Raw genomic sequence first — 230686 nt, 5'->3', positions numbered from 1 at the left:
ATCGGATATAAATATTTTTACATTGAGAATGCTTTATACTATTTTGAATAAATTCCTGAATAATTCTTAAAAGCACATTTTTATGCACAAAACTTAGATCCAATTGGTTAAAGTTATGCTCAAAAATGATTTTACACTTCTTAAACGAGTTGGTATTGTCTACTTCTTCCTGTATCAAAGTTACAATTTCCTTCTGATTGATATTGTCATCAGTTAATGTCTTTGACAAACTTCGAAGGTCCTGAAGAGATTGATTAATGATCTGAGAAACCTGTTCAATTCTTTCACTCGCTTCCGGAACCTTATTTTCATATAACATTTGCTGGGTATAAAGACTTACCAAGGTAAGCTTTTGTCCTATATTGTCGTGCAGTTCTCTTCCGATTTGCTGCATGGTTGCCTGTTGAATTTCCAGCTGGGTGGCGAGAAGCTCTTTCTGATGAATTTCGTTATTGATTTCAATCTCATTCAGGTATTCTTTTTTTCTTTGCTGATATTTTCTGATGTAGATCATAACTGCTACTATAAAGAATACAAAAAACAGATTAAATAAAATAATCGTTAAGAATAATTCTGTTTTCCCCATATGAATGAACTTGCAAATAAAATATATGTGATAATACCCGACACCAGAAAGTAATTAAAATAAATATTCCAAATTTCCTTATATTTTACCAAAAATGACATAAAGGCCATAAAAGGGAGTGTTCCTATATAACACAAAGTAATTCCAAGGTTAATATAAAACATTTTATTTTTATTAAAATTAAGAATATCCTGTGAGGTAATTTGTTTATGAAACTCCATAATTACTAAAAGCATTAACATCAAACAGCCGAGCGTATAGTTGAATGCAAATACTATTTTGCCTCTCGAAAAGTATAATTCATTTGGAATGAATGAGAGTAAATATAAAATAGATAATATCCAAAATAGTTTAGGCTTTCCTAAAGACTTTGCCGCATATAACCAGTAAAAAAATATAAACTGTACTGGCATCATTAAATAGTTAAAATACTGTGCTTTGGTAAAATGAGTAAAATCTCCCCATTTGCCATATGCTTCGCCAAGAAAAATAAATACCAGGTAAAACACAAAAAAAATCCAATATTGTTCTTTTAAACGGTTATAATAGAAAAGAGCGATGAGTGCTGCAAGTCCTTCAGACCAAACCATACTATTTTGGGCAAATTCTTGAAATTCCGTCATACTGGAGTTTAATAATTAAAAGAGAGGTAAAGTAGTTTTCACTTGCTTTTTTAGGAGTAATTCTTTTTTCCCCATATAAATGAACTTGCAAATAATAGGTACATGATAATTCCTGAAATCAAAAAGTAAGAAAAATAAACATGATAAATATCTCTATAATCTTTTATGTAGGCAAAAAACGTCCAAAATGGCATTGTTCCAATATAAAACAGAGTGACCCCTAAATTAATATAAAACATCGGGTTTTTATTGAAATTAAGGATATTTGATGAATTAATCTGTTTATAATATTCCATTACAACTAATCCCATAAGAATCAGACAACCAAAGGTGTAGCTGAATGACATAATTATTTTCTTGGTAGAAACAACTTCACCAAATACCAAAGAAAGTAAATATAATGCCGAAATTACATAGAATAATTTAGGCTTTGCAAAAGATTTTGCTGCATAGATCCAAAAAAAGAAAATAAATTCAACAGGAATTACAAAATAATTATAAAAATTCTGTTTGCTATAGTCAATGAAATTCTCACCCCATTTACCCATGACTTCACAAAGAAACATTAGTATTAAATAATATGAGAAATATTTCCAATATTGATTTTTGATTTTAGGATAATATAATATTGAAACTAAAGCCGCAAGACCTTCTACCCATATTAGAGAATTTTGTAAAATTATTTCCAGTTCAGTCATTGAGTCTTAATTTGTTTTTTAGTTTTTTTTTAAAAAGTTTCTACTTTAATATTATTTGGCGGATTTAATACTCCGTGATTCTGGGAAATAATATTGCCCTCCAATCTTGAATTTCTTACAGACGCCATAGCGAGTAATTCGCCTTCTCCCGTTGTACTCAGTGGGTTGAAATCATAAGGCAGCATATTTCCTTCTCCGTCGTCTGCCTTCAATGTAGGAACCATAACCAAAGTATGTCTTTCCGCATATTCTGCTTCAATCGGAGTATCTTTCATGATATCCCAATCTTCTTTTTTCGGATAAGCTGCGTAATAGATTCTGATTCCTAAATCCTGATCTGTTGTACTGGGTGCATTTTTTCGGGTTTCATTTTCAATGTCAGAGATAAATTTCTTTAAGGTATCTAAATCAAAATGAATAGAATGCGCATCATCAATTCCCAATCTGTCTTTTACAAATGCCAAATGATTGTTTCTGTAATTGTTGATCAAAGTCTGAATAAATTCACAACTCATTGTGTTTGACACTGAGTTTTGCTCGAATGCCTCAACGTTTAGGTTAGGTTTTGTTTTCATAAAACTGGTTTTATAAATGAAATTAGTTGGTAGTGCAAATTTCGACAAAAAATTATGTTAATACGACACGGGTTTTTCCTGATTATTTATGGGGTTTTTACGGATTGTATATTTTAAATAAAAGTATAAAGAATTTCAATAGGTGGTATAAAAAATAAGTGCTGTAGATATGGTCTGTGGCACTTATTACAAAAAATATATTCACAAAATTTGATTTCAGAAAAAAATGAAATATAAAAATATGGATGATGGATTTTCAACGAATTACAACTTAGATGATAATTTGAAAATTTATACGAGGAAAAACTCTGTAATAAATGATAGATTTGCAGCGATTATTTAATCGGTTAAATATAAAAAAATTATAAAATGAAAAGACAGACTATCGCATTATTTTGCATAGCAGTATTTAGTGTTTCATGTGCTAAGAAAGATGAAACTACAGTAGATAGCAAGTACACGGATGACCAAAAAGCTTCTTATTATATAGGTTTAAGTATTGCTCGAAACATGAAACAAGAAGGCTTCAAAGTAGATGCAGATCTTTTAGCTCAGGCTATTAAAGAAGAAACGGATGGAGGAAAAAAGCTAATGCCGGCTGAAGAGATGGATGCCTTTATGCAGGAGTTTATGCAGAAGCAACATGAAAAAAAGCAAGCTGAAGCGGGGTTACAAGCAGGCGAAAATAAGAAAAAAGGTCTGGAATTTCTTACAAAAAATAAAAGTAATCCTAAAGTGAAAACCACAGCTTCAGGTTTACAATATGAAGTGTTGCAGGAAGGTGATGGTAAAACAAAACCAAAAGCGTCACATGTTGTACAGGTAAAATATACTGGAAAGCTTCTGGATGGGACTGTTTTCGACTCTACTGACAAAAATGGAGGCGCACCAATGGATATTAATCTGGGCGCGGTAATCAAAGGATGGACAGAAGGGATCCAACTTATGAGCAAAGGATCTAAATACAGATTTTACATTCCTTCAGATTTGGCTTATGGAGATAACGGAGCCGAACCGGCAATTCCCGCAGGCGCTACCATCATTTTTGATGTAGAATTAATGAATATAAAATAGAGATACTGTTGATTGTAAAATCGGAGACAATGAAAATATGCTTATTTTATAATCTGATGTATTACAAAATAAAATTTCCGCAGACAAAAAAGTCTGCGGAAATTCTACAAAAATAATATATGAAAAAAACTACTTATAATTCTGTAGGTCTGAAGACCAAACCTGTTTCCTCGAAATAATCCAAAGTGATTCTGTCACCATCATTCACGGTTCCTGCAAGGATTTCTCTTGATAATTTATTCAAGACTTCCTGCTGGATCACTCTTTTTAAAGGTCTAGCCCCAAAAGCGGGATCATATCCTTTATTCATCAGGTAATCTACGGCATCCTGAGTTGCAGTCATGATGATATTTCGTTTTGCTAACATATCATTGAATCCTCTCAATTGGTAGGTAACAATTTTTCCGATCTCTTTTTTTCTTAAAGGCTGGAATAATACAACCTCATCAATTCTGTTCAGGAATTCCGGACGCAATGTTTGTTTCAATAAATCGAAAACTTCATCTTTTGTTTTGTCAACAATTTCATCCTGATTTTCATCGGTGATATTCTCAAAATTCTCCTGAATCAGGTGTGAGCCTAAATTCGAGGTCATAATGATGATCGAGTTTTTAAAATTAACAACTCTACCTTTATTATCCGTCAAACGACCGTCATCTAAAACCTGCAATAGTGTGTTGAAAACATCCGGATGCGCTTTTTCAATTTCATCCAAAAGCACGACAGAATAAGGTCTTCTTCTCACAGCTTCGGTCAACTGACCGCCTTCATCATAACCCACATATCCAGGAGGCGCACCAACCAATCTCGAAACCGAATGACGTTCCTGATATTCACTCATATCGATTCTCGTCATATTGTTTTCATCATCGAATAAAAACTCTGCTAAGGCTTTTGCCAGCTCGGTCTTTCCGACTCCGGTTGTTCCTAAGAATAAGAACGAACCGATTGGTTTTTTATCGTCACTTAACCCTGCTCTGTTTCTTCTAATGGCATCCGCAACAGCTGTAATCGCTTCATCCTGTCCTACAACTCTGTGATGAAGTTCAGTTTCAAGATTTAACAGTTTTTCTCTTTCGGATTGAAGAAGCTTGGTCACTGGAATTCCCGTCCATTTTGCAATCACTTCAGAGATGTTTTCAGAAGTTACTTCTTCCTTAATCAATTCATTCTGATGATTTTGCATTTCAAGTTCAAGTTTTCCAAGCTCTTCTTCTTTTTCACGAAGTTTTCCATATTGGATTTCTGCTACCTTTGCGTAATCTCCTGCTCTTGAAGCTCTTTCTGCTTCTAGTTTCAGAGATTCTATATCTTTTTTAATCTGAGTTAAATCTTCAGATTTTTGTTTTTCCTTTAACCATTTTGCGTTGATTTCATTTCTCTGTTCCGAAATTTTCGCAATGTCTTCTTTTAAATGATCGATTTTGGTCTGGTTACCTTCTCTGGAAATCGCTGCCAATTCAATCTCCATTTGCATCAGTTTTCTGTCTAAAACATCCAGCTCTTCAGGTTTTGAATTAATTTCCATTCTTAATTTCGCAGAAGCTTCATCAATCAAGTCAATCGCTTTATCCGGTAAGAATCGATCTGAAATATATCGTTGCGACATTTCCACTGCTGCAATAATCGCTTCATCTTTGATTCTTACTTTGTGGTGCGCTTCATATTTATCTTTAATTCCACGAAGGATAGAAATTGCCGATTCTGTATCTGGTTCTTCTACCATCACTTTCTGGAAACGTCTTTCCAACGCTTTATCTTTTTCAAAATATTTTTGATATTCATTTAAAGTCGTTGCACCGATGGCTCTTAATTCTCCTCTTGCTAAAGCTGGTTTCAAAATATTCGCTGCATCCATCGCGCCTTCACCGCCTCCGGCTCCCACCAAAGTGTGGATCTCGTCGATGAAAAGAATGATTTGTCCGTCTGATTTGATCACTTCATTCACAACCGATTTCAGACGTTCTTCAAATTCACCTTTATATTTTGCACCGGCAATCAAAGCGCCCATATCCAATGAATATAATGTTTTATCCATCAGATTTTCAGGAACGTCGCCGCTGATAATTCTGTGGGCAATTCCTTCAGCGATAGCAGTTTTACCAACTCCCGGTTCACCAATCAGAATCGGATTGTTTTTAGTTCTTCTTGAAAGAATCTGTAAAACTCTCCTGATTTCTTCATCACGCCCGATTACAGGATCTAATTTTCCTTCTGCTGCTAATTCGTTGAAGTTTTTTGCATATTTATTTAAGGACTGATAAGTTTCTTCCGAACTTGCAGAAGTCGCCTTGCTTCCTTTTCTTAATTCTTTAATTCCGCCTTCTAAAAGATTTTTTGTAACGCCCATATCTTTCAGCATCTTTGAAACTTCTGAATTGGTTTCTAACAATGAAAGCCATAAATGTTCGATCGTTACATATTCATCACCCATTTTTTTTGCAATGTTGGGAGCATCAAGCAGCACTTTGTTGGCTGATTGTGAAAGGTAAATACTTCCTCCCTGTACTTTGGGAAGTTTTTCTAAATTTTCACGGTTGCGCTCTCTTACCAAAGCAGCATCTGCTTCAGATTTTTTTAATAAGAAAGGTGAAATATTCTCATCTACCTGAAAAATTCCTTCAAGCAAATGTTGAGGTTCAATCTGCTGGTTACCGAATTCCATTGCCACTTGTTGCGCAGCCTGGATGGCTTCCTGTGATTTTACAGTATATTGATTTAGATTCATATTCTTTATATTTTTGAGTTTCTATTATTTGGTTTCAATTTTCAGATTGTAGACATCAGATTTCAGACCATAATAGTCAAATAAATGTTAATTTTTATCAGGTTTTCTAATTTCTGATGTCCTCAATCTTACTTAATCATTTAATTCGGTTACTGTATCTCAAAAACTGTTCAATTATTGAATTTTTAAAAATAATGGACAAAATTTCCGAATATTATATTTTTGAATGATTGTGAAAAGACAAATTTTCCGATTCGTTTAATTTGAATTAAAAATTGTAGAAAAACCGTCAGATTGTAATAGAGCATTTTAATCCTTCGAAGATTTGCACTCTGTCATTCTGAACGAAGCAAAGCGGAGTGAAGAATCTCTAATACTAAGTTTAGATTCTTCCTTCGTCAGAATGACAAGAATGTTCTCAACGTAATGAAAGTTCCACGTTTAAAAATCATCCTCTCAAAATCAAATATTAAAATCAAAATAATTACTTTTGCGTTTTGCAAATGGAGTTAAAAGAAAAACAAAGAAAAATATTAGACGTTGCGGTAGAACTTTTCAAGGAGAAGGGGTATATGGGTAGCTCTGTAAGAGATTTGGCGACAAAGCTCAATATAAAAGCAGCTTCTTTATATGCACATATCCGCTCGAAGGAAGAAATTCTGGAATGGATTTGTTTTGGCATCGCCCAGGAATTTTTCGATGAACTTCAGGAGGTGAAAAATACTAATATTCCTCCAAGAGAAAAGCTGGATCTTTTTTTAGATAAACATTTGTCGGTTGTTCTAAAAAACCGTGATGTTACCCATATTTATTCCAACGAATGGAAGCATTTGGAAGAAAGGCTCCCCGAATTTGTTGAGCTCAGAAAAAATTATCAGCAGGAGGTTGAAGATTTAATTTCTGAAATCTATCAGGCAGAAAATTGGGAACTGAAATCTCCGGCTTTTACGACAAGATTTATTCTTCATACTTTAAACAATTCTTATTTTTGGTTCAAAAGAAATATTGAATCGACCAATGAGATAACCGATGAAATCAGGGATAAAATTCTTTACGGCCTTTTAGGAAATCATAACAGTAGTCAATTGTTATTCTGACGAAAGAAGAATCTCTACAATTATTTTAAGATTATGTAAACAGTTAGTTTGTCATTACGCAGAAATCCCTAGCTACAATAAACTTTACCTAGATTCCACACCGCACTTCGTTCCGCTCCGAATGACAAAATATGGATCAATTTTGGTCTTGATTTCAACCTCAACCTTATTCTAAATTATCTAGAATCATTCAAAATATGACGAAAGTCATAAAAATTTTGCCAATTTCCAAAATCTTTTTAAATTTACACCTAACAAATGTTAGTTAGTTATGGATTTTGATGTTGAATATCTAAAACTCGATCAATTGAGACAGCTTCAATCTGAGCGATTGGCGAAATTGGTAGACTATCTTGGGGAGAAGTCGGAATTTTATAAAAGAAAATTTAAGGAAACAGGAATATCTCCACAAGATGTCAGGTCGATTGAAGATATTTCAAAACTCCCGATTACTTACAAACAGGATTTGAGAGACAATTATCCGTTCGGATTATTTACCGTTCCGAAAAATGAGCTGCAGAGAATTCACTGTTCAAGCGGAACAACAGGAAAGCCGACGGTGGTAGGATATACAAAAGAAGATGTTGATTTATTCAGCGAAGTCGTGGCGAGATCTTTGAATGCGGCGGGAGCGAAACCTGGAATGCAGTTGCACAATGCTTATGGATATGGAATTTTTACGGGCGGACTTGGACTTCATTACGGAGCAGAAAAATTGGGAATGAGTGTTCTTCCGATTTCGGGAGGAATGACAGCAAGACAGGTAGATTTAATTATAGATTTTAAACCTGAAGTTATTTGTTGCTCACCTTCATATGCATTAACAATCGCTGATGAATTTGCAAAACGTGGAGTTTCTGCGGATGAGATTAGTTTAAAATATGCCGTTTTAGGTTCAGAACCGTGGACGGAATTGATCAGACATCATATTGAAGAAAGATTGGGCGTTCATGCTACTAATATTTATGGTTTAAGCGAAATTATTGGTCCCGGAGTTTCGATGGAGGATTTTGAGGAAAAAGGTGGGGCTTATATTTGGGAAGATCATTTTTATCCTGAAATTCTGGATCCGGTTACGAAAGAACCCGTTCCGTTTGGTGAAGAAGGTGTTTTGGTGATTACGACTTTAACAAAAAAAGCAATGCCGCTTTTACGGTATTGGACGAACGATATTACCAGTCTTTATTATGACGAAAGCGGAAAAAGAACAATGGTTAAAATGAGACCTATCTTGGGAAGGGCAGATGATATGCTGATTGTAAGAGGGGTAAATGTCTATCCAAGTCAGATTGAAGAAGCATTTTCTCATGTTGAAGGAGTGGTTCCGAATTATTATTTAACACCGATTGAAAAAGAACAAATGTGTGTCGCTTTAGATATTGATGTTGAAATTGATGATGAATTGGTAGCTTCAAAAAATTTAAATCAAAATACCGATGATTATGCTATTTTTGTCGGAAACTTTGGAAAAAGTATAGAAAACGAAATAAAAAAACGGGTAGGAATTACCACAAAAGTGAAAATCCATGCTCAGGACAGTCTTCCGAAATGTGAAGGCGGAAAAATTAACAGAATACTTAAAAAATAAATGAATTCATTTTATAAACTTAAAACGGTAAAAGTTCAGAAAGATACCAACGATGCAGTGAATGTAGCCGTTGAAATTCCTGAAGAGCTGAAAGATAAATTCAGGTTCAAACAGGGGCAGTATCTTAATTTCCGAATGATGATCGACGGAAATGAAGAAAGACGTTCTTATTCTATCTGCAATGCGCCAAGCGAAAAAAGCAACACGCTGGAAGTTTTGGTGAAATTGTTGGAAGGCGGAAAAGTTTCCGGTTATTTCAATGAGCATCTACACATGGATGAAATGCTGGAAGTGATGCCTCCAATGGGTGGTTTCAACACCTCTTATCACCCGACAAATGTGAAAACTTACGTTGGTTTGGCTGCAGGAAGCGGAATTTCTCCGGTGCTATCCAATATTAAGGAAAGTCTTTACCAGGAGCCCAATTCAAACGCTTATCTGTTCTATAGCAACAGAAGCATGAATCACGTGATGAAAAAGGCTGAAATCGATAAATTGGTTGAACATTTCAACGGAAGACTGAAAGTTGTTTATTTAGTAAGCCGTGAGCAACATGAAGACCCGATTTTTGAAGGAAGAATTTCTCCTGAAAAACTGGAACTTTTATTTGAAAGATATGCGGATATCGATGTAAAAGAAGCTACTTATTTCATTTGCGGACCTTCAGAAATGATCAAAGGAATTGCAGATTATTTAAAGAAAGATAAAAAAGTACCAGCGATTCAGGTTTTATTTGAATATTTCACCGCTCCTGACGAAGAGAATACGGAGGAAATGAGCGACGAGTTCAAAGCCATTGCCAACATCGAAAGTATGGTAACGGTAATCATCGATGATGATGAATATTCGTTCCATTTGAATTCAAAAAAAGAGAGTATCTTAGATAAAGCATTGAAAGACAATCTTCCTGTGCCTTTTGCATGTAAAGGAGGAGTGTGCTGTACGTGTAAAGCCGAAGTTTTAGAGGGTGAAGTTTTCATGGAAAAAAACTACGCGCTTACCGAAGAAGAAGTAGCCAGAGGTTACGTTCTTACCTGCCAATGTCACCCGACAACGAATGTGGTGATGCTTAATTATGATGTTTAAATCAATTTGGAAATGAGTCAATGTGCTAATTTGAAAATGCCATGATTGTGTTTTAATTTTCAAATTGCCTAATTCTCAAATTTTCAAATTAATTAATTTTCAAATTAAAAAATTATGGATTTAGAAAAATTTGTACAATACGTACACGACGAAAATAAAGTAGAACCCAAAGATGTAATGCCGGATGATTACAGAAAATTATTGGTTCGTCAGATTTCACAGCACGCGCATTCTGAAATTGTCGGAATGTTGCCGGAAGCCAACTGGATTTCCAGAGCACCTTCATTGAGAAGAAAAATGGCTCTTTTGGCTAAAGTTCAGGATGAAGCAGGTCACGGTTTATACTTGTATTCTGCAACTGAAACTTTAGGAGACGGAAGCATTAGAGCGGACAGAGATGCGACTTACGAAGATATGTTGGAAGGAAAAGCAAAATATTCAAGTATTTTCAATTATCCGACATTGAGTTGGGCAGATATCGGCGCAATCGGTTGGTTGGTTGATGGTGCAGCTATTATGAACCAGGTAATGTTGATGGGGAATTCTTATGGTCCTTATTCAAGAGCGATGGTGAAAATCTGTAAAGAAGAATCTTTCCATCAAAGACAGGGATATGAGATTTTAATGGCACTTTGTAGAGGTACAAAACAGCAGAAAGAAATGGCGCAGGCTTCGTTAAACCGTTTCTGGTGGCCGGCTTTAATGATGTTTGGTCCAAATGACGACAGCTCCCCAAACTCTAAAATCTCTATGAATTACAGAGTAAAAAGAGAAAGTAACGACAGTCTTCGTCAGAGATTTATCGATGTTACCGTTTCTCAAGCTGAATTCTTAGGATTAACTATTCCAGATAAAGACCTGAAATGGAATGAAGAAAGACAGCATTACGATTTCGGAGAACTTCCTTGGGATGAATTCATGGAAATCTTAAAAGGAAACGGCCCTGCCAACAAAAAGCGTATCGAAACCAAGAGAAAAGCTCAAAGAGAGAACGCTTGGGTAAAAGAAGCGGCGGCGGCTTTTGCGGAAAAACAACAAAAAGAAGTAATATAAACTTGTGAAAGCTATATTTCAAACACTATTATTTGCGATTTTATGCAGTTCTTGTTTTTTACCAAATGGGTCCCAATCAAATCCAGAAGTGTGGAAAGATAACAAAGAAAATTTACAAAAGATTGTAGATAGAGTTCTTTTAAATCCTGAAAAATTTGAAGAGGGAGAAAATTTAATTCCTGAAGATTTAGATTTTTCTTATGATAAAACTTTTGATATTAGAGGAAATTTAAAAGATAAAAATGATTTGAAAATAACTTTTTATACTGATAGAGGACTCGTGGATCATTATTCAGCAATAATTTTTACTACTGAAAAAGGTTTAATAGACCAACTTGATAATAACGTAAAAAATGACGGAAATGATTTTAAGCTCCAGAGCAATTGGTATGCTATAAATGATTAAAATCTAATATTTAGAATTAAAAATAAAATTTGACTATGGCAAATTTAGATATGTGGGAAGTGTTTATTCAGACTAAACCGGGATTATCTCACAAACACGTTGGAATTGTACAAGCACCAACAGCAGAAATGGCTTTGCAGAATGCAAGAGACGTTTATACAAGAAGAAAGGAAGGAACTTCTGTTTGGGTAGTTCCAAGCAAATATATCGTGACTTCGGAAGGAGTGGATAAAGAAGCGTTTTTCGATCCTGCTGATGATAAATTGTATCGTCACCCAACGTTCTACGAGATTCCAAACGATGTAAAAAATATGTAGATTAATAATTTGAAAATGAGTTAATGTGCTAATTTGAAAATGCCAATACTGTGTATTAATTTTCAAATTGCCTAATTCTCAAATTTTCAAATTGCCTAATTTTCAAATTAAAAAATAATGAACCCATTATATAATTATTTATTAAAATTAGCAGACGACAGTTTCATTATGGGACAGCGTTTGTCTGCGTGGTGCGGTGAAGGTCCTTATCTCGAGGAAGATATTGCATTAACAAATATCGCGTTGGACGAACTTGGTCAGGCCAATAACTTTTATGTGTATGCTTCAAGAGTGATCGACAACGGAAAAAGTGAAGATGATATCGCATTTTTAAGATATGAACATGAATATCTAAACGCTCATTGGACAGAGCTACCGAATGAAGATTATGCTCAGACGATTTTAAAAGTGTACGTTTTCGCAGTGTATCAGAAATTAATGTACGAAGCATTATCTAATTCTACCAACGAAGAACTTTCTGCCATTGCTCAGAAATCTTTGAAAGAAGTAAGATATCACTATACTCACGCTGCTTCGTGGATGAAAATTTTTGCTCAGGGAACAGAAGAAAGTAAGTCTCGTTTGGAAAAATCAATTGAAAATATCTGGGAATACACAAAAGGTTTATTCGCAAAAACTGAAGGAGAAGATGATTTGGTAGCTTTAAATATCGCTCCGAATACAGATGCTCTTTATGAAGATTTTGTTGCGATTACTCAGAAAGATTTTGCGGATTTCCAATTAGAATATCCTACAAATCCTTTCATGCAGCCAAAATCAAGAACGGGTTATCACACGGAATATTTTGGGTATATTCTTTGTGAGTTACAGTATATGCAGAGAGCGTATCCGGGTTGTACTTGGTAAGAAATGAAAATACTTCTGCGGATAATTGCTTTTTTTCTCTTGGCATATGTAATGCTTTGTGTTATTGTGTTTTTTTATCAGGAAAAAATAATTTTTCAGCCTGAGAAGTTAGTGGAAAATTATTCATTTAATTTTAAAAATGACTTTGAAGAAATCACAATTCATACAAAAGATCAGAAGAAATTAAACTCAGTCTTATTTAAAACTCAAAATCCAAACGGGGTTATTTTTTACCTTCACGGAAACGGAGGTTCAATACACGGGTGGAGCGAAGTTGCTGAAGTTTACAACAATATGAATTATAATGTTTTCATATTGGATTACAGAGGTTATGGAAAAAGTGAGGACAAAATCAATAGCAAGGATCAATTATTTTCAGATGTTGAACTTGCGTATGATGAAGTTGCAAAAAGATACCCCGAAAACAAAATTATTATTTTAGGATATTCAGTTGGAACCGGACTGGCTTCAAAGTTGGCATCACAAAAAAATGCGAAATTGCTGATTTTACAGGCACCGTACTTCAGTATGGAAGATGAGATGGATCAAAAATTTTCATTTCTTCCGAAATTTCTTTTAAAATATAATTTTGAAACCAATAAATATTTAAAGACCGTTAAGTCGCCTGTTATTGTTTTTCATGGTGATAAAGATGAGGTTATTAATTATAAAGCATCTTTAAAACTGAAAAATAATTTTAAAAAAGGAGACACACTGATTATTTTAAAAGATCAGAATCATAACGGAATAACAGATAATTTGGATTATCAGAACTCAATTAAAACAATACTTGATTTTGATAACAATTAAAATATGAATCAGCTTTTAGATTTATTAAAAACCATTCCTGACCCGGAAATTCCGGTAATCAATATCGTGGAATTAGGCATTGTAAGAGAAGCTAAAGTTACGAGTGAGAATTCTTGTGAAGTAACCATTACCCCTACCTATTCTGCCTGTCCTGCGATGTTTACCATCGAGGAAGATATCATCAAAATGATGAAGGAAAACGGTTGGAAAGCGAAAGTGGTCACCAAAATGTTTCCGATCTGGACAACAGACTGGATCACCGATGAAGCAAGAGAAAAACTTCGTGCCTACGGAATCACCCCTCCTGAAAAAGGAGCGGACGAACATCACATCGGGAAACCGAAAAAATGTCCTCGTTGTGGTTCAGAGCACACCAAACAGATCAGTAGATTCGGATCTACGCTATGTAAGGCATCATACCAATGTTTAGATTGTTTAGAGCCTTTTGATTATTTTAAATGTCATTAAAAATGATTAATTTTATAAAACAATCATTTTTAATATTAACCTATTAATAGCCAATATAATATGTATACACAAATTGACATTGAATCGCATTTTGACGGAAAGTTAAAAATTGCTTACCTCAATCAGCCGGAAACGATGAATGCACTTACAAAACCGTCTTTATCGGATCTCAAAGATTTCGTTAAAGAATGTAGTGAAGATCCTACAGTAAGATGTGTTGCCATTTCAGGAAGAGGAAGAGCTTTTTGTTCCGGTCAGAATCTGGATGATGCTTTTGTACAAGGGAATGAGCATCATGACAATGACATTATCAGAAAAATTGTCACAGACTATTACAATCCTTTGGTTACGGAAATTACACATTGCAGAAAACCTGTCGTTGCATTGGTAAATGGTCCTGCAGTAGGAGCTGGAGCGATGTTAGCTTTAATTTCTGATTTCGTTTTAGCGGTTGACAAATCATATTTTGCTCAGGCATTTTCAAATATTGGATTAATTCCTGATACGGGAGGAACGTACTACCTGCCAAAACTATTAGGAAGACAATTGGCCAATTATTTGGCATTTACAGGTAAAAAACTGTCTGCGGAAGAAGCAAAATCTTACGGTTTGGTCGCAGAAGTTTTCAATGAGGAAGAATTCGTTCCGAAATCAATGGAAATTCTTGAGAAAATGTCAAATATGCCGACTGCAGCCATTAAATTAACCAAAAAAGCATTTGCTGCTTCTTACAATAATACGCTGAAAGAACAATTAGAATTAGAAGGGGATTTACAGCAGGAAGCCGCAGAAACAGAGGATTTTAAAGAAGGGGTAAGTGCCTTTTTAGAAAAAAGAAAACCTAATTATAAAGGAAGATAATTAATTTGAGAATGAGTTAATTTGAGAATTTGAAAATGAGGAATGATAAAGAAAATATTATTGTAAATAAGACTTTTGATTTTGCATTAAACATTATTGAATTTTCAGAAGATTTGTATGAAGCTAAAAAGTTTCCTTTGGCAAATCAAATTTTCAAATCAGGAACTTCGATTGGAGCAAATGTAAGGGAAGCTCAAAATGCAGAGAGCAAGGCAGATTTATTCATAAGTTAAAAATTGCTGCTAAAGAAGCTGATGAAACAGAATGTTGGCTTTTGTTATGCTTAAAATCTCCACATTTGAAATCTCCCAACGATAAATTAATATCTGAATTAAAAGAAATTCTATTAATTCTGTCTAAAATTATTGCAAGTTCAAAGCTCAAATAATTTTCAAATTAACTCATTTTCAAATTTTCAAATTTAAAATATGAATGTAGGAATTATCGGTGCCGGAACGATGGGAATCGGCATTGCACAAGTAGCCGCGACGAACGGATGTAAGGTTTGGGTGTATGACGCCAATCCGAAGCAAGTAGAAACGGCAACCGTAGGTTTGGAAAAAACATTAACCAAATTGGTTGATAAGCAGAAAATTTCATCAGAAAAAATGGTTGAAATTTTAGCTAATATTTCCATTGCTACAGAATTAAAAGACTTCAAAGATTGTGAATTGGTCATTGAAGCTATTATCGAAAACAAAGAAATCAAAACCAAAGTCTTCACAGAACTAGAGAAACATGTTTCGGAAAGCTGTGTTATTGGTTCCAATACATCATCCATTTCCATTACCTCTCTAGGTGCGGAATTACAAAAACCGGAGCGTTTTATCGGAATTCACTTTTTCAATCCGGCTCCTTTAATGCCTTTAGTAGAAGTTATTCCTTCTTTATTAACAGAAAAATCTTTAGCGGAAAAAATCTACAATCTCATGAAAGATTGGGGAAAAACTCCGGTGATTGCTAAAGATATTCCCGGATTTATCGTGAACAGAATCGCCCGTCCTTATTATGGGGAAGGTTTGAGAATTGTTGAAGAAAACATCGCAACCGTAGAACAGGTTGATGAAGCCATGAAAACTATTGGGAACTTCAAAATGGGACCTTTTGAATTAATGGATTTAATTGGTGTTGATGTCAATTTCTCCGTAACAAAAACAGTGTACAACGAATATTTCTACGACCCAAAATACAAACCCTCTCTTCTTCAGCAAAGAATGTCAGAAGCAAAACTTCACGGCAGAAAAACAGGGAAAGGTTTTTATGATTATTCAGAAAATGCTCAAAATCCTGTTGCACAAAAAGACGATGCGCTTTACCAGCAAATATTCTTGAGAATTATTTCCATGTTGATTAATGAAGCAGTAGAAGCCAAAAGATTAGGGGTTGCCAACGATGAAGATCTGGAATTGGCAATGCAAAAAGGGGTAAATTATCCAAAAGGATTATTGACTTGGGGAAAAGAAATCGGATATGCAAAAATCTCCGAAACGCTGCAGAATCTTTACGAAGAATATCAGGAAGAAAGATACAGACAAAGTCCGTTGCTTCGCAAATTGAATTAGACAATTTGAAAATATGCTAATTTGAAAATTGATTACTAATGGTTTCATTTTCAAATTCTCAAATTGACTTAATTTTCAAATTAAAATTATGGATATAGACGGATTCAGAGCCGAATTGGAAACAAGACTCATCATTGAAAAAGAATACATCATTCAGGAGCTTTCTTCGATCGATGATTATCAGGAAAAACTGGAATTGTTAGGAAAATTCAATGAAAAATATAAAGAGCTGATTAGAAGAATTGCGAATGAAGACGGAATCGATTTAAATGCTCCCTATCAAACGGAAAATCCATTACGTTCTGAAAACCTTACATATGAGCAGATCATTCTTGGTAAAACCATGGGTATCTACGACAAATTGGCTGATGAATTATATGAAGAAATAACGCAGATTTAAATACTCTTTAGTAACAAAATAAAGTATTAAAACTATGCTTAAAAGAATTTTTACAAAGAAAAACTTTCTGAGATCCCTCATGAACGCAATCATTTTTAGTGTTGCTTTTTTTCTGATTAGAATTCTATTTTATTATTTTAAATGGGATGATGGAAAAAGCATGAATATATACGGTCTTGTATTTTATTTCGTCTTTGTTTTTTTAGCTTTCTTCATTTTAGACGGGAGAGATTACACTTGGAAGGATGTAATAAGATTTAAAAATTTAAATAAAAATAAATGAGCCCGAGACAGGTTGCAGAATATATGTTTGATCAGGATGAGTTTTCCCAATGGATGAATATCAAACTGATCGAAGTAAAAGAAAACTATTGTTTACTCGAAATGCCAATCAGGAAAGAAATGATTAATGGGCTGAAAACGGTTCATGGAGGCGTTACGTTTGCATTTGCAGATTCTGCACTGGCATTTTCGTCCAACAATTCCGGAGATGCCGCTGTTGCATTAAACTGTATCATCAATTTTACCAAAGCCGGGAAAGAAGGTGATGTTTTCAGAGCAGAAAGCATTTTGGTAAATGATACCAGAAAAACGGCTGTTTACGACATTAAAATTACCAATCAAAATGAAGAACTGATTGCAAAATTTGTCGGAACCGTATATAAAATCGGAAAAAAAGTGATCGATTTATAAAATACCAACCAAACATCAAATTAACAAAATGAAAAAAATATTTTTACTGCTTTTCGGGATTTCTGCCTTTCTGATGAATGCACAGCAGAAAATAAATGAAACACTGAAGAAGGAGCTCGACGAAATCATGAAAGTCGATCAGGGATACAGAATGTTATTTGATACGGAAACAACTCCGGAGAAAAAAGCTCAGCTTCTGAAAGATCTTAATGTTGATGAGGAAGAATTCAAAAAGAAAAACTGGAAATTGGTTGCAGAGCATGACAGTTTGAATATGCAGAAAATTGAAAAAATTATTGCTCAGTATGGCTATCCCGGAAAAACCCTTGTAGGAGAGCCCACCAATCAGGCTGCATGGTATGTAATTCAGCATTCAAAAAAAATTGATAAATATCTTCCACTGATCAGGGAAGCTGGAAAAAAGAAGGAGATTCCGTTCACATGGGTAGCGATGATGGAAGACCGTTATCTTATGTATAACAACAAGGAGCAGATCTATGGAACGCAGGGAGCAGGTGAAATGACATTGGATAAAAATCATAAGCAAGCATTTATCAATTTTATCTGGCCAATCAAAGATCCTGAAAACGTTAATAAAAGAAGAAAGGAAGCAGGATTCGATTCTACCGTTGAAGAGAATGCTCAAAGAATGTTTGGAAAAGACTTCAAATATGAACGCTATATTTTAGAACAAGTCATGGAGTTGAGAAGTAAAAAAAAAGGAACATCATCATTAAAACTAAAAAAATAAGATTATAATAATTGGGGTAATGAAGTGATTCATTCTCAATTTTTTCAGATTAAAATTATGAACAACGTATACATTATAGACTATGTCAGAACTCCCATTTCAAAATTACAGGGAGGATTATCGGAAGTAAGAGCAGATGATTTAGCATCAATTGTTATCAAAGAAGTAGTAGCGAGAAATCCAGAAGTTCCTGTTGAGGAAATTGAGGACGTTATTTTCGGATGTGCGAATCAGGCGGGTGAAGACAACAGAAACGTAGCAAGAATGGGACTTTTACTGGCTGGACTTCCGTACAAAATAGGAGGAGAGACGGTAAACAGATTGTGTGCATCAGGAATGTCTGCTGTTGCCAATGCTTTCCGTTCAATTGCAGCGGGAGAAGGTGAAATTTATATTGCAGGAGGAGTAGAACACATGACACGTTCGCCATATGTAATGTCAAAACCAAGTGCTGCTTTCGGTAGAGACAGTCATATGTTTGATACGACTTTCGGATGGAGATTTGTTAATCCAAAAATGAAAGAGTTATATGGTGTTGACGGAATGGGAGATACTGCCGAAAACTTAGCCGATATTCACAACATCAGCCGTGAAGACCAGGATAAATTTGCCCTTTGGTCTCAGCAAAAAGCAACGAAAGCTCAGGAGAGCGGAAGATTAGCGGAAGAAATCGTAAAAGTTGAAATTCCACAAAGAAAGGGTGAGCCAAAAATCTTTGACACCGATGAATTTATTAAGCCAACTTCTTCAATGGAAGGATTAGGAAAACTTCGTCCGGCTTTCAGAAAAGAAGGAACGGTAACTGCCGGAAATGCTTCCGGAATGAACGACGGAGCTGCAGCTTTAATTCTAGCAAGTGAAGAGGCTGTAAAAAAATATGGTTTGAAGCCAAAAGCTAAAATTTTAGGATCTTCAGTAGCAGGTGTTGAACCAAGAATCATGGGAATTGGACCTGTTGAAGCGACTCAGAAACTATTAAAAAGACTGAATCTTTCATTAGATGAAATGGACATCATCGAACTGAATGAGGCATTTGCTGCTCAGGCTTTGGCAGTAACAAGAACATTGGGATTAAAAGATGATGATTCAAGAATAAATCCAAACGGAGGAGCTATCGCAATTGGTCATCCACTTGGAGTTTCCGGAGCAAGAATTGTTGGTTCTGCTGCAATGGAACTTCAAAAACAAAATAAAAAATATGCATTATGTACGCTTTGTATCGGTGTCGGGCAAGGGTATGCAATGGTTATTGAAAGAGTTTAATCAATTTGAAAATGGGTTAATTTGAGAATCTGAAAATGTTTCAGGACGCTATCAATTATCAAATTAGTCCATTCTCAAATTTTCAAATTAAAATTATGAATATCTACTCATATCACGGAATTCGTCCCATCATCAAACCTTCTGCTTACGTTCATCCGCAAGCAGTAATTATCGGGAATGTGGAAATTGGTGAAGAAGTTTATATCGGTCCAAACGCAGTAATTCGTGGCGACTGGGGTAAAATTATTGTGAAAGACGGTGCAAATGTTCAGGAAAACTGTACCCTTCATGTTTTTCCTGGAATTGAAACCATTTTGGAAGAATCTGCACATATTGGTCATGGAGCAATCATTCATTCCGGGCACATCGGGAAAAACTGTTTAATTGGAATGAACGCTGTAGTGATGGATAAAGCGTATATTGGTGATGAAAGTATTGTTGGTGCATTAGCTTTTGTTCCTGCCAATTTCAAATGTGAACCCAGGAAATTAATCGTTGGAAGCCCTGCAAAAATTATCCGAGATGTTTCTGATGAAATGATCAAATGGAAAACAGAAGGAACAAAACTCTATCAGGAATTGGCAAGAGAAGGGAAAGACGCTATTCTTCCGTGTGAGCCGTTTACAGAATATGTTCAGCAGATTCCTACGAAAGTTGTTGATTACAGCATTTGGGATGATGTGAAATAGTTATCTCAGTCTAAACCTCATAGGTTTCTAAAACCTATGAGGTTTTGAAAAAATTATTAACAAAGAAAAAAAGAATGATTAAGAAGCTGTTGATTTTTTGTATGATTTTATTTACGTTTCAATCTGTGGTTTGTGCCCAGACTGGAAATGCAAAACCATTGACTATTGGAGAAATCAGAACTATAAGGTCTAAGATTTTAAATGAAAACAGAACTTTAAACATCTATCTTCCGCAAAATTTTGATAAAAAGAAATCGTATCCGGTTATTTATCTTCTGGATGGAAGCATGAATGAAGATTTTATCCACGTTACCGGATTGATTCAATTCTTCAATCAAATGTATTCGATGCCGGAAACCATTATAGTCGGAATTGCGAATATCGACAGAAAAAGAGACTTTACTTTTCATACCGATTTAAAAGACTTACAGAAAGATTATCCGACAACCGGGCATTCGGATAAATTCATTGGGTTTTTAGAAAAAGAATTGAAACCTTATATCGAAAAACAGTTTAAAACAACGAATAATTATTTATTCGGGCAGTCATTGGGTGGTTTGTTGGCAACTGAAATTCTTTTGAAAAAACCTGAAATGTTCAATAACTATTTTATCATCAGTCCAAGTTTGTGGTGGGATGATGAAAGTCTTTTAAAGCAGGCTCCTCAATTATTAACTAAGATTTCGGATACCAAGAAATTTATTTACGTTTCTGTCGGAAAAGGCGAACATCCGGTAATGGTAAAAGATGCGGAAGATTTGTATGATGTTCTTAAAAAAGCCAATAAGAAAAACTGGACTTTAGAATATAAGATGATGGAAACAGACAATCATGCGACGATCCTCCACAGAAGTTTGTATGAAGGTTTGGTGAGATTGTTTCCATACCAGGAACCAAAAAATTAAAATTATAACAATATAAAATGTATCATTTAAATAATTAGTGCAGTCATGCTGAGCCTGTCGAAGCATCCTTTCATGAATTGTTAAATTGAATACATTATAAATTAAAAACTATATGGAAAAGTTAAAAAACTATATCTACGGCGAATGGGTAGAGGGAAACGGAAACGGAATTCCTTTGTATAATGCTGTAAACGGTGAGCAGGTTGCCATTTCCGATACAGAAGGTCTGAATTTCGAACAGGCTTTGGACTATGGAAGAACAGTAGGCTACAAAAACCTTTCATCTATGACGTTCTATGATCGTGGAGAAATGTTGAAAAAAGTAGCGCTTTATCTTTTAGAAAGAAAGAAAAAATATTACGAATTATCTTATAAAACAGGAGCAACTCACGTTGATTCCTGGGTGGATATCGAAGGAGGTTTCGGTACTTTCTTTACCTATTCCGGATTGGCAAAAAGAATGCTCCCAAACACCCCGTTTTGGGTGGATGGAGATACTCAGAAAATCTCTGCGAATGGAACGTTCCTTGGAACTCATATTTTAACGCCAAGCGAAGGTGTTTCTATTCAAATTAACGCCTACAATTTTCCTGTTTGGGGAATGTTAGAAAAATTGTCCACCTCTTTATTGGCGGGTGTGCCGTCAATCGTAAAACCGTCTCCATTTGGTTCATATTTAACGAACGCAGTTTTCCAGGATATGATTGAAAGTGGAATTCTTCCGGAAGGTGCCGTTCAGTTGGTATGTGGTGAACCGGGAAATATTCTGGATTATGTTCAGGATGGAGATTCTGTATTGTTTACAGGTTCTGCGACAACGGGTAGAAAACTAAAAGCTCTACCATCAATTGCAGGAAATGCTGTCCGTTTCAATATGGAAGCAGATTCTTTGAACTGTTCCATTCTTGGATTAGACGCAAAACCAGGAACACCGGAATTTGATTTATTCATCAAAGAAGTCCGTAACGAAATGACGACGAAAGCCGGACAGAAATGTACAGCAATCAGAAGAATTATCGTTCCTGAAAACTTAATCGGAGATGTTCAGAATGCTTTATCTAAAGCGTTAGACCAGACAAAAATCGGAAATCCTCTAAGCAGAGAAACAAGAATGGGTTCTTTGGTTGGAAAACAGCAGTATGATGAGGTGGTAAGAAAAGTCAATTTATTGAAGGCTGAAACGGAACTAGTTTACGACGGAAAACATGAATTGGTGGACGCTGACTACGAAAAAGGGGCATTTATGAGTCCGAAATTGTTCTTAAATGATAAACCTTTCGAAAAAAATATCTCTCATGATGTCGAAGCTTTCGGTCCGGTTTCTACGTTGATGCCCTACAAAGATGCGGAAGAAGCGGCAGCGTTGGCAAAAAGAGGAAAAGGAAGTCTGGTAGGTTCTATTGTTTCTCACGATAACAATTTCGTCGCAGAAACATCGTGGAAAATGGCTTCACAGCATGGAAGAATTTTTGTTTTAAACAGAGACAGTGCAAAAGAAAGTACTGGTCACGGTTCTCCGCTTCCGACATTGATGCACGGCGGACCTGGGAGAGCGGGAGGTGGTGAAGAAATGGGCGGACTGAACGGTCTTCATTTCTTCCTTCAGAAAACAGCTATCCAAGGCTCTCCGGATATTTTAACGGCGGTTACTAAAATTTATCAGCAAGGCGCTGAGAAAAAATATTCAGATAAGCATCCTTTCCAGAAATATTTCGAGGAAGTTGAGGTTGGAGATTCTTTGGAAACAGCAGGAAGAACGGTTACCGATGCGGATATCGTGAACTTCTCCAATGTTTCATGGGATCATTTCTATGCGCACACCGATGCAACAAGTTTAACGGGAACGATCTTCGATAAAACGGTTGCTCACGGATATTTCATCCTTTCTGCCGCGGCCGGATTATTTGTTTCCGGTAAAAAAGGACCCGTTATCGCCAATTACGGATTGGAAAACTGTTCGTTCTTCAAGCCTGTTTATGCAGGAGATACCATTACGGTGTATTTAACGGCGAAAGAAAAGATCAACCGTGGAGTTAAGGGAAGAAATATTCCTTCCGGTGTTGTGAAATGGTTGGTTGAAGTGGTGAATCAAAGAGATGAGATCGTTTGTGTAGCTACAATTTTGACATTAGTGGCAAAGCAGTCTCCTTTCATTGATTTAAACTTAAAAAATATTCAGAAAGCATTGAATGGTTTAACGGAATCCACTCAGCCAAGCTGGGGTAAAATGTCTCCTCAGCAAATGATTGAACATTTGGAGCATGGCGTTTTGGCAAGTTTGGGAGAGCCTGAAGCCGAAAAATGCTTTACTCCTGAAGAGCAATTGGAAAAATGGCAGGATTCTTTGTACAATCACAGAAAAATGCCGAAAGATTTCCCAGCGCCGTATTTAGCTGAAGATGAAAAATTATTAGAATTAAGACATAAAAATCTTGAAGCTGCAAAAATTTCTTTCATGAATAATCTGAAACGATTCTCTATCTATTACAAAGAAAATCCACACGCAGAACATATGAATTTTGTTTTCGGAAAACTGAACAAAGAAATGTGGGAACTAATGCACAGAAAGCATTTTACCCACCATTTTGAACAGTTTGGATTAATTTAATTCAAAATAATTATAAAAATGTTCCCTTTCAATTTTATTTGGAAGGGAACATTTTTATAATTTATGTTCGATAAAATAATCTTGGAAAAGACTGAAGTTTTTTTATTTATTCTCGGCTCCTAAACTTAAAATATCCATACATTAAAAGAGGTAATGCGATGATCTGGAATATAAAAACAAGAAGTGAAGGAATCCCTTCTAGATGGCTCTGATTAGCTTTTATAAAGAGTTGTTTGCCTAACGGACCGTTTGAGAATATGATAATGTTAAACAAATTCCATCCTAGATGAAGACCTATAGGAAGATACATGGATTTTGTTTTAGCAAATGATACCGCTAACATCCATCCAAAAATAGCGGTCATCACAAAAATAATTCCCATCTGAAAAGGATTCCCGAAGGCATTATAAGAAAACCAGTGATAAACGCCAAAGCAAATAGCTGAAAAAATAGAGGCTTTAGTACTGCCCCATTTTTCAATAGCAAGATAAAGTAAAACGCCTCTGAAAAGCAATTCTTCAAACAAAACAGATTTTACAACCCACCATGAACTCATTAGTATTGCAGAAAATGTTATTTGTTTATTTAATAGCCAGTTGTTATTGATAAATGCTGTTGTCAGGATATGGTAGAGACTGCATATCGCTGCAGCCAAAAGAAATCCAATGCTCCACTGAATTAATCTTGTCTGATTAGGCTTAAGTCCTAAAACGGAAAGATCTTTTTTTACTGTGAATTTAAGGATGAGCCATGAGATTATAAGCTCAATAATAATTCCAATCATGGTTAAAAGTTTTGAATGAAAATGTTATTTTATTGTAAACGAATATAATAAAAAAAACAGAGGTGAATTAAAGTAGAAAAAAAGATTATTCAGTTCTTTTTGGAAATCATGTTTAACTGATGTGCAATCATTTCATACATTATTTTAAACAGCTTGTATTGATCAATTTTATTACATCGTTTTTTATCAACCTTATTCTAAGTGGCAAAAGAAAGTGATCGCTATTCTGAGCATTATTTTTCTTGGAAACCGCTTATTGTATTCATAATGAAACCCATCTGAACTGCTAATCGTTTTTTTTAGAAATATTCTAAATATAAACCTCTATAATGTTAAAAAAATAAGTTTTTAATTCAAAAATAATATAGATATTTGATGTAGCTACTTTTAATAAATAAAATACTATGGAATTAACGTTTTTCAAAGATTTTGACTTTACAAATTTTTGGAGTGAATGCAGTTATTCATCAAAAGATTATATAGAAGATTTTCCTGGTGATGAAATAATCGCTGAAGTTGAAAATAAATTAGGATATCAGCTTCCGAAATCTTATATCGAATTGATGAGATTGCAAAATGGCGGATTGGTGAATAAATCATGTTTTGCCACTACAGAAAGTGTCTCTTGGGCAGAAGATCATGTAGCCATTACCGGAATTATGGCGATTGGAAAAGGAAAGAAATATTCGTTGTGTGGAGAATTGGGAAGTCAGTTTATGATTGATGAATGGGGATATCCTGCCGATGGTATTTATATCTGTGACTGTCCTTCAGCCGGACACGATATGATTTTACTTGATTATTCTGCATGTGGTAAAAACGGAGAACCGGAAGTGGTGCATGTAGATCAGGAAAATAATTTTAAGAAAACCTTTCTGGCAAAAGATTTTGAAACTTTTATCAGAGGATTACGACAGGAAGAAGAATTGGAAGTAGGATAAAACTACGACTTATATGAAAAATAAAACTTTTGCAGATAAGGTCATTGAGTTTAACAAAAATCTGCACTATTCAGGATCATTACCTGAAGATTTTCAGGTTTTAAACCCATATTTAGACAACCCTGAAACCATGATCGTGATGCAAAAGTTTTATCACAAATATTATAACGACTTCAATAGAAGGAAATTTATTATAGGAATTAATCCTAGCCGCCACGGAGCAGGAGTAACGGGAGTTCCTTTTACGGATACCAAGCGTCTGGAAAATGTTTGTGGGATTACAATGAAATCTGCATATACCCATGAAGTTTCTTCCGTTTTTATGTATGACATGATTGCTCAGTATGGAGGAGCAGAAGAGTTTTATAAAAATATCTATATCAATTCTCCATTTCCTCTGGCTATTGTAAGAAAATCAAAGAATGGCTGGCTGAATGCCAATTACTATGATGATAAGGTACTCTTTAATGATGTAAAAGATTTTATGATTGAGTCTTTAAAGAAACATATCAGCTTAGACCTTGATACAACAGAAGTTTTTGTTTTAGGAAAGAAAAATGCAGATTTTATTTCAAAATTAAATCAGGAAGCTCATCTTTTCAAAAAAATGACCGTTTTGGAGCACCCGCGATATATTCAGCAATATAAGTCAAAAGAAAAGCAACTTTATATTGATAAATATATTTTAGCCCTGAATAATAGCTAATTTATCTAAATAGTTTTTAATATGCCCTGGAATCCCGAAGTTTATAATCAGTTTAAGGATGTACGCTATCTTCCTTTCTTTGATCTGATACGGTTTATTTCTCCTGATGGTTTGAAAAAAGCGATCGATATCGGTTGCGGAACCGGAGAACAGACTCACATCCTTTCAGAAAGATTCCCTGATGCAGAATTTTTAGGCATTGATTCCTCAGCAGAAATGTTGGCTCAATCAGAGGCGTATAAAAATAAGCGATTAAATTTTAAAAGGGAAGCAGTTGAAGAATTATACAATTCTACCGATACTTGGGATTTGATCTTCAGTAGCGCTGCCCTGCAATGGTCAGATAAACATGAGAAACTATTTCCAAAATTACTTTCCTTATTAAGTGAAAATGGCCAGTTTGCAATACAAATGCCACTTCAGGCAGAAAATATACTTAATCAGATTTTGTTTCAGCTAGCTTCGGAAGAACCATACAAAAGCCTCCTTCAAAACTGGAACAGGATTTCCCCCGTTTTAAGCCTGGATGAATATTCAAAAATGATATTTCAATATGGGGTAAAAGACCTGCAAATTTCTATTAAAGTTTATCCGATAATTGCTGAAAATGCGGAAAAGCTCTTTCAGTTTATCTCCGGTTCAGCATTGATTCCTTATTTAGAAAGGCTAGAGGGAAATGCCAAACAGCAATTCATTGAAGAATATAAAAAACGTATAGCAGAAAAATTTACAAAATTTCCGGCTATCTATGCATTCAAAAGAATATTGCTGTACGGCAGAAAATAAGAATTCCGAACATGCCCCGTTTTGGAGGCTAAAATTACTGCTTTAGTTTTCTTAAAAGCCCTTTATTTAGTATTTTTGTAAAAATCAATAGATACTAAAAATGAGTGATTTTGTAACATCAGAAATTAAAAATAATATTGCCGAAATTACATTCGGAACGGCAAAAAGTAATTCCCTTCCGGGAGCCATTCTTGAAAAATTAGCCCAAACTATTCTGGATGAAGGAGCTAAAGCAGAAGTGAAAGCTATCCTTGTAAAAAGTGAAGGGGAAAAAGCTTTTTGTGCAGGAGCGAGTTTTGATGAATTATTGGCTATTGAGGAACTGGAAGCTTCTACCAAATTTTTTGGCGGTTTTGCCAAAGTTTTGAATGCGATGAGAAATTGTGGTAAAATTGTCGTTGTAAGAGTTCAGGGAAAAACAACAGGAGGAGGAGTAGGTCTGGCTTGTGGTGCGGATTATTGTTTTGCAACAAAAGATTCTGCACTGGCTTTAACGGAAATTAATTTAGGTATTGGCCCTTTTGTTATCGGTCCTTACGTAGAGAGAAAAATAGGAAAATCACAATTCTCTGCTATGGCTATTGATGCAGATTTTAGATCAGCACAATGGGCAGAACAGCATAATATTTACCATTCTGTTTCTGAAACAATAGAGGAAATGGATGCCAAGCTTGATAAATTTTTAAATACACTTTCTTCAAGAAGCGAAGAGGCTTTAGCTTTAATTAAGAAAGTTTCTTGGGAAGGTACAGACCATTTCAATGAATTGATGCCTGCAAGAATTCATATGAGTGCAAGCCTTATCTTGGAAGATTCTGCTAAGAGAAATATCGAAGCAATCAAGGAAAGATTGAGAGCGAAATAAACTATTCATAATATATTGAATGAAACCATTGAAATTTTTCAATGGTTTTTATTTTTCATTTATCTTTCATTGTTTTTTTTTGGTTCGTTGCTATTGAACTATTAATAAATTTAATATTTAAATAAAAATATATTATGTAATCCATTGCATTAATATTAATATGTTAAAGTTTTAACTAATATTTGCATATGTTAATGTTTATTAACATATTTGCTGCTGTATTATTAAATTTTGTTAATATGAAGTTAAGATTGTCATTAATAACTACTGCTGTTCTGTTCTTTGCAGGCGGCCAGATGGTTGAAGCGCAGAGGACTAAAAAGGATACTACAACTACTGAAAAGCAAATTGATGAAGTTGTAATTGTTGCTTATGGTTCTCAAAAAAAAGAAACATTAGTAGGTTCTAATACAGAAATTAAAGCCAAGCAATTTGCAGATCGTCCGATTTCCAATATCGGACAGGCAATAGACGGAGCGAGTCCGGGAGTAAAAGTTTCTACGGGAACCGGGCAGCCAGGAAGCGCTCCCAGTATTCAGGTAAGAGGGATCGGTTCGTATGGAATTTCAACATCTCCTCTATATGTGGTAGATGGTGTTATTTATACCGGATCTTTATCTGCAATTAATCCCAATGATATTGCTTCTTTTAACATTCTTAAGGATGCGGCCTCTACATCATTATACGGTTCGGCTGCTGCGAATGGGGTTGTTCTAATTACAACTAAATCCGGTAGGAAAGGAACAGATGTTCTGAACTTTAATATGAGTACAGGATATGTCGGGAGGTCTATTCCGGAATATGACCGAGTAGATGTATATCAATATTATCCGTTGATCTGGGAAGCTATAAGAAATGGAAGATTTACCACTAATCCGGGAGCAGGTCTTGCTGCTGCAAATAATTATGCTTCTATAGTTTTGATTTCTGGAAACAGTACGTTTGGCTCTGGGGTTTTAAAGACAAACGTTTTTAATGTGCCTGATCAGCAATTAGTTATTGATGGTGTTTTAAATCCGAATGCTCAATTGAAGTATACAGATCTTGACTGGCAAGGTCCATTAATGAAAACGGGTTTCAGACAAAACTATGAGCTAAACTATAGTGGGGGAACTAATAAAACCACTTATTTTTCTTCAGTAAGTTATACTAATGAGACAGGTTATCTGATAAAATCTGATTTTGAACGATTCACTGCGAGATTGAAAGTAGATTCTCAAATCAAAAGCTGGCTTAAGTTAGGAACAAGTATCAGTGGAGTTTCATCTAATGGTAACAACTCTATTGATGGTGCGGATAACAATACTGCTTATATTAATCCATACAACTGGACAAGAACAATGGGACCAATATACAGCCCATATGCACATGATCCTAATACATTTGCGACATTATATGATGCGGCTGGAAATATAGTGTATGATGCTGGAGGGGCAAGAGGTGCTGATGCAGCGGCTGGAAGAAACATAATCCAAGAAACTCTTTTAAATAAGGATATTTCTAAAAATTATTATATTATTTCCAGATCTTATGCAGAGTTTAAGGTTGATCCGTATTTAACATTATCTACTAATGTTGGATATGATATAAGAAACAACAGAAGAAGCAGATATGTCAATAAGCTTATTGGAGATGCAGCTCCTGCCGGTGCAGCTGAAAAAACAACATTTACAGAGCAGACACTTACCTGGAACCAGTTGCTAAACTATAAGCGTAAATTTGACGTTCATAATTTTGAATTCTTATTAGGGCACGAAAATTACAAATATATTTATGAGTACTTTAATGCTTACAAACAAGGGCAAACAGTAGATGATAATGATGAACTGATCAATTTCGTAACACCTACTACCGTAACTTCGCAAACGGACAATTATAAAAAAGAGAGTGTTTTTTCAAGATTGAACTATGATTATAAATCTAAATATTTATTATCCGGTTCCATCAGATGGGATGCTTCTTCAAGATTTGCTAAAGATGTAAGATGGAATTCATTCTGGTCAGTAGGAGCAGGATGGAGAATTAAAGGTGAAGACTTTTTAAAGGATTCAAGATTGATAAGCGATCTTAAGCTAAGAGGTTCTTATGGAGAGGTTGGAAATGACGGGACAAATAGTTACTATATGTATAAGAGTACCTATAGCTTAGGATACAACAACGCGCAGGAGCCGGGAATTTTATTTGGTTTCTTAGCAGATCCTTCTATTACTTGGGAATCTAATAAGCAAACTGACGTTGGATTGGATTTCGGTTTCTTAAACAACAGAATTACGGGTTCAGTGGATTATTATAACAGAATTACAGATGACCTTATCTTCCCTGTTCCTGTTCCTGTATCTAGTGGTGTACCTGGAAACAGCATCAGTAAAAATGTTGGAACCATGTATAACAGAGGTTTCGAATTTGCACTTAGTGCAGATGTAGTTAAAAACGAAAACTTTACATGGAGTATCAATGCAAATGCATCGACTCTTAAAAATCAGGTCACAGAATTATCACAAGGAATTACTGAGATCATTAATGGAACTAAAAAAGTTTCTGTGGGACATTCAGTGTATGATTATTGGTTGAGACAATGGTATGGAGTTGATCCTGCTGATGGTTCACCATTATTCTTAGTTGCTGATGCTTATGCTGGTACTACAGCTTCTGATATCAGAACGGTAAACGGAACACAGGTAACAACGAACTTTAATAAAGCTAAATATGACTACTCAGGATCGGCTATTCCTGATCTGTTTGGTAGCTTCGGAACATCGATTTCTTATAAGCAATGGTCATTATCCACTATGTTTACTTATCAGTTAGGTGGAATGACATATGATTCCAATTACCAATCTTTGATGTCAAGTTACTCTCAGGGAGGCGCTTTAAGTACTGATATTTTGAACAGATGGACAACACCTGGACAAATTACGGATGTACCAGCGTTAAACTCTTCAACATATACGAGTTCAAATGCTGCATCCAGTAGATGGTTGGTGAAATCGGACTTTATTACTTTCAGACAGGCTACTTTGGCATATAGCTTCAGCCCGGAAAGTATTTCACAGTATGGTTTAACATCTTTTAGATTATTATTATCTGGAGAAAATATCTGGAGTAAAACGGCAAGAAAAGGGTTGGAACCTGCACAAACTTTCAATGGGACAACTTCAAACAGATACACTCCGGCGAGAATTGTTACAATAGGATTTAGCTTATCATTCTAAAATTAAGAGATTATGAAAAATATTATAAAAAGACAATATAAAAGAATTGTAATATTATCTTCTGCATTATTGGTACTTTCTTTAAGTTCATCTTGTAGTAGTGATTATCTGGAAACAGATCCGACAACGGCAGTTTCTGAGGAATCTGCTTATTCAAGTGCTTCCAACCTTATGGCTATTATTAATGGTATGCATAGAGATATGTATTACAGACAAAACAACAGCCAGGGACAAAACGGACAAGGAGGAATCATGATTATGATGGATGCATTAGGAGAAGATTTGGTTTTCCCTTCCACCGGTAACGGCTGGTATGTTTCAACGGTGAGATGGCAGGATCAGGTAAATGAAAACGGATCCAATGATTTTTATCCTTTCCAGTTTTACTATGCCTTGATCAGAAATGCTAATCTAGTTATTGCAAATGGCCCAACAGTGCCCACTGCAAACGCGACAGATGTTGCTACTGTAAAACAGGCTATTGGTGAAGCATATGCATTTAGAGCATTCAGTTACTATATGTTGGTTCAACTCTACGGAAAAAGATATATTCCTAATACGACGAACACTCAGCTTGGTGTTCCTATCAGATTGGTAGCGAATGAAGTTCCGTTGGCAAGAAATACAGTTGAAGAAGTTTATACTCAGATCAATAATGATATTACTGAAGCATTATCAAGATTGAGTACCTCAAGACTAACAAAATCACACTTTAATGACAGAGTTGTTTTAGGTTTAAGAGCTAGGGTTGCTTTAACTCAAGGAAATTATGCTTTGGCTGCATCTTCTGCTAAATCGGCAAGAGAAGCGATAACAGGTGGTTTTGCAGGATTCCCATTAATGAATAATGCAACATATACTGCAGGATTTAATAACCTGGAAGGTAATGGTGAATGGATGTGGGGGGCTGCCATTATTGCAGACCAAACTGATTATTTTGGAAATTTTGGAGCATATATGTCTAGAAATTATAATTCAACCAATATCAGACAGGCACCTAAGGCAATGAACAGCAAACTTTTTGCTATGTTCCCGAGTACGGACGTAAGAACAAAAGTGGTTGATCCTACTGGCCAGCATACTGCACTTGCTTTACCATCAACATATTCAAAGTTTCCATATACAAGTCAGAAATTCTTATCTGTAAGCACTTCGGACAGTAGAGTGGATGTTCCATATATGAGAGCTGCAGAAATGTATCTTATCGAAGCTGAAGCTAAAGCAAGACTAGGTGATGAAGCTGGATCAAAAGTAGTGTTTAATGCACTTGCTACTAATAGAAATCCTTCTTATACAGGTGCGACAACTACAGGAGCTGCTTATATCACGGAAATTCTGAACAGCAGAAGAATAGAGCTTTGGGGAGAAGGATTCAGATTCTTAGATCTTAAGAGATTAAATCAGGGATTAGACAGAACGGGAGCCAACCATTCTTCAGTTGTTGTTAATAATGTATTGACTGTTGCCAATACAGATAATAGATGGGAATATTTAATTCCTAGAGCAGAGATCAATGCTAATCCACTTATTGTACAAAACCCATTATAATTCTTATTCAAATTTTAATATTTTTTAAACCTTGCCTGAATAGGCAAGGTTTTTTGTATTCTTTAAACCCTGTTGAGGAAACGTTTGAAAGTTCTTTATCAAGGCTTATAATTGTAATCTGCTCCAATCAAGAGTAAGGATTTCAGTCATTTCCACGGATAATGTACTTTGTATGACTTCTTCTTCTGAGTCTTTAGGCCTTAATAAAAACATATAAAAATTTTAAAAAAATATTTTGAAGTTTGAAATTTAATTTTAACTTTGTGGTTCAAAGTTCTTTATATGGAATCAAAAAACTATCAGGAAGACTTATCTCATATCCGTTCCATGATGGAACGTTCTTCAAGATTTATTTCTTTGAGCGGACTGTCTGGAGTATTTGCCGGATTGGCAGCTATTTTAGGTGCTATATATGTATACTTTGCTTTTCAACGGGAAGGAATTGATTATTTTGCCGGACAACGAAATGTTTTTAGAGCAGGTTTGGTCAATGAGTTAATGATTACAGGCATTATTATTCTTGCCGTAGCTCTTTTAAGCGGATATATTTTTACTGCGAATAAAAGCCGCAAAAAAGGGTTGAAAATTTGGGATGCGACTACTAAGAGACTTTTAATTACCTTTGCGGTCCCTTTAGTTTCTGGTGGAATTTTCTGTTTGGGACTTTTATATCATCATCTTTTTGTATTCATCGCTCCTGCAACGTTGATTTTTTATGGATTAGCATTGGTGAGCGCAGAACGATATACATTAACTGATGTTAAGTATTTGGGATATTGCCAGATTGTATTAGGGTTGTTTTCTCTTTTCTTTCTTGGATGGGGATTGGTGACTTGGACAATAGGTTTTGGGGTGCTTCATGTGGTGTATGGACTGATTATGCATATGAAGTATAAATAATGGATATTGCTATTATAATCATTGTTTTAGTTTTAACTATAATTATTTACGTAATAGTTAGTAATTATTTCAAGACGAAAATTAAGAGCAATAAATATAGGATATTAGTAAGTATTATCATTTCGTCTTTTCTAGGAATAATATTGTATGTTATATCTGTAACGGTTACAATCTATTTTTTATTTAGAGAAAAATCTAGAGAATTTGAGCGGAAAAATTGGGTTCTTTCGGGTGAAGATATGGAAAAAAGGCTAAGCCGATATGAAATGATAGATGATTTAATTGATGAAAGACTACTAGATGGAAAAGATAGCTTACAAGTAAAAGAAATTATAGGTAATCCGGATGTCAGAAATAAGGAAAATAATAGTTGGGAATATGATTCCGGAACAGGAGGTGGTTTGGGGTTCGTTGACCACTATTTGGAAGTATATTTTAAAAATGGAAAAGTATATAAGGTTATTCATAAACGTATACAAGATTAATTAAAATGATCAAAATAAATCAACTCAACAAAGAATTTGAAAGTCGCGTGAGATTAGGCATTATGTCTATTCTTATGGTAAACGATTGGGTTGATTTCTCAGAAATGAAAAACCTTTTGGATGTTACGGATGGTAATCTGGCAAGCCATAGTGCTGCTTTGGAAAAATCGAATTATATAGAAGTAAAAAAAGAATTTGTAGGTAAAAAGCCTAAAACCTCTTATAGAGTAACACAAGCCGGAAGATTGGCATTTACCGAACATTTAAATGCGCTTGAAAAACTATTGGGCAAATAAGTTCAAATTTTTTTAAATATAAACTTTGTAATTCAAAGTACTTTATAATAATTTAAATATTACATTATGAAAACATTAAAACAAACAAACATTCTGATTTTCGCTCTTCCTGCATTGTTGTTGGCAGTGGCGTTTTTCTGCAATCTTTTTGTAGAAGGATTTAATTGGTCTTTACCGGATTTTGTGATTGCCGGAATCCTGCTTTTTGGGACCACTTTCGTTATCAGTTTAGTGGTTAATTCCAAAAACTCTTTATTCTCCAAATTAATCATTTGTGGAATTGTTTTATTGGTTCTTCTTTTAATTTGGATAGAACTGGCAGTAGGAATTTTCGGAAGCCCGTTTGCCGGAAGTTAAAACGGAAATGATGACCAGAAAAGATTTTCTGAAAAAGCTTTTAAAACTTTCAGCGATTGCAGCATTTCCGGCATTATATTCCTGGCAGATAGAACCGTTTTGGGTGGAATTTGTACAGAGAAAGCTTCCGATAAAGAATTTGCCAAAAGAACTGGAGGGGAAAATTTTGATGCAGATTTCGGACCTGCATGTTGGTGACCGGTTTGATTATCATTTCCTGATAGAATCGTTTCAAAAAGCGAAACAGTTTGCCCCTGATTTCGTGGTTTACACTGGGGATTATGTCAATTATGGAAATGCCGAAGATCATGAAAAGCTAAAAAAAGTGATGGGAAATGCCGTGATGGGTAAGTTGGGAACTTTTGGAATTTTAGGAAATCATGATTATGGTAAGAATTGGAAAGATTTGGGTTCTTCAGAGATTACCTGTCAGATTTTGGAAAGCCAGGGAATTGTCATGTTGAAAAAAACACAGGAAGAATCTCACGGATTAAATTTTATTGGTTTCGACGATCTGTGGTCTCCCAATTTTGATCCGATGAGTGTAATGAAAGATTACGATGCTTCAAAAGCAAATCTTGTGCTTTGCCACAATCCTGATGTCTGTGACAAGGATGTGTGGAATGGATATCAAGGCTGGATCCTAAGCGGTCACACTCATGGAGGACAGTGCCGGATTCCCGGAGTGATAACACCAGTTCTTCCCGTGGAAAACAGAAAATATGTTTCTGGTGAGATTGATCTTGAAGACGGAAGAATGTTGTACATCAACCGCGCATTGGGACATTCTTTTCAGGTAAGGTTTATGGTTCGTCCGGAAATAACGGTATTTAAACTTCAACGAGATGAGATCTAAATTCAATAAAATAGCATTTAATTATTTTTCAGGAAGTTGGATGATTGGAATTTTAATTATGGTATTCATGATTTTTAAAATTCAGGACGATTTATTATTTACTCTGATATTTCTATCCGCAATCAGTTTGGTCATCAATATTTTTTCAATTCTCCTGCTTCTTGCTCTGTGTCCTGTGTTTCCGGAGAATAAAAATGAATTCAAAAATTCAGCAATTTTATTACTTTTCAATTTTCCGATTCTATTCTTTACGTGCCTTATTCTATCAATATTTTAAAATAAAACTATGAAAAAATTACGCGTTAAATTTTTACTTTTCGTTTACAATAAAACACAAAAACTCTATAGAACTTACTTTAAAAAGAAAAAAAGGCAATGGCAGTTTAATGAAAAACAATTGCTGGAGTTCCATAAAGATTCTTTAGGAAGAAAGCTGGGCGAATTTTATCAGAAACACGGCTTTTCAATGATTCCCAAAATGGAAAATCACGATGTTCATCATTTGATCACAGGAATAGGAACTCAGTTTGAAGAGGAAATCGCCATGCAATATCTTCTTTTGGGAAACGGAAAACTCAATGCACATCTTTTGGCTGCCATTGTTTTGGGAACGTTTATCCTTCCGGAATATTTTAGAATTTATATCAAGGCATACAGGAAAGGACAAAATATGAGGAAATTTCATCATCTGAATTTTGAAGAACTGTTGTGGCAAAATTTTGAGAACCTCAGTGATTTTCTCAGACAGAAAGAAAATCCGGTGCTTTATTAATCTAAATTTTATGAAAACTCACCTTATGAAAACGTATCATCTTATCCTTTTTACAACTGTACTCTTTGTAGTGTTTTTTTATGGCGAAACACCTGGAGTTAATCTTGGGATTCTGGGAATAGTCTATGCAGTGCTTGCCTTGTTCGCAACTCCGGAAAAAAATAAAACCCAAACGTTTTATATTTTATTTGTCACTTCTATTTTATCCAGTATAGCCTTTGCCTGGTATCGGGATTTTCCGTCACTATTAGCAGTTGTGGCATCGCTTTTATTGTTAGGATTGAAATCAAAAACAAGAAAACTGAAAACCCTTTTTATTGTTCTGGTTTTTGTGACGAATTTCTTTACTTTTTTCTGTCGTTTTTTCAGCTTTGAAAAATGGCTTCCGAAATTCAATACTTCGAGTATGCTTCAGAAAACGATAGCCATTATTCTTGTTCCTGCCATTTTTATCATCGTATTCTTCTGCATTTATACCTATGGAAGTGATCATTTTGCCACTTTGTTTGACAATATTGAATTTGATTTCAACTTTCTTGATTTTTTCGGACTCGTCGTTCTGGGGTTCTTTATTGCGTTCAATTTCTGGAATTTTTCGGTAGACAGATTTATCTATAAACAAAATCATTATTTAAATAATACATTTTCGGTTCAGGAAAAGCCTCAGAAGCCTTCTTTTAGCTTCATGACCTTTGATCTTGAAAGAACAAGCGGGATAATAACTTTCTTGGTATTAAATATAATGCTCGTGTTCTTTATTTTCACTTATAACTATGAGCAGTTTTACGAAGTTCCAAAGACTCCTTCCCAGCTTTCAGATGAAACACATGAAAGAGTAGTTTCAGTTATTTTTAGCATTATTATGGCGATTGCGGTGATTATGTTCTATTTTAAAGGAGCTTTTAATTTTGATAAAAATGCAGGAATACTAAAGATGCTTGCTAAAATATGGATCGTTCTGAATGCGGTTTTAATATTTTCTGCGATGGCTAAAAATACAGAATATGTTCAGCAACTGGGATTAACTTATAAAAGACTGGGAGTTTACGCATTTTTAATATTGAGTATTATTGGATTGGTAGTAACTTTTATGAAAATTCGGAAGCAAAAAACCAATGCTTTTCTGTTTAATCAGATGCTGTGGTATTTCTATGGAATGATTTTGGTTTGCAGTTATTTCAACTGGGGCGGAATGGCAACACAATATAATATAAGGAATCATAAAGGAAATTTTGAATTCCTGCATTCCCTGAATTATAATGATGAAATGTTGGAAAGGGCTTTTCCGAAGGAAATGAAAACAAAAATTAATGATGACAGAACGGAAAGTGATAAAGCCACATTCCTTTCCAAGATTTTATATTACGAATCCATTAAAAAATAACATATGAAAAAGCTGCTATTCATCATTCCGATTATTTTATTCTCTTGTAAAAAAGAAGTGAAAAGTACAGAAATAAAAATGTCTGATTCAGTAAGTGTAAAAGAAAAATCTGAAAACAAAGCAGATTCAGTTATAAAGAAAGAAGATGCCAAAAGCGCGGACACAATTGCTGAGGTAAGCAGTCCGGTTACTGCTGAAGAAAAAAATGGCAGGGTCATCATAAAAACTGTTGAAGGAAATCATTTTCCGATACTGATACAGGAAGAATTTACCAAAGATCAGGATAAACTGATCCTTAAAATTTCAGGCTATTCAAAACCTCAGTTAAATGCAAAGATTCTTACCAAGCAAAACGATTTCAATATAAGGTTTAATCAAATTAAGCTTCCGGATGGAAAGATGGATGGACCTTTTGGAAGAGAAATCACATATGATATTCCCGAAAAAGGAGAAGTTTGGTTGATTATAGGAAAAAACAATATGGCAGATGGTCAGGTTACCGGTACATTTTCTGTGAAGGTAGAGTAGATTTGGTATAATTTATGTAAATGAAACTGTAAAATAAATATTATGAAAAATATATTTTCAACAGCTATAATAGCTTCTGTGGCTTTGGTAAGCTGCGGAACGGTACAGTCTCTTGTTCAGAATACATTTCCTTATACGGCCAATGTATTAATTTCTACCGGAGTGCCTGCCAATAAAGAGGTGTCTTCTACTGCAACAGCTTCCAATGTTCAGACCTGGTTTGGGGGAAATAATAATGCTAAAATAAAAGACGTAAGGATATCTGATGCAAAAGTTTCAGTGGTAAGTCCTTCCGGAGGTAATCTTAGTGACTTTAAATCAGTAAAAGTTTATGTCTCTTCGAGCGGAACCGGGGAAAGATTAGTTGCCTCAAGATCTGATATCTCTACGAGTTCGTCAAGTATTAATCTAGACTTAAATGATACAGGATATTTGGATGAGGTGGTAAAAAGCACAGGTCTTACAGTAAGAACAGTTTATGAACTGAAAAATCAGACAAGTTCTGACATGAATATAAAAATAGCACTTAATTTCAGCAGTGTACCTGCAAATTAATTTAAAAAAAATGGCCTTTCAAATAAATTGAGAGGCCGTTTTATAATAAAAGATCTTATTTAAAATCTACTAGTTCGATATCGAAAATAAGGGTTGCTCCCGGAGGAATAACTCCGCCAGCTCCATTGTCTCCATATGCTAAATCTGAAGGAATATAAAATCTGTATTTTGCTCCTTTCGTCATTAACTGGATTCCTTCCGTCCAGCCTTTGATTACACCGGAAAGATTCAAATCCATCGGATTTCCGCCGTGATTATCTGTGCTGTCAAAAACAGTTCCATCCATCAGTTTCCCTGTGTATTTTACATTGGCAGTACTTGAAGCGTTAGGCTTAGCTTTTCCGTCACCAGGTTGCAGAACTTCATATTGTAAGCCGCTTGCGGTGGTTGTTATTTTTTTATTCAGCTTGTTTTTAGCTAAAAATTCAGCTCCTTTCTTCTTGTTTTCTTCAGCTTTTACTTTTGCTTCTGCCTGCTTCTTTTCGTTTTGCTTCTGCATAAACCCTTGTAAAAAAGTCCCCATCTCCTCTTTTGGGAATAAACTTGCTTTACCTGAAAATTCATCTTTTAAAGCCTGAGCCATAAGATCAGGATCTACAGCAAATCCTTGTCTTTTCATGTTTTGAGCAATATCAAGACCAATATAATAAGAGGCTTTCTGTTCATCCGTATAGGACTTTTGAGCGAAAGAAGTAGTAAATCCGGCAACAATTGCCAAAGTAGCTAATGTTTTTTTCATTGTTTGAGATAAATTATATTCTGTTGTAAAATTAAGCTTTCGTGATGGAATCCATTACAATTGTTACAGGACCATCGTTGATTAATGAGACTTTCATGTCTGCTCCGAAAATTCCGCTTTCCGTTTTGAGCCCGGAGTTTGAAATCTGTTCTTTAAAATAATCAAAAAGAGGAATGGCTTTATCAGGTTTTGCTGCTTTAATGAAAGAAGGGCGGTTTCCTTTTTTGTAATCAGAAATCAGGGTGAACTGGCTTATACATAAAATTTCACCTTTAATATCCTGGACAGAAAGATTGAGCTTCTCATCTTCATCGCCGAAAATTCTAAGATTTAAAATCTTCTGAACGAGCCAGTCTGCATCTGTTTTTTCATCATTTTCATCAATTCCTACCAAAAGCATTAATCCCTTTCCGATTTCACCAACAATTATTCCGTCTACTTTTACACTGGATTCGGATACCCTCTGTATAACCACTTTCATATTAATAATAAATATTTAAAATATTCGATGAAGCATCATAATTATAAGTATACGTTTTGGGAGGTAATCCTGTAGCAGCTCCGTCTGTGGGTGAACCTGTTAATAGTACCCATTTGGTGTTATCCTTTGGACATAAAATATAGATGTCATCTTTTACCTCAAGAGTAGTATTGGTATCCGGACAAAGATGAGGTGCATTTCGGTCATATATTTTGAAAGAAGAACCGTTTCTTACAGCAATTAATCCTCTGGTTCCGGACTGTTGTTCGTTGATGTAAATCCATCCTCCGGTGTTATTAAGATCATAGTATGCTGGAAGATTCAGGTTTAATGTGACATTAATCGGGCTGCTTGGAAAACAGTTTACTGTATCCTGTGTTCTTCCGCAGGAGTTTAAGGTTAAAATACTGAAAATCAGAGTTGTTAAAATAAATGGGATTGAAAAACTTTTTTTCATTTCAATTTAAATTTTTATATATTTGTAAAAATTAAACGATTATTACACGAAAACATTGTCCGGCAAATGTCGGATTATTTTTTTATACTAAAACTAAATTTCGAAAATTATGGCAAGCTATGTTACAAAGGAGGGATTAGACAAAATGAAAGCTGAGCTAGAACAGTTGGAAACTGTTGAAAGACCTAAAATTACCCAGCAGATTGCAGAAGCTAGGGACAAAGGGGATTTGTCTGAAAATGCTGAATATGATGCCGCTAAAGAAGCGCAGGGGATGCTTGAAATGAGGATTTCTAAATTAAAAGACGTTATTTCTAGTTCAAAAATTATAGATGAAAGCCAATTAGATACTTCTAAAGTTTCAATTTTGACAACGGTGAAGCTTAAAAATAACGGTACAAAACAGGAGCAGGTGTTTACTTTGGTTCCGGATAACGAAAGTGACCTGAAGTCTGGTAAAATTTCTGTAAATACACCTATTGCTAAAGGTTTATTAGGAAAAGTAGTTGGAGAAACTGCTGAAATTACTTTGCCAAACGGAAACAAACTGTCTTTCGAAGTATTGGAAATCACTCTGTAGAAAACAAAATCTTAGAAATTATGAGCACAATATTCACTAAAATAATTAACGGAGAAATACCGGCTTATAAAGTTGCTGAAGATGAAAACTTTGTTGCATTTTTAGATGCAATGCCTTTGGTAAAAGGACATACGTTGGTAGTTCCTAAAAAAGAAGTCGATCTGATTTTTGATCTGGATAGCGAAGAATATAAAAATCTTTGGGGATTTGCTCAGGAAGTAGCTAAGAAAGTAAAAAATGCGGTTCCTTGTATAAGAGTGGGAGTTGCGGTGGTAGGACTGGAGGTTCCTCATGCTCATATTCATTTGATTCCATTAAATAAAATGGAAGATATGAACTTCAGAAATGAAAGACTGAAATTATCTGTAGAAGAATATACAGAAATTCAACATTCAATTATTAATTCTTAACCTATAAATGAGATCGTAAAAAAGTAATTTTTTACGATTTTCTTTAATAATATACATTTATATAAAATGAACTCAAATCAATGTTCATTCTGCGGAAGAAAAAGAAACGAAGTACAGATGCTGATTTCCGGGCAGAATGGTTTTATTTGTGAAAACTGTATCGAACAGGCGCATTCAATTGTAAAAGACAGTGCTTCAAAGACAGGATACTCGCCTGCAGAAAATATCGATGAATTAAAAAAGCCTAAAGAAATTAAAAGTTTTTTAGATCAGTATGTAATCGGACAGGATCAGGCCAAAAAACAACTTTCCATAGCAGTGTATAACCATTATAAAAGGTTGCTTCATGCTAAAGATGAAAATAGAGAGGTTGAGCTTGAGAAGTCCAATATCATTATGATAGGGGAGACAGGAACCGGGAAAACATTATTGGCAAAAACCATCGCCCGAGAGCTGAATGTTCCGTTTTGTATTGTAGATGCAACCATCCTTACTGAAGCTGGATATGTAGGAGAAGATGTAGAAAGTATTCTCTCAAGGCTTTTAATGGTGGCGGATTATGATGTGGAAAAAGCAGAAAAGGGAATTGTGTTTATTGATGAGATAGATAAAATTGCGAGAAAATCGGATAACCCGAGTATCACAAGAGACGTTTCCGGAGAAGGAGTGCAGCAGGGTTTACTTAAACTCCTGGAAGGGAGTATTGTAAATGTTCCGCCACAGGGAGGAAGAAAACATCCTGATCAGAAATACATCCAGGTAAATACTCAGAATATTCTATTTATTGCAGGAGGAGCTTTTGATGGTATTAAAGAGATTATCGAAAGAAGAATGAACAAGCAGGCCATTGGCTTCAGCTCAGAAAAAATAAATAAAGTAGATGAAAATGAATATGTATTAAGAAATATCAATGCAATAGATTTAAGGTCTTTTGGTTTGATTCCTGAGCTTTTGGGAAGATTTCCTATCATTACTTACCTGGAAAAACTTACCAAAGAAACAATGGTGAGAATTATGAAAGAACCTAAGAACTCTATTGTAAACCAGTTTGTTGAACTATTTAAAATGGATGGTATTAAACTTACTTTTACCGATGAAGCTGTAGAAAAAATTGTGGAAGAAACAATGGAAAAAGGATTGGGAGCAAGAGGTTTAAGAGGAACTACTGAAAAAGTGCTTGAAGACTATATGTTTGAAATAGGCGAGCAAAAGGAAATCACATTAACTGCTGATAATATTTTGGTAACTAAATGATTTTTATAGTTTTTTGTTAAAAAAAATTATATATTTGCATAGAGTATTTTATTATATTAACACATAAAAATAATATACAATGAAAAAAAATTTATTAACTATAGCACTTTTGGCTACGATGTGTTCTGTTCAGGCGCAGCTACTACATGTCGATAATTCAGCCAATGTTTATGTAAGTCAAGGTACCTTGGTCTATAGTGGAGGCGGAGTACAAACAAAAGGTACTGGAACCGTTGAAAACCACGGAAATTTTATGATTCAAGGAGCAGCAACAGATGTTTTCAGAAATTTAGATGCATCAGGTACTGAAATTGTTACAGGAAATACAGGTGGCTCTTTTGTTAATAAACTTAATCAGGCAGGTAACTTTGCATTACGTAATACTGCCCCTTTAGGAGATCAAACCGTTCCACTCTCAACTCTGAACTATACTTACGGTCAGCTTTATATTTCCGGAATTCCTCAAAGCAACATCACAGGTGTTGTGAATCAGGAGTTTACTTCTGTGAATCATGGTGCGTATCAGCAAATCGGGCTTCCTTTTTGGGGGAAAGATTTCTCTACGCTGTCAGAATTAGGAAAAACATTTAATACAACAAGATGGAGCCAAAATGAGGCGCTTGTTTGGAATAATGCTTTAACAGTATTTGATAATTTACCTTCAACAACACTAGGAACCACTGCCCGTCCGGCTTATTCATATTATATCTTAGGTGGAGGTGGTACAGGTTCAGCATGGGCTAATAACGGTCTGGCTACTACTAGAACAGTAATCGGGAAGCCGGTATCTGACCTAGATAACTTCCAGGTAACTTTATCAGGAGCCGGTTCTACAGTAAATTATGGGGCAGGGGGAAGTGCTATCAATGCTTATAATGAAAAGTACAATACTTATCTGGGTGATTACTTTGCCTATTCAAGAAATAATGTATGGGATGGTTCAGATTTCGGAAAAAATCTTTATTTCTTCGGTAATCCATATCTGACTAACTTAGACTTGAACAACCTTATAACTCCGGGAGATCCCGATTTTATAAGTAATTTATACGGAATAAGATTTGAGCCTACAGCCGGAGGAACAACCTACGTAGCAGGTTCCGGAGGTAGTGCAATCAGCTTTAAATTTGTTACTAGATCGGGTAATATTTGGGTGGGTGATACGGAATATTTAAATGTAAGACCTTTTGGTTCTTTCGTCATTAAATTGAACGATAATACGGCTAGTCCGGCTCCAACTTTAAATTTTGCAAACCTGAGAAGATTTAACTATCATTCCAGAGCAGCAGGAACAACTTATTCACCTACTGCAAATAAAAATGGAACAAATAATACTACAGGAAGTGTTAAACAGTTAGCGGTAGTAGGGTTGGATTCTAATGGAAAAGAGCTGGCGAGAACTTATTATGTAGTTTCTCCTTCCTCTATTAACGGACACTCTGTTAATGCAACTTCTCAAGTTGGTAATAGTAATACCTACGATTTAGGTACTTATGAAGAAGATGCTGTAAATGGAGGATACGATCCAAACTATCAGAACAGTTACTGGCTATACATTAACGAAGCCAATGATAGTTTCGTAGGGAAAAATATTAAGATGGTAAGATATACTTCTAATATATCTTCATTTCAATTTTTTATAAAAGAAAATGGAAGTGCACTTCCTAATGGCGTGCATGATCTATCTACTGGTATTGGTTTCTATTTTAAAGGACCAAATGGAGTTTTACAATCAATTAGTCAAGGTCAGACTATAGCTGCAACAGGTAATGCAGAGCAGGAATATGACTTATATTACGGTCTGCCTTCTTCTGTACTAGGCTCTTCTGAAGTAGCAAATGCTCCTTCAAGAACTGTTGTTGCATATAGCCCTGCAATTGATGATTATATTGTGAAATTTGATCCTAAATGGAAAAAAGCTGCAATTCAAGTATTTGACATGAGTGGGAAATTAGTGGTTTCTGAAAAAAATGTTGATGCTGCATCTGATTTTACAATTAGATTACAGAAAAAGTTAAAAACTGTTTATGTAGTTAAAATTGTTTCAGATAAAGGGGAAACAGTACAAACTAAAATTGAAAGATAACTATAATTAACCTTCTTAAATTTGCAAAATGAAAAAAAGTATATTACGTTTCCTAAGTTTTACATATTTGTTATTTAGTGGATTATTGTTCGCTGAAAATGAAGTTCCCACTCCCCCTACAGCCAGACCTGGAGGAACTGGAGGTGACACTGGAACACCGGGAGCCCAGGCATCTCCAATCGATATGTATGTTTATGTGTTAGCGATAGTTGCAATTCTGACAATTGTTTACTTTGCTAAAAAATATAAAAGCCAAAAAATATAAAAATTTTATTAAAATAATAGTAAACTCTCTGATTAGTCAGGGAGTTTTTTTATTTTTACGTCATGAAAAAGATACTTTTATTGTCTGGGATGATGACCGCATTATCCATCCATGCTCAGTTTTCAGTGACTATTCAAGCACCGGAAGGATTCAAAGAACAGGATGCTATTTTATACACGCTTAACGGATCTAAGGACATTATTGTTACAAAAGAGCAGAAAAAAAATAATGTATGGACATTTAAGTATCCAAAAGCCTATTCTGGGATGATGAAGGCTTATTTTCCTAATACTAATAATACAGTCACTTTTATTTCTGAGAATAAAGATGTGAACATTAAACTTGAAGCAGAGGGCGCCAAAGTCAAGGATATCATTTATCTTGATGATGCTAATGCTTTAATGAGTAGTATCCAGGAATTATCTCAGAAAAAAGAAGTTATATTGCCTGCTTTATCTCAAATCAAAGAATATTATAAAGATAATACTGATTTTGGAAAAGCGTTAAAAACAGAGATAGGAAGACTTTCGGGAAATGATATTGAGAATGTGTCAAAATTTCCTTTTGTAAGCTATTATAATACAAATTATAACAAATACTTATCTGCTCAAAATACTAAAAAAGTTTCCCAGGATGATATTATTAATTTTATAGATAAATCGAATGATATGCTTGAAACTTCCTCTCTGCTGAGACCATTATTGGTGGCTTATTTAAATAACGGAGGGAATACGAACGTTACAGCATCCGTAGATAAATTATTAGACAGATTGAAGGTAGAAACACCTCGTGGACAAACCGTTTTATCTGAGCTGATTGACATCTTTGATGTATATGATATGTCTGAGTTTAAAAATAAGTATTTAAGCCTTGCTAAAAACCTCAAGTGTACCATTACAGACAGGCTGGCTTCTACCATAAAATCAAATGCAAATGTAGAATTAGGAGCTGTTTTTCCTAATTATAAATTTCAGTCTCCGGTCAATACAGACGCAAAGTCAATCCATGATGTAAAGGCAGATAAAAAGATTATTATTTTCTGGTCATCCACATGTTCACATTGTGAAAGTGAGCTTCCGCAACTGCTTGCAAAATATAAAGAATTACAGGCTAAAAAAGTGCAGGTTATTGGATTGTCTTTAGATACTGATAAAAGCTCATATACGAGTAAAATAGCGGCATTCCCATGGATCAACGATTCAGAATTGAAAGGATGGAACAGCTCTTACTCGGAAACTTACAACATCCATGCTACACCTACCTATTTTATTTTAGATGCTAACAATAAGATTATCAGTAAGCCAGAGCATGTGGGAAATGTTTTGGAATATTTTAATGCAAAATAATTTTGGAGAGAAAGAAATAATTTATATATTTGCACCACGAAAAAGGCGAGGTAGCTCAGTTGGTTAGAGCGCAGGATTCATAACCCTGAGGTCACGGGTTCAATTCCCGTCTTCGCTACAAAATAGTACTTTCGGTAGGTACTCAAAAATACACCGCGGGATGGAGCAGTAGGTAGCTCGTCGGGCTCATAACCCGAAGGTCATCGGTTCGAGTCCGGTTCCCGCTACTAAAAAACGCAATTAGAAATAATTGCGTTTTTTATTTATAATACTTTTGGTATAAAATAATGAATTTTTCTTTCTAAATATTTTGATATTTTTTAATAAGCAAATCTTGCTATTTTGTTAAAATAAATAAGTATCTTTTTGGTGAATTATTTCGAATTCTAAAAAAGCCTTAAAATAAATTCAAAAAATCTTAAAATTTTCATAAAAATTGATAAAAAGGAAAAATAAGTTTTTTATTTATAAATATTGTTGTATTTTTACAACGCCTTGAATGAGGGAACAAGTCAAGGTAATAAATTTTTTTTCATCATTTGTGTTTTTAGAATCGTATCGCCTGATACGATTCTTTTTTGTATATACTAACTATTTCTCGTAATTCAATAGTAGATCGATAAAATAGGAATAGGTGACAGAGCCTTCCTGCTGGTTACTTTTAAGAAACAAATTATTGGTAAATCCAAAGAAATCATCCAGCCAGCTTTGATGTTTCAAAACAAATGCTTTTTCAAATGCCCGGTCTCTTTTCATTCCTTCAGAATAGTTTTTCAGTACCGTTTTTACAAAAGCAGGATCTTCTTCTATGATAAACCTTAAAAGGCTTTTTAAAGTGAAGTATTCGGTACTGTAACGCAGGTCGGGGTTTGTTGAGTTAATCCCTATCAAATAGCCGATAAAATTAGCTTCCTGTTCCCTGGCGAAGCCTAATTGATGAGAGCTTTCATGGGCTGAAGTAAAAGGGATTAATGTGGCCGGAAGTTGTGAGTTGTATTGAGCTTCTGCTGTGAAAGGATTATAGTATCCCAATATGCCGGTAAAACTCATGACGTTTTTAAAAAGACTTGGCTTAAATGAATTCACAAGAGAAACCTTTTTAGAAGAAATATATTGAGGGATTGTCTTTTGTCTCAAAAGGATTTCAGATTGAACAGTATTGAGATCGGAAATAATGAAGATTCCGTTTTTATCTTCACGTACCATCTTTCTGCTTGCTTTACATTTTTCGAGATATTGCAGAGCCAATACTTTTGCTTTACTGATATCGGGTTCTTTCTGGCTTGAAAGCTTTTGGAGAATCGGGATTTGAAAATATAGCATTCCCCAAAATAGCTGATAACAGAAATAAATGATATTAATGACCAAAAGAAATCTAATGATGGTTGTATTCCTGTCTTTCTTTTTAAAAAGCTTAATGATGGAATATAGAATAAAAATTCCTAAAAGTATATACAGTATATCACCCAAAGAAAAGGGCAGCCATGAAAAAAGATGTTGATGCGTTTTTTTTTGTATTTCAAAAAGTCTTTCAAAAAATGAAATCATCCAAACTGATTTCGAAAAAGCTAAAAACAAAAGAAATTGGGCAAGTAATAAACCCGCCCAAAATCTTTTCTTCGTATATATTTTACTGATATTAATGACCACTGCCTTTTGTGAGTTTATCAAGATCTATACCTTGAGATTTTAAAATACCACTTACGCGGATTGCGTAGAAAGCTAAATAAGCAAAACAAATAACACCTACTATATAGCTCATATGTATTGTTGTTAGGTCTGCAATATATCCCTGAATAAGACTAACAATTCCGCCTCCCATAATCATCATGATCAATAAACCTGAACCCTGGTTGGTATGTTTTCCAAGACCATTGATAGCAAGTGCAAAAATACAAGGCCACAATGTAGAACAGAATAAACCTACGCTTGTAAATGCATAAACAGAAACCATTCCTTTTGTAAGCATTCCTATCAATAAAGCTGCGATTCCTGCGGATGAGAAAATAAGCAGCATTCTTGCAGGATTTCCTTTACTCATTACATCACAGATAATCATTACAATAATAATTAAACCATAAACATAGAAAGGTGTAAGATCATGCTTTGCAATAGCATTCACTAATAAGAATACCCCGAAAGCCAGATAAGGAGCTAAGAATCTTAAAATCTTTTTGAATCCCGCGCTGAAATCGAAAGCATCAACAGCTCCTGTCCAACGTCCGATCATCATAGAAGCCCAATAAAGAGAAATATAAGGTGCTACATCTTTTGTTGCAAAATTTAGATCTTTTTCCATATATGCCGGCAAATTACTAGCCGTAGATACTTCCACTCCTACATAAACAAAGATCGCGATCATCCCCATAATAAGCTGGGGATACTGAAGTGCAGATTTTCTGTGTTCTCCAGGGGTGGAATCATCTGTGTTCTCAACATTTGTAGGTGTTATAGTTGGGAGTGAAGAAAACTTCAACATGATAGCCACTAAAACAAATGCCACTCCTAAAATAAGATAAGGAATTTTTACACTTTCCACGCTTACTTCAGTATTGGCCGCAGTAGCAGATCCGAAAATAGCAAAAGAAACAATTAGAGGTCCAATGGTTGTTCCGAAATTGTTGATCCCACCTGCCATTGTTAATCTTTGAGATCCTGTTTCTACAGGTCCTACTTCAATAGCAAGAGGGTTGGCTACAATTTGTTGTAAGGAAAATCCTAAACCTACAATAAATAATCCTGAGATCATTAAAGGGAAAGATCCAATATTGGCAGCCGGATAAAATAATAAGGTTCCCACAGCTGAAATTAATAATCCGGTAATCAAACCGTTTTTATAACCGATCCTATTGATCAAGTCTTGTTTCAGCCCTTTAGAAATAAACATATAAATTAATGAACCTACCGTATATGCAACGTAGAAACAAATTTGAACGAGCATACTTTCGGTTTGGGATAAATTAAATGCCTTTTTAAAAACCGGGATTAGGATATCATTACTGGCTGCAACAAAACCCCAGAAAAAAAATACAGTAACTAACGGAATGAACTGTCCCCAGTTAGTTTGTTTAGAATAGTTTGACATATTTGTTAATAAAAAATTCGCAATAACAAATATAGATTATTTCTTTGATTAAGAGTATTTAACTAAAGTTTTTTTTATTGTCTCAAAAGCTGACAATTTTAAATTTTTCGGAGAATCTGAAGGGGCTAAAATACCATTGTAAAAAACCTTTACTTTTCCGGGATAGCCTTTGGAGTTATCAAAAGGGAAAATTTCTTTTAAACCAATGAAGGTATGAATAACAATAGGCGAATTGTGCTTGGATGACAAGGTGAATGCTCCGTCTTTAAACTCGTCTAAAATAATAGAGGTATCATCAGGAACTCCTCCTTCAGGAAAGATGACGATGCTACAGCCTTCCTCCATTTTTTCAGCACACCTTCTATAGACATCAGCACGGCTTCTTGCACTGCTTCGGTCGACCATTACACAGATTCTTTTATAGATTGTTCCGAAAATAGGAATTTTTACCAGCTCTTTTTTTCCAACAAAGCAGATTGGATGATGGGGGAACAAAATGCAGGTAAGCATTATGTCCATAATAGAAGTATGATTGGAAATAATAACATACTGCTTTCCTTTTTCAAGCTGCTGATCAGAAAGCTTGGTGATTTCATGCCTTAATCCCATTCCGTAGAACATCCCGTAGCTCCAGAGCCGGATCCATGTATAGGCATATTTATAATGCTTTTTACTGAAAGATAAAATATAAACGGGTATTCCGAAAATTATCGTTAAAAAAAACGCCAGAAGCAAAAGCCAAAATCTCCAGAGATAATTTAAAATCTTTCCCACAGGTTATCCGTTAAAAATTACTTTTTTCTTTATTGAATAATTGAGTACCGAAACTAATAAGATTGCAGCTATTTTACTAATTACTTCAGGACTTAATGTATAAAAAACTAAACTGATATTGTCTTTGAAGATGAAGCTGTAAAAAAACTGGAAAAAACTAAGACTTAATAAGGTTGAAATAAAAGACACAATCATAAAATAGGCAAATTCCTTTTTTTTTGAATGTTTGCCTCTTTCAAAAACAAACCAGATGCTCAGGAAATAATTGGTAATAATACCGCAGCTTGTAGATAAAATATTACTTAAAGGATAATGAATGCCATGAAAGTTAGTTTCCTGAGGAAGCATTCTGGGAAGTTGAATACTGAAAATTTTAAAACTTCCAATCTCAACAACAGCACTGAGTCCTCCGGCTATGATGAAGAATAAAATTTGTTTTTGACGTAGTAGTAACTCTTTCATTCAATTGATATGAACTGCAAATTTATAACTATATGTTAAACAGTGAAAAAAGTTGTTAAATATTTTTTTTGAATCAAAAATCTTTTTAAATTTATTATTCAAAGCGACATAAAAGTAACCTGATAATAAATTCATTTTCAACAGCTTGTGTTGGGCGGTTTTTCTATCTTGTAATACGGGTTTGAACGTATTTTTTATCATTTCTTTTTCAAAAACTATAATAATATTTGTATGAAAGGTCAAAACAAATACAGAAAATTCCAGCTTCAACAGAAAAATATCGAAGCTCTCGAAAGACAAAGCACTAGATTCAAAAGAGTGTATACAGAGTACGAAAATATGTCTGATGAGCTATGGAATCTTGAGAACTCCAACGGAGAACCTGTTCCGGATGATTTTATCAATGCAATGATTTTGCAGACTTCCTATTTAGAAGATGAAATAGAAGATTGGCTTATACAATTCAACGAGAAAAAAACTGATATAAAACATTAGTAATTTTAAAAAGCTTACCATGTGTTTATAAGACGGTTTAAAGATAAATTCATAATTTAGCATCCTTAAACTAAAATGTAATATATGGTTGCTATTGTTGATAGTGGTTCAACTAAATCTGATTGGGTAATTCTGGATGACTTCAAAAACGTTTTCTTAAAGACCGAAACCATTGGTTTTAACCCCAATTTTATCAGCAAAGAGCTTATTGTCCCCGAAATTGAGAAAAATACAAGCTTAACATCGGTTAAAAACTCTATTACCAGGATCTTTTTTTATGGTTCTGGCTGTGGCGTGAGACAAAACTGTATAACGATTGAAGAAGAAGTGGGGAGAGTTTTCACCAATGCAGAGATTATTGTAAAAGAAGATCTTACTGCTGCTGCGTATGCTGCGTATAACGGTAAGCCGACCATTGTTTGTATTTTGGGAACAGGTTCCAATTCTTGTTATTTTGACGGAGAAAATTTAAAAATAAAGCTTCCTTCACTGGGCTATCTTGTTGGTGACGAAGGAAGCGGAAGTGCCATCGGGAAACAACTAGTGCGAAGATTCTTTATGCAAAAACTTCCTGATGACCTGTCTTGTGAGTTTGAAAAAACGTATAAGCTTACTGTGGATGAAACATTGAAAAACATGTATCATACGCCAAGACCCAATGCTTATTTAGCAAATTTCAATAAATTTGTTGTAGAAAGAAAGGATCATCCTTACTTTCAGAAAATGGTTTTCGATGAAATGATGAATTTTTTCGATTATCAGGTTCTTCCCTATGAGGAATCCAAAGAAGCTGAAATCAATTTTATTGGTTCTATAGCTTATTATTATGAAAACATTCTACGTTCTGTTGCTGCAGAGCTTCATTTAAATGTGGGACGAATCGTTCAGAAGCCTATCGAGAGTTTGGTAGATTACCACATTAAATATATACTTTAAATAAAAAATAAAATTCTATGTCAAGTAAAAATAACCGCGACGAGAAGAACTTTAACCAGGCCGCGTTAGACTATCATAAAACAGAACCAAAAGGAAAAATCGAAGTTATTCCTTCAAAACCGCACTCATCTCAGAGAGATTTGTCATTGGCATATTCACCGGGGGTTGCAGTTCCTTGTATGGAAATTCATGAAAAGCCGGAAACAGTTTATGATTATACAGGAAAAGGAAATCTGGTAGCTGTTATTTCGAATGGTACTGCTGTTTTGGGATTAGGTGATATTGGAGCAGAAGCTTCGAAGCCTGTAATGGAAGGAAAAGGTCTTTTGTTCAAGATTTTTGCAGATATTAATGTATTTGATATTGAAATCGATGAAAAAGATCCGGATAAATTTATTGATATTGTAAAAGGGATTGCGCCAACTTTTGGAGGAATCAACCTTGAAGATATTAAAGCTCCTGAAGCTTTTTATATTGAACAAAGGCTAAAAGAAGAACTGGATATTCCTTTAATGCACGATGACCAGCACGGAACAGCAATTATTTCTGCGGCAGCATTAATCAATTCTTTGCAAATCGCTAACAAAAAGATCGAAGAAGTAAAAATGGTGGTAAACGGAGCAGGAGCGGCAGCAATTGCTTGTACCAACCTGTACATTTCTTTGGGATTGAAGAAAGAAAATGTACTGATGTGCGACAGTAAAGGAGTTATTAATCATAAAAGAGAAAATCTTACTCCTGAAAAATTAGATTTTATCGCTAATACAGATATTGAAACATTGGAAGATGCCGTGAAAGGTTCCGATGTTTTTGTAGGATTGTCAAAAGGAAATGTAATGACTCCTGAAATGCTCTTGAGCATGAGCGAAAATCCTATTGTTTTCGCTTTGGCAAACCCAGATCCGGAAATTGCTTACGATCTGGCGCTTGAAACCCGTAAAGATGTGATCATGGCGACAGGAAGAAGTGATTATCCTAATCAGGTTAATAACGTTCTTGGTTTCCCATATATTTTCCGTGGTGCATTAGATGTTCAGGCAAAAGGGATTAATGAAGAAATGAAGTTAGCAGCTGTTCATGCGATTGCTAATCTGGCTAAAGAACCGGTTCCTGAAGCTGTAATTTTGGCTTATAATGTTCAGAATTTACAATTTGGAAGAGACTATTTTATTCCAAAGCCATTTGATAACAGATTGATCACAAAAGTATCGAGTGCAGTGGCTAAAGCTGCAATTGATAGCGGTGTGGCAAGAAAAACAATTAGCGATTTCGAAGAATATGAACATCACCTTCTCGACAGAATGGGAAGAGATGAGAAATTGGTAAGAATGATGCAGAGTCGTGCTAAAGCCAACCCGAAGAGAATTACTTTAGGAAATGCTGAAGAATATAATGTATTAAAAGCTGCTCAGATTCTTTATGAAGAAGGAATTGCGTTTCCAAGCCTTTTAGGAAACAAAAAGTATATTCAGGAACAGATGGAGCGTTACGGAATCAATCTTGATGTTCCGATTATAGATCCAAGTGATGATGATCAGAAAGAAAACAGAAAGAAATACAGAGAAACTCTTTGGAAGCTTCGTCAAAGAAAAGGGATGAACGAGTATAAAGCCAAAAGATTCGTTCGTCAGAGAGATTATTTTGGTCCCTTGATGTTGAAGCATGGAGATACAGACGGATTGATTATCGGTTTCTCTAAAAATTATACTTCAGTATTAAGACCGGTTTTAGAAATTATTGAAAAGGAGAAAGGAGTAGATAAAGTAGCGGCAATGATGATGATCTTATCTGAAAAAAAACCTATTTTCTTTGCAGATACCTCGATTAATCAAAACCCTACAGCAGAAGACCTTGTAAATATCGCTAAAATGGCTGAATTTACGGTGAAATCTTTCGCTATCGAACCGAGAATTGCCATGCTTGGATTTGAAAACTTTGCAGCAATTTCCGATACGTCTAAAAAAGTAGCAAAAGCAGTAAGCATCCTTCATGAAAAATATCCTAAAATGATTGTAGATGGTGAAATTCAGCCGGATTTTGCCATGAATTCAGATCATTTGAGTGACTATCCTTTCTCGAAACTGGAAACAACTCCTGCCAACACCTTTATCTTCCCGAATCTTGAATCTGCAAATTTATCTTACAAAATTATCAGAGGAATGAAAGTGGCACAAGTGATCGGACCAATTTTAATGGGTCTGAAACAGCCTGTTCACGTTTTGCAAATGCGTTCGAGCGTAGACGAAATCGTAAACCTGGCTACTGTTGCGGTTCTTGATGCTCAAAGAAGAGAGAAAAAGGATAAAAAATAATATTGATATTGCTTTATAGCAAAAGTGAATAAAAAGGCTCCAGATTTTTGGAGTCTTTTTTTATTTGAAGATTCCATTGGGTTTTTGATAAAAAATTAAGTTAAAAATCATTCGTCCGTGAAATGAAAACATTACTTAGTTTAATTTGCTATATTTGGGAGTTTTAAAAATTAATCATGATATTTTCTTTACAAGGAACTGTTCAGGAGCTTACGCCAACGTATGCAGTAATTAATGTGCAGGGTGTGGGTTATTATGTGGGGATCAGTTTGCTAACCTCGCAAAAACTTCTTCTGAATCAGGAAACTTTTTTATTTATACAGCAGATTATCCGGGAAGACGCTCATTTACTTTTCGGTTTTAACACTCGTTCCGAAAAAGAAATGTTTAATTTGTTAATAAGCGTTAACGGTGTTGGTGCCGTATCTGCCTTGATTTTACTCTCTACTTTTAGCCTTAATGAAATTGCTTCTGCAGTCCTTTCCGGAAATAGTGCTTTGATTCAAAAGGCCAAAGGAATAGGGGCAAAAACAGCTGAAAGAATTATTGTTGATTTGAAAGATAAAGTCCAAAAATTCAACACTTCAGAAGAAAATATTTCTACATTTGTAAATAATAAAATTAAGGAAGAATCGTTATCTGCATTAGAAGTTTTAGGAATTCCTAAACGAATGAGTGAGAAAATTGCAGATAAAATAATTAAACAAAATCCAAGTATTTCGGTAGAAGAATTGGTAAAACAAATTTTAAAAAACATTTAACATTTGGTGACGACTCATAAATATTTCAACATATTCTTGTTCCTGTCTTTTCTGTGTATTTCCATAAATGCGTTCGGACAAGAAAACCCTGCGACAGGAATTTCTATAAAAAAGGATTACGAATTACCTGATCCTACCCAATACGAAGCATTTTATGATATAAAAACAGGGATGTATCTCGTATATCCCAAGATTGGAAATATTGTAACCGGAGTTCCTACGGCGATGTCTCCGGAAGAGTATAAGGAATTTATGCTCGCAACACAATCAAAAGCTTATTATAAAGAGAAATCTGACCGGTACAGTCTACTTTTCAGAAAAGATAAAAGTGATGCGTTAAAAAAAGGATTAATCCCTGCTTTAACCATCAGAAACAGACTTTTTGAAACCATTTTCGGAAGCAATAAGATAGAAATCATTCCATCAGGATTTGCTTCTTTTGATTTTGGAGGGTTGTACCAGAAAATTGATAATCCGCTGATTCTGCCACAAAACAGAACCAGTTTTACTTTTGATATCAACCAGAGAATCCAGTTAGGACTTTTAGGAAAAGTGGGTGAAAATCTGCAGTTGAAAGCCAATTACGATACCCAGAGTGGTTTTGCATTTGAAAACAAGATGAATTTGGTATGGCAGGCAAAAGGAAACTGGAAAGATTTGCAATCTAAAGGGCTTGGAGATGTAAATTCTCCAGGAGCAGGCGGTGAAGATAAAATTATAAAGAGAGTAGAGTTCGGTAACGTGAACATGCCGCTGTCTACCAGTCTTATTCGTGGGTCCGAATCATTGTTCGGGGTGAAAACAGAATTTCAGTTAGGGAAGACGTACGGAACGGTAGTATTATCGCAACAACAAGGTGAGGCAAGGAATATTGTCGTACAAGGTGGAGGAGTGATGAACACTTTTAAAATCAATGCAATAGATTACGAAGATAATCAGCATTACTTTTTAGGGCATTACTTCTTAGATGGTTATGATAATGCATTGCTTAATTATCCTCAGATCAATTCCAGAATCAACATTACAAGATTGGAGGTTTGGGTGCTGGATCAAGGAAACAGTAATCTTGCCTATCAAAAAAGTATAGTCGGAATCCGAGATTTGGGGGAAGGCGCAGCTGGAACACCGGATAACTCTCAGAATGGTCTGTACACTGCAATTTCCACGGCAATGGGAACCAGAGATCCCGGAACGAATTATGGGGATATCTTACAAGGAGGAACATTTCCGGGAAGTACACAGCCGTATAGTAACGGAGAACAGTTTATTTTTAATAAAAAAGCAAGAAGGCTAAACGCCAACGAATATACCTTCCAACCACAACTTGGATATATCTCATTGAACCAAAAGCTAAACGACCAGCAGTTGCTGGCTGTTTCATATTCATATACCCTGAACGGAACAAATCAGGTGTATAAAGTAGGGGAGTTTTCGGAAGAAAGCCCTGTTTTGGTAGCTAAGCTTTTGAAATCAAATACTACGGTAAATGTTGAATCTCCGATGTGGGATCTGATGATGAAGAATATTTATGCTTTGGATGCTGCACAGGTAAGTCAGGATGGATTTATCTTGAATGTTTACTACAGAGATGCACAAACCGGAGGTAAAGTAAATTATCTTCCTAACACCAATGTTCAGGATACGAACTTGTTGAAATTAATGAACTGGGACCGTTTGAATACCAATGGTGACCTTCAGTCAAACAGTGGAGGAACAACGGGAGATGGTATTTTTGACTTCGTCAACGGAATTACCATAAGACCGGAAACCGGAAAAGTTATCTTTACCAAAGTGCAGCCGTTTGGAAGTAATATACAGAACCTTTTAGGAAGTAATAATCCTCAGTATGTATTTAGTGACTTGTATGACAAACAAAAGCAGGCAGCGACTTACAGTAACCTTTCTCAAAGGTATACTATGGAGGGGCGTTATAAAGGGACTACAGGACAAGGTATTTCTTTGGGAGCAGTAAACGTGCCGCAAGGATCTGTAAAAGTTTCGGCCAACGGAGTGCAGCTAGCGGAGGGAGTAGATTATACTGTTGATTATATGCTGGGAACAGTTACCATCATTAACGAGCAGGTGAAACAATCCGGCCAGGCTATCAATATTTCTTTAGAAAATCAGTTAACATTCAATACGCAGAGAAAACGATTTTTAGGATTGAATTTAGAGAGGAGATTCAGTGAAAACTTCATTTTAGGAGGTACTGTTGTTAACTATTCCGAGTCACCGCTTACCCAAAAGGTAAATTACGGACAGGAAGCCGTAAACAATACAATGGCAGGGGTAAATTTGATGTATAACAATCAATTGCCATTCCTGACAAGATTAACCGATAAGATACCTTTGGTAAATACAGAAGCTCCTTCTAATCTGAACTTTAAAATGGAAGCTGCCTATTTGTTGCCGGGACTTAACAAAGGAACAGACAACCAATCTTATATTGATGATTTTGAACAAACCACTTCCAAAATTTCATTAAAAGAACCTGCAGCTTGGAGCTTGGCATCAAAACCTGAAAAAAATACACAGATTCCGTTCAATATAGCTCCGCCAAATAATGATATTACAGGCGGATATGGAAGGGGATTGTTGTCCTGGTATAGCATAGATCCTAGATTCTGGGGAGTAGGAGGTAAAGCACCTGCCGGAATAACCGCTCAGTCTGTTTCCAACCACGCCTCGAGAAGGGTACAGCTTTCTGAAATTTATAACAACAGAGATTTTGTAGCGGGTGAGCAAACCTTTACCAATACCTTTGATATTTCATATTATCCTCAGGAAAAAGGACCTTATAACGTCAATCCGGGCTCGGAAACCACTCAACAGAGATGGGGAGGAATCATGAGACCTGTCAGTGTATCCAACTTTGTCAATTCAAATATTGAATATGTTGAATTTTGGTTGATGGATCCTTATGCGGATGGAAAACCATTGAGTAATCCAGGGAATACACCTAAATTATTATTACATTTAGGAAATGTGTCCGAAGATATTCTGAAAGACGGATTTATGCAGTATGAGAACGGACTTCCGACACCAGCTTCAACATTTACTACAACCAATTCAAACTGGGGGATACAACCAAAACAGCCTCCTGTTTTATATGCATTTTCCAGTGAAGGTACAGACAGAACGGTGCAGGATGCGGGATATGATGGTTTAACGTCTGATCAGGAAGCAGCTCGATTTGGAAATACATTTATAAATCCGGTGACTAATTTAGCTGACCCAGCTGTAGATGATTTCTTATTCTACATGTCAGATAAATTTACAGGAACTCAGGCAGCTTCAGTCGTAGAACGTTATAAATATTTCAGAGGTCCGGAAGGAAACTCTAAAAGCAATTCTCTGGAAGTTTCTTCACAAACTCCGGATGCAGAAGATATTAATAAAGATTATAATTTAGATCAGAGTGAAAACTACAACCAATATGAAGTTAACTTAGATCAAGCAAGTCTTGCTTTAGGACAAAACAATATCGTAGACGTAAAAACTGTAAAAGCCAATTTCCAGAATGGGCAGTCGTCCGATGTGAAGTGGTATTTTTCAGAATTCCGGTTTCACAATATGTGGCAACAGAAGGAGATCATTCACCATCTGTTCTTAATAATGTGAGATTCGCAAGATTACTATTAACAGGATTCGACAATACATCTACCCTAAGATTTGGTTCGATGGATCTAGTTCGTTCTGACTGGAGAAGATATCCGAATAAAATTGCCAGTGAAACGGTAGATTCTCCTACAGAAGGTACAGCAGGAAGTGATACAATGAATGATAACTTCGAAGTAGGAAGTGTGAACATTGAAGAGAACGGATTGAATCAGCCTCCTTATGTACTGCCTCCGGGAATCGACAGACAGGTTTTAAGTGGAAATGCTGGAGCTCAGAGACAGAACGAAGCTTCATTATATATGAAGGTAAAAAACATGCGGGAGGAAGCAAGAGGGGTATTCAAGAATACAAGCTTGGATATGAGAAGGTATAAAAAGCTAAAGCTTTTCCTTCATGCTGAAAACCTGGACGATCCTACTTTGCCAAAAGTTGACAATAATTTGAAATTCTTTATCCGTTTTGGAAGCGATGCTACAGATAACTATTATGAATATGAAGCTTCAGTAAAATATACGGCGAATACGGCAACAGCTCCTTTAGAAATCTGGCCGGTAGAAAACGATGTGGATTTTGCAATTCAGGATTTTGTAGATGCAAAAATCAGAAGAGATAAGCAGTTTCCCACTAAGATTACCGAAAGAATCAAAGATGCACAATTTAGTCATGATAATAAAGATATCTACATAAAGGGTAGGCCTTCTCTTGGAAATATTACAACGATCATGATAGGGGTAAGAAACTTGCCGCGAGGAGAGATTAATAGCAAAGGAAGGGTATTCTGGGTAAATGAAATCCGTCTTTCTGAAATTGAAAACGATGGAGGATATGCCGGAAATGCGAGCTTGAATTTCAATCTCGGAGATTTCGCAACGGTAAACACAAGCGCTTCTTACAGCTCTGTAGGTTTCGGGAACATAGATTCAAAACCGGCGGAAAGAAGTCAGTCTTCACAATCTGCTTTCAGTATTAATACTGCAATTAATGTAGATAAACTATTACCGGAGAAAAGCGGAATGAAAATCCCATTGAACTATTCATATTCCCAGACGATCGAAGATCCAAAATACAACCCGCTGGATACCGATGTTGAGTTTAATAAAGCCGCGAATAAGGCAGAGCTTAAAAAAAGTAGCCAGAACGTACACGCAGCAAAGGAGCATCGGTGTTGTGAATATGCATAAAGAAAGAGTAAACCAGAATAAGAAACCTAAATTCTACGATATAGAAAACGTTTCCATGACTGCGGTTTACAATGATGATTATTACAGGGATATTTATACCAAGAAGAATTACAGACAGTATTTCAGAGGGTATATAGATTATAATTATACATTTAAACCTTGGGTAATTAGACCTTTTAATAAACTTATCAGCGATACGGCGAAATCAACAAAATACCTGAGATGGGCAAAAGAGTTTAATTTTAATCCAATTCCTACAAAACTATCTTTCAGAACAGAGATCGATAGAAATTATAATGAGCTTGAATTTAGAGATATCGAATCTATTCTTTCAGGAAACTTCGGAAGTAACTTTGATGTGATTAAAAACAGAAACTTCTATTTTGGATGGCAGTATGGGTTAGAGTTCGGACTTACAAAATCTTTAAAGCTTCAGGTGAACTCGCTTACCAGAACATTGAATGATAATATTGATGTAAATACGATGGACAACAGTTCAATTTTCGGAAATGTATTCAGAGCCGGAAGACCTGTATTGTATAATCATAGAGTACAGTTAAGCTACCAATTGCCATTCAAGTATTTCCCTTATTTGGATTTCGTTGAAGCAGAATTGGGATATGGATTTACTTATAACTGGAATGCAAGATCAACAGCTTTACTTTCAAGTCCGGAAGGAAGTTTAGGATCTATTGGTCAGAATACAAATGTGATCACAGCTAAGGCAAGTGCAGACATTCCTAAATTCTTTAGCCAGTTTAAATATTTCCAGAATATTTCTGCCAAGATGCAAAAAAGAAAAAGAGAAATTGACTCTTTGAATAATGTATATACATTAGCATGGGATAAAAAAAGATATAAATACAAAAGCTATAAATTTAAAAACAAACTAACGCCTTTGCAGAGTATAGCCAATTTCATGACGTCATTCAAACAGTTGAACTTTGATTATACAGAAACTAATGGAACTGTGATTCCTGGACTTCTTTCTGCTCCGAACTGGTATGGATATGGACAGACATTAGGAGGACCTACTGCGGGATTCCTGTTAGGATCGCAATCGGATATCAGAAGAATAGCAGTAGAAAACGGCTGGGTGAGTAGGTCATCATTGATGACGGATCCTTATATTCAGATGACAACAAAAGAATTAAGGGCCGATCTCCAATTTGTTCCTTTAAATGATTTTAGAATAGACTTCAATGTTCTGCATACTTTCAACAGAAACTTTTCACAGTCCGGGTATAATGATCCTCAGAATTTGGCCTATGCCAATCATGATTTTGCTTTTGCAAACGATTTTGTAACCTATTCCAATACCGTTGTAGCATTGAATACGTCATTCAAAGATGGAGCGGCAATTTATCAGGCGATTAGAGCAAACGCGGTTGCTATTTCTCAACAAATGGGAGGTCCATTAATGCAGACGGCTTTACAGAAGGTCATAGTATAGCAAATGCCTATGTTTTAATTCCTGCCTTTAGAGCTGCTGTAGAAGGAAAGTCTCCGAAAGCAATCGGGAACGCTAAAAAAGCGGGACTGCCGATACCTAACTGGAGAATTACCTATTCAGGTCTGAAAAATATTCCTATTATTAATGGGCAGTTTTCTAAATTTGATATTTCACATGCTTATAGTGCAACCTATACGGCAACAGGTATTCAGTCAAGCATCGATTATTATAAGACTTCTGGTAATGATAAAGATATAAATGGAGATTATATCAATCCTTATACTTTCTCTCAGGCAACATACTTGGAATCTTTCTCTCCGCTTATCGGGATAGATGTTACTATGAGAAACAATATGCAGTTTGGATTGCAGTATAATAAAAACAGAATGTTGCTTTTAGGATTGGTAAACCATACCCTTACTGAAGAGGCCAATACAGAATATGTAGTAAGATTAGGTTATATTATTCGAAACTTCAGATTGGGGATGGACAATTCAAGAGGAAGCAGATCTAAAGGAAGTGATCTTAACATTAGAGGAGATATTTCATTAAGAGACGGCCAGACAAGTATCATGAATATTCTGCTAAATGATTCTCAGGTTACAGGAGGGCAAAAAGTAATGAATATTAAACTTTCAGATTATAATGTTTCCGAAAATCTGAATTTAAGATTGTTCTATGAGCAATTAACTTCAAAATATAAAATATCCACGGCATTCCCGTTATCTACAATTCGGGCGGGGATTTCAGCAACCTTTACGTTTGGTGATTCCGGTGGTTTCTAAAAAATAAATTCAAAATTATAATTGCTCCCTTTCTATTCAGTAGTAAGGGAGTTTTTTGTGTGAAATCTTGGAAAATAAAAGAAGCTTTCATTACCTTTGAAACCGAATATTATTAATTAAACCCCATAAAAAGTATGCTTCAAAGTATACTTTTTATTTTACTAAAAACCATGGAAATCGTAAAAAAGAAAACGTACAAAGAAAATTATTTATTAAAAATTGGAATTCCTGTATTTATTTGCTTTACACTTCTTGCAATTATTCTGGATCATTTTAAAATAACAGATCCATCTTCCAGAGAAACGAGGTTTAATGATATCAATAATGTAACGGACATAATTCTTGGTGGTGTTGTAATTGCCCCTCTCTTTGAAGAATTTTTCTTTCGGGGCGTTTTTACCGGGAAAAAATATTTGAAATATATAAGTTACTTTGGAACTGCATTTTTGGTGATTATGCAGCAAAGCTACTTTCTGATTCCTCTATTAATACTGTTCATTATTTTGTTTGAATTAAAAGCCAAAAATAATTTTCAGAAATATTCTTTCTTCATAAATGCATTACTATTTAGCTTAATGCACTACAAGTTTTACGATTTACTAAACGTTTCTTCATATCCGAGTATTATTGGAACTGCAGGATTGGCTTTAGTGTTAATCTGGTTGGTTCTGAATGTTGGACTTTGGTCTTCCATACTGGCGCATTTCATTGTTAATGGAACTCTTATTTCTACAGCAATTATAAGTTATGAAAATACAGATAAAACTTTGAAAAAAGTAGAAACCAATGATTTTGTAATGACTTACCAATATGTTTCATTGTTTGAAAGTGACGGTCAGGTAGAGTTTTCCCGGAACAAAGAAGTTAAAGCAGTAAATACAAACATGGATAATATTAATAAATTATTTTGCCCAAACGCTGAATTAAAAAGTTGTATTTCGGTAAATTCAATATCGCAATTAAAAGAAACCAAACAGTACAAAAAAATTAGATTGCCAGACATTCCATGAATTGCTGGATAAAAGTAAGATTGCTGAAGAATAAATTCATATAAGCTTAAAGCTTTCCCTGTAAACCAGTAACTTTAATCTTCCCAATAAATATTTCTCTATTTCCTTTGAGCATTTATCTATTTTGAATAAATTTGTTGGCATAAAAAAATAAAAATGAACACACCATCAGAATTAAAGTACACTAAAGATCACGAATGGATTAAGATTGAAGGTAACGTTGCTACAATCGGTATTACAGACTTCGCACAAGGAGAGCTGGGAGATATCGTATACGTAGATGTAGATACTGTAGATGATGAGCTTAATGGCGGAGACGTTTTCGGAAGTGTAGAAGCTGTAAAAACAGTTTCAGACTTATTCTTACCTATTTCTGGAAAAGTTATTGAATTTAACTCAGACCTAGAAGATCAACCGGAATTATTAAATTCAGATCCTTACGGAAATGGATGGATTATTAAATTAGAAGTTGCTGAAGGTGCAGATCATTCAGAATTACTTTCTGCAGAAGAATATCAGGCTATCATTGGATAGAATTTCAAAAATATTTAGTAAGATTTTGCCCATTTATTGGGCATTTCTTACTTATATGCTCCTTAAACCCGGAGAAGAGAACCAGGAATATTGGTTCATGTTCAATGGTATAGACAAAGTTCTTCACTTAAGTATATTCGCAATGCTTGGTTTCTGCTTCATGGCAGCCTTTCCTAGAATCAGGTTTTCTTACTTTTTTCAGATTATTCTTATTTACGCATTCCTTACAGAAATCTTTCAGGAAGAAATGGGGCTCGGAAGATCTATGGAAACCCTCGATATTGTTGCAGATACTATTGGATGCTTGATAGGTTACTATACCTATAAAGCACTTATCAAACGTTTTTTCTGATTAGGAAAATGCAGCTTCTACTATACAGTTATTATTTTCATTTTATAAATTCTTGATTCTTGAATCAATTTTGTATTTTTAGAAGCTTGATCCCGCTCTCCGCACTCGCTATTTTCTTTTAAAGAAAATGAGCTCAAACAAATGCTGCGATCGGGGCTATCATTATAAGCAATAGCTGTCATTTCAATTAAAAGCAAGGATCTCTCGACGATAATTTCACGATATATAGTATTCAAACAGGTAGAATGTCTACCATTAAAATCAGCCAGAGAGACATTTCAATAAGACCTGATTGATTTTGTTATTGTGGATAAGTCTGGATTTTAAAGTTAAATATATTTATATCAATAACTTAAAATTAAAAGTTTCCCACAATTAGAATTTCATTTAAATTTTATGTTAAGTAAATTAGGATTGTATAGTAGAGAATTCTATCTTTGCCCCACTGAAAACGAGAGGAAGTAAGTAAGCGCAGAAGGGCTTTTAAGTAAGCATAAAGATTAATGAAATCACTTTAGGAGATACGGGAAAAACGATTAAAACTTTTTAAAAATAAAAGTTGCGGGAGTTAAAATTTTTTGTATCTTTGCAGTCCGGTAAAACGGGAAGCGCAGAAGTGAGATTGAAGGTTTGTAGAGAGGTTAAGGTTACAAAAAAAACTTTAAAATTTTCTTTAAAAACATTTGGTCGTAAAGAAATTAATAATTACTTTTGCACTCGCAAATACGGAGCGACACTGACAGAGAGATTGCTTCGGGAAAAGCGAAAGAATAAAGATCATTGACATACAATATAACAACCAAGTAAGGAAAAACTAAAGCGTTAAAAAACTTTGAGTGAGTCAAGACAAACATACAATGGAGAGTTTGATCCTGGCTCAGGATGAACGCTAGCGGGAGGCCTAACACATGCAAGCCGAGCGGTATTTGTTCTTCGGAACAGAGAGAGCGGCGTACGGGTGCGGAACACGTGTGCAACCTGCCTTTATCAGGGGGATAGCCTTTCGAAAGGAAGATTAATACCCATAATATAATTGATGGCATCATTGATTATTGAAAACTGAGGTGGATAAAGATGGGCACGCGCAAGATTAGATAGTTGGTAGGGTAACGGCCTACCAAGTCGATGATCTTTAGGGGGCCTGAGAGGGTGATCCCCCACACTGGTACTGAGACACGGACCAGACTCCTACGGGAGGCAGCAGTGAGGAATATTGGACAATGGGTGAGAGCCTGATCCAGCCATCCCGCGTGAAGGACGACGGCCCTATGGGTTGTAAACTTCTTTTGTATAGGGATAAACCTTTTCCACGTGTGGAAAGCTGAAGGTACTATACGAATAAGCACCGGCTAACTCGTGCCAGCAGCCGCGGTAATACGGAGGGTGCAAGCGTTATCCGGATTTATTGGGTTTAAAGGGTCCGTAGGCGGATCTGTAAGTCAGTGGTGAAATCTCACAGCTTAACTGTGAAACTGCCATTGATACTGCAGGTCTTGAGTAAGGTAGAAGTAGCTGGAATAAGTAGTGTAGCGGTGAAATGCATAGATATTACTTAGAACACCAATTGCGAAGGCAGGTTACTATGTCTTAACTGACGCTGATGGACGAAAGCGTGGGGAGCGAACAGGATTAGATACCCTGGTAGTCCACGCCGTAAACGATGCTAACTCGTTTTTGGGTTTTTAAGATTCAGAGACTAAGCGAAAGTGATAAGTTAGCCACCTGGGGAGTACGTTCGCAAGAATGAAACTCAAAGGAATTGACGGGGGCCCGCACAAGCGGTGGATTATGTGGTTTAATTCGATGATACGCGAGGAACCTTACCAAGGCTTAAATGGGAATTGATCGGTTTAGAAATAGACCTTCCTTCGGGCAATTTTCAAGGTGCTGCATGGTTGTCGTCAGCTCGTGCCGTGAGGTGTTAGGTTAAGTCCTGCAACGAGCGCAACCCCTGTCACTAGTTGCCATCATTAAGTTGGGGACTCTAGTGAGACTGCCTACGCAAGTAGAGAGGAAGGTGGGGATGACGTCAAATCATCACGGCCCTTACGCCTTGGGCCACACACGTAATACAATGGCCGGTAGAGGGCAGCTACACAGCGATGTGATGCAAATCTCGAAAGCCGGTCTCAGTTCGGATTGGAGTCTGCAACTCGACTCTATGAAGCTGGAATCGCTAGTAATCGCGCATCAGCCATGGCGCGGTGAATACGTTCCCGGGCCTTGTACACACCGCCCGTCAAGCCATGGAAGTCTGGGGTACCTGAAGTCGGTGACCGTAAAAGGAGCTGCCTAGGGTAAAACAGGTAACTAGGGCTAAGTCGTAACAAGGTAGCCGTACCGGAAGGTGCGGCTGGAACATCTCATTTTAGAGCGTCTTTAGACGTAAAACAAAATTAAGATACTTAAATGTATCATGTACTTACTTCAAAGTAAAGCTTTAGTTTTTTGTTTGGTTGATTTATAAGTAAAGTAAAAAGTTAAAAGTAAAAAGAGCCAAGTGATTGGATCGTTTAAAATTACTCATTACCCATTACTTATAAATATATATAAAAATATAACCCACTAGAAATTAGTAAAAGGGAAAGAGATTGAGAAATGAAGAAGAGGAAAAGGATATTACTTATTACTCATCACCCATTACTCATACAAAGTCTCGTAGCTCAGCTGGTTAGAGCGCTACACTGATAATGTAGAGGTCGGCAGTTCGAGCCTGCCCGAGACTACTAATTAAAGCGGATAGCAAATAGCGATGGGCTAATGGCAATAAGTCAATAGCAATAATCCAAAAGCTAAAAGCACTAGAGGGGGAATTAGCTCAGCTGGCTAGAGCGCCTGCCTTGCACGCAGGAGGTCAAGGGTTCGACTCCCTTATTCTCCACAGTTTTGGAGGTTTAGTTTAAAAGTTACGATTGGAGCCAAAAACAACAATTGTTTACTAAACCAAAAAGAAGCAAATAAGATCATTGACATTAACGGTAAAGACATCACAAAGAGAAAACCGAGCACTTATAAGTGCTTGAGTAACCTAAAAATAGGAAAGAAATCGTTAAGGGCGTATGGCGGATGCCTAGGCTTTCAGAGGCGACGAAGGACGTGGTAAGCTGCGAAAAGCTACGGGGATTGGCACACACGAATTGATCCGTAGATATCCGAATGGGGCAACCCAATACATTGAAGATGTATTACCTCTTAGGAGGAGCAAACCCGGAGAACTGAAACATCTAAGTACCCGGAGGAAAAGAAATCGAAGAGATTCCGTAAGTAGTGGCGAGCGAAAGCGGATTAGCCCAAAAGTCTTTATATGTTTAAAAGAATGTTCTGGAAAGAACAGCCATAGAGGGTGATAGCCCCGTATTTGAAAGGCATATTTAGATGATAAATGAGTAGGGCGGGACACGTGAAATCCTGTCTGAATATGGGGGGACCATCCTCCAAGGCTAAATACTCCTGAAAGACCGATAGTGAACAAGTACTGTGAAGGAAAGGTGAAAAGCACTTCGAATAGAAGGGTGAAATAGAACCTGAAACCGTACGCCTACAAGCGGTCGGAGCCCACAAGTTGGGTGACGGCGTGCCTTTTGCATAATGAGCCTACGAGTTAATTTTACTAGCGAGGTTAAGTAATTAAGTTACGGAGCCGGAGCGAAAGCGAGTCTGAATAGGGCGCATAGTTAGTAGGATTAGACGCGAAACCTTGTGATCTACCCATGGGCAGGTTGAAGCTTTGGTAACACAAAGTGGAGGACCGAACCGGTTGACGTTGAAAAGTCTTCGGATGACCTGTGGGTAGGGGTGAAAGGCCAATCAAACTGGGAGATAGCTCGTACTCTCCGAAATGCATTTAGGTGCAGCGTCGCAAATGAGTTTATTAGAGGTAGAGCTACTGATTGGATGCGGGGGTTTCACCGCCTACCAATTCCTGACAAACTCCGAATGCTAATAAATGTTCTGCGGCAGTGAGGGCATGGGTGCTAAGGTCCATGTCCGAGAGGGAAAGAACCCAGACCAACAGCTAAGGTCCCCAAATATATGTTAAGTTGAAGCAACGCGGTTGGACTGCATTGACAGCTAGGATGTTGGCTTGGAAGCAGCCATTCATTTAAAGAGTGCGTAACAGCTCACTAGTCGAGCGGTCCGGCATGGATAATAATCGGGCATAAACATATTACCGAAGCTATGGATTTGTATTTAATACATCTGGTAGGAGAGCATTCTGTTTGCGCCGAAGCAGTATCGTGAGGTATTGTGGAGCGGACAGAAAAGAAAATGTAGGCATAAGTAACGATAAAGGGGGCGAGAAACCCCCTCACCGAAAGACTAAGGTTTCCTCAGCCATGCTAATCAGCTGAGGGTTAGTCGGGACCTAACGCGAACCCGAAAGGGGTAGTGGATGGACAATGGGTTAATATTCCCATACTTGCTCACACTAAAAAGGGGACGGTTCGATGTAGCTATTGAAGACGGACGGAAGTGTCAAGGCCTAGCCTTCGGGCGAAGCTGTTATAGTGTAATCGGATCCAAGAAAAGCCGAAGTGAAGCAACCCGTACCAAAACCGACACAGGTGGTCGAGGAGAGAATCCTAAGGTGCTCGAGTGAGTCGTGGCTAAGGAACTAGGCAAAATAGTCTCGTAACTTCGGAAGAAGAGACGCCAACAGCAATGTTGGCCGCAGTGAAGAGGCCCAGGCGACTGTTTATCAAAAACACAGGACTCTGCTAAATCGAAAGATGCTGTATAGGGTCTGACACCTGCCCGGTGCTGGAAGGTTAAGGAAGGGCGTTAGCGTAAGCGAAGCGTTTGACTGAAGCCCCAGTAAACGGCGGCCGTAACTATAACGGTCCTAAGGTAGCGAAATTCCTTGTCGGGTAAGTTCCGACCTGCACGAATGGTGTAACGATCTGGGCACTGTCTCAGCCACGAGCTCGGTGAAATTGTAGTATCGGTGAAGATGCCGATTACCCGCAATGGGACGAAAAGACCCTGTGAACCTTTACTATAACTTCGTATTGACTTTGAGTAAGTAATGTGTAGGATAGGTGGGAGACTTTGAAGCCGGCACGCTAGTGTTGGTGGAGTCGACGTTGAAATACCACCCTTTACTTACTTGGAGCCTAACTTCTTAAAGAAGGACATTGCGTGGTGGGTAGTTTGACTGGGGTGGTCGCCTCCAAAAGAGTAACGGAGGCTTTCAAAGGTACCCTCAGCACGCTTGGTAACCGTGCGTAGAGTGTAATGGCATAAGGGTGCTTGACTGTGAGACCAACAAGTCGATCAGGTGCGAAAGCAGGACATAGTGATCCGGTGGTTCCGTATGGAAGGGCCATCGCTCATAGGATAAAAGGTACTCCGGGGATAACAGGCTAGTCTCCCCCAAGAGCTCACATCGACGGGGAGGTTCGGCACCTCGATGTCGGCTCGTCACATCCTGGGGCTGGAGAAGGTCCCAAGGGTTGGGCTGTTCGCCCATTAAAGTGGCACGCGAGCTGGGTTCAGAACGTCGTGAGACAGTTCGGTCTCTATCTATTGCGGGCGTTAGATGTTTGAGAGGGCTTGATTCTAGTACGAGAGGACCGAATTGAACAAACCTCTGGTGTATCAGTTGTACCGCCAGGTGCACCGCTGAGTAGCTATGTTTGGAAGAGATAAGCACTGAAAGCATATAAGTGCGAAACTCGCCTCAAGATGAGACATCTTTTAAGGGTCGTTGGAGATGACAACGTTGATAGGCTACAGGTGTAAAGTTGGTAACAGCATAGCCGAGTAGTACTAATTACCCGTAGATTTATAGCCTATTGGTTTACATTAAAACAAGCCTTATAAGTGCAATCATGGTTTTGCCTTTGTGATGAAATTTACCGATAAAACAGGTAGCAGATGATAGCTATCAGGTAGCAGGAAAACCTGCAACCTATCACCTTCAAACTGCAACCTTATATACAACCTTTAGGGTGGTTTTAGCGGTGGGGCTCACCTGTTCCCATTCCGAACACAGAAGTTAAGCCCACCAGCGCCGATGGTACTGCGACAAGCGGGAGAGTAGGTCGCCGCCAGTTTTTATTTAAAGTCTCATACATTATGTATGAGACTTTTTTGTTTTTAGACATCCAGTTTTTACAATAAGCAATGAGTAATGGATAATGAGTAATTTTGCAGATACCAGATGCAGAGGCTTTTCGTCATTGTGATCGAAGCGCACCAACCTCAAAATACAAGTCCGCTTAGTTGGGCTATCTTTCATTTTTTCATAAGAAAACGATTTTAAACGTCTTTTATAAAATAATAAAGAAACTAATCTTTGAAAAGTATTTTACAAAACTTTCTTCCAGATCTTCTTAATTATTCTTCAATCTTTTTACTTATAAAACATAAATGATTGTCTTGGCAAATAATAAAGGACGGTCATTACGAGAAGTGATATGAGACAATAATTAAATGATATCAATAAACCTTTCTCCGCAAAATTAAAATCTTATATAAAAGTCTGTAGCTTCCTGAGGCATATCCATGCCTTCTACTGTACTACTACTACTTTTTCTTCTTCTTCTCATTTAATCATATAAATCTTATTAAACTATCCTTTAGATCACAATAACATACAATCAAAGTCTTTACTTTGCGTAATAACCACAATCTTATAATCGCTTTACATTCTTAATTACCCTTAACTTCTACATGCTCTTAATGATTAATTTGCTTTACTACTTTCATTTTATTTACTCTTTAAATCTAATTCTTTTGTTTATTTTATCAGGATTTTTACATCTTTCAGTTCCCAATATCAAACATTAGTTTAAATATTTAAAAATTCTTCTCGTACCTAATCAGTGAGTTAAGATAAAATATTACGGGAATATCAATTTTATGTTAAATAAACTTGTTTCGTATTACCCAAACCTACTATCTTTGCCCCACTGAAAACGAGAGGAAGTAGGTAAGCGCAGAAGAGCTTTTAGATAAGCATAAAGATTAATGAAATCACTTTAGGGGATACGGGAAAAACAACCAGAAACTTTTTAAAAATAAAAGTTGTGGGAGTTAAAAATATTTGTATCTTTGCAGTCCGGTAAAACGGGAAGCGCAGAAGTGAGATTAAAGGTTTGTAGAGAGGTTAAGGTTACTAAAAAAAACTTTAAAATTTTCTTTAAAAACATTTGGTCAAAAAGAAATTAATAATTACTTTTGCACTCGCAAATACGGAGCGACACTGACAGAGATTAGCTTCGGTAAAAAGCGAAAGAATAAAGATCATTGACATACAATATAACAACCAAGTAAGGAAAAACTAAAGCGTTAAAAAACTTTGAGTGAGTCAAGACAAACATACAATGGAGAGTTTGATCCTGGCTCAGGATGAACGCTAGCGGGAGGCCTAACACATGCAAGCCGAGCGGTAGAGATTCTTCGGAATCTTGAGAGCGGCGTACGGGTGCGGAACACGTGTGCAACCTGCCTTTATCAGGGGGATAGCCTTTCGAAAGGAAGATTAATACCCCATAATATAATTGATGGCATCATTGATTATTGAAAACTGAGGTGGATAAAGATGGGCACGCGCAAGATTAGATAGTTGGTAGGGTAACGGCCTACCAAGTCGATGATCTTTAGGGGGCCTGAGAGGGTGATCCCCCACACTGGTACTGAGACACGGACCAGACTCCTACGGGAGGCAGCAGTGAGGAATATTGGACAATGGGTGAGAGCCTGATCCAGCCATCCCGCGTGAAGGACGACGGCCCTATGGGTTGTAAACTTCTTTTGTATAGGGATAAACCTTTCCACGTGTGGAAAGCTGAAGGTACTATACGAATAAGCACCGGCTAACTCCGTGCCAGCAGCCGCGGTAATACGGAGGGTGCAAGCGTTATCCGGATTTATTGGGTTTAAAGGGTCCGTAGGCGGATCTGTAAGTCAGTGGTGAAATCTCACAGCTTAACTGTGAAACTGCCATTGATACTGCAGGTCTTGAGTAAGGTAGAAGTAGCTGGAATAAGTAGTGTAGCGGTGAAATGCATAGATATTACTTAGAACACCAATTGCGAAGGCAGGTTACTATGTCTTAACTGACGCTGATGGACGAAAGCGTGGGGAGCGAACAGGATTAGATACCCTGGTAGTCCACGCCGTAAACGATGCTAACTCGTTTTTTGGGTTTTTAAGATTCAGAGACTAAGCGAAAGTGATAAGTTAGCCACCTGGGGAGTACGTTCGCAAGAATGAAACTCAAAGGAATTGACGGGGGCCCGCACAAGCGGTGGATTATGTGGTTTAATTCGATGATACGCGAGGAACCTTACCAAGGCTTAAATGGGAATTGATCGGTTTAGAAATAGACCTTCCTTCGGGCAATTTTCAAGGTGCTGCATGGTTGTCGTCAGCTCGTGCCGTGAGGTGTTAGGTTAAGTCCTGCAACGAGCGCAACCCCTGTCACTAGTTGCCATCATTAAGTTGGGGACTCTAGTGAGACTGCCTACGCAAGTAGAGAGGAAGGTGGGGATGACGTCAAATCATCACGGCCCTTACGCCTTGGGCCACACACGTAATACAATGGCCGGTACAGAGGGCAGCTACACAGCGATGTGATGCAAATCTCGAAAGCCGGTCTCAGTTCGGATTGGAGTCTGCAACTCGACTCTATGAAGCTGGAATCGCTAGTAATCGCGCATCAGCCATGGCGCGGTGAATACGTTCCCGGGCCTTGTACACACCGCCCGTCAAGCCATGGAAGTCTGGGGTACCTGAAGTCGGTGACCGTAAAAGGAGCTGCCTAGGGTAAAACAGGTAACTAGGGCTAAGTCGTAACAAGGTAGCCGTACCGGAAGGTGCGGCTGGAACATCTCATTTTAGAGCGTCTTTAGACGTAAAACAAAATTAAGATACTTAAATGTATCATGTACTTACTTCAAAGTAAAGCTTTAGTTTTTTGTTTGGTTGATTTATAAGTAAAGTAAAAAGTTAAAAGTAAAAAGAGCCAAGTGATTGGATCGTTAAAAAATTACTTATTACCCATTACTTATAAATATATATAAAATATAACCCACTAGAAATTAGTAAAAGGGAAAGAGATTGAGAAATGAAGAAGAGGAAAAGGATATTACTTATTACTCATCACCCATTACTCATACAAAGTCTCGTAGCTCAGCTGGTTAGAGCGCTACACTGATAATGTAGAGGTCGGCAGTTCGAGCCTGCCCGAGACTACTAATTAAAGCGGATAGCAAATAGCGATGGGCTAATGGCAATAAGCCAAAAGCAATAATCCAAAAGCTAAAAGCACTAGAGGGGGAATTAGCTCAGCTGGCTAGAGCGCCTGCCTTGCACGCAGGAGGTCAAGGGTTCGACTCCCTTATTCTCCACAGTTTTGGAGGTTTAGTTTAAAAGTTACGATTGGAGCCAAAAACAACAATTGTTTACTAAACCAAAAAGAAGCAAATAAGATCATTGACATTAACGGTAAAGACATCACAAAGAGAAAACCGAGCACTTATAAGTGCTTGAGTAACCTAAAAATAGGAAAGAAATCGTTAAGGGCGTATGGCGGATGCCTAGGCTTTCAGAGGCGACGAAGGACGTGGTAAGCTGCGAAAAGCTACGGGGATTGGCACACACGAATTGATCCGTAGATATCCGAATGGGGCAACCCAATACATTGAAGATGTATTACCTCTTAGGAGGAGCAAACCCGGAGAACTGAAACATCTAAGTACCCGGAGGAAAAGAAATCGAAGAGATTCCGTAAGTAGTGGCGAGCGAAAGCGGATTAGCCCAAAAGTCTTTATATGTTTAAAAGAATGTTCTGGAAAGAACAGCCATAGAGGGTGATAGCCCCGTATTTGAAAGGCATATTTAGATGATAAATGAGTAGGGCGGGACACGTGAAATCCTGTCTGAATATGGGGGGACCATCCTCCAAGGCTAAATACTCCTGAAAGACCGATAGTGAACAAGTACTGTGAAGGAAAGGTGAAAAGCACTTCGAATAGAAGGGTGAAATAGAACCTGAAACCGTACGCCTACAAGCGGTCGGAGCCCACAAGTTGGGTGACGGCGTGCCTTTTGCATAATGAGCCTACGAGTTAATTTTACTAGCGAGGTTAAGTAATTAAGTTACGGAGCCGGAGCGAAAGCGAGTCTGAATAGGGCGCATAGTTAGTAGGATTAGACGCGAAACCTTGTGATCTACCCATGGGCAGGTTGAAGCTTTGGTAACACAAAGTGGAGGACCGAACCGGTTGACGTTGAAAAGTCTTCGGATGACCTGTGGGTAGGGGTGAAAGGCCAATCAAACTGGGAGATAGCTCGTACTCTCCGAAATGCATTTAGGTGCAGCGTCGCAAATGAGTTTATTAGAGGTAGAGCTACTGATTGGATGCGGGGGTTTCACCGCCTACCAATTCCTGACAAACTCCGAATGCTAATAAATGTTCTGCGGCAGTGAGGGCATGGGTGCTAAGGTCCATGTCCGAGAGGGAAAGAACCCAGACCAACAGCTAAGGTCCCCAAATATATGTTAAGTTGAAGCAACGCGGTTGGACTGCATTGACAGCTAGGATGTTGGCTTGGAAGCAGCCATTCATTTAAAGAGTGCGTAACAGCTCACTAGTCGAGCGGTCCGGCATGGATAATAATCGGGCATAAACATATTACCGAAGCTATGGATTTGTATTTAATACATCTGGTAGGAGAGCATTCTGTTTGCGCCGAAGCAGTATCGTGAGGTATTGTGGAGCGGACAGAAAAGAAAATGTAGGCATAAGTAACGATAAAGGGGGCGAGAAACCCCCTCACCGAAAGACTAAGGTTTCCTCAGCCATGCTAATCAGCTGAGGGTTAGTCGGGACCTAACGCGAACCCGAAAGGGGTAGTGGATGGACAATGGGTTAATATTCCCATACTTGCTCACACTAAAAAGGGGACGGTTCGATGTAGCTATTGAAGACGGACGGAAGTGTCAAGGCCTAGCCTTCGGGCGAAGCTGTTATAGTGTAATCGGATCCAAGAAAAGCCGAAGTGAAGCAACCCGTACCAAAACCGACACAGGTGGTCGAGGAGAGAATCCTAAGGTGCTCGAGTGAGTCGTGGCTAAGGAACTAGGCAAAATAGTCTCGTAACTTCGGAAGAAGAGACGCCAACAGCAATGTTGGCCGCAGTGAAGAGGCCCAGGCGACTGTTTATCAAAAACACAGGACTCTGCTAAATCGAAAGATGCTGTATAGGGTCTGACACCTGCCCGGTGCTGGAAGGTTAAGGAAGGGCGTTAGCGTAAGCGAAGCGTTTGACTGAAGCCCCAGTAAACGGCGGCCGTAACTATAACGGTCCTAAGGTAGCGAAATTCCTTGTCGGGTAAGTTCCGACCTGCACGAATGGTGTAACGATCTGGGCACTGTCTCAGCCACGAGCTCGGTGAAATTGTAGTATCGGTGAAGATGCCGATTACCCGCAATGGGACGAAAAGACCCTGTGAACCTTTACTATAACTTCGTATTGACTTTGAGTAAGTAATGTGTAGGATAGGTGGGAGACTTTGAAGCCGGCACGCTAGTGTTGGTGGAGTCGACGTTGAAATACCACCCTTTACTTACTTGGAGCCTAACTTCTTAAAGAAGGACATTGCGTGGTGGGTAGTTTGACTGGGGTGGTCGCCTCCAAAAGAGTAACGGAGGCTTTCAAAGGTACCCTCAGCACGCTTGGTAACCGTGCGTAGAGTGTAATGGCATAAGGGTGCTTGACTGTGAGACCAACAAGTCGATCAGGTGCGAAAGCAGGACATAGTGATCCGGTGGTTCCGTATGGAAGGGCCATCGCTCATAGGATAAAAGGTACTCCGGGGATAACAGGCTAGTCTCCCCCAAGAGCTCACATCGACGGGGAGGTTCGGCACCTCGATGTCGGCTCGTCACATCCTGGGGCTGGAGAAGGTCCCAAGGGTTGGGCTGTTCGCCCATTAAAGTGGCACGCGAGCTGGGTTCAGAACGTCGTGAGACAGTTCGGTCTCTATCTATTGCGGGCGTTAGATGTTTGAGAGGGCTTGATTCTAGTACGAGAGGACCGAATTGAACAAACCTCTGGTGTATCAGTTGTACCGCCAGGTGCACCGCTGAGTAGCTATGTTTGGAAGAGATAAGCACTGAAAGCATATAAGTGCGAAACTCGCCTCAAGATGAGACATCTTTTAAGGGTCGTTGGAGATGACAACGTTGATAGGCTACAGGTGTAAAGTTGGTAACAGCATAGCCGAGTAGTACTAATTACCCGTAGATTTATAGCCTATTGGTTTACATTAAAACAAGCCTTATAAGTGCAATCATGGTTTTGCCTTTGTGATGAAATTTACCGATAAAACAGGTAGCAGATGTAGCTATCAGGTAGCAGGAAAACCTGCAACCTATCACCTTCAAACTGCAACCTTATATACAACCTTTAGGGTGGTTTTAGCGGTGGGGCTCACCTGTTCCCATTCCGAACACAGAAGTTAAGCCCACCAGCGCCGATGGTACTGCGACAAGCGGGAGAGTAGGTCGCCGCCAGTTTTTATTTAAAGTCTCATACATTATGTATGAGACTTTTTTGTTTTTAGACCATATATACTATTTACATAAACCTCATATCTCATTCATTCACTCATTTATTTATTTATTTATTTATTTATTTATTTATTTGAACGAGGCTTTTTGTTTTACTACATCCTTCTCCTTTTTTGATATCACTACTAGTCCATATATCTTTAATCTAAAATAAGAATAAATTAAAGCAGCTTACTAACAAAGAAAACTGTAAAAGAGCACAAAATTTTATTGGAATACTTAGAAACTTTTTTGATAGCTACTTCCTATTCTGGAGAATAACTTAAATCGATTTTTTTCAGAATATTTTACATCGCTATACTCTAAGAATATTTCTCTTACAGAGTTTATAAATTCTAATATTTTAGGAATTAATTGTTTACTGATGAAAGTTTATCTGAGCAGTATAAGTTGCAGCTGGAACAGTTACGGAAACCCCGCCAAGGCGTATAGATATTGGAATATTTGAATAAGATATTTGGGTTACTAATAATCCTAACGTACCTGCGAACATGAGATCAAAAAAGACGGAATCTGTCTGAAGTATTTCCGGATAAGTATTTCCATTATTGAAATAAACACTACATCCTAAGCATAAACCTGTAATTGCACCTGTACCCCCATTTCTGTTGGCGTAAAGATGAAGAGAGTTATTCCAAAGTGTAGGAGTATAGTACATTTTGATTTGAGACACAATACTACCTGTTTCCAAAAGAGCAAGCCCCAAAAGTACACTACGAGGGATTGTGTATGGCCCTAATATAATCGTATTATCTGAACTCGTATAAGTTCCGGAATAGTTATTCCCAGCTTCTGTAATAGGCGGTATGATTATCGCAGAGGGAGTTCCTGCAATATTTACGGGGATATTGGCAGAAGGTGAAACTCCATTGTCAGTAATAGTATATGTAACTGTTACTGTATTATTGAAAGCATTAAGATTGGTGTAAGTATTAGGTGATACCGAAAACGTAAGCTGATGTCCATTGCCAATTCCATTTCCGGTATAGGCTCCTCCAATTCCACTAATGATTGTTGTTGGGACCGTAGAGAGTGTGACTTGCGAAGAGGGGGTTCCTAATGTACCGGCTCCACTACCTGAAGCTGCTGCTGCTTGTAATTTTACATCAACACCGGGAATGAGCTGATTAATGGAAGCTGTTATAGACCGTGTACCACCTGAAGCTACTGCTGAAGTATAATTCAGCCATTTTGTTGTATTATTGGCAGGATTTGCAAGACGATTACCTGCTTCTGTAGGTTTTGTAAGGTCTAAATTAATGCTACTGTTTTGCTCAATATCCATTAATGCAACTTGTGGTAATGTAAAATTAACATTATATGTTTGTGCAAAGCTACCAGTATAAAACGTGAGACTAATTGAAGAGAATAATATTTTGATAAAAGATGTCATTTTTGCTTTTTTATTTCGTTATATCCTACTTTTATACCTTCTCGTTGATATTTAATTTCAGTCAGTTGCTTTACAATACTAATAGCTATATTTTTAATTTCAGAAGGTTTTAAAACAAATTGAAATAGATTGGTAGATATTTTATACCTTTTATCAAGACCATTTCTATATATTTTTACAGTCCAGTTTCCAGGGCGTAAATAAGTAAAATCAAAAGGTTCTCCTATGATGCATATTTTTCGATAGGTTTGTTCTCCATTGGTAGCTTCTATAATGACACCGTCATTTTTTTTACTTTCTTTTTTCGACTGATATTGAGCAAAAACATAATGATTCTTTTCTTCATTTTCATTGAGCGAAATACTTCCCTGAATAGTAGCTGCTGTAGTTAAACCGAAATTATAAATGTTTTCTTTATTGATAAGGTGTAATGCTGCAGGAAAATTGGAATAAGGAATATCATTTAACTGAGTGCTTGATCTGTCAATTTCGAGAAAATAATCTCCCGGGGGAATGTTTTTAAAGGTATAATTTCCTGCTTTATCTGTAACAGTAATATGATTTCCCATCATTAACCGTATTCCGTCTACTTTTTTTACCCCAAGATTGTTGATGGTGCCGGATAAGGTGGTGTACTCTGCTATTTTTTGCACAGGAACATTCATCCGCATCGTATAACGTAAAGAAAATATAAAATCTTTATTGGAAAAATCCCCACGCTGCAAATTGTAACGACCTGATATATCAATTTCGTGATTTTTGAAAAGCTGATGATGGAATAGAGCTTCAAAAAGATTTCTGTCCTTAAAATAATCTTCAGGCATATAATTATTCTGATAAAAAATGCTGAAGTTGGTTTTATCAGATAATCTGCTGATAACACGGGCACCGAAATAAGTCTGTTTTTGATTTTGCATCTGATATCTGGAGGTTACTGCATAACTCCCAAATAAGTTGAATGAAGTTCTAAATTTCTCAAATTCAATATTGGCGGTATAAAAAGTAGAATTCCCGGAAAATCCGGTCAGAAAGTTATTGGTAGTGCCAAACTGACTTTCAAGATTAATATTGAATTCTCCTATTTTCTGATTTACACTTAGTCTGAAAAACTTTTCATCATAATCAAATTGTCTTGGTATAAGGCGATCCTGGTACTTTTGATATCCACTATATACCATAATGGATCCTGTTTTTATATAGTTGTATTGAGCGCCATACTGTAAATAGCTTCTGTATGGAGAAGCCAATAATAAGGTATCTCTTTGATAGTTTTTAGCGTCCTGAATAAAGTTAGCAAACAGATTAACTTTTTTCAGAATTCTATACTGTATATTCCCGTTAAAAGTACTGGTGTTAGAAAAATAGCCGGCGAATCTGGGACTGGCTTTTAAATACATAAGACTACCGCTGATTTTACTGAAATTAGCCTGAGTCTGTAGCATATAAGCTGTTCCTTCTGTCTCATTTGTTTTACTATATGTAATTTCTCCGGAAGCACTAAGATTTGTTAGAAGTTGGAACTTGCCTGTTAAATAGGGTAAATGTGTATTCGAGCTGAATTGAGCATTTACAGATGTAAAGTTGTTTTTATCAGAAAGAGGTATTTTATAAAGGTAACCGGCGGTTATTTCCGATTCTTTCTTTATTTTAATTTTTGAATAAATGTTGAATTCATCTTTAATGTCCCGGAAGAATCTTGGATGGTTATAGAAAGCACCGAAGCTCAGTTTTTTTAAGTCATAGCGTATCTCTGCTCCTCGTCCATATCGTGCAAATTCAGTGAGATAAGAGGCTGAATAGGTTTTATCTCCAATATGTACAAAAAGATTGGCATCTTTATAATTAATAAAATATTCTTCGTATGGGGTAAAAGCATTGAACTCAATCGGGTTTTGGGTTACTGCATGAAACTCTATCTGACTGGTATTTTTATTCGTCAAACTGCCCTTACCATAAATTTCTCCCTGAAAACCATCCTGATAAATACCTCTGTTCCGGGTTCCGATAAAAGAAAGAGAAGCGGAAACCGGAAGACGGTAATAAATATCATCCTCAACAGGTTTTGTTGAAATAATTTTCACACTGCTGTATGCGGTGATAGCCTGATCCGGATTCACCATAGAACGGGCGGTCAGATTTAAATTCTGATAATCATTCTTTCCTAAATTAGGATCTGTATTTTTAGTAACTGTAATTACTTTACTGGTTCCGGGAGGAAGAACGAGGGTATTGACCTGGCTAATCAATGAATTGCTTTCCATTGCCAGATACTCTTTAGTATTTCCGTTATTTTTTAGAATAAAAGAAGCTTTAATAACTTGCCCGGCTTTTACAAATTCCGGAGATTCTAATAAGGTAACAGAAATATTCCGGTTTGGGGAAACAATAATTTCTGTTTTTTCCGTAAGCTCATTTTCTGTATCTTTTTCGGAAATATGCAGTGATATTTCATACTTTCCTGAAGGAGTCTCGGAAGATATCCGTAAAGGGACAATATAAATTCTATGGTCTAATGCCGAAATAGTAATTTCATCTTTTGAAAGAATAGGACTAATAAATGAATCGGAAGTTTCAACATTCAGAAGGTAAGTTTTACTGTACTGCGAATTATTCTCTATTTTAAAAGAAACAGAAGTAGGGCTTCCCGGGAGTAAACTATCTTTTTTATTAACAAATTCCGAAGATTGATTTTGAGAAAAGATGTGTACAGGGAATAACAGGATAATATATATGATCCATTTCCTAATCATTTTTAACTTCTAATTCAACATTAAGAGCAAAGGCATTTTCATCTTCATCAGTAGCTATGATTACAGCATTGTATTTATCAGGAAGAATGTTGCTGATATCTATATCGAAAGATTTTGAAGTGTTGGGAAGTAATGCCATGGTCATACTGGAAAATGTACCTATCTTTTCTCCTGTTTTGCGATTATATATTTCAATATTTGCCGTAGGTCTGCAATATAAATTCCCGTTATTGACAATTCCGACTTTCACAATTCGCTGTTGTCCTTCTTTTTCAATTTTTACACTTTCAAACTTAAGAGAAGGCTTTACATTTTCAGTATCATAGTTGGTAATGACCTGAATGGCATATCGAACTACAGATGTAATATTAATACCCGGGCTATCATTACTAGGCTTTATATCTTCTACGGGCTCTACAATAATAACACTCCAATAGGTACCAGCTTGGGCAATTTTATCAGGAACGTTAATTTCAAAATATACCTCTGTTTTTTCTTTAGCTTTAAGGTTTATTAAATTAGTATTGAGCTTTATCCAGTCAGTGTTTGATTTTTCATTTGTATGAGGAGCAGTATAATAAGTGGTTCCGTCGGCATGGTAGCTAAAATCCTGTAAGAAAATTTTTACATTTTGAGGAGCATTTCCTGTGTTCTGTAAAGTAACTTGTCCTTTATAGATCTGCCCATTCTCAACTTTATAAAAATGAGTAAGACCATTGAGTACGACAACGCTTGCCTGTAGTGTGGCGAACTGTAAAATAAAGGCAAGAAAAAGTAAAATACGCTTTATCATTAAGAATATTTTTAGGATAAAATAAGGATATAGAGAAATAAGAAGAAATTGAGTAAATTTCTTCTCATCTTAATCAAAAAATCTTTTTTCTATTTAATTGTCAACAAAAGTATAGGTAACCTTTGCTGTTACGTTTGCTGTAGCTGTTATATTACCATATGCAGTAGTAGTACCAGGAGTAATCGTATAGGTAAGATTGTGTCCTTTTCCGGATCCATCTTCTGTATAAGCACTTCCAATGAGTGAAATTAGTGATTGATCAGTAGCTGTCAAAGTTAATGTGGAAGGGGTTCCTAAAGCTCCTGCACCTCCTACTGCCGCTGCTGCTGTAACTTTAATATCTACACCTGGAATTAATGCATCTAATTTTGCAGAAATATGGCGAGTTGTAACAGTTGCCGTCTTAATGGATGAATAATTGAGCCAGAGAGTATTGTTTGTAGCAGCTACAGCTATTGGTAAACCAGCTTCCGTGGGAGCTGTAAATCCCATTGAAATATTTTTTGAAGCAGAAGGTTCAATATCAAGTATTGCAACTGAAGGAATGGTAATGGTAATATCATGATTATCACTAATAGCGTCTTGCGCTTTCATATTAGCAGATATTGCAGCAAAAGCCAAAGATAATGCCAATCCTGGAAGGTTTAATCGTTTCATTGTTTTTTAGTTTTAGATTGTGAAGATAATAAAATTTAGTAAATGATAGTAGAGTATTTTATTAAATTAAATGTAAAACATTGTTTTTCAATATTTGATAGCACCTTAAAGTAGGAATGATGTATGGAATCATTAACAGTAAATTATTATAGAAAACATATTTTCTTTTGATAAAAATTAGAATCTGCTTAAGATCCCCCAATGGATTTTGATATCATTGAATTTGAATGGATTTCCAAATTCATTACCATTGGAAAGCTGGAAACTCATAAGGCCGATAGGGATAAAGAAATTAAATCCGAACCCGACACTATAGAGTTTGGGCTTCACATTTAAAGATTTGTTGTTGAGCTGGCCATACTGCCCGAAAACATCAAAAAAAGCCTGGCTACCGATCAAATACCGGTATTCAAGACTTCCATAATAATAAAAGTCGGCGGCGAGAGAGTTTTCATTGAATCCCCGCATGGAATTCCAACCTCCGAAACGGTATAATTCGTTGGCGGAAAATTCTACCTTAGAATCCATCATGGCTCCTTCTGCTTTTATATTGAGGAAATGATTTCCGTTGATATGATAATTGTGCTCTCCAAAAAAATAGAACTGGTTCTGGTTGGCTTTAATATTGTCTTTTGTATAAGTAGTCGCTAAAAAATCATATCCTGCATTGATTCTTGTTTTGTAAAGAAAAAGATCAATATCAGTAGGTTCCGTCATTTCGTACCAGATACCCAATCCTTTTTTATTATAATCTTTACCCTGAATATATAAAGTGTCAATAATGCTGGATGTTTCAAAAGTTCCTCTAAGTCCTATTTTATTTCTGTTATTGATGTGGTAATAAAAAGCCGGCAGCATTTTTACGTTAGCATACGTAGAGTCCTGTCTGAAAATATTGATCTTCATATTCATCCCGACATTCGATTTAAAAAGATAAGGAATGTCCGTTTGAAGGTCAAACGTCTGTCCTTTATCCGGATTTCTTTGCCAGTATAAATTAATGGTTTCAAAGCCATTGAACATATTCTTGAAATTCACGTTCAGGGTTCCGTTTAAGGTAAATTTATCCGTTTTATCATTTCCAAAACCGATTACCCCGTCAAAAGTATTCGTCTTTTTCTTTTCCAGGAAAAGATAAATCTGCGTAGAGTCTTTTGTAAAAAGTGTTTGTGGTTGCCTTTCCAGCGAGAGGAATGGATGGCTTTGAAAGTTTTTGTTGATGGCTAAAAGATTTTTGTCATCGTAGGTTTTACCTTTGAACTCTTTTTCAAGATTTTTTATAAACCTTTTGGGAACTTTTACATAGCCTTTCATCACGAAGCCGTCAATCGTTCTTTTATCATTTTTATTGATATCAAGATTCACAATAGGATAGCCGTCTTTCTGTCCTTTATATTTTGCTTTTATCCTGCTGAAAGAATAGCCTTCATCAATATAAACTTTGTTGATGCTTTTTTTAGTAGAATCCAGATTTTTAGTGAAAAACTCTTTCTTAGATTTTAGTTTTATCGCTAACGAATCCGAAAGATCAATAAAAGTTTCATTGAAGTTTTTCCCTTTATCATAAAAGATCTCGGTGCTGTCACCTTTTACTTTTACTTCTTTTAATTGAGTTAAAAAATAATTTCCCTGAGCCAGAGAATCTAAAAACTTGACCGCAGAAACTGAATCTTTTACCTTTTTCTTGACCTTCGTTTCGGAATCTATAAGGAAATAATGTTTTTTCTGCGCCTGTATAAAAACGCAAAACAGTACAAAAAATATTTTTAAGAATAGTTTCAATTTGTCATTCTGAATGTAGTGAAGCGGAATGAAGAATCTCTATAAAAATACAAAAAGATTCTTCACTGCATTCCATCCCGTTCAGAATGGCAATGCACCCAGATCATTCAACTGTTTTTATGCAAGTTTATTATATTTCTTCATTAAATTCTCATAAGTTCCCTGCGGAAGGATCCATTTTAAAGGAACTCCTATTTTCTGCCCGAATTTACCAAAATAATAATGAGCTTTCCATTTGGGTTTATTTAAAAGAGCATCAACATATTCCGCAACTTCCAAAGGCTCAGTTCCGTCTCCAACATGCGAATTCATCAATGCATATACCTTATTAAACACATTTTTGTATGGTTCGGAAACCTTTGTTCTCACACGGTTTTCTGCAATATTGGTTTTAATATCACCTAAATGAAGAGAGCAGACATTCACATTCCATGGATACACTTCATATCTCATCGCTTCTGTTACTTTATCCAAAGCCGATTTTGAAGCAGAGTAGAATCCACGGAAAGGCAGTCCCATTTCACTTCCGATACTAGAAACATTGATGATCTGCCCGAATTTGTTTTCACGCATTTTGGGCATCACGGCGCTCATCATTTGGACAGCTCCAACCAGGTTCAGGTTAAAAAGCTTCAAAATATCTTCTTTTGAAGAATCTTCTACAGCTCCTACCATTCCCATTCCGGCATTGTTGATCAGGACATCGATTTTTGTTTCCTTTGTTAATACCTGTGCGATAGCATTTTGTACCGCATCATTATCTGTAACATCTGTGGGAATAGACGTGAAATATTGACTTTCGGTGTGCTTTCTGCTTAAGCCGTATACTCTGTGACCCTTTTTTCCAAAATATTCCGCTAACACGAAACCGATTCCGGATGATGTGCCCGTGATGATAATAGTTTTTGACATTAGTAAGTAAAATATTTTTTTGAATTAGGAATTTTGAATTTGTTTTCGCCTATCCTGAATTCGTTCATTTTTATAAGCGTTTCGAATTTATGAATAAATTCTTTGTGATCATCTTGTGGAATTTTTCTGTTTTCATCTCCGTCACATTCGGAATACGTTTCATCAACAATAGCTTCCCCCGTAGAGAAATTGACATCATAGGTAAAGCTGAATTCGCAGGTATCTTCAAATTTGTTGAAAGCTCCGATCAGATAAAAGTCTCCATTTTGAAAACGGAATGTATACTTGCTCGTATCCATATGTCTTGAATTGGTATAAAACGATTGAAAAATGACAAGACAATTATTTTTTATTTTGATTTCCAGTTTATTGTCTTCAGGATAAAAGCCCGCTTCGCTTGAATTCAGTATCGTTGAATTTTCTTTCCAAATTTTTAAACTTCCCTGAATGTTTTTTAAGATATAGAATTTTCTTTTATATCCTTGATATTCAGTTTTCTCTGGAGTATTATATACAATAACTGTTTCTTCTTTTCCGTCCTTATCCAAATCACCCTTTACTTCCAGTACCTTTTCATGCCCTTTTGGAATGACAAAATCCTTCAGTTCCTGTGATTGAAACATGGTAAAAATAAGTAAGGAGAAAAAAGAAAGGAAAATTTTCATTTACTGTTTGCTTAAAATCTTTGATAGATCTTTCCAAAACATTGGGTAAGATTTTTCCACTACATTTTCATCTTCAATATTTAATTCTTTAATCAGGCAAAACGGCGCGAAACTCATCGCCATTCTGTGATCCTGATAGGTTTTGATAGAAATATTCTCTTCAGGTTCTTTAAAGTTAAGGGATTGTATGGTCGTATCTGTGATCTCAGTTTCAGTTCCCAGTTTTTGTAATTCATTATACAGAGCCAGCAATCTGTCGGTTTCCTTCACCCTTAATGTTCCCAGACCTGAAATTTCAAAAGGGATTTTCAAAGCGGCAGCAGTTACACAAAGGGTTTGTGCGATATCCGGACAATTATTCATATCCAGAACGATTTTATCCGGGAACTGGAAATTGGGATCCGGCTGAAGCGTAATTTTATGCTCAGCTTCTGTGAAAATCGTTTGTATCCCGAAAAACTCTTCATAAATTTTTGCAATGGCAGAATCTCCCTGTGTGGACTCTTTGTAAAAGCTTTTTAAATGAATTGTTTCTCTTCCCAATGCTGCAAAGGAGTAAAAATATGAAGCTGAGCTCCAGTCACTTTCCACCTCATAATTGACAACTGAGTGTTGATTGCTTTCATGAAAGGGTTCAACTTTAATTAAATTTCCGACAAAACTTGCCTGGATTCCGAATTTTTTCAGAATATCCAAGGTCATTTCAATATAAGATTTTGAAGTAACTTCACCTACAAGATTTATTTCCAGTCCTGTTTCAAGTTTCCCTGCAATCAATAGGAGAGAGGTGATAAACTGGCTCGAAATATTGGCCGGAACATCTACCTTGGTCTCCGTAATTTTTCTTCCTTTAATTTTCAAAGGAGGAAAACCTTCGTTTTCCAGGTATTCAATTTCTACGCCCAGATTTTGTAAAGCGGTAACCAGATTTTTTATGGGGCGTTCTTTCATTCTTCCGGAACCGGTAAGAACAGTGTTTTTTCCTTCTGCAATAGAATAGTAAGACGTTAGGAAACGCATCGCTGTTCCAGCATGGTGAATATCTACAATCTCAGTATTCTCCGACAATGCTTTTTTCAGCAATTGGGTATCCTGGGAATTGGATAAATTCCCGATTTGTATATTTTTAAACAAACTTTCTAAAATCAACAAACGATTCGAAATACTTTTCGAACCGCTGATTTGTATGGTTTGATTTCCGACTAATTTTGATTGTTCTAGCTTCTTCATTATTTCATTTCTATTTTAAAGACAGGCAACCTGATAAAGTTGCGTTATTTTTTAATTCGTTTCTGAATTTTTCAGGAAGATTGATTGAGATAAAACAAAAGTTTTTTTCATCATATTTTTTTAATTCAGCATTCCAGATGAGTGCTTTGGCTTCACCGTAATCAGAGTTGTAATAATATAAATTTTCTTTATTATCAACATAGCAAAGCCAATAATGATGATCACTGAATGTCCTATTTATTGGTTGTTGATAAAGAACTTTTCCTCTTTCGTCTGTTATTGCTAATATTTTGCATGAATTTTCGATGTTTTTTACAATAACATTTTTTTTCCATCCCCAAGAATAAGTTGCATTCGTAGTAATAAATCCTTCACGAGTATTTTCACGTTTTGGAATTTCAGAAGAGCATCGGGTTAATGCGAGTATTGTAAATAAAAAAACACCAAATTTCATTCACTATTTCAATTTTTCATTATTCTGATGACGGTCTTTATCGCGATCAGTTTTTATTTTCATTTTCTTATCAAAAGCCTCCTGCAGATTGACCCCGGTCTGATTAGCCAAACATAACGTTACAAATAAAACATCTGCCAATTCCTCTCCAAGATCTTTGCTTTTGTCACTTTCCTTTTCGCTTTGCTCTCCATATCTTCTGGCAATGATTCTTGCCACCTCGCCCACTTCTTCCGTCAGCATTGCCATATTGGTAAGTTCATTGAAATAACGAACACCAATTGTTTTTATCCATTCATCGACCTGCTGCTGCAGATTTGCAATTTCCATTATGACTTATTATTATTGATCTGTTGTTCCAAAGAACTTATTTTACTGTTTAATATACTAAGCTCTTCTTTTATTTCCTCTAAGTGGTGTGCCGATTTTCCCGAACTTTCGGTGTAATTGCCAATTTTCTTAAAGAAACTCCTTATTGCCAAATAACAGGCAATTAAAATTAAAAGTGCCAATAAAAAAGGCAAGTTCTCGATAAAATTAAATTCCATCCCGAAGTTTTATTAAAATTTTGAAGATTATTCATAGGCTCCCAAAGTCGGAGTAGTGCTTCTTGAAACCCCAACGATATCGGTAGTGACCGATGAAAGAGGGGCACCCACATTTCTAGCTGGAGACAGCGGTTTTACTCTTAGATTTTGTTTGGCTGTAAAATAATTGATGAATTGAGGATCTTTATTTTTATCACTTTGAGTAACAATGAGAGAATTGCTAAAATCATAACCAGATTCTGATATATTTGAATATTTGATTAAGGAGTTTTGAATTAAGAATCCAAATTGTTGATTCAAAGAAGGTTCAACATGAACAGCATTGTCTTTATCCGAATAAACAATACTATTTTTTATACTTAGCTGTTGCAAAGCTGCCTGTTGTGTTTGCCCATTATCATCTTTCCATTCATTTGTGGCAAAAATTCCTTCTCTAGTAAAAGAGGCTAATGTTTTCGAATAATTGGCGATGGTAGCGTAAGTATAGCTATGATTTCCTCCTCCATAAATCCAGATACATGATAGACCACAATTATTCATAACCAGATTGGTAGCATTAACAGTAGAAGTTAATGCATAAATTCCATAATCCTGAAACGTATGAATAAAGGAATTATTAATCGTTGCCGTTGCTTTTTTCATATCTAAACCTCTTTTTCCTCCGAATAATCTTGCATGAGTCATATTCAGTATAGAATTCGCTTCCATCCGGATAGAGTTCCAGTTATTAGGAATCGTATCATAATACGTATCGTTTCTGTCTCCTCTTAGGATGACCTCGTTATTCAATGCTCCATTGATATTTAAAGTAGCTGCATCGGAAACTTTCATTCCGCTGTTGGAATGGAAATAGACTTTTGTTCCGGCCTGAATATTCAGCTTTATACCCGGATTAATGGTGAGATCTCCATAGATTATTTTCGCTTTGGTATTACTCCATGTTGTGTTGACATCAATTACATTCGGATTGGTCGGAGTTTTAATAAAAAACTCAGCATCCTGTACTACAGAAAATAAAGTAACATGCTGTTGTCCTGCACCACTTGAAAAAAGAACCCTGTCTTCGGCAATTGCTTCAGGACCTGTTGCTTCAGGGGCAATTTCCACAAAAATATAAAGACTGTCTTTTTTTCTTAAAGGAACATCTTTAAAGTCATATCCTGCCTTTCCGTCTACATTTATTCTATATAAAGATGAAGCTCCTTTTTCCAGATTGATTCTTGGGATAATCACATCTTTATTTTCATTATTATATACTTTTACCACATAAGTTTCTGAGCGTACCTGATGATACACCGTGTCACAAAATACCGTATCTCTTGAAAAGCTTAATGGCTGGGTGGGCTCGTCAAATGTAATATCATCTTTATTACAAGATACTGCCAGAAGCAGCGCCCAAAAAGAAAAAGCAAGTAATAATTTGAATTTCATCGAAATTAAGGTTTATTAAACTTCAAATGTAACGAAAATACTTTGAATTTCTTATTCCTGAAAAATTATTGAATGAGTATTTGTATATTATAAAAAATATTGTATTTTTGCAACCTAAAATTTAGCAGAGAAATATCCATTACTATTTCGAAAGCAAAACTTTAATTTTTTTAAAATTGTATTATGAAAAACGGAATCCACCCAGAAAATTATAGACTTGTTGTTTTCAAAGATATGAGTAACGACGAGGTGTTTCTTTGCAAATCGACTGCAGAAACTAAAGATACTATCGAGTACGAAGGACAAGAGTATCCTCTAATCAAAATGGAAATCTCTTCAACTTCTCACCCTTTCTACACAGGAAAAACTAAATTAGTTGATACTGCAGGTAGAGTTGATAAGTTCATGAACAAATACAAAAAATTCGCTAAGTAATTTTTTGTTATCACAATATTTAAAAGTCTTTCGGTTTCCGGAAGACTTTTTTTATTTGTAATTTTGTTGAAACTAGAAATGAAAAGCAGAAAATTACAAGTCAGTAATAAAATATTGAGCTTCCGGTTTTCATCCTCTCATTTCCAGCTTCTAACTTCTAACTTCTATAGAAATGCAATTAGTATTTTCAGATGCACAATATTGGGAAGATTTTCTCCCGCTTACCTTTACACGTCCTGTTGCAGAAATGCGATGCGGAATCCTTACCTTTTCTGAAAGATGGCAGAAAATTCTGGGTAATACCGAAGTTTCTTATTTTACGGAAATGTATCTTCAGGATAAATTTAAAGCACCGGAAGAAAAAGAGAGTCTTTTTTTAGTTCCGAATTTTATCCCTACGGAATCTGTTATTCAACAGATCAGAGATCTTAAGCAGGGCGAAGCTTTGGTGTATGAAGATGAATTGGTAGCAGCGAAGATCAATATGAAAGGATTTTCTCTTCATCAGATTGAGAAAATGACGGATATAAAAGAAGACCTTATCTTCTTTAAAAAACCGAAAGACTTATTTACTTACAACCATCACGCGATTGATTTTGATTTTGATCTTCTTACAAAAGGAAAGTCTTCACAGGGATTATCTGCAACGAATGGTTTCCTGGGTGATAAAAAAGACCTTTTCATTGAAGAAGGAGCATATATTGAATTTTCAACGATCAATACAAAAACCGGAAAAATATATATCGGTAAAAATACAGAAGTGATGGAAGGCTGTCATCTTCGTGGACCCATTGCGCTTTGTGATAATTCTAAATTTAATCTTGGAGCAAAAATTTATGGAGCTACTACCATTGGTCCACATTGTAAAGTAGGAGGGGAGGTAAACAATATTATTATTTTCGGGTACTCAAGCAAAGGGCATGAAGGATTTGTAGGGAATTCTGTGATTGGCGAATGGTGTAATTTTGGAGCAGATACCAACTCATCCAATATGAAAAATAACTACGGGAATGTAAAGTTCTGGAACTACAGAACCAAATCTTTTGAAGATACAGGACTGCAATTTGCAGGGATGATTATGGGGGATCATTCCAAAACAGCCATCAATACTCAGCTGAATACAGGAACTGTAATTGGAGTAGCATCCAATATCTTCAAACCCGGATTTCCACCTAACCTTGTAGAAAATTTTTCATGGGGTGGCTTAAAAGATGATGAAAAATTCAGATTAGATAAAGTCTATGAGGTGGCAGAAAGAGCAATGGCCCGTAGAAAAGTGGCTTTAACGGAACAGGATAAGGCTATTTTGAAACATATTTTTGATGAATATTAAGATAATATGAAAGTTCAGTTAAAGAATTCATTTTTCTTGGTTTTTCTTTTTTTCTGTAAAACTTTATTTGCACAATCAGAAGGAGATAAAATGGATAAGATAATTGATGATGCTTGCTTAAAGTTTAGTAAGACTCAAAATCTTTCAGATAGTTTAAGAGTAAAATATTTGAATGAGAATATTATTTATTCTTATATATCTACTGCAAAGATCAAGAATAAAGAAGCATTGGACGCTATGCTTATTAGATTTCAAAAAAGATGTGAAAGTTTTAGTAGTTTTCTGACAAAAATTGATAATCTTAATCAGGATGATTGGATTACTTTAGATCAGAGGCCCCAAGTTTTAGTCACTAAAAGAGATTTGGAGATTCTAAAACAAAGCAAGTCTCTATATTATTTTGAGTATGATGGAGAAAGAACTAATGTTGAAGTTAAAAATAACTATTGGGTAGAGACATTTACAGACCAGACTCAATCTAAATTAAAATATACTTGGGTTGATGAGAATAAATTTGAGTTAGAATTTATTGAAAGCAATAATTTTGAAAGAAAAGAGTTTAGCAGAAAAGGTGATAAATATATTTATGAAGTTATCAATAAAGTAAATGATTATTATTGGGTAATCGCTGAAATACCGGGACAGTCAAGGTTAGTGAAGTTTAAGCTTTACATTGAAAAATAAAAGAACATTAATTATGACTACTCGTAAAGTATTTTTGAATAGTATTAAATATGCTGAATAAAGAAACTTCAAAATTTTTTTGAAGTTTTTTTGTTTTTGATGTAATGAAATGTAAAATCTGGTTGTCTTACTTATAGAAACAAAACTTATGACCCAAGAGACCTTTAAGGATACGGTGTTCATTCTCAAAGATGAGATGTATCGCTTTGCGAAAAGGTTCGTCATGAGCAGTGATGAAGCGGAAGATGTGGTGCAGGATTTAATGATCAGGTTTTGGCAGAAGAAAGAAGAGTTGGGACAATTCGGGAATTTAAAGTCCTATGCGTTGAAAGCCGTCCGGAACGAATGCCTGAACCGGCTGAAGCACCACGATGTGAAGTTAGGATTTGCAGATATGCAGCTTCACCGCTCGGAGCTTTACAGTATGGAAGTGAATAATCTGAAGGAGCAGATTATCGGGTATATCAACCAGCTTCCGGAAAAACAAAAGATGGTTATCCATTTGAAAGATGTAGAAGAATATGAAGTTTCAGAAATTGCTGAAATGATGGAAATGGAAGAAAACGCAGTAAGGGTAAATCTGATGCGTGCTAGACAAAAAGTAAAAGAACAAATCTCACAACTGATGAGCTATGAACAACGACAAATTTCAAAATAAATACGACGAAATCTTCCAGCAAATTAAGGAAGAGAAAATGGATTGGGATTTTGAAGATTTCCTGAAAAAAGCAGAAGGAAAAGATGGTGAGGAAAAAGAAAATGAAGAAGCTCCGGTGATCCCGATCGGAAAAAATAAACCTGCTTTTCCTAAATGGTTTTGGATGGCTGCAAGTGTTGCTTTGCTTCTAGGGATTGGTTTCGTTTTTAACCAATATCAACATTCAGGGATAGAAAATCAGGCTCAGCTGGTAGAAAGTCAGATCAAACAGCAAAAAAATAATTTCATCGAAGAAAATAATGATCATCAGGCTCAGGTTGCAGTGAATCATCCGAGTGATTCAATCTCCGGAGCCAAGCAGGATTCTATATTTCAGGGGAATACCATTGCCGAAAAAGATGTTTTAGATGAAATTTTACCTAAAAGAGGAAGATTGAAAAAAGAAAGAAAGCTGAAATATGTTTACAATTCTTCTTATAAAAAAGCTTCAGATTCTACAGGATACAAAGATTCTTATGTGATTGTCAACGGAAAAAGAATTGAAAATGTGGAAGAAGCTATTAATGTGACTAAGTATTCATTTCAAATATTTGCAAATAACGTCAGTGAAAAACTGGTACAACCAAAAGTCGTTGAAGACGATTATTAATTAACCTTAAAGATTATGCTCCTGATCAGGCTCTAATCCTCAGAAAATAAAATTGAACTCATGAAAAAAATAATCATAATATTCGCACTGGCCTTCTCACATTTTTTCAATGTGTATGGGCAAAAAGATAAACTTGACCAGCTTTTTGACAAATATCAGGAAGTAGAGGGGGTAACTTCTATAAAAATTGCAAAACCGATGTTCGGAATGCTGAATAACCTGGATCTTGGTGATGCGGAACTGGATCAGATAAAGCCTTTACTCTCAAAAATTAATGGTTTGAAAGTACTTATTGCGGAAAAGTCCCAAGATGGGAGTTCTGTAAAAGGACAGAAGTTAGATCAGATCAGCAAAGATATTTCGTCTTATTTAAGCAATTTGAATTATAACGAAATCATGACCATGAACAGTAATGGTGCCAAAATAAAATTCCTTTCAGCTGAAGAAAAAAATGGGATTCTGGATGATTTGTTACTAAGTATTGATAGCGGAGGAGAAGAGAATATTCTGGTGAAGCTGGATGGCAAATTGTCTATGAATGATATTAATAAACTTATCAGTTCGACGGAAACGAAAATCAATCCTGTTACTTATACCAGAAACAATATTACCTCAGATATTACCTCTTCCTATTTAAACGGAGAAGCCAGAAATGTCGGTGAATTTTCAGGAATTCAGGTGAGTACCGGTGTAAATGTAGTTTTTAAACAGGAAAGTCCTACGAATATTAAGGTGATTGCAGATGCAGACAAGCTGCAGTATATCGTTACTAAAGTTGAGAACGGGGTGTTAAAAGTTTATGTTGATAATAAAGGGCAGAAAAACCTGAAATTCAAAAACATCAGTGTAAATGTTTCTTCGCCAAGAATGGATAATATCAAAACTTCTTCTGGATCAACCTTTACAACAGTTAATGCTGTGAAAGAAAATAATATGGTGATCGATGCATCTTCCGGTTCTATAGTGAAAGGTAAATTTATGATTTCAAATAATACAACGGTGGAAGCAACTTCCGGATCCGATATTAAAATTAATATCAATTCTAAAAACTTTACTTTCAAAGGATCAAGCGGTTCGAATACAAGTTTTGAGGGGCAGACAGGAATAGCAAGCTTTGATATGAGCAGCGGAGCGCTTTGTAATGCTGAAAACTTAAAAGTAAATATGGCAGATGCAGAATCTTCATCAGGATCTAGTCTTTCTGTGAATGTTACTGATAAATTAAAGGCTAAAGCATCTTCAGGAGGTATTATCAAATATAAGGGTAATCCGGAAATCACATCCGATATCAGTAAAACCTCAGGCGGGGCTTTAAAGCAAATTAATTAAAGACTAAAAAACAATCGCCATGAAAATACTAAAGAACATTTTTCTGATCATTGGTACGATGTTTCTGATGCAGTCATGCATCGTTTCTTCCGGAAAAGGAAATATGGTTTATTTTTCAGATTCCGGGAACGATTTTAAAGGAGCGAGATTTACAAGTATCAATGTACCTATGTTTCTTGCAAAACCGGTAATTAAAAAAGCATTGAGAGAAGACGGGGAGGATAATGAAGAAATTATCAAGCTGGTCAAAAAAGTTTCCAAAATAAAAGTATTGACGGTGGAAAATGGAGACAGGGCTATGCTGAAAGATTTTGCGAATTACTTAAATAACAATAATTACGAAGACTGGGCAACGATAAAGCATGATGGAGATAATGTGAACATTCGTGTAAAACAAAAAGATGATGTTATCAAAAATATGTTGATCACAGTAAACTCCGATAAAGAATTGGTTTTTGTAGATGTTAAAGGAAGCTTTACTGCAGATGATATTTCTAAAATGATTGCCTCAGCGATGGATAAATAGACACTTCATATTCATATACTTATTATTTTGTACAATCAGGCCGTTCTGAAAAAGAACGGTTTTTTTGATTTAAGTTATTGATTATTAAATTTTATGTAAACTATCAAAATCGATTTTCGTATCTCGCTAAAATGTCTTAATTTTGCAAGAAAGTAAAGATGTCTATTCATAACAAAATTGTAGAGACAGCCATCACTTTCGATGACGTGCTTCTAGTCCCTTCTTATTCAGAAGTTTTACCTAATCAGGTTTCATTAAAATCAAGACTTACCGACAAAATTACGCTCAATGTTCCTATCGTTTCTGCTGCAATGGATACCGTTACAGAGGCTGATTTGGCAATTGCTTTGGCGAGAGTTGGAGGTTTAGGTTTCATTCACAAAAATATGACGATTGCGGAACAGGCTGCACAGGTAAACAGAGTAAAACGTTCTGAAAACGGAATGATTTCTGATCCTGTTACCCTTTCAAAAGACCATACTTTAGCACAGGCTAAAGAAACAATGGCTAAATATAAAATCTCCGGTCTTCCCGTTGTAGATGCTGAAAATACATTGATTGGTATTATTACAAACAGAGATGTAAAATATCAGGAAAACCTTGATATGAAGGTCGAAGAGATCATGACGAAAGATAATCTGATCACTTCCGATAAAAATACAAACCTGGAAAAAGCAAAAGAAATCCTTCTTAAAAACAGAGTTGAAAAGCTTCCTATCGTGGATGCTGATAACAAATTAGTAGGATTGATTACTATTAAAGATATCGACAATCAATTAGAATATCCAAACGCTAACAAAGACAAAAACGGACGTTTAATCGTTGGAGCAGGAGTTGGAGTCGGAGAAGATACTTTGGACAGAATTGCTGCTTTGGTTCAGGCTGGAGTTGATATCATCGGAATTGATTCTGCACATGGTCATTCAAAAGGAGTGTTAGATAAAATCTCAGAAATCAGACAAGCATATCCTGATTTGGATATTGTTGGTGGAAATATCGTAACGGCTGAAGCTGCTGAAGATTTGATCAAAGCTGGGGCAAACGTTCTTAAAGTAGGAGTTGGACCTGGCTCTATTTGTACAACAAGAGTAGTTGCAGGAGTTGGAGTTCCTCAATTATCTGCCATTTATAACGTATATGAATACGCTAAGACCAAAAATGTTGCAGTAATTGCAGATGGAGGGATTAAGCTTTCAGGAGATATTGTTAAGGCAATTGCTAGTGGTGCAGGAGCTGTAATGTTAGGATCATTATTGGCAGGTACGGATGAGGCACCGGGAGAAGAAATTATTTTCCAGGGTAGAAAATTCAAAACATACCAGGGAATGGGAAGCCTTTCTGCAATGAAGAGAGGAGGTAAAGAAAGATATTTCCAAAGTGAAGCTAAAAAATTCGTTCCTGAAGGAATTGAAGGAAGAGTGCCTAGTAAAGGAAAACTGGAAGATGTTATTTTTCAGTTGACAGGAGGACTTAGAGCTGGGATGGGATATTGTGGAGCAAAAGATGTTGAAGCTTTACAGAAAGACACTAAAATGGTAATGATTACAGGTAGCGGATTGAAAGAATCACATCCACATGATGTGATTATTACTCAAGAAGCTCCGAATTATTCTTTGTAATAAATAATTTTATGATAGAAAAAACTCACAGATTTTCTGTGAGTTTTTTATTTATTTAATTTTTTTAAATTTAAATTTTGGCTTAATAACATAGTTTAAGAATTGTCCTTTTGATCGTGCAGTTTTGAATTTCTCAGATATTTCTATCGGAACTTTATAGTAATCATAAATAGCTCCCGACTGATATATAATTCTTAATATTTCAGTCTTCGGGAAATATAGATAATGATTGACTACACTTGAAGGCATATCATTATTTAATCAAGAATTATTCCTTAAAACTTTAAGAGTTTGTTGATTTATTCTCCGAGTTTGTTTTTGAAATCATCAATCCTGAAATCAGTGACGGCATTTCCTTTCTCTATCTTTTCTTTGGCATATAATCGAAAATCATTTTCGGTTTTTTCAAGAAGGTGGTCATAAGGCCCAATATGAGAAATAAGTTTCACCAGAACCGGCGAAATTTCAAGACAGATAAAAAGCCCCATGATAAAGCTGGCAGCTAACCCTATAATTGCCGAGTTTTTTCCTAATTCATCCAAAGCTTGAAGCCTTGCAGCAAAACCGTTGAATTTATCTTCAAAAGTTTCAGTTGATTTTCTTTCTGTTTCAAGGTTAGTATAAACTTTTGAAATTTCCTTATCAAGATATTCCAATCTTGGAGCAACCTGTTTTTGATAATTTTCTAGATCCTGCCGTCTTTGTTCCTTCAATTCCTGTTTACGTTTTGCATTACTCCCAAAACCTACCTTTCCGCTGGTAAGACCTGTTTTGGTACCAAGAATTTCTTTTTCAAGTTCTACTGAGGCGGAGTCATAAGATTTTTGATATTGAGCAATCTTTTCTGAGATTTGTTTTTTCTCGGTCTCAAAAGGTCCGCTTTGTTGCAGGATACGTCCGTTCATTTCTCCCTGTAACTGCTTCTTGTTTCTTTGAATAATGGTATTTAACTGTTTGTTGACTTCTTTTTCAAAAATTTTAAGTTCTAATGGCTTTGAAATGATAATACCTAAAAAAGTTGCCAATACAAGACGTGGAATAGCCATTAAGATCTGATTCCACCATGTACCTGTTTTTTTAATGGATGAAACAATATAACGGTCCAGATTAAAAATCATTAGCCCCCATAAAATACCAAATCCAATAGCTGTCCAAATATTATCAAATACAGTAAACATAGCGTAACCTGCGGAAAGGGTAGCGAATACAGCAGTAAAAAGAACTATTCCACCGATTCCTGAAAACTTATTCCATTCGCTGGGTGTTTTTCTTAGGATATGGATGTTTCCGCCAGAACAGATTATAAGGAATTTCTGAAACCAATTGATCTTATAATCATTTTGATTTATAATTGATTGTGTTTTTTTCATAACAGAAAATTTATACAAAAGTAATACTAAAAACCATACCAATGTTAAAAATAGTATTATGTTTTACCAAGTATGTAGCTGGTGTTGTTTATTTATTTGTTTATCAGTGAGTTATGTTTTTATTTAATGAAGTGTTAAATATTTGTGAAATTTAATTTATAATTATTGATATAGATTTAAAAAATAATGATAGTTTTGCCGAAAATATTACTTAAGTGTTATAATATGAAGAAAATAAGTGTAATTTTCGCGTTAATATCCTTTATTAACGTATTTTCTCAAAACATAAATAAATCTTGTGGTTTTGATGAGGTAATGAGAAAAATGAATTCCAAATACCCAAGTTTAGAGAAAAACAGGGAAGATGTAGATGCAAGATTTGCAGGTTTAAATGTTCAGTCTTATCTCAACAAAGTTGGGGCAACAACGTCTTGGAACGGACTTTATACAGGGCAGATATACGAGATTCCTGTTGTAGTACATGTTATTGAATCCAATGCTGCTGCTAATTCAAATTTACATTTGACAGACCAGGAAATAATCAACTGGATTGGTAGGGCAAATAGTATGTACGCAACAACATATGGTAATGGGTTTTATCCGGAAGGCTCAGGACCTACTGGTGGAGCTGTAATTCCTTTTAAGCTTGTATTGGCAAAACGAGCGCCTAATTGTACACCTACATCAGGAATTATCAGATATAATGGAAGTACACTAGCCGATTATGATGATTATGGAGTTGCAATGCAAGATATTTATGGAACTCCTGATTATATAATTAAAAATGAACTTGCACCTCATTGGCCGGAAAATTCTTATTTTAATATTTATGTAGTTATCGGATTTGATGGCGAGCAACAGTTATCATATGGTTTAATGGGATATGCTATGTTTCCTGATTCCTACGACTATAATTATGAAAGTTTCATGAAAGTGGCGACGATTAAAAACCAAAATGATACTACACTTACCCATGAGTTAGGCCATGCATTCGGATTATACCATACATTTGAAGGAATATCATATACTAATCAGACAACATGTCCTGTAAATACTAATTGTGCAATTAACGGAGACAGGGTTTGTGACACTTCACCTTCAAGAAGTATGTACGGGGTTGCAGTTCCAAGTAATAATAGCATTGATCCTTGTACAGGAGTAAATTATGATGGAACACAGTATAACATTATGAATTATACCAATGTTGAAAGAAAATTTACCGACGGGCAAAGAGACAGAGCTGTATTGATGATGATGGAATATAGAAAAAATCTTCTTAATTCATTAGGAGGGAAGGACCCTTCTCTCACTATCACTTCTCCGGTTAGTGTAATTGCTGCACAATGTAATCCTGCGGGGATTCTCCATCCTACAAATAATAACTTCGCCATAGGTCCTTACAGAGTTGTTATGGGATCTATTAATAGTATTAGTAATGGGTATGACTCTGATGAGGCAGCTCCTGTTTATTATGCAGATTATGCTAATGCAACATGTATTAGACCTGCTTATTATACTGATATTTCTACATCGACAAGTACTCAGCTTAAAGTGAGCTATTTAAATGGATTTGGTCAGGCAGATAAATTCAGAACAAAAGTTTGGATCGATTATAACAACAATGGTACTTTTGAAGCGGGAGAATTAGTAGTTAATAATGTTTCAACGAACCCATTAAACCCAAATGCTGCCGTTACTATTACTAATAATATTACTGCTCCAGCTACTGCGGTAAAAAATACTTACTTGCGAATGAGAGTTGCTGTAGATGCTGCTACTTATAATTCAAATACTCTTCCTGATTTTGACGCCTGCTCTCAATTACAGTATGGACAGATGGAAGATTATGCAGTAAGAGTTTTAGATGTTTTAGGTACTTCTGAAGTGAAAGAAAGTGCTGAAACTAAAATTGTATACTTGAAAGCAGATAATAAGTTAAAACTTGTTGGAAGAAACGAAATTTTTGGAGATTATCAGCTTTTAGATATGAGTGGCAAATTGATTCAGAAAGGAAATTCAAAGACAGATGAAATTCAGATTAATCAGCAGCTTCCAAAAGGAGTTTATATTGTAACTTATTCCAATAGCGGTAAAGCAAACTCACAAAAATTCATTAATAACTAATTAAATATAAAAGAAGCTCTGAAAAGAGCTTCTTTTCATTTTTTAAATGAAAAGAATTATTTACTTTATAATATGTTGTTTTTTATTGGCAGGCTGTCAGTCACAAAATAAAAATCTGAATTTTGAAAATGGAAGTGTGAGACAAAGTTCTGATCCTAAAAAATATCTTCTTGGTAATTGGAAATTAATCGAAAGAAACTATTTTGACGGGAGTGACAAAAAATCTTATTTCCTTCATGCATGTGAAAAGAAATATTCTCTAAGTTTTGTAAAAGAACAGTCAGAGTTTTTTCTAACTAAAAACTACACAGATGGTAGTAATTGTGAAAGAAAAAGTAATTCCGGTAAAATTTTAGTTTCAATACATGATGGTTTTTTCTCTTATTTAGATATTGATTTAAAAAGAAACGAATATTATAAAATTATCTCTGAAAACAAATTTTCTATTCTTTACAATGAGATCTTAGAAGGAAAAGTCAGGGAAATTGAAGATGTATATGAACGATTTTAAATGTAAAATTCATTTGTAAAAATAGTCTTATCTTTAAATAACCAACCTACAAAAAAGATAGTTATGAAAAATGCAGTAAAACTTTCACTAATGTGTATCGCATTCGTTTTGGTTTCCTGTAAAAAGGAAAAGACTATTGATGAAGAACTGAAGGAAGTTGCAACCAATATGAATAAACTTACCCCTCAGGTTCTCAATGACGGAATTCGTCTGGACAGTGTTTCGGCTTTACCTAATAAAGTTTTCAAATATAATTATACGCTAACGGATGATGTTAAAGAAAGTGTGACACCGGAAGAAATAGAAATATTTAAAAGCCAGGCTAAAGAAGGTGCAATAAGAACTGTAAAAACTTCTCAAGATATGGAAGAATTCAGGATTAATGATGTGACTTTACAATATTTTTATTCTGATAAAAACGGAAAGCCGACAGCAGACTTTACCATTACTCCTGCTGAATATAAAAGAAAATAATAGTTATTTCAGCCGATCCGGGTTTTGCTTTAAAAAACTTTCCCATCCGGTATAGGATTTAGTATCTGTAAGTGTACCGGAATTAAAATGATGACAGACTGCTACTGCCAAACCATCGGAAGCATCGAGGTATTTTGTAGGAAATTCTTTTAACTTCAGAAGATTCTGAAGCATTCCTGCGACCTGCTCTTTGCTTGCGTTTCCGTTTCCGGTAATCGCCATTTTTATTTTTTTGGGAGAATATTCTGTAATAGGAATGTTTCTGTAAAGGCTTGCAGCCATAGCAACTCCTTGAGCTCTTCCTAGTTTTAGCATACTCTGGACGTTTTTGCCATAAAAAGGAGCTTCCAAAGCCACCTCATCAGGATGGAATTCATCGATCAAAGCCAGGGTTTTATCAAAAATATATTTAAGCTTTGTTTCATGATTAGGATATTTCTTCAAAAGTAATTCGTGAATAGAAACCATTTCCATCTTTCCTTTCTTCACAGAAATTAATCCAAATCCCATAACCGTAGTTCCGGGGTCAATTCCTAATATTATTTTCTCTGCTGAAATCATTGCTTCAAAGATACTGCTTTATTCAGCGAGTTAAAAAATGAATAAGGAATTATTTTCCGGTGAGCATTTTCTCTGCAATCGGAATCCATTTCCCGTCATGCCGAAGTAAAAGTATTTTATCAACTATAAATTTAGTTTTATAAGATTTGTTTTGGTAAATTTCCCATGCTTTTATAAAGTTTTCGTAGGTGAGATCTCTGTATCCTATGGTAACATGAGGATTAAAAGAATATTTTCTGAAATTGAATTTTTCTTTAACATTCAGCTGGAGTTGCCTTAAGTTTTCATTCTCTTCGGGCTGTACAAATAAAACGGGATTTTTCGGATTGGGAAAACTTCCAAAACCATTTAATATGACTTCAAAAGGCAGAAGATCTGTATTGATTTTCTGAAATGCTTCATGAATATCATTTTCAAGTTCAGCCTCTCTGTCAAAAGGCGGACATAAAGTAATGTGAGCTTCATTTTTTAGTGCTTTAGAATTGGCAAAATTAATAGCCAGATCTTTTTAAAGCCATTAATTTCCTCAATAATGCTTTGAGGAAGGTAGATAGCTATGAAGTACATTTTTTTCATAGTTCAAAGGTATGTTTTATTTTAATTTAAATTTTTTTTGATACATAAGAAAATTATGCATAGATTTGTAAGGTATTTAAATCTTTGGGATGAAAAAAAATAGTCTCTATAAAGGAACACTCCAGAATATTATTTTAAAGCTGCTTTCAAAGGAAGTTAAAATGTATGGTTATCAAATCACACAACGTGCAAAAGAGCTTACGGAAGGAGAATTGGAAATGACGGAAGGTGCGTTGTATCCTCTCTTGCACAAATTGGAAGCGGACGGAATTATTACCTCTGAAGTAAAGGAAATCAACGGCAGAAACCGAAAATATTACCTGCTTACGGATAAAGGAAAAAAACAACAGGCATTACAGGAAACCGAAATGAAAAGCTATCTGTTTAATCTTAAAACTATTTTTGATATATGATGAAAACAAAACAGAAAAAGAAATCTATAACGATCTTCTTTCCGGAAAGCTTTCACTGGATTTATTAATTGAATGAAAAGATCATTTTTTAACTCTTAATCTGTAATAGTAATGAACAAAGAATACCTTATACAAATAAAAAAATATCTAAAAAGTAAAAGATTGAGCCTGGCTGTATTTGCTGAAGTTTATGACCATTTTGTCATGCAGATTTCGCAATCGATGGATAAAAAAGGAATCAGTTTCCAAGAGGCTTTTGTAAATGCAAAATTGAATTGGGAATACGAGCTTGAAATGGTAAAAGCGGATATTTTTTCATTCAGAAAGATTGCAAGGATAGAAAAAAGGATATTACAAACAAGATTTAAAAAGGTGATATGGTCATCACTTCTTTTTTCTCTGCTGGTGGGATTAACTTTTTTTGTTTCTGAAGAGTTGTTTTTTTATACGGAGATTTTGGTACTCTTAACTTTTATAAGCATTCTGATGTATAATTTTATTGGGAAAAAAATGAGTTTCCGGGAATATCAGCAAATGAGTTTTCATCCTTTACTGTTAAGGAATATATTATTAGCTATTTTAGTTTTTCCGGTGGCAGGGTATTTTTTTAAAACATTCGAGTTTTGGAAACCCATAGTAAATCAGCTGATTATTTTATATAGTGTTGCCGTACAAATTCAGCTTCTGTATTTAAGAGCTAAAAAAATTAATGTATTACTATCATGAATCAAGAACACTTAGATCGTATCAGAGATTATCTTATTTTTCAAAAGCTTCCGTTGGATATTTTACTGGAAGTGGAAGATCATATGGCTTCACAGGTTTTAAATATTCAGAAGAGCGAAAACATAAGTTTTGATGAGGCGTTTCTGAAAACTCAGAAATTGTGGGAGAGTGAGTTTAAAATGACGACCTATTCAGCATTTTATTCGGAACAGATCCCTGTAATTGTTAAGAAAATTGTTAAAGCCAGATATAATAAGATTTTAAAAAAATCCTTTTTTTATGCGTTGATTTCTTTAGCAATCAATTTACTTCTTATTTATTTTTCGAATAGTCAGGAAATGTACACCGACTTTTTTCGGGGGCAGAATTTAATGTTTTTATTAGCTCCCGGTCTAGTGTGGGCATTTAATTATAAAATCAGAAAATACGTCAAAAAGGATTTTAAATATAAAGGAAGGTCATTCTATTCCATCTATCAGCAAAATATAGGAATTATGGTTGTGGGTACTACTACAATGGCTCAGATTGTTGCTAAGGAAGGTAAATACGCATATTTATTGTTTAAAACTAATAATCCTGAAAGCCTCTTGTTTGCTTTAGTTACTTTGCTTCTTCCTTTTATCGCGCAAATGGTTGTGATTTTTGGAATTCTTAATTTCTTTGAGCACAAAAAAACATTGAAAAAATTATCAGTTTTTGTGGCCAATTAGCCTTGAACAATCAATAACAAGTATTTCAAAATTTTATATTGAAATCAAATCACAAAACCAGAAAACATATTCCCCTGTTTCTTCATTTTCATCATTTTGGGGTTTAGGATAAGTTTTCTTAACAGTTTCTCCAACTTCAAAATCAATGGGATTTTTAAAAATAGGACCGTCAAACGTAAAGGTATGAAATTCTCCGTTTTCGCCACAAGGATCTACATTTTCAGGCAGGTCTTTAATGAAATCATGATCGATAATTCTTCCGGCGAAGCTTTTATCCAAATAGGTTTCGTTCACGCAGGTGACAACGGTTTTAAAGCCCAACTCTAAAAATTCATGAATGAGATCGGTCGTATCAATTTTCCATAAAGGGAAAACTCCATTCATTCCAATAGACTTTAATTGGTCTTCACGGTATTTTCTTAAATCTTCCAGAAAAATATCCCCAAAAATAGAATGTGTAATCCCCTGAGATTGTATTGTGCTCATAGTTTTACTCATGATCTCACGATATTCTTCCATGGAAGGTTCTTTCGGAAGCTCCATTTTAATTAAAGGAAAGCCCAGACTTTTGGCTTGTTGTTCCAATAATGAAACATGAACACCGTGCATAGAAATTCTTTGAAACTCTTTATTAATGCTTGTCAGCAAAGAAGTGATTTCAAATTGGTCTTCCTGTAAAGTTTTATATAATGCAAGGGCAGAGTCTTTTCCGCTGCTCCAGTTGAAGATGGCTTTGGGCTTCATTAAACAAGTATTAACTTCAAGATTTAAAATTAAATCGTTCAGTAATGTGTTTATTTATTATCTGGTTTTCCGAAATTATTGAATTCGTTAGCTTCGATCTTGTTTTTTTCGGCTTCCTGCCTTTTTTGTAACTCTTCGGCGTTCCTGTCCATGTCACTTTTGTGTGTGGCATTCATAGGATATGAATTGCAGCTTTTTAAGAATGTTACAGTGAAAATTATCAGCGTTAAGAAAAAGAAATTTTTCATTAAATTTTTTTAGGTATTAAAATAAAATCTACAGATTATCCAAAAATACAAAAAACCTCAAAGAAAATTCCTTGAGGTTTTAATTTATAATTCTTGAAACAGTTTGTTTTCAAAATTGCCAGTCCGGCTATGGACTACATGTTTCTTCTGTATTTACCGCCCACTTCAAACAAAGCATTGGTAATTTGCCCAAGAGAACAATACTTCACGGCATCCATCATCACTTCGAATAGGTTTTGCTGATTGATTGCTGCGTGTTGTAATGTTTTCAAAGCTTCTGCAGATTTATCTTCATTAGATTTCTGGAAATTGTGAAGCATTTCAATCTGGAATTGTTTTTCCTCTTCTGTCGAACGGATAACTTCTCCTGGACGAACGGTTGGCGAACCGTCTTTTCCTAAGAATGTATTTACTCCGATGATCGGATATTCTCCGGTGTGTTTTAACCATTCATAATGCATCGATTCTTCCTGGATTTTTGAACGTTGATACATCGTTTCCATCGCACCAAGAACTCCGCCTCTTTCCGTAATTCTGTCGAATTCAGCGTAAACCGCTTCTTCCACCAAATCCGTCAATTCTTCAATGATAAATGAACCTTGAAGCGGATTTTCGTTTTTCGCTAAACCTAATTCTTTATTGATAATCAACTGGATTGCCATTGCTCTTCTTACAGATTGCTCAGTCGGAGTGGTAATCGCCTCGTCATAAGCATTCGTGTGCAATGAATTACAGTTATCATAGATGGCATAAAGTGCCTGTAAAGTCGTTCTGATGTCATTGAAATCAATTTCCTGAGCGTGAAGTGAACGTCCTGATGTCTGGATGTGGTATTTCAACATCTGGCTTCTTTCGTCAGCTCCGTATTTCAGTTTCATTGCTTTTGCCCAGATTCTTCTTGCCACGCGTCCGATTACGGAATATTCAGGGTCGATACCGTTGGAGAAGAAGAATGATAAGTTCGGTGCAAAATCATTGATGTCCATTCCTCTAGACAAATAATATTCAACATACGTGAAACCGTTTGCTAACGTAAATGCCAACTGGGAAACCGGATTTGCGCCCGCTTCTGCAATGTGATATCCTGAAATAGAAACAGAGTAGAAGTTTCTTACTTTTTCTTTGATGAAATATTCCTGAACATCGCCCATTAATCTCAAGGCAAATTCAGTAGAGAAAATGCACGTATTCTGAGCCTGGTCTTCTTTTAAAATATCAGCCTGAACCGTTCCACGAACGGTTGCGATGGTTTTAGCTTTAATTTCAGCATAAACATCAGCAGGAATTACTTCATCACCTGTGATTCCTAATAATTTTAAACCTAAACCATTATTAGAAGGCGGCAATTCTCCGTTATATTTTGGTCTTGCTAAACCTTTATCGTCGAATTTTTCCTTAAGCTTAGCCTCAACCTTAGCCTCAAGATTATTTTCTGCAATATATTTTTCAATATTTTGATCAATTGCTGCATTCATAAAGAAAGCCAATAGCATCGGAGCCGGGCCGTTGATGGTCATTGAAACAGATGTCAATGCATTCACCAAATCAAAACCTGAATACAGTTTTTTAGCATCATCCAATGTTGCAATGGAAACTCCTGCATTTCCGATTTTACCGTAAATATCCGGTGGTAAAGCGGGATCTTGACCATATAATGTTACCGAGTCGAAAGCGGTTGATAAACGTTTCGCAGGCATTTCCGCAGAAACATAGTGGAATCTTCTGTTGGTTCTTTCAGGACCTCCTTCTCCCGCGAACATTCTCGTTGGATCTTCTCCGGTTCTTTTGAATGGATAAATTCCTGCGGTGTAGGGGAAACTTCCCGGAAGATTTTCCTGACCTTTCCATTTGATCAGATCACCCCAATCGTTATATTTTGGTAATGCAATTTTCGGAATTCTTAAATGAGATAAAGATTCTGTTGAGGTTTCCACCTTAATTTCTTTTCCTCTTACGAAGTAGGAGTAAAACTCGGCGTGAAAAGCTTTTTTCGTATCATCCCAGGTTTTCAGGAAGTCGATATTTTCTTGCTGCAGTTCTTTTTCAGCTTTTTGATATTCAGCATCTAAAGCTTCGTTGGAGATGATACTTTTAACACCATCAATATGATACATTTTTCTCGCAAGCTCTGCTTGTTTTTCAATGTTAGCGTCATATTGTTTATTGTTTTCAACAATTTCAGAAAGGTAACGAACTCTTTTTGGAGGAATGATCGTTACTTCGTCTGTAATTTCCTGTTCAACAAAACCTTGTAGATTTAAACCAGCAAATTTATCATTGACTTTTGAAACTAATCGGTTGTATAATTCCGTTGTTCCGTGATCGTTAAACTGAGATGCCTTTGTTGCATAAACCGGCATTTCATCTAATGGCTGTTCCCATAACAAGTGGTTTCTCTGGAACTGTTTTCTTACTGCCTGAAGCGCATCAAGAGCTCCTCTTTTATCGGATTTATTTAAAGCAACTAAATCTGCATAATCCAGCATGTCAATTTTTTCCAGCTGTGTAGAAGCTCCGTATTCAGGAGTCATTACGTACATTGAAACATCTGCAAAATCAGAAACTTCCGAGCCGGATTGTCCGATACCCGAAGTTTCAAGGATAATTACATCAGGGTGAGCTAATTTCAACACATTCAAAGCGGAATGAATGAACGGAGAAACAGAAACGTTGTTTTCTCTTGTTGCCATCGAGCGCATATACACTCTAGGATCGTTAATCGCATTCATACGGATTCTATCACCCAAAAGCGCTCCTCCCGTTTTCTTTTTCGAAGGGTCAATGGAGATAATGGCAATTTTTTTATCAGTATTGGAACGTAGAAAACGTCTTACCAACTCGTCTGTTAGTGAAGATTTTCCCGCTCCACCGGTACCGGTAATACCGATAATAGGAATATTTAAGTCTTTTGATTTTTCATCGATAGCGGCAACCAATTCGGGCTTTTCTTCCGAAAAGTTTTCAACCGCTGAAATGATTTTTGCAATGCTTGTCGGGTTTTCAAAGTTGATTGAATCCAAATCATTTGTCGTAACATCTTTTCCTGTTGCAAAGTCTGATCTATGAACCAAATCATCAATCATTCCTTGTAACCCAAGTTCACGACCGTCGTCCGGAGAATAAATTCGGTCGATTCCGTAAGACATCAGATCTTTAATTTCTTCGGGCAGGATCACACCGCCACCGCCACCGAAAATTTTGATTTGCGGAGAGTTTTTTTCTCTTAAAAGGTCATAAATGTATTTAAAATATTCATTGTGACCACCTTGATAAGAAGTTAGGGCAATCGCATTGGCATCTTCCTGAATAGCTGTATTTACAACTTCCTCTGCAGATTTGTCGTGTCCAAGGTGAATGACTTCACATCCCGTTCCCTGAATCACACGACGCATGATATTGATCGCAGCATCATGACCATCGAATAACGATGCAGCTGTTACGATTCTTACTTTATTTTTTGGAGTATATTTTTGGGTTTCCATAAAAAATCTAGAAAATTTCTGAATTCCCAAATATAATAATAAAATAGTAACCGCTTGTTTTGGGTTAAATTATTGATATTAAATATTTTGTGTTGTTTTTGTTATGCTGGCTCTTACCCTCTGAACAAACATTCGTTTAGAAATAATGCCATATTCAGTTTAACAATCTCAAATTAATTTCTCTACTTTTGCACCATATTATATAAGGTATGAAAAAGGCATTATTATATTTCGCGTTGGGAACTGTTCTGAGTTTTTTAATTAATTATTTCTTTTACAGCTCAGAAAACCTTGGTCTTGATATTTATTATGCTTTGGCTTTCGGTATTGCGTGGGGAATCGCTTATTATCTGGATACCCCTAATTTTACATTACCCCAAAAATTGGGGATATCTTTTTTAGCAATGGCAGTTCTTGTTGTTGTGGGAGCTTTATTGTTCAATCTTGCACTGGCTATTCCGTCTATTCTTAAATTTTCTACCGTATTTGTAGCGTATTATTTAATTGCTAGTTTCAGAGCCAATAAATCACTTCGCGATTAATGCATCATCATAAAACTTGCATACATTAATAACAGTCCCATAAAGATTATCCCGATAAAATTGATCATAAATAAAAATACTCCTTTGAAAATACTCATCGTTCGGGAACTTTCATAGACCCTGTGATGAGCTATAAAGAAATAGATAGACATATAAATGATGGCTGCCATATTAATAAGGATGATTAATAAATTTAAAGCGCCGTAATCTGGTAAAAGATCTGTAATTCTATCAAGAAATATTAAGATAAGGGTTCCTAATAATAGGAATGAGAAATAGTGAAGAGTGAAAATTCCATGGTCAAAATACCACCATTTCTTTTTATTATGAAAGATCCAAAGGAAAAATGCGAAAACGGGAAGGTAAATGAATAATGCCTTGGGAAGTGTATGAATCATGGTTTCCTTGAATTTGTCAAAAATAAGATCTCTCTTTAAACCCTGTTCCTGCATATGGAAAATCTTTTTTGCGAAAGGCTTCATGAAAACATAGATCGCATGATTTTTTTTGTTTTTTGAATGGAGTGAATCGAACTGCTTCATGTTTATAGCCCCAAGAACACTTATTCTTCCGTCTTCAGTTTCTCCTAAAGCGTCTGTATCAATATCATTTCCATTGACTTCTGTTACTTTGATATCTTTAACAATCTGTTTGGATTTTAATGAGTCTTTATTGAGATGTTCTTTAGATAGGTTTTGTTTTAAATTATCTGTGATTTGGGTAATTTTTTCATCTTTGGATTTTTCTTTTTCAACTTCCTTGGCAATATGTGTTTTTTTCTCTAGCTCGCTTGATTCTTCTTCTGAACTTGAAATCAGAGGAGGGAGAAAAAAAGTAATAAAACTTATGAAAATGTATAGTTTCACAGGAGCAACATAGAGCTGGCGTTTTCCAGCTAGGTATTCTTTGGTTAGTTTCCCCGGTTTTAATAATAAATATTTTATTGTTTTCCAAAACTCTCCGTCATAGTGAGTGAAATCCTCAATAAAATGGGTGAAAAGATAATGAAAAGGTTGCTTGGGCTCTATATTTTCCTGTCCGCAATGCGGGCAATATCTTTCTTCAACGGTATGTCCGCAGTTAAGGCAAGTTTTGTCTTCTCGGGTTTTGCCGTGGCTCATAGTTTTTTTAGTGTTTAGCACAAATATAATTAATTATGAATATAAAATCGTCATATCAGTAATATTTTGGGTGAATGTTTAAATAGAATTAATAAATAGGGTTTAAAAATAAATGATTTTTAAATGATTGTTTGTTTTTTGAGGTATATATAATATTTTCATTGGTTAAAAAAACTATGTTTATTTTTTATTCGAGATTATTGAATAAGTCTATTGAATAAGAGAGGCACATTCGCACATCAATAGATTAAATGAAATATGTTTTTGCAATCCGAAAATAATTTGTACCTTTGCACACCCTTTTAGGGGAAAATTATGTTTAATCTTTAACTAAAACGTGTGAATACATTAAGTTACAAAACTGTTTCAGCGAACAAAGCTACTGCTAATAAAGAATGGGTTGTGGTAGACGCTGAAGGACAACCGTTGGGAAGACTAGCTTCTACGGTTGCAAAGATTTTGAGAGGTAAGCACAAAACGAACTACACACCTCACGTAGATTGTGGTGATAACGTAATCGTTTTGAACGCTGGGAAAGTTACTCTTTCTGGAAACAAGTGGAACGACAAGACTTATATCTGGCATACAGGTTACCCTGGAGGTCAAAAGTCTATGACTGCGGCTGAACTTCAGAAGAAAGATTCTTTAAAAGTATTGGAAAAATCTGTAAAAGGTATGTTGCCTAAAAACAGATTGGGAGCTGCTTTATTAAAGAACCTTTACTTATATGAAGGAACTGAGCACAAACATGAAGCTCAACAGCCTAAAACAATTAATGTTAACGAATTTAAATAATTAATTATGTCTATAGTTCACAAAATCGGAAGAAGAAAAACTTCTGTAGCTAGAGTTTATGTAAAGCCAGGAACTGGTAACATTACAGTAAACGGAAAAGATGCTAAAGAATATTTCTCTACAGACGTTATGGTTTATAAATTAAACCAACCGTTCATCCTTTCTGAAACTGTTGGTCAGTACGATGTTACTGTAAACGTTTTCGGTGGTGGAAATACAGGTCAGGCAGAAGCTATCAGATTAGGTATTTCAAGAGCTTTATGCGAAATCAATGCTGAATTCAGATTAGCTTTGAAACCAGCTGGTTTACTTACAAGAGACGCAAGAATGGTGGAAAGAAAGAAGCCAGGTCAGAAAAAAGCAAGAAAGAGATTCCAATTCTCAAAACGTTAATTTTCAGACTTCAGATACAGGATTTCAGATTTCAGAATTTTTTCAGTCTGTTGTCTTATATCTAAAATCTATTTATCTAAACAAAAAAATTGCCCGTTACGTTTAGCATCCAAACGCTTCTCCCATCTAAAGAAGTTGTTGATTGTTTAAAAAACGGAAAGTAAACTAACAAAAACAGAAAACATGGCAAAAGCAAATGTAAAAGACCTTCTAGAGGCTGGTGTACACTTCGGTCACATGACTAGAAAGTGGAATCCAAATATGGCTCCATACATTTTTATGGAGAAAAACGGTATTCACATTGTAGACTTACATAAAACAGCAGTTAAATTGGATGAAGCTTGTAACGCTTTAGAAAAATTAACTTCTGCAGGTAAAAAAGTTCTTTTCGTAGCTACTAAGAAGCAAGCGAAAGAAGTGGTTGCAAAACACGCTCAGGAACTTAATATGCCTTATATCACAGAAAGATGGCCAGGAGGTATGTTAACAAACTTTGTTACAATCAGAAAGGCTGTAAAGAAAATGAACGCTATCGACAAAATGAAAAAAGACGGTACGTTCGAAACTTTATCTAAAAAAGAAAGATTACAGGTAGACAGACAAAGAGCTAACTTAGAGAAAAACTTAGGTTCTATCTCTGACATGGTTCGTCTTCCTTCTGCAATCTTCGTTGTAGATATCTTGAGAGAGCACATCGCTGTAACTGAAGCTAAGAAATTAGGTATCCCAGTTTTCGGTATTGTTGATACAAACTCTGACCCAAGAAAAGTTGACTTCGTTATCCCAGGAAACGATGATGCTTCTAAGTCTATCGATATGATCCTGAACATTGTTTCTGAATCTATCAAAGAAGGTCAGTCTCAAAGAAAAGCTGATAAAGAAAAATCTAAAGAAGAAGGAGAAGTAGTATCTGCTGATAAAGATGCTGATTTCGATGCTGAATAATTAAAGATTTATCTTTAAAATATAAAAATCCGTTAAGTGAATTCTTAACGGATTTTTTATTGTTTTATAAATTAGGTTAATTGGAAAGCGTAATGCTGTAAGATGACGAAATATATTGAGTCTTTTTATAAACCGAACTACAAACCATTCCGGACAGATTATAATTTTGATTTTTTAGTACCATGGCATATCCTATTTTACCTGCTCCAATAGGAATCTTTTTTGAATAATTTTTTCCGGTGATCGTCAAAACCATATTACAGCGAGACTTATTGGTAACTGTAATTGAAGTTTTAGGGCTATTTGAGCTATCATTGAATAAATCGGTTAATAACATCTGCTGTTTCCGGCTTATAGGTCTTTATTAAGGCGTTATATTCCTGTTCTGTCTGAGATACTGATGGAGTAGATGTCGTTCTGGGTGAGTTTTTAGAAGGAGATGAAGTACCTGTACTGTAAGTCGTACTACAGCTGTCTAAAAGAATTGATATACATATCCCCAAAATTATTTTTCCTTTCATAAAATTTGATTTAAAAATATAGAAACGAAAAAAGGTAAGAAAATCTTACCTTTTATATTAGTTTATTCTGAACTTTATATATGTAATGGTTTTCCCTTTTGCAGAGAATAGTTCTTCATAATACGTTCTGATATCTCTTAGGTGAGGCGTTCCCGGATCATATTCAAGCGCACTGTAGATGTCGTGATGTGCACTTATGATTTCATATCCGGCTCCCTGAAGATAGCCTAACGTATAGCCATGTAAAAATTCAGAATCCGTTTTCAAATGAATAATTCCACCAGGTTTTAAGAATTTTTTATACCGGTTCAGGAAATCCGGATGAGTTAATCTGTGCTTTGTACGTCTGTATTTAATCTGTGGATCAGGGAAGGTAATCCAGATTTCATCTACTTCATTTTCTGCAAAGAAACAATCTACCAGCTCAATCTGACTTCTTAAGAAGGCTACATTATGCATATTGTTATCAACGGCTTCTTTAGCTCCAAACCAAAATCGGGCTCCTTTAATGTCTATTCCGATAAAATTCTTTTCAGGGAATGCTTTTGCTAGGCCTACAGAATATTCTCCTTTTCCGCAACCTAATTCTAAAACAATAGGATTTTCATTTTTGAAGAAATCTTTTCTCCAGTTTCCTTTCAGTTCAAAACCGTTTAGAGCCTCTTCTCTTGTTGGCTGAACTACATTTGGTAATATTTTGTTTTCTGCGAATCTCGCCAGTTTGTTTTTGCCCATACTCTATAAAAATCGGACAAAAGTAATGAAAAAATACCTATTTTTTGATTTTTATAATAGTATTGGAGGCTTTTTCTGTGCTATTTAGGATTGCTCAATGCGACCATAATCGGCTTCTGAACGGTTTTTTGTGATGCATATTGTGCTCCGCAAACCAAGCTTGTAAAAAGATAATTACCTTTCTCGATTACGATAGAATTATCTCCATGCGCAGGTACGGCAAGGCGATACTTAGTGTTTCCGACACCTTCCATTCTTACGATAATATTACAGTCAGAATTGTTCTCAATCATCACAATGCATTCCTTGGCGTTAGGATCATTGTCAAATAATGAATTCAATATTTTCACCGTTTTATTTTTATGCTCAACGGGATTGCTTGCCATAAGCATATTGAATTCATCTGCTTCTGTGTTCGGAATTGCGGCTTTTGTAGCTGTAGCTGCGGTGTTGACCACATAAACATTTTGAGCGGTACTCGGAGTGTATTTTACTGATGATACTCCTGAAGCTAGCTCGGCTCTGTATTTTGCAATTTGTTTTTCTTTTATTTTCGCATTCATTTCATCGAAAGTAATCTTTGTAGAAGGCCGCCTTTTCAGAAGGGCAAGGTTTTCCTGCATCGTTTTTACTTTAGGATCTCCCGGAGCAGCATTTTGTATGTATTCCTTCATCAGCTGCATTACTCTTGGTTTTATAATGGAACGGCGAGGTTCGTCAGGATGAGCGTCCCGCAAAAAAGCATTAAGCTCATAGATGTTTTTACTTTTTAAAATATTACTGTAATCTTTATCTTTTCCTTGTGCAGAAAGATTGATACATAATAGGGTACTTAGTAAAAAAAGTAAATTCTTCATTAAAATATATGCTTTTGGACTTGGGGATCAGTGAGTCGTTAATAATTAAATACGTTATAAAATTATAAATATTTTAAAAAAAATCTCTATTTCAAAAACGAAATTTAAAACTTTTTATTTTGCGATCTCCTGCAGATGTGAGCTTTTTAGTCTTTTTTGATAAATCGGAAGATATTTTTCAATCGGTATTTTGATGGCCTCGAAGTTTCCTGCCAATACATAAGGTTCTACATTTTCTGATGTATAGACGAACTGTAAGAAATTATCAATTAGGTTTTCAGGAATTTTAAATTTTACAAAATAATCTTTGCCTAAATAGTTTTTAATCTGGGTAATGGAAGAATTCATTCGTTCATACGCTAGATAACGCTGTTTTTTCTTGCGGTCTCCTGAGAGGATATCATAAATACTTTCCAAGCTGAAAGTAAGCCCGCCATCTCTTAAGCCGGCAACCGGAAGTTCGGGTGAAGTTCCATCTCCTTTAGGAGCAGGTAAACCGATCATTTTTTTTAGGGCAATACTTTTATCTTCTTTCCTTATCGCATTTACATCATATCTGAGGTTACCAGTAGGTTTAAATCTACTGATAAGTACTTCCTGAATGTCATAATAAGCTATTTTAAGTTCAATAAGATTTTTGCCACCCAACATTTGTGGAGTGATTTTAAAATCTTTTCTTTCTGTAATGATTGAGGTAAAACGAATTACATCTCCCAGCTTAGCTTCAATGTTGAAATTACCATTGTAGTTGGTAAGTACTGTTTTTTGTGTGGTAAGATTAGTCACATATACCTGATTGAGATACAAAATGGAGTTGTCTCTTAAAAAAACTTCTCCGGAGAAAAGCTGAGCATTGATTTTAGCTAAAAAAATCAAAAAAATTAAAGTAATTAGTTTCTTCATATAATTGGCAAAATTACATAGAAATACGCCAATTTATCACTTTATAAACTACAAAAACGGGTTAAAGTATATTAAACTTTAATATAAAACTGTTAATGATTGTTATAAATATGTATTTTGAAATTTTTATCTGTGTTTTACCAAAAGCCAGCTTGTATATTTTACAGTAGTAGGAGAGAGCCCGGATTCCACCCAACTGATAAAATACCAGTAGGTTGCTGTCGGTACATTTCTGCCTCCCATTCTTCCGTCCCAGGTATAATTGTTGGTAGGGGTTCCTCTGAAAACCTCGGCACCATATCGGTCGAAAATTCTGAATTCAAAGTTGGTTTTATCGGCAAGCCCGGAATAATCGATCTGGTCATTGTGCCCATCTCCATTTGGGGTAATGGTGTTAATAAGCTTTACAACTACAAAAGGCTTTTCAACCATTTGACAGTTTTTAGAATCTCTTACATATACCACATGAGAGCCTCGTGCTACATTATAGAAAACATTGGAACTTTGCCAATTGATACCATCTAAAGAATATTGGTAAGGGGGGAATCCTCCTCCTACATTTACTGTGACCGTTGTTCCGTTAATATCGATGGAAAGAATTGACGGAAGTTGAGCTTCTGTAACATTTACATATTGTCTGTATACACATCCGTTATAAGTAAGATCTACCCAATAATTTCCAACAGGAACATTAGAAATATATGTTGTTGTAGCTCCTGTGCTCCAAACATAGGACTCGAAGCCAGAACCAGCATCTAAAGTAGTCGTTGTTTTTGCACAGATGATCTGATCTAATAAAATATCAGATTTCTTTGGTGTTTTAATGGTAATAATTATTTTTCCTATAGCCGGGCAAACACCGTTTTTTTCAAACCTGATGTAAATAGTTTGAGTCCCGGAAAGAGTTATGGTGCTATTGATAGGAGTCGTACCATTTTGTGCATCCTGCAAATTGCTGTGGAAAGTATAGGTAACACTTGGATCTGCTGTAAATTGAGGGATAAAAGGCAAAAGGTTTATCTGTTTACTGCCATCCAGATCTTCATCACAAATACTTGTTGTAACACGATCTGTTAACAATTGGATAGGCTGCCCAATGGAAAAGCTTAATGGTTGTACCACGGCTGCACATCCGTCAGGTGAATCTACCCGAATATAAATTGTAGTATTTGTTGTGAAGCTCCAGCTATTAGGAAGGGTGTTGGAATTTCCTGCATTAGCATCTGTAATACTTGCATAATACCTTACATTGGTAAAATAGGTAGGGTTATTAAGAACAATTGGGGTAATGTTTAGTAAATTTACGGTAACAGTGCCGTCAAAATTATCATCACAAAATACTCCTGAATAGTTAGGAGTTATGACAGCAAGATTATAAAGACTTAATGTGATCTGAGCGATACTTTTACAACCATTATTATTTTTTACGACAGCATACACAATAGTACCGTTTGCTGCGGTATAAGCAGTAGTAGATGTAATAAGAGCAGCTGGGTTTTCGGTTTGAGCATCTGTTAAAGTTGGGTAGTAAGTAATTGTAATAGGAGAATTGTTACTTACATTGGCAGAGGTAAGGTTGAAAGTACCCTGATTATTTATGTTACAGGCATAAATTGTTGCATTAGTAGTTGTAAGGGCTTCTAAATGAATAGTAACAGTCACCGTTTCACAATCCGGAAAAACAGCATCATTTCCACAAAATGTATAGGTGAATGTGTCCGTACCTGCTAACGTTCCCGGATTGGTTGGGGTATAAGTAATAACTCCTGTTGTGGGATTGATAGTGGCGGTACCTAGCGAAGGCGGAGTGACTATTGATACCGTAGAAGGAACGGGATTTTGTGTTGATGTTGTAAAAGCAGGTGTTATTGTTTGTGTAGTACAAATATTATAAGTAGCAGTACTTTGTTTTGTACAATTTAAGACTTTAATTTCATTAGAAATTAAAGGCGCACAGCTTCCCATTGTTACTGAACATGAATAAAAGCCGGATTGAGTAGGGTTGTATGTTGAATTTGTAGCTCCGGGAATGATGGATCCGTTTCTATACCATTGATAGCTGTCATAGATTAATGGGTCAACCGTAAGCTGTATTCCCGGTGCACAACCTGCCCCGGTCTGTAAAATGACCGGTTGTGTAGGGAAACCTGCAAAAAAACCACCATATCCTACTGCATCGCTTCCTGCATTAATTCCTGCAGTAATGGCTTTATTGGAAATAACAGTAATAGTCCCTGTTGTATTAGGTATCCCATAAGTTACCCAGTTATTGGTTCCGGTCATATCAAAAGGTCCCGTATTGGCTGGAGGAGTATTGCCATTTACTGTTACAACCGCTCCTTTTTGAGTGATCAGATTTAGTTTGGTAGGAATATTTAAAATCCCGGTAGGGTTATTATTGGAAAGAACAAAGTTTTCATCAATAAAACCGAGCTCGTTGATTTGTTTAGGCAAATAGCAGTTCAATGCGGGGATAAAATTAAAGCCTCCGGTTGCAACTTCGCTTCCGGATGCTGAATCTCCGGCAAGCATTTGATAAACATACGCGTTTTTCGTGGTTCTTATATATAAGTTGTAATGGTTGTTTCCCTGCAAAATATATTTGGCGTCAGGAATTACATAATATTGTCCTGTGTTTAATGTGGCAATAGGAGGGATTTCATTGTTTACATAAATTTGGGTATTGTCTTCAGTAGCGATTACTAAAGCTGTCTCCATATTGGATCCGATGTTCCCGTTTCCTTTTACTAAGGCAAATTCGGTTCCTAATCTTTCAACAGGCACAGCCTGATCCATCAAAATATCTGAACTTGTAGGATAATTACCTGCATACTGACCGTTAAAATTACCATTGGTTACATTGATCGCTTTGTTGGCAACAATTTTTGCACCGATAAAACCATCAAAATTTCCTGCAATATCACCTATACCATCAATGATGAAAGACTTTCCTTTGTTTAATGTAAAAGTCATGGTAGGATTGGTAACTCCGGTTGTTCCATTTGAAAACTGAACGGTCGATTTATATCCCGATATCGTAACTGTCGTATTGTCCTCAGTTGCCAAAATACTTGTCATGAAGTTTAGGATATTATTACTTACTGTAATAGGAGCGTTTGCTGCATAAAAAGTTTTTCCAGTAGACGGGATTCCTTTAGAAGTAATGATTTCAGCGTGGTTGAAAACAGAAAATCTCAGATTGGCATAAAAGGGGAAATCCGCTTTTAGATAAAGACCTTTGGTGATAGGCGTAAAAAGATCCGTTTGCAATGTTGTGATAATATAATCTCTAAGAACATCAAACTTCTGAGGATTGTTTTTACTGATTGTTACGGTACCAATTAAAACATTATTATTATAAATATTTACCGGGAATGGGGTAGAACGATTGGTTGATAAGTAAAGCTTTTGATAAGGATTAGGGTTTCCTGTTCTATCCATCATAGGAGCAAACCAATGTTCTCTGTCTAGCTGTGCAAAAGTAGACATGGAAATGAAAAATATAAATAAAAAAGATAGAATTTTTCTCATTCAGGGGTAGCTTTTGACACAAATTTAATAATAAAAAGTAGTATTAGCTTGAAAAAACAATAAAAAAACCACGATTTCAAATCGTGGTTTTTTAATAAATTCTAGTATTAGGAATGTTTATTCTCTGTTTTTAACCAAAATCCATCCAGAATATTTAACTGGAGTTTGTTTTGCATTTGGTTCATTCCAGCTTACGCTGAACCAGTAACTTCCGGTAGATACTTTCTTGCTTCCGTTCGTTGTCCCATCCCATTTGTATCCGTTGGCTTTGTTGGCCTGGTAAATTCTAGTTCCGTATCTGTCAAAGATGTCGATTACCAGATTTGATTTATGTCCTAATTCAGAGTAATCTAAAATATCATTCACACCATCATTATTTGGAGTAATCACATTGATAATGTTAGGAATTGTAATTTCTACAGAAATAGGATTACAATCGTATGCGTCTTTTACATACACCACTCCGCTTCCTCTAGGAACATTTGTGAAGACATTAGAATCCTGCCAGCTAATGTTATCCATAGAATATTTGTACGGAGCTGTTCCTCCTGTTGCATATACAGTAACTGTAGTTGTAGCAATATCAACACTTGTAATTACAGGTTGTTCAGAAGCATATACTTTTACCGTTTGTTTCGTCCAACAGTCTCCTGTTTTTAGTTTTACCCAGTATGTACCTACAGTAACATCAGATATTGTTTGTGTTGTTGCTCCTGTGCTCCATTGATATCCGTCGAAGTTAGGACCAGCATCTAATGTGGTTTTATCTTCCATACAGATAATCTTATCAGTTAATACTGTAGATTTAGTAGGAGGGAATACAACAAGTGTAACTTTAGCAATTCTATAACATCCGTTTCCGTTCGTTACCCTTATAAATACAACTCCATTTGGAGCAATATAGTGATCAGGAGTTAGAATTTCATTAGTTCCGTTTTGTGCATCTGTAAGTGAAGGATAGTATTTTTTTGTTACACCTGGTTGTCCTGAAACTTGGGCAATAGTAAGATCAAATTGACCTGTAGCTGTATTGGTTTCTAAGAAACAAGTTCTCAATATTGCATCAGTTACGACAGGAAGTTCAGAAACATTTAAAGTTAAAGTAACCTGTTCACAATCTACAAACTCTGGAGCTATTCCACAGAATTTATATACAACAGTATCAGTTCCCACGAAGTTAACATTTGGTGTGTAGTTAATAACACCGGTTACAGGATTTACTGTCGCAATACCATTAGTAGGAGGGGTAACAATAGTTACAGAACTCGGATTATACGTCTGTGTTGAAATAGTAAATTCTGGAATGATCACCTGCGAAATGTCACAAACATTCATTGTTTTGTTAGACTTGGTCAAACATGTGAATACTTTGAAGACAGGAGTCGTTTCTGGAGGGCAACTTCCAATAGTAACTTTTACCGTATAGTCGCCTCCCTGTGTCGGAGTATATGTGTTTCCATTAGCACCGGTAATAGGATTTCCATTTAAAAACCATTGGTAGGTATCATAACTGTCATCTACTTCCAATTTAATTCCAGGAATACAATCTCCTGTCGTTTTAGAAATAAGAGGAATGGAAGAGAATCCTGCGAAGTACCCTCCATATCCTGCTGTACTATATCCACCGTTTATACCTGCTGTTACGGCTTTGTTCGATTGAATAGCAAGGTTCCCTGTAACACCAGTTATAGCATAGGTTACCCAGTTACTGTTTCCTGTAAGATTGTAAGGTCCCTGTGCTGCAGTAGGTGTGATCGGAGCACCTCCGTTTACGGTATATGTAACAGTTGCTCCTACTTCAGTCAAAATATTTAACTTTAAAGTGATCGTGCCGCTCGATCCAGGCATTTCACTTACTTTTCCAATTTCATCAATTTTTCTAGGCAAGAAACAGTTCAAAGGTGGGATATAATTATATCCTCCTGTCGCTGTTCCATCAGAACCTACCAATTGATAAAGGTATACATTTTTTGAAGTATGTACATAGATGTTGTAATGGCTATTACCTTGGTTAATGTAGGCATTATTTAAAATTCTATAATACTGTCCCTCATTAAGGGTTACAACTGGAGTTGTTCCATTGTTAAGGTAAACTTCAGTATTGTTTTCTGTTGCAATTACAATACCTCCTTCCATATCATACGAGTTGTTAATAGGAGATAAACTTCTTACCATTGCAAATTCGTTTCCAAGTCTCTCTGTAGGAACAGACTGGTCTAATACAAGGTCAGATCCTGAAGACTGACTTCCTGTAGCATACATTGCATTGGCATTTCCGTTGGTTACCGTAATAGCTTTGTTTGAGGTAATCTTTGCTCCTATGAAACCTGTAAAGTTGGGAGTGTTATCTCCAAGCCCTGCAAGAATATAAGATTGTCCTTTGTTTAAAGTAAAAGTCACACTTAAAGGAGCAGGAGTATTATTTACAAACTGTATATTAGGGTTATAACCTGAAACAGTTACAGTAGTGCCATCTTCTGTAGCCATAATTCCTGTAGTAAAGTTCATTAGAGAAGCACTGTTATAAGTAATAGGTGCTGCTGCTGCATAAAACTTAGTTCCTATTCCTGCTTTTCCTTTAGAAGTTACAATTTCACCGTGAGCACTTTGTGCGGCTCTCAAGCTACAAAAGAAAGGCTTATCTCCTTTCAGATATAGCCCTTTGGTAATCACTGTAGCAGCTTCAGATGCATTACTGGTAGATATAAGAGCTGGAGCAACAGTGTAACTCTGTGGGGCACCTTTACTTATAGTAACGGTAGTAAGAAGAGTATTGTTGTTATAAATCTTTACCTGAAACGGTGTCGTCGAGTCTGTGGACATATACAACGTATTGGTATATCCGGTAGCACTAGAGCTCATAAAGTATGGTGCTATCCAGTGCTCAGTATCTCTCTGAGCAAATAATGTACTGATTGAAAAGAAAATCAATACTAAGCTGAGTAGAAATTTTTTCATAAACGTTAGAATTAGGATTTTTGCAAAATTAAAAGAATATTTGATATGTTTTGAAAAAAATAAAAGAAAATATGATAAAGCAACAATAAAAAAGCCACAATCTTTTTAAATTGTGGCTTAAAATATAGTTTTAAAAATTATTCTCTGTTTTTCACAAGGATCCAACCTGTATATTGTATTGGAGTTTTAGCCGCATTTGGTTCATTCCAATTAATATGGTACCAATACGTACCTGTTAAAATCTTTTTCCCGGATCCTTTTCCATCCCAACGATAATTGTTGAATTTATCCCCGGTGAAGATTTTGTTACCGTATCGGTCATAGACTACAAATGTAAGATTCTCTTTATAAGCTAATGCACTATAGTCGATAACATCGTTTACATTATCTCCATTAGGGGTGATTGCATTGATTAAGTTAGGTACAGTTACTTCCACAGAGATAGGAGTACAGCTATAGGCATCTTTCACATAAAAAGTATGTTGTCCTCTTGATAAGTTTGTGAATACATTAGAGTCTTGCCATGCAGTAGTTCCGTCTACAGAATATTTATAAGGGGCAACTCCTCCGGTAACGATTACGGTAGCAGTATTATTTGTAATTTCAATTTTAGTAATTACCGGATCCTGAGCTTTTTTCACATGCACAGTTTGTTCCAGGAAACAGCCGTTATGTTCAAGAATGACAGTATATTCCCCTACAGACAATCCTTGAATAGAAGATGTTGTTGCCCCAGTACTCCATTGATAGCTGTCATATCCTGGACCTGCATCCAAAGAGGTTCTGCCATCAATACAAATAAATTTGTCTACCAAAAGTGGGGATTTTTTTACAGGAATCGGAACTAATTTAATTTTTGTCGTTGCAACGCATCCTCCTTCAGCTGTTATTTTTACATAAGCATAACCACCTGCTGAAGCATATTTTTTGGGAGTTGTGATCTCATTATTATTTGTATTTAAATCATTCAGTGTAGGGTAATACTTTTTCGTATAAGGAGAAGTATAATCAATAACATTTGCTGTCGTAAGGTCAAACAATGCAGTAGGATCAGTGTCGTATTGACATGCTGTGATGGTCGGTTCTTTAGGAACAAGAGGTACAATTTTTATGGTATGGGTTACCTGCTCACAATCTACAAATTCAGGGTCGTTTCCACAGAATTTATAAACAATTACATCTGAGCCGGCGAAACCAGCATTCGGAGTATAAGTAATGGTTCCGTTTGCATTTACTACCGCTGTACCGTGAGTAGGTGCTGTAATAATTTTTACAGTATTGGCAACAGGGGCCTGAGTTGAAGAAGTGAAGGTAGGAGTTATGATTTTGGTGCCGCAACTTTCATCTGTTTTTGTTGTTTCTTTTAAACATGAGAACACTTTATAAGCTATTGTTGTTACAGGCTGACATCCTCCCATTGTTACTCTTACAGTATAGTTGCCCCCTACTAATGGAGCATAGGTATTTGAAGTTGCTCCCGGAATAATATTACCATTTAGGTACCATTGATAAGAGTCATATCCAGGATCTACTTCCAGGATGATTCCCGGAGCACATTCTCCTGTTTGTTTTGAAATAACCGGAATTGAAGAGAATCCTGCAAAATATCCTCCATATCCTGAAGTGTTGTATCCTCCGTTAATTCCAGCAGTTACTGCTTTATTGGATTCAATTTTAACAGTACCAGTTACCCCTTCAATACCATAGGTAACCCAGGCTGTATTTCCGGTAAGGGGATAAGGTCCTTGTGCAGCAGTTGGGGTAATTGGAGCCCCTGGTACTCCTCCCGGAGGCGTTACAGTATAAGTAACAGTAGCACCTGCTTCTGTCAAAATGTTTAATTTTATAACTTGTCCTGTTGGTACCGTACTGGTGTCATTTGTCCCAAGAGGCATTTCATTCACAAATGCAATTTCATCAATTTTTCTAGGTAAAAAACAGTTTAATGGAGGAATGTAGTTAAATCCGCATGTTGCACTACTGTCAAGAACAGAAACTAATTGATATAGATATACTTTTTTTGAAGTAGATACAAACATATTATAATGGCCATTTGTTCCCTGCAAAACATAGTTGTCGCCTGCAATTCTATACCATTCGCCTTGGTTTAATGTAGCGATTGGTGTTGTTGATCCGTTTATGAATATTTTAGTGTCATTTTCAACAGCAACAACAATAGCTCCTTCAAGATCAGATGTAGTAGATCTTGTTCTTACGATTGCAAATGTGCTTCCTAATCTTTCAGTAGGAACAGATTGGTCTAAAATTGCATCCGACCCGGAACCTGTATTGTTACCGAAATTACCATTAACGTTTCCGTTAGTAAGTGTAACCGGTTTGTCAGAAACAATTTTAGCTCCGGTAAAAGGGGCTGTTGCTCCTGCGCTCCCCGCAAATATAAAAGACTGTCCTTTATTTAAAGTAAAAGTATGGGTATTTCCTGTCGGAGAGCCGCCGAAAAATGTTACAAATCCACTCCAAGTTGCAGTTACGGTTGTATTGTTTTCTGTTGCCATAACAGCTGCAGTAAAGTTATTTGAAGTGGCTGTAGAAGGTGTTGAAGCTACGTAAAACTCTTTTCCTATACCAGCTTTCCCTTTACTTGTGACAATTTCAGCATGGGTTGTGCTACTTACCATTCTCAAGCTACAGAAGAATGGTTTAGCTCCAGTTATATATAATCCTTTATCAATAGGTGTAAATGCCTCCAGAGTACTATTTGTTGCAATATTGATACGAGGTATCGAGTAAGTTTTTGGACTGTTTTTACTAATGGTAACGGTACCTAGCAAAGTTCCAAAGCTACCTCCTGTGTATATTTTAACATCAAAAGGGGTTACGGAATCTGTGGATAGATATACTGCCTGCGTATATTGCTGAGAATAATAGAACGGAGCAATCCAATGCTCAGTATCTTTTTGGGCAAAGATGGTATTAAATGTAAAAAACAATAATACGAAAGAGAATAGAAATCTTTTCATAGTTGTTGGAATTAGGATTTTTACAAAATTAAAATATTATTTTGAATATTGTTTACGAATAATAAATAAAAAATTAAAATAATATTCATGTTTTCATTAAAATCTATGAGGAAAATTAAAAGTATCGCTTTTTTTTACAGAGTATAAAAGTATTTTAATGAATTAATACTTTTCCTAAAAAAAACTTTTTTTTGATTTTTTTGGAGTTGAAAGTTTTTAACAAAAAAATCCGAAGAAATATTTCTTCGGATTTAAGTTTAAACTCATCAATATCAAATTATTCAATCATCTATTTATTTTTTGATCACTTTTTCGGTAAAGATTACATTTTTGTCAGAGATAATTTTTATAATGTAGACTCCTTCTTTTTGTGAATGAATATCAATGTCTACAGTATTTTGGTCTCTAAACGTCTTATCATATATTATTTTTCCGCTAAGATCTATGATCTGGATTTGTCCGGCTTCAATTTTCTTTCGATCTAAAATGACTTTTATTGCACCGCTTGTAGGATTAGGAGTAATCTGTATTGAGTTTTCATTTAGTACTGGAGAAGATGGTCCAGCCTGCCTCATTCCGCAGTTAGGTAAAGAAGTTAATAAAAGATCATAATTAAAATAAGGATATCCGTTCCAGCTCATCACATCATAAGAGTTACCCTGATAATTATATTGAAGCCCTAAAATAAATACAAATTTTGCATCCGTAATTCCTGGAAAACTAAAATCTGAAGGTTGTAGTGCATAATAAAAATCTGTAAGGGATGTCATTACCGGATTGAAATTGACACCATAATCCTGGCCTGTAACAATATCTCTTGCCACTAATTTAAATTGTGTAAAAGTAGCTCCGGCTGGTAATGAATAGCTTCCGGAGATGGTTTGCACCATGTTGGTTCCGCATCCATTGGGTTCATATTTAAAATTAACACTTCCCCAGCCTGAAGTATCGCAAATCTGAGAGCCTAAGCGTGCCCAGTAATCTATTTCAGACGGAGACATGTCGAAGCTTGTTCTTGGGAAATAGAGTCTTGTTGGGGATCCGTAATCGGGATCGTCAATATTGGTTTCCACGGGTCCGCTGTAAGATCCTCCCTGGCTTGCAATAGATGCTGCAGCCTCTGTAGCTGGAGTATCCGGATTTATATGAATAACTGCAAATTTTGCATTTCTATTGACTTTAAAATCGGTTACATATTTGAAAGCTTCAGGAGTATTGGGAGTAGGGTAATCGTAGTTGACAAGATAAGAGCCAAAGCTGAGATTTCCCGTATTCCTTTCAGCGTCCGTAAATACTACCACCTTTAAAGGATTCGCCGGATCGTTGTTTAATGTTGTCTGTGGACTTACAATGTCAGGATTAGAAGCTCCATCCAAAGCATTTCCGATAATTCCCAGGGCTTCATGAAAATGATCTCCGTTATCAAGTCTTCTTTCAATCTGTTGGATCATGAAAGTGTCGTTTGAAAAATCATACTCAATGTAAATTTTCGGGCTATAACTGGTATTGCTGGTGTTATAAATTCCGGTACCATAATGTACTAGCGCAATTCTGTTTAAAGGATTGCATGATAATAGCTGTTGAATCAGTTTTGTTGCTCCCAGTTTCATTGATTCGAAACGTTGTGTTGTCATTGAGCTTCCGTTATCTAATACAATGATGTAATCTGATCCTCCGTTTTGTGCTCGCAAAGCATTCCAAGACATTATAAATGTCAGAAACAAGAATAAAAATGTTTTTTTCATAGTTAAATTTTAAGTTTAAGTTTTTAAAAATAACAAATTCTCTTCGTGTAGTGAAATAAATAATTGAAATTTACTTGTTTAAGATGTTATTGCTCTGTTATTGTCGGTGATAATATTTTATGAATGATTTATATATAAAAAACAGCTTCCGAAGAAGCTGTTTGTATATGGTTTAGAGGAGTAATAATTATTATCTGTTTTTTACCAATATCCATCCCGAGTAAGAAACCGGTAATTTAGTATCCGGCTCAGTCCATTTTAAAATATACCAATAAGTTCCCGTAGGAAGTGTTCTTCCTCCTGATTTTCCATCCCAGATATAATTGTTGTCAGATGATTTGTAAACAAGAGCCCCGTATCTGTCTACTACTTCAATGGAAACGTTTTGTTTAATTCTCAGATCTGAATAATTTAATACATCATTATGGCCGTCTCCGTTGGGAGTAATAGCGTTGATGAGATTTACAATTAGGAAGTCTTTTGTTGTCGGCTGACATCCGTCTTTTCCAAGTACATAAACCTTATGTGGGCCTCTTGATAACCCGGTGAAAACATTGGAGGTTTGATAATCAATTCCATTTAAAGAATACTGATATGGAGGAGTTCCTCCGGTAACATAAATAGTAGCTGTAGAACCTGAAGTTTCAATTCTTGTGATAGTCGGAGCCTGTGCTGCTGTTACATTCACGGTTTGACGATAGACACAACCATTAAATCCTAAGTCTACATAGTAAGTACCCGTTCCGACTGTAATGCTTTGCGTGGTAGCACCTGTGCTCCAAAGATATGATGTAAATCCGGCTCCGGCATTAAGTGTTGCTTTTTCATTTGAACAAATAACCTGATCACTTAGCGTACCAGATTTTTTTGGTGACTTTAATTTAATATTTAAAACTGCTGTATTCGGACATTCTGTAGGACTTTGGAACCTGATATAGAATGTATTTGCAGAAGTGATGATCTGTGAAACAGGTAGGGCATTACTACCATTTTGTGCATCAGCTAAAGTAGAATGAAACGTTAAAGTTACTGATGGATCTGCTGTAAATTGATTTTTATAATCATTTAAATTGGCGGTTTCGGAGCCGTCAAGGTTGTTGTCACAAATATCTACACTGATATTGTTATTAAGTAAGGTAAGTCTGTTGCCAATTTTAAAATTAATTTGACCAAAAGCCGTCGAACATGTACCTGTAGTTGCATCTACTCTTACATAAACGGTGGTGTTGGTAGTATAGGTCCAGTTTGCGGGTAATGTATTTGCGTTTCCTGCATTGGCATCTGCCTGAACCAAATAATATCTTACAGTAAAGTTTGTGGAGTTACTAACGATCTGTGGTGTGATATTCGCAAAATTTACATTGATGATTCCATCAAAATTATCATCACATAATGTGGCATTGAAATTAGCCGTATTAATATTAGGAGATGGATTGGTAGTTAAGGTAATCTGTGCCACCTTTGAACATCCATACTGTGAAGTAACATTAGCATATACTGTTCCGGCAGGTCCTGTGTAGGTTGCTGGAGTTGTAATTTGTCCTGTTAAGTTGGCGTTGGTGAAATAAGTGACAGTAATCCCTGGATCAGAAGATACATTGGCTGTAGTAAGGTTGAAAGTTCCGTTTCCGTTTGCATCTGCACAAGAAGATAACGAAGCATTATTTACCTGTAGCACATTGGTATTGATAATGATTTTAAAATATTCAAAATCTGCAGGGTTCCCGTTTCCTTGTATATAATAAATAAAAGTATCTGTTGTATTTACTGTTAATCCTGCATTGGGAGTGTAAGTGATTTGACCTGTCGTAGGATTCACAGTTGCTGTTCCTGAAGCGGGAGCGGAAATAATTGCCGTATTAGCAGGAACTATACTTTGTGTAGAGTTCGTAAACGCAGGAATGATGGTTTTCGTATTACAAGATCCAATATTGTATGTTGTCGTTGTAATTGGTGGACAAAGTGTATAATTATATGCAGTGGTCAGCTTAGATTCGCAATTGGTTTTGGTAACTAAACAAGTGTAGCTTCCGGCTCCATATAATTCAGGATTGATAGAATAAGAAGTTGCTCCGGGAATAATATTACCATTAAGATACCATTGATAGCTGTCATAAGTGTTGTCAACCTGTAATAAGACTCCTAAATAACAATCTCCTGTTTTAGAAATTACCGGCACTGATGAAAAACCTGCAAAATATCCTCCGTATCCTACAGCCCCACTTCCGGAAGCAATTCCAGCAGTTACGGATTTTGTGGAACTTACAGTAACCGTTCCTGATACATTCGGAATGGAGTAGGTTACCCAGTTCGGGTTTCCTGTTACAGGGTAAGGCCCGTTTGCAGCAGCGATCGGGTTGTTGTTAAATGTTACCGTTGCTCCCGTTTGGGTAATGATATTAAGTTTTGTGTTGTACGTTTGTGCGCCAATTTGGTTGATAAATCCAATTTCGTCAACTTTATTAGGCATGAAACAGCTTAAAGGAGGGATAAAATTCATTCCGCCGGTTGCATATTCATTGACGGACGAGCTTCCTGTAATCCCTGCTAATAATTGATAAACATACACATTTTTGGTCGTGGAAATTCCCATATTATAATTTCCGTTACCTTGATTGATGTAATTACTGCTAGGAACCATAAAGTATTGTCCTGCATTCAGTGTAATTCCTGTGCTTGCACCATTCAGCGAGATTTGGGTATTGTCTTCAGTGGCAATCAAAAGAGCGGTTTCCATTTGGTAAGTGATATTTCCATTGCCTTTTACCAATACGAAATCTTTTCCTAATCTGTCAACCGGAACTGCCTGATCCATAAGAACATCATTGTTGGTGAAATTCTGGTTCGTATATATTCCGTTGAAATTTCCATTGGTAACGGAAATAGGTTTTGTAGATTCTATTTTTGCTCCTACAAGACCAGCTAAATTATATTGTGAGTCCGAACTTACCGCGTCTAAAATATAAGACTGTCCTTTGTTAAGAGTAAATGTTTTAGTAGCAGAGGAGCTGCCATCAGAAAAAATAACGTTCGGGTTGTATCCGGAAATCACGACAGATGTATTGTCTTCAGTGGCAGTAATTCCAATCGTAGAGTTTACATAGTTGGCTATACCTGTAATGGGTATTACTCCTGCATAAAATTTCGTTCCCAACCCGGCAAGACCTTTTGAAGTGATAATTTCAGCATGGTTTTGTAAAGAAAATCGATAATTGGCAAAGAATTTTTTTGTGCCTTTTACATACATTCCCATAGAATTGGGAGTAAATAGGAGGGCTTGATTGGTTGTAATTAAAAAATCGTTCGGAATACTTACCTGTACAGGGTTTCCTTTACTTACCTGTACGGTGGTAAAGAGCGTATTGTTATTAAAAACCTGTACCGGAAATGGAGTTGTTTCGTTTGTTGATAGATATAAGTAGCCGCTCAGTCCGCTTGAGCCTGCTTTTGAAGCCATTGGAGCAAACCAATGATCCGTATCAAGCTGAGCATTAAAGAATAAACAAAGAAATGTACAAATGGTTAATAGAAATTTTTTCATTTTTTTCAATAAGGGATGCAAATGTAAGTATTAAAAATCAATTTTTTACATAAAATTTTAACTATGATTGTCGGGATGGTTGATATTGTTAAATATTTAATGATTATTTAATAATCAATAAAATCCTGCAATTGTGGAATAAAAAATCCCGATGAAAAATCACCGGGATTATATTTTAGATTGAAAGAATAAATTATAAACTTACTCTTCTGAATCCTGTTACTTTTAGATCTCCGTTTACAGACTTTACATAGTCAGCAACTGAGATGCTTGGGTCTTTAATGAAAGATTGGTGTACCAAAGTATTGTCTTTGTAGAATCTTTGCATTTTACCTTTAAGGATGTTTTCGATAATGTTTTCAGGCTTACCTTCTTTTGTTAGAAGTTCTCTTTCGATTTCTAATTCCTTATCGATAGTTTCCTGAGAAACCATAGTTTCGTCAAGAGCAATTGGGTTCATTGCAGCAGCCTGCATAGAAACAGCTTTAGCAGCTTCATCAGCCCCGTCTACTTTAGCAGAAAGAGAAGTGATGGCAGCGATTTTGTTTCCAGCGTGGATATAAGCTCCTAAGAAAGGACCTTCGATTCTTTCAAATGCACCGATCTCGATTTTTTCACCGATAACTCCTGTTTGCTCGATTAATTTCTCAGCAACAGTAATTCCGTGGAAATCTGTAGCCAATAATTCTTCTTTAGTTGCAGCAGTGATAGCCATTTCAGCTAATTCATAAGCTAGCTCGATGAAAGCTTCATTTTTAGCAACGAAGTCAGTTTCGCAGTTCAAAGAAATGATTGCACCTAAAGTGTTATCTTCATTTACTCTTGCGATTACAGCACCTTCAGTAGATTCTCTGTCAGCTCTGTTAGCAGCAACTTTTTGTCCTTTTTTTCTAAGGATATCTACCGCTTTTTCGAAGTCTCCTTCAGCTTCAACTAGAGCTTTCTTGCAGTCCATCATACCTGCACCTGTTTGGTTTCTTAATTTTGCTACGTCTGCAGCAGCTGGTGTATAAGACATAATATCTATTATTTTTTTATTTAAAGATTCGTATTAAATTTTAGTTTATTTTTGAGCAGTGCAAAGATAATGATTTTAATGATAAACTAAAAAATGACTTTTCACGTTATTTAGTTATTTAATAATTTTTTAAATATTTGGTTAATGAAAAAAATATTTCTTCTTATATTATTATGCGTTTTTTCTTTAGGGTTTTCTCAAAAAAAGAAAGCAAAAACTAAAACAAAGGCTGTTGTTGAAAAAGAAACGGCTATTATCTATACTGAAGCCGATGCTGAAAATAGCAGTGAAGCCAGGGTAATTGCCGGATTTTTGAAACAGAATCCTAATCATCCTAAAACAGACCATTTCAAGAGAAAACTAATGGATATTATTATGGCGACGCCTTCTCCTGCCGAATCTAAACCTATGATGGCATCTGTAGGAAAAGAAAAAGTCGCTCCTAAAGCGGATGTTAATAAATCGTTAGCATCAAATACTAGTCTTAAATCTGCAGCTCCGGCAAGAACGGTAAATTATGCAAGCGTAGGCGGGACGAGTAAAAAATCTGAACCTGATGAACACGGAAAGAAAACTGCGGCTTTACTGACACATCTTTTTAATAATGACATTAGCGATAAAGAAGCGTATGTGAATGTTAAAAATAAATCAAAATGTAATATGGAGATGAAAATAAGCGGTAAGAAAAATTATAGTTTAACTATTCCTGCAAGAAGTGAAAATTATGTTATGGTAGATAAAGGAGATTATCAGCTGTCTACTAAAGTGTGTGACTCACCATATACTACTGCAAAGAAAATAGATAAAGATATTGAGATCGCTCTAAATATAGGGGAATAAAAGAATAAGAAGGAATAAAATCGTAAATAAAAAAGGTTAAGAAAATTTTTCTTAACCTTTTTATATTTTTAACCTTTGAATTGCCCCATTGCAATGAATTTATCCTGTCTTTGGGTTTCAAGTTCCTGTCCTGTGAATTTTGAAAACGCTTTGATATTCTGTAAAATTGAGTTTTTCAAATTCAGAAAAGTTGTTTCCGAATCATAATGTGCTCCTCCAAGTGGTTCTTCAATGATTCCATCAATGAATTTTTCTCTTAAAGCATCTTTTGGAGTAAGATTCAGCGCATTGGCAGCATCTTCTTTATGGTCCCAGTTTCTCCAAAGAATTGAAGAACAGCTTTCCGGTGCAATTACCGTATACCACGTGTTTTCCAACATGTATACCTTGTTTCCGACACCAATTCCTAATGCTCCACCACTGGCTCCTTCTCCGATAATATAAGTAAAGATCGGGGTTTTAAGCTGAACCATTTCAAAAATGTTTCTGGCAATTGCCTCTCCCTGTCCTCTTTCTTCTGCTTCCAATCCTGGGTAAGCTCCCGGTGTGTCTACTAAAGTTACTACAGGAATCTGGAATTTTTCAGCAAGCTTCATCAGTCTCAAAGCTTTTCTATATCCTTCAGGATTGGGCATTCCAAATCTTCTGTATTGTCTTTCTTTAGTTGTTCTCCCTTTTTGAGTTCCAATAATCATTACTCTTTGGCCGTCAAGAGTGATTAAGCCTCCTACCATTGCAGGATCATCAGCAAAATTTCTGTCACCGTGAAGTTCTAAAAAACTGCCTTTGTCTGCCATTCCATTGATATAGTCTAAAGCATAAGGACGATCCGGATGACGGGAGAGTTGTACTCTTTGCCAAGGAGTCAGATTTCCATAGATTTCTTTTTTCTTTTCTAAAATCTTATCCTCAATTTGGCTGCATGCTAATTTTACATCAACACCACTTTCTTCTCCTACTAAAGAACAAGTTTGATATTGATCCATTAATTCTTTTATAGGAAGTTCGAAACTTAAATATTCCATTTCTTGAAGTAAATTAAATCTTTCAAATGTATGAAAAATATGGTAATTTTATTTAAAATTATTTATAGCATTGCTTATTCTGGAGATAGTTTCCTCTTTTCCAAGAAGTTCCATGATGTCCGGAACATCAGGTCCTTTCAGTTCTCCTACTAACGCTAAACGTAAAGGCATCATCACTTTACCCATCCCCAATCCTTTGTTTTCAGCGAAGTCATGAACAATCTGTTTCAGGTTTTCAGTATTAAAGTCCGCTCCCTCCAAATTTGTGGACAATTCCCCTAAAATTGCGGAAGTTTCATCATTCCATGCTTTTTTTGAAGCTTTTTCATCATAAGACGTTGGAGCTTCGAAGAAGAACTTCCCGTTTTCATAAATGTCTTTAGGGAAAGTTGCTCTTTCTTTCATCAGGTGGATTACTTTTAATAATTTCTCATCAGAAAGAGTAAGGTTTAAATCTGAATTTTTAAGAATATTCAATAAATCTTCGTCAGATGTTTTCTGAATATACTGGTGATTGAACCATTCTGCTTTTTCTTTACTGAACCTTGCTCCGGCTTTGTGAACTTTATTTAAATCAAATTCTTTTGCCATTTCATCCAGGGATAAAATTTCTTTATCATCTGCAGGAGACCAGCCCAATAAAGCAACCATATTAATAAACGCTTCCGGAAGATATCCGCTTTCTTTGTATCCTTTAGAAACATTTCCAGTAACAGGATCCGTGAAGTTCAGCGGGAAAACCGGGAACCCGAATTTGTCGCCGTCTCTTTTGCTTAATTTTCCTTTTCCTTCTGGTTTTAAAATTAATGAAAGATGAGCAAACTGAGGTGCTTTCCATCCCATTGCTTCATATAATAAAGTATGTAAGCCTAAAGAAGGCAGCCATTCTTCACCACGGATGACGTGAGAAATTTCCATTTCGTGATCATCGATAATGTTGGCAAAATGGTAAGTCGGCATTCCGTCGTTTTTTACCAAAACTTTATCATCTAAAGTATTTGTATTAACAGACGATTTTCCGCGGATGATGTCTTCTAGATTTAAAGTTCTGTCAACAGGCATTTTAAATCTTACCACATACGGTGTTTTTTCATCCAGTAATTTCTGAACTTCTTCTTCAGAAAGAGCAAGGCTGTTTCTCAATCGGTTTCTTGTTTTATTATCGTAAGAGAAAACATCACCTCTTGCTTCATATTCTGCACGGATGGCATCCAGTTCTTCAGCAGTATCAAAAGCGATGTACGCATAATCTGTTTTTAAGATCTGCTCTGTATATCTGTCATAAATATCTCTTCTTTCAGATTGTCTGTATGGAGCAAATTTTCCCCCTTTTTTAGGACTTTCATCAGCAATGATTCCGCACCATTCAAGAGCTTCTTCTATATATTCTTCTGCTCCTTCTACGTATCTTGCGGTATCCGTATCTTCAATTCTTAATACAAATTCACCACCCTGATTTTTGGCAAAAAGATAATCATATAATGCGGTTCTTACGCCTCCCAAATGCAAAGGTCCTGTAGGACTTGGAGCAAAACGTACTCTTACTTTCTCCATTTCAATTAAAATTTTGGTGCAAATTTAAGAAAATGGAAGGGACTATATAAGGAATATGATAATTATAATGTAGAGAATTATTTAATTAATTGACTTAATAGTGTAAATAAGCAAAATTTAATGCCAATTTTAGCTTTGAAAAAGTATTTTGAGTACTTTCGCTAAAAATTTTTACAAAATATGAATTATGTTAGAAATTGGAGATAGAGCTTGGGAGAAATATTATCTCAGGTCAGCCCAATTATAACAAAGTATTTTTATTCCTCTTGGAGGAAAGCATAGAATGATGAATCTTTCAGATAGGCCTGTTGTTTTTATTACAAACAGGAACTTATTTCGGGGGATGATTTTGTGAGAATTGAAGACGACTACGATAGAAAATAATCTAAATGGAAAAGCTGTTATTATTCATAAAAACGTATAGGAATGATTTTGAATCATGTGTTAAATTGATTGATTCAATTCATCTGTTTAATAAGGATAACATCAAACTTCTGATTTCTGTAAATGATGAGGATCATACTTTCTTTAAGCAGAATTTACAGGCAGATCTTTTTGATATCATAAAAGACAGCGAGATTATTGATTATGAAAATAAAGATCCTTGGCAATATCAGCAAATTATCAAATCTCAACTCCACAGACTTAATATCACAGAAAACTATGTTTGTTTAGATTCTGATTCTTATTTTATCAAAGATTTTTACCTTTCAGATTTTATTCAGGATGATGTTCCTTATACGATCATTCATCAACAGAAAGAGATGTTTTCTTGGCTGAGCATCAATCGGAAACATTTTAAAGATGACCCTAAAAAGTATTTTGAAGATATAAGCGGAAGAATAATGGATAAAGTGGGGCGTAAAGGGATTTGTTATGACTATGGCCCTTCTCCGACAATATGGTCCAACAAAGTATGGAAAGATTTTCAGGAGAATTATTTAGATGCAAATAATATCAGTTATCCTGATCTGATCCATGAGTTTCCTAGTGAATTTACATGGTATGGAGAGTGGCTGTTGAAAAGCAGAGTTATACCTCTTTTCCCAAAAGAACCATTATTTAAGGTGTTCCATTATAAGAAACAGTTTCATGATTTTATAAAAGAAGGACATGCCAGAGAATCTATTAAAGAGAATTATCTTGGAGTTGTTCTTCAATCAAATTGGAACCGTGAACAGAAATGGTACCAGAAAAAAATCAAATTATAAATATAGAATAAAACTCTACGGAATTAATGAAAGTAATTTTAGATGCCGATGTTATTGCTGACTTCTATAAAGATAACCGTACCGGAATTTTTCGTGTAACCTACGAACTTTTTAAGGCACTGAGTGAAAATAATTCAATAGAAGCTTTTTATGCTCATCTGAGCCTGTTTAATTATGAAACGACCACTAATGAATTGAACAATTTTTTTGATGAGAATTCCATTAAAATTAGTGCGGCGAATCATAGGGGTAAAAGAAAATTTTTACCTCTCAGAAAAGAAAAGTTATTCAGGAAGCTATATAAAAAATTGGGAGTCTCCCATTTCGCAAATACAAATTTTAAAGTTTTTAAAGAAGCTGAAATTTTTCATTCTTTTTATTATCCTATTAATAAAGAAGTCAGAAAGTTTCCGAATTTAAAAAATGTGGTTACTATTCATGATCTGATTCCTATTCTGTTCCCCGAACTGCATTTTACATCTAGCTTCATTCAGGAAATTATTGCAAGTATACATAAAGACGATTATGTGGTTTGTGTATCTGAGAATACTAAAAAAGATCTGCTGAAATATGCTCCTCATTTGAACCCGAATCATGTTTTTGTCAATTTATTGGCGGCATCAAAATCACTGTTTTATGTTTGTGAAAATGCTGAAAAATTCAAGGGTATTAAAGAGAAATATCATTTACCGGATAAATATTTCCTTAGCGTAGGTACTTTAGAACCTCGGAAGAATGTGGATTTTGTTATTCGAAACTTTCTTGAGTTCGTCAGAGAAAACAAAATTGATGATCTAAGTCTGGTTCTTGTAGGGGCAAAAGGTTGGGACTATGATAAGATTTTTGAACAGTACAACAATGCCGATGAATTAAAAGATAAAATCATTATTACCGGAAGGGTTCCTGATGAGGATCTGGCAAGTTTGTACAGCCATGCGCATTCCTTTTATTATATGTCTTTGTATGAAGGTTTTGGCTTGCCACCTCTGGAAGCGATGCAGTGTGGTGTTGCAACGGTTACTTCCAATATTTCATCATTACCTGAAGTTGTGGGAGATGCAGGGATTATGCTCGATCCCAAAGATGGAGACTCACTTCGTAAAGTAATGCTGGAGCTGTATCAAAATGATTCTTTTAGACAAGAATACACCCGCAAAGGTTTGGAGCGCTCAAAATTATTTTCTTGGGAGAAAAGTGCAGATAACCTCATCAAAATTTATGAGAAAATTACCTGCTCCTAAGTTTATTTTAAAAGCTTACAGGCTTAATGTTTTTTGCCATAGCTCTAAAGATTTTTCTTCTGAGAAATTTTGTTTGAAAAATTCAGTGGCTTCATTTTTTAGTTTTAAATAATCTGAATCATTGTTAAGAATATGATTGATTATTTCTGCAAATTCTTTCTCATCATCACTTACCAAACAGCCGTTATTTTTTTTGTCTAAAAAACCATCAATCGCTTTTTCTGTTCCTACAACGGGTAATCCGAAAGATAATGCCTCTACAACTTTAATTTTGATGCCGGTTCCTTTCAGCATCGGGCAAATTGCTATTTTACTTGCATGATAATATGTTTTAAGATCATCTGCAAAAAGAAGCTTTTCAATATTGGGATGATCAGGAACATGTTTACAAATTCTTCCGATAATGCAAATCCTTATTTTTTCGGAAAGCAAGGGTAGAACTTTTTCAACAAACCATTGAATTGATAATACATTGAAAGGATTATCAGAACCCACGAAGATTAAATCATATTTTTTCTCTTGGCCCATATCATCAAAATTTTCCGGAAAACTTGGTGGGATATTAATCACTTTTTCACCCAGGAGACTTTTAAATATAAAATATTCATCCTGGGAAATGGTAATTACTTTATCATAGAACGAAAGATTGCTGATTTCCTCACCAAATTTTTTGCCTAAATCAATAGTTGCATTATTGTAAAATTCGTTTAAGGTAATCCAGTCGTGCGTGTCGATAATTGTTTTTGCTCCTTTTAAGTCCTGACCTCGGATAAGATCTGTCCAGTATTCATAATTAATTACAATATAATCATACTTTTCCTGAGCAAGAACTGTTCTGAAATTATCTTTTAAGAAATGAGTAAGGTATTGGTTAGGATTTTTTTTTCCATATTTCTTCAGAAACTTATATTTCCAATATTCAAAAGTTAGTTTTTTCTTCGGCGGGCTGGTTTTCAGAACAAAGATATTGTCAATGATTTCAGGAGCCATATTTTCAAAAGAATCTCCGAAACTTTTATAGTAATCCTCTACACCTACAAGATCGATGTTTAAACCCAATGACTTTAGCTGAATCAGATTAGTATAGCAGCGTAAAACATTTCCAGCACGCTTTGAAAATGGATTTTCAGGAAAAAAGAAAAGTAGCTTTTTATCGGAAAAGTTCATGATATTTATTATAATTTCAAATTACCTTTTGCTTTTGGTTTAATTTTAGAAAAACTTCTCTCTAAGGAATTTGTAATAAAATGCTTAATTTCGTTTTCCTAAAAAATAAAGGCACGACAAAATAATAAATTAAAAATGGGAATTAAAAGATTTTTTAAAAATAAAATAAAGGATCGAAATTTTATTAAAAATAAAAGAAAACTTAAGATTAATAATTTTGAAATAAAATTTTTTGAAAACTATTCTTTTAATTTCGAAATCGAGAAAAACCCCGAAGTTTCCATTGTAATTTTTTTCTCAGGCTCAATCAGGCAAACTTTAAACTGCCTTTATACATTGGAACAGTATGATAAAAATATTTCTAAAGAAATTATTATTATCAATAATGAAAGTCCGGAAAATACATTGCAGTTTTTAGACAGAATTCCCGGAATCGTAATTATTAATAGTGATAAAGATGCTGATCTTACGCAAAATATCAATAAAGGTGTAAAGTCTGCAAAAGGAGAGTACATTTATTTGTTGAACAGTAATGTTGAGATTCAGGAGTATTGTTTATCCAGTATATTAGATGTTTTTAAAACAAAAGAAAATGTCGGAGCGGTAGGCTCAAAAAATGTTTCGCCAAATAATACATTACAAGAAGCAGGATGCCTTATTTTTAAAAAATCTGGAATTGTCAATATTGGTAGAGCAGAAGCTATTGATGCTCCTCAATATGATTATTTGAGAAAAGTAGACTGCTGTTCTGGAAACAGTTTATTATTTAGCAGGATAAATACGGAAGGTAATCTTAATCTTCTGGATGAAGCTTTTGTATCTGTTGATTCCGGAGTTGCAGATTTGTGTCTTAGGCTGAAAAATGAGCAAAAACTAGATACTTATTATCAACCTCTTTCAGAAATTGTTCATTTTGAAAATATTCCTAATAAAGAAAAAGAATTTTTTATAAAAGACAGGAGCGCTTTTCTGGAAAAATGGGATAATTATTTTACCAATGAGGTATTTTTACCAGATGGAAAAATCAATTACAATACCCATTTCAAAAAGCCGAATTTCCTTTTTCTGGAAGAAAATATGCCAAAACCTGATCAGGATTCAGGGTCCAGAAGATTTTTGGAAATTGTGAAGATTCTCCAGAAAAATGGACACAGAATTATTTTGGCAGTAAAGCACTTTGAAGAATCCACTGACCGTCCTTATGTGAAATTTTTCAGGTCAATTGGAGTGCAGGTTTGTATGGATTATGTTACTCCAAAAGATAAAATTGTAAAAGTTGCAGATCAGATTGAAGAAGCGATCCATTACGTTGATATTATCTGGATTTTCCGCCCTATCGGTTTTGATCATTGGTACAGCCAGATCAAAAATAAAATTTCAGGAAAGAAAATTGTGTATGATATGGTTGATCTTCACTATCTTAGAATGGAAAGGGAGAACAGCTATATTGACCTGGTAACAAAAGAAAGAGAAAAAGAAATAAAATTCTTCAAAGAAAAAGAATATTTTGGAATGAACACTTCTGATGCGGTTCTTTCCATAAGTGACGAAGAAAAAAATACAGTTTCTAAAAACGGAGTAAAATCTGATAAAATTTTCACAGTAAGCAACATTCATAAACCTGTAAATGCTAATGCTGTAGACTTTTCAAAAAGAGAAGGGGTATTGTTCATCGGTGGATATAATCATTTACCAAATATTGATGCGGTTAAATTTTTACATGAGAGCATTATGCCTTTGGTTTGGAAAAAGAATGAAAATATTAAGGTATTTATTTTAGGCCCGGATTTCCCAGAAGATTTAAAACAAAAATACCATTCGGATAAATTCCAGATTTTGGGCTATCAGAAATCAGTTGATCACTGGTTTGAAAATGCAAGGGTTTTCGTAGCACCGCTTCGTTACGGAGCAGGGGTGAAAGGGAAAATCGGACAGGCATTGGAGTTTAAGTTACCGGTAGTTACTACAGAAATAGGAGCAGAAGGTATGAGTCTGGAAGACCGGAAAACCGCTTTGATCTCCGATGAAAATCCACAGAATTTTGCAGATAAAATCCTGGAACTGTATAATGATGAACATCTTTGGAAAACTCTGCATGAAAACAGCTTACAGCCATTATCTAAATTCTCTATAGAAACTCAGGAGGAAAATATAAAGAAAATGTTGGAATATCTTGGCTTTAAAGGTTAGTTCTTATAAATCCTCTGATATTTTTTCGGTTTGAATAGCTTATACATAAGCTTTCTGTACCATTCATTATAATATTTGGCTTTATACTTTTTATTTTCACGGATAAGGCTCATAATTGAATGAAAATCGAGCCCATTCTGTTTGTAAAAAGTATAATGCTTTTTGTAAATTTCAAAAAAATTATCAGAAAGCTTTGAGCTGTTGTCAATGCTCGTGTTTGTCAAAGAATTGGTCGTGTTTCTGATCCTGTAAAAAAACAGAAATTCTTCAATCTTATAGACTTTTGCTCCTTTTTCAATTAAATAGATCCAGAAATCCCAGTCTTCGTAATAATTTAATTTTGTATCAAATCCGCCGACTTTTTCAAAATCTTCTTTATAAATAAGCGCTGTGATAGGAATGCAGTTTTCAATTAAAAAATCAAATGTATTAAATGGCTGAAGAACCCATTCTTTATCTGTTTTTTCAAAGAATTTACCTTTGGTGTAGCAGACTCTGATTTCAGGTTTGTTTTTAAGGATCTTATGGGTCTTTTCAAGAAAAGTTTTGTCGATGATATCATCACAGTCCAGAAAAAGAAGATATTTTCCCGAAGCATGCTTTACTCCGTTATTTCTTGCAGAAGACTGTCCCTGGTTTTCCTGATGGATGATTTTCAGATTTTTAAAAGCTTCATTGCTTTCAATCGAATTTAATAGAGTACGATCGGAGCCGTCATTTACGATTATAATTTCAAAATCCTGGTAAGTTTGATCATAAACACTCTTAAGCGTTTCATGAATATAGTCTTCACCTTTGTAATAAGGAATAATGACGGAAATTTTCTCGCTCATATCTTAAGAAGTTAGTGTTTTGAACCAGCTTTCAAAGTTATATTTATTTTTGATTTCCAAAGGAATTTCAAAGTAAGATGTTTCAATAAAATTATTAAGTTCACGCTCAGAATCTTCACCAATAATGAAGATATTTTCCTTTCTGTAAAAATCATAATTTTTCACATGTGGATTATCCGTGATAATCTTTTTTTCATATTTTAAGGCCTCAAAAAAACGGAACGAAAGTCCATTATGTTCCTTTAATTTTAAATCTAAAAGAGCTTTCGAACTTTTTACCCATTTGATATTTTCATCATAAGTTAGAAAATCATTAGTAAAAACAATTTCTCCGTCTTTCTCTCTTTTATCCCAACTAAAAAGAAGTATTTTCTGTGAAATTTTCTTCAGGCTTAAATTTTCTGAAATTTTCTTTAGAGCTTTAAAACGTTCTTCAACATAAGTCCCGATGTAGAAAACATCATTTTCAATCTTAGCCGAATCGTTTGTTTCTTCAAAAGTAAAAAAGAAATTGGTGAGGAAGAAAATGTTTTTTTGTTCATCAACGTCGTCTGGATCAAATACGAAAAATTTATCAAAGAACTTTAACTTGGGATAAATGTTAGGCGTTCTTTTGAGTCCATCCCAATGATTACCGATGAGTTTTTTAGTTTTCGTTCTAATGACACTTATGAATTCGTCCGAAAAAAACTCGGTAGTCATCATCAAAATTGTATCATATTCCGGAAGGTTTCTGGCTTTTTGAAGAAGCGTATTTTCTATAAATGAAGTTCTGAGTTTTTCTTTATATTTTTTATCACCTAGAAAAATTTTCCGGTAAAGATTAGTCAGTTTTTCCCCTAGATTCTTATATCTGAACTTTTCTTCAGAATATAACATGAAATCAACATTATCATAGTGCAGATCCTTTAAGTTTCTTTTGATAAGATCTGAAATTCCTGCATAGTTGTGCATAATGATAAGTATTCTGCTCATCGGTAAAAATATTTAAAAAAGAGAGAAAATAAGAAATGTTCAGATTTTAGGTTTTGTTCCAGGACCTGTCTTTCTTTTTGAACTGTTTCTACAAATCGCTTAACTTTCGGATCCGTGTTTTTCTCCAGAAAACTGCTGAATTTTCTTTCTTTATCATTGAGGGTTCTGAATTTTATTTTAAAATCCCTAAATGTTTTGGCTTTTTTATTATAGTCAAATCTATTGATCAGCTTTTCTTTGGAAGCCTCATTTTTCGGATAAGATATTCCTCCCACCTGTTGTTCATTGTGAATACGATAAGAGAAAAGTTTTTCGTTTAGAAATGCGAACTTTTTTTGTTCTGATGAGGTAAGTGCAATCCATTCATCATGGTGAAGTCCTTCAATATTGGGAAAAGGCAGAACTTGAGGTAAAATAGATTTTCTCAAAGCCATTGCTGCTCCTGTCGCAAAATTGCCGATTGTTGCAAAAATTTTAAAATAATCTATTTCTCGTTTATTTATGCATAAAAATTCCGGAACGTCCCAAACAGTATACAGATCCTGCTTTTGATTATTTTCATTAATGATGTGTCCGTTGGAACAAAGAACATCAATTTGCTTATTCAGCGTGAAAAATGTATTGAAAACCTCTACTTTATTCTTTTCCCAAACATCATCCTGATCGCTTAAGAAAATAATCTCCCCGGTACACAGAGAAACAGCTTTTTCAAAATTCTTTACACTTCGTAAATTCTTTTCATTAATGTAAATCCTGAATATTTCGGGGAATTTCTTTTGATAATCGCCTAAGATTCGGGATGTTTTATCTGTTGAACCATCATCGCATACAACAATTTCATCTACTTTAAGCGTTTGATTTAAAATAGAATCTATTTGCTGACGAAGAAATTTTTCGCCATTATAAGTACAGACTGCGACAGATATTTTTGTCATTTATTCAGATTAAAAACCGTATTTATCCAATGATCGAGTGTATATTTATAATAGATTTCCTGTGGAATACTTTGGTATTCTGTTTCAAAAAATGACTTTTCAATATTACTGCAATCATCATTCAGAATTAATATATTATTAGGATTATAAAAATCGTAATTTTTTATGGTAATATTATCTGTAATGAATTTTTTTTCCAGTGCCATTGCCTCAAAAATACGGAAGCTTAACCCCATTTGATTATTTCGTTGAAGATCAAGAATCGCTTTTGTATTTTTATAAAGCTTAGGCAAAGATTGTTGGGGAATATTCTTGGTTCTGAATGTAATAATGTCAATATTCTTCTGATCAATTATCTGGGTAATTTTCTTTTTCCAGCTTTTTTTTCCGGCAACAATTGTCTTGAAACAGATATTGAGTTGGTTTATTTTGTTAATCAATACGTTTAGTCTTTGCAATCTATGGGTATCATACGATGTGATGTAGAAAAGATCAAGCTTAGGATGCTGCTTTTTTGCAGGACAGAATTCCAGATAATTATAGTTCGTGATTTTATGAAACCCAAAATTTGCTACATCCTCATCATCAAAAGAAAAAACGGTATCAAAAAAATGTAAAATATGTTCGGCCGGATTTCTAGACATACTGTCGTAGAGATAAGCAATATTTCTTTTTGCATATTTTCTGATCTCTTTATGAACCCTTTCTTCAATAGCTTCAGGATTAATGACAAGAATCTGATCCTGCTTTCCTATTTTATGCAAAGACTCTATAATGAAATTTTGTCTTTTTCCGTGCTTGAGATTTTTGCCTAAGAAAACTTTACTGAAGGTATTTTTTACTCTTGCTCCAAAATTTTTGTGAGTGAAAGCTCCAATGTTGATGTGGTATGCCTCAATGCCTTTTTCTTTGAGCTTATTAACGATATGCTCGTCATAATGCCAAAAATCAAAACTAATCAAACAAATTTTCATATCACAAAAATAAAGATTTTAAATTTTAAATTTATACTTTTGAGCCAAACCCTACTTTCTCAATGAAAAAAAATGTTCTGATAGATGTTGAACGATTAAAATATCCAAAATCTGGAATCGCAAACGTTTGTTTATCACTGATAAAAGGATTGGATCAAAAATTACCTGCGTTTAACTATACATTTTACGGGCCAAAAGCGAATATTCCAACTACAAAATACAGATTTACTATTATAAACTGGAAATTTTGGCAAAAGAAAATTCCTGTATCCATCGCATCTTATGCACTTATTCATACAACGCATCAGCTTTCTGAATATTTTCATCAAATTAAAAAAGATCAGAAAAAAGTAGTGACATTGCATGATCTTAATTTTCTTCACGACAAAAGTTCTCAAAGGAAAATAGAAAAAAGCAGGCGTCTCGTACAAAAGAATATTGGTAATGCTAATGCTATCGTTTGTATTTCAGAATTTGTAAAAGATGATTTTATAAAGAATAATCATTTGTTTCAACTAAAAGACAATGTAAAAATAGAGGTAGTTTATAATGGTCTAATGTTTCCGGAAAAAGAAAACTTTATACCCCCAAAAAACTATTCTTTTATTAATGAGAAGTTTATACTGAATATTGGAGTTCTTTTTCCCAAAAAAAATCAGAATGTGTTATTGGATTTAATTTCTAAAAACGATAGACATCTGGTTCTGATAACAAGTTCTGCAAAATCAGAGTACAAAGAAAAATTTCTTGAAAAAATTAAAATACTGGGACTTACTGAACGGGTACACATTTTAGAAAATGTAGAGAATGAAGAGAAATATTTTCTACTTCAGCATTGCGAATCCTATTGTCACCCTTCATTGGCCGAAGGTTTTGGAATTCCTCCTGTTGAAGCTATGTATTTTAGAAAACCTGTTTTCCTTAGTAAATATACAAGCCTTCCTGAGATTGGTGGCGATTTAGCCTTTTACTTTGAAGATTTTTCTGCGGAAAATATGAGCAATGTCTATCTTGCTGGAATTTCAAAATTCAATGAAGATAAAGTTGTGTTTCAAACCAAACTAAGAGACAGAGCTTTAGAATTCAGCTATCTTAAAATGGCTGAATCGTATGAGAATATTTATAAAAAATTATTGGCCTAAAGTTTTAGTTTTCCTAGCCTAAGTTTCCATTTAAATGTAGTCATGCTGTCGCCGTATTTGATATCGATACGTTTGATTTCAAACTTATTCTTCCATGGATAAGACTCTATTTCGTTTCCGATTCTTAAGGCAGCAGTAATCCCCAATTCTTCAAGCATTTTAAAGAATGCTCTTTTTTTATTTTTTTCCCTCGGGAATTTTCCATAAGGGTATGCTAAGACATTAGAGAATTGGATAGAATTTCCCTTTAAAATTTCTATGTTCTTTTTAAGATCTTCTCGGGCTTCTTCAACAGGCATTTCAGAATAATTTCGATGGGCATGACTGTGAAGGGCGATTTCTATAAGTTTAGAATTTAAATCTCTGATTTCATCAAAACTCATAAAATTCTTTTCTGTAGATTTCATTCTACCTTGTATATATTCAGTGGGAATGAAAATAGTGGCTTTAAGCTGATATTTTTCCAAAAGAGGAATCAGATATTCAAGATTGTTGTAATACCCATCATCAAATGTCAGGATGATCTTGTTCGGAGTATTACTTTCTTTGTGAAGATCCTTGAAAAATAGCGTATTGAAGTTGTTTTTTATATAAATAAGCTGTTCTTCCAGATTTTCTGTGGTTACAATGAGGTTATCTTGGGGAGCCAATTCCTTTGGCAATACCTGATGGTACATCAGAATACGAACGGCTTTTTTCTTAGATAAACCTAATAATCCCTTTACAGCGTTTGTTAGCATGCTTTACCGAATTTAGAAATTTCGTGTAGTTTTTTATATTTTAAGAAAGTATAAAAAGCTGCGGTTGCTGCTGCATAATACCCAACCAGGCCATCTAAAAAACCTAATCGGATAATATAAGACTTGATAAATTGATATATCGGTTTGAAAATGATTTTAAGTGCATTTGATCTTTTCCCATTGGCATACATTTTCTCCGCCATCATCGAAGTATATTTGTTGGATTTTTCGATATGGTGATAAATATCCTTGTAAGTATAATGGTTTATTTTACCCTCTATTTTGCCTTTTTTTTCTGAAGTGATAAAACATTCGTGAACGATATCTTCAGAATATTTTCCAAAATTTCTTTTAAAGAGTCTTTCCCTTTTTGTATTTCCCCAACCGCCATATTTTAAGGCTTTTCCCAGGAATATATTATTAAAAGCTATTTCATAAACATTGAATGGAGGAGTTTCAGCTTCCACAATTTTTTTTATTGATTGCTGCGCCTGCTGGTCCGGAATTTCATCGGCATCTAAAAAAAGGATCCAGTCTCCACTACAAAGACTTATCGCGTAGTTTTTTTGTTTGCCAAATCCTTCAAATTTTTTCTGCACAAATTTTACTTTTGAAAACTTTTTACAGATTTCTACAGTATGGTCTGTCGAAAAACTGTCAACGACAATAATCTCGTCAGCAAGATCATGAATTGAGATGAGGTTCTTTTCAATAATCTGATCCTCATTGAATGTAATAAATGCTACGGATAGCTTCATACTGTATTGATGTTTAATACAAAAATACAGTTTATTTTGAGATCCGGAAATTTTATAAATGTAAGGCTTATATATATTCTTCTTTTAAATATTCATAGGTTTTAAAAGAGCTCAAAGCGCTTAGATAGGAGAGAATAATTCCCTTTCTGCCATCTAATATTCCCAGCTTTATAATGTACATTTTAAAAAAGTTAAAAATACTTTTTGTGATTTGCTTTATAAACATGTAAGGCACATTTTTCTCGCGCAGGTCTTTTGCTTTTAGCTGTGCATAATGTATCACCTTATGGTAATAAGCTTGATAAGAATCAAAAGAAAAATGTAAAAGGTAATTTTTAAGAGTTCCCGGATTGTTTATGTTTTGAAGCCCTTCGTGTACTCTTTTGTTTTCATCATAGTTGCCTACTGCTTTTTTGAAGAGGCGAATATTTTTATCATTTTGTGTCCCGGAATAATGTACAGGCTCACCCATGAAAAAGAATTTTCTTTTAAAATAATAAGCGTCTTTTGCTTTAGGATTTTGTATTTCCTGTAGAATTTCCGCCTTAAGAGCTGGAGTTACTCTTTCATCTGCATCCAGAAATAAGATCCATTCAAAATTAGCGTAGGAAAGACATAAATTTCTTTGTTTGGTAAAGTCTTCAAATTTATTTTGATAAAGTTTTACTTCAGGAAATTTAGTTTTAATAATATCGATTGTTTTATCTGTACTGTAAGAGTCTAAAACAATGATTTCATCTGCAAAATCAACGGATTTTAACGCTTCTTCTATATTTTTTTCTTCGTTAAAAGTAATAAGAAGTGCACTTATCTTCGGGTTCTTCATTTTCAACAACTAATTAGTATGTATTAGATAATAAAAGTTGTGAAAAGTTAATCAATCGTTTGTATGATTTTAGTAATAAAAAAATAACACTCTGATAATGAGTGCTATTTTTTTAAAAAATCTTCTTTTATTTGTTTTATTTTTGGAATTCCAGTACTGTTTTTTCAATAATCTTTACACATTCCAATAATTGTTCTTCTGTAATAACCAAAGGTGGTGCTAATCTGATGATATTTCCATGGGTTGGTTTAGCCAATAACCCGTTTTCTTTTAATTGTACACAAATGTTCCATGCTGTTGAGCTATCCGGAGTGTCATTGATTAAAATAGCGTTTAATAAACCTTTTCCTCTTACTTTGGTAATCAAATCTGTTTTTGTAATCAATTTTTCAATTTCAGCTCTGAAGAGTTGGCCTAGGTTTTCAGCTCTTTCAGATAATTTTTCTTCTTCAACAACATCTAAAGCAGCAACAGCAACAGCACACGCAATAGGATTTCCTCCGAATGTAGAACCGTGTTGTCCGGGCTTAATGACGTTCATGATTTCATTGTCTGCTAAAACTGCCGAAACCGGGTACATCCCGCCGGAAAGTGCTTTTCCTAGGATTAAAATATCTGGCTGTACGTTTTCATGATGACAAGCGATTAATTTTCCGGTTCTTGCAATTCCTGTCTGAACTTCATCAGCAATGAAGAGCACATTGTGTTTTTTACATAATTCAGACGCATTTTTCAGGAATCCATCATGAGGAACATAGACTCCTGCTTCGCCTTGAATAGGCTCCACCAGAAATGCTGCAATATTTTCAGATTCTTTACTTAAAACTTCTTCCAAAGCAGCAACATCATTGTACGGGATTTTAATAAATCCGGGAGTAAAAGGACCATAATTTTGATTCGCATCCGGATCGTTCGAGAAAGAGACAATAGTTGTTGTTCTTCCATGAAAATTATTTTCACAAACGATGATTTTTGCGGCATTTTCTGAAATACCTTTTACCTCATAGCTCCATTTTCTTGCTAATTTTACGGCAGTTTCTACCGCTTCAGCTCCGGAGTTCATAGGTAAAACCTTATCAAAACCAAATAGAGTAGTGATCTTTTTTTCGTATTCGCCTAATTTTGAATTGTAAAACGCTCTTGATGTTAAAGCAAGCTTTTTAGCTTGTTCTACCAAAGCCTCAACAATTTTAGGGTGAGAATGTCCTTGGTTTACAGCAGAGTATGCTGAAAGAAAGTCATAGTATTTTTTACCTTCCACATCCCAAACAAAAACACCTTCTCCTTTATCTAAAACAACGGGAAGCGGGTGATAGTTATGGGCTCCATATTGGTTTTCAAGGTCAATGAAATACTGTGAGTTTTTTACTGCTGTTGTTGACATATATTTTGGTTTTTGACAAAGTTAAATATTATAAATTATCTGGTTTTAGTAAAATAATTTTGAAATGAAACAAGATTCAGTGTAAGTATTAAGATTTATTTCCGAATGCAGGAAAATATTTGTTGAAGAATAATTGAGTTTTGGTTTTTATATCTTTTTTACTCCTGTAGTAAAAACGTAAAAAATCCGCCATCTTAAAGGCGGATTTTCTGACAAGTATAAATTAAAATTAAAAGGCTACTTGATTATCTGTAAGATATTGATCTATGTAAGATTTTAATTCAGCTTTCTTTACCGGATTTTTTACTAAATCATATATCGCTATTAATCCATTGTTGCCAAAATCTACTAATACTGAGTTTTCTTTTGTAGAGGTACTTTGCCAACTAGAATGATTAATTGAAGGAGTTATTTTTTCGAGATTGAAAATTCCTGCCATTGCTAAAGTTTTGTCGCCACCCCTTGTTTGGTAGTATAGTTTCTTTTCATAGTTCTTTGCTGCCTCTATGGCATCAATATCATTACTGTTGCCGGTTATATATTTTTTGACACCAATTCTTGCTGCGTTTTCACGATTAGCATTTGTTGTTTTTGCCTGAAAAATCATGTTCAATGCTGATCCAATATATACATCAACCGCCACATGAGTTCCGTAATCTTTAATAATTTGTCCGGGAGTTTTTTCATCAAGATCTTTAACGAAGTTTGCTGTTAAATAATTACTCAAAAGTTCCGGAGTAGCATTGAATCTAAATCTTTTTTGCTTTATAATTAAATTATAACTTCCATAGATATAGGCAGGATCATATTTTTTGTTATTTAAAATCGCAGAGGAAAAGGGGATTGTTTCCCCAAATACTTTAAGTTTTTCGGTTGCTGATACTCTACCTGAAATTGTTTTTGCAAAGGCTGCTGCATCTTCTCCGTAATCTTCTTTATATTCTTGAGAGAGTATATTTTCTTCCGAGAGGCGTTGGCTTTCCTCTGTCTTAAATTTGTCAATATCAATAATTGGTAGGGCTACTGAATTCTCACTTGCATATTCTCCCAATACATTATATCCATATCCTAAAGCATTATATGCTCCAAGCGGTTTAGAAGATTCATTATTTGGAAGTTTGATATGTTCCCAGGATTCGTTGTTTTCTTGATTAATAATGTCATCATTTGTTGCTGAGCATGATGTTGTCAAAGCCATAAGCATGACGCTGGAAGACAGAAAGAATAACTTTTTCATTATTTAAAATTTCATCTAAAATAGTATTAAATCATTTAATGGTGATATTTTTAACTATGATAAAAGTCATAAAAAAGGATCAAAAGGGTCGTTTATGATTTATTCAACCATTAAATTATAAATTTCTCCTAGTACGAAATATCAAACACTTTTTCCAGCTGCTTTTCGTTGATGGAGCCGGGCATTGCTTTTAGTAACGTATTACGAAGCCAAATTGCCAGGCTGTTTTCATAATGAGAAATTTTACCAATGGTTGAACTTGTGTTAACGATATAATGCGCTTTCTCCATGCGTAGCTTTTCGTATTGTGTAAAAACTTCATTCACGCTTTTTCCTTCACTAAAAAGCTTTCCTAGAAGATAGGCATCTTCAATTGCCTGACAGGCACCTTGTCCCATATTAGGGGTTGTTGCATGTGCTGCATCACCAATCAAACAAACACGATCTTTTTGCCATTGAAAAATTGGTTCCAAATCGATAATGTCACTGACAAATATTGTTTCTTTAGGCGTTTCGGAAATCATTCTTGCAACTTCTAGATTAAATTCAGTAAAAAGCTCTTCAAGCTTGTTCGGATTTTTAACCAGGTTCTCGTTAACCACAGCGTACCAATAAACCTTTTTGTCATTAATTCTCACAAAACCAAAACGTCTGCCTTTTCCCCAGGCTTCATAGGCTTGATGACTGTATTTCGTTGTCCAATCGAATTCGCTCACGCCACGCCAGCATTTTTGTTGGCTAGATCTTAGCTTTCCAATGTTTAGAATTTGATGCCGCACTACCGATTTAATTCCATCTGCACCAATAACAGCTTCTGTATTGACAATAGATCCATCTTCAAAAGTGAGTCGGTAGCCGCAGTTTCCTTGTTCGATTTTGGATAAACGTTTTGAAAGTTTAATATTTTCAAAACCAATTTTCTCGGCTAAAATCATTTGCAGATCGCCACGATGAATGGCGATATTATGTACCCCATATTTACGCTCGAATTTATTCAGTTGAACCTCCGATAAGGTTTTGAGCTGTGGATCAGTAATTTTAATAGTTGAAATTTTGTGACCTGCCTGTTCTATTTTTTGCCGGATGCCAAGTTTGTCAAAAACCTGCATTGCATTATTGGCCATGATAATTCCGGCACCGACAGGTTTTATTTCGGGTGCACTTTCATAAATGGTAACGTCCAGATTACTTTTTTGTAGGGCTAGAGCTGTTGTCAAACCGCCAATTCCGCCACCGATAATTGCTATTTTCATTTTGGGATTACATTTATAGTATGAGGCAAAATTAAAGATCATAAAAGCCAAAAACGTTCACTTAAGTTAATTTTGGAATTAGTAAATTCTTTTCCGAATTCTGCTCAGCGATTGTGGAGTAATTCCTAGGTAAGAAGAAATATATTTCTGCGGAATTTTGTTTAGAATTTCGGGTGACTTTTTCAAGAGATTGAGATAACGTTCTTCAGGTGTATAAAAGAACAACTCGTCCAGCCTTTGTTTTGCATCCAAAAAAGCCAAATCGGATATGTGCTTTGCTATTCCAAGCCAAAAAATATCTTTCTGAACTAAAGTTTCAATATCCTTTTTATCAAAATATAGAACTTCAGTTTTTAGGAGAGTTTGTATAACAGCCATTGATTTTTTTCCGGTAATATAGCTTGCATAATCGCCAATAACATCATTATTCACTTGCAAAAGATAGCTGATATCTTCGCCTTTTTCATTGATGTAATAAATCCGGACAGCTCCGTTCAAAATGAATCCCAAACGATCAAAGACTCCATTTTTAGGTTCTATCACTTTGCTTTTATCGTAATTCACAATGTAGCAGATTTCCAGAAATTCCGCTGCGCGTTCCATTGAAATTTGAAGTGTTTCTGCTAATTTCTCTTTTATTGTTGATGTCATCATTTGTATGTTAATTTTGATTGATACTACAACAAGCTTTATCTTTTATAACTGCAAAAATAACTTTTACTGGCTTATTAGAAGTGGACATAGTATAAAACTAAAGAAGGCGCCTTTTTAGACGCCTTCTTTTTATATGAATAATAATTATTTAGTGATTTTCATACTTTCTATCCATTACAAAATCCTCCATGAATTTCGTAGTATAGTTTCCTGCAAGATAATCTTCATTATCCATCAGTTGTCTGTGGAATGGAATAGTAGTTTTTACTCCTTCAATATAAAATTCTTCCAAAGCTCTTCTCATTTTTGCAATGGCTTCTTCACGGGTTTGAGCAGTCGTGATCAATTTTGCAATCATTGAGTCATAGTTAGAAGGGATCGTATATCCAGAATAAACGTGAGTGTCAACTCTTACTCCATGTCCTCCAGGAATATTTAATCCTGTGATTTTTCCAGGAGATGGTCTGAAGTCTGCGTAAGGATCTTCCGCGTTGATTCTACATTCGATTGAATGCAATTTCGGATAATAATTGATTCCTGAAATTGGAGTTCCGGCAGCTAAAAGAATCTGTTCTCTGATCAAATCATAATCGATAACCTGTTCAGTAATAGGGTGTTCTACCTGGATTCTCGTGTTCATTTCCATGAAATAGAAATTTCTGTGTTTGTCAACCAGGAATTCAATAGTTCCTACCCCTTCGTATCCAATGAATTCTGCAGCTTTTACAGCAGCATCCCCCATTTTTTCACGAAGTTCATCTGTCATGAAAGGAGAAGGTGTTTCTTCTGTCAATTTCTGATTTCTTCTTTGAACAGAACAGTCTCTTTCAGAAAGGTGGCAAGCTTTACCGTACTGATCACCAGCAACCTGAATTTCAATATGTCTAGGCTCTTCAATCAGTTTTTCCATGTACATGCCTCCGTTTCCGAATGCAGCCACAGCTTCCTGAATCGCAGATTCCCAATGATCTTTAAGATCTTCAGCTTTCCAAACCGCTCTCATCCCTTTTCCACCACCACCTGCAGTTGCTTTGATCATTACCGGATAACCGATTTCTTCAGCAGTTTTAGCAGCGATTTCATAAGATTCGATCAGGCCGTCAGAACCTGGTACACATGGTACACCTGCAGCTTTCATCGTAGCCTTAGCGTTGGCTTTATCTCCCATTTTTTCAATCTGTTCAGGAGAAGCACCAATGAACTTGATGCCATTTTTCTGGCAGATTCTTGAGAAGTTAGCATTTTCAGATAAAAATCCGTAACCCGGGTGAATAGCGTCTGCATTGGTAATTTCTGCGGCAGCAATAATGTTAGGGATTTTCAAATATGAGTCTTTACTCATTGCAGGACCGATACAAACTGCTTCATCAGCAAATCTTACGTGAAGACTATCTTTATCTGCAGTTGAATAAACCGCAACGGTTTTGATTCCCATTTCTTTACAAGTACGTAAAATACGCATTGCAATTTCGCCACGATTGGCAATTAATATTTTTTTGAACATCTCTCCGAAATTTTAAATTATAAATTTTGAATTTTAAATTATTTTAAATGAAAAAACTTCATCTAAAATTTATAATCTTTAATCTAAAATTCCTTAAGATGGATCTACTAAGAATAAAGGTTGGTCGTATTCAACAGGAGTAGCATCATCGACTAAAATCTTAACGATTTTTCCGCTTACTTCAGACTCGATCTGGTTGAATAATTTCATCGCTTCGATTACGCAAACTACTTTTCCGTTAGAAACTTCGTCGCCAACATTTACGAAAACGTCTTTATCCGGAGATGGCTTTCTGTAGAAAGTTCCGATCATTGGAGATTTAATGGTTACATATTTGCTGTCGTCTGATGCAGCTTCAGTACTTTGAGCAGGTGCAGCAGCAGGAACTGCAGCTTGTGCAGGAGCAGCCGCTACTTGTTGAGGTGCAGTGTGGTAAACTGCAGGTTGTGCATAAGCAACTTCGCTTCCAGCTAATGGAGTTTTAATAGTGATTTCGAAATCTTTAGTTTTGTACTTCACTTCAGAAACCTCTGCCTTAGATACAAACTTGATAAGATTTTGTATGTCTTTAATGTCCATAAATTTGATATTTGATTTGATGCCAAAGATACCAAAAAAACGTAAAAAACAACAAAAAACCGCCAAATTTTATCAAAATTAGGCGGTTTTTGTATTAAAACGAGTGTTTTTCAGTGAAAAATCGACTCTTAGTTTTCTTCAGTAGTTGCTACTTCTTTTTCCAATACTACTTTTCCTCTGTAGTATAATTTTCCTTCATGCCAGTGAGCTCTGTGGTATAGGTGAAGCTCTCCTGTTGTTGCATCTTTTGCTAATTGAGGAACTACAGCTTTGTAGTGAGTTCTTCTCTTATCTCTTCTTGTAGACGACTGTCTTCTCTTTGGATGTGCCATTTTGTAATAACTTTTTTAATTGATGAGCGATGAGATTCATCATCCCATCATTAAACTATTTAATTTTTATTCTTTAAATTTTTTAATGCGTCCCATCTGGGATCGCTTTCATGTTCTTCCTCTTCAACATCTTTTGGACTGAACTTGTCTAAAATTGCCAGATCTTCTTCGGTTACATTAGGAGATAGCTTTTTCATTGGAATTGAAAGCGCTACATTTTCGTAGATCAGTTGTGCAATATTAAATGCATGATCACTTGTCGGAATTGTGATAACATCTTCTTCGCTGTCATCATATTCTTCTCCAAACTTCACCAAGACCTTAATTTGATTTTCAATGGGATGATCAAAATTTTCGTTGGTGATATCACAAACCAATTCTACCGTCCCGCTTACTTTTATCTCAAATTCTAAAAAAGTAGAGTGCTTGTCTAATAAAACATCTACTGTAATTTTAGGATTTGTAAAATCCTGTTCAGTATCAAATAATTGAAAGAACTCTTTATCTATCTCAAACTTGAACTCGTGCTTGCCAGTTTTTAAGCCGGAAAAGCTTACGTCGTAGTTTCTTAACTTGTCCATAAAATGAGTGTGCAAAAATATGCAATTTTTTTATAATAACAAATAATTTTTCTAACAAATTAATTTAAAATTTGTTTCAAAGATTTATCCTTCTGTATCTTCCGGAAGGTCTTCGTCGATTCCATTGTCTATAGCCATTTTTCTTGGCTGAAGACGGTTGGACATCAGTTCGTTGTATTCGCTTCTGTTTTTAAAAATTTTAATAGCGGTGAAAATAGCTTCAGTAAAGCTTTGTTCATCCGCGATATTTTTTCCGGCAATGTCATAAGCTACTCCATGATCCGGAGATGTTCTGATGAATGGAAGTCCGGCGGTATAATTTACCCCTTCTTCATAGGCCAGTGTTTTAAAAGGAGCCAGACCCTGATCATGATACATTGCTAAAACAGCATCAAAGCTTTTATATTTACCGGGCTGGAAAAAACTATCGGCAGGAAATGGTCCAAAAGCTAAAATCCCGTGGTCTGAAAGTTCTTTGATGGCTGGAGAAATGATTTCAATTTCTTCATTTCCTATTACGCCACCGTCACCCGCGTGAGGGTTTAGTCCCAAAACAGCAATCTTTGGTTTTGCAATATTAAAATCTTCAATTAAAGTCTGATGTAAAGCTTTAATCTGTTTTTTTATTTTTTCTTTAGAAATATTTTCAGCGACCTGTGAAATTGGGATGTGATGAGTTGAAACCGCTACTTTTAAGTCTTCTGTAACCAAAAACATCAGTCCTTTTTTGTTAAATTTTTCTTCAAAATAGCCGGTGTGACCAGCGTGCCTGAATCCCATTTTTACCATTTCATCTTTGTTGATAGGAGCAGTGACCAAAACGTCAATATCTCCTTTTATCAAAGCTTCCGTAGCGGCTTCCAAAGAATCGATAGCCATTTTTGTGGACTCTTCGGTAGGAGTTCCCAGTTCTACATTCACATTGTCTTTCACAAGGTTCACCATATTCAGTTTCCCACCCTGTGCTTGAGAAGCCTCATTGATGTAGTTGAAATTTAAATTTAATTTAAAAATATTTTTCTGATAGGTAAATAATTTTCCCGAACCAAAAATTACAGGAGTGAAAAAATCTGTAATGGTTTTGTCTTTCAGAGACTTCATGATGATTTCCGGACCGATGCCGTTGAAATCGCCAATTGAAATTCCTACTCGTACTTTATGGTTTTTTGGGCTCATTTTGATTATCTTTGAAGATTATAATTTTACAAATTTAGCAAAAAATAATATGTTCACAGGAATAATTGAAGCAGTAGGTGTTATTGAGAAAATTGAAGAAAACGGAACTAATATAGATTTTACACTCAGCTGTCCTTTTACGAACGAATTAAAAATAGATCAGAGTCTTGCTCATAATGGGTGTTGTTTGACGGTTGTTAAAATTGACGGAGATCAATATGTAGTGACTGCCATCAACGAGACATTGGAGAAAACCAATCTTGGAAAATGGGAAGTGGGAACTGTGGTAAACCTTGAACGTTGCATGAAAATGGACGGAAGACTGGATGGCCACATTGTACAGGGACATGTGGATAAAACAGGTGAGGTTGTAAGTATCGAAAATAAGGACGGAAGTTATTTTATCACCATTAAATATGAAGATAACGGAAGTTTTGTAACGGTTCCTCAAGGTTCTATTACAGTAAATGGAATCAGTTTAACGGTTGCTAAGAGTGAAGACACACAGTTTTCTGTCGCTATTATCCCGTATACCTGGGAGTTTACGAATATGCAGTACCTGAAAGCAGGAGATAAAGTTAATTTGGAATTCGATATTATAGGTAAATATATTGCCAGGTTAATAAACAAACAGCATGGCGTCTAATAAATATAGAGGATATAGCCTGAGAAACCGTGTTTTTTTCGGATTCTTGTTGGTATGTCTTTTAAGTGTAGTTGCTTCGTCCTTGGTACCTTATTTTGTGCTGAGGAATAATTCTTTGCAGCAAAGCCGTATCGATATGCAGGATAAAACGAATGCCGTAATGAGGTATTTGGATTATGCTGTGAGCAGGGCGCGTATTGAAACAGCAGATCTTCCTACTGTTCTGGAAAATAAGATTTTTGAAATTGCAGATATTAATCAGCATGACATTATTATTTATGATTTAAAAGGTAATTATCTGATTTCAAATAAAGATGTAAGTCTTGTTGAGCAAAAAAAAATACCATTACATATTGTAAATAAGATTTTGGCTACTGATGCCAGAGTTGATATTAAAAGCTTTGATCCTTCAGTGGATGCAGCGCTCACTTCTTCCTATTTATTGTTGAAAAATAATGAACTTGAGCCTATCGGAATTGTATATATTCCTTTGTATCATAATGAATCGGCTGATTTGGAAGTACTTCATGAATATGTTAAATATATTTTGCTTGTAGATATATTTCTGATTCTTTTCAGTATTTGGATAAGCTGGGTGACTTCGAATAGTTTGGCAAAAAATATTACGAAGTTTTCCGATATGATTACCCGTATCACATTGTTTGAAAATGAAATGCAGCCCATCAGATATTATAAAAATGATGAGTTGAATGCTTTGGCAAGAGCTTATAACAGAATGATTCTTCAGATTCAGGATCAGAAAGAAAGGTTACGGTTTAAAGCATCGGAAGAAGCCTGGAGGGAAATGGCAAAACAGGTTGCTCATGAAGTGAAAAATCCATTAACTCCAATGAAATTAACCATTCAGAATTTTGAAAGAAAATTTGACCCGGAAGATCCAAACATCAGGGAAAGAGTTAAACAGATGAGTAAAACTGTGGTTGATCAGATTGATCTCATTGCTACTGTTGCCTCTGCATTTTCTGAGTTTGCCAAGCTTCCGGAAAAAAATAATGAAGTTATTAATCTTAATAAAGAAGTTGAAGACATTCTTAGAGTATTTAATGATGACAGTATTTTTATGCACACGAATAAAAATAACATCATGATCAGTATGGACAGGATTTATCTTTCGAGGATTATTACCAATCTTGTTACCAATGCTAAGCAGGCACAAAGCGATGACAGAAAGCTGATTATTAATGTTGATGTTGAACAGCATCAAAGACGGGTGATGATCTCAGTTCAGGATAACGGAGTTGGAATTCCCGAAAATATGTATGAAAGAATTTTTGAACCTAATTTTACGTCCAAAAGCAGCGGGATGGGACTTGGATTATCAATGGTAAGAAAAATGATTGAGGATTACAAAGGGGAAATTGTTGTAAAGTCGGAAGTAGGAAAAGGCTCTACATTCATTATTACTTTACCAACGAATTTATAGTGAAGCCCTTTAAGTTTAAACAGTTCGAAATCCGGCAGTCAAAAAATGTTTTCCGCGTAGGGACTGACGGTGTTTTGCTTGGAGCTTTAGCTGATGCAAATAAAGCTTCTAAAGTATTGGAAGTCGGAACGGGAACTGGACTGATTTCTTTAATGTTGGCTCAAAGATTTTCTAAAGCGGAATTTTTAGGGATCGATATTAATAAGGAGGCTGTAGAGCTTACAAAAGCTAATTTTGAAAATTCACCTTTTAAGTTTAGGTTAAATAATATTCTGCAGGATTTTAAAAGTTTCCAAACCGGAGATAAATTTGATCTTATTGTCTCAAATCCACCATATTTTGAAGCGTCTGATTCCGAAAAAGATAAAATTGCCAGGCAAACTGTTGAGCTGAATTTTAGACAGCTTATCTCAAAAGCTGCAGAATTGCTTTCTGAAAATGGGACTTTTTCTGTGATTATTCCGGTGGAAGCGGGAGTTGATTTTATTGAGATAGCAAAAGAAAATCGATTGTGCTTAATCAGACGAATAAATATCAAAGGAATTGAAACTTCTCCGGTGAAAAGGCTTGTTCTTGAGTTTTCTTCTGTTGAAAAAGATCCTGAAGTACTAGAATTTGTAATAGAAAAAAGTCCGAGAAAATACTCGGACCAATATCTTGAACTCACTAAAGACTTTCATATTTTTCGTGAAAAATAATTACTCAAACAATTCTGAAGTATCCAATACGGAAACTCTTCCGTCTTCACATCTGATTGCTTCACCCGGGAAATTTTGGATCATATGGTAATCATGGGTTGCCATTACTACTGCAGCTCCGTTTTCCAGTGCAACCTGCTTCAATAAGGTCATGATTTCGTTTGAGGTTTCAGGATCAAGGTTTCCTGTAGGCTCATCGGCTAAAATCAGATCAGGGTGGTTTAATAAAGCTCTTGCTATGGCCACACGTTGTTGTTCTCCACCAGAAAGTTCATGAGGCATTTTGTGTTTTTTACTTTTCATGTTTACACTTCCCAGGACTTCATTAATGCGGTCTTGTATTTTTGTTTTGTCGCTCCAGCCTGTTGCTTCAAGAACGAATATTAAGTTCTTCTCTACTGTCCTGTCGGATAATAATTGGAAATCCTGAAAAACGATTCCTAATTTTCTTCTCAGGTTAGGAATTTCAGACATCTTTAATTTGGCAAGATCAAAACCAACTACTGCTCCGTGTCCTGCAGCTAATGGAATGTGTCCATATAAAGTTTTTAGTAATGAGCTTTTTCCGGAACCTGTTTTCCCAATAAGATAACAAAATCTGCCTTTTTTGATGTTAAGATTAACATCAGAAAGAACCGTAAAGTTTTTTTGGGCAATCTTTGCGTGCTGCAAACTTATGATATTATCTCCGGATATATTTGTATGTGGCATAATGCTGTTTTATGATCTATTCTTATAAATTTTTCAATTTTTAAAAATAGAAAAAAGAAACTTAAGAACCTTGAATTTTAGTAAAATTTAACAACAAAAAATGCCTGAAAAGATTATTTTCAAGCATGATTTGTATATGATAATTAAAGAATTATCTCTTAGCGCGAGATGCACTTACAGTTAAACTCTTTCTGCCTTTAGCTCTTCTTGCAGCCAAAACTCTTCTTCCATTTGGCGTAGACATTCTTTCTCTGAAACCGTGTTTGTTTCTTCTCTTTCTTTCTGATGGCTGGAATGTTCTTTTACTCATTACTATATGTTTAAATCGTAATTATCTATTAATTTTCAGGTTGCAAAGATATAGATTTTTTTATAAGATACAAACTTTAGACTCTTTTTTTTGAAATTATTTTGAAGGTTTTTAGTACTATATTTATAAAAGTCCTGCTGTAGCTGAAATCCGTAACATTTAAAAATAATACTAATGATTGAGTTAAAAAGCTCTATCTTTGGAAACTCAAAATTAAAGAAGCATAGATGTTTACACCTGCAGAAATCCTAGAAATCAAATCATTACTTATTCCACAAAACAAAATCGTTATCATTACTCATTATAATCCTGATGGTGATGCTATTGGATCAAGTTTGGGATTAAAGCATTATTTGCAGGCAAAAGGTTTACAGGCTGAAGTGGTGGTTCCTAATGACTTTCCGAAGTTTTTGAAATGGATGCCTGAAGCTAAAAAAAATATTATTGCTGAATATAAAAGAAAATTAGCTTTAGATATAATTAATGAAGCCGATGTTATTTTCTGTCTGGATTTCAATTCTCCGTCAAGAATCGGAATTTTGGGAGAATGGCTGGTAAAATCCAAAGCAAAAAAGATCCTTATAGATCATCACCAGCAACCAGAACAGTTTGATTTTGTATATTCAGATACGATTATTCCTGCGACCTGTCAGATGGTTTATCATTTTATTGAAGCAATGGATGATGAAAACCTGGTAAATAAAGATATGGCAGAATGCCTTTATACCGGAATTATGACCGATACGGGGGGCTTCCGTTTTCGTTCCACAAGTGCGACTACTCATAGAATCGTGGCAAATCTTATCGAAAAAGGCGCGGATCCTTCGGTGATTACTTCCAATACATGGGACACAAATACTGTTTCAAGGCTACACTTGCTGGCTCTTATTCTGGGAAGAATTGAAGTGGTGAATGATGGTAAAGTGGCTGTTTTATATCTTACTAGAAAAGAACTGCAGGAATATGGTTTCCAGAAAGGAGATACGGAAGGTTTTGTAAATTACGGTTTAAGTATTGTCGGAGTAAGAATGTCGGCTTTCTTTATGGAAGACCTGTATGATGATTTTATTAAAATATCTTTCAGAAGTAAAGATGATGTGGATGTCAATCAGTTCTCAAGAAAATATTTCAATGGGGGAGGGCATATCAACGCAGCCGGAGGAAAATCTTTAGAGTCTCTGATGGATACTCTTGAAACTTTTAAGAACAGGGTAGCAGAAGAGCAGCTATAAAGAAGGCTGTATCTTTTTATATCCTTTTTCTTCTAATTCTTTACAGGTGTAGTCATAAACTTCCTGAAACATTTCATCCAAATTTTTTTTATTGAAGAGGCTGAATTTGGTCATTTTAGGTGGATCTAAAAAGATATCGCAAAAATCAGCTTTAGAATACACGGATTTCGCGATTGCTAAATGTAGAATCCTGTCAAATTCTTTCATCAGGCTCATGTTGGGAAGAGGATCGTAGCTGATTGAATTCACATGGGATGCAATCAGGAAATCACACTTGTCCATAATGGGTTCTATAGGGAGATTGTCTAACACACCGCCATCTACATATACTTTTTCTCCTATTTTTACCGGAGGAAGAACAAAAGGAACGCTTGATGAGGCTAAAAGAGGTCCGAAAAGTTCGCCTTCTGAAAAGAAATCAACAATTCCGTGGGTCATTTCTGTTGCGGCAACATATACTGGGATTTTCAATACCTTAAAATCATCTTCAGGAAAATAATCAATAAGAAGTTTTAAAATAAACTTAGAGCTGAAAATTCCGTTTTTTGAAAGCCTTAAGTAGGATCGGGAAAAAAAGGTGGTCTGTTTTACAATTTCCATCATTTCATCCGGAGTCTTTCCTAAAGAATAGAATGCTCCGATGATAGATCCCGCACTTGTTCCCGAAATAATCTGGGGTTTTAGATCAAATTCCTCCAATGCCTTTAAAACGGCAATATGGGCAATTCCACGCATTCCACCTCCGGAAAGAGTAAGTCCGATTATAGGATTCTTTTTGGGAGAAGAAAAGAAGCTCATAGATCTGTTGTTAAAATTCAGTACTTTACTTTACATTTTTTAAGGCTCATCACACTGTGAGTCAATCTTGATGAATAAAGAGTTGAACGCCTTCATCATCTTTTCATCATGTTCGATTCTTTTAATATCGCTATTAGCACAATTTCCCCAACCAAAAGTAATAAGGTCAACAATGGCATATTCATTTCTGTTCTGAGCATGTAGGTTGTTCTCGAACTCATCCATGATTTTTTCGGGACTGCCATTATTTTTGCTCATCTGCAGTCTCAGCTTTCTCCATTCATCAATCATGACATCTTCATCAGAATTGAGTGCTCTTACAAAGTTTTCGCAATTTTTGGAAAATTTGCTGTTCAGTAATATTGAGGGATCGGAAAATGCTGTAATTTCAGTTTTATCAAATTCATATTCCTGAATGAGTTCCTGGATCTTTTGTGATTTAATATTCTGCCAATAGGGATCGTTAACCACTTTTAAATTCTCAAGTGCTTTTTTCTTTTCTGCAAAATCTTTATCCAGTTTTGCCAAAATTTTATCTTTATCTCTTCTTACTTCCTGTAATGTTTCAGGCTTAAAAACGGATGGTTTACTCAATAATAAACTGCTGTATTCAAACCAAAGCTTGTATGTGCCTTCTATTTCTTCTCGGGAATATTTATCAGCGTCATACTGACCTTTGTTTTCACAAAGTTCTGTTACGAAATTAAAGGTTTGTTTGTTTTTAACTGTTTTTAAGCTGTCAGTTTGAGTTTCTGTCATAGAAACAGAATCTTTTAAAGTTGTATTTTTAGAAGTTTCAGCTTCTTTTTTACAGCTGATTACTGCAAGAAGCAGTAGTGATGAAATCCAAATTCTCATAAAAATTTTTTAAAGGATCAAATGTTTTGGAAGGTGGTGAAGAAGTTCGGTGTTGATGATTTCAGCACAAATACTTGGTTTTTCCCAATGTCCGTTATGTCCGCAATCCAGAACGTAAGATTTGATATTGGTTCTGTCGGGAAGATTTTTAATCATGATTTCAGTTTTTACGGCATTATCATGTTTTCCTGCGATCACCAGAATTTTTGCATCCAGACTTTCCAACACGTGTTTTTTATCGGTTCTTTCTACCATTCCCTTTACCGAAGCTAAAGCGCCAAGATTATTCGTGGAAAGAGCAATTTCTAAAGCCGTCTCTATTTTCCCTTCCAGAATGTCTCTTTCATTCGGGTTAAAAAGATTAGGCACGCCGGCTCTGGCATAATGTGGGAAAGCATCCTTGATAATTCTGTAGCTTTTTATGCGTTGTTCTTTTTTTTCTGCATCATCAGGTAAATATGTCGAGAAAAATAAAGTTAAGCTTATAAGGAATTCGGGATATTTTTCTGCAAAAGCCAGGGAAGTATAGCCTCCCATTGAATGACCGAGTAAATGAACTTTAGTTAAGCTGAGCTTATCCAGTACTTTTTTTACTTCTTCAGCCATGATTTCCATGGTTTGAACTTCCGCTACAATTTCAGACTGTCCATGTCCGGGAAGATCTATTTTTAATATTGAGAAATGTTCAGAAAGATGAGGCTCCATATCATTCCATATTGAGCAGTTTTCCATGAATCCGTGGAGTAGGACTAATGTTTCTTTTCCGTTTCCTTTTCTTTCAAAATTAAGCATATTCAAAAATTAAAAATGAATGTCTATATAGTCTACAAATCCCGAACCATTTATCATGTCCTGAAGTCGGTATGTTTTTCCGCCATCTTTAGAAGCGAAAGTTTTGGTTCCTTTTCTGGTGTAAGGTTTCCCGTTGTCATTTTCCGTAATACTTTGAGTAATTTCTCCGGTGAAGTTCATATGTTTATCAGAAACAACGGCAACGAAGCCTTTTATTTCAACAGAGTTTTTTCCGGATTTGATATTTCCTGAAACGTTGTAATGATCTTTTTCACCTTCAATTTTCTTAAAATGAATAGTTCCTGTGTTTTTAATTAAATTATGCGTGAATTTATGGTCTCCGCTGAAATCTTTAAATGAATTCTTACTTCGGATGCTGTCATTTATTTTTGTTCGCACAGCATTGATTGAGTCAATGATTTTTGTGCTGTCCGTTTGGACTGAAGAAGGGGTTGTTTCTTTTTTAGAACATGAAAGAATTAAAACTAAGATTGCGATTGTGGCTAAAGCGTTTTTCATCAAAAAAATTATATCTCAAATGTAAACAAAAAAAAGAGCATTGTAAAAATGCCCTTCTTATTTTATTTTGTTAATTCTTCGTAAACTTTCTTTTCCCAAGGTTTAATATCGGTGATTCCATATTGTTCCTTGTTGGAGATGGCGATATTATCAAGAACGTCTACAAAGTTTTTATAGTTCGCGTCATCTGTAGGTTCTATGATGATTGTGAAATTTTCTTTTTTCGGAGCTTTGTTGTAGGCTTCGGAAATTATTTTGGAAATATTAATTCCGCTAAAGTCTGTCTCTTTTAAATTGTTTTTATTTAAATCTTCCGCAGATTGTTGGTGGTAAAATACTCTGTTGTCTTTTCCCAGAATAAAGGTAACCTGGTTTCTAAAATCTACTACATTTTTTGGTGGTTGTGGACTTTTTGCAGGCAATCCTAGATCCATTACATTGGGTTTTGTGAAATTGGTGGTAAACATAAAAAAGGTAATTAATAAAAACCCTAAGTCTACCATAGGAGTCATGTCAATGCGGATCAGTTTTTTTCTTTGTTTGCCTCCTTGTTTTTCTTGTGCAATAACTTCAGCCATAATTAATATTTTTAATAGTTAAACGATGTTGATAAAAAAGTAACACTTTCATATCTTTCTGTCTGAAACTATACAAAGTTTGTACCTAATTTATGAAATTGATTGCCGAATGTTTATTTTATTAATTTTTGAAATGAAAAAACCTTATGATGATTGTGTTTTCATAAGGTTTTATAATATTTTAAGAGTGATCGTTTACTTCTTGATAATTAGCTTTTCAGAAAGGATATTTTTTTCTGTGCTGTCAATCTGAACAATATACATTCCGTTTGCAAATGCAGAGGTATTAATGGAAATGTTTGGCTCAGAATATTTTTTCCCGGAAATTTTTCTTCCTGCAGCGTCAAAAATAGTCACCGTGCTTTCTTTTGGAAGATGATTGATATAAACAATATCTTTTGCCGGATTAGGGTATATTTCAAGTTTTTGAGGAGAATTATTTTCTGTGGTTCCTAATTCTTTCGATCCGTTTAGCTTTACAATCCAAAAATCAAACTGACCGTGATTTCCGGTAACATCTCCATTGTTAGGATTTGTGTTTGAGTATCCTGCTAGAGCTAATCCCTCATCTGTGGTTGAGATAATGCTATAAGCTGCCTCGTTTCCGTTTCCGCCGTATGGTTTATGCCATAGCAAGTTTCCCAAGGTATCTAATTTTACGACCCAGTATTGTGTAGAAGCTAAGGGTTCTGATTCTGCAATTCCGGTATTTGAAGAAAGGTATCCTGCGGCAACATAATTTCCGTCCGGCGTTTGTTTTACAGAGTAAGCTTGATCATAGGTAGTGGTTCCTAGGGTTTTTTGCCATTGTAGATTCCCTGATGTATCCAATTTAAGAATCCAGCAGTCTCCTTGACCGCTATTAAAAGTTATATTTCCGTTGGTAGAATTGGTACTACCAGATACAATGTAGCCGCCGTCCGAAGTTTGGGCTATGGAATAAGCAATATCTTCAACAGAACCTCCGAAACGTTTTTCCCATATGATATTGCCTGTGCTTCCTATTTTAACGATCCAGAAATCTCTTAATCCTAAGGCAATACTGGAAATATCTCCACTGTTTGATGAGTTTGTTTCTCCGGCGATAACATAACTTCCATCACTGGTTTGCTGAATTTCAAATGCTCTTTCATCGCTGGATCCGCCAATGGATTTTTGCCACTGTAAGTTTCCTGAAGAATCTAATTTTACCACCCAATAATCATTTGTATATGCACCGTTATTTCCGGTAACGTCTCCGTTATTTGAGCTTGAATATCCGGCTACGATATATCCTCCGTCAGTAGTTTGCTTTACAGAGGTTGCAATATCTTGAAATTGACCGCCATATGTTTTTTGCCATACAATATTTCCAAGTGCATTCAATTTTACAATCCAATAATCTGCATATCCTTTATTCATGGTAACATCTCCATCAGTAGAAGTGGTATATCCGGCAATAACATATCCTCCGTCTGAGGTAGTACAGATTGAGTTTGCCTGATCGTCACCAGACCCGCCAAGAGATTTTTGCCACTGAAGAGTCCCTGAAGCATCCATTTTCACTACCCAAAAATCATTATCTCCATGATTCATGGTTGCATTTCCATCGGCAGATTTTGAAAATCCGGCAGTGATATATCCTCCGTCCGGGGTTTGTACAATGGATTTTGCAGTTTCGGAGGCGGATCCTCCAAAAGATTTCTGCCACTCAATACTCGGAATGGAAGATTGGGAATATGTGGTAATTCCATAATGGATAAGAATGGATAAGAAAATAAATTTATATTTCATAATATTGTGTATCGTGTTGTTGATTATTCAAATATAGATAAAATTAATTTGAGAATATAAAAAGAGAGGATCGGAGACGACAAAAAAACTCATGCCTTTCGACATGAGTTTCTATAATATTTTGAATTTTTTATTTATTCTTTTTATAATAATTGACTCCGCATTCCAAGAACTTTTTGAAATCTTCTTTTGGCATATATCCTGAGACCGGAGTATTGATTACTTTTCCGTCCGGAGTCACAAGAACATAATGTGGCTGGGAATTATTATTGAAGTTCACCTGTTGGAACAAGCTCCATCTGTCACCAATAGTTTTTACTTTTTTTACCTGCCCGTCTCCGAGATCAATTTTTGTTTTCTGATCTTCCGGAAGCTCTTCTTTATCATCAACATATAAAGAGGCTAAAACAACGTCGTTCTGAAGAATCGGTAAAATATCTGCTTCACTCCATACGAATTCTTCCATTTTTCTACAGTTTTCACAGCCATAGCCGGTGAAATCAATTAAGATAGGTTTGTCTTCTTTTTTTGCTATTTCTACTGCTTTGAAGAAGTCATGTTCAGGATGCATTCCCAAAATTCCGTCTTTCTCGTCATGGAAATAACTAACATTCAATGGAGGTAGAATTCCACTTAATAATTGCAGTTTCGGGCGTTCCGAAGGAATTAATCCCTGAACTAAATAGATTACAAATCCGAATCCTAAAGCTCCAAGAATTTTTCTGGTGATAGAAATTTTAGGTTTTTTATCATCATGCGGAAATCTGATTAATCCGAATAGATATAATGCTAATCCTAGAGCAATAACAATCCAGATCGCAATGAAAAGTTCTCTTTTTAGTAAGAAAGTTTTAGAAACCAGATCAGCTTTTGATAAGAATTTCAATGCCAAAGCCAGTTCTACAAACCCCAATACTACTTTCACCGTATTCATCCAGCCTCCTGATTTTGGAAGACTTTGTAATGCCTGAGGAAATAAAGCTAATAATCCGAAAATGATTGCCCAGGCTAAACCGAAACCTGCTAGAGCAAATGTCAATAACATCGGAACGTTTGCAGAACCTGTTACTGCACTTCCTAATAAGCTTCCTAAAATTGGACCCGTACAAGAGAAAGAAACAATAACCAATGTTAAAGCCATAAAGAAGATTCCGATAATTCCTCCGGCTTCTTCAGCTTTTGAAGATTTGTTGGCAATTGAGCTTGGTAATGTAATATCGTAATATCCGAAGAAACTTCCTGCGAAGAAAATGAATATGATAAAGAATGCAATATTCAGCCAAACACTTGTAGAAATTTCATTGAAAATATTTCCTGCAATTCCGTCAATAATATGGAATGGAACACTTAATAATACAAAGATTAAAAGAATGAAAAATCCATAGATCAACGCGTCTCTTTTTCCTTTTGCTTTGTTTTTGCTGCCTTTCGTGAAGAAAGAAACCGTTAACGGAATCATTGGGAAAACACATGGCGTTAACAACGCAATTAGTCCTCCGATGAAACCTAAGAATAAGTACGTCCAATAATTTTCTTCAATTTTTGTAGAGCCTGTTCCGCAATCAGTCAAAGGTTTTTCAAAATCAATCGATTCTATTTTTAACTGTTTAGGATCCAGTTTTGAGGTTTCTGCTATGGTAACTTCTCCTTTAGCAGGATTTTCTACGACTGTTTCAACTGTTTTTACAGAATCCTTTGCTGGCTTAGTTTTTTCTTCGGTGGCAGCTTCTTCAGTTGCTCCTGCTGGAGTCACCTGTTTATTGAATTCTAAAGTATTTGGAGCCAGACAAACTCTGTCGTCGCACGTTTGATAAGTGATTTCTGCAACCACATCGCCCGGTTTTGTTCCGTCTTTTAGTTTAAATTTTTGTTTGAAGCCTGCAGTATTGGAATAAAAAATAATAGTCCCTCCGAAAGCTTCCGAAAATTCTTCATGTTTTTTTCCGACTTCGGTAAATTTTCCAATTAGTTCAATGTTTTTTCCCGATACTTTATAATCCGTGGGAATTCCTGTGTCTTCCGGGATATCTTTGGAATAAATATGCCATCCGCTTTCCATGGTGGCATTCAAAACGGCTTCGTATTGGTTGTTTCCCAGATCGTTGATGGTAAACTTAAACTTTACAGGATTTTTGATTTGTGCATTAATTCCTGTTGTTAAAAATAACAGAACTAATAAAAACCAGTTTCTAAATTTCATCTTACTTTTCATTAATAATTTTGAGAATTTTATGGGTATTCTCATCCTTTGCATTTCGTCGGTCTTGTCTCAAAGGGATAATTCCAAGGATAGAATTTTCTCCATCTACAAGAACCCAAATTTTTTGCCTCGCTAAAATAGATAATTTTTCGTCCCTAAAAAACTTAGAAACTTTCTTTTTCCCCAAAAATCCGGCAGGATAAAATTCGTCACCGTCTTTTTGTCTTCGCAATCGCAATGGGAAGTGTAGTTTTTCGGCATCAAACTCCCATCCGATGTTTTTATTGATTTCTTCAATCTCTTCAATAACATCTTCGAGATTAATGATCATTTGGTTTTGGGAAAAGTCAAATTTTTCTATCAGGAGAATTTCTTCATCCAATGGAGCATTTTGGTCTTCTGTTTTTTGTTTTAAGATTAATTCGTCGCGGGTAACAATCAATTGATGGTTTTTTGAAAAAAAAGAACTTCCGTTTTCAGCGGTAAAAACTTTAGGAATTTCTTCTGAATCAAAACCATATTTTTTTAAAATCTCAAACTTTACAAAATCACTTTGCAGACTGAGTTTGTCTTTTGATATAATTTTATGGTTATTGTTAAATATCGTCAGACTTTCTTCTATTGCTCTGATCTGTTCCTGGACAAAATCTTTTGTCTGATTTAAATAAGTAATACTTTTTTTGAAATTCTCTAAAAAATGATCGTTGGTCTCTAGTAATTTAGGCGTGATTTCCAGGCGGATTTTATTTCTTAAATAATCACTTTTTTTATTAGAAAGGTCTTCGCGGTACTCAATATTGTTTTCTTTTGCAAATTCATAGATCTCTTCTTTTGTGAAATGTAAAAGAGGCCGGAGAATATTATTTTCATTCGAAGGAATTCCGCTCAGTCCGTTAATTCCTGCCGCTTTGGAAAGATTAATAATAAAAGTTTCCAGCTGATCATTCAGGTGATGAGCGGTAACCAGAAAATCCAGATTTTCCTTTTGTTGAATCTTTTTAAAAAAGTTATATCTCAATTCTCTGGCCCAGAGCTGAATAGAATTTTGCGGTTTTTGATCTTTCTCTGAAACGTCATATACATGAAATTTAATGAGGTTCTTTTGGCAAAAGTCAGAAACGACTTTCTGGTCAAGATTAGAGTCTTCGCCCCGGAGATGATAGTTGATATGAGCAATCTGGAACTCAAAACCTGAATCTCGCAACTGATTGAACAGGTGTGCTAAAACCATAGAGTCAACACCTCCGCTCACTGCCAGAAGATAAGTGTGATTTTGGGGTAGATTAACAAGATTTTCTAATTCTTTTTTTAAGTCCGGTTTTTTCAAAATTTAACTTGGGGATTTCTTTTAGGCAAAGATAATCCTTATAATTCAATTCAATTTTCCTACCTTTGACTCGTCTAAAAATGATTATTTATGAAGATTTTTAAAATTTTAGCAGTTTCTGCAATGGTGTTGGGATTGACATCTTGCGTTAGTAAAAAGCAGTATGAAGCTTTGAGTTCCAATTACAAACAATGTATTGAAAATATTGGAGAAAGACAACGTGAGATTCAGGATTTAAAGTCTCAAAATTCTGCTTTGTCAGGAGAAAATAATTTGCTGAAAAGTCAGCATGATGCTTTAAAATCATCTTTGGATGCTTGTCTGTCCAATACAGGTAAGAGCTCAGCAAATATTGATAAATTGGTAGGAGAGATCAATGCTTCTAACTCTTATATCAAACAGTTAATTTCTAGCAATGCTAAAAATGACAGTTTAAATTTAGCATTGTCAAACAAATTAAAAAGATCTCTTGATAATGTAGCAGATGATGATGTACAGGTAAAAGTATTGAAAGGTGTCGTAATGATTTCCCTTTCCGACAAGATGTTGTATAAAACAGGAGATTATAATATCCTTCCTGCAGCTCAGGAAGTCTTAGGTAAAGTAGCTAAAGTGATCAACGATTATGATAAATATTCAGTATTGATTGAAGGTAATACGGATAATGCTCCATTAAGCTCTGCTAATTTACCAAGAGATAACTGGGATCTTTCTGCGTTGAGAGGAACTGCGGTTGCTAAAATCTTACAGACTCAGTTTGGTGTTGATCCGGCAAGGATTACAGCAGGTGGGCGTTCTGAATACAACCCTAAAGCGACTAATATGAGTGTTTCCGGAAGAGCGGAAAACAGAAGAACTGAAATTATCATTATGCCTAAGCTAGATGAGTTTATGAAGCTGATGGATATTGCTCCAAAGAAATAATTTCTGATAATATAAATAAAAACTCCCGAAATATTCGGGAGTTTTTTTGTTACTTAAACTACGTCTTCTTTTTTCAATAATGAAATAATTCGCTGTAAAAATGAATTGGATATTTCGGGTTTAGTTTTTTTTGACGCATTCATTGTGATGATGCGTGCTTTTGATTCCTCAGCCTTCTTGATTTGATTTTCTCCGGTATTCATTTTGATTGTGTGTTTTTACCTTCTCTGCAAAAGTACTGTTTAGTTTCTCTGAAAAACATCCGTGTTTTTACGGAATTTTACATCGTGTATTTTACTGTTTCTAATGATAAAGGCTAAAATTTTTTTAGTTAAATTTGAATCATTAAAAAAATAAAATGAGTTTTTTCGAAGAGACGAATCCTGAGATGGACAGATATTTAGAAACACACGCTTCTTCTGAGCCCGAAATCCTGAGAAAACTGAGAAGGGAAACCTTTCAGAAAACAACACAGCCTCATATGATTTCCGGATATCAGCAAGGAAGACTGTTGACTATAATATCTCAAATGATGCAGCCGAAAAACATTCTTGAAATCGGGACTTTTACAGGCTATGCTACACTTTGTTTAACCGCAGGCTTAGCGAAAGACGGGAAAATTACAACATTGGATGTAAATGAGGATTTAGCTTATTTGCCCAGGAAATATTTTACAGAAAGCGAATATTCCGGTCAGATAGATTTTAAGCTTCAGGACGCGAAGGAATTTTTAAAAGAAACTGATGAAATTTTCGATCTGGTCTTTATTGATGCCGATAAAGAAAACTATGCAGAATATTTTCGCCTGATAAAGCCTAAGACAAAATCAGGCTCTGTGGTAATGTTTGATAATGTATTGTGGTACGGAAAGGTTTTAGAAGAAAATCCTAAGCAGAAATCAACTCAGGTTATCAAAGAACTGAATGATTTGGCTGCAAATGATGAAGATTTTGAGAATCTTATTTTACCTTTGCGTGATGGGGTAAATTTACTTCGTAGAAAATAATTAACTAAACTATTAAAAGATTAAATTATTAAAAAATTAGAGAGCGCTAATTTTTTAATTTTTAATTCTTGAATCTTTTAATCAAAATATAAATGGATAAAGGAATTTGTGTTGTTACCGTAGCACCCGTTCGTGCCGAAGGTTCAGATAAAGCAGAGATTGTTACAGAAATACTTTTCGGAGAAAGTGCAGATATTTTGGAAGTGAATAAAAACTGGACCAAAATAAAAATGCATTATGATGACTACGAAGGCTGGATCGATACAAAACAGATTAGGCCGATTTCTGACGAAGATTTTGCGAAAAGAAAGGTAACGGTAGTTACCGAAGACTTCTCTTCTGTTCTTATGAATGATGGGAAAACCTTATTGTCTATGGGATCAGAAGTTGAATTTCCTGTTGTGGCGTCACGCAGAAGTCATGATGTTCGGGAAAGTATTGCTTTAACGGCTAAAGAATTCCTTAATGTTCCTTATTTGTGGGGAGGCAAAAGCTTTTTTGCTGTAGACTGCTCGGGTTTTACCCAATTGGTTTACAAAGTCCACAACATAAAGCTGCCGAGAGATACTTATCAACAGGCTGAAGTAGGAGAAGCGCTTAGCTTTGTGGAAGAAAGCAGGCCGGGAGATTTAGCCTTTTTTGAAAATCCTGAAGGAAAAATTATTCACGTAGGAATTATGCTGGATTCTCAAAAAATTATTCATGCTTCAGGAAAGGTGAGGATAGATACCTTAGATTCTACAGGTATTTTCAATAAAGAGCTTAATAAGCATACTCATAAATTGAGAGTCATTAAAAGTATTTTGTAGTACTGAAATCCAATCTTGAAATGGAAAATACACTTTTTATGATCTTTGACGTTTTCAATTTCGGATTGCTTGTTTTCTTGTGGTGGTTTACTATAAAAAATTATAAAACCTTACCGCAGACTATTCCGATTCACTTTGATTTTGACGGAAAGGCAGATGGTTTTGGAAACAAAAAATATTCTTTTTTGATGCCGGTTGTTTTAACAGTGCTTTATTTTTTGTTTGCTTTTATTGTAAGATCTCCGGAATCTGCCAATTATCCTGTAAAAATTACAGCAGAAAACGAGGATGCACAATTTATGATCATGGAAATTTTCATCAGATGGATATTTACACTTATTACTTTGCTTTTTCTGAATAGTCAGGACTATATGTTCCGATATTCTTTTGACGAGAACGCAAAACCGCGGGTTCCGATGGTTTCAGCAATCTTTTCGGTGATTGGAAGTTTAATTATTTTATTTGTTTTTGTAGGTATTTTCAAATGATACAATCTAAAAACAATTCGACACATTATATTTGGGGGAACAGCTGTGATAGCTGGATTCTGAAAGATACTCCGGGACTTTCCGTAAAACAGGAAATAATGCCTCCCGGAACAGCGGAAAAACGACATTTTCATAAAGATGCGGAGCAGTTTTTTTATGTTTTGAAAGGGGAAGCTGTTTTCTATATTGGTGACGAGAAATTGTTTGTAAAAACAGGAGAAAGTATAACCATTTTACCAAAATCAGAGCATTATATTTCTAACGAATCGCAAGAAGATGTGGGATTTTTGGTAATTTCAACTCCTTCTACGAATAACGATAGAACAGAAGTTTAAAATATATTCAATGTCTTTTTTCTATAACATATTTATCAATTTGCTCATTTTCGGGATGAAAGTTTTTTCATGGTTTAATGATAAAACTAAAAAAGGCGTTGAAGGGAGAAGAGAATCTTTACAAAAAGTAAAAGAGGCTTTCAGTGAATCCGATGAGGTTATATGGATGCATGCTGCCAGTTTAGGTGAATACGAGCAAGGACTACCCGTTTTGGAGCGATTAAAAAAAGAATTTCCGGAACGTAAGATTTTAGTGACCTTTTTTTCTCCTTCCGGATATGAAAATGTATTTAAGAAAAAACATATTGCTGATGTTATTTGTTATCTGCCGTTTGATAAAAAGAAAATTGTAAAAGATTTTGTATCAGCTTTTAATGTTAAACTATTTTTTACGGTCAAGTACGATTTCTGGTATAATTTACTGGCTGAGCTTAAATCAAAAGATGTAAAGACGTATGTAATTTCCGCATTGTTTTATGAGAGACAGTCTTTTTTTACAAGCTATGGAAAATGGTTTGTAAAACAGCTTAAAAACAATGTAGACTGGTTTTTCCACCAAACCCAGCATTCATATCTTTTGGCAAAAAGCATAGGTCTTGTGAATTCTTCCATAACCGGAGATACTAGGTTCGACAGAGTGAAGCAGCTTCGGGAAAGAAACAACCATGTAGATTATATAGCAGATTTTATAGCAGGAGAAAAAGCGGTAGTTTTTGGAAGTTCATGGAGTGCCGAAGAGAGAATAGCTGAAATGCTGGTTGCCAAAAACAATGAAATAAAACTTATTATTGCTCCACACGATTTAAAGAGAGTTCATCATTTAAAGCAGATTTTTCCGGAGTCGATTCTTTATAGCCAGGTTCAAAATATTCAGAAATCTGAAATTTCGGATATTCAAATCCTTATTATTGACAGTATCGGCTTGCTTTCCAAATTGTATTCTTATGCAGATATTGCAGTTGTTGGAGGAGGTTTTCATGATGCGGGGCTTCATAATATTTTAGAAGCTGCCACATTTGGTATTCCTGTAATTTTCGGAAATCATTACCAAAAAAATCCTGAAGCGGATGATCTGGTTAAAGCAAACGGAGGCAAATCATTTGAAAGTGAAAATGTAGCCGCACAATTTGTCCTTTCACTGGTGGCTAACGAAGAGATTTTAAAAGAAATGTCCGGTCACGCTGAGAATTTTGTTACAGAGAAACCAAACTCCACTGAATTGATTATAAAGAAAATAATATCAGCGTAAAAATCCCTGTGTTTTAAGCTCTTTTACGATCTGGTCAATGTTTGCCGGGATTTTCTCTGTAGCAAACCAATTAAGATTTACCCCATTGTTTTCACACAGTTTTTTCAGATAGTGATTGTCGGCTATTTTATGCCTTGCTTCTTTTAAACATTCATCGATTTCCATCCAATAATCTACATCTAATTTTTTAGTTAAGATGAAACTTTTGATAATTTTATTAATAAGATAGAGGTAGAGTTTATATACATTGTCAAATCGCTGATTATTGAGTTGGTCATTGTTTTCTAAAATTTCATTTACCAGAAAAAGATTCAGGGAAACCTCTCCGTATTTATCTGTCGTTACCTTTACATGTTCTGTAATTTCGCTGCTTATTTTTCGGATATGCATCAGATAGTATTTATGATTTGATAAATACTTATTTAAAAACATGAGCTTTTCACGGATGTTTTCCTCCATCTGTGTTCTTTTCTGATCTGTGTTTTCAGGATCAATAAGCTCAAAATATAATTTTTTTGAAAGCAGTTTGTCTTTTTTCAGCAGCCTGAAAATTAATCGGTCTTTTTCCACAGAAGAAAAATTGCTTATGGCAGCTTTGAATTCTTTTGAATATTCCATCAGTTGAAAATTTTAGAGTATTTAAGAAACCCGTTAATTGCCCAATTGACAGTATAGTACAAAGATTTTATGGTGGAGAACTTCATATAATCTTTATAAACAAGATACTGGTCTTTCACAATATTTTGTTTTTTTCTGGAGATACTCTTGGAATGCATTCTGTATTTGGACATGGTTTTAGGAAGTGGTTTTCCTGCAGGTATTTTTTTTAGCAGATTCAGCCACATCACATGGTCTTCACGTTTACTTCCTTCCGGAAAATATTCCTTTCCGACCCGTTGCGAGTCGTACATGGAAGAGAGCAGAGAAAGACGGCAGGTTTTTAAAAGATTCTGAAAGGTAACTTCTTTGTCTGCCTTAAAGTCCTCAAGTTGAGGAATAAGTTCTTCATTACATCTTGCGTAGTTTGAATAGGCAATTTCTGCCCGTTCTTTTTGCATGAAACTAAGCATTTCGTTAAGGAATTCAGGTTCCCAGAAGTCATCAGCATCTAAAAAGGTGATATATCTTCCCGATGCTTTTTCTAATGATCTGTTTCTTGCGTGTCCCGCTCCTCTGTTTTCTTCAGAAAGAATAAGTTTTATTCTAGGATCCTGTATGCTTTTTATAATTTCAACAGAATGATCCGAAGAACAGTCGTCTGTTATCAGCCATTCCCAGTCTGTGAATGTTTGATTCATTACGGATGCAATGGTTTCTTTCAGGAACCGAGAAGAATTATAGCAGGGAGTAATGATAGAAACTAAAGGCATTGAATGTTTTTATACAAATATAAGGCTTAAAATATAAGCTTCCGGCAACGTTATTTTTAATAATTTGAAAATTAAATTACGAAAGCTAAAAAAAATGATGAAGTTTTTAAAAAAAATCATAATTTTAGGCCTTGAAAAAATTGATATATGAAGAAATTAGCATTGCTATTTGCAGGTTTATCATTATTGTCTATCTCAGCTTGTAAAGATGATAATACTGAACAAGTATATCCGCTGGTTGGGACATGGTCTCCAATTAAGGAAGTAAGAACAACCATTCAAGCTTCGGGAGCTGGGGTTTCAGATGAGATTAGTTATACTGATTGTGAAAAAGCCTCAAGATGGGTTTTTAATGAAGGTTCTACAGGTAAAAGAAAAGATAGTGATGATGATTCGGCAAATCCGGGACAATGTATTGTATCTCCGGACCGTATGTTTACCTATATTTATAATGAAGATAAAAGTATTCAAATAAAATATGTGGGGACAGTTGAGCCGGAGAAAGGAAAAGTAACCCTTCTTAATGACACTACATTAAATCTTACGATTGAAGATAAAACGGATCCTAATAAATATTATTCAGTAACGTATACTATGAAGAGAATTCCTCAATAATTTGTTATTTCTATTTTTAATATAAATAATCCCGTCTTACGATGGGATTTTCTCTTTTGTATAAAAGAATTATTAAATAATTAATAATTTTGTTTAATAAGCTGTAGTGTTATGTAATACAATTGGTTAACTTTGATTTACCAAAATCTTTCTAATGCCAAGCTTAACTCCGAAAACATCTGCCTTAGGTTTCTTTAATGCCTATCATCTGCTGAGAAGAACTACTTATAACATCACGAAGGCAAGGATCAATTACTTTGCAGCAAAAACTCCGGATCAGGCCCTGAATGAGCTGTTTGCTTTTACGGCTCCTTTACCACCCAGTCCATTGAATAATAATGCTGAAACCATAGTGCCTACAGTGGCTAATCCTACAATTACTGATACTTTAAATACTTCAAATTCCGTAGTCTATGATAATTACTGGTGGATGTATCAGGCAATGAAAGATCCTTCTGCACAATATAAAATTGTGTATTGGTTGCATTTGCTATTTGTAACGGATAACGATGCAAGCTTTTTCACCAATTTCGACTATAAAGAACTATTAAGATTTCATGCCAATGGGAGTTTAAAAGATCTGGCAATAAGGGTTACCCTGAATCCAAGAATGCTTATTTACCTTAATAACAATGTGAATAAGAAAAATAGCCCTAATCAAAATTATGCGCGAGAATTTTTAGAGTTGTTCACTATTCTTAAAGGTCCTCAGATCGGAACAGGAAATTATACCAATTATATGGAAGCAGATGTTCAGCAGGCAGCGAAAGTTTTAACAGGCTTTACTTTAACATCAGCTACTCAGCTCAACAAAACGGCAAGACTGAATACTGTAGATCCTATTACTCAGTTACCGCAAGGTTTTATCGATGTTGCTACTCATGATATAACAAATAAGACTTTCAGTAGTGCTTTTGGAGGGACGGTAATTACAGGAGCGAATACTGTAAGTACGATTCAGACAGAGTTTGAAAGTTTTATTACCATGGTTTTTAATCAGGATGAGACAGCTAAAGCTTATTGCAGAAGAATGTACCGTTATTTTGTGGGAAGAAATATCACCAGTGATATAGAAACGAATATCATAGTTCCTTTAGCCACTACACTTAAGGCGAATGGATATAATTTTTTACCGGTGCTTAGAATATTGTTGTCCAGTAAACATTTTTATGATGAAGAAGATGCTATTGCAGGAGATCAAATTATTGGTTCGTTAGTAAGAAGCCCCTTAGAATTGTATTTTCATATGTTTTCATTGCTTCAACTTTCAACACCTTCATATTCTGCAAATCCCAGCTCGCTGCATAGTTTTTTGTCAACAATTTCCAGTTATGCTCAAAACTCTGGAATGCCGGTTTTCAGACCGCAATCTGTAAATGGATATGCTGCCTATTCCAGCAGTCCTAATTATGATAAAAACTGGATTACCACCTCTTCTTTAAGGATTCGCTATAATAATTCCATCGATATGTTAATTAACGGGACTACCCAAAACGGATTTTTGTATAAGCTTAATTTGCCTCTGTTTGTGAAAGATAGTGGTAATTTTCAAAACCCTGCAGATGCTGTACAGTTGGTTTCGGAATTTTGTGAACTTCTTTTTGTTGATTTTCCTCCTGCTGCAAGACTTGATTATTTTAAAAATGTTTTTCTTAATGGTCTGAGTGTCATTAACTGGCAAAACGAATGGAATAATTATCTTACTACCGGAACAGCAACGAATGTGAAGATTCCAATTGATCGCCTGGTAAAAGCGCTTATTAAATCTCCTGAATTTCAAATAATGTAATTATTATGGACAGAAAAAAATTTTTACAATTGATTTCTATGGCGGGAGTTGGAGCTCCCTTTTTGCTTAACGGAATGCCTTCCCGTGTCATGAATCAGTTTCTGGATTTTAATGTGAATTGTGATCCTGTGAACGAACGTGTTTTGGTAATATTAAGATTGGCAGGAGCAAATGATGGCTTGAACACGGTGATTCCAATCAACCAATATGATACATATGCGAACTTAAGACCTAATATTAAAATTAATAATACAGGAACGGGAGCATATATTCCTCTGGATAGTACGGTTGCGATGACGAAACAGGTTGGGCTGCATCCGTCAATGACGGGATTTAAATCTCTTTATGATTCGGGAAAATTAACTTTATTGAACGGTGTAGGTTACCCTAATCCTAATTATTCCCATTTCAGGTCGGAAAACTTAATGTTTTCGGGGAAAGACGGTACGAATAATAATCCTGACCTGCTGGACGGAATGTTTGGAAGATACTTAGGTGCTTTATATCCCGGATTGGCAGGGAATCCTACAACACAAAGCCCTGATCCTTTGGCAATACAGTTAGGAAATTTAAATCCAAGCTTATTTTATGAACATATCACAGAGAAAAATATAGAATATAACCTCACGGGTTTTCAGAATTCTTTGTTTACCAATTTGTTTGTCAGTGTAATTCCTACTCAGTCGGAGTATAACGATCTCTTAGATTATATAAAAAATGTTGCGAGCAGTATGGATGCTTATTACAATAGGGTTATGCAGGTTTTCAATGCCGGAAATAATTCTACGACAACCTATCCTGCATCTACTTTGGCAAAACAATTGAAAACGGTAGCAAGACTGATCAAAGGAGGAAGCAAGACAAAAATTTTTCAAGTGAATTTAGGAGGCTTTGATACGCATGTTAATCAGATTCAGTCGGGAAGTACGCAATTGGGAAGTCATGCTAATTTATTGGCGGATATTTCAAATTCAATTCAGGCTTTTCAGGCTGATGTTGAAGCTTTAGGGATTGGACACAAGATTATGACGGTTACCTTTAGTGAATTTGGAAGACAGGTAAGAGAAAATGCCAGTTTGGGAACTGACCATGGAGATCTGGCGCCGTTCTTTATTGTTGGGAATGGTTTAAATTCCGGTATCATGGGAGATCATCCTTTGTTTACGAATGCTACGAGCTATTATTATAATCAGAATCAGAGAAGATTTGATTACCGCCAGATATTCGCTTCTCTTTTACAGGATTGGCTGGGTGCAGATTCAGGGCTTATTGCTTCTGCAGAATTACAGGATTTTGTAACACCTGTCAACAAAATAAATTTAATTTCCGCATCCAGTACGGCTACCGCGGTATGTGCTGCTTTGGGCACGCAGGAGGTAATGACAAAAACTAAGATTAAAGTATACCCAAACCCGGTAAAAGACTTTTTGGAAGTGGATTTCGGAAATGGTAAATCCGGAGAAAATGCAGTATTTGCTTTTTATGATGCTTCGGGAAGAGAAGTGCTTTCGGATGTACATGGTGTTAATCAGGGAAAGGCAAAATTGTTTGTGGGGAATTTACCTAATGGTAATTATGTGTTACGAGCTAAAACTACAGAGATAGAATTTACAACTAAGATTATCATTGCTAAATAACATGAAAATAATATTTAAGTTTTTTCTTTTAAAAAAACTTAAATTTGTGCTTTATATAAAATTATAGAATGTTTTACGATCATCAGCAGATAGAAAAAAAGTGGCAGAAATACTGGGAAGACAACCAAACGTACAAAACTTCCAATAACACAGACAAACCCAAATTTTATGTTCTCGATATGTTTCCGTATCCTTCCGGAGCTGGACTTCACGTAGGTCATCCGCTTGGATATATTGCTTCCGACATTTATGCGAGATATAAAAGACATCAGGGATTTAATGTACTTCACCCGGTTGGTTATGACAGTTTCGGACTTCCTGCTGAACAATACGCCATTCAGACAGGGCAACATCCTGCGATTACGACTGAACAAAACATTACAAGATACGAAGAGCAGTTAAGAAAAATCGGTTTTTCCTTCGACTGGAGCCGAGAAGTAAGAACTTCCGATGCTTCTTATTATAAATGGACACAGTGGATTTTCATTGAATTGTTCCATTCATGGTATAATAAAGATACAGACAAAGCAGAATCTATCTCTTCTTTGATTAAACGTTTTGAAGAAAATGGAACAGAAGGGTTAAATGCCAATCAGAACGATGAATTGAATTTCACCGCAGAAGAATGGAAAGAAGCTTCTGCAATGGATAAGGAAGACATCCTTTTAAATTACCGTTTAGCCTACAGAGCAGAAACGACTGTGAACTGGTGTCCGGCTTTAGGAACAGTTTTAGCAAACGATGAGGTGAAAGACGGAAAATCTGAAAGGGGAGGCTTTCCTGTGTTCCAAAAGAAAATGATGCAGTGGAGCATGAGAATTTCTGCTTACTCTGAAAGATTATTGCAAGGCTTAAAAACTTTGGACTGGCCTCAACCGTTGAAAGATTCTCAGGAATACTGGATCGGAAAATCTCAGGGAGCACAGGTGAAATTCAATGTTGAAGGTCATGACGAAATCGTTGAGGTTTTCACAACAAGACCCGATACCATCTTTGGAGCAACTTTTATGGTATTGGCTCCGGAAAACCCTTTAGTGGAAACAATTACTACAGCCGAACAAAAAGCTGAGGTAGATGCTTATATTGAAGAAACTTCCAAAAAAACCGAAAGAGACAGAATGGCTGACGTGAAAAACGTTTCAGGTGCTTTCACGGGAAGTTATGCGATCAATTCGTTTAGCGGAGAAAAAATGCCGGTCTATATTTCGGATTATGTTTTGATGGGGTATGGAACGGGTGCTGTAATGGCTGTTCCTGCGCATGATGAGCGCGATCACAGATTTGCAAAGAAATTTAATTTAGAAATTAAAAAAGTTGTAGAAACGGACGAAGATATTCAGGAAGCTTCTTTCGATTCTAAAGATTCGGTTTGTGTAAATTCTGATTTCTTAAATGGTCTTAATTATAATGATGCGAAAGCAAAAATAATTGCTGAAATCGAAAACAAAGGAATCGGTCACGGAACTACAAACTACAGACAGCGTGATGCGATTTTCTCAAGACAAAGATATTGGGGAGAACCTGTTCCTATATATTATAAGGATGGAATGCCTTACACGTTGCCAACTTCTGCATTGCCTCTGGAACTTCCGGAAGTGGAAAAATATTTGCCGACTGAAGACGGAGATCCTCCATTAGGAAATGCAAAAACATTTGCCTGGGACGAAGCGAACCAAAAAGTAGTCAATACGAATTTAATTGACGAAAAAACAGTTTTTCCATTAGAGTTATCTACAATGCCGGGTTGGGCAGGAAGTTCATGGTATTTCCTAAGGTATATGGATCCAAATGATGATGAGGTTTTTGTTAAAAAAGAATTGGCAGATTATTGGGGACAGGTAGATTTATATATCGGAGGTAGCGAGCACGCAACCGGTCACTTATTATATTCCCGTTTCTGGAATATGTTCTTAAAGGACAGAGGATTTATTAATCATGATGAACCTTTCCAGAAATTGATCAATCAGGGGATGATTTTGGGAATGAGTGCTTTTGTGTATAGAATAGATGGTACTAATAAATATGTATCTAAAAATTTGGTAAAAGATTACACAACTCAGGCAATCCACGTTGATGTGTCTTTATTAAAAGGTACAACAGACGAATTAGATACCGAAGCGTTCAAAGCTTGGAGACCAGATTATGCAAATGCAGAATTTATTTTAGAAGACGGAAAATACATTACAAGTCGTGAAGTAGAAAAAATGTCTAAATCAAAATACAACGTTGTAAATCCTGATGATATCTGTGCAGAATATGGAGCAGACGGTTTAAGATTATATGAAATGTTCTTAGGTCCATTGGAACAATCCAAGCCTTGGAACACACAAGGACTAAGCGGGGTTTATGGTTTCCTTAAAAAATTCTGGAACCTTTATTTTGACGGAGATACTTTTGCAGTTTCTGATGAAGAACCTACAAAAGCAGAATATAAAGTTTTGCATACTTTAATAAAGAAAGTGGTTTACGATATTGAAAACTTCTCTTTCAATACGTCTGTATCTTCATTTATGATCGCCGTCAATGAATTACAAAAAATAAAATGTAACAAACGCAATATTTTACAACCTTTAGCCGTTATCATTTCGCCTTATGCTCCCCATATCTGTGAAGAGCTTTGGAGTTTATTAGGTCATACTGAGTCGATCGAATTTGAGAAATTCCCTGTATTGAACGAGGATTACCTGGTAGAAGATGAAATTGAATACCCGGTAAGTGTGAATGGAAAAATGAAGTTTAAAATTTCACTTTCTGCTCAGCTTTCTGCAAAAGAAGTTGAAGAAGCAGCGCTTCAGAACGAAAAAATGGTACAGATATTGGAGGGTAAAACACCTAAAAAAATCATTGTAGTACCTCACAAAATTGTGAATGTTGTGATTTAAAAAAAAATTAACATTGGTAAAATAAAAAAAAAAGTAAGGTAATTTTTTTAAATTTTCAATATATTATTTAAAATGAAATAATATTGCCAAAAAAATAAAGAATAATTAAGATTTTGAAATTGATTTAAAATTTATCGATCAAAAAAAAGCGAATTGTTTATTTAAAATAATTGCATTTTAATTAATTTTGCCTTTAATTTACAGCCTCAAAAAATTTAAAACAATATAATTTAGTTAAATATGGAAATGAATGTTTCAAAAAATGATGAGCAAGTAGTTGCTAAAAAAGCAGGAGGTTTAAACCCGGCTGTTATTATTCCTATCATCTTAGCAATAGGAATTTGTATTTATTTATTCGTTTTGGGTAGCCCTGGAAACTTTAAAGATGCTGAAAAACTTGGTGGAGCGTCTGTAGCTTTTTCAGATGTTGAAGGAAAAGACATTCATCCAGATTCGTTCTTGGGAATTATCTACAAAGGAGGGGTTATCGTACCTATCTTGATTACTTTCATGCTTACTGTAATCGTTTTCTCTTTTGAAAGATTCTTCGTTTTAGGTAAAGCTGCTGGAAAAGGAAACTTGGATAACTTCGTAGTACAAGTAAGAAGCTTACTAAACCAAAACAAAATCGATGCAGCTTTAGAAGAGTGCGACAGACAAGAAGGTTCTGTTGGTAACGTAGTAAAAGAAGGTCTTACTACTTACAAAGCTTTAGCTCACGATACAACTTTAAACAAAGAGCAAAAAATGGTAGCGCTTAACAAAGCGATCGAAGAGGCTACAACTCTTGAAATGCCAATGTTGGAGAAAAACATGATGATCCTTTCTACTTTAGGTACTGTTGCAACGTTAGTAGCGCTATTAGGTACGGTAATCGGGATGATCAAGGCGTTCTTCGCATTAGGTTCTGGAGGAGGTACTCCTGACGCGGCTGCACTTTCTACTGGTATCTCTGAAGCTTTGATCAACACGGCATTAGGTATTGGTACTTCAGCTATCGCTATCATCCTTTATAACTTCTTTACTTCTAAAATTGACGGATTAACTTATAAGATCGACGAGATCGCTATGAGCATCCAGCAGTCTTTCGCTGAATTCAACTAAGAATTAGCAAGGAATTTGTAGTAAGTAAAAAAGAAGTTTAATTAAAAATTATTAATAATGGCGAGAGTCAAACCAAAAAGACATGGAGTAGTTACGGATATGACGGCAATGTGTGACGTTGCGTTCCTACTACTTACGTTCTTTATCTTGACCACTCAGTTCAAAAAACCTGACGTGGAGCAGATCAAACCGCCATCTTCAATATCAGAGAAGTTACTTCCTGATGCAAGTTTGATGACCATCAACGCTACTCCGGACGGAAAATTTTATTTCCAGCCGGTAGAAAATGCATCTGAGAGATTACAGCTTTTGGACAACATGGGGAAAAAGTATGGAATTACTTTTGACAACAAACAAAAAGCTGCATTCCAAAAAGTACAAGCGATTGGGGTTCCTATGAACCAACTTAAGAGCTATCTTGATTTGCCAGATGACGAGCAAAAGAATTTCAAGAGTCCTACAGGGATTCCTATGGATAGTACAAATAAACAATTAGTGGACTGGGTACAACAAAGTTTAAGTGTTAATCCTGATTACAAATTAGCAATCAAGGGTGACGTTACAACTAAATATCCTAAAGTTAAAAGTTTATTTGAAGGTTTAAGAGATATTGATTTTCTTAAATTTTGGTTGATTACATCACAAGAAGGTAAACCTAATGAATAATATCATTTAGAAATGGCAGAAGTACAAGTACAGGAAAAGGGCGCCAAGGGCGGCAAGGTACGCTCCAAGAAGCAGAGTACCAGAGTCGATATGACTCCGATGGTGGACTTAGGGTTTCTATTGATTACCTTCTTTATGTTCACAACTACATTCTCTAAACCGAATGTAATGGATTTGGGTCTTCCGGCAAAACCGAAAGAAAAAGATAAAAAACCACCTCCAACAGAAATTAAACTTTCTAACTCCATCTCTTTATTATTAGGTAAAGACAATAAGATTTTCTGGCATCAGCAAGACAATACGTCTTTAACTGATCAGAATCTTAATGAAACTACTTTTGACAGAGAAGGAATTAGAAAAGTAATTGAGCAGGCAAAAGCAAACGCGGCTGATAAATCTAAGTTTACTGTGATTATTAAGCCGACTGACGATGCTGTATATAAAAACTTTGTAGATATTCTTGACGAAATGGCGATTACTAAGAGTGAGCAGTACGGGGTTACTGACCTTAAGCCTTGGGAAAAAGCGATTTACGATAAGAAAGTAGGTAATACAGGAGCTGCTGCGGCACCAGCTACAAAGTAATTTAAACCATAAAATTGTAAATCTATGGCAAATGAAAATGTATACGATCCTAATCTTACCTTAGATGAGATTGTATTTGAAAATAGAAACAAGGAATATGGTGCATACGATTTAAGACATCAGTATCCAAGACTTCTGACGAAATCTTTTATCGTTGGAACAGCATTATTCCTTATTGCGGCCTTGTCTCCTTTCATTTATCTTACCATTAAGAGACTTACTGCTCCTCCTAAACAAGAAGTAAAGGCGGACTTGGTAGAAATTCTTCAGGAAGATAAAATTATTGAGCAACCGAAAGAAAAAGAACCACCGCCACCACCTCCACCTCCAAAAGAGGAAAAGATTGAGGTAATTCAGAACGTGGTTCCGGAGCCTGTAAAAGCTCCAAAGATTGAAACTCCACCACCACCAATTTCTAAGCAATTAGAAACAACGACTGGTTTGGTAAATCAGGAAGGAGTAAAAGCTCCGGCTTATACACCTCCACCACCACCACCTTCAACAGGAACTAAAGCTTCTACTGCTGAAGTTAAACCTCAAGTGAGTGATACTCAGGTTTATACAGAGGTGGAGCAAACTGCAGAATTCCCTGGAGGGATTAATGCCTTCAGAAAGAAAGTAGGAGAGAACTTTGATACTTCTGCAATCGAAGGAGCTGATGGTGTGGTAAAAGGTGAAGTAACTTTCGTTGTTGAAAGAGACGGAAGCATCACAGACGTTAAGGTTACAGGTTCAAACTCTGACTTTAATGCTGAAGCAGTGAGAACTGTTAAATCAATTAAAAACAAATGGGCGCCTGCTAAGATCAATGGTCAAGCTGTACGTTACAGATATAGACTACCTCTTGCAATGCAACCACCAGAATAATTTAATTATTAATAATTAAATAATATCTAAAAAAGAGAAGCAACTGCTTCTCTTTTTATTTTTTTTGGTATTTTTGTCATATGATGTTCAAGTGGTTATCCTTAATAACAGGATTTTTTTATATTGTTTTAGGTATCGTTGTAATTATTTACAAATTCTTCGTTGTTACCTTAGAGCCAACAATAGCCTATCCATTAGGAGCTGTTTTGGTATTGTACGGGATATTTAGAATTTTTAGGGCAATATCCCAACTTAAAAAAAATAAAGATGAATAATTCTCTTAAAACAGCTTTAATAATTGTTATAACTATTCTTTCAGGGTGTTCAAAGAAAAAAGAAAGTTCACCGTCTTACAATAAAGGAGATCTTACCATTCTTACCGACGAATCGTTTCAAAGTGTAACCGAAGCTTTGGCAGACGGTTATATGATCAATTATCCCGAAACTAAATTAAAGGTTGAGACTAAAAAGGAAGATTTAGGATTTCTTGATTTGTTAAATGGTAAGGCGAGAATCGTTGTAATGTCGAAAGAACTTTCTCCTGACGAAATAAAAGAATATGAAAAACAGGTTGAATTAAAGTTTTTGCCGGCTAAGTTCGCGGCAGATGCAGTCATATTTGTTGTTCCCAATACATCGTCTAAAGAATCTGTTTCTATGGATGAAATTGAAAAAGGCTTACAGTCAGAAGAAAAAGAATTTATTTTTGATGGAACCAATTCAAGTAACCTGAATTTTGTGGCTCAAAAGCTTCATAAACAGCCAAAAGATTTAAAATTTTCAGTTATTCCGGGAAGTAAAAATCTGATTGAAGAATTGAATAAATATCCTAATAAAATAGGAGTTATTGGACTGAATACATTCAGTCGCCCTTATGATAAAGCTTCCATAGAATTAAGAAATAAAGTTAAAATTCTGAAGGTAGAAAGTAAAGGGCAACTTTATGCGCCGGATTATTCAGGTATGAGAGAGATGAAATATCCTTTTACCCGAATTTTGTACTTCTTAGCAAACGAGGGCAATTTTAATATAGCGAATGGATTTATACGATTTTCTTGCACGCAGTTAGGACAAATGATTGTTCAAAAAGAAGGACTGCAACCTTATAATATCTACAAAAGAGAGGTGCAAATGCGTTGAAAAATATTTAAAAATGATTTTCATGACATTAATCATCTATTTTGGTCTGAAAATTGTCTATAGATATTCTAGTTTTTAATTTACAAATATAAAATGAAAGATATAATGATTATGAATGTAAAAAAGATTGCTTTAGGAGCAGCAGTGGTATTTTTTACCAGCTTTGCAACAGCACAGACGTTGCAAGATGGTATTAATAGTATAGACAGTGATAAGTTTGCTCAGGCAAAGACAAACTTCACTCAAATGATTGCTAAAGCACCTACTGCAGAAAACTATTTTTACTTAGGGAATACTTTCCTTAGACAAGGTGAGCCCGATTTTGCAGCAGCTACTGAAAGTTTTAATAAAGGTTTAGCTGCTGATCCTAAGAGTTATTTGAACAAAATAGGTTTGGCTACAGTTAAATTAGGGAAAGGAGATAAGTCTGCAATTGCAGAAATTCAAAAAGTTGTTGCTGATTCTAAAGAAAAAGATGCGGAAGTTCTTTTCAGAGCAGCTGAAGCTTTAACCTTGTTTGAAAAAAATAATGCACCAGATCTTGCCATAGATTATCTGAATAAAGCTGTTGAAAAAGCACAGAAAAAAGGAGTTCCTGCATATTATTACTATACATTAGGAGATGCTTACAGATTGAAAAAAATTCCTGGTGATGCAATGACTGCTTATGATAAAGCTTTGCCGCTTGCAACAAATAAAGCTTCTGTTTACACAAGAATAGGGACTTTGTGGATGGCAGCTCAGCAATGGCAACAAGCTAAAACAAGTATTGAAAAGGCAATTGCTACAGACCCTTCTTATGCACCTGCATATAAGGCAATGGCGGCTTACAATATCAGATACCAGCAAAATGGGAAAGCAACTCAGGACCTTATCAACTATACAAAATATGCAGATGAAGATCCATATACTCAGCTAGAAATTTCAAAGCTTTATTTTACAAATGAAGATTATGCAAATTCTAAGCAGGTTTTAGATAAAATCTTTGATAAGATTAATGATCCTATCAAATTTAAATTAAGAGCGTACCAGTTGTTTGCAGAGGGTAATTATGCAGAAGCTAAACAAAATATGGATAATTTTGTATCTCAGGCTGAGAAATCAAGAGTTCAGCCTGCAGATCAGGGATTACAAGGTCTTATTGCAGCCGGATTAGCAAAAACTGAAAAAGATGCCGCTAAGAAAACAGCTTTGACAAATGAAGCACAACAAAAAATTGCAATTGCCAAAGCAGCGAAAGATGAAACAATGAAGTGGGATATGGAGTTGATGAAGATCTCAGGTGGAGGAGCTTCACAAGCTGCTGTAGATGCAGGGCCAACAAACCCAACTATTGAGGCTCTTAAAAAGCAAGTAGCGGCAAATGCACAAGATTCAGATGCTTTGTTTAAATTGGCAACGGCTTATCAGGATGTTAAAAACTGGAATGGGGCGATTGCTACATGGCAGAAGATGAGTGCCCTTCTCCCAGACTGGGCTCCGGCTTATTATAGCTTAGGTTACTCTTATCAGCAGGCGGGAAATAATGATTCTGCAAAAATGGCTTATGAGAAGTTCATCAACACAGTGAAGCCGGCTGATCAGGAAGCAAATAAGCAAACTCTTGCTTATGCGTATTTTGCAGTAGCATATATGAGTAAAGACTCAGATTTGGCAAAAGCAAAAGATTATGTTGCTAAATCCGTTCAATTGGATCCTACTTATCAGGATGCTGTAAAATTGAACGCTGAGATCAATAAATAATTTTAATTAATATCATAAAAACTTCCCATTCGTTTCGTTTGGGAAGTTTTTGTTTTAAATCTTATCTTTGAAGATATGAAAATAGATATACTTGCTTTTGGGGCACATCCTGACGATGTAGAGCTTGGATGTGGCGGAACTATTGCGAAATTAATTTCTGAGGGTAAAACCTGTGCTATTGTAGACCTTACAAAAGGAGAACTGGGGACAAGAGGAACTGAAGAAATCAGAAAAGCTGAAGCTATGGATTCTGCAAAAATTCTGGGAGTTGTTGCCAGGGAAAATCTTGGAATGAAAGATGGTTTTTTGGAGAATTCTGAAGAATACCAGATGAGGATTGTAAAAATGATTCGTAAATATAGGCCAGAAATCGTCTTGGCGAATGCAATTGATGATAGGCATCCGGATCATGCAAAAGGAGCGAAATTAGTGTCGGATGCGTGTTTTTTAGCCGGATTGAGAAAAATTGAAACGGTTTTGGGTGGAGAAAACCAGGAAGTATGGAGGCCGAAGCATATTTTCCATTATATACAGTGGAAAAATATTGAGCCTGAATTCTGTATTGATATTTCTGAGCACCTGGATAAAAAAATTGCTGCTTGTATGGCTTTCAAAACACAGTTTTATGATCCAACTTCAAAGGAGCCGGAAACTCCAATTACATCAAAAGACTTTTATGAGAGCTTAACTTACCGAGCTCAGGATTTAGGCCGTTTATCGGGAGTCACTTATGCTGAGGGCTTTACGTCTGAAAAGCTAATTTCTTTGAAAAATTTTGATGGAATTGTTTGGTAGTTTATAAATCTTGCGTATATTTGCAGCACGAAAAACGGTGATTGTAGCTCAGTTGGTTAGAGCGTCGGATTGTGGTTCCGAAGGTCGTGGGTTCGAGACCCATCATTCACCCAAAAATCAAAAATCCTGCTAGATTTTGGCAGGATTTTTTTATTTCTATAATAGCTTAATTTACCGTTTATTAATTTCTATTTATTATAAACTGTTCGTTATTAATTGCTCTTAGTTCATGTTTTTGTTACATATCAAGTTTATTGTATATAAATATGAACTCTTTTAGTATTCTAATTTTCTAAAATTTTCTGAGTATTAATATAATTAAGAAGGGATAAAATCTTATAATTTGTGTATGTTTTGATACTCAATTAAAAATTTATATTGAGTATATTGATGTGAGATTACTTCATAAAACTCTTCTGCTGTTTCTTCTGATGATGTTTCAAGGCTAATAATTCCCTTTTTGACGTTAAGAACTTCTTTATATAAATCGGCTAATAAGTTAAAATTTTGATGTACAACACTGAAAGTAGGATATGGATTTTTGCGAATAATTGTTGCTATGGTGTCCCAATATTCTTTCTTTACATGAATTATTACCTTATTATGATCTTTTAACACTTTATCAAACATAGTGGTGGGAATAAAGTTTTTTTCTTTAGTGTTATATTGAATAGCAGCTAATGTCCATTTATTATATTCCTTGTTATGTCTCAGTATAGGTATACAATTTGAAGGAAGTTCTTTCATTAATCTGTTAATATATATTTCGCGCATCATTTTCGGATCTGCATATCCATTGGATATTGCAAGCAAAAAAGGATTATGGATACTATTCTGAATCTGCATTGCAGGAATATAATTTGAGATATTTTTCTCTGTAAACAGTTGTATAATAGGTTTTATTTTTTCGGGTGGATATGGAGTGTAAAATCCATTGATCCTGCTGGAAAGATGCTGACTGAATATGTCTAGATTAATATTATCTCCGTCTTTTAGATAGAAATCTTCCACATATAATTTTCCTTCTTTGTAAACTTTTACACTGTCATGCCAGTTTTTAGTAACTGCTCTTAATTCATTAAGTACCTCATCGGATGATGTGTTCAGAGAGTCTTCTAAAATTAATTTTTGCCTAAAAATAATATATTTTTTTTCCGCGAGTAATGTTTGTGCGAGATAATAATTAGAAAATAAGCATATAAATAAAGGGAGAATGCTAATTCTTGCTTTCATTTGTGATGTAAATTTATTGTATTAATACTTTCAAGATGAAAATCTGAAAATATAAATGTTGTTGGGAACTGAAAAGTATATTCATAAAAAAAGCACCTTTTTCAGATGCTTGTGTTTTTTTAAGTATTCTTTTAAACTTCGTCGTCAGAATCTATAGTGTATGATTTGCTTTTGAAGTCTTTATCATGTTTTTCTGAAATTACATCCTCACCCTTTTCGTTAATGATGAAATCTGTGGACTCATTAAACATCTCCTGAAAACTTTTAAAATCTTCTTTGTAAAGATAAATTTTATGCTTCTCGAATGTTGCTTCTCCATTCTCTCCGAAGTTCTTCTTACTTTCGGTGATCGTAAGATAATAATCTCCTGCTTTCGTCTCGCGCACATCAAAGAAATAAGTTCTTCTCCCTGCTTTTAACACCTTAGTGAAAATTTCATTTTCATGGCGTTCCTTGTATTCACTCATTGTTAGATATTTTTTAATCTTGTTAAGAACAAATATAAAAGTTTTCTTTTAATCACAAAATTTTTTTTATGATTTATTTAACAATTGGGAATGAAATGGCTAAGCGGTTACAGAATTTGCAATTTCGGTAAGATTAATAATTTTATCGGCTTTTTGTGCGCTAGACTCTCTATGTGTGATAATTATGGAGGTCGCGTTGCTGATTTTCCTGTCGATATTTTCTAAAATATTCTGCTCTGTTTCGGTGTCTAAAGCAGACAAAGAATCGTCAAAAATGATAATATTGGGGTCTTTAATTAAGGCTCTGGCAATACAAATTCTTTGTTTTTGTCCTCCCGAAAGCATCACTCCGCGTTCACCAACCATAGTTTTATACTGATCTTTAAATTCTATGATATTTTTATCAACATCAGCAATTTTAGCATATTCAACTATTTTTTTATGAGACGGATTATCTGTGGCAAAGCCAATATTGTTTTCAATAGAATCTGAGAAGAGATAGCTTTCCTGGGGAATATAACCTATGAAATTCCTGTAGTTTTCCAGGTTGTGTTCTTTGAGATTTTTTCCGTCAATTAAAATTTCACCTTCAGTAGGATCAATTAATCTGCACAACAATAATGCTATAGTAGATTTTCCGCTTCCTGTTTTTCCCATAATTGCTAAGGACTCTCCTGCTTTTACTGTAAAGCTTAAAGTTTCTAACGCTTTGATTCCTGTATTTGGGTAAACATAAGAAACGTTTCTGAACTCAATATCTCCTTTAATAGGATAAGTTTCAAAATTAGTATTGATAATTTCGGACTTTTTATCCATGAATTCATTAATTCTCTGCATGGAAGCTTCCGCACGCTGATTAACTGAAGTTACCCAGCCTACCATAGAAAATGGGAAAATCAAGGTATTGATATACATGAAGAAGTCAGCAATTTTACCGATGCTTAGTTGACCGTCAATATATTTCTGCCCCCCAATTAAAATAATGGCAACATTGAGCAACCCAATTACAAATAAAATGATCGTAAAGAAGTATGCTTCCGTTTTTGCTAAATCAAGGGCCTTATTTTGGTAGTCGGTAACTTTTACACCATAATTTCTTTCAATGTATTTTTCTTTGGCAAAAAATTTCACCACACGAATTCCTGAAAAGCTGTCCTGAACAAACGTTGAAATAGCAGACTGGCTTTTCTGCATAATTTTCGACTTCTTGTTGATAATTGAACTTACTTTATATATGGCATAGGATAGAATTGGGAGAGGCAGCAATGTCCACATTGTCATGGATGCGTCTGTTTTTACCATATATACAGCGGTGATAATAACAAGAACAATTAAGTTTGCTACATACATTACCCCCGGTCCTAAATACATTCTTACCGCAACAACGTCTTCACTTAATCTGTTCATTAAGTCCCCGATGGTTGTTTGTTTATAATCTGTTAAAGATAAATCCTGATAATGTCTGTAGATTTTATTTTTAAGTTCATATTCAATTCTTCTGGACGCCACAATAATGGTCTGGCGCATCATGAAGGTGAAAAAACCTGTTAATAACGAACAGCCTACGATAATGGCAACATAAATCAGAACCTGCTGATTGAAACCGAGATTGCCGTTTTTGGTAAGTTCATCTACCGATTTACCTACAAACTGGACTTTATATATATTAAAAAAATTACTGGCAATGATAAATAGGACTCCCCAAAATAAAAGTATTTTGTGTTTCCAAAAATAGGGGTTTAAGGTTTTCAGCGCTTTCATAAAGTTTTACAAAATTACAAAAATGTCATCAGACTACGAATTTCATAAATTTTAAATTTTGTATCTTTGCACTCATTAAAAGCTCTTTGAATGTTAGGAAGAAGACAAATCCGTGAAAAAGTAGTACAGACTGTGTATTCATATTACCAGAACCCTGTAAAGTTTGATGTATTAGAGAAAAATATGTTTTCTGGAATAGAGAAAATCTATTACTTGTACATCTATCAACTGAATTTTTTGGTTGCTTTAAAAGAACTGGCAGAGAACCAGATTGAGATTGGTAAGAATAAATACATTAAATCCGAGTCTGATATCAATCCTAATCAAAAATTCATCAACAATCAAGTTTTAATTAAGTTAGAGGAAAATCCTGAGAGATTATTTTTCACAGGGCAGCATAAGCAATTGAAATGGGATTTGCATGATGATTTATTGGTGAAAACTTTCCAGAGAATTACTGCAGGGAAGCGTTATCAGGATTTTATGAAGGAAGAAGGGTATTCTTTTGAGGAAGATCAGAAGTTCATTGGTAAATTATTTTTAAGATATATTGCTGAAAATGATGATTTCCACGATTATCTCGGAGATAAGGAACTTTCCTGGTATGATGATATCCACATTGCCAATTCGATGGTACAAAAAACAATTGGTTTCCTGAAAGAAGATGAAGAAAGCAGAACGTTGATCAAAATGATCAAAGATGAAGAGGATAAGACTTTCGCGATGAAACTATTGAGAAATACATTGGATAGTTGGGAAAATAATGAAAAGAAACTGGAAGAAAGACTGGAAAACTGGGATTTGGAAAGGGTTTCTTTGATGGATAAAGTGATTTTGTCTACAGCTATTGCGGAATTGGATAACTTTCCTTTTACACCTTCAAAAGTTATTATCAATGAATATATTGAGATTGCGAAAGTATTTGCAACTGACCGATCCAATATATTTATTAATGGAATTTTAGATAAATATTGTAAAGATCAAAATAGAATTTAACATGAAAAAGACATTATCCATTATCGCTTTGTCAATTATAGGCTTTGGTTTGGTTTCCTGTAAAAAAGAAAATAAAGAAACTCAGGCAGCAGATGCTGTAGCTACTGATTCTACTGCTACAACTACAACTCCTACAGATTCTTCTACGGTAGCTCCGGTTTCTGCTGAAACGGCAACTCCGGCTCCAGCTTCAAACCAACCGTTAACTACAATTGCTCTATCTGAAAGCAATTTTGACTTCGGAAAGATTAAAAAAGGAGATAAAGTAGAACATGTATATGAAATTACAAATACCGGAACAAATCCATTAGTAATTTCTGAGGTAAAACCGGGATGTGGATGTACAGCCCCTGATTTTACAAAAGAACCGATTTTGCCGGGTAAAAAAGGAAAAATTACATTGCATTTTGATTCTACCAACTTTGACGGAGCAGTCAATAAATATGCTGACGTTTTTGCGAACGTAGAAAAAGCTCCTATTAAATTAACATTCACAGCGAATATTCAACCATAATATCATGAGTTTACTATCAATTTTTTTACAGGCTCAACCAGGTGGAGGAGGAAACATGATGATTATAATGGGGGTTATGATGGTTGGTTTTTTCCTTTTAATTATCCTTCCTCAGCAAAGGAAGCAGAAAAAAGAAAAAATCTTTCAGGAAAATTTAAAAGTGGGAAGCAGAGTCGTACTTACTTCAGGTCTTCATGGAAGAATTGCTCAGGTTCAGGACGATGGTTATGTTATTGAAACATTATCAGGGAAACTTAAATTTGAAAAAGCTGCCATTTCTAAGGATCTGACAGAAGCTCGTTTCGGAGATAAAGCTAAAGCTGCTGAAAAAACGACCGACAAAAAAGAAACTGAAGAGAAAAATTAATTCTCTTGATTGAAAAATATTTCGTTTCGGCGGGGTGAGCTTTGCTCACCCCGCCGAAACTTTTTATATAATTATTAAGAAATATATACAAAACCTTCATCCGGATGTGAGATGGCTCTATTCTGCCTGAAGTCCTTATTTTTCACTGTCATTCTGAACGAAGCGTAGCGCAGTGAAGAATCTTTACAACTATACAATAGATTTCTCCTTCGTCGAAATGACACCATTTCAGGCAAGTTTTCATGTTTGTGTTATTTGTGGTTTAATTTATCTTTGCCTAATGAATCAAAACACAAATAAAACTGTTCTCATTCTAGGTGCAAACTCCGACGTTGCCAAAGAATGTATCAAACAATACGTTAAAAAAGGGTTTTTTGTAATAGCGGCTTCCAGAAATATGGATTCTCTGAGAGATTTCGCTGCTGAAAATCGTTTTGATTCAAAGGTGACCATTCTGTATTTTGATTCTCATCAGAAATTTTACGATGAGCTCCCGGTAAAACCTCAAATTGTTGTGTATGCAGCAGGGTTTTTAGTTAATAATGAAAAAGCTTTGACAGATTTTAAAGGGGTTCAACAAATGATGTTGGTGAACTATATGGGAGCTGTTTCTATTCTGAATATTATCGCAACGGATATAGATAATAAAAATTTAGAGAGAATTATCGGATTATCTTCGCTTTCCGGGGTAAGAGGCCGGAAGAGTAATTTTGTGTATGGAAGCACAAAAGCAGCTTTTACGACTTATCTGGCTGGATTGAGACAGGAATTGGCTTCGAGAAATATAAAAGTAAATGCGCTGGTAATTGGATACATCAGAACCAAAATTAATAAAGGGTTACAACTGAATGAATCTTTAATAATGGAACCTGATTATGTCGCAAAATTCATTGTGAACGCAGGGAATTCTTTTACCATTGTTCCTAATTTTAAATGGAAGATGATTTATTTGATTTTAAAAATGTTGCCGGAAAATTTGGTGGCGAAGTTGCCTTAATTATTTTTTAGGTTTAGCTTTATTTTTCAAAAAGGTTAAAATATCTTGATATTGTTCAGTTTCTTCTTCGTCAACTAAATAAGTGAATTGAGTTCCCATATCCATATTAATAACAATAGTTTTTCCGGAAATATTATAGGTGATTTTTTTCCAAATGCTTCTTATGTCATATTGCTCACTTTTAATATAGAAAGAGTTTTCATCAAAATAAAGTTCTGTTATCGGGTTGAACTTTTTAAGCTCATCAATATGTTTGTTGAGTTTAGAAATATAATTTGCTTTATTAAAATAAAAGATAATTATATACAATAAACCGGTAACTATTAGGAAAGTGCCTAAAAATGATAAAAAATCTACCCGGCTTCTATTAGCTTTGAAAATGCTATCAATTAGAGTTAAAAATAATGTAATAAATAGAAAGTATTTTAGTATTGAAGGAAGTTTTTTCTTCCAAGAATAGTAATAATAATTTTCAAGTTGTTTTCTTATGATTTTTTCATTAAAATTTATTAAGACTTTCAGAGAGTTTTCCATTTTGGTTATTTTGGGCAAAAGTATAGAAATTACTCTACATTTGACACTAATTATATGCTACTTTTCTTCGGCTTAAGTTTTGAGAAATGAGTAGTTTTACTTATAAAACACTATCTATTTAAATAAAAAAGCGGAGAAAAATCTCCGCCTTAAAATTTATGCTTTTAAATTCAATTGTAATTCCAGTTCATCAAGTTGCTCATTCGCAATAGCTGCAGGTGCATCAATCATCACATCACGTCCCGAATTGTTTTTAGGGAAAGCAATATAATCTCTGATCACTTCGTTTCCGTCAAGAATGGCTACTAAACGGTCAAACCCAAAAGCCAAACCACCGTGAGGGGGAGCTCCGTATTTGAAGGCATTCATTAAAAACCCGAACTGAGCTTCTGCTTCTTCTTTTGAAAAACCTAGTAAATCGAACATTTTAGACTGAAGATATTTATCGAAAATTCTGATAGAACCTCCTCCGATTTCGTTTCCGTTCAAAACCATATCATACGCATTAGCTCTTGCTTTTCCAGGATCTGTTTCTAATAAATGAATATCTTCAGGTTTTGGAGACGTGAAAGGGTGGTGCATCGCATGGTAACGTCCGCTTTCTTCATCAAATTCCAATAACGGGAAGTCAATTACCCAAAGTGGCGCGAATTCGTTTCCTTTTCTTAATCCTAAACGGTTTCCTAGCTCCATTCTCAATGCAGAAAGCTGAGTTCTTACTTTGTGCTCGCTTCCGGAAAGAATCAGCATTAAATCGCCTTCTTTTGCTCCGAATTTTTCAATGATTTTTGCTAGATCTTCCTCGTTATAGAATTTATTTACAGAAGAAGTCTTTACCCCGTCATTTTGGAATTTAACCCAAACCATTCCTGAAGCTCCGATCTGTGGTCTTTTTACCCAGTCAACAAGCTCGTCAATTTGTTTTCTTGTGTAGTCTGCGCATCCTTCAACATTGATTCCGACAACCAGTTCTGCTTCGTCAAATATTTTGAAATCTTTTCCTTTTACCAAGTCGTTTAATTCAACGAATTCCATTCCGAAACGGATATCCGGTTTGTCGTTTCCGTATTTCTGCATCGCGTCAGCAAACGTCATTCTCGGGAAATCTCCGAATTCCTGACCAGTGATGTCTTTCAATAAGGTTTTTGTCATTCCTTCAAAAACATTCATTACATCTTCCTGCTCTACGAATGCCATTTCACAGTCGATTTGTGTGAATTCCGGCTGTCTGTCGGCTCTTAAGTCCTCATCACGAAAGCATTTTACGATCTGGAAATATTTATCCATTCCACCTACCATCAATAATTGTTTGAAAGTCTGTGGAGACTGTGGCAATGCATAGAATTGTCCAGGATTCATTCTGCTTGGAACTACGAAATCTCTTGCCCCTTCAGGTGTTGATTTGATTAAAACCGGAGTTTCAACCTCAATAAATCCGTTATCTGAAAGATAATTTCTTACTTTCTGTGCCATTTTGTGACGGAAAACCAATTTATCTTTTACAGGATTTCTTCTGATATCTAAATAACGGTATTTCATTCTTAATTCTTCACCGCCGTCCGTTTCATCTTCAATCGTGAAAGGAGGTAGTTGGGATTCATTAAGAACCGTCAATTTTTCAACTAAGATTTCAATTTCTCCTGTTGGAATATTAGGATTTTTGCTTACTCTTTCGATTACTTTTCCTGTAACCTGAATGACGAACTCACGGCCCAGTTTTTTTGCATTTTCCATCAGTTCTATTGTAGAACGCTCTTGGTCAAAAACCAACTGTGTAATTCCGTAACGATCTCGAAGATCTATCCAAATCATAAATCCTTTATCACGGATAGTTTGTACCCATCCTGAAAGTGTAACTTCTTCATTAAGATGTTGAAGAGATAATTCTCCGTTTGTGTGCGATCGAAACATAATTATTTGTTTAAAGTTCAAGGTTTAAGGCCAATATTTTGAGCCTTTATTTTCCGTTTGCAAAGATAAGATTTTTGAAGGTTTTAGAAACAAAAAAACTCCCTTTCGGAAGTTTTTGAATATTGAAATATAAAAATAAATGAGTTTGATGTTGGATTTAGTATTTGAATTTTGTGTTTTTTATTGATAGTTATTAGCTTTTGATCCATTCCACGGCTTTGTCTAGAACTTCGTCTTTATTATTTTTAATTCCGTCTATGGTAGGTTTTACTTCTACATCCGGAACAATTCCAATTCTTTGGGTTTCTGTTCCGTCCGGATAATAAACTCCGATTCCGCTGATCATTGTTGAAATATTTCCGGGAAGCATGATCTTGGAAACATTTCCGTCAGCTCCTGCGGTTGTGGAACCAAAAACTTTCGCATTGGGCGCTGTTCTGAATGCCATTGTGTGGTATTCTGCACTACTTTGGGTAGTTTCATTGATCAAAATCGCTATTTTTCCTTTGTAAGCATCGTTTCCGCTTCCGGGAATCTTCAGACTGGGTGTAAAAGTGAAAAGTCCGGGTTGACTATTGTTTGTATTGCTGAATTTCACAAATTCTGTAGGATCCGGTTTTAATAATTTGCTCATTGTGAAAACAACAAAATCGGATGGATAGTTTCTGAAGTCGATAACGAGTCCCTTTGTGTTTTTAATTTTGTCAAAGACCTCAGAAAGCTTATCCGAATTCACACTTCCCATATAGACATACGCTACATCATGGTCATGCATTTTGAAGAACTCTTTGTCTTCATTCTTTATTTTTAAATCAGAGTAAGTGTAGGTTTTTATTATTTTTTCTTCTGTTTTGCCGTTTCTGATAATTTTAATAGCAATTGTTTCGGCATTGCTTCTCAATAATTTTTTTGAAATATCCCTTAGCTGTGTTGGGTAATTGGATGCAGGTAAATATATCAAAGTATTTTTAACGATATTATCTACATTTTCACCATTGATTTCAGTAATTACATCACCTTTTTGTAATCCTGTTTCTTCGCCTAAGCTGTCATTATAAAAATCTTTGACAACAGCTTTATTTTCTGCAAAGGTTAATAAAACTGGGGCATATCTTTCTCCGAAATATTTCTTTAAGGCTTCGTTATTTCCCCATATTCCTGCATGTGTATCATGGATTCTTCCAATGATTTCCAATGAAACAAGAGTGTATTCTGTTTCATTTTTAGCATTGATGAACTTTGGGATAAATTCTGCTAAAATACCTTTCCAGTCTTCGTCAATAAGATTTTTATAAGGAAAATAATATTGAATAATATTCCAATATCTGTAGAGAGAAAGTAAACGAAAACCTTCATCGGGATAATTCATTTGGGTATAAGGATTTTCATTTTTAAAATCCGGATTTCCTACCTGAGCAAAAAAATCTACATAATAATTCACTGCTGGCCTTTTTGCATCCTTTAATTCTAAAAGCTGGTTAGTCAGTTCTTTTGAAAAACCTGAATTAGTGATCCAGTCGAGATCCGGTCTTAATTTTACATCTTTTGGTTCTTTATTTTTAGCCGTTTGATAAGTTCCCAGATTTTTGATCCAATTGGATAAGATTTGATCCCTCTGATCTGCAGTAGCATTAGCAATTTTGGGATAAATTCTGAATAATTCATAATCCCAATTGATATTTCCTCCCGCTACTTTTGGATGGTAATATTTCAGGTAACCCCAAATTAGACCGAGATTTCTAAGGTTGTCAAGATTGTTTTTATCCAAAGAGATGTTGCTGATTTTAGAACCATTATCGAATTCTTTATCCAGTTCTACTTTTGTCAGTTCCTTTTCAAAAATTTTAGCATTTTCAATATCTTTTCCGTCAATAGAAAGCTTTAGATTATCTATCCACATTTTTCCTTTTCCGGTAAGAAGTGCTCCGATTACGATTTTCTGGGTGTTTTTAGGCGACATTTCTAGGGTGATCTCGTATTTTTTCCAGGGAGTTGTTCCGGTTATCCCTGTTTTATGCATATTGTCAAAAGCAACTTCAGGATCAATCCTCATCCAGAGTCCTGCAAAGCCATCCGAAACATTTTCGGTCCTGATATAGCCGGAAAGCGTAATCTTTTTTCCGGCATAGTTTTCGGGAAGAGTGTAAATTAATGCTTTAAAGCCGGTCTTTTCAGCATCAATAAGAACAGAATTTTTTCCCTCCTGCTTTTCTTTGGTGTCTGTGAAAACCTTTGCAGAGCCATCTCCAACAATTTTCCAGATTTTCGGAAGATTGTTTTCTACACTTTCAAAATTCAGGTTTTCGATTTTATTTTGAGCAAAGGAAGTAATGCCCAAAAGCAATAATGGGATTGTTGTGAAAAACTTTTTCATGATTGATTAAATTTTTTCCAAATCTAGTGAGTTAGATTAGGGTGTTTGTGATTTGAAATGAGTTTTAAAATATTTTATAATAGAAATTGTGTTTTTAACAGATTATTTTAAATTAAATTCTTAATAAATATTAATCTTTTACGTACTCAAGGATATCGCCCGGCTGACAATCCAGCGCCTTACAAATAGCTTCCAGTGTAGAAAGTTTAACCGCTTTTGCTTTTCCGGTTTTTAAAATCGAAAGGTTTGCCTGTGTAATCCCTATTTTTTCTGCCAATTCCTGTGACTGCATTTTTCGTTTGGCGAGCATTACGTCTACATTAATGATAATAGGCATGGCTTAAATTGTTAAATCGTTTTCAGTCTGCAAAGCTAGTCCCTTTTTGAAAAATTCAACAATAAAGAGAATAATGATCCCAAAAAAAGCAAAAAAGAAGTAGGTCAATAAGGTATACACAGAATTCATTTTAAAATAGAAAAATTCGAAAATTCCGGCTGCTCCGATGATAAGGTTCAGAAAGCAAAATCGTTTGAGCCACTTTATTGCATTTTGATTGAAAATCTGATCCGCACTCATTTCTTTAAAGCATCTATAAGAGAAAAAGAAAAATAAGCTCAGGAAAATCATGCCCAGGATATTATGAATGATCTGATTGGGAGCATAGACTCCGGTTACCATCTGAATGTCAGAAAAAGGGTAATTGATTTTGAACTTTAACAGGTTCTCCATCGGAATTGTCCACTTGTTTTTTGACCATCCGACATCGTTTGCCAACACAAAAGTATCTGATAATATTGCGCTTCCGGTTTTGTATTTATAAAACAAAATACCATGACCGATAATTTCGTACACAAGGTTAAAAGCAATAATGATGAACAAAACAAAAAGCAGGTAGCTGATGTATTGTGATAAGGAGTTTTTGCCGATAATTTTCATAGTGTTGAGCATTTAAATTGTTAAATCACTTTCATTTTGCAAGTCAACGGCTCTTTTATAAACCTGTGCGATGATATAAACTACACCTGAAACTAAAAAGAACTGTAAGCTTTTACTGTTTAAATCCGCTGATATATTGAGGTTTCCATGAATCAGTTCATTGCCTATATTGACGAAGAAAGATAGGCTGCCAATTAACAAAGCCAGTTTGGCAATCTTGGAGATTAAAAAGTATATTCCGGTAGAAAAAGTACTATTGAGACTGATCTTTTTAAGGATTTTAATGACCGTTAAAAAAAAGACAAGCTGCAAAAGACCTTCAAGGATGGAATACCCTAAAATAAAAATTGATTTTAATTTTCCCAGCGACTGTATATCTTTTATTTTTCCGCTGAAAAGGGTAATGCTAATCTTTATTTCTTTTAAACTGCCCATATCAATTCCGAAAATGGTAAAAAAGAAAATAAGGACTAATATAGATATTGCAATACCTAAAATAAATGTGAATATCCAAAAGAAAATTTTTAGAATTTCAAGTATGAAATCTGAATTTAGCTTCATGTGTCAACTGTTTTATTATTGCAAATATATAAATATTTATTGTAAAACAATAAGTATTTATTGAATTTATTTCCTGGGGATAAAAATATAATTGATTGGACTGTTGGAAATCTTTTCATATGCGAAGTTGTAATCATCTGTGAATGTATATTTTTGTTGGAAACTTAAATGATAAAATTGTGAAGAAATATTTTGCTTTTATTAGAAAAGCGTTAAGTGGCGAAGAAATCGATTATACCAAAGCAACCATAAGAAGTGCGGTTCTTCTTTTAGCAATTCCAATGATGCTGGAAATGGCCATGGAATCTGTATTTGCGCTGGTTGATTTGTATTTTGTAGGCCATTTGAAAGAAAGCGGTTATGCAATCCAGACAGTTGGTTTAACAGAATCTGTACTCTCTGTAATGTATTCTATTGCCATCGGGATGAGTATGGCGGCAACGGCAATGGTTGCCAGAAGAATCGGAGAAAAAAATCCTGAACAGGCCTCCAGAAGTGCGGCACAGGTTTTATTGGTTTCGTTCGCTGTAACTTTTATTTTGAGTTTATTCGGAGTAATTTATGCTGAAGAAATCTTAATGCTGATGGGGGCAAAACCTGAAGCGGCCTCTTATGGAAAAGAATTCACAAGAATAATGATGGGAAGTAGTGTGATTATTATGCTCCTGTTTTTAATTAATGGAATTTTCAGAGGCGCAGGAAATGCTGCGATTGCGATGAAATCTCTTTGGATCGCCAATATTGCCAATATTATTTTGTGCCCGGTTCTTATTAAAGGTTTCGGCCCGGTTCCTGCGATGGGATTAACAGGCGCGGCTTTGGCCACAACGATCGGAAGAAGCATAGGGGTGATATATCAGTTGTATCATCTGTTGATTGCAGATACTCAGATCCGTATCCTGATTAATTATTTTAAACCGGATTTTGAAATTATAAAATCTGTCATAAAAATTGCAACCCCGGGAATCTTCCAATTTGTAATTGCTTCCTGTAGCTGGATTTTTTTAGCGCAATTGGTGGCAACTACAGGTCATGAAGATGCTTCTGCGGGTTACCAGACGGCTTTACGGCTCATGATGTTCTTTATGCTTCCGGCTTGGGGGCTGAGTAATGCGGCATCAACCTTAGTGGGGCAAAATATGGGAGCCAACGAAATGGTAAGGGCTGAACAATCCGTGATGAAAACGGTAAAATACAACGTAATTTTTATGTTGACGGTAAGTTTGATATTCTTTCTTTTGAGTGACTTTTTAGTAGGATTTTTTACACAGGAAATAGAAATTAAAAACTATGCTAAAAATGCTTTACATATTATGAGTATCGGATTTATCTTCTACGGAATCGGGATGGTGATGATCAATGCTTTTAACGGAGCGGGAGATACATGGACGCCGACTTGGGTGAATCTTTTTGGGTTCTGGCTATTCCAGATTCCTTTGGCTTATTTTCTTGCAAAATATTCAGGAATGGGACCGAAGGGTGTCTTTATTTCCATCCCCGCTGCTGAAACTTTAATCACAGTTGTTGCGTTTGTTTTGTTTAAAAGAGGAAAGTGGAAGACTGTGAAAGTATAGTTTTATAATAATTTTAACAGCTTATATCTTTGATTTTAAACACATATTTTCTAAATTCGTCATCAATCAACCAAAATTATTACTTATGGGAAAAGGAGACAAAAAATCAAGAAGAGGTAAAATTAATAATGGAAGCTACGGAAAAAGAAGACCAAGAAGAAATTCAAAAGCAACTGTAGTTTCTGGAGACCAATCTAAAAAGTAACAGAAATAAAAAGACCGGGAAATTAATTAGCCCGGTCTTTTTTACTTTATAATTAAAAAATTATTTTCCTCCTAAAAAGCTTCCCAGGATATCCCCTAATCCGCCTCCTTGCTGTTTTTGCTGATTGTTGCCTCCTCCAAGAACACTTCCTAAGATGTCATTCAAAGGATTTCCGGAGGATTGAGATTGCCCACCACCCAAAACACTTCCTAAAATATCATTCAGAGGACTGGATTGTTGCGTTTGGGCCTGGTTGGATGCGTTTCCGAGAATTCCTCCCAAAAGATCACCTAAACCTCCTGCTCCTACATTGTTTTGTTGCTTTTCTTTTCCGATATATCCCATAATTACAGGAGCTAACATTGCCAAAACAGGTCCGATTTTATCAATAGAAATACCGGTATTCTGAGAAAGCTGGTTTTCTACATTTTGCTTATCTCCACCAAAAATGTGATTTAGAATAGAGCCTCCTTCAGATTCTCTGGCTTCCAATTGAGAAGAATCATTAAGGATACTTCCGTCATGGTCTTTATCTAATGCATTGTTTAGTGCTTCAGCTTCTTTAGCATCCTGAGATTTATTTCTCAGGTAAGAAATAACCAATGGAGCGGCTACCGCTAATAGGGCAATAATTTGATTTCTGCTGATTCCGAATTTGTTTTCAGCCTTTTCAGCAACCTGATTGCTGGTGTTTCCCGTAAGTAAATCAAGTAAACTCATTTCGTATGTGATTTTTTAAATGTTGAAATCAAATTTATTAAAAATTCTGAATGAAGAGTTTTTTTATCCTGTAATTATTTAGGTTTTATTTTATGTTAAGCTAGTTCTTTAAAATCGGAACATTAGAACATGCTTCTCCAAACATAAGTGATTTTACAAGAGGTTGTAACTGCTCTACAAGTTCAATATAAGCATTCTCCGGAATTTCTTTGTCTGAGCAGCCTTTAACCAGGACTCTTTTGCCTCTCATTTTATCAAAATCATAGCTTTGGATGGCGTTGTGCATCAAAATAACTTCCAGATCTTCTTTATCACCGAATACGACTTTTTTAGTGACATCGGTAATTTTTGCTGTGATTAAAAAATAAGCCCAAAGAGGAACAATGGCATCGGCAGAATTGTATATATAGACATAAGCATCTCGGTACTCTTCGGGATTAATGGCAGCTACTTTTTCACGGAAATCTTTCTCTTTTAAAATCATTTCCATGTAAAGAAAATCTTTCAAATCGATACCTTTTCTCACTCCTTTCGGAACAAGTGTGGTGAGGTCAAAATTGATTAAACCGCTTTCTGCAACTTTATTTCGTATTTCAAATTCTTCTGACATTTTTATCATTATCTTTGAAACAAATTTACAAATTAAGATAGTACTACGTCTTATTTGTTTTCTATCCTGATCATAGAAACCTCCCATAACTTATTCCGGTATAGAGAAAGTTTAGTTGAAAGGTTGGTAGTGATTGTAAAACATAAAAGATTTCAGAAGTAATGAAATATTATATTATCGCAGGCGAAGCTTCCGGAGATCTACACGGAAGTAATTTAATGAAAGCTTTAAAACAAAAAGATCCTAATGCAGAATTCAGATTTTGGGGAGGAGATCTTATGGAGAAGCAGGGCGGAACATTGGTAAAACATTACCGTGATTTGGCTTTTATGGGGTTTTTGGAAGTTGCGATGAATTTAAGAACCATTTTGAACAATATTAAATTTTGCAAAGAAGATATTAAAAACAATAAGCCTGATGTTTTAATTTTAGTGGATTATCCGGGGTTTAACTTAAGAATCGCAAAGTTTGCAAAAGAACTGGGGATAAAAGTAGTGTATTATATTTCTCCTCAGCTTTGGGCATGGAAAGAAGGAAGAGTAGAGATCATCAAAAAATATGTAGATGAGATGATGGTAATTCTACCTTTTGAAGAAGATTTTTATAAAAAACATAAGGTCCATTCCCATTTTGTGGGGCACCCTTTACTAGATGCAATTTCCACGCTGCAAGAAATCAGTATTGAAGGATTTAAAAAAGAAAACGGATTAAACGAAAAGGAAATCATTGCCCTTCTACCGGGTTCAAGAAAGCAGGAAGTTGAAAAAATGCTTGAAATGATGCTTTCCGTAAGACCGTATTTTAAAGAATATCAGTTTGTCATTGCAGGTGCGCCAAGTCTTCCGAAAGAATTTTATGAAAAATATGTGGATGAAAATGTACATTTTGTCTCGAACAGGACGTATGATTTGTTAAGATGTTCAAAAGCAGCTTTGGTAACTTCGGGAACGGCAACTTTAGAAACAGCTTTGTTAAATGTGCCTGAAGTGGTTTGTTACCGCGGAAGTAAAGTTTCTTATGCCATTGCAAAAAGGTTGGTGAAAAATATTAAATATATTTCTTTGGTCAATCTCATCATGGATCGTGAAGTTGTGAAAGAGCTAATTCAGAATGATTTAAATACTAAAAATCTGGTTGAAGAGCTCAAAAAAATACTAGAAGGCGGGATGAGAGCTGAGGTTCTTAGGGATTATGAATTACTGCGGGAAAAATTGGGTGGAGAAGGAGCAAGTGAAAATGCGGCAGAAGTAATTTTAAAACTTCAATAGTTGTTTTTTGGCTGATTGTTTTTGGAAATCAGCGGTTTGCTTCTTTTTTTTCGTAAAATTTATTAAATTGCTTGTCCAAACACAAATGATTTTGAACAGGCAGCCTCTTTTGATTCTTGTCATTGCTTTTATTCTTGGGATATTTCTGCAAGATATTTTTCCTGTAACTGAAAATGTAATTACAGGAATTATTGTTGTGAGTCTTGTTTTTTTACTTGCCATTTTTTACCGTTCGTATTTTGTTTCTAAAGTAAAGCCTATTTTTCTGATGGCTTCGTTTTTCGGAATTGGAATCTGTTTCCACTATTTCCGGCAGGTTAATGAGAGTACAGAAGCTCCTCAAAAAGAAGATTTTATTGTTTTTAAAATCTCTAAAAAACTGAATTCTACGGAAAAGTATAAGAAATATGAAGCTTTGGTGCAGTCCGGAAAAAACGATGAAAATGCTCTGGTCTATCTTCCGAAAGAATCTGAAGAACTGAATTTTGAAAACTATTATAAGTCGAAAGCTTTCCGGTATGATGTAAAAAAGCCTCAATATGATTTTCAGTTTAATTATGCAAAATACCTTCAGCGAAAAAATATCCGGTCGCAATTTTATCTTCAGGGAGAAATATTATCAAAACACAGATATGATCTTTCTCTAACCGAAAAAATTCAGCAGAAAAGGTTAGATGTCTTACAAAAGATTAATCAATCAAGCCTTTCTTCTAAAAGTCAGGAGTTTTTAAAAGGAATTATTTTAGCGGACCGAACTGAAATTGATGCTGAAACGCTACAGGATTTTAATAAATCGGGATTGGTGCACTTTTTAGCAATCTCCGGAACACATATTGTGGTGATTTTCGGACTATTTTATATAATGTTGATAAAAGTTTTACCTCTTCAGTTCAGAAAATATGCAGTCATTTCCAGTTTGATTTTTATCTGGCTGTTTGCAGCATTTATCGGGTTCGGAAATTCGGTGGTAAGATCGTGTATTATGCTGACTGCTTATTTTATATATGTTTTGCTCCAGCGGAAACCGGATTTGCTGCACTCCCTGGCTTTGTCTGCTTTTATCATTCTAATTAATGATTCCCAGCAGCTTTTCGATGTAGGTTTTCAACTGAGTTTTCTTGCTGTTTTAGGGATTTATTGGTTGAATCAGCCTATTTTAAATTACTTACCAAAAGCCGATAGTTATTTTAAGAAAATGATTTTTAATACGGTGTCAATTTCTCTTTCTGCGCAATTGGCAACATTGCCTTTAGTATTGTTTTATTTTCATCAGTTTTCATTGATTTCTATTTTAGCCAATTTTATTATTGTACCTTTTTCTGAAGCTATTATTATATTTTCATTTGTAGAAACCGCTTTAATTGCGTTCGGGCTGAATCTTTCTTTTATTAACACAATTTATGATTTTACAGTTCAGATATTGCTAAAATTGGTTCATTGGTTTGCGGATATTGATTTCCTTTTTTCGGATAATATAGCGATGAACCTTATAGAAGTTGCATGCTTGTTTATGTTTGTTTATTTGCTCAGATTTTCGATTCTGAAATTTAATGCTAAGAATGCTGTGAGATTGATAATGTGTACGCTGGTTTTTTTAATTCTTAGAACAGGTTTTACTATCTACGAAAACAATAAAGATGAGGTGCTTGTATATGATTTTTATAAGCATAAAGCGTTTTCTGTGAAAAAAGGAAATGAGGCGCATTTTTGGATCGATAAAAAATCAGATAAACAGAAGTTTAAACAATTTATTATCAATCCGTATTGTGCTTCACGAAGGGTGAATGTTACTGCTGTAAAAACCATTCCTGATAATGCTCAAAAGATCATTTATGGCAACAAGATTTATGTCATAAGATAATTGTTAACTATTTTATTTTCTCTTTAATTAATAACGTCTGAAATCTTATTTAGAAAGATTACAAACTGATAAATTGTGAGATTTCTCACTTTTTGATATTGTTAACATTTCATAATTTTGTGGAAATTCAAATTTAAACTTATATGGCAGGTTTAACGAGTTCTACGATAGGTAGAAAATATGCTATGGCATTATCAGCTCTATTTTTGCTGATTTTTCTTATACTGCATTTGACGACCAATTTGTTATCAGTTCTTAACAGGGATGCATTCAATACGGCATCCGATTTTATGGGCTATAATCCTTTTGTGCAGTTCTTAATGCAGCCTGTTCTTGGTTTCGCAGTTATTTTCCATTTTATCATGGGATTTGTTCTTGAAATTAAGAATAATAAGGCGCGTCCTGTAAAGTACGCTTCAAACAATCCTTCTGTGAACTCTTCATGGATGTCTAGAAATATGATTATTTCCGGAGCAGTTGTTTTGGCTTTCTTGGCGCTTCACTTATACGATTTCTGGATACACGAAATGAATTACAAGTATCTGGAAGGAATTGCTCCTGATGCAGAACGTTTCTGGCCAGAGCTTCACGAGAAGTTTGCTGATCTTTGGAGAGTAGCAATTTATGTAATTGCTTTTGTATTGTTGGGTCTGCATTTGGCTCACGGTTTTCAGTCTTCATTCCAGTCGATCGGGGCTAGACATCCAAAATATACTCCGGTAATTAAAGCTTTCGGGAAATGGTATTCAATCCTTATTCCTGCAGGATTTATTTTTATCGCAATTTTTCACTTTGTAACTCAATAATATCAATATACCAATATGAGTAAATTAGATTCAAAAATTCCAGCAGGTCCTCTTAAGGATAAATGGAAAAATCATAAAGACCATATGAACCTTGTTGCACCAAACAACAGAGATAAGATTGATATTATTGTTGTGGGTACAGGTTTGGCAGGCGGTTCTGCTGCAGCTACTTTGGCTGAGCAGGGATATAACGTAAAAGCATTCTGCTATCAGGATTCTCCAAGAAGAGCACACTCTATTGCAGCTCAGGGGGGAATTAACGCTGCTAAAAATTATCAGGGAGACGGTGACTCTACTTACAGATTGTTTTATGACACGATTAAAGGTGGTGACTATAGAGCAAGAGAGGCAAACGTTTACAGATTAGCTGAAGTTTCTGCAAATATTATTGACCAATGCGTTGCTCAGGGAGTTCCTTTCGGACGTGAGTACGGAGGTCAGCTAGATAACCGTTCGTTTGGTGGAGTTCAGGTAAAAAGAACTTTCTACGCAAAAGGACAGACAGGTCAACAGTTATTATTAGGTGCTTATTCTGCAATGAGCCGTCAGATCGGTAAAGGTAGAATTAAAATGTATAACCGTCATGAGATGATGGATCTTGTAATTGTTGATGGAAAAGCAAGAGGAATTATCGCAAGAAACCTTGTAACAGGGGAAATTGAAAGACATTCTGCTCACGCTGTTGTTATTGCTTCAGGAGGTTATGGAAACGTATATTTCCTTTCTACCAATGCAATGGGTTCAAACGTTTCTGCAGCTTGGAAAATTCACAAAAAGGGAGCTTACTTCGCAAACCCTTGCTATGTACAGATTCACCCGACTTGTATTCCGGTTCACGGAACTCAGCAGTCTAAACTTACTTTGATGTCTGAATCATTAAGAAATTCAGGTAGAATCTGGGTTCCTAAGAAAATCGAAGATTCAGTAGCCATCAGAGAAGGGAAATTAAGACCAGAAAATATTAAAGAAGAAGATAGAGATTATTATTTGGAGAGAAGATATCCGGCTTTCGGAAACTTGGTGCCTAGAGACGTTGCCTCAAGAGCTGCTAAGGAAAGATGTGATGCTGGATACGGAATCGAAAATAATGATACAAAAGAAGGTGTTTACCTTGATTTCTCTACAGAGATCATGAAAAAAGGTAGAGAAGCCGCTATCGAAAAACATATCCACAATCCAACCGATCAGCAGATTTATGATTTAGGAAAAGCTTGGGTAGAAGAGAAGTATGGTAACTTATTCGTAATGTATGAAAAAATTACGGCAGATGATCCTTACAAAACTCCGATGAAGATTTATCCTGCAGTTCACTACACAATGGGTGGTGTTTGGGTTGATTACAACTTACAATCTACAATTCCTGGATGTTTTGTAATTGGTGAGGCAAACTTCTCAGATCACGGGGCAAACAGACTGGGAGCTTCTGCATTGATGCAAGGTCTTGCTGACGGATATTTTGTACTTCCTTATACAATTGCTGATTACCTTTCTGCAGATATCAGAACGGGAGCTATTCCTACCAATTCAGCAGCATTTGATGAGGCTGAAAAAGGAATTAAAGATAAAGTTGATTTCTTCTTAAATAATAAAGGAACACATTCAGTAGACCACTTCCACAAGCAATTAGGAAACATTATGTGGAACAAGGTGGGGATGGGTAGAACTCCTGAAGGATTGGCAGAAGCAATCAAAGAAATTGAAGAAGTAAGAAACGACTTCTGGAAAAACGTAAAAGTTCCTGGAGATAATGATGGAATGAACACTGAGCTTGAAAAAGCATTCAGAGTTGCAGATTTCCTAGAACTTGGACAATTAATGGCTATCGATGCATTGCACAGAAATGAGTCTTGTGGAGGACATTTCCGTGAAGACCACTCAACTCCGGACGGAGAAGCGGAAAGAGATGACGTTAATTACAAATACGTCGGAGCTTGGGAATATCAGGGAAGCGATATCAACAAAGAGGTATTGCACAAAGAAGAACTGATATATGACAACATCGAGGTTAAAACTAGAAGTTACAAATAATCTCCAACCTATAAATATAACATTATGAGTGCAAAAAAAGGCTTACATCTTACGCTGAAAATTTGGAGACAAAAAAATAATAAAACTAAAGGTCAGTTTGAGACCTACAAAATATCGGATGTTTCTACAGATTCTTCATTCTTGGAAATGTTGGACATCCTGAACGAAAATCTTATTAACGAAGGAAAAGAGCCTGTAGCTTTCGATCACGACTGTCGTGAAGGAATTTGCGGAATGTGTTCTCTTTACATCAACGGTAGAGCGCACGGTCCGGATACAGGAATCACTACTTGTCAGCTTCACATGAGAATGTTCAAAGACGGTGAAACCATTGTTATTGAACCTTGGAGAAGTGCGGCTTTCCCGGTTATTAAAGATTTAATGGTGGACAGAAGTGCATTCGACAGAGTAATGGCTGCAGGTGGTTTTATTTCGGTGAACACTTCAGGAAATACTTTGGATGCAAATGCAATTCCGGTTCCTAAAGAAGATGCGGACAAAGCAATGGATGCTGCAGCTTGTATCGGATGTGGAGCTTGTGTAGCTACCTGTAAAAATGGTTCTGCAATGCTATTCGTGGGAGCTAAAGTTTCTCAGTATGCTCTTTTACCGCAAGGTAGAATAGAGGCGAAAAGAAGAGTTCTGAACATGGTAAAAGCTATGGACGAAGAAGGATTCGGAAACTGTTCAAATACCGGTGCTTGTGAAGTGGAATGTCCGAAAGGAATTTCTCTTGAAAACATTGCCAGAATGAATAGAGAATATATGGCAGCTCTTGTTGACAGAGGATAAAATTTTATCACATATAAAGAAAAATCGTCACCTTTACAGGATGGCGATTTTTTTATACAATAATTCTTTCAAACATATTTAAACATGAATGTGAATATTTCACCAATAAACAAAACGGTCTTTCGAAAACTTTTTTTATTCGCTTTCTTATTTTGTTCCGGGCTTTGTTTTACACAAAATTTCCAGTTAAAGAAAGATTCAGAACTTGTGAAAAATTACCAGATTGAAATATACGGTCAGGAAAACCAGTTGTTTATATCTGAAAACGGCATTGTTGATATTCCTTTGGAAATCATCAATAAAGCGGAAACCTTTGTGATTATTGATTTAGATAAGAAGATAGACTATCATCTTTATAAAGAAGAGCTGAAAATTACAGACTCTGTTTTATATTTTTCTCAGGGTAAAATTATTGAAACTGTTATTGTTAATAGTAAAAAAGAAGAAGTATTAATAGGTATAGAAGATAAAGGATGGGCTTCACGACTATACATTCGACCGGGTACATCAAGAATGGTTGAGATTCCTGAAAACAAATTATATGTAGGTAAAAAAATAAAGAAAATCAGATACTATTTCAGTGGCGGAAAGCATCCGGTAACCGGAGAAAGGGTTGATAAAAGTGATACAAAAATCATTGCTTTTATGTACACTTGTGAATCGGCGGATTGTAAAAACCCACAATATCTTCTTCCGAAGACGGAGGTGAATTTTACGGGTAGTGGTAAATACTTAGAAATAGATGTTAACCATAGAAATATCATCATTGACGAAACTTTTAAAAATATATATGTAGGATTTGTTTCACTGGGCAGTTTTGTCATTAAAATGAAGAAAGCTAATAAAATAGGTGAAAATAAATGTTATTATGTAGAAGAGGAACGTCAATGGTTTAAACAAGCTACTTACCATTGTCCGGTAATTTTTCTGTCCATAGAATAAGTGTTGCCCTATTCTTTTCCCGAAGAACTGAAATATTAGTTAAATCTTTCATAAAATACCTTAAATAATTGTCTTCAGTTGATTGGAAAAACCTATTTTTGCTACATTATTAAAATCAAAAATGAAAAAATATCTTTTATTGTTTATCATCGCTGTTTTTGCGGTGTCTTGCTCTAAAAAAGTTGAAGTAAAAGGAAAAATTACAGGAGCTTCTCCGTTAGAGAGGATCGAATTTATTGAAGCTTCAGGGGTAGCTACGTTGCCTTTGGCTAATATTGGTGTAAAAAATGACGGAACATTTTCTGGTAGCTTTGAAGCTCCTAAAAATGGAATGTATTTAATCAATTATGCGGGTAAGCAAAATTTAGTATATCTTAAAGGAGGTCAGACTCTTGAAATCTCCGGAAATGGAATGACATTTCCTTCAGAATATGTAATTACCGGTGATGCTAAAAAGAATAACGACTTCTTTATGGCAACTCAAAAATATCTTGGAGAATATGGGCAGAAGGTAAACACTACAATGTCTGAACTGATGACGAAAGATGATAAAGCTTTCGTAGCGGGAGTTCAGAAAATTGAAAAAAACATTAGTGATAATATTGATCAGAATGTTAAAAAATTCAATCCGGATAATGAAATTGTAGAGTGGAAAAAGAATGATCTTTCTGCAACGATACTTTCTATTCTTATGCAGTATGAAATGAGACAGAAGCAGTTCTCAGGAAATCCTTCATTCAAGCCTTCAAAAGTGTTTACAGATTATGAAAACAAGCTTCAGGAGAATAAGGATGTAATGGTAAAAGAAAATCCATTCTACAGACAATATTTATTGACTAAAATTAGCCCTGATTTTCAAAAATATGCTGAAGCTAACAGTAAAGGTAAAACTGACATTACAACTTCTGAACTTTTCTCTCAGTATTTAAAAACGGATAAAAATCTTTCAGATACAGCTAAAGATTATTTATTGGCCTTCGTGATGGCACAATCTGATATTCACCCGGGTACTCCTGCTAAAACTTCAGATAAAATCAAAAAAATCATCGATACTGAAATTAAAGATGCTACCATTAAAGCAGACCTAGCCAAAATTCAGACAGCTGTAATCGGATTAAAAGTAGGAGAAGTTGCTCCTGAAGCATCATTGATCAAACAGGATGGTAAATCATATAAATTGTCAGAAAATAAAGGGAAACCTTATATGTTATGCTTCTATGCATCTTGGAATCCTTATATCGCAGAATCTACAGTACCGGTTTTGAAAGAGGTTGTTAATTTCTACAAATCAAAAATGAATTTTGTTTTTGTAAATGTTGATGACACTAAAGATCAGTTTATTAAAACAAGCAACGCCATGTTCAAAGGAATTCCTGGAACAAATGTGTATGCGGAAGGAGGTTTAAATTCAGATATTGCAAAAAAATACGGGATCTATGGCTTCAAACTTCCAAATTTTGTAATCGTTGATAAAGACGGGAAAATTGCGAGCAGATCTTTCGTAAATCTTGGTGAACAGGAATTGGTAACAATTTTAGATAAGCAAACAGGTTTGTCTGCTCCTAAAGTAGATCCTAATGTTCAGTTACAGCAAGGCGCAGGAATGGATCCGGCAGTAGTAGAGGCTCAGCAGGCTGCTGCACAAAAGCAGGTGCCTCAACCGGCTCAGGCAAAATAAGAAACATTTAATAATATATGAAAACCTTATCTTCGGATAAGGTTTTTTTTATTGTATTTTTGCAAACTGAGACTATACAGTTTCAATAGGAAAATAGAAAATTTTAGAATGAGCAGAAAGAATAAGAAAAATTTAGTTCTTGAAAATATAAAGTTGTTGACTGCGGGAGCAAAGGGGGTTGCTATTGGGAAAACGGAAGAAGGGAAAGCAGTGATGGTAACCGGAGCGATTCCAGGTGATATTGTGAATGTAAAGGTAAAAAAGGCGAAGTCAAAATATTACGAAGGCGAAGCTATAGAAGTTCTTGAAAAATCACCTTACAGAGTTGACCCTAAATGTATTCATTTTGGGGTTTGCGGAGGTTGCAAATGGCAGAATATGAGCTATGAAAAGCAGCTTGATTTCAAGCAGGAAGAAGTTTACAACAACATCAAAAGAATTGGCGGAATTGAAAACTTTGAAACCGTTCCGATTCTGGGTTCGGAAGAACAATATTTTTACAGAAATAAAATGGAGTTTTCGTTCTCGAATGCTCGCTGGCTGACTCAATATGAAATAAGTTCTGAAGAAAACTTTGGCAATAAAGACGCTTTAGGCTTCCATATTCCGGGGATGTGGAGCAAGATTCTTGATCTTAAAGAATGTTTCCTCCAAGAAGATCCTTCCAATCAGATAAGACTTGCGGTAAAGAAATATGCAGTAGATAATGGTTTGGATTTCTTTGATGTCAGAAATCACGAAGGCTTTTTAAGAACCTTAATGATGAGACAGAACTCTAAAGGAGAGTGGATGGTTCTTTTCCAATTGTACAGAGAAGAAAAAGAGAACAGAGAAAAGCTTTTTGAGTTTTTATTAGAAAAATTCCCTCAGATTAAAACCATGGTATATGCGATTAATCCGAAGCCGAATGATTCCATTTATGATCTGGATATCAATGTTTATTTCGGTGAAGGGTATTTAATGGAAGAAATGGATGGATTAAAGTTCAAAATAGGGCCAAAATCATTCTTTCAAACCAATTATAAGCAAGCTCTAGAGTTATACAGAAAAACGCTTGAATTTGCCGACTTAAAAGGAGATGAAGTTGTTTATGACTTATACACAGGGACGGGCACAATTGCACAATATGTGGCAAGAAACGCAAAACAGGTGATCGGTATAGAATCTGTTCAGGAAGCTATTGATGCTGCAATTGAACATGCAGAGCTGAATGGTTTGACCAATACAACATTCTACTGTGGAGATATGAAGGATATTTTCAATGATGAATTCCTTGCCAATCATCCAAAAGCAGATGTTTTGATCACTGATCCACCAAGAGACGGGATGCATCAGAAAGTTGTGGAGCAGATTTTAAAACTTTCTCCGGAGAAAGTGGTGTATGTAAGCTGTAATTCTGCAACCCAGGCAAGAGATCTTGCTTTGATGAAAGAACATTATGATGTCATTAAGATTTTGCCTGTAGACATGTTTCCACAAACTCATCATGTGGAAAATATTGCATTACTTATCAAAAAATAATTACCTACATTTGAAATATTAATCATAAAATTTAAATGAAAAAAGTGAAAAACCTCAGTGCTGCCTTTATCTTAGTTACCTTGATGTTTGGCCAGTACGAATTGAAAGGTCAGGAAAAAGATTCTACAGCAGTAAAAATAGATACTGCCAAAGTGAAAAAGGATGATAAGAAAAAGTCTTCTATGAAGTCTTATAAAGAAATTATCACCGATAAAGCAATTTCCGACCAAGGGGTAATCACTGTTCATAAAATTGATGATAAGTATTATTTTGAAATTCCTGATACTATATTAAAAAAGGAATTTCTGTTGGTAACAAGGCTTACAAAAGCAGCGGCAGGAATGCGTTCTGGTAGTGCCGGTTATGCAGGAGATCAGATTGGGCAGCAGGTAGTAGCTTTTGAAAAAGGACCCAAAGATAAAATACTTTTAAGATCGATTTCTTTTGTTGATTATGCAAAAGATTCTACATCAGATATGTACAATTCTGTGATCAGAAATAATGTACAATCTATTATTAAATCTTTTGATGTAAAAACATACGGGAATAATAAAAAATCTTCCGTAATTGAAGTAACAGATCTTTTAAATTCGGATAATGAGATGGTTTCTTTCTCTGCGAATTCTAAAGACGATTTCAGAGTAGGGACATTTCAGAAGGATATGTCTTTTGTAAATTTTGTAAAATCCTATCCAACCAATCTTGAGATCAATACCACCAAAACTTTTGCTCGTACGTTAGGAAGACCAATACCAGGAATTCCTGCTGCCAATCTTCCAAAAGTGAGTGGAAACTATACTGTGGAAATCAATTCTTCGTTTGTTCTTTTGCCGGAAAATAAAATGCAGGCAAGGTACTTTGACCCAAGAGTAGGATATTTTGCCGTGGGATATACAGATTTTGATCTTGATCCCCAAGGTGTAAAAAGAGTTTCTCTGGTTAAAAGATGGAGGTTGGAGCCTAAACCTCAGGATTTGGAAAAATATAAAAAAGGAGAGCTTGTAGAGCCTGCAAAACCTATTGTATTCTATATTGATCCTGCAACCCCTAAAAAATGGGTTCCTTATCTGATTCAGGGAGTAAATGATTGGCAGAAAGCTTTTGAAAAAGCAGGTTTCAAAAATGCAATTTATGCTAAAGTTCCGGACCCGAAAGTTGATCCGGAATGGAGTCTTGAAGATGCAAGGTTTTCAGCAATTGTTTATAAACCTTCAGATGTGCCTAATGCTTCAGGACCTTCAATTTCAGACCCGAGAACAGGAGAAATTATGGAAAGTCATATCAACTGGTATCATAATGTAATGATGCTGTTGAGAAACTGGTATTTTGTTCAGGCTTCACCGAATGATGAAAGAGCCAGAAAAATTGAATTTGATGATAAACTAATGGGCGAGCTTATCCGTTTTGTTTCGTCTCATGAAGTGGGGCATACATTAGGATTAAGACATAATTTCGGATCGAGTTCTACCGTGCCTGTTGAAAAATTGAGAGATAAAAAATGGCTTGAAAAAAATGGTCATACCCCTTCAATTATGGATTATGCACGATTTAATTATGTAGCTCAGCCGGAAGATAATATCGGAGAATCCGGAATTATGCCGAGAATTGGGGATTATGATAATTGGGCTATTGAGTGGGGATATAGAAGATTCTATCAATATAATACTCCTGATCTGGAAAAGGAATATTTAAATAACTGGGTAATCAAAAATCTTAAAAACGAAAGGCTTTGGTTCGGAACAGAAACCAATCCTTTTGATCCGAGATCTCAAAGTGAGCAGGTAGGAGATAATGCAATGATTGCAAGTGCTTACGGAATTAAAAATTTAAAAAGAATTATTGATAATCTTGAAAAGTGGACCAAAACTCCGAATGAAGATTATGATAACCTTGGAATGATGTATGATCAGGTAACCACACAGTTCAGAAGATATGCAGGTCATGTTTCAAAATATATCGGTGGACAGATGGAAACTCCTAAAACCGCAGAACAGTCGGGAGTGGTATATGAAGTGGTTGCTAAAAAAGACCAGAAGGAAGCTATGAAGTTTTTAGAGGAAAATATTTTCACAACACCGCAATGGCTGCTGAAAAAAGAAATTTTTGAGAAAACAGGAAAAACTCCGGTAAAAACAGTTGAAGATATCCAGAATGGCGTTCTTGCAAGAATTTTGAGCCCAATGGTTTTAAATAATATGTATCAGATGGAAGCGATAGATCCGAATACCTATACAACGGTTGAATTATTTTCAGATCTTAATGCTTCAATCATTAAAAAAGAAAATCCGGATGTGTACGGAAGAAATCTTCAGAGAAATTATGTTGATAATTTAATTAAGATTATTGACGTGAAAAACTCTGACAGATCTGATGTTTCGGCTATTGCAAGAGGAAATTTAGTAATGATTAAAAAAGATCTTTCCGGAAGAGCAGATTCTAATACGGTAAATACATATCACTATGAAGACCTTGTTTTCAGAATTGAAAAAGCTTTAGATCCAAAGTAAAGTAGAAGTATGAAATATATTAGCATTATTATATTATTATGTAGTCTCGGAATGCTTACTTCCTGTGGAGGAGATGATGATATCTGCGAGAGCGGAGAAGGTACCCCGAGAATGAAAATCAAGTTTAAAAAAGCAGGAAAACAAACTACTTTAGATTCTATTAAAGTGTTTGTAAACTATGGTTCCAATATTGTAGATTTTGGCTGGCAAAAAAACGTAGACTCAGTTTTTGTTCCGTTGCGTGTAGATGATTCCCCTTACACGGATTTGTTTGTTAAAACTACCACTACTGCAGATTCATCTAAAGTTAGGGTAAGTTATACCACCAAAGCTATTTATGTTTCACCGGGATGCGGAATGAAAAAGAACTACGAAAATCTGAAGTCGGAACTATTATTACCAACAACTGTTTTAGGTGTGGAAACCGGGCAAAATTTTATTGAAAATGAGGAAAAAACTAATTTATATCTTAATTTTTAGTCTTTCATATTTTGTAGCTTTTGCTCAGGAAAAGAAAGAAGATCAGAAAAAAGAATGGCACTATAAGCCTAATTTTATGGTAGGTTTTGATCTGCTGAATACAGGTGCCTCTTTTTTTTCGGATAGAAAACTATATCAGGGTTTTATATCCTCAAGAATTAAAGAAAAAGTCCATGGAGTAATAGATGCAGGCTTTGAATCCAACGTTTATCAAAAAAATGGATACGATGCTAAAGTAAATGGTGTTTTTCTTCGGCTGGGAAGCTTTTATATGCTGGCAAGAGATCCTGAAAATGAATTTAATGGTTTTTATGGTGGAGGAAAATTAGCCGGAGCGTTTTACAAACAGGAATATATGGCTATTCCGGTACGTGGATATGGAGGTAGTAGTGCTTCAGTAGCATTTCCTTCCTCTACTCAATCTTCCTACTGGATTGAAGGTTCTTTAGGAGGAAGGGTTCAGTTATTCGAATCTAATTTTTATATAGATGTAAATTTGCAACCTAAATACTTAGTATACACTACAAAACAGGATGATATACAGCCAATGATTGTCCCCGGTTTTGGAAGAAGCTCAGGAAAGTTTACAATGGGATTTGCCTGGAATATTGCGTATAAGTTTTAGGGGTTGTTATACCTTCACAATTTATTGATATTTATGAGCACGAGATTTATCTAGAAGAAAGGTATTGGAAAATAAAAAATGCTACTGGTATTCTCGTTGCGGCTGGAGAAGATTATGAATATTCACAGACAAAATCATTTAAGGTAGTCCAAGCTAGTTACCTTTTCAACAAGAGAAGTGAAAAAAGAAACATTTGCTGTTTATCCAAATCCTGCAACGGATGTCCTAAATATTACTAAAAGTCAAAAAAGGTTAAATATGAAATTCATAATGCAGCTTGATAATTGATAAAAATCGATGGTAGTAAAAATACCAGTTAAGAGTAAGTGGATTACTAAAAGGAACTTACATGATCTCTGAAAGTTTAAGTTTGTTAAAAAGTAAGGAAATCTTATTATTATATGGAGTCTCAAGCATATTGCTTGAGGCTTTTTAAATATAATTATTGTTAAATTAACATAATTATTTGTTTTTTTTACTGCGAATGCTTATAAAGCATTATATTTGAGGGCTAGAATAATTATTAAGATTTGTTTATATGAAAAAACTTATTACTGCTTTATTTTTAAGTACGATAGGAGGTTTTGCCTTTGGGCAATGGACTCCTATTGCTAAAAAAAGAGGGTCAATAGTTGATCCATCTGAAATAGAATATAAGCTTGATATCAACCAGATTAAAAATCAATTGAAAAAGGCTCAAGAAACCGGACCTAATGCTCAAGCTGTTGAAATTTCTTTACCTACCTTAAGAGGTAAAATTGAACGGTTTGCCGTTTATAGTTTTCCTGTTGTTGTAAAAGAGTTGGCCGATCAATATGATTTAGGTTCTTATGTAGGGGTAGGAATAGATGATCCTTCCAAATTTTTAAGATTTTCAGTGGCTCCAAATGATTTTCAGTCAATGATAATCAGTGGTGGAAATTATGAGTTTATTGAACCCTTATTATCAGATAAAACAACGTATAGAGTTCATCCAAAATCTAAACCAACCGGAGGAAAAAGTTTTGTATGTAGTACAGAGGAAGGAATTGCTGCTGCCCAGCAAATTGAAGAAATGTCGAAATTAGGTAGTTCATTTACTAATCAGCCGACAGACTTTTCAAAAATGTCAGATAAGAAATACAGAACCATGAGGTTGGCATTGTCTGTTACTGGTGAATATACGGCTTTTCACGGTGGGACGGTTGCAGGAGCATTAGCAGCGATGAATGCTACACTGACAAGAGTAAATGGAGTTTTTGAAAAAGATTTTGCATTACATCTGAATCTTCAAAATTACCCAGGTATTATATATTTAGATGGAACGACGGACCCATATTCTGATGCTACAAGTGGAGGTAGTCCTGATTGGAACTTGCAGCTTCAGCAAACTCTTACAGCCAATGTAGGTAATGGAAACTATGATATTGGTCACTTATTTGGAGCGACAGGAGGTGGTGGCAATGCTGGTTGTATAGGTTGTGTATGTATTAATCCAGCTACAAGTACATCATTACAAAAAGGTTCAGGATTTACATCGCCTGCAGATGGTATCTCTCAAGGTGATAATTTTGATATTGATTATGTTGCTCATGAGATGGGACATCAACTAGGTGCAAATCATACTTTCTCTCATGCTATTGAAGGCTATGGAGTGAATGTTGAACCTGGTTCTGGTTCTACGATTATGGGGTATGCTGGTATTACAGGAGCAACGACTGATGTTCAGGCTCACTCTGATGCTTATTTCCATATTGCAAGCATAAAGCAGGTTCAGGCTAATTTAATTGCTAAGACTTGTGATGTTGAAACTGCTTTTACAAATAATCCTCCAGTAATTGCTGCTCTTCCAACTTATACGATTCCTAAAGGAACAGCATTTGTACTTACAGCTTCAGTTACAGATCCAGAAAATGATCCAATGACTTATACTTGGGAAGAAGTTGATAGTGGATCTACATCTGCTCAAACAATTAATAAAACAAATTTAGGAACGACTACTTATGGTGCGTCATTTAGGTCGTTCACGCCTACAACAAGTCCTACAAGATATTTCCCAAAATTGTCTTCTGTATTAGCTGGAGTTTTAGATAATTCTTTAAATACATGGGAATCTACATCCCAAGTTGCAAGAAGTTCTAAATTTTCTATTACAGCTAGAGATAATAATGCTAATGCATTTCAGCAACAAACACAATATGCTGAACAAACCATTACGGTTGGAGCTGATGGTCCATTTAAGATTACTTCTTCAGGATTCTTATATACGAACGTAGCTAATACTTTAACATGGGATGTAGCTAATACATCTTCAGGTGCATATAATTCACCAAATGTTAAATTAGATTATTCAACAGATAATGGAGCAACTTGGACAGTCCTTGCGGCAACTACTGCAAACGATGGTTCGGAAGCAGTTAGTTTACCTACTTCGTTGAACGGTCAAATGATTGCCATTAGAGTTTCATCTATAGGTAATGTTTTCTATGCATTGAAAAAAGTAATGGTTACTACTCAAGCAACTTGTGGTAGCGTAGTTACGGGGGTGTATGTTAATAATATTACAGCATCAGGAGGAACAGTGAACTGGTCGCCGACAGTAGGAGCTACTTCATATGTTATTCAGTATAAAAAAACAACTGATACAACATGGCAACAGACTACTTCAACAACAAATACTGTAGCTATTTCAACTCTTGCAGCTAATACTGCTTATGAAGTTCAGGTAGCAGCTGTTTGTGGCACGCAAGGTCCATTCTCAACAAGTGTTATTTTTACAACACTTGCTACAGCATATTGTGATATTTATGCAAGTAATAATGGACAATATGAATATATTTCTAATGTAAGTTTGTCAAATAATGGTACTGTATTAATGACCAATACATCTGGTCCGTCTCATTATACAAATTATACTACTAATACTGCTCTTCAGGCAACTTTATTGCCTAATACTTCTTATACATTATCTATTAATGTAGCTAGTGCTGATTATGATACAGTACTTACCTTTATTGATTTTAATAACAATGGTGTCTTTGAAAGTTCGGAAAGAGTACAGAACTATCCAGTAAATCTTCCGACAGGACCAATCACAGGAACATTTACTGTACCAGCTACAGCAGTTACTAATCAACCATTAAGAATGAGAGTAATATTGTATTATGCTGGTGCCACTAATCCAAATACGGGGGCTTCTCAAATAGGACTTTCTTTAGGTTCAACATATGCTGGTTGTGGTACTTATTCATATGGAGAGGCAGAAGACTATAATGTTGTAGTACAAAGTAATTTAGGAACAAGAGACTTGGAGAATCCTAATAATGGTATTCAAATCTATCCAAACCCAGCAACAGATTTCTTAAATGTAACTAAAGTTTCTGATAAAGCAACTTATAAAATTTATAATGCTGCTGGACAATTAGTAAGCAACGGAAATATTAATGGTGGAAAAATTAATGTTTCTGCATTGATAAAAGGAGCTTACGTCATTTCTATTGAAGATAAAGGAAATGATTTGTTTAAATCTAAGTTTATTAAAAAATAAATAGTCAATCTTTTATAGTTTCCAAAGCCTCATGTTTACATGGGGCTTTTTATTTTTATACCATTACTTATTTAATGTTTATGATGTATAATGAATGATTGTCATTGGTTTTTTTAATGAATTTGATTAAAAAAATAAAGATTTAATAGGAGGATTATAAAAAATGATTAGATTTGCATAAATAATACCAAAACAAGTGAAATATTATGAAAATCAATCCCTCCCAATATTCTTGAAACTTAATTAGTCCTGAATTCGAATGAAAAACGTCTGATTCGGGGCTTTAATAGAGTTCTTTAGCCAATTTTTGCGAGATAATCAATGCTTTGAAATCTACCATAGACTTTTGGCAATTAAAATCATCTAACACTTATTTATCATACTATGAAAAAACTTTTACTCATGTGCCAATTACTTTTTGGCTCATTTTTGATGGCCCAGGTCGCCTACACCCAGAATTGGACGGCCTTGGGACTTAATAACTGGACCACAAGCGGGTCTGTTTTTTCCAATGAGACTGCTGCCAACCAGATATGCGGAACCAGTGGTGGAACCATTAGAGGCGAAAGGTATTATGGAAACACAGGTGAGTTTACTTCCCCCAATCTCACAGGAAATAATACCGGACAGGTCACCATGTCTTTTGATTACAAAGTAACCGATTATTATGCGGGAACTACTGCTACGCCAGCTGCTAACATAGGGACTATAAAAGTAGAATATGCTACAAACACTTCAGGGCCCTGGACTACAGCTTATACGATTAATTCTGCCAACCATATATCGGCTAATACATGTGCGACAAAAACGATTACTTTTGTACCTTCGGCAGGGAATTTATATGTTCGATTTAATGTTACTTCTGATCTTAATTCAGATGTTTATTATTATTTTGATAATGTATCAATTTCGCAATCTGCACCCCCAACTTGTGCCGCACCATCAGCAATAACATTAGGAACTGTTACTGCGGCTACCGCTGCTATATCATGGACAGCACCTACACCGGCTCCGGCAAACGGGTATGATGTTTATTATAATACTACAGGAATTCCTCCAACTTCAAGTACGGTGCTTAATGCAAGTAATTCCGTACCAAGTACTGCAACTTCGGCTACGATTTCAGGCTTGTCACCAATCACAACTTATTATGTATGGGTAAGAGCAAAATGCAGTGCTACTGATCAGAGTTATTGGATCCCTATGGCTTTACCATTCACAACACCATGTGTTTCAATTTCTACTTTTCCTTGGTCTGAAAATTTTGACTCAATGACAAGCATTGGAACAGCTGTGTTACCAAATTGTTGGGCAACTAATGGAGGCTCTAATTTATTTACGACTCAGGATGCTTCTGCTCAAGATTATAATGATCCAAAATCTACTCCTAATTATGTAACTGTTTATTATCCTACAACAGCATCTTATTTATGGACACCTAGCTTTCACTTAACGGCAAATCAGTCTTATGATTTCTCCTTCTATTGGGTAGGGGATGGATATTCTGGTTGGGAAGGAGATGTATTGGTGAATACTTTACAGTCTTCTACAGGAGCTACCAATTTGACTACTTTTGTTACGTCTTCCCAAACAACAAATGGGGGCTCAAATAGTACAAACTACACAAAAGTTAAAGTAACATTTGTACCAGCTACAACAGGGGAGTATAATTTCGGAATTAAAGCTTATGCTGCTACCTGGGATCCGTATTATTTAGGATTTGATGATTTTAATGTAATGCCTACTCCTACTTGTGTAGAGCCTACAGGAATGACCGTGAGTGGAATTTCTTCAAATACAGCTACCATAAGCTGGACAGCACCAAATCCTGTTCCTGCAAATGGGTATGAATATTATATTTCTACAACAAACACACCGCCTACTGCTGCAACGGGACCTGTAACCGGTACTTCATTTAGTTTGCCAAGTACTTTGGCTCCAAACACTACCTATTATTGGTGGGTAAGAGCAGTTTGCTCTACAACAGACTCCAGTATCTGGATTCAGGGACCTACATTTACGACAACACAAATTCCAGCTACACTACCTTATTCTCAGCCTTTTACCAGTAATGATTTTGGAATTATAAATGGATCTCAGACAAATAAATGGTATTATGGCTCGGCAGCAGGTAATCCGGCAAATTCAATATTTATCTCTAATGATAATGGGGCTACAAATGCTTATGATGCTTATTCTACGAGTGTGGTTCATGCTTATAGAGATTTTGCCATACCTGCAGGAACAACAGCCGCTTCACCTGCTATTCTTACTTTTGATTGGAGAGCTATGGGAGAAGGGACAACGCCATATTTATACGATTATATCAGTGTATGGATAGTTCCTTCATCATACATGCCAGCTGCAGGAAATGCAATTACTGCAGGAGCGAATAGAGTTTTACTAGGCCAGCTAAATCAACAGGGAACTTGGCAGAGCTTTGTGAATACTAATGTGGATTTATCAGGTTATGCAGGAGGTGTTATGCGTTTGGTATTCGAATGGAAAAATGATTCGTATGGTGGTAATTCGCCAGCAGGTGCAATAGATAATATAAATTTATTGATCCCTACTTGTAAGGTTCCGACAACTTTGAATGTAACAGGAATTGTTTCGAATGGAGCAACAATCGGCTGGACAGCGCCAACGCCTGCGCCTGTTGGTGGATATATATACTATGTTTCGGCTTCAAATACGCCTCCTGGTGCAAGTACGGTTGGAATACCTACCTCAGCGACTTCTGTGAATTTGACTCCTACTTTAGCTCCGAACACAACGTATTACTGGTGGGTAAAAGCAGTTTGCTCTACTACCGACTCCAGTATTTGGATTCCGGGACCAAGTTTTATGACGACACAAATTCCGGCGCAAATTCCTTATATCCAGGATTTTTCTGGAAGCAATGATTTCGGATTGTTAAATGGAGGACAACCTAATATATGGTTCCATGGTTCTGCAACCGGAAATACCGGAAAGTCCATCTATATTACAAATGATAATGGAGTTACGAACTCATATGCTGATAATTTAACAAGTATTGTACATGCCTACAGAGATATAGAAATTCCGGCAGGAACCAGCCTTGCTACTTTCTCTTTTGACTGGAAAGCAGATGGAGAGAGTTCTTATGATTATTTAAAAGTATGGCTGGTACCGGCTACCTTTTTACCTACACCGGGAACTCAGATTACGACTGCAACCGGAACACCTGGATCGCCGGGAAGAGTTCAGGTAGGACAGTATAATTTAAATGGAACGACTTGGCAGTCTTACTCCAATGCGAGTTTAAATTTGACAAACTATGCAGGTGGTATAATGCGTTTGGTATTCGAATGGACCAATGATAGCTCTGGAGGAACACCGCCACCGGCAGCTGTTGACAATATTGTATTGAGAGTTTGTAGTACAGCTACACCTGTCGTTACAGTAGTTCCAACTTCTATTACACATAATTCAGCGACAATTACCTGGCCGCAGGATATCGGAGGAGCTTCTTATAAAGTAAGATACAGACCGGTTGGTTCTACACAATGGCTGCCAACAGCAGGTCCTATTGATGTGCCAGCAGTAAATGCGCCTAACCAGCCACCTTTTCCTCTTACAGGATTATTACCTGCAACATTATATGAAGTAGAAGTAGCAGCAGTTTGTAATACCGTGAACGTAGGAACATATTCCCACAATGAATTTACTACATTATGTGATCCGACTCCGCCAAATGTAACATTTACTAATATTACAGCTACTACGGCAGTTGTGAACTGGTCACCATTGGCGGCAAGTGCTACCTATCAGCTGCAATGGAGAAAAGTTGGAGATCCTACGTGGATTGGCCCAATTAATTTACCAAACCCTCCGGCGAATAGCTTCTCACTTCCTTCAACAGGATATACTCTAACACCGTATACACAGTATGAAGTTCAGGTAAGAAATACATGTGTCAATTCAACAACACCTAACCCGTGGTCAAGTTTGGCAAGATTTACTACGGAGAGAACTTGTGATATTGCACCTCCGGGATTAACAATTCTTGAGCTAAAACCAACAAGTGCTAAAGTTCAGTGGGATCCTTATGTAGGTCCGGATGCGACGGGTAAATATATTTTAAAATACAGAAAAATAGGAATTCCGGGATGGACTACTGTTCAGGTGTCGAACAATATCTATACCCTTACCGATTTAACGGAACTGACTAAGTATGAAATGGAGGTAGCTAATGTTTGTAGCGGTACACCAGGTAATTATACCTTGCCATACTACTTTACGACTCCAACTGTAATCTATTGCCAGATGGGAGCGTTGAATTCTGTAGGAGACTATATTTCCAAAGTAACAGTAACTCCTAATGGAAAACCACAAATGGTTAATACTTCTGCAGGATCAACATACACTGATTATACGGCTGTAGTACCTGCTCAAATTGAATTGATTCAGGGATCAACCAATAACCAGTTAACAATTGATAAAGTGGTAAGCGCAGATGCAGGCGTTGTAGCATGGATCGATTTCGACAGAAACGGAGAATTTGACATCAATGAAAGAATTTTGGTATCTAATCCAAGTACTGCAGCAACAGCAACTACGACATTCAGTGTACCGTCCGATGCTTTTGTAAGCAATGCAGACTATATGTATGTAGTAATGAGAGTTGCGTTAATGAAGGGAGGAATTCCGGTAAACTGTAGCAACTTTGACAATGGAGAAGTGGAAGATTACACGGTGAGAATCTCTAAGAAACCGACTGCTAACTTACTGAATCAGAATGATATCTTAATCTATCCTAACCCTGTAAGTACAGTATTGAATGTTAAGAATATCAGTAAGAGAGCTAACTATAAGATTTATAGTGCAGCAGGCCAGTTGATTTCAAGTGGAATTATCTTAAACAACAAAGTAGATGTTCATACGTTAATCAACGGAATGTATGTGATCGATATTCAGGATGGCTCAACTTCGGTACAGAAGAAATTCATCAAGGAATAAGAATCATGACAACGGTTACTTTTTAAATAGAATCAGCTCTCAGAAATGAGAGCTGATTTTTTTTGTTGCTATTTATTGAGTTTTGATTAAAAAATAGAATGTGTTGAAGAAATAATTTGAATATTTCCTATTCGGTGTTGAATCGATAACTTATTGGTTAGGATCGTTCTTTTTTCAAATGATGATTTCGCTAAACACCTTTATTTACTGGGAAAATCAATGTTGGAAAATTCACACGTTTGTGTATTTTTCAGATATCTATAATCATAATTGAAAGATTTTGTTAGTATTTGATTGAAATAAGTAATTATTAATGATATTTTTAATTAAAATATGATTAGATTTGTGTAATTATTAAAAATGTTGTAATATGAAATAAACTTTATTCTCTCTTTAATGCAGTTGAGACTGCAATAAAATATATTCAGGACACTGAGTATATAATCGAAAAAAAAATAACTTGTCTTTCGACGATTATCATTCATTAAATTTTAAAAACTATGAGCGTATTTTTACATTGTAAAAACAAAAAATTCTTTAGGGAGTTGATTGTATTATTCTGTATGCTGTTCGGACTGTTTGCGAAAGGACAGACAGGATCAATAGGTACAGGTACTGCTACATCAAGCTACCTTCCTGTTTACTCTTGTTATGGATACAGTTATTCACAACAATTGTATACAGCTGCTGAGCTTACTACAGCTATCGGGACTACCAATACGGTAATTACCAAAGTAAGGTTTTACGTGTCAGCTACGGCAGCAACCCAATCCAACTATAACCAGTGGACGGTGTATATTGGAAATACAACAAAAACGACTTTTTCTTCTACAACCGACTGGGTGCCTTTATCCCAAATGTCACAGGTTTATTCTGGAACATTAGGAACGATGACAGCGGGAAATTGGGTAGAGCTTTCTCTTACCACACCATTTGTGTGGGATGGGACGAGCAACCTGGTAATTGCAGTTGATGAAAATGCACCTGGCTATTCATGTACGGCTACTTGGGGAGCGTATACATCGGGAACGAATACGGGAATATATCATTATAGTGATACTGTAAATGCAGATCCGGCTTCGCCGCCAACTGCAAATAGCAGAACGGCATCTATTCCAAGGTTACAGCTTGTGAGTGAAGCGCCTTCTGGATGTATGTTTCCAAATCAGTTAGCTACGGGAGTTATTACTTCAAATAGTGGACAGATTAACTGGACAGCTCCTACTCCTGTACCAGCCAACGGCTATGATGTATATTATAACACGACAGGAGTTGCTCCTACTTCTTCAACAGTACTCAATGCCACCAATTCTGTACAAAGTACTACTACATCTGCTACTATTTCAGGATTAACGGCCAACACGACTTATTATGTATGGGCAAGAGCTAAGTGTAGTTCTACACAGCAAAGTATTTGGGTAGGACCTGTTTCTTTCTATACAGGGTATTGTGTGCCGACAGGAGGAACGAGTTCCAGCTCTTATTATCTGAATAAAATCTTGACAACAGGAGGATGGACCAATTTGAATTATACGGCATCATCCTATACAGCTTATGTTAATAATTCAACAAATACAATTACAACTTCACCGGGAAGTATAATTAATGTTAGCTTAGCGGCGGCAGGATCTGGTACTTATTATTATTATACATGGGTAGACTGGAATAATGACATGGATTTTAATGATGCGGGAGAAACGATTCTGGCAACAACTTCTTATGCTGCTACAGGATCGACCAACATTAACGTTCCGGCAGCACAGCCTTATGGGAATTACAGAGTGAGATTTGCTGTATCATACAGTGGAGCAATTACGTCTTGTGGTACCGCATCATATGGTAATTATGTAGATTATACTATAGCGGTTGGAGCTCCTCCTACTTGTATGCC

198 protein-coding genes, 7 tRNA genes, 6 rRNA genes and 4 pseudogenes (2 of these 215 only partly in view) are annotated in these 230686 nt (G+C 35.4%); 128 read left to right on the top strand and 87 right to left on the bottom strand.

All coding sequences use genetic code 11. The annotated features are described in order from the left end of the window. The 4 genes in view from MKS83_RS11795 to MKS83_RS11780 are tightly spaced (at most 50 nt apart) and all read right to left on the bottom strand, a layout consistent with a single transcriptional unit that may run on beyond the window. Positions 1 to 586, bottom strand: partial view of a sensor histidine kinase gene (locus MKS83_RS11795; RefSeq protein WP_240579858.1) — the 5' portion only. 200 nt of this gene lie to the left of the window's left edge; the window shows 586 of its 786 coding nt (coding positions 1-586); it begins with the start codon at positions 584 to 586; its stop codon lies off the left edge, out of view. Continuing rightward, entirely contained in the window at positions 562 to 1209 is a 648-nt protein-coding gene (locus tag MKS83_RS11790) for a hypothetical protein (RefSeq protein ID WP_240579857.1), read from the bottom strand. The genes MKS83_RS11795 and MKS83_RS11790 overlap by 25 nt, the downstream gene beginning before the upstream one ends. Positions 1210 to 1259: 50 nt before the next feature. After that, the gene (locus tag MKS83_RS11785; protein WP_240579856.1) at positions 1260 to 1907 is read right to left on the bottom strand and encodes a hypothetical protein; all 648 of its coding nucleotides are present in this window, start codon (positions 1905 to 1907) and stop codon (positions 1260 to 1262) included. A gap of 29 nt (positions 1908 to 1936) precedes the next feature. After that, positions 1937 to 2482 (bottom strand): hypothetical protein, encoded by a 546-nt coding sequence (locus MKS83_RS11780; protein WP_240579855.1) that lies wholly within the window; start codon positions 2480 to 2482, stop codon positions 1937 to 1939. Between the two features lie 369 nt (positions 2483 to 2851). Between MKS83_RS11780 and MKS83_RS11775 the strand changes: the two genes are divergently transcribed. Further along, complete coding sequence (locus MKS83_RS11775; protein WP_240579854.1) at positions 2852 to 3556, top strand: FKBP-type peptidyl-prolyl cis-trans isomerase; 705 nt, start codon at positions 2852 to 2854, stop codon at positions 3554 to 3556. A gap of 133 nt (positions 3557 to 3689) precedes the next feature. Here the strand turns inward: MKS83_RS11775 and clpB are convergent, their stop codons facing one another. Beyond that, a complete protein-coding gene (clpB, locus tag MKS83_RS11770) occupies positions 3690 to 6284 on the bottom strand; it encodes an ATP-dependent chaperone ClpB (protein ID WP_240579853.1) in 2595 nt (864 codons plus the stop codon). Between the two features lie 503 nt (positions 6285 to 6787). Between clpB and MKS83_RS11765 the strand changes: the two genes are divergently transcribed. The 19 genes and pseudogenes from MKS83_RS11765 to paaZ all read left to right on the top strand — a co-directional run bounded on the left by MKS83_RS11765 (position 6788) and on the right by paaZ (position 23708). Beyond that, on the top strand, positions 6788 to 7381 hold the full coding sequence (locus MKS83_RS11765; RefSeq protein WP_240579852.1) for a TetR/AcrR family transcriptional regulator: 594 nt from the start codon (positions 6788 to 6790) through the stop codon (positions 7379 to 7381). 271 nt (positions 7382 to 7652) lie between these two features. Then, complete coding sequence (locus MKS83_RS11760) at positions 7653 to 8969, top strand: phenylacetate--CoA ligase family protein (RefSeq protein WP_240579851.1); 1317 nt, start codon at positions 7653 to 7655, stop codon at positions 8967 to 8969. Then, positions 8970 to 10055 carry a 2Fe-2S iron-sulfur cluster-binding protein gene (locus MKS83_RS11755; RefSeq protein ID WP_100377097.1) on the top strand — a complete coding sequence of 362 codons (1086 nt, stop codon included), beginning with the start codon at positions 8970 to 8972 and terminating at the stop codon, positions 10053 to 10055. It abuts the gene before it with no gap. A 114-nt stretch (positions 10056 to 10169) separates the two neighbouring features. After that, the gene (gene paaA / locus MKS83_RS11750) at positions 10170 to 11108 is read left to right on the top strand and encodes a 1,2-phenylacetyl-CoA epoxidase subunit PaaA (RefSeq protein ID WP_240579850.1); all 939 of its coding nucleotides are present in this window, start codon (positions 10170 to 10172) and stop codon (positions 11106 to 11108) included. Positions 11109 to 11112: 4 nt separating this feature from the next. Next, positions 11113 to 11514, top strand: a complete 402-nt coding sequence (locus tag MKS83_RS11745) for a hypothetical protein (protein WP_240579849.1) — start codon at positions 11113 to 11115, stop codon at positions 11512 to 11514. Positions 11515 to 11549: 35 nt separating this feature from the next. Further along, positions 11550 to 11831 (top strand): 1,2-phenylacetyl-CoA epoxidase subunit PaaB, encoded by a 282-nt coding sequence (paaB, locus tag MKS83_RS11740; RefSeq protein ID WP_002981782.1) that lies wholly within the window; start codon positions 11550 to 11552, stop codon positions 11829 to 11831. Between the two features lie 117 nt (positions 11832 to 11948). Beyond that, positions 11949 to 12698, top strand: coding sequence for a 1,2-phenylacetyl-CoA epoxidase subunit PaaC (paaC, locus tag MKS83_RS11735; RefSeq protein WP_240579848.1), 750 nt, complete (start codon positions 11949 to 11951; stop codon positions 12696 to 12698). Between the two features lie 3 nt (positions 12699 to 12701). After that, positions 12702 to 13508 carry an alpha/beta hydrolase gene (locus MKS83_RS11730; protein ID WP_240579847.1) on the top strand — a complete coding sequence of 269 codons (807 nt, stop codon included), beginning with the start codon at positions 12702 to 12704 and terminating at the stop codon, positions 13506 to 13508. A 3-nt stretch (positions 13509 to 13511) separates the two neighbouring features. Further along, positions 13512 to 13976, top strand: a complete 465-nt coding sequence (gene paaD, locus MKS83_RS11725) for a 1,2-phenylacetyl-CoA epoxidase subunit PaaD (protein WP_240579846.1) — start codon at positions 13512 to 13514, stop codon at positions 13974 to 13976. 60 nt (positions 13977 to 14036) lie between these two features. Next, positions 14037 to 14837: an enoyl-CoA hydratase/isomerase family protein gene (locus MKS83_RS11720; RefSeq protein WP_240579845.1), complete on the top strand. Its 801-nt coding sequence runs from the start codon at positions 14037 to 14039 to the stop codon at positions 14835 to 14837. 35 nt (positions 14838 to 14872) lie between these two features. Further along, a pseudogene (locus MKS83_RS22270) lies at positions 14873 to 15153 on the top strand (four helix bundle protein); the annotation flags it as partial. 112 nt (positions 15154 to 15265) lie between these two features. Continuing rightward, positions 15266 to 16399 carry a 3-hydroxyacyl-CoA dehydrogenase NAD-binding domain-containing protein gene (locus tag MKS83_RS11710; protein ID WP_240579844.1) on the top strand — a complete coding sequence of 378 codons (1134 nt, stop codon included), beginning with the start codon at positions 15266 to 15268 and terminating at the stop codon, positions 16397 to 16399. A gap of 88 nt (positions 16400 to 16487) precedes the next feature. Next, the gene (locus MKS83_RS11705; protein ID WP_240579843.1) at positions 16488 to 16799 is read left to right on the top strand and encodes a hypothetical protein; all 312 of its coding nucleotides are present in this window, start codon (positions 16488 to 16490) and stop codon (positions 16797 to 16799) included. 279 nt (positions 16800 to 17078) lie between these two features. Continuing rightward, positions 17079 to 17492, top strand: a complete 414-nt coding sequence (locus MKS83_RS11700) for a PaaI family thioesterase (RefSeq protein WP_240579842.1) — start codon at positions 17079 to 17081, stop codon at positions 17490 to 17492. A 28-nt stretch (positions 17493 to 17520) separates the two neighbouring features. Beyond that, positions 17521 to 18243 (top strand): DUF6624 domain-containing protein, encoded by a 723-nt coding sequence (locus tag MKS83_RS11695; protein WP_240579841.1) that lies wholly within the window; start codon positions 17521 to 17523, stop codon positions 18241 to 18243. Between the two features lie 57 nt (positions 18244 to 18300). After that, positions 18301 to 19506, top strand: coding sequence for a 3-oxoadipyl-CoA thiolase (gene pcaF / locus MKS83_RS11690; protein WP_240579840.1), 1206 nt, complete (start codon positions 18301 to 18303; stop codon positions 19504 to 19506). Between the two features lie 95 nt (positions 19507 to 19601). Then, complete coding sequence (locus MKS83_RS11685; RefSeq protein WP_240579839.1) at positions 19602 to 20195, top strand: transferase hexapeptide repeat family protein; 594 nt, start codon at positions 19602 to 19604, stop codon at positions 20193 to 20195. Positions 20196 to 20239: 44 nt separating this feature from the next. After that, entirely contained in the window at positions 20240 to 21100 is an 861-nt protein-coding gene (locus tag MKS83_RS11680; protein WP_240579838.1) for an alpha/beta hydrolase, read from the top strand. 112 nt (positions 21101 to 21212) lie between these two features. After that, positions 21213 to 23708, top strand: coding sequence for a phenylacetic acid degradation bifunctional protein PaaZ (paaZ, locus tag MKS83_RS11675; protein ID WP_240579837.1), 2496 nt, complete (start codon positions 21213 to 21215; stop codon positions 23706 to 23708). A gap of 106 nt (positions 23709 to 23814) precedes the next feature. Here paaZ and MKS83_RS11670 read toward each other — a convergent pair whose 3' ends face one another. Continuing rightward, entirely contained in the window at positions 23815 to 24492 is a 678-nt protein-coding gene (locus MKS83_RS11670; protein WP_240579836.1) for a CPBP family intramembrane glutamic endopeptidase, read from the bottom strand. A gap of 404 nt (positions 24493 to 24896) precedes the next feature. Between MKS83_RS11670 and MKS83_RS11665 the strand changes: the two genes are divergently transcribed. From MKS83_RS11665 to MKS83_RS11595, 15 genes are all read left to right on the top strand, one after another. Then, entirely contained in the window at positions 24897 to 25433 is a 537-nt protein-coding gene (locus MKS83_RS11665; protein WP_240579835.1) for an SMI1/KNR4 family protein, read from the top strand. 13 nt (positions 25434 to 25446) lie between these two features. Continuing rightward, a complete protein-coding gene (locus MKS83_RS11660) occupies positions 25447 to 26139 on the top strand; it encodes an SMUG2 DNA glycosylase family protein (RefSeq protein WP_240579834.1) in 693 nt (230 codons plus the stop codon). A gap of 21 nt (positions 26140 to 26160) precedes the next feature. Further along, positions 26161 to 26925, top strand: a complete 765-nt coding sequence (locus MKS83_RS11655) for a methyltransferase domain-containing protein (RefSeq protein ID WP_240579833.1) — start codon at positions 26161 to 26163, stop codon at positions 26923 to 26925. Between the two features lie 100 nt (positions 26926 to 27025). Then, positions 27026 to 27790, top strand: coding sequence for an enoyl-CoA hydratase/isomerase family protein (locus MKS83_RS11650; RefSeq protein WP_100377080.1), 765 nt, complete (start codon positions 27026 to 27028; stop codon positions 27788 to 27790). A 239-nt stretch (positions 27791 to 28029) separates the two neighbouring features. Next, complete coding sequence (locus tag MKS83_RS11645) at positions 28030 to 31002, top strand: SusC/RagA family TonB-linked outer membrane protein (protein ID WP_240579832.1); 2973 nt, start codon at positions 28030 to 28032, stop codon at positions 31000 to 31002. Between the two features lie 12 nt (positions 31003 to 31014). Then, a complete protein-coding gene (locus tag MKS83_RS11640) occupies positions 31015 to 32550 on the top strand; it encodes a RagB/SusD family nutrient uptake outer membrane protein (protein ID WP_240579831.1) in 1536 nt (511 codons plus the stop codon). A gap of 282 nt (positions 32551 to 32832) precedes the next feature. Then, positions 32833 to 33450 carry a hypothetical protein gene (locus MKS83_RS11635; protein WP_240579830.1) on the top strand — a complete coding sequence of 206 codons (618 nt, stop codon included), beginning with the start codon at positions 32833 to 32835 and terminating at the stop codon, positions 33448 to 33450. Beyond that, positions 33450 to 33935 (top strand): hypothetical protein, encoded by a 486-nt coding sequence (locus MKS83_RS11630; RefSeq protein WP_240579829.1) that lies wholly within the window; start codon positions 33450 to 33452, stop codon positions 33933 to 33935. Before MKS83_RS11635 ends, MKS83_RS11630 begins: the two co-directional genes overlap by 1 nt. 5 nt (positions 33936 to 33940) lie before the next feature. Then, positions 33941 to 34231: a winged helix-turn-helix domain-containing protein gene (locus MKS83_RS11625; protein ID WP_240579828.1), complete on the top strand. Its 291-nt coding sequence runs from the start codon at positions 33941 to 33943 to the stop codon at positions 34229 to 34231. Between the two features lie 66 nt (positions 34232 to 34297). Next, a complete protein-coding gene (locus MKS83_RS11620) occupies positions 34298 to 34588 on the top strand; it encodes a hypothetical protein (protein WP_240579827.1) in 291 nt (96 codons plus the stop codon). 10 nt (positions 34589 to 34598) lie between these two features. Next, a complete protein-coding gene (locus tag MKS83_RS11615; protein WP_240583188.1) occupies positions 34599 to 35444 on the top strand; it encodes a metallophosphoesterase in 846 nt (281 codons plus the stop codon). A 286-nt stretch (positions 35445 to 35730) separates the two neighbouring features. After that, entirely contained in the window at positions 35731 to 36216 is a 486-nt protein-coding gene (locus MKS83_RS11610; RefSeq protein WP_240579826.1) for a ubiquinone biosynthesis protein COQ4, read from the top strand. A gap of 10 nt (positions 36217 to 36226) precedes the next feature. Beyond that, positions 36227 to 37600 (top strand): DUF4173 domain-containing protein, encoded by a 1374-nt coding sequence (locus tag MKS83_RS11605; protein ID WP_240579825.1) that lies wholly within the window; start codon positions 36227 to 36229, stop codon positions 37598 to 37600. A gap of 3 nt (positions 37601 to 37603) precedes the next feature. Then, entirely contained in the window at positions 37604 to 38128 is a 525-nt protein-coding gene (locus tag MKS83_RS11600; protein WP_240579824.1) for a hypothetical protein, read from the top strand. Between the two features lie 42 nt (positions 38129 to 38170). Continuing rightward, a complete protein-coding gene (locus MKS83_RS11595; RefSeq protein ID WP_100377070.1) occupies positions 38171 to 38683 on the top strand; it encodes a hypothetical protein in 513 nt (170 codons plus the stop codon). 55 nt (positions 38684 to 38738) lie between these two features. Here MKS83_RS11595 and MKS83_RS11590 read toward each other — a convergent pair whose 3' ends face one another. The 3 genes from MKS83_RS11590 to MKS83_RS11580 are packed head-to-tail and all read right to left on the bottom strand — an operon-like array spanning position 38739 to position 40360. Next, positions 38739 to 39422, bottom strand: coding sequence for an FKBP-type peptidyl-prolyl cis-trans isomerase (locus MKS83_RS11590; protein WP_240579823.1), 684 nt, complete (start codon positions 39420 to 39422; stop codon positions 38739 to 38741). Positions 39423 to 39453: 31 nt separating this feature from the next. Beyond that, positions 39454 to 39903, bottom strand: coding sequence for a D-aminoacyl-tRNA deacylase (gene dtd, locus MKS83_RS11585; protein WP_240579822.1), 450 nt, complete (start codon positions 39901 to 39903; stop codon positions 39454 to 39456). Between the two features lies 1 nt (position 39904). Next, entirely contained in the window at positions 39905 to 40360 is a 456-nt protein-coding gene (locus MKS83_RS11580) for a hypothetical protein (protein WP_240579821.1), read from the bottom strand. A 109-nt stretch (positions 40361 to 40469) separates the two neighbouring features. Between MKS83_RS11580 and greA the strand changes: the two genes are divergently transcribed. The 8 genes from greA to MKS83_RS11540 all read left to right on the top strand — a co-directional run bounded on the left by greA (position 40470) and on the right by MKS83_RS11540 (position 46525). After that, positions 40470 to 40940: a transcription elongation factor GreA gene (gene greA, locus MKS83_RS11575; RefSeq protein WP_100377066.1), complete on the top strand. Its 471-nt coding sequence runs from the start codon at positions 40470 to 40472 to the stop codon at positions 40938 to 40940. A 20-nt stretch (positions 40941 to 40960) separates the two neighbouring features. After that, entirely contained in the window at positions 40961 to 41350 is a 390-nt protein-coding gene (locus tag MKS83_RS11570) for an HIT family protein (protein ID WP_100377065.1), read from the top strand. Positions 41351 to 41416: 66 nt separating this feature from the next. Further along, entirely contained in the window at positions 41417 to 42604 is a 1188-nt protein-coding gene (clpX, locus tag MKS83_RS11565) for an ATP-dependent Clp protease ATP-binding subunit ClpX (protein ID WP_240579820.1), read from the top strand. Positions 42605 to 42683: 79 nt separating this feature from the next. Then, entirely contained in the window at positions 42684 to 44687 is a 2004-nt protein-coding gene (locus tag MKS83_RS11560; RefSeq protein ID WP_240579819.1) for a T9SS type A sorting domain-containing protein, read from the top strand. A 28-nt stretch (positions 44688 to 44715) separates the two neighbouring features. Then, positions 44716 to 44952: a signal peptidase gene (locus MKS83_RS11555; RefSeq protein ID WP_240579818.1), complete on the top strand. Its 237-nt coding sequence runs from the start codon at positions 44716 to 44718 to the stop codon at positions 44950 to 44952. A 62-nt stretch (positions 44953 to 45014) separates the two neighbouring features. Then, positions 45015 to 46298: a TlpA family protein disulfide reductase gene (locus MKS83_RS11550; RefSeq protein WP_240579817.1), complete on the top strand. Its 1284-nt coding sequence runs from the start codon at positions 45015 to 45017 to the stop codon at positions 46296 to 46298. A gap of 44 nt (positions 46299 to 46342) precedes the next feature. Continuing rightward, positions 46343 to 46416, top strand: a tRNA-Met gene (locus tag MKS83_RS11545). A 36-nt stretch (positions 46417 to 46452) separates the two neighbouring features. Continuing rightward, positions 46453 to 46525, top strand: a tRNA-Met gene (locus MKS83_RS11540). Positions 46526 to 46889: 364 nt separating this feature from the next. On the opposite strand, the gene MKS83_RS11535 is transcribed toward MKS83_RS11540, so the two are convergent. The 4 genes from MKS83_RS11535 to MKS83_RS11520 form a co-directional block, all read right to left on the bottom strand. Further along, positions 46890 to 47846: a DUF3810 domain-containing protein gene (locus MKS83_RS11535; protein WP_317224405.1), complete on the bottom strand. Its 957-nt coding sequence runs from the start codon at positions 47844 to 47846 to the stop codon at positions 46890 to 46892. A 91-nt stretch (positions 47847 to 47937) separates the two neighbouring features. After that, positions 47938 to 49383, bottom strand: coding sequence for an MFS transporter (locus tag MKS83_RS11530; protein ID WP_240579816.1), 1446 nt, complete (start codon positions 49381 to 49383; stop codon positions 47938 to 47940). Positions 49384 to 49431: 48 nt separating this feature from the next. Further along, the gene (locus MKS83_RS11525; protein WP_240579815.1) at positions 49432 to 50157 is read right to left on the bottom strand and encodes a lysophospholipid acyltransferase family protein; all 726 of its coding nucleotides are present in this window, start codon (positions 50155 to 50157) and stop codon (positions 49432 to 49434) included. Positions 50158 to 50160: 3 nt separating this feature from the next. Further along, positions 50161 to 50619 carry a GtrA family protein gene (locus tag MKS83_RS11520; protein ID WP_100377059.1) on the bottom strand — a complete coding sequence of 153 codons (459 nt, stop codon included), beginning with the start codon at positions 50617 to 50619 and terminating at the stop codon, positions 50161 to 50163. Between the two features lie 231 nt (positions 50620 to 50850). Between MKS83_RS11520 and MKS83_RS11515 the strand changes: the two genes are divergently transcribed. The 19 genes and pseudogenes from MKS83_RS11515 (at position 50851) to rrf (MKS83_RS11430) (ending at position 76589) form a co-directional block, all read left to right on the top strand. Further along, positions 50851 to 51114 (top strand): hypothetical protein, encoded by a 264-nt coding sequence (locus MKS83_RS11515; protein ID WP_240579814.1) that lies wholly within the window; start codon positions 50851 to 50853, stop codon positions 51112 to 51114. Positions 51115 to 51198: 84 nt separating this feature from the next. Beyond that, positions 51199 to 52050, top strand: a complete 852-nt coding sequence (locus MKS83_RS11510; RefSeq protein ID WP_240579813.1) for an ATPase — start codon at positions 51199 to 51201, stop codon at positions 52048 to 52050. 17 nt (positions 52051 to 52067) lie between these two features. Then, a complete protein-coding gene (locus tag MKS83_RS11505; RefSeq protein ID WP_240579812.1) occupies positions 52068 to 54362 on the top strand; it encodes an NADP-dependent malic enzyme in 2295 nt (764 codons plus the stop codon). A gap of 176 nt (positions 54363 to 54538) precedes the next feature. Further along, the gene (gene ruvA, locus MKS83_RS11500) at positions 54539 to 55123 is read left to right on the top strand and encodes a Holliday junction branch migration protein RuvA (RefSeq protein ID WP_100377054.1); all 585 of its coding nucleotides are present in this window, start codon (positions 54539 to 54541) and stop codon (positions 55121 to 55123) included. A gap of 174 nt (positions 55124 to 55297) precedes the next feature. Then, positions 55298 to 61378, top strand: a pseudogene (gene sprA / locus MKS83_RS11495) (cell surface protein SprA); the annotation flags it as partial. A gap of 302 nt (positions 61379 to 61680) precedes the next feature. Then, entirely contained in the window at positions 61681 to 62163 is a 483-nt protein-coding gene (locus MKS83_RS22325) for a hypothetical protein (RefSeq protein WP_410678457.1), read from the top strand. Positions 62164 to 62333: 170 nt separating this feature from the next. Further along, positions 62334 to 63173 (top strand): CPBP family intramembrane glutamic endopeptidase, encoded by an 840-nt coding sequence (locus MKS83_RS11490; protein WP_240579811.1) that lies wholly within the window; start codon positions 62334 to 62336, stop codon positions 63171 to 63173. 156 nt (positions 63174 to 63329) lie between these two features. Further along, a complete protein-coding gene (gcvH, locus tag MKS83_RS11485) occupies positions 63330 to 63707 on the top strand; it encodes a glycine cleavage system protein GcvH (protein ID WP_100377051.1) in 378 nt (125 codons plus the stop codon). A gap of 55 nt (positions 63708 to 63762) precedes the next feature. Further along, a complete protein-coding gene (locus MKS83_RS11480; RefSeq protein WP_317224399.1) occupies positions 63763 to 64059 on the top strand; it encodes a VanZ family protein in 297 nt (98 codons plus the stop codon). Between the two features lie 854 nt (positions 64060 to 64913). After that, a 16S ribosomal RNA gene (locus tag MKS83_RS11475) occupies positions 64914 to 66428 on the top strand. A 283-nt stretch (positions 66429 to 66711) separates the two neighbouring features. Beyond that, positions 66712 to 66785 (top strand) — tRNA-Ile (locus MKS83_RS11470). 81 nt (positions 66786 to 66866) lie between these two features. Then, positions 66867 to 66940: transfer RNA gene (locus tag MKS83_RS11465), tRNA-Ala, on the top strand. Positions 66941 to 67098: 158 nt separating this feature from the next. Next, positions 67099 to 69852 (top strand): 23S ribosomal RNA (locus MKS83_RS11460). 154 nt (positions 69853 to 70006) lie between these two features. Next, positions 70007 to 70115: ribosomal RNA gene (gene rrf / locus MKS83_RS11455) — 5S ribosomal RNA — on the top strand. A gap of 1269 nt (positions 70116 to 71384) precedes the next feature. Continuing rightward, positions 71385 to 72903, top strand: a 16S ribosomal RNA gene (locus MKS83_RS11450). A 283-nt stretch (positions 72904 to 73186) separates the two neighbouring features. Next, positions 73187 to 73260: transfer RNA gene (locus MKS83_RS11445), tRNA-Ile, on the top strand. An 81-nt stretch (positions 73261 to 73341) separates the two neighbouring features. Further along, positions 73342 to 73415 (top strand) — tRNA-Ala (locus MKS83_RS11440). A gap of 158 nt (positions 73416 to 73573) precedes the next feature. Beyond that, a 23S ribosomal RNA gene (locus tag MKS83_RS11435) occupies positions 73574 to 76327 on the top strand. Between the two features lie 153 nt (positions 76328 to 76480). Continuing rightward, a 5S ribosomal RNA gene (gene rrf / locus MKS83_RS11430) occupies positions 76481 to 76589 on the top strand. Together the 16S, 23S and 5S rRNA genes with 4 tRNA genes alongside form the textbook arrangement of a ribosomal RNA operon. Positions 76590 to 77001: 412 nt before the next feature. Here the strand turns inward: rrf (MKS83_RS11430) and MKS83_RS11425 are convergent. The 11 genes from MKS83_RS11425 to MKS83_RS11375 form a co-directional block, all read right to left on the bottom strand. Then, on the bottom strand, positions 77002 to 78036 hold the full coding sequence (locus MKS83_RS11425; protein WP_240579809.1) for a hypothetical protein: 1035 nt from the start codon (positions 78034 to 78036) through the stop codon (positions 77002 to 77004). Continuing rightward, positions 78033 to 80786, bottom strand: coding sequence for a carboxypeptidase-like regulatory domain-containing protein (locus MKS83_RS11420; protein WP_240579808.1), 2754 nt, complete (start codon positions 80784 to 80786; stop codon positions 78033 to 78035). Before MKS83_RS11420 ends, MKS83_RS11425 begins: the two co-directional genes overlap by 4 nt. Then, positions 80779 to 81579, bottom strand: a complete 801-nt coding sequence (locus MKS83_RS11415) for a WxL protein host-binding domain-containing protein (protein WP_240579807.1) — start codon at positions 81577 to 81579, stop codon at positions 80779 to 80781. The genes MKS83_RS11420 and MKS83_RS11415 overlap by 8 nt, the downstream gene beginning before the upstream one ends. Positions 81580 to 81672: 93 nt before the next feature. Further along, a complete protein-coding gene (locus MKS83_RS11410) occupies positions 81673 to 82236 on the bottom strand; it encodes a hypothetical protein (protein ID WP_240579806.1) in 564 nt (187 codons plus the stop codon). 177 nt (positions 82237 to 82413) lie between these two features. After that, positions 82414 to 84018, bottom strand: a complete 1605-nt coding sequence (locus MKS83_RS11405; RefSeq protein WP_240579805.1) for a hypothetical protein — start codon at positions 84016 to 84018, stop codon at positions 82414 to 82416. Positions 84019 to 84135: 117 nt separating this feature from the next. Further along, positions 84136 to 84930, bottom strand: coding sequence for an SDR family oxidoreductase (locus MKS83_RS11400; RefSeq protein ID WP_240579804.1), 795 nt, complete (start codon positions 84928 to 84930; stop codon positions 84136 to 84138). Beyond that, positions 84930 to 85595 carry a hypothetical protein gene (locus MKS83_RS11395; protein WP_240579803.1) on the bottom strand — a complete coding sequence of 222 codons (666 nt, stop codon included), beginning with the start codon at positions 85593 to 85595 and terminating at the stop codon, positions 84930 to 84932. The genes MKS83_RS11400 and MKS83_RS11395 overlap by 1 nt, the downstream gene beginning before the upstream one ends. After that, positions 85596 to 86825 carry a 3-phosphoshikimate 1-carboxyvinyltransferase gene (locus tag MKS83_RS11390; protein ID WP_240579802.1) on the bottom strand — a complete coding sequence of 410 codons (1230 nt, stop codon included), beginning with the start codon at positions 86823 to 86825 and terminating at the stop codon, positions 85596 to 85598. It abuts the gene before it with no gap. A 10-nt stretch (positions 86826 to 86835) separates the two neighbouring features. Beyond that, complete coding sequence (locus tag MKS83_RS11385; protein ID WP_240579801.1) at positions 86836 to 87279, bottom strand: hypothetical protein; 444 nt, start codon at positions 87277 to 87279, stop codon at positions 86836 to 86838. 3 nt (positions 87280 to 87282) lie between these two features. Continuing rightward, positions 87283 to 87609 (bottom strand): nucleotide pyrophosphohydrolase, encoded by a 327-nt coding sequence (locus MKS83_RS11380; RefSeq protein ID WP_240579800.1) that lies wholly within the window; start codon positions 87607 to 87609, stop codon positions 87283 to 87285. Between the two features lie 245 nt (positions 87610 to 87854). Next, entirely contained in the window at positions 87855 to 89258 is a 1404-nt protein-coding gene (locus tag MKS83_RS11375) for a hypothetical protein (RefSeq protein ID WP_240579799.1), read from the bottom strand. A gap of 183 nt (positions 89259 to 89441) precedes the next feature. Between MKS83_RS11375 and MKS83_RS11370 the strand changes: the two genes are divergently transcribed. The 8 genes from MKS83_RS11370 (at position 89442) to guaB (ending at position 96491) form a co-directional block, all read left to right on the top strand. Continuing rightward, positions 89442 to 89693: a type B 50S ribosomal protein L31 gene (locus MKS83_RS11370; protein WP_072961771.1), complete on the top strand. Its 252-nt coding sequence runs from the start codon at positions 89442 to 89444 to the stop codon at positions 89691 to 89693. Positions 89694 to 89865: 172 nt separating this feature from the next. Continuing rightward, a complete protein-coding gene (locus tag MKS83_RS11365; RefSeq protein WP_240579798.1) occupies positions 89866 to 91026 on the top strand; it encodes a putative sugar nucleotidyl transferase in 1161 nt (386 codons plus the stop codon). Positions 91027 to 91032: 6 nt separating this feature from the next. Then, positions 91033 to 91710, top strand: a complete 678-nt coding sequence (locus MKS83_RS11360) for a hypothetical protein (RefSeq protein WP_240579797.1) — start codon at positions 91033 to 91035, stop codon at positions 91708 to 91710. A gap of 148 nt (positions 91711 to 91858) precedes the next feature. Further along, a complete protein-coding gene (locus MKS83_RS11355) occupies positions 91859 to 92368 on the top strand; it encodes an RNA polymerase sigma factor (RefSeq protein WP_240579796.1) in 510 nt (169 codons plus the stop codon). Next, complete coding sequence (locus MKS83_RS11350) at positions 92343 to 93017, top strand: hypothetical protein (protein WP_240579795.1); 675 nt, start codon at positions 92343 to 92345, stop codon at positions 93015 to 93017. Before MKS83_RS11355 ends, MKS83_RS11350 begins: the two co-directional genes overlap by 26 nt. Before the next feature lie 60 nt (positions 93018 to 93077). Next, positions 93078 to 94346, top strand: a complete 1269-nt coding sequence (locus tag MKS83_RS11345) for a DUF4252 domain-containing protein (RefSeq protein WP_240579794.1) — start codon at positions 93078 to 93080, stop codon at positions 94344 to 94346. Between the two features lie 19 nt (positions 94347 to 94365). After that, on the top strand, positions 94366 to 94872 hold the full coding sequence (locus tag MKS83_RS11340; protein WP_240579793.1) for a DUF4252 domain-containing protein: 507 nt from the start codon (positions 94366 to 94368) through the stop codon (positions 94870 to 94872). A gap of 158 nt (positions 94873 to 95030) precedes the next feature. Further along, on the top strand, positions 95031 to 96491 hold the full coding sequence (guaB, locus tag MKS83_RS11335) for an IMP dehydrogenase (protein ID WP_240579792.1): 1461 nt from the start codon (positions 95031 to 95033) through the stop codon (positions 96489 to 96491). Positions 96492 to 96542: 51 nt separating this feature from the next. Here the strand turns inward: guaB and MKS83_RS11330 are convergent, their stop codons facing one another. Beyond that, complete coding sequence (locus tag MKS83_RS11330; protein ID WP_240579791.1) at positions 96543 to 96740, bottom strand: KTSC domain-containing protein; 198 nt, start codon at positions 96738 to 96740, stop codon at positions 96543 to 96545. Positions 96741 to 96790: 50 nt separating this feature from the next. After that, the gene (locus MKS83_RS11325; protein ID WP_240579790.1) at positions 96791 to 97861 is read right to left on the bottom strand and encodes a DUF4407 domain-containing protein; all 1071 of its coding nucleotides are present in this window, start codon (positions 97859 to 97861) and stop codon (positions 96791 to 96793) included. A gap of 324 nt (positions 97862 to 98185) precedes the next feature. Here MKS83_RS11325 and MKS83_RS11320 point away from each other — a divergent pair, with 324 nt between their 5' ends. From MKS83_RS11320 to MKS83_RS11310, 3 genes are all read left to right on the top strand, one after another. Further along, positions 98186 to 99985, top strand: coding sequence for a zinc-dependent metalloprotease (locus MKS83_RS11320; protein ID WP_240579789.1), 1800 nt, complete (start codon positions 98186 to 98188; stop codon positions 99983 to 99985). Between the two features lie 46 nt (positions 99986 to 100031). Then, positions 100032 to 100496, top strand: a complete 465-nt coding sequence (locus MKS83_RS11315; RefSeq protein ID WP_240579788.1) for a hypothetical protein — start codon at positions 100032 to 100034, stop codon at positions 100494 to 100496. 63 nt (positions 100497 to 100559) lie between these two features. Further along, positions 100560 to 100970 carry a hypothetical protein gene (locus MKS83_RS11310; protein WP_240579787.1) on the top strand — a complete coding sequence of 137 codons (411 nt, stop codon included), beginning with the start codon at positions 100560 to 100562 and terminating at the stop codon, positions 100968 to 100970. 3 nt (positions 100971 to 100973) lie between these two features. Here the strand turns inward: MKS83_RS11310 and ruvC are convergent, their stop codons facing one another. Together ruvC and MKS83_RS11300 are read right to left on the bottom strand one after the other, a co-directional pair. After that, positions 100974 to 101528, bottom strand: a complete 555-nt coding sequence (gene ruvC / locus MKS83_RS11305) for a crossover junction endodeoxyribonuclease RuvC (protein WP_185116773.1) — start codon at positions 101526 to 101528, stop codon at positions 100974 to 100976. 52 nt (positions 101529 to 101580) lie between these two features. Then, on the bottom strand, positions 101581 to 101985 hold the full coding sequence (locus MKS83_RS11300; protein ID WP_240583186.1) for a 2'-5' RNA ligase family protein: 405 nt from the start codon (positions 101983 to 101985) through the stop codon (positions 101581 to 101583). Positions 101986 to 102196: 211 nt separating this feature from the next. Here MKS83_RS11300 and MKS83_RS11295 point away from each other — a divergent pair, with 211 nt between their 5' ends. The 3 genes from MKS83_RS11295 (at position 102197) to MKS83_RS11285 (ending at position 103956) form a co-directional block, all read left to right on the top strand. Then, entirely contained in the window at positions 102197 to 102520 is a 324-nt protein-coding gene (locus MKS83_RS11295) for a PadR family transcriptional regulator (protein WP_240579786.1), read from the top strand. Between the two features lie 162 nt (positions 102521 to 102682). Continuing rightward, positions 102683 to 103246: a hypothetical protein gene (locus tag MKS83_RS11290; RefSeq protein ID WP_240579785.1), complete on the top strand. Its 564-nt coding sequence runs from the start codon at positions 102683 to 102685 to the stop codon at positions 103244 to 103246. Further along, a complete protein-coding gene (locus MKS83_RS11285) occupies positions 103243 to 103956 on the top strand; it encodes a hypothetical protein (RefSeq protein WP_240579784.1) in 714 nt (237 codons plus the stop codon). The genes MKS83_RS11290 and MKS83_RS11285 overlap by 4 nt, the downstream gene beginning before the upstream one ends. Before the next feature lie 33 nt (positions 103957 to 103989). Here the strand turns inward: MKS83_RS11285 and MKS83_RS11280 are convergent, their stop codons facing one another. From MKS83_RS11280 to MKS83_RS22320, 3 genes and pseudogenes are all read right to left on the bottom strand, one after another. Next, positions 103990 to 104700: a diphthine--ammonia ligase gene (locus MKS83_RS11280; RefSeq protein WP_240579783.1), complete on the bottom strand. Its 711-nt coding sequence runs from the start codon at positions 104698 to 104700 to the stop codon at positions 103990 to 103992. Positions 104701 to 104750: 50 nt separating this feature from the next. Then, positions 104751 to 104948, bottom strand: coding sequence for a hypothetical protein (locus MKS83_RS11275; RefSeq protein ID WP_240579782.1), 198 nt, complete (start codon positions 104946 to 104948; stop codon positions 104751 to 104753). Between the two features lie 134 nt (positions 104949 to 105082). Beyond that, positions 105083 to 106732 (bottom strand): annotated as a pseudogene (locus MKS83_RS22320) (methylmalonyl-CoA mutase family protein); the annotation flags it as partial. On the opposite strand from MKS83_RS22320, the gene MKS83_RS22315 reads away from it, so the two are divergent. After that, the gene (locus tag MKS83_RS22315; RefSeq protein ID WP_410679609.1) at positions 106661 to 106831 is read left to right on the top strand and encodes a hypothetical protein; all 171 of its coding nucleotides are present in this window, start codon (positions 106661 to 106663) and stop codon (positions 106829 to 106831) included. The pseudogene MKS83_RS22320 and the gene MKS83_RS22315 overlap by 72 nt on opposite strands. A gap of 471 nt (positions 106832 to 107302) precedes the next feature. Here the strand turns inward: MKS83_RS22315 and MKS83_RS22310 are convergent. After that, positions 107303 to 108340: pseudogene (locus MKS83_RS22310) on the bottom strand (cobalamin-dependent protein); the annotation flags it as partial. A gap of 299 nt (positions 108341 to 108639) precedes the next feature. On the opposite strand from MKS83_RS22310, the gene MKS83_RS11265 reads away from it, so the two are divergent. Next, a complete protein-coding gene (locus MKS83_RS11265) occupies positions 108640 to 108972 on the top strand; it encodes a hypothetical protein (protein WP_100376901.1) in 333 nt (110 codons plus the stop codon). On the opposite strand, the gene MKS83_RS11260 is transcribed toward MKS83_RS11265, so the two are convergent. Beyond that, a complete protein-coding gene (locus MKS83_RS11260) occupies positions 108969 to 110093 on the bottom strand; it encodes a DUF3667 domain-containing protein (protein WP_240579780.1) in 1125 nt (374 codons plus the stop codon). The two genes, MKS83_RS11265 and MKS83_RS11260, sit on opposite strands and share 4 nt — an antisense overlap. 339 nt (positions 110094 to 110432) lie before the next feature. On the opposite strand from MKS83_RS11260, the gene rplM reads away from it, so the two are divergent. The 3 genes from rplM (at position 110433) to rpsB (ending at position 112226) form a co-directional block, all read left to right on the top strand. Then, positions 110433 to 110888, top strand: a complete 456-nt coding sequence (rplM, locus tag MKS83_RS11255) for a 50S ribosomal protein L13 (protein ID WP_072961855.1) — start codon at positions 110433 to 110435, stop codon at positions 110886 to 110888. 6 nt (positions 110889 to 110894) lie between these two features. Further along, on the top strand, positions 110895 to 111281 hold the full coding sequence (rpsI, locus tag MKS83_RS11250) for a 30S ribosomal protein S9 (RefSeq protein WP_076443917.1): 387 nt from the start codon (positions 110895 to 110897) through the stop codon (positions 111279 to 111281). 183 nt (positions 111282 to 111464) lie between these two features. Then, positions 111465 to 112226, top strand: a complete 762-nt coding sequence (gene rpsB / locus MKS83_RS11245; RefSeq protein ID WP_100376899.1) for a 30S ribosomal protein S2 — start codon at positions 111465 to 111467, stop codon at positions 112224 to 112226. A 76-nt stretch (positions 112227 to 112302) separates the two neighbouring features. Here rpsB and MKS83_RS11240 read toward each other — a convergent pair whose 3' ends face one another. The 11 genes from MKS83_RS11240 to tsf all read right to left on the bottom strand — a co-directional run bounded on the left by MKS83_RS11240 (position 112303) and on the right by tsf (position 131016). Continuing rightward, the gene (locus MKS83_RS11240) at positions 112303 to 112563 is read right to left on the bottom strand and encodes a DUF6759 domain-containing protein (protein WP_317224385.1); all 261 of its coding nucleotides are present in this window, start codon (positions 112561 to 112563) and stop codon (positions 112303 to 112305) included. Next, positions 112538 to 112747, bottom strand: a complete 210-nt coding sequence (locus MKS83_RS11235) for a hypothetical protein (protein WP_240579778.1) — start codon at positions 112745 to 112747, stop codon at positions 112538 to 112540. Before MKS83_RS11235 ends, MKS83_RS11240 begins: the two co-directional genes overlap by 26 nt. Positions 112748 to 112804: 57 nt before the next feature. Beyond that, a complete protein-coding gene (gene trmB, locus MKS83_RS11230) occupies positions 112805 to 113482 on the bottom strand; it encodes a tRNA (guanosine(46)-N7)-methyltransferase TrmB (RefSeq protein WP_100376897.1) in 678 nt (225 codons plus the stop codon). 80 nt (positions 113483 to 113562) lie between these two features. Further along, complete coding sequence (locus MKS83_RS11225; protein ID WP_240579777.1) at positions 113563 to 114339, bottom strand: DUF6759 domain-containing protein; 777 nt, start codon at positions 114337 to 114339, stop codon at positions 113563 to 113565. Between the two features lie 114 nt (positions 114340 to 114453). Continuing rightward, positions 114454 to 115242: a hypothetical protein gene (locus MKS83_RS11220; RefSeq protein ID WP_240579776.1), complete on the bottom strand. Its 789-nt coding sequence runs from the start codon at positions 115240 to 115242 to the stop codon at positions 114454 to 114456. A gap of 126 nt (positions 115243 to 115368) precedes the next feature. Then, positions 115369 to 118773 carry a T9SS type B sorting domain-containing protein gene (locus tag MKS83_RS11215; RefSeq protein WP_240579775.1) on the bottom strand — a complete coding sequence of 1135 codons (3405 nt, stop codon included), beginning with the start codon at positions 118771 to 118773 and terminating at the stop codon, positions 115369 to 115371. A 117-nt stretch (positions 118774 to 118890) separates the two neighbouring features. Next, a complete protein-coding gene (locus tag MKS83_RS11210) occupies positions 118891 to 121731 on the bottom strand; it encodes a gliding motility-associated C-terminal domain-containing protein (protein WP_240579774.1) in 2841 nt (946 codons plus the stop codon). A gap of 137 nt (positions 121732 to 121868) precedes the next feature. Next, a complete protein-coding gene (locus MKS83_RS11205) occupies positions 121869 to 124712 on the bottom strand; it encodes a T9SS type B sorting domain-containing protein (RefSeq protein ID WP_240579773.1) in 2844 nt (947 codons plus the stop codon). Positions 124713 to 125005: 293 nt separating this feature from the next. After that, the gene (locus tag MKS83_RS11200) at positions 125006 to 126457 is read right to left on the bottom strand and encodes a T9SS type A sorting domain-containing protein (protein WP_240579772.1); all 1452 of its coding nucleotides are present in this window, start codon (positions 126455 to 126457) and stop codon (positions 125006 to 125008) included. Positions 126458 to 126647: 190 nt separating this feature from the next. Beyond that, positions 126648 to 129998, bottom strand: a complete 3351-nt coding sequence (locus tag MKS83_RS11195; protein ID WP_240579771.1) for a T9SS type B sorting domain-containing protein — start codon at positions 129996 to 129998, stop codon at positions 126648 to 126650. A 193-nt stretch (positions 129999 to 130191) separates the two neighbouring features. Next, entirely contained in the window at positions 130192 to 131016 is an 825-nt protein-coding gene (tsf, locus tag MKS83_RS11190) for a translation elongation factor Ts (protein ID WP_100376889.1), read from the bottom strand. 144 nt (positions 131017 to 131160) lie between these two features. On the opposite strand from tsf, the gene MKS83_RS11185 reads away from it, so the two are divergent. Then, the gene (locus tag MKS83_RS11185; RefSeq protein ID WP_240579770.1) at positions 131161 to 131856 is read left to right on the top strand and encodes a DUF6759 domain-containing protein; all 696 of its coding nucleotides are present in this window, start codon (positions 131161 to 131163) and stop codon (positions 131854 to 131856) included. Between the two features lie 68 nt (positions 131857 to 131924). On the opposite strand, the gene MKS83_RS11180 is transcribed toward MKS83_RS11185, so the two are convergent. Both MKS83_RS11180 and gltX read right to left on the bottom strand, forming a co-directional pair. Next, entirely contained in the window at positions 131925 to 132881 is a 957-nt protein-coding gene (locus MKS83_RS11180; RefSeq protein WP_100376887.1) for an acetyl-CoA carboxylase carboxyltransferase subunit alpha, read from the bottom strand. A gap of 48 nt (positions 132882 to 132929) precedes the next feature. Then, positions 132930 to 134435, bottom strand: a complete 1506-nt coding sequence (gene gltX / locus MKS83_RS11175) for a glutamate--tRNA ligase (RefSeq protein WP_240579769.1) — start codon at positions 134433 to 134435, stop codon at positions 132930 to 132932. Positions 134436 to 134824: 389 nt separating this feature from the next. Between gltX and MKS83_RS11170 the strand changes: the two genes are divergently transcribed. Both MKS83_RS11170 and MKS83_RS11165 read left to right on the top strand, forming a co-directional pair. Then, positions 134825 to 135646 (top strand): DUF6492 family protein, encoded by an 822-nt coding sequence (locus MKS83_RS11170; RefSeq protein ID WP_240579768.1) that lies wholly within the window; start codon positions 134825 to 134827, stop codon positions 135644 to 135646. 26 nt (positions 135647 to 135672) lie between these two features. Beyond that, entirely contained in the window at positions 135673 to 136887 is a 1215-nt protein-coding gene (locus tag MKS83_RS11165; RefSeq protein WP_240579767.1) for a glycosyltransferase family 4 protein, read from the top strand. A gap of 15 nt (positions 136888 to 136902) precedes the next feature. Here the strand turns inward: MKS83_RS11165 and MKS83_RS11160 are convergent, their stop codons facing one another. Next, positions 136903 to 138054 carry a glycosyltransferase gene (locus MKS83_RS11160; RefSeq protein WP_240579766.1) on the bottom strand — a complete coding sequence of 384 codons (1152 nt, stop codon included), beginning with the start codon at positions 138052 to 138054 and terminating at the stop codon, positions 136903 to 136905. Positions 138055 to 138189: 135 nt separating this feature from the next. Here MKS83_RS11160 and MKS83_RS11155 point away from each other — a divergent pair, with 135 nt between their 5' ends. Next, entirely contained in the window at positions 138190 to 140244 is a 2055-nt protein-coding gene (locus tag MKS83_RS11155) for a glycosyltransferase (protein ID WP_240579765.1), read from the top strand. On the opposite strand, the gene MKS83_RS11150 is transcribed toward MKS83_RS11155, so the two are convergent. Genes MKS83_RS11150 through MKS83_RS11135 form a run of 4 tightly spaced genes read right to left on the bottom strand, consistent with a single transcriptional unit; the run spans position 140241 to position 143961 of the window. Then, positions 140241 to 141077, bottom strand: a complete 837-nt coding sequence (locus tag MKS83_RS11150; RefSeq protein WP_240579764.1) for a glycosyltransferase family 2 protein — start codon at positions 141075 to 141077, stop codon at positions 140241 to 140243. The genes MKS83_RS11155 and MKS83_RS11150 overlap by 4 nt on opposite strands. A 3-nt stretch (positions 141078 to 141080) precedes the next feature. Continuing rightward, entirely contained in the window at positions 141081 to 142052 is a 972-nt protein-coding gene (locus tag MKS83_RS11145) for a hypothetical protein (RefSeq protein ID WP_240579763.1), read from the bottom strand. Continuing rightward, positions 142049 to 142987 (bottom strand): glycosyltransferase family 2 protein, encoded by a 939-nt coding sequence (locus tag MKS83_RS11140; RefSeq protein WP_240579762.1) that lies wholly within the window; start codon positions 142985 to 142987, stop codon positions 142049 to 142051. Before MKS83_RS11140 ends, MKS83_RS11145 begins: the two co-directional genes overlap by 4 nt. Then, complete coding sequence (locus tag MKS83_RS11135) at positions 142984 to 143961, bottom strand: hypothetical protein (protein ID WP_240579761.1); 978 nt, start codon at positions 143959 to 143961, stop codon at positions 142984 to 142986. The genes MKS83_RS11140 and MKS83_RS11135 overlap by 4 nt, the downstream gene beginning before the upstream one ends. A gap of 62 nt (positions 143962 to 144023) precedes the next feature. On the opposite strand from MKS83_RS11135, the gene MKS83_RS11130 reads away from it, so the two are divergent. Next, positions 144024 to 145103, top strand: a complete 1080-nt coding sequence (locus MKS83_RS11130) for a glycosyltransferase family 4 protein (protein WP_240579760.1) — start codon at positions 144024 to 144026, stop codon at positions 145101 to 145103. On the opposite strand, the gene MKS83_RS11125 is transcribed toward MKS83_RS11130, so the two are convergent. The 12 genes from MKS83_RS11125 to pdxA all read right to left on the bottom strand — a co-directional run bounded on the left by MKS83_RS11125 (position 145100) and on the right by pdxA (position 156127). Continuing rightward, the gene (locus MKS83_RS11125; RefSeq protein WP_240579759.1) at positions 145100 to 145843 is read right to left on the bottom strand and encodes a polysaccharide deacetylase family protein; all 744 of its coding nucleotides are present in this window, start codon (positions 145841 to 145843) and stop codon (positions 145100 to 145102) included. The two genes, MKS83_RS11130 and MKS83_RS11125, sit on opposite strands and share 4 nt — an antisense overlap. Further along, positions 145837 to 146601: a glycosyltransferase family 2 protein gene (locus MKS83_RS11120; protein ID WP_240579758.1), complete on the bottom strand. Its 765-nt coding sequence runs from the start codon at positions 146599 to 146601 to the stop codon at positions 145837 to 145839. Before MKS83_RS11120 ends, MKS83_RS11125 begins: the two co-directional genes overlap by 7 nt. A gap of 67 nt (positions 146602 to 146668) precedes the next feature. Next, complete coding sequence (locus tag MKS83_RS11115; RefSeq protein WP_240579757.1) at positions 146669 to 147427, bottom strand: glycosyltransferase family 2 protein; 759 nt, start codon at positions 147425 to 147427, stop codon at positions 146669 to 146671. A 136-nt stretch (positions 147428 to 147563) separates the two neighbouring features. After that, entirely contained in the window at positions 147564 to 148811 is a 1248-nt protein-coding gene (gene rocD, locus MKS83_RS11110) for an ornithine--oxo-acid transaminase (protein WP_240579756.1), read from the bottom strand. A gap of 229 nt (positions 148812 to 149040) precedes the next feature. After that, entirely contained in the window at positions 149041 to 150048 is a 1008-nt protein-coding gene (locus MKS83_RS11105) for an MAC/perforin domain-containing protein (protein WP_240579755.1), read from the bottom strand. Positions 150049 to 150176: 128 nt separating this feature from the next. Then, positions 150177 to 151301, bottom strand: coding sequence for an FAD-dependent monooxygenase (locus tag MKS83_RS11100; RefSeq protein WP_240579754.1), 1125 nt, complete (start codon positions 151299 to 151301; stop codon positions 150177 to 150179). 78 nt (positions 151302 to 151379) lie between these two features. Beyond that, on the bottom strand, positions 151380 to 151955 hold the full coding sequence (locus MKS83_RS11095; protein ID WP_240579753.1) for a Crp/Fnr family transcriptional regulator: 576 nt from the start codon (positions 151953 to 151955) through the stop codon (positions 151380 to 151382). 148 nt (positions 151956 to 152103) lie between these two features. Further along, a complete protein-coding gene (gene accC / locus MKS83_RS11090; protein ID WP_100376868.1) occupies positions 152104 to 153459 on the bottom strand; it encodes an acetyl-CoA carboxylase biotin carboxylase subunit in 1356 nt (451 codons plus the stop codon). Between the two features lie 93 nt (positions 153460 to 153552). Next, positions 153553 to 154038 (bottom strand): acetyl-CoA carboxylase biotin carboxyl carrier protein, encoded by a 486-nt coding sequence (gene accB / locus MKS83_RS11085; protein ID WP_240579752.1) that lies wholly within the window; start codon positions 154036 to 154038, stop codon positions 153553 to 153555. A gap of 128 nt (positions 154039 to 154166) precedes the next feature. After that, on the bottom strand, positions 154167 to 154370 hold the full coding sequence (gene rpmF, locus MKS83_RS11080) for a 50S ribosomal protein L32 (protein WP_007843326.1): 204 nt from the start codon (positions 154368 to 154370) through the stop codon (positions 154167 to 154169). Between the two features lie 59 nt (positions 154371 to 154429). Then, a complete protein-coding gene (locus MKS83_RS11075) occupies positions 154430 to 154951 on the bottom strand; it encodes a YceD family protein (protein WP_240579751.1) in 522 nt (173 codons plus the stop codon). An 84-nt stretch (positions 154952 to 155035) separates the two neighbouring features. Continuing rightward, positions 155036 to 156127: a 4-hydroxythreonine-4-phosphate dehydrogenase PdxA gene (pdxA, locus tag MKS83_RS11070; protein ID WP_240579750.1), complete on the bottom strand. Its 1092-nt coding sequence runs from the start codon at positions 156125 to 156127 to the stop codon at positions 155036 to 155038. Positions 156128 to 156176: 49 nt separating this feature from the next. Here pdxA and MKS83_RS11065 point away from each other — a divergent pair, with 49 nt between their 5' ends. The 3 genes from MKS83_RS11065 to MKS83_RS11055 are packed head-to-tail and all read left to right on the top strand — an operon-like array spanning position 156177 to position 158915. Next, positions 156177 to 156773 carry a riboflavin synthase gene (locus tag MKS83_RS11065; RefSeq protein WP_240579749.1) on the top strand — a complete coding sequence of 199 codons (597 nt, stop codon included), beginning with the start codon at positions 156177 to 156179 and terminating at the stop codon, positions 156771 to 156773. Beyond that, positions 156763 to 158217 carry a sensor histidine kinase gene (locus MKS83_RS11060; RefSeq protein WP_240579748.1) on the top strand — a complete coding sequence of 485 codons (1455 nt, stop codon included), beginning with the start codon at positions 156763 to 156765 and terminating at the stop codon, positions 158215 to 158217. The genes MKS83_RS11065 and MKS83_RS11060 overlap by 11 nt, the downstream gene beginning before the upstream one ends. After that, entirely contained in the window at positions 158217 to 158915 is a 699-nt protein-coding gene (locus tag MKS83_RS11055) for a tRNA1(Val) (adenine(37)-N6)-methyltransferase (RefSeq protein ID WP_240579747.1), read from the top strand. The genes MKS83_RS11060 and MKS83_RS11055 overlap by 1 nt, the downstream gene beginning before the upstream one ends. On the opposite strand, the gene MKS83_RS11050 is transcribed toward MKS83_RS11055, so the two are convergent. Together MKS83_RS11050 and rpmH are read right to left on the bottom strand one after the other, a co-directional pair. Next, positions 158916 to 159626, bottom strand: coding sequence for a cell division ATP-binding protein FtsE (locus tag MKS83_RS11050; RefSeq protein WP_240579746.1), 711 nt, complete (start codon positions 159624 to 159626; stop codon positions 158916 to 158918). 151 nt (positions 159627 to 159777) lie between these two features. Then, complete coding sequence (gene rpmH, locus MKS83_RS11045) at positions 159778 to 159936, bottom strand: 50S ribosomal protein L34 (protein WP_007843334.1); 159 nt, start codon at positions 159934 to 159936, stop codon at positions 159778 to 159780. Between the two features lie 227 nt (positions 159937 to 160163). Between rpmH and MKS83_RS11040 the strand changes: the two genes are divergently transcribed. After that, on the top strand, positions 160164 to 161168 hold the full coding sequence (locus MKS83_RS11040) for a DHH family phosphoesterase (RefSeq protein ID WP_240579745.1): 1005 nt from the start codon (positions 160164 to 160166) through the stop codon (positions 161166 to 161168). Here MKS83_RS11040 and MKS83_RS11035 read toward each other — a convergent pair. The 8 genes from MKS83_RS11035 to tilS all read right to left on the bottom strand — a co-directional run bounded on the left by MKS83_RS11035 (position 161163) and on the right by tilS (position 170016). Further along, positions 161163 to 161966: a patatin-like phospholipase family protein gene (locus MKS83_RS11035; RefSeq protein WP_240579744.1), complete on the bottom strand. Its 804-nt coding sequence runs from the start codon at positions 161964 to 161966 to the stop codon at positions 161163 to 161165. The two genes, MKS83_RS11040 and MKS83_RS11035, sit on opposite strands and share 6 nt — an antisense overlap. 39 nt (positions 161967 to 162005) lie before the next feature. Next, positions 162006 to 162824, bottom strand: a complete 819-nt coding sequence (locus tag MKS83_RS11030; RefSeq protein ID WP_240579743.1) for a hypothetical protein — start codon at positions 162822 to 162824, stop codon at positions 162006 to 162008. A 9-nt stretch (positions 162825 to 162833) separates the two neighbouring features. Further along, positions 162834 to 163616, bottom strand: coding sequence for an alpha/beta fold hydrolase (locus MKS83_RS11025; protein ID WP_240579742.1), 783 nt, complete (start codon positions 163614 to 163616; stop codon positions 162834 to 162836). 9 nt (positions 163617 to 163625) lie between these two features. Continuing rightward, positions 163626 to 164135: a hypothetical protein gene (locus MKS83_RS11020; RefSeq protein WP_240579741.1), complete on the bottom strand. Its 510-nt coding sequence runs from the start codon at positions 164133 to 164135 to the stop codon at positions 163626 to 163628. A 62-nt stretch (positions 164136 to 164197) separates the two neighbouring features. Then, positions 164198 to 164713 carry a biopolymer transporter ExbD gene (locus MKS83_RS11015; RefSeq protein WP_240579740.1) on the bottom strand — a complete coding sequence of 172 codons (516 nt, stop codon included), beginning with the start codon at positions 164711 to 164713 and terminating at the stop codon, positions 164198 to 164200. A 195-nt stretch (positions 164714 to 164908) separates the two neighbouring features. Beyond that, positions 164909 to 166486, bottom strand: a complete 1578-nt coding sequence (locus MKS83_RS11010; protein WP_240579739.1) for a T9SS type A sorting domain-containing protein — start codon at positions 166484 to 166486, stop codon at positions 164909 to 164911. Positions 166487 to 166616: 130 nt separating this feature from the next. Beyond that, positions 166617 to 168686 carry a protein-disulfide reductase DsbD family protein gene (locus MKS83_RS11005; RefSeq protein ID WP_240583185.1) on the bottom strand — a complete coding sequence of 690 codons (2070 nt, stop codon included), beginning with the start codon at positions 168684 to 168686 and terminating at the stop codon, positions 166617 to 166619. A 1-nt stretch (position 168687) separates the two neighbouring features. Further along, positions 168688 to 170016 (bottom strand): tRNA lysidine(34) synthetase TilS, encoded by a 1329-nt coding sequence (gene tilS, locus MKS83_RS11000; RefSeq protein ID WP_410679607.1) that lies wholly within the window; start codon positions 170014 to 170016, stop codon positions 168688 to 168690. A gap of 87 nt (positions 170017 to 170103) precedes the next feature. On the opposite strand from tilS, the gene MKS83_RS10995 reads away from it, so the two are divergent. Next, positions 170104 to 170937 carry an OmpA family protein gene (locus MKS83_RS10995; RefSeq protein ID WP_100376853.1) on the top strand — a complete coding sequence of 278 codons (834 nt, stop codon included), beginning with the start codon at positions 170104 to 170106 and terminating at the stop codon, positions 170935 to 170937. Positions 170938 to 170990: 53 nt separating this feature from the next. On the opposite strand, the gene MKS83_RS10990 is transcribed toward MKS83_RS10995, so the two are convergent. Next, entirely contained in the window at positions 170991 to 171140 is a 150-nt protein-coding gene (locus tag MKS83_RS10990; protein WP_240579737.1) for a hypothetical protein, read from the bottom strand. A 155-nt stretch (positions 171141 to 171295) separates the two neighbouring features. Here MKS83_RS10990 and MKS83_RS10985 point away from each other — a divergent pair, with 155 nt between their 5' ends. The 5 genes from MKS83_RS10985 (at position 171296) to MKS83_RS10965 (ending at position 174824) form a co-directional block, all read left to right on the top strand. Then, positions 171296 to 171943 (top strand): O-methyltransferase, encoded by a 648-nt coding sequence (locus MKS83_RS10985; RefSeq protein WP_240579736.1) that lies wholly within the window; start codon positions 171296 to 171298, stop codon positions 171941 to 171943. A gap of 92 nt (positions 171944 to 172035) precedes the next feature. After that, entirely contained in the window at positions 172036 to 172752 is a 717-nt protein-coding gene (locus tag MKS83_RS10980) for a C40 family peptidase (RefSeq protein WP_240579735.1), read from the top strand. Between the two features lie 20 nt (positions 172753 to 172772). After that, on the top strand, positions 172773 to 173240 hold the full coding sequence (locus MKS83_RS10975; RefSeq protein WP_240579734.1) for a DUF1648 domain-containing protein: 468 nt from the start codon (positions 172773 to 172775) through the stop codon (positions 173238 to 173240). Beyond that, the gene (locus tag MKS83_RS10970; RefSeq protein ID WP_240579733.1) at positions 173237 to 173575 is read left to right on the top strand and encodes a cupin domain-containing protein; all 339 of its coding nucleotides are present in this window, start codon (positions 173237 to 173239) and stop codon (positions 173573 to 173575) included. The genes MKS83_RS10975 and MKS83_RS10970 overlap by 4 nt, the downstream gene beginning before the upstream one ends. Before the next feature lie 10 nt (positions 173576 to 173585). After that, entirely contained in the window at positions 173586 to 174824 is a 1239-nt protein-coding gene (locus MKS83_RS10965) for a 3-deoxy-D-manno-octulosonic acid transferase (RefSeq protein WP_240579732.1), read from the top strand. On the opposite strand, the gene MKS83_RS10960 is transcribed toward MKS83_RS10965, so the two are convergent. Both MKS83_RS10960 and MKS83_RS10955 read right to left on the bottom strand, forming a co-directional pair. Then, complete coding sequence (locus MKS83_RS10960) at positions 174816 to 175442, bottom strand: deoxyuridine 5'-triphosphate nucleotidohydrolase (RefSeq protein ID WP_240579731.1); 627 nt, start codon at positions 175440 to 175442, stop codon at positions 174816 to 174818. The two genes, MKS83_RS10965 and MKS83_RS10960, sit on opposite strands and share 9 nt — an antisense overlap. Then, positions 175442 to 176194 carry a glycosyltransferase family 2 protein gene (locus tag MKS83_RS10955; protein WP_240579730.1) on the bottom strand — a complete coding sequence of 251 codons (753 nt, stop codon included), beginning with the start codon at positions 176192 to 176194 and terminating at the stop codon, positions 175442 to 175444. The genes MKS83_RS10960 and MKS83_RS10955 overlap by 1 nt, the downstream gene beginning before the upstream one ends. Before the next feature lie 147 nt (positions 176195 to 176341). On the opposite strand from MKS83_RS10955, the gene MKS83_RS10950 reads away from it, so the two are divergent. The 12 genes from MKS83_RS10950 to MKS83_RS10895 all read left to right on the top strand — a co-directional run bounded on the left by MKS83_RS10950 (position 176342) and on the right by MKS83_RS10895 (position 190129). After that, positions 176342 to 176809 carry a lipocalin family protein gene (locus MKS83_RS10950; protein ID WP_100376845.1) on the top strand — a complete coding sequence of 156 codons (468 nt, stop codon included), beginning with the start codon at positions 176342 to 176344 and terminating at the stop codon, positions 176807 to 176809. A gap of 154 nt (positions 176810 to 176963) precedes the next feature. After that, complete coding sequence (locus MKS83_RS10945; RefSeq protein WP_240579729.1) at positions 176964 to 178598, top strand: DUF1800 family protein; 1635 nt, start codon at positions 176964 to 176966, stop codon at positions 178596 to 178598. Between the two features lie 5 nt (positions 178599 to 178603). Continuing rightward, entirely contained in the window at positions 178604 to 180235 is a 1632-nt protein-coding gene (locus MKS83_RS10940; protein ID WP_240579728.1) for a DUF1501 domain-containing protein, read from the top strand. Between the two features lie 68 nt (positions 180236 to 180303). Continuing rightward, entirely contained in the window at positions 180304 to 183117 is a 2814-nt protein-coding gene (gene leuS / locus MKS83_RS10935; RefSeq protein ID WP_240579727.1) for a leucine--tRNA ligase, read from the top strand. Between the two features lie 240 nt (positions 183118 to 183357). Next, the gene (locus MKS83_RS10930) at positions 183358 to 184221 is read left to right on the top strand and encodes a MotA/TolQ/ExbB proton channel family protein (RefSeq protein ID WP_100376843.1); all 864 of its coding nucleotides are present in this window, start codon (positions 183358 to 183360) and stop codon (positions 184219 to 184221) included. A gap of 57 nt (positions 184222 to 184278) precedes the next feature. Further along, entirely contained in the window at positions 184279 to 184887 is a 609-nt protein-coding gene (locus MKS83_RS10925) for an ExbD/TolR family protein (RefSeq protein ID WP_100376842.1), read from the top strand. Between the two features lie 12 nt (positions 184888 to 184899). Continuing rightward, positions 184900 to 185472: an ExbD/TolR family protein gene (locus tag MKS83_RS10920; RefSeq protein WP_240579726.1), complete on the top strand. Its 573-nt coding sequence runs from the start codon at positions 184900 to 184902 to the stop codon at positions 185470 to 185472. A 24-nt stretch (positions 185473 to 185496) separates the two neighbouring features. Beyond that, complete coding sequence (locus tag MKS83_RS10915) at positions 185497 to 186339, top strand: energy transducer TonB (protein WP_240579725.1); 843 nt, start codon at positions 185497 to 185499, stop codon at positions 186337 to 186339. A gap of 267 nt (positions 186340 to 186606) precedes the next feature. Next, entirely contained in the window at positions 186607 to 187479 is an 873-nt protein-coding gene (locus MKS83_RS10910) for a PstS family phosphate ABC transporter substrate-binding protein (RefSeq protein ID WP_240579724.1), read from the top strand. Between the two features lie 93 nt (positions 187480 to 187572). Then, positions 187573 to 189222 carry a tetratricopeptide repeat protein gene (locus MKS83_RS10905; RefSeq protein ID WP_240579723.1) on the top strand — a complete coding sequence of 550 codons (1650 nt, stop codon included), beginning with the start codon at positions 187573 to 187575 and terminating at the stop codon, positions 189220 to 189222. A gap of 75 nt (positions 189223 to 189297) precedes the next feature. Continuing rightward, positions 189298 to 190017 (top strand): bacillithiol biosynthesis deacetylase BshB1, encoded by a 720-nt coding sequence (bshB1, locus tag MKS83_RS10900; RefSeq protein WP_240579722.1) that lies wholly within the window; start codon positions 189298 to 189300, stop codon positions 190015 to 190017. Positions 190018 to 190053: 36 nt separating this feature from the next. Then, positions 190054 to 190129 (top strand) — tRNA-His (locus tag MKS83_RS10895). Between the two features lie 224 nt (positions 190130 to 190353). Here MKS83_RS10895 and MKS83_RS10890 read toward each other — a convergent pair. From MKS83_RS10890 to MKS83_RS10880, 3 genes are all read right to left on the bottom strand, one after another. Further along, a complete protein-coding gene (locus MKS83_RS10890) occupies positions 190354 to 191250 on the bottom strand; it encodes a hypothetical protein (protein ID WP_240579721.1) in 897 nt (298 codons plus the stop codon). A 131-nt stretch (positions 191251 to 191381) separates the two neighbouring features. After that, a complete protein-coding gene (locus MKS83_RS10885) occupies positions 191382 to 191717 on the bottom strand; it encodes a DUF3276 family protein (protein ID WP_034679055.1) in 336 nt (111 codons plus the stop codon). 99 nt (positions 191718 to 191816) lie between these two features. Continuing rightward, on the bottom strand, positions 191817 to 193478 hold the full coding sequence (locus tag MKS83_RS10880; RefSeq protein ID WP_240579720.1) for an ABC transporter ATP-binding protein: 1662 nt from the start codon (positions 193476 to 193478) through the stop codon (positions 191817 to 191819). A gap of 90 nt (positions 193479 to 193568) precedes the next feature. On the opposite strand from MKS83_RS10880, the gene nusB reads away from it, so the two are divergent. From nusB to MKS83_RS10860, 4 genes are all read left to right on the top strand, one after another. Beyond that, a complete protein-coding gene (gene nusB / locus MKS83_RS10875; RefSeq protein WP_240579719.1) occupies positions 193569 to 194474 on the top strand; it encodes a transcription antitermination factor NusB in 906 nt (301 codons plus the stop codon). Between the two features lies 1 nt (position 194475). Then, positions 194476 to 194988, top strand: coding sequence for a DUF1573 domain-containing protein (locus tag MKS83_RS10870; protein ID WP_240579718.1), 513 nt, complete (start codon positions 194476 to 194478; stop codon positions 194986 to 194988). A 4-nt stretch (positions 194989 to 194992) separates the two neighbouring features. Further along, positions 194993 to 195355 (top strand): preprotein translocase subunit YajC, encoded by a 363-nt coding sequence (yajC, locus tag MKS83_RS10865; RefSeq protein WP_240579717.1) that lies wholly within the window; start codon positions 194993 to 194995, stop codon positions 195353 to 195355. A 280-nt stretch (positions 195356 to 195635) separates the two neighbouring features. After that, positions 195636 to 196352 (top strand): SDR family NAD(P)-dependent oxidoreductase, encoded by a 717-nt coding sequence (locus MKS83_RS10860; RefSeq protein ID WP_240579716.1) that lies wholly within the window; start codon positions 195636 to 195638, stop codon positions 196350 to 196352. Here MKS83_RS10860 and MKS83_RS10855 read toward each other — a convergent pair whose 3' ends face one another. The 6 genes from MKS83_RS10855 to MKS83_RS10830 all read right to left on the bottom strand — a co-directional run bounded on the left by MKS83_RS10855 (position 196353) and on the right by MKS83_RS10830 (position 202669). Further along, complete coding sequence (locus MKS83_RS10855; protein ID WP_240579715.1) at positions 196353 to 196886, bottom strand: hypothetical protein; 534 nt, start codon at positions 196884 to 196886, stop codon at positions 196353 to 196355. It abuts the gene before it with no gap. Positions 196887 to 197042: 156 nt separating this feature from the next. Further along, on the bottom strand, positions 197043 to 198797 hold the full coding sequence (aspS, locus tag MKS83_RS10850) for an aspartate--tRNA ligase (RefSeq protein WP_240579714.1): 1755 nt from the start codon (positions 198795 to 198797) through the stop codon (positions 197043 to 197045). A gap of 193 nt (positions 198798 to 198990) precedes the next feature. Further along, the gene (locus MKS83_RS10845; RefSeq protein ID WP_240579713.1) at positions 198991 to 201171 is read right to left on the bottom strand and encodes a S41 family peptidase; all 2181 of its coding nucleotides are present in this window, start codon (positions 201169 to 201171) and stop codon (positions 198991 to 198993) included. A gap of 130 nt (positions 201172 to 201301) precedes the next feature. Then, positions 201302 to 201508, bottom strand: coding sequence for a helix-turn-helix domain-containing protein (locus MKS83_RS10840; RefSeq protein WP_039365153.1), 207 nt, complete (start codon positions 201506 to 201508; stop codon positions 201302 to 201304). Between the two features lie 3 nt (positions 201509 to 201511). Next, positions 201512 to 202108: a DUF2975 domain-containing protein gene (locus MKS83_RS10835; protein ID WP_240579712.1), complete on the bottom strand. Its 597-nt coding sequence runs from the start codon at positions 202106 to 202108 to the stop codon at positions 201512 to 201514. A gap of 12 nt (positions 202109 to 202120) precedes the next feature. Next, positions 202121 to 202669: a DUF2975 domain-containing protein gene (locus MKS83_RS10830; RefSeq protein ID WP_240579711.1), complete on the bottom strand. Its 549-nt coding sequence runs from the start codon at positions 202667 to 202669 to the stop codon at positions 202121 to 202123. A gap of 143 nt (positions 202670 to 202812) precedes the next feature. Between MKS83_RS10830 and MKS83_RS10825 the strand changes: the two genes are divergently transcribed. Beyond that, positions 202813 to 204243, top strand: a complete 1431-nt coding sequence (locus MKS83_RS10825) for an MATE family efflux transporter (protein WP_240579710.1) — start codon at positions 202813 to 202815, stop codon at positions 204241 to 204243. Between the two features lie 85 nt (positions 204244 to 204328). Then, complete coding sequence (locus MKS83_RS10820; RefSeq protein WP_240579709.1) at positions 204329 to 204448, top strand: 30S ribosomal protein THX; 120 nt, start codon at positions 204329 to 204331, stop codon at positions 204446 to 204448. 60 nt (positions 204449 to 204508) lie between these two features. Here the strand turns inward: MKS83_RS10820 and MKS83_RS10815 are convergent, their stop codons facing one another. Both MKS83_RS10815 and MKS83_RS10810 read right to left on the bottom strand, forming a co-directional pair. Further along, complete coding sequence (locus MKS83_RS10815; RefSeq protein ID WP_240579708.1) at positions 204509 to 205168, bottom strand: DUF937 domain-containing protein; 660 nt, start codon at positions 205166 to 205168, stop codon at positions 204509 to 204511. A gap of 100 nt (positions 205169 to 205268) precedes the next feature. Continuing rightward, on the bottom strand, positions 205269 to 205778 hold the full coding sequence (locus MKS83_RS10810) for a DUF2480 family protein (RefSeq protein WP_240579707.1): 510 nt from the start codon (positions 205776 to 205778) through the stop codon (positions 205269 to 205271). A gap of 161 nt (positions 205779 to 205939) precedes the next feature. On the opposite strand from MKS83_RS10810, the gene lpxB reads away from it, so the two are divergent. The 14 genes from lpxB to MKS83_RS10740 form a co-directional block, all read left to right on the top strand. Continuing rightward, a complete protein-coding gene (gene lpxB / locus MKS83_RS10805) occupies positions 205940 to 207046 on the top strand; it encodes a lipid-A-disaccharide synthase (RefSeq protein WP_240579706.1) in 1107 nt (368 codons plus the stop codon). An 85-nt stretch (positions 207047 to 207131) separates the two neighbouring features. Then, entirely contained in the window at positions 207132 to 208907 is a 1776-nt protein-coding gene (locus MKS83_RS10800; RefSeq protein ID WP_240579705.1) for a ComEC/Rec2 family competence protein, read from the top strand. 143 nt (positions 208908 to 209050) lie between these two features. Further along, positions 209051 to 209713 (top strand): succinate dehydrogenase cytochrome b subunit, encoded by a 663-nt coding sequence (locus MKS83_RS10795; protein ID WP_100376821.1) that lies wholly within the window; start codon positions 209051 to 209053, stop codon positions 209711 to 209713. 15 nt (positions 209714 to 209728) lie between these two features. Beyond that, positions 209729 to 211741 (top strand): fumarate reductase/succinate dehydrogenase flavoprotein subunit, encoded by a 2013-nt coding sequence (locus MKS83_RS10790; protein WP_240579704.1) that lies wholly within the window; start codon positions 209729 to 209731, stop codon positions 211739 to 211741. 24 nt (positions 211742 to 211765) lie between these two features. Beyond that, a complete protein-coding gene (locus tag MKS83_RS10785) occupies positions 211766 to 212533 on the top strand; it encodes a succinate dehydrogenase/fumarate reductase iron-sulfur subunit (RefSeq protein ID WP_100376819.1) in 768 nt (255 codons plus the stop codon). Between the two features lie 207 nt (positions 212534 to 212740). Further along, the gene (locus MKS83_RS10780; protein WP_240579703.1) at positions 212741 to 213475 is read left to right on the top strand and encodes a hypothetical protein; all 735 of its coding nucleotides are present in this window, start codon (positions 212741 to 212743) and stop codon (positions 213473 to 213475) included. 121 nt (positions 213476 to 213596) lie between these two features. Further along, positions 213597 to 215153, top strand: coding sequence for a TlpA family protein disulfide reductase (locus tag MKS83_RS10775; RefSeq protein WP_240583163.1), 1557 nt, complete (start codon positions 213597 to 213599; stop codon positions 215151 to 215153). Between the two features lie 108 nt (positions 215154 to 215261). Then, on the top strand, positions 215262 to 216674 hold the full coding sequence (gene rlmD / locus MKS83_RS10770; protein WP_240583162.1) for a 23S rRNA (uracil(1939)-C(5))-methyltransferase RlmD: 1413 nt from the start codon (positions 215262 to 215264) through the stop codon (positions 216672 to 216674). A gap of 35 nt (positions 216675 to 216709) precedes the next feature. After that, positions 216710 to 219181 carry a zinc-dependent metalloprotease gene (locus MKS83_RS10765; protein WP_240583161.1) on the top strand — a complete coding sequence of 824 codons (2472 nt, stop codon included), beginning with the start codon at positions 216710 to 216712 and terminating at the stop codon, positions 219179 to 219181. Positions 219182 to 219190: 9 nt separating this feature from the next. Beyond that, positions 219191 to 219661, top strand: a complete 471-nt coding sequence (locus MKS83_RS10760) for a DUF6452 family protein (protein ID WP_100376814.1) — start codon at positions 219191 to 219193, stop codon at positions 219659 to 219661. Beyond that, positions 219627 to 220286 (top strand): DUF6048 family protein, encoded by a 660-nt coding sequence (locus MKS83_RS10755; RefSeq protein WP_240583160.1) that lies wholly within the window; start codon positions 219627 to 219629, stop codon positions 220284 to 220286. The genes MKS83_RS10760 and MKS83_RS10755 overlap by 35 nt, the downstream gene beginning before the upstream one ends. Before the next feature lie 802 nt (positions 220287 to 221088). Next, positions 221089 to 223812 (top strand): reprolysin-like metallopeptidase, encoded by a 2724-nt coding sequence (locus MKS83_RS10750; protein ID WP_240583159.1) that lies wholly within the window; start codon positions 221089 to 221091, stop codon positions 223810 to 223812. A gap of 402 nt (positions 223813 to 224214) precedes the next feature. Then, positions 224215 to 228795 carry a fibronectin type III domain-containing protein gene (locus MKS83_RS10745; protein ID WP_240583158.1) on the top strand — a complete coding sequence of 1527 codons (4581 nt, stop codon included), beginning with the start codon at positions 224215 to 224217 and terminating at the stop codon, positions 228793 to 228795. Positions 228796 to 229295: 500 nt separating this feature from the next. Beyond that, on the top strand, positions 229296 to 230686 hold the 5' end (the start) of the coding sequence (locus MKS83_RS10740; protein WP_240583157.1) for a GEVED domain-containing protein. 3106 nt of this gene lie beyond the right edge of the window; 1391 of the gene's 4497 nt are visible here — the first part of the coding sequence; it begins with the start codon at positions 229296 to 229298; its stop codon lies off the right edge, out of view.

Origin of the sequence: Chryseobacterium sp. Y16C, assembly GCF_022488405.1 — a bacterium.
In the GTDB taxonomy this organism is placed as follows: domain Bacteria; phylum Bacteroidota; class Bacteroidia; order Flavobacteriales; family Weeksellaceae; genus Chryseobacterium; species Chryseobacterium geocarposphaerae.
Note: the sequence above shows the minus strand (reverse complement) of the source record. Positions and strands in the feature narration are given on the sequence as shown.

What these genes read in the sequence shown, in the direction of transcription:
- MKS83_RS11180 (WP_100376887.1), bottom strand. Translation starts at nt 132,881, where the DNA reads ATGGAATATTTAAGTTTCGAACTTCCTATAAAAGAATTAATGGATCAA.
- MKS83_RS11325 (WP_240579790.1), bottom strand. Translation starts at nt 97,861, where the DNA reads ATGAAAAAAACACAATCAATTATAAATCAAAATGATTATAAGATCAAT.
- MKS83_RS11320 (WP_240579789.1), top strand. Translation starts at nt 98,186, where the DNA reads ATGAATTCCAAATACCCAAGTTTAGAGAAAAACAGGGAAGATGTAGAT.
- MKS83_RS10825 (WP_240579710.1), top strand. Translation starts at nt 202,813, where the DNA reads ATGTATATTTTTGTTGGAAACTTAAATGATAAAATTGTGAAGAAATAT.
- MKS83_RS11595 (WP_100377070.1), top strand. Translation starts at nt 38,171, where the DNA reads ATGAAAAATATATTTTCAACAGCTATAATAGCTTCTGTGGCTTTGGTA.
- MKS83_RS11220 (WP_240579776.1), bottom strand. Translation starts at nt 115,242, where the DNA reads ATGAAGAAACTAATTACTTTAATTTTTTTGATTTTTTTAGCTAAAATC.
- MKS83_RS10820 (WP_240579709.1), top strand. Translation starts at nt 204,329, where the DNA reads ATGGGAAAAGGAGACAAAAAATCAAGAAGAGGTAAAATTAATAATGGA.
- rpsI (WP_076443917.1), top strand. Translation starts at nt 110,895, where the DNA reads ATGTCTATAGTTCACAAAATCGGAAGAAGAAAAACTTCTGTAGCTAGA.
- accC (WP_100376868.1), bottom strand. Translation starts at nt 153,459, where the DNA reads ATGTTCAAAAAAATATTAATTGCCAATCGTGGCGAAATTGCAATGCGT.
- MKS83_RS10815 (WP_240579708.1), bottom strand. Translation starts at nt 205,168, where the DNA reads ATGAGTTTACTTGATTTACTTACGGGAAACACCAGCAATCAGGTTGCT.
- MKS83_RS11050 (WP_240579746.1), bottom strand. Translation starts at nt 159,626, where the DNA reads ATGCCACATACAAATATATCCGGAGATAATATCATAAGTTTGCAGCAC.
- MKS83_RS11400 (WP_240579804.1), bottom strand. Translation starts at nt 84,930, where the DNA reads ATGTCAAAAACTATTATCATCACGGGCACATCATCCGGAATCGGTTTC.
- MKS83_RS11480 (WP_317224399.1), top strand. Translation starts at nt 63,763, where the DNA reads ATGCTCCTTAAACCCGGAGAAGAGAACCAGGAATATTGGTTCATGTTC.
- MKS83_RS11695 (WP_240579841.1), top strand. Translation starts at nt 17,521, where the DNA reads ATGAAAAAAATATTTTTACTGCTTTTCGGGATTTCTGCCTTTCTGATG.
- MKS83_RS10905 (WP_240579723.1), top strand. Translation starts at nt 187,573, where the DNA reads ATGAAAGATATAATGATTATGAATGTAAAAAAGATTGCTTTAGGAGCA.
- MKS83_RS11420 (WP_240579808.1), bottom strand. Translation starts at nt 80,786, where the DNA reads ATGATTAGGAAATGGATCATATATATTATCCTGTTATTCCCTGTACAC.
- dtd (WP_240579822.1), bottom strand. Translation starts at nt 39,903, where the DNA reads ATGAAAGTGGTTATACAGAGGGTATCCGAATCCAGTGTAAAAGTAGAC.
- gcvH (WP_100377051.1), top strand. Translation starts at nt 63,330, where the DNA reads ATGAACACACCATCAGAATTAAAGTACACTAAAGATCACGAATGGATT.
- MKS83_RS10920 (WP_240579726.1), top strand. Translation starts at nt 184,900, where the DNA reads ATGGCAGAAGTACAAGTACAGGAAAAGGGCGCCAAGGGCGGCAAGGTA.
- aspS (WP_240579714.1), bottom strand. Translation starts at nt 198,797, where the DNA reads ATGTTTCGATCGCACACAAACGGAGAATTATCTCTTCAACATCTTAAT.
- MKS83_RS10835 (WP_240579712.1), bottom strand. Translation starts at nt 202,108, where the DNA reads ATGAAAATTATCGGCAAAAACTCCTTATCACAATACATCAGCTACCTG.
- MKS83_RS10925 (WP_100376842.1), top strand. Translation starts at nt 184,279, where the DNA reads ATGGCGAGAGTCAAACCAAAAAGACATGGAGTAGTTACGGATATGACG.
- MKS83_RS11095 (WP_240579753.1), bottom strand. Translation starts at nt 151,955, where the DNA reads ATGATGACATCAACAATAAAAGAGAAATTAGCAGAAACACTTCAAATT.
- MKS83_RS11790 (WP_240579857.1), bottom strand. Translation starts at nt 1,209, where the DNA reads ATGACGGAATTTCAAGAATTTGCCCAAAATAGTATGGTTTGGTCTGAA.
- rlmD (WP_240583162.1), top strand. Translation starts at nt 215,262, where the DNA reads ATGAGCAGAAAGAATAAGAAAAATTTAGTTCTTGAAAATATAAAGTTG.
- MKS83_RS11590 (WP_240579823.1), bottom strand. Translation starts at nt 39,422, where the DNA reads ATGAAAAAAACATTAGCTACTTTGGCAATTGTTGCCGGATTTACTACT.
- MKS83_RS10965 (WP_240579732.1), top strand. Translation starts at nt 173,586, where the DNA reads ATGTCTTTTTTCTATAACATATTTATCAATTTGCTCATTTTCGGGATG.
- MKS83_RS11610 (WP_240579826.1), top strand. Translation starts at nt 35,731, where the DNA reads ATGAAAAAATTACGCGTTAAATTTTTACTTTTCGTTTACAATAAAACA.
- trmB (WP_100376897.1), bottom strand. Translation starts at nt 113,482, where the DNA reads ATGGGCAAAAACAAACTGGCGAGATTCGCAGAAAACAAAATATTACCA.
- MKS83_RS10940 (WP_240579728.1), top strand. Translation starts at nt 178,604, where the DNA reads ATGGACAGAAAAAAATTTTTACAATTGATTTCTATGGCGGGAGTTGGA.
- MKS83_RS11285 (WP_240579784.1), top strand. Translation starts at nt 103,243, where the DNA reads ATGAATCAAGAACACTTAGATCGTATCAGAGATTATCTTATTTTTCAA.
- lpxB (WP_240579706.1), top strand. Translation starts at nt 205,940, where the DNA reads ATGAAATATTATATTATCGCAGGCGAAGCTTCCGGAGATCTACACGGA.
- MKS83_RS10795 (WP_100376821.1), top strand. Translation starts at nt 209,051, where the DNA reads ATGGCAGGTTTAACGAGTTCTACGATAGGTAGAAAATATGCTATGGCA.
- MKS83_RS10915 (WP_240579725.1), top strand. Translation starts at nt 185,497, where the DNA reads ATGGCAAATGAAAATGTATACGATCCTAATCTTACCTTAGATGAGATT.
- MKS83_RS10910 (WP_240579724.1), top strand. Translation starts at nt 186,607, where the DNA reads ATGAATAATTCTCTTAAAACAGCTTTAATAATTGTTATAACTATTCTT.
- MKS83_RS11210 (WP_240579774.1), bottom strand. Translation starts at nt 121,731, where the DNA reads ATGAAAAAATTTCTACTCAGCTTAGTATTGATTTTCTTTTCAATCAGT.
- MKS83_RS10885 (WP_034679055.1), bottom strand. Translation starts at nt 191,717, where the DNA reads ATGAGTGAATACAAGGAACGCCATGAAAATGAAATTTTCACTAAGGTG.
- MKS83_RS11205 (WP_240579773.1), bottom strand. Translation starts at nt 124,712, where the DNA reads ATGAAAAGATTTCTATTCTCTTTCGTATTATTGTTTTTTACATTTAAT.
- MKS83_RS11555 (WP_240579818.1), top strand. Translation starts at nt 44,716, where the DNA reads ATGAAAAAAAGTATATTACGTTTCCTAAGTTTTACATATTTGTTATTT.
- MKS83_RS11235 (WP_240579778.1), bottom strand. Translation starts at nt 112,747, where the DNA reads ATGAAAGGAAAAATAATTTTGGGGATATGTATATCAATTCTTTTAGAC.
- MKS83_RS11135 (WP_240579761.1), bottom strand. Translation starts at nt 143,961, where the DNA reads ATGAAAATTTGTTTGATTAGTTTTGATTTTTGGCATTATGACGAGCAT.
- ruvA (WP_100377054.1), top strand. Translation starts at nt 54,539, where the DNA reads ATGATATTTTCTTTACAAGGAACTGTTCAGGAGCTTACGCCAACGTAT.
- MKS83_RS11310 (WP_240579787.1), top strand. Translation starts at nt 100,560, where the DNA reads ATGAAAAATGCAGTAAAACTTTCACTAATGTGTATCGCATTCGTTTTG.
- MKS83_RS11765 (WP_240579852.1), top strand. Translation starts at nt 6,788, where the DNA reads ATGGAGTTAAAAGAAAAACAAAGAAAAATATTAGACGTTGCGGTAGAA.
- paaD (WP_240579846.1), top strand. Translation starts at nt 13,512, where the DNA reads ATGAATCAGCTTTTAGATTTATTAAAAACCATTCCTGACCCGGAAATT.
- MKS83_RS11560 (WP_240579819.1), top strand. Translation starts at nt 42,684, where the DNA reads ATGAAAAAAAATTTATTAACTATAGCACTTTTGGCTACGATGTGTTCT.
- MKS83_RS10765 (WP_240583161.1), top strand. Translation starts at nt 216,710, where the DNA reads ATGAAAAAAGTGAAAAACCTCAGTGCTGCCTTTATCTTAGTTACCTTG.
- MKS83_RS11425 (WP_240579809.1), bottom strand. Translation starts at nt 78,036, where the DNA reads ATGACATCTTTTATCAAAATATTATTCTCTTCAATTAGTCTCACGTTT.
- MKS83_RS10980 (WP_240579735.1), top strand. Translation starts at nt 172,036, where the DNA reads ATGGATAAAGGAATTTGTGTTGTTACCGTAGCACCCGTTCGTGCCGAA.
- MKS83_RS11510 (WP_240579813.1), top strand. Translation starts at nt 51,199, where the DNA reads ATGGTTGCTATTGTTGATAGTGGTTCAACTAAATCTGATTGGGTAATT.
- MKS83_RS11130 (WP_240579760.1), top strand. Translation starts at nt 144,024, where the DNA reads ATGAAAAAAAATGTTCTGATAGATGTTGAACGATTAAAATATCCAAAA.
- MKS83_RS11505 (WP_240579812.1), top strand. Translation starts at nt 52,068, where the DNA reads ATGTCAAGTAAAAATAACCGCGACGAGAAGAACTTTAACCAGGCCGCG.
- MKS83_RS11345 (WP_240579794.1), top strand. Translation starts at nt 93,078, where the DNA reads ATGAAAAAAATAATCATAATATTCGCACTGGCCTTCTCACATTTTTTC.
- MKS83_RS11315 (WP_240579788.1), top strand. Translation starts at nt 100,032, where the DNA reads ATGAAAAGAATTATTTACTTTATAATATGTTGTTTTTTATTGGCAGGC.
- MKS83_RS11670 (WP_240579836.1), bottom strand. Translation starts at nt 24,492, where the DNA reads ATGATTGGAATTATTATTGAGCTTATAATCTCATGGCTCATCCTTAAA.
- MKS83_RS11385 (WP_240579801.1), bottom strand. Translation starts at nt 87,279, where the DNA reads ATGAAATTTGGTGTTTTTTTATTTACAATACTCGCATTAACCCGATGC.
- MKS83_RS11655 (WP_240579833.1), top strand. Translation starts at nt 26,161, where the DNA reads ATGCCCTGGAATCCCGAAGTTTATAATCAGTTTAAGGATGTACGCTAT.
- MKS83_RS10985 (WP_240579736.1), top strand. Translation starts at nt 171,296, where the DNA reads ATGAGTTTTTTCGAAGAGACGAATCCTGAGATGGACAGATATTTAGAA.
- MKS83_RS11570 (WP_100377065.1), top strand. Translation starts at nt 40,961, where the DNA reads ATGAGCACAATATTCACTAAAATAATTAACGGAGAAATACCGGCTTAT.
- bshB1 (WP_240579722.1), top strand. Translation starts at nt 189,298, where the DNA reads ATGAAAATAGATATACTTGCTTTTGGGGCACATCCTGACGATGTAGAG.
- MKS83_RS10760 (WP_100376814.1), top strand. Translation starts at nt 219,191, where the DNA reads ATGAAATATATTAGCATTATTATATTATTATGTAGTCTCGGAATGCTT.
- MKS83_RS10755 (WP_240583160.1), top strand. Translation starts at nt 219,627, where the DNA reads ATGAGGAAAAAACTAATTTATATCTTAATTTTTAGTCTTTCATATTTT.
- MKS83_RS11120 (WP_240579758.1), bottom strand. Translation starts at nt 146,601, where the DNA reads ATGAAGCTATCCGTAGCATTTATTACATTCAATGAGGATCAGATTATT.
- MKS83_RS10800 (WP_240579705.1), top strand. Translation starts at nt 207,132, where the DNA reads ATGATTTTGAACAGGCAGCCTCTTTTGATTCTTGTCATTGCTTTTATT.
- MKS83_RS10975 (WP_240579734.1), top strand. Translation starts at nt 172,773, where the DNA reads ATGGAAAATACACTTTTTATGATCTTTGACGTTTTCAATTTCGGATTG.
- MKS83_RS11410 (WP_240579806.1), bottom strand. Translation starts at nt 82,236, where the DNA reads ATGAAACGATTAAACCTTCCAGGATTGGCATTATCTTTGGCTTTTGCT.
- rpmH (WP_007843334.1), bottom strand. Translation starts at nt 159,936, where the DNA reads ATGAGTAAAAGAACATTCCAGCCATCAGAAAGAAAGAGAAGAAACAAA.
- MKS83_RS10775 (WP_240583163.1), top strand. Translation starts at nt 213,597, where the DNA reads ATGAAAAAATATCTTTTATTGTTTATCATCGCTGTTTTTGCGGTGTCT.
- MKS83_RS11630 (WP_240579829.1), top strand. Translation starts at nt 33,450, where the DNA reads ATGGATATTGCTATTATAATCATTGTTTTAGTTTTAACTATAATTATT.
- MKS83_RS11605 (WP_240579825.1), top strand. Translation starts at nt 36,227, where the DNA reads ATGAAAACTCACCTTATGAAAACGTATCATCTTATCCTTTTTACAACT.
- MKS83_RS11620 (WP_240579827.1), top strand. Translation starts at nt 34,298, where the DNA reads ATGAAAACATTAAAACAAACAAACATTCTGATTTTCGCTCTTCCTGCA.
- pdxA (WP_240579750.1), bottom strand. Translation starts at nt 156,127, where the DNA reads ATGAGCCCAAAAAACCATAAAGTACGAGTAGGAATTTCAATTGGCGAT.
- clpX (WP_240579820.1), top strand. Translation starts at nt 41,417, where the DNA reads ATGAACTCAAATCAATGTTCATTCTGCGGAAGAAAAAGAAACGAAGTA.
- MKS83_RS11520 (WP_100377059.1), bottom strand. Translation starts at nt 50,619, where the DNA reads ATGAAAGAGTTACTACTACGTCAAAAACAAATTTTATTCTTCATCATA.
- MKS83_RS11550 (WP_240579817.1), top strand. Translation starts at nt 45,015, where the DNA reads ATGAAAAAGATACTTTTATTGTCTGGGATGATGACCGCATTATCCATC.
- MKS83_RS10990 (WP_240579737.1), bottom strand. Translation starts at nt 171,140, where the DNA reads ATGAATACCGGAGAAAATCAAATCAAGAAGGCTGAGGAATCAAAAGCA.
- MKS83_RS11370 (WP_072961771.1), top strand. Translation starts at nt 89,442, where the DNA reads ATGAAAAACGGAATCCACCCAGAAAATTATAGACTTGTTGTTTTCAAA.
- MKS83_RS11035 (WP_240579744.1), bottom strand. Translation starts at nt 161,966, where the DNA reads ATGAGCTTCTTTTCTTCTCCCAAAAAGAATCCTATAATCGGACTTACT.
- MKS83_RS11635 (WP_240579830.1), top strand. Translation starts at nt 32,833, where the DNA reads ATGGAATCAAAAAACTATCAGGAAGACTTATCTCATATCCGTTCCATG.
- MKS83_RS11280 (WP_240579783.1), bottom strand. Translation starts at nt 104,700, where the DNA reads ATGAAGCCCAAAGCCATCTTCAACTGGAGCAGCGGAAAAGACTCTGCC.
- MKS83_RS10785 (WP_100376819.1), top strand. Translation starts at nt 211,766, where the DNA reads ATGAGTGCAAAAAAAGGCTTACATCTTACGCTGAAAATTTGGAGACAA.
- MKS83_RS11165 (WP_240579767.1), top strand. Translation starts at nt 135,673, where the DNA reads ATGAAAGTAATTTTAGATGCCGATGTTATTGCTGACTTCTATAAAGAT.
- MKS83_RS11645 (WP_240579832.1), top strand. Translation starts at nt 28,030, where the DNA reads ATGAAGTTAAGATTGTCATTAATAACTACTGCTGTTCTGTTCTTTGCA.
- MKS83_RS10995 (WP_100376853.1), top strand. Translation starts at nt 170,104, where the DNA reads ATGAAGATTTTTAAAATTTTAGCAGTTTCTGCAATGGTGTTGGGATTG.
- MKS83_RS11040 (WP_240579745.1), top strand. Translation starts at nt 160,164, where the DNA reads ATGTTTACACCTGCAGAAATCCTAGAAATCAAATCATTACTTATTCCA.
- MKS83_RS11365 (WP_240579798.1), top strand. Translation starts at nt 89,866, where the DNA reads ATGCAATTAGTATTTTCAGATGCACAATATTGGGAAGATTTTCTCCCG.
- leuS (WP_240579727.1), top strand. Translation starts at nt 180,304, where the DNA reads ATGTTTTACGATCATCAGCAGATAGAAAAAAAGTGGCAGAAATACTGG.
- MKS83_RS11295 (WP_240579786.1), top strand. Translation starts at nt 102,197, where the DNA reads ATGAAAAAAAATAGTCTCTATAAAGGAACACTCCAGAATATTATTTTA.
- greA (WP_100377066.1), top strand. Translation starts at nt 40,470, where the DNA reads ATGGCAAGCTATGTTACAAAGGAGGGATTAGACAAAATGAAAGCTGAG.
- MKS83_RS11390 (WP_240579802.1), bottom strand. Translation starts at nt 86,825, where the DNA reads ATGAAGAAGCTAGAACAATCAAAATTAGTCGGAAATCAAACCATACAA.
- MKS83_RS11760 (WP_240579851.1), top strand. Translation starts at nt 7,653, where the DNA reads ATGGATTTTGATGTTGAATATCTAAAACTCGATCAATTGAGACAGCTT.
- MKS83_RS11030 (WP_240579743.1), bottom strand. Translation starts at nt 162,824, where the DNA reads ATGAGAATTTGGATTTCATCACTACTGCTTCTTGCAGTAATCAGCTGT.
- MKS83_RS11150 (WP_240579764.1), bottom strand. Translation starts at nt 141,077, where the DNA reads ATGAGCGAGAAAATTTCCGTCATTATTCCTTATTACAAAGGTGAAGAC.
- paaZ (WP_240579837.1), top strand. Translation starts at nt 21,213, where the DNA reads ATGGAAAAGTTAAAAAACTATATCTACGGCGAATGGGTAGAGGGAAAC.
- MKS83_RS11775 (WP_240579854.1), top strand. Translation starts at nt 2,852, where the DNA reads ATGAAAAGACAGACTATCGCATTATTTTGCATAGCAGTATTTAGTGTT.
- MKS83_RS11755 (WP_100377097.1), top strand. Translation starts at nt 8,970, where the DNA reads ATGAATTCATTTTATAAACTTAAAACGGTAAAAGTTCAGAAAGATACC.
- MKS83_RS11060 (WP_240579748.1), top strand. Translation starts at nt 156,763, where the DNA reads ATGGCGTCTAATAAATATAGAGGATATAGCCTGAGAAACCGTGTTTTT.
- MKS83_RS11340 (WP_240579793.1), top strand. Translation starts at nt 94,366, where the DNA reads ATGAAAATACTAAAGAACATTTTTCTGATCATTGGTACGATGTTTCTG.
- gltX (WP_240579769.1), bottom strand. Translation starts at nt 134,435, where the DNA reads ATGGAGAAAGTAAGAGTACGTTTTGCTCCAAGTCCTACAGGACCTTTG.
- MKS83_RS11185 (WP_240579770.1), top strand. Translation starts at nt 131,161, where the DNA reads ATGAAAAAAATATTTCTTCTTATATTATTATGCGTTTTTTCTTTAGGG.
- rpmF (WP_007843326.1), bottom strand. Translation starts at nt 154,370, where the DNA reads ATGGCACATCCAAAGAGAAGACAGTCGTCTACAAGAAGAGATAAGAGA.
- MKS83_RS11640 (WP_240579831.1), top strand. Translation starts at nt 31,015, where the DNA reads ATGAAAAATATTATAAAAAGACAATATAAAAGAATTGTAATATTATCT.
- MKS83_RS11100 (WP_240579754.1), bottom strand. Translation starts at nt 151,301, where the DNA reads ATGAAAATAGCAATTATCGGTGGCGGAATTGGCGGTTTGACAACAGCT.
- MKS83_RS11600 (WP_240579824.1), top strand. Translation starts at nt 37,604, where the DNA reads ATGAAAAAGCTGCTATTCATCATTCCGATTATTTTATTCTCTTGTAAA.
- MKS83_RS11660 (WP_240579834.1), top strand. Translation starts at nt 25,447, where the DNA reads ATGAAAAATAAAACTTTTGCAGATAAGGTCATTGAGTTTAACAAAAAT.
- MKS83_RS11155 (WP_240579765.1), top strand. Translation starts at nt 138,190, where the DNA reads ATGGGAATTAAAAGATTTTTTAAAAATAAAATAAAGGATCGAAATTTT.
- MKS83_RS11195 (WP_240579771.1), bottom strand. Translation starts at nt 129,998, where the DNA reads ATGAAAAAATTTCTATTAACCATTTGTACATTTCTTTGTTTATTCTTT.
- accB (WP_240579752.1), bottom strand. Translation starts at nt 154,038, where the DNA reads ATGGACATTAAAGACATACAAAATCTTATCAAGTTTGTATCTAAGGCA.
- MKS83_RS10870 (WP_240579718.1), top strand. Translation starts at nt 194,476, where the DNA reads ATGAAAAAGACATTATCCATTATCGCTTTGTCAATTATAGGCTTTGGT.
- guaB (WP_240579792.1), top strand. Translation starts at nt 95,031, where the DNA reads ATGTCTATTCATAACAAAATTGTAGAGACAGCCATCACTTTCGATGAC.
- nusB (WP_240579719.1), top strand. Translation starts at nt 193,569, where the DNA reads ATGTTAGGAAGAAGACAAATCCGTGAAAAAGTAGTACAGACTGTGTAT.
- MKS83_RS10790 (WP_240579704.1), top strand. Translation starts at nt 209,729, where the DNA reads ATGAGTAAATTAGATTCAAAAATTCCAGCAGGTCCTCTTAAGGATAAA.
- tsf (WP_100376889.1), bottom strand. Translation starts at nt 131,016, where the DNA reads ATGTCTTATACACCAGCTGCTGCAGACGTAGCAAAATTAAGAAACCAA.
- MKS83_RS11375 (WP_240579799.1), bottom strand. Translation starts at nt 89,258, where the DNA reads ATGAAATTCAAATTATTACTTGCTTTTTCTTTTTGGGCGCTGCTTCTG.
- MKS83_RS11685 (WP_240579839.1), top strand. Translation starts at nt 19,602, where the DNA reads ATGAATATCTACTCATATCACGGAATTCGTCCCATCATCAAACCTTCT.
- MKS83_RS11380 (WP_240579800.1), bottom strand. Translation starts at nt 87,609, where the DNA reads ATGGAAATTGCAAATCTGCAGCAGCAGGTCGATGAATGGATAAAAACA.
- rpsB (WP_100376899.1), top strand. Translation starts at nt 111,465, where the DNA reads ATGGCAAAAGCAAATGTAAAAGACCTTCTAGAGGCTGGTGTACACTTC.
- MKS83_RS11355 (WP_240579796.1), top strand. Translation starts at nt 91,859, where the DNA reads ATGACCCAAGAGACCTTTAAGGATACGGTGTTCATTCTCAAAGATGAG.
- MKS83_RS11350 (WP_240579795.1), top strand. Translation starts at nt 92,343, where the DNA reads ATGAACAACGACAAATTTCAAAATAAATACGACGAAATCTTCCAGCAA.
- MKS83_RS10855 (WP_240579715.1), bottom strand. Translation starts at nt 196,886, where the DNA reads ATGGAAAACTCTCTGAAAGTCTTAATAAATTTTAATGAAAAAATCATA.
- MKS83_RS11360 (WP_240579797.1), top strand. Translation starts at nt 91,033, where the DNA reads ATGAAAGTTCAGTTAAAGAATTCATTTTTCTTGGTTTTTCTTTTTTTC.
- MKS83_RS11530 (WP_240579816.1), bottom strand. Translation starts at nt 49,383, where the DNA reads ATGTCAAACTATTCTAAACAAACTAACTGGGGACAGTTCATTCCGTTA.
- pcaF (WP_240579840.1), top strand. Translation starts at nt 18,301, where the DNA reads ATGAACAACGTATACATTATAGACTATGTCAGAACTCCCATTTCAAAA.
- MKS83_RS11615 (WP_240583188.1), top strand. Translation starts at nt 34,599, where the DNA reads ATGACCAGAAAAGATTTTCTGAAAAAGCTTTTAAAACTTTCAGCGATT.
- MKS83_RS10960 (WP_240579731.1), bottom strand. Translation starts at nt 175,442, where the DNA reads ATGGAATATTCAAAAGAATTCAAAGCTGCCATAAGCAATTTTTCTTCT.
- MKS83_RS11005 (WP_240583185.1), bottom strand. Translation starts at nt 168,686, where the DNA reads ATGAAATTTAGAAACTGGTTTTTATTAGTTCTGTTATTTTTAACAACA.
- MKS83_RS10950 (WP_100376845.1), top strand. Translation starts at nt 176,342, where the DNA reads ATGAAGAAATTAGCATTGCTATTTGCAGGTTTATCATTATTGTCTATC.
- MKS83_RS10955 (WP_240579730.1), bottom strand. Translation starts at nt 176,194, where the DNA reads ATGCCTTTAGTTTCTATCATTACTCCCTGCTATAATTCTTCTCGGTTC.
- MKS83_RS11395 (WP_240579803.1), bottom strand. Translation starts at nt 85,595, where the DNA reads ATGAAAATTTTCCTTTCTTTTTTCTCCTTACTTATTTTTACCATGTTT.
- MKS83_RS11730 (WP_240579847.1), top strand. Translation starts at nt 12,702, where the DNA reads ATGAAAATACTTCTGCGGATAATTGCTTTTTTTCTCTTGGCATATGTA.
- MKS83_RS11125 (WP_240579759.1), bottom strand. Translation starts at nt 145,843, where the DNA reads ATGCTAACAAACGCTGTAAAGGGATTATTAGGTTTATCTAAGAAAAAA.
- MKS83_RS11200 (WP_240579772.1), bottom strand. Translation starts at nt 126,457, where the DNA reads ATGAAAAAAACATTTTTATTCTTGTTTCTGACATTTATAATGTCTTGG.
- MKS83_RS11665 (WP_240579835.1), top strand. Translation starts at nt 24,897, where the DNA reads ATGGAATTAACGTTTTTCAAAGATTTTGACTTTACAAATTTTTGGAGT.
- MKS83_RS11260 (WP_240579780.1), bottom strand. Translation starts at nt 110,093, where the DNA reads ATGAGCCACGGCAAAACCCGAGAAGACAAAACTTGCCTTAACTGCGGA.
- MKS83_RS11065 (WP_240579749.1), top strand. Translation starts at nt 156,177, where the DNA reads ATGTTCACAGGAATAATTGAAGCAGTAGGTGTTATTGAGAAAATTGAA.
- MKS83_RS11145 (WP_240579763.1), bottom strand. Translation starts at nt 142,052, where the DNA reads ATGAGCAGAATACTTATCATTATGCACAACTATGCAGGAATTTCAGAT.
- MKS83_RS10970 (WP_240579733.1), top strand. Translation starts at nt 173,237, where the DNA reads ATGATACAATCTAAAAACAATTCGACACATTATATTTGGGGGAACAGC.
- MKS83_RS10930 (WP_100376843.1), top strand. Translation starts at nt 183,358, where the DNA reads ATGGAAATGAATGTTTCAAAAAATGATGAGCAAGTAGTTGCTAAAAAA.
- paaB (WP_002981782.1), top strand. Translation starts at nt 11,550, where the DNA reads ATGGCAAATTTAGATATGTGGGAAGTGTTTATTCAGACTAAACCGGGA.
- MKS83_RS11710 (WP_240579844.1), top strand. Translation starts at nt 15,266, where the DNA reads ATGAATGTAGGAATTATCGGTGCCGGAACGATGGGAATCGGCATTGCA.
- MKS83_RS11075 (WP_240579751.1), bottom strand. Translation starts at nt 154,951, where the DNA reads ATGGACAAGTTAAGAAACTACGACGTAAGCTTTTCCGGCTTAAAAACT.
- MKS83_RS11275 (WP_240579782.1), bottom strand. Translation starts at nt 104,948, where the DNA reads ATGAAAAATTTCTTTTTCTTAACGCTGATAATTTTCACTGTAACATTC.
- MKS83_RS10845 (WP_240579713.1), bottom strand. Translation starts at nt 201,171, where the DNA reads ATGAAAAAGTTTTTCACAACAATCCCATTATTGCTTTTGGGCATTACT.
- MKS83_RS11025 (WP_240579742.1), bottom strand. Translation starts at nt 163,616, where the DNA reads ATGCTTAATTTTGAAAGAAAAGGAAACGGAAAAGAAACATTAGTCCTA.
- MKS83_RS11015 (WP_240579740.1), bottom strand. Translation starts at nt 164,713, where the DNA reads ATGGCTGAAGTTATTGCACAAGAAAAACAAGGAGGCAAACAAAGAAAA.
- MKS83_RS10830 (WP_240579711.1), bottom strand. Translation starts at nt 202,669, where the DNA reads ATGAAGCTAAATTCAGATTTCATACTTGAAATTCTAAAAATTTTCTTT.
- MKS83_RS11170 (WP_240579768.1), top strand. Translation starts at nt 134,825, where the DNA reads ATGGAAAAGCTGTTATTATTCATAAAAACGTATAGGAATGATTTTGAA.
- MKS83_RS11515 (WP_240579814.1), top strand. Translation starts at nt 50,851, where the DNA reads ATGAAAGGTCAAAACAAATACAGAAAATTCCAGCTTCAACAGAAAAAT.
- MKS83_RS11490 (WP_240579811.1), top strand. Translation starts at nt 62,334, where the DNA reads ATGGAAATCGTAAAAAAGAAAACGTACAAAGAAAATTATTTATTAAAA.
- MKS83_RS11650 (WP_100377080.1), top strand. Translation starts at nt 27,026, where the DNA reads ATGAGTGATTTTGTAACATCAGAAATTAAAAATAATATTGCCGAAATT.
- clpB (WP_240579853.1), bottom strand. Translation starts at nt 6,284, where the DNA reads ATGAATCTAAATCAATATACTGTAAAATCACAGGAAGCCATCCAGGCT.
- MKS83_RS10890 (WP_240579721.1), bottom strand. Translation starts at nt 191,250, where the DNA reads ATGAAAGCAAGAATTAGCATTCTCCCTTTATTTATATGCTTATTTTCT.
- MKS83_RS11225 (WP_240579777.1), bottom strand. Translation starts at nt 114,339, where the DNA reads ATGAAGAATTTACTTTTTTTACTAAGTACCCTATTATGTATCAATCTT.
- MKS83_RS11705 (WP_240579843.1), top strand. Translation starts at nt 16,488, where the DNA reads ATGGATATAGACGGATTCAGAGCCGAATTGGAAACAAGACTCATCATT.
- MKS83_RS11160 (WP_240579766.1), bottom strand. Translation starts at nt 138,054, where the DNA reads ATGAACTTTTCCGATAAAAAGCTACTTTTCTTTTTTCCTGAAAATCCA.
- paaC (WP_240579848.1), top strand. Translation starts at nt 11,949, where the DNA reads ATGAACCCATTATATAATTATTTATTAAAATTAGCAGACGACAGTTTC.
- MKS83_RS11020 (WP_240579741.1), bottom strand. Translation starts at nt 164,135, where the DNA reads ATGAAAAACGCTTTAGCCACAATCGCAATCTTAGTTTTAATTCTTTCA.
- rocD (WP_240579756.1), bottom strand. Translation starts at nt 148,811, where the DNA reads ATGTCAACAACAGCAGTAAAAAACTCACAGTATTTCATTGACCTTGAA.
- MKS83_RS11140 (WP_240579762.1), bottom strand. Translation starts at nt 142,987, where the DNA reads ATGACAAAAATATCTGTCGCAGTCTGTACTTATAATGGCGAAAAATTT.
- MKS83_RS11115 (WP_240579757.1), bottom strand. Translation starts at nt 147,427, where the DNA reads ATGAAGAACCCGAAGATAAGTGCACTTCTTATTACTTTTAACGAAGAA.
- MKS83_RS11240 (WP_317224385.1), bottom strand. Translation starts at nt 112,563, where the DNA reads ATGTTATTAACCGATTTATTCAATGATAGCTCAAATAGCCCTAAAACT.
- MKS83_RS10945 (WP_240579729.1), top strand. Translation starts at nt 176,964, where the DNA reads ATGCCAAGCTTAACTCCGAAAACATCTGCCTTAGGTTTCTTTAATGCC.
- MKS83_RS11780 (WP_240579855.1), bottom strand. Translation starts at nt 2,482, where the DNA reads ATGAAAACAAAACCTAACCTAAACGTTGAGGCATTCGAGCAAAACTCA.
- MKS83_RS10810 (WP_240579707.1), bottom strand. Translation starts at nt 205,778, where the DNA reads ATGTCAGAAGAATTTGAAATACGAAATAAAGTTGCAGAAAGCGGTTTA.
- MKS83_RS10745 (WP_240583158.1), top strand. Translation starts at nt 224,215, where the DNA reads ATGTGCCAATTACTTTTTGGCTCATTTTTGATGGCCCAGGTCGCCTAC.
- MKS83_RS10880 (WP_240579720.1), bottom strand. Translation starts at nt 193,478, where the DNA reads ATGAAAGCGCTGAAAACCTTAAACCCCTATTTTTGGAAACACAAAATA.
- MKS83_RS11010 (WP_240579739.1), bottom strand. Translation starts at nt 166,486, where the DNA reads ATGAAATATAAATTTATTTTCTTATCCATTCTTATCCATTATGGAATT.
- MKS83_RS11785 (WP_240579856.1), bottom strand. Translation starts at nt 1,907, where the DNA reads ATGACTGAACTGGAAATAATTTTACAAAATTCTCTAATATGGGTAGAA.
- MKS83_RS11265 (WP_100376901.1), top strand. Translation starts at nt 108,640, where the DNA reads ATGAAAAAGGCATTATTATATTTCGCGTTGGGAACTGTTCTGAGTTTT.
- MKS83_RS11720 (WP_240579845.1), top strand. Translation starts at nt 14,037, where the DNA reads ATGTATACACAAATTGACATTGAATCGCATTTTGACGGAAAGTTAAAA.
- MKS83_RS11535 (WP_317224405.1), bottom strand. Translation starts at nt 47,846, where the DNA reads ATGATTTCATTTTTTGAAAGACTTTTTGAAATACAAAAAAAAACGCAT.
- yajC (WP_240579717.1), top strand. Translation starts at nt 194,993, where the DNA reads ATGAGTTTACTATCAATTTTTTTACAGGCTCAACCAGGTGGAGGAGGA.
- MKS83_RS11415 (WP_240579807.1), bottom strand. Translation starts at nt 81,579, where the DNA reads ATGATAAAGCGTATTTTACTTTTTCTTGCCTTTATTTTACAGTTCGCC.
- MKS83_RS11700 (WP_240579842.1), top strand. Translation starts at nt 17,079, where the DNA reads ATGAGCCCGAGACAGGTTGCAGAATATATGTTTGATCAGGATGAGTTT.
- MKS83_RS10860 (WP_240579716.1), top strand. Translation starts at nt 195,636, where the DNA reads ATGAATCAAAACACAAATAAAACTGTTCTCATTCTAGGTGCAAACTCC.
- MKS83_RS11625 (WP_240579828.1), top strand. Translation starts at nt 33,941, where the DNA reads ATGATCAAAATAAATCAACTCAACAAAGAATTTGAAAGTCGCGTGAGA.
- MKS83_RS11330 (WP_240579791.1), bottom strand. Translation starts at nt 96,740, where the DNA reads ATGCCTTCAAGTGTAGTCAATCATTATCTATATTTCCCGAAGACTGAA.
- MKS83_RS11580 (WP_240579821.1), bottom strand. Translation starts at nt 40,360, where the DNA reads ATGAAAAAAAGTTTTTCAATCCCATTTATTTTAACAACTCTGATTTTC.
- paaA (WP_240579850.1), top strand. Translation starts at nt 10,170, where the DNA reads ATGGATTTAGAAAAATTTGTACAATACGTACACGACGAAAATAAAGTA.
- MKS83_RS11105 (WP_240579755.1), bottom strand. Translation starts at nt 150,048, where the DNA reads ATGAAAAAGTTATTCTTTCTGTCTTCCAGCGTCATGCTTATGGCTTTG.
- MKS83_RS11215 (WP_240579775.1), bottom strand. Translation starts at nt 118,773, where the DNA reads ATGAGAAAAATTCTATCTTTTTTATTTATATTTTTCATTTCCATGTCT.
- MKS83_RS10840 (WP_039365153.1), bottom strand. Translation starts at nt 201,508, where the DNA reads ATGCCTATTATCATTAATGTAGACGTAATGCTCGCCAAACGAAAAATG.